Genomic DNA, 230,686 nt, shown 5'->3' with positions numbered 1-230,686 from the left:
CATTAGGCAACTAGTATAGCCTTATTGCTGTCTTTACCATACATGGTCATTATTGGCTCATCTTCTACTTCATAAATTTCATTAGAATAAAAACCATTAAATTGAGTTCTAAAAGTTAGACCGTAGGCTCCAAGCTGACCTAGTTCAATATAATCATTTTCTTTAATATTATTTGGAAGTAAAAATGGTCCTTTCATGTAATCCATGCTATCGCAGGTGGGGCCATAAAAATCAAAAGCAGTTAATTTTTTTGATATTATCTTGCTAGATTTAATTAAACGAGATGGGTAAACCATATTTGGTGTACCAGCATCAAAAAGAGTTCCGTATGTTCCATCATTTATATAAAGTTTTTGTTTTTTTCTAAGATTTACTCTGACAATTGTAGAACCACTTTCTGCAACTATTGCTCTTCCAGGCTCACATAATAATTCTGGAAGTTTTTCTAGTTCTAAATTAGTTAAACTTTTTTTTATTTCTTCAAAATAATTTTCTAAAGGTTGAGGTACTAAATCAGGATAGATTGCAGGAAATCCACCACCAATGTTTATATAATCAGGAATAATTTTTGTTTTTTTTATTATGTTTCCAATCTCTCCAATTCCTTTTGCATAAGAAATTGGGTGCATACATTGAGAACCAACGTGAAAACTTAAGCCAATTTTTTTTGCATATTGTTTTGTTAGTCTTAATAAACCAGTAGCTTCAGAGGTTAATACACCAAATTTTTTAGATAGATCTATTTGAGCATGTTCATTTGAAACAGCAACTCTTACAAATAGTTCAAGATCTTTTGCTTGATTGGTTGCTTCAATAATTTTTATTAATTCATCTTTAGTATCTAAAGAAAAAGTTTTAATATTATAGTTAAAGTAAGCTTCCTTAATACTTTCTCTACTCTTAACAGTATGCATATATGAGCATTTTGCATCAGGGGAGATAGCTCTTATGTCTTTAATCTCTTGAATTGAAGCTACATCAAAGTTTTCAATTCCACTTTCTACTATTGTTTTTAAAACCTCAGGATGTGAGTTAGTTTTAACAGCATATAGAACTTTACCAGGAAATTTATTTCTAAAATAAGTAGAAGCAGACTGTATAGATTTTTTTCTAATACAATAAATAGGCTTTTCTGGTTTTAGTTGATTTATAAGCTCATCAACTGTTTTAAATTTTTGCATTTCATATGTCTCCAAAAAAAATTTAATAAAAAAAAGTTCTTAAATACTTAAAAACTTTCATATAAATCATGCAATTAAGGCAATACTTAATTAATGTAAAGCAAATAATGGGTGTTGAAATTATCAGATAAGGCACCATATTAATAATATGGTTGAAGCAGCTAATTTAAAAAAATTAAGTGATTTTGATAATAAATCCTTATTAATTGTTGATGATGACAATCCCTTTAGAGACAGGCTTGCAAGAGCCATGGAAAAAAAGGGATTTGAGGTTTTTCAAGCTGAGGGTGTACAAAAAGGAATACTGTCTGTTAAAGAGAAAAAACCAGCTTTTGCAGTTGTCGACTTAAGACTAGCTGATGGAAATGGACTTGAAGTAGTAAAGCAAATTCAAATTTCTAATCCAAGCAGTAGAATTATAATGTTAACAGGATATGGAAATATTCCAACGGCTGTTGCTGCGATTAAAGAAGGTGCAATTGATTACTTAGCAAAGCCAGCAGACGCAGATGATGTTGAGAAAGCATTACTAGCCGATCCAGAGAAAAAAGCTGAACCACCAGAAAACCCTATGTCAGCTGATAGAGTTAAGTGGGAACATATTCATAGAGTTTTTGAATTATGCAATAGAAATGTATCTGAGACTGCTAGAAGACTTAAAATGCACAGAAGAACGTTACAAAGAATTTTATCTAAAAGATCCCCTAGATAAATTTTCTAAATTTGATAATTTTTTTAGCCAATATAGCCAATAAGCAAATTTTAAATAATTCAGCTAATAAAAATGGTGTCACTCCTAATTGAAGAATTGGTTTATCCCATCCAATTAAAGTTCCCAACCAAATAGCTCCAAACACATAGATTACAGAAACAGAAAATATTAATTTTCCAAAAATTATAAAAATATTTTTATTAAGATTTAAATAGCCCGCAAAAAAAGAAGCAAATAAAAATCCAATTAAATATCCCATTGTTGGACCAGTAAAATAAACTATTCCAATACCTTTTTCTGGTGAGTTAGAAAATACAGGCATACCTAGAATACCCTCCAGAAGATAAACAGCTACAGATGCCAGGCCAATTTTATACCCGAAAGCAATTCCTAAAAAAAGAACTACAAAAGTTTGCATTGTCATAGGCACAGGATAAAATGGTATTTTTAATTTAGCTGAAATAGTTAAAGCCATTGTTCCTATAAAAATTAGAATAAATGTTTTTAATACATTTTGAATTGTATTTGTTTTTAATAGATCCATATCCACAAATTACTATTTATTAATGTGATAATCTAGTTTTTTATTAATCTTAAAAAAACATCCTCTAAATCACCGTCGTCAGTTGAAATATCTATAATTTTGACGTTATTTTTCTTAATTAAATTAATTAATTCTTCCATATTAATTTTACTTTTTTCATAAGAAACACAAACTTCATTATCTAAGTGTGAAACTATTTTTAAAGATTCTAGATCATCATTGTTAATATTTATCTTTATATCAGTTTTAAAGGTTACTTTTTTGGTTTGAATTCTATCTAATAAATTCTTAGTGCTGTCTAGGGCAACAATATTTCCTTTATTTAATATAGCTATTCTTCCACACATTTCCTCAGCCTCCTCGAGGTAATGAGTTGTTAAAATGATTGTTACACCAAGTTCATTTAATAATTTTACATTTTTCCATAAATTTTGTCTTAACTCCACATCAACACCAGCAGTAGGTTCATCTAGAATAACTATTGGTGGCTGATGAACTAAAGCTTTAGCCATTAACAATCTTCTTTTCATTCCACCAGATAAACTTCTAGCATAGCTGTTAGCTTGTTTTTCTAAGGACACTAATTTTAGAATTGTATCTGTAATTCTATCTTTTTCTTTAATTCCATAAAGACCAGCCTGTAATTCTAATAATTTTCTTGGGCTAAAAAATGGATCAAGATTTACTTCTTGAGGAACTATTCCAACCGAAGCTCTAACTTGTCTTGGGTTTTTATCTAAGTCAAAACCCCAGACACTTACTTGTCCTGCTGTTTTTACTACTGTTCCAGCTAAAATATTTATAAATGTTGTTTTCCCAGCACCATTAGGACCAAGAAGGCCAAAAATTTCTCCTTCTTTCACGTCTAAGTTTAAATCGTTTAACGCAAGGTTGTCCCCAGCTTGTTTGTTTGAATAAATTTTTTTTAAATTTTTAACAGAAAGTATATTTTTTTGCTCCATGCGTGGTAATACATTTATAGTATTTAAAATATTTAAGATAATATTATTTAATGGATAAAATAAAAAAAACAGATCATTTTTATTTAATAGATGGTTCGGGTTACATTTTTAGAGCTTATTATGCATTACCACCCCTAACTAGAAAAAGTGACGGTCTTCCAGTAGGTGCAGTTAGTGGATTTTGCAGTATGCTATTTAAACTATTAGAGGATTCAAAATCAAATGAAAATCTTCAAAAACCAACTCACTTTGCTGTAATATTTGATGCTGCTAGAAAAACTTTTAGAAATGAAATTTATTCAGACTATAAAGCTAATAGATCAGAAGCCCCAGATGATTTAGCACCACAGTTTGAATACATAAGAAAGTCTGTAGTTGCTTTTAATTTACCATCTGTAGATCTTCCAAATTATGAAGCAGATGATTTAATAGCCACTTATGTAGAACAAATTTTAGCAAAGGGTGCAAAGGTGACAATAGTCTCTTCAGATAAAGACTTAATGCAATTGTATAGAAAAGACGTTCGTATATTCGATCCTATGAAAAATAAATTTATAACACCTGAAGATATAGTAACTAAATTTGGAGTGGGCCCAGAAAAAGTTATTGATGTTCAATCCTTAGCTGGAGACAGTAGCGATAATGTTCCGGGAGTACCTGGGATAGGTGTAAAAACTGCAGCAGAACTGATTAATAAGTATGGAACCCTAGAAAAATTATTAGATAACGCTCAAGAAATAAAACAAAATAAACGAAGAGAAACACTTATAGAGAACAAAGATAAAGCGATAATTAGCAAAAAATTAGTGACACTAATGAAGGATGCTCCAGTTGAAAGAAAGTTAGAGGAATTTCATCTAAAGAAGATTGATAAAGATAAACTATATAAATTTTTAAGAGAAATGGAGTTTAATAGACTTCTTAGTTCTGTCATTTCTGCATACGGAGAACCGCTGTTAGAAGAGACAGCAAAAGAGACAAAGCCTGAAAAAAAACATCAAAATATAAGTAAAAAAAATTATCATCTAATTACTAATGAAAAAGAAATAGATGAGTGGATTAACGAAGCAGAAGAAGCTGGAGAGCTAGCAATTGATACAGAAACTAGTTCTTTAGATGCACATCAGGCTGATTTAGTGGGAATTTCATTAAGCACTAAAATTGGCAAGGCTTGTTATATTCCAATTGGTCATAAGTTTAAAGGATGTTTAAAAAAGGAAACTGTAATTAAAAAACTCAAACCACTTTTAGAAGACAAGAGTGTAAAAAAAATTGGTCAAAATATTAAGTTTGATTTTATTGTATTGTATAAACAGGGAATAAATATGAATTCAATGGAGGATACAATGCTGATGTCTTATGTATTAGATGCTGGAAAAAATAGACATAATATGGATACCTTGTCTGAGATTCATCTACAGCATAAAACAATTTCATTTAAAGAAATTGTTGGTACAGGTAAAAAAGAAATAAACTTTAGTGATGTAGAGCTAGATAAGGCAATGGAGTATGCTGCTGAAGATGCTGATATTACTTACAGATTATACAAAATATTTAGTAAAAATTTAAAATTAGAGAAATTAACTAATATTTATGAAATCTTTGAAAAACCTTTAATTAAGATACTAGCATTTATGGAAATTGAAGGAATTAAAATTGATAATAAATTTTTAAAGGTTTTGTCTGAAAAATTTGAAAAAAAAATAAGTAAACTAGAAAAAGAAGTTTTTAAAATTTCAAAAAAAGAATTTAATATTGCATCACCAAAACAATTAGGTGAAATTATTTATAATGATTTAAAAATTGCTGTACTTAAAAAAACTAGAAAAGGTAGTTTTGCCACAAATGCAAGTGTGTTAGAAGACTTAGCATTTAAAGGACATGAATTTCCAAAATTAATTCTAGATTGGAGACAAGTGTCCAAGCTTAAAAACACTTACTCAGATGCCTTACCTGAACACATTAATCCAAATACTAAACGAGTTCACACATCATTTTTATTGGCAGCAACAACAACAGGAAGACTGGCATCCAGTGATCCAAACCTACAAAATATTCCTATTAAATCAGAAGATGGTAAAGATATAAGAAAAGCTTTTATAGCAGAAAAGGGCTTCACATTAATATCTGCAGATTATAATCAGATTGAAATGAGAATTTTAGCTGACTTGGCAGAAGTTAAGGAGCTGAAAAAAGCGTTTAATAACAATGAAGATATTCATTCTCTTACAGCAAGCCAAGTATTTAACGTTAATATTAAAAAAGTAGACCAAGACATGAGAAGGAAGGCTAAGGCTATTAATTTTGGAATAATTTATGGTATTTCACAATATGGACTTGCAAAACAAATCAACGTTTCAAATCATGAAGCAGATGAATTTTTAAATGCTTATTTTTTAAAATTTCCCGAAATAAAAATTTATATGGATAATACAATTAAGTTTTGCAGAAAAAGTGGATATGTAACCAATATTTTTGGTCGAAGATCTCATTTTAATGGAATTAATGATAAAAATTTCAATGTAAGAAATTTTCAAGAAAGAGCAGCTATTAATGCTCCTATTCAAGGATCAGCATCAGAAATCATGCGACTTGCAATGATTAGACTTAATAAAAAATTTGAAAGTATTAAAAATAATAAATCAAAAATATTATTACAAATTCATGATGAGTTAATTTTTGAGGTTCCAGTAAAAGAAGTCAAAAATATAACTGAAATAATCAAGGATGAAATGACGAGTGTTACAAAAAGTGATTTACACACTTTTTCAACACCATTGACGGTAGACGTGAATACAGGGGACAATTGGGGAATACTTCATTAATTTATCTTCATTGCCTAAATTAGAACAATTTAGTATTTTTAAAGTAGAATATGCAAACTCAAACAATAGCTCTTATTGATGACGATAGAAATATACTCACAAGTATAAGTATAGCTCTTGAAAAAGAAGGCTTTAAAGTTCAAACTTATATTGATGGAGAAAGTGCTCTAATTGGGTTAACTAGAAATCCACCAGACCTTGCTGTTATAGATATAAAAATGCCAAAAATGGATGGTGAAGAGCTTTTAAAAAAGTTAAGAAAAAAAACTTCCTTGCCTGTAATTTTTTTAACTTCAAAAGATGATGAAATAGATGAATTATTAGGTTTAAAATTGGGTGCAGATGATTTTATAAAAAAGTCAGGAGGTTTTTCCATTAAAGTTTTAATAGAAAGAATAAGGGTTCAACTTAGAAAAAAAGATATTAACAATAATCTTGAAGACACAAAAAATATTATTTCGCATGGGAAGCTAAAACTTGACCCTTCACAACTTGAATGTGAATGGGATAACAAGCAACTACCAGATAAACTAACTACTACAGAATTTTTAATAGTTAAAGAATTAGCAAAGAGACCGGGAATAATAAAAGAAAGAGCTCAGCTTATGGACATTGCCTATCGAGAAGATACTGATATTGAAGATAGAACTATTGATAGTCATGTTAAAAGAATTAGAAAAAAATTTAAAAAAGTTGATCCTGATTTTACAGCTATAGAAACAAGATATGGCAGTGGATACAGATGGAACGTTAGTTAATGTTCAGCAATTTTCTAAAAAGTTTATCTATATTAAAAAAATTTTTATTCATTAATTTGGTTATTTTTTTAATTATAGGAATTTTAACAGCGCTTTACATTAGCAATGCAAAACCTAATTTAATAAAAAATAAAACCTCCAAACATATTCAAATAATTAACAATACAATTGAGCATATTTTAAGGTTAAATATAAAATTTGAGGAAGAAGATATTAGAAAATTTTTATTTTCAACAAGATTTTTATTTCAAAACTTAGATAGAGTTATCTTATTTGATAATCAATTTAATTTAGTAGGTGATACTGATACGCTAGATTTAGACCCAAGATCCTTTTCTAGTAGACTAGATATAGTTGAGCTAGAAATATTAGACGAAGAAAAAAGCAAAAAAATTGTTGAAACAAAAAACATAAATAAAGAAAAAACTGTTTCATTCAAAGATGTTCTTACTAATTATTCGTGGTCAAAAGATTATGGAAAGCCCTTTACTTTTATACAGGAAGGCTATGATCAATTTTTACTAACAACAGTTAAAAACATTACACTAAATGGAGTTAATATTGGATACCTAGCAATTTCAGAAAATGCTAATGATGTAAAATCTGCTATTGATGAAAGAAAAACATTTATTCTAAGAACAGCAATATTTATAATTATAGTAATATTTATATTCTCTTTTGTTTTAAATAGATATTTTCTAAAACCTATAAAGAATTTAGTAGCATATACAAAAATTATAAAAGAAAAGAGCAAAAAAAAAACAAATATTAATGAACTTAAAAGTAGAAATGACGAGCTAGGAACTTTGTCAAATTCGTTAGATGATATGACAAGTGAACTTCAAAAAAGAATTTCACATGCCGAAAATTTTTCAACTGATCTTGTTCATGAGATAAGAAACCCCTTAACATCATTAAAAAGTGCTTCAGAAATATTGAATGAGACTGATGATCAATCTCAAAGAAGTAAATTAATTAGTATTCTCAATCATGATGTTCAAAGAATTGAAAGATTGATCACTGATTATTCTCAAATACTAAAAGATGAGGTTGCATTAAGTAAAGAAAAAATGAAAAAAATTAATCTCAAATTAATTGCAAGATCTGTAGTAGATGATTTTAATAATATTTATGAAGCAAAAAGAGGAATTAAAATAATGTTAAATGATCAAGATGATCAAGAAGAATATTTTATTAATGGAATAGAAAATAGAATTGAACAAATTATTGCAAATTTATTAGATAATTCAATTTCATTTAGTGATGATAACAAAAAAATCTTAGTTGAAATTTACAAAGGAGATAAAGATAAAATTATTTTTAAAGTTATTGATGAAGGTAAAGGATTTAAGGAAACAGATACAAAAAAAATATTTAATAGATTTTATAGTAATAGACCGGACACCTTTGGAGAGCATTCTGGTTTAGGCTTAAATATAGTAAAAAACCTTGTTGAACTCCATAGTGCTACCATTAATGCCTCAAACAATGTAACCCAAGAAGGTGCAAATGTTGAGATTGTCTTCCCTAAAGTTTAATCATAAGTTGATTAATTAAATTTTTATTATATAAAACTGAGCAATGGATGATTTTAAAGTCAAAGATATATCGTTAGCAGACTTTGGAAGAAAAGAAATTTCAATAGCTGAAAGTGAAATGCCTGGTCTAATGGCATTAAGAGAAGAATACTCAGGAAAAGCACCCTTAAAAGGAGCAAGAATATTGGGATGTCTTCATATGACAATTCAAACAGCAGTTTTAATTGAAACTTTAGTAGAGCTTGGAGCAGAGGTTAGATGGTCTTCTTGTAATATTTTTTCAACACAAGATCATGCTGCTGCAGCAATAGCTAAAGCAGGAATACCAGTTTTTGCTTGGAAAGGTGAAACTGAAGAGGAAGCTGTATGGTGCATCAGACAAACAATAGAAGGTAAAAAAGACTGGAAAGCAAATATGCTCTTAGATGATGGTGGTGATTTAACTGCAATGATGCACAGTGATTACAAAGATTTGTTAAAGGAAGTAAAAGGTGTTTCAGAAGAAACAACGACTGGAATTAAAGCATTAAACAAAATGGAAAAAGATGGAACATTAATGATTCCAGCAATTAATGTTAATGACTCAGTTACAAAATCAAAATTTGATAACCTATATGGTTGTAGAGAAAGTTTAGTAGATGGAATTAGAAGAGCCACAGATGTAATGATGTCTGGTAAAGTTGCAATTGTAGCAGGCTTTGGGGATGTTGGAAAAGGTAGTGCTGCATCTTTAAGACAAAGTGGTGCTCGAGTAATGGTTACAGAAGCGGATCCAATTTGTGCACTCCAAGCAGCAATGGAAGGCTATGAAGTAGTTTTAATGGATGAAGCTATAAGTAAGGCAGATATTGTTGTTACTGCTACAGGTAATATAGATATTGTTACTGCAGATCATATGAGAAATATGAAAGATAGAGCAATCCTTTGTAATATTGGACACTTCGATAATGAGATTCAAGTAGAAGCCTTAAAAAATTATAAATGGACAGAAGTAAAACCAGAAGTTGATGAAATAGAATTAGTTGATGGAAAGAGAATTATTCTTTTAGCCAAAGGTAGATTGGTAAATTTAGGTTGTGCAACAGGGCATCCAAGTTTTGTAATGAGTGCATCATTTACAAATCAAGTAATGGCTCAAATTGAACTTTGGCATAATCATAAAAATTATGAAAATAAAGTTTATGTATTACCAAAATCATTAGATGAAAAAGTGGCAATGCTTCACTTAAAAAAAGTAGGTGCTAAACTTACGAAACTATCAAAAGACCAAGCTGACTATATAAGTGTTGAAACAGAAGGTCCATTCAAACCAGATGCTTATCGCTACTAATAGCGAAAAAATAGATATCTCCCTAGAAGATAAAACATCTGAGCTAGCTAAAAGTTTTTCAAGAACACTACAAAAAGGAGATGTAGCTTATTTTCATGGAGAAATAGGTGTTGGCAAAACCACATTTATAAGACACCTCATTAATAATCTTCAACAATTAAATAAAATCAATTTAACTGAAGTTACTAGTCCTACCTTTAATTTGGTAAATGAATATGATGTTGGAAATTTTATAATACAGCATTACGATTTGTACAGGTTGACTGACTATAGTGAGATAAAAAACATTGGTTTATTTGAAAATAGAGAAGAAGTTGTGACATTAATTGAATGGCCTGAGAAAATAAAAGAAACTATTGATTCCAAAATTGATTTACATTTTGAATACAATGATGATTTAAGTAAAAGATATTTAACAATTAAGGGCGTTAAAAATAAATAATAGATGTTACAAACTAATAATAAATTAAAAAAAATTAAAGGTGACGCATCATTTAGATCTTTTTATAGAAAGTCATTATTAAAAAAAAAATCAATCATAGTTTTTGCTTCTAAGGAAAAAGAGAAAAATTTGCTAATATATGATGCAATAAATAGTCTTCTAATTAAAAATAAAGTTTTAGCACCTAAACTTTATAGCGAAAATTATAAAAAAAATTATATAGAAATTGAAGATTTTGGAGACGACTCAGTTTTTAGTTTATTAAAAAAAAATAAAAACCAAAAAGAAACTCTCTATAAAAAATCTATTGATTTACTTGGAGTGATTCAAAAAATTAAACAAAATCGATCTAAAAACTTTAAAGGTAAAACTTACAAAATACCTATTTATGATAATGTTAAATTATTCAATGAGGCAAATTTATTTTGTGAATGGTATGCAAAAAAATTTATAAAAAAAAATAAACTAACCAAGTTTAAAATTGATATAAAAAAACAAATTAGGTTTTTATTAACACTCCTTCAATCAAAAGAAAAAGTTTTAGTTCATAGAGATTTTCATGCATCGAATTTAATGAAGTACAAAAATAAAATAGGAGTTATTGACTCGCAGGATGCTTTAATTGGAAACAGGGCTTATGATTTAGCTTCCCTAATTGATGATGTTAGATTTAGAACAGATGAAATATTTAAAAATAAAATTTATCGTTATTATCTAAAACTAAATAAAAAAAGAGTTAACAAGGCTACGTTATTAAGTGATTTTGAAATATTATCCATTTTAAGAAATATGAAAATTATTGGAATATTCACAAGATTGGCAATGAGAGATAAGAAAAAGCAATATTTGAAATTAATTCCCTATGCTTGGAAGTTAATTGAATTAAGAATTTCGAACAATAAAAAATTTTCTGAGCTGAAAAGCTTATTAGAGCTTAATTTTTCCAAAAAAATAAGAAATCAGAAATGAAGATTAAAACCGCATTAATTTTATGTGCTGGATATGGTAAGCGCTTAAACCCAATAACACTGACAACCCCGAAGCCTCTACTAAAGATAAACGAAATAACTTTATTAGAAAATTGTATTAATCTAATACATTCTTTGGGAATTGATAAAATTTTAATTAACACATTTTACCTAAGTGAAAAAATTGAACAATTTCTTAATAATAAGAAATTTAATTTAGAAATTAAAATAATAAATGATGGCTCAAATATTTTAGATACGGGAGGTGGAATTTTAAATTTAATAAATTCATCTAATGAAACAGATTTTATGATATTTAATCCAGATACCGTATGGAATGAGAATTACAAAAAATATATTAAAGATATGGAGAAATTTTATTTTTTAAATAAAATTAAAAATATACTTTTATTAGCTAATGAAAACTTGAGTTTTGACAAAAATTTGAAGGGTGATTTCAATCTTAAAAAAAATATTATAAAAAAAGATGAACTTAATCACTTAATTTATACAGGGTGCCAAATCATAAATAAGAGTTTATTTGATTCTTATGAGGTAGGCAATTTTTCCATTTCAAATATTTGGAATAAATTAATTGATAAAGACGATTTATATGGTTTTGAGAGTTTTGAAGACTTTAGACATTTAACAGATCTCAATATTTACAAAAAATTATTAAAAAACTAACAAGTCCTTAGCTCTATCTTGATCTAGGTAAGTGCATTCTTTAATATTTTGCTTTGAATCTAAATTTATCAAAAGTGGATTGCCTGTTGGTATTTCGAGTAATGTTATCCTTTGATTGTCTAATTTAAATAAAAATTTGCATAACGCTCTTATAGAATTCCCATGAGCTGAAATTAAAATGTTTTTATCATTTTTTAGTTTCATTTGAATTTCATCAATATAAAATTTCATTACTCTATCGTAGGTATCTTTAAGGGACTCGGTGTCAGGAATATTTTCTTTTGGAATACTTTTATAAACCTCTATATTTAACGGGTGATACGGATTATTTCTATTTAATGGATCTGGTTTAATATCCCAAGATCTTCTAAAAGCATGTATTTTATCTTCACCAAGCTTTTCTTTCATTTCATCTTTATTTAGCCCCGTTAAAGCTCCATAATGTCTTTCATTTAATTGCCAAGCTTTAACTGGTTCTCTTTTATCTCTTAATGTGTCCTGAATAAATTTTAGTGTATTGATAGCCCTTAACTGAAATGATGAATAAAAATAATCAATATCAATTTTAGTTTCCTTAATATACTCTCCAGCTTTACAGGCTTCCAATTTACCTTGCCCTGTAAGGTCAACATCTACCCAGCCTGTAAATCTTTTTTCAAGATTCCATTCACTTTGACCATGTCTTACTAAAATTAAATGAGTCATTTGATATATTCTGATAACTGATAAAATAAATAAAATAAATAAAATAAATAAGATTATTATGAATAAATTAAAAAACTTTTCTAGAATTGGGTTTTATTCTTCTAATATAATATTGATAATATTTTATTTATTCCCAGGCAGTATTCTCGGATGCTTTTTGTATAATGATTGTTATAAACAACCACAAATTACTCAAGATTTTATAATTTCATCAAACCATTTCTATGCTTTTCTTTTACTTACAAGCTTAGGGGTACTTTCTTTTCATAATACAAAAAAGATTAATCTTTTAAGTGTTTATTTAATTCTATTATCAATTTTTTTAGAACTATTTCACATTATCATTCCAAATCGTGGATTTGAGATGAGTGATTTATTTGGAAATATTGTAGGTGTAATATTAGTTATACTTATCTATAAGATTGTAATTAGGTATGTCAAAACTTAAAAATCATTTTTTAATACTATTAATTATTTTTATAGCTGGCTGCTCCTCAATACCTCAAAATACCTCAAATAGTTGCTCAATTTTTAATGAAAGATATCTTTGGTATAAACATGCAAAGAAAACTGAACAAAAATGGGGAACCCCAATTTATATTCAGTTAGCTATAATTAAGATGGAATCAGACTTTGATTGGCTAGCTAAACCGCCAAGGCAAAAATTATTTAAGATTATACCATTTAAGAGGCCCTCTAGTTCATTTGGATATTCACAAGCAGTAAAGGGAACTTGGGAGCAGTATAAAAATGAAACAGGAAATAAATTAGCAACAAGAACAAGATTTAAAGATAGTGTTGATTTTATTGGTTGGTATACCGATAAAACTGAATCTCTTTTAAAAATTTCTAAGAAAGATGCCTTTAGACAGTATCTTGCGTATCATGAAGGGTGGGGTGGTTATAAAGATTATAAGAATAACCAGAAAGTTATAGGCTTAGCTAAAAAAGTAGAAAAACAATCTAATAAATATAAATCACAATTACAAGATTGCCAGAAAAGATTAAATAAAAATAAATATATTATATTTTAACGAAGTTGTTTTTTTAGCTCAATATCAACCGCATCAATTCGTTTCGTATTCTTTGCTAATACCAAATACATGGTTGGCGTTACATATAATGTAAAGAATGTTGATATAATCATTCCACCTAAAATAGTAGCACCCACTGCTAATCTTGAAGCTTCACCTGCGCCTGGTCCAATATTTCCTATAACTAAAGGCATCATTGCTATCATTGTGCTTATTGACGTCATCATTATGGGTCTAAATCTTAATTGACAAGCTTCCTTAACAGATGTTTCTATATTTTTTCCAGCTGTTCTTAACTGATTGGCATAATCAACAATTAGAATACTATTTTTAGTTGATATTCCAATTAGTATGACAAGCGCTATTTGTGAGAAGATATTAATAGAACTGTTCAGGAATAATATAAAGACCAAACCTCCAAACAAAGCAAGTGGAACAGTTAACATAATAATAAATGGATGAATAAATGAATTAAAGGTTGCAGCCATTACTAGGTACGCAGTTAGAAATGCTAATCCAAAAATAATAAATAGCTCATTACTAGTTTCTTTTATTTCTTCTGATTTACCTTTCCATGCAATTTGATTAGAAGAGCCAATTTCTTCCATTGTTTCTTCTAAATATGCAATTGCTTCTGTAAGAGTATAGGATTCGGATATATTTGCAGATATTGTTACAGCTCTCTGCCTATTATATCTTGCTAATTTTTTTGCAGACCCAATTTCACTGAATTCTACTAAATTTGATAAAGAAATAAGTTTACCAGAGCTTTCAGATCTAACAAATATTTTAGAAAGGCCTTCTTGTGATCGTCTATCAGCCAAGTATTGTTGGAGTATAATTGGGTATTCTTTACCAAGTTTATTAAATTTCGTTACAGTTTTTCCACCATAAAGAGTTTCTAAAGTTTTACCAATTGAGTCAGTAGACACACTTAAATCTTTAGCTTTATTTTTATTAATTACTAATTTGACTTCTGGCTTGTCTCTTGAATAGTCAGATTCTATTCTAGATAAATTTTTATTTTGTCTTAATTTATCGATAACTTTAGACTGTATTTCCTCTAACTCCTCATAAGTGCTACCCAATATAACCATTTGAACAGGTTTATTATAACTTGAAACCCTAATAGATTGAGGTGATATTGGAAAAGCGACGGTTTCAGGAACAGTCACAATTTTTCCAATTGCTTCTCTCATTATTGTTTGTGAACTTTTATCTCGTTCAGCCCATTCATCCAATAATGCAATTATTATAAAGCTATTAAAAGAATTTTTATTACTACCAAAGCCTGGCACTCTCATTATAAATCTTTTATATGGACTATCCTCAGCTTGAAGAAGGGGAATTAATCTTTTTTCAACATCTTCTGCTCTTTTTTCAGTATATTCAAAAGAACTTCCTTCATCTGTAAATCCAAGAACAAGATAAACCCCTCGGTCTTCTAAGGGTAATAATTCTTTTTTTGTAATACTAAACAAAACACCAGAAATAATAATAGTGAAGACAATAAATGAAATTATAATTTTTTTCTTATTTAGCCAATACCCCAATGTTTCTTCATAAAATTTTAACAATGATTTAAAAAATTTATCAAATTTAGTAACTATAAAATTTTGTTTTGGCTCTTTCTTTAAAAACTTACTTGCTAACATAGGTGATAGTGTAAGAGCAACAAAAGAGGACACCGCAACCGAAACAGATAATGCTATTGCTGTTTCTCTAAATAATGTTCCTGCAATTCCATCTATGAAAATTAAAGGAATAAATACCGCAACTAGAATTAAAGTTGTTGCAATGATTGCAAAGCTGATTTGTTTTGACCCTTTGTAAGCTGCAATTAATGGGCTCTCTCCATTTTCAATTCTTCTATAAATTGCATCTGTCATTATGACCGAGTCGTCAGTAATTATTCCAATTGCTAAAATAAAACTTAATAAGACAAATATGTTTATTGATAAACCAAACAAATAAAGACCCAAAAACGACGCTATTAAGCTTACAGGTAGTGCAACTGCGGGTACAATTACAGCTTTTATATTACCTAAGAATAAATAAATAATAATAACTACAAGTATAAAAGCAATGATTAAAGTTTTGTATACTTCGTCGATAGCGGTGCCCACATATGTTGCCCTGTTAAAAGCTATTTCTATATTTAGGTCATCTGGTAATGTTTTTTTAACTTCTTCAATTTTTTTACTTATTTCTTTAGAAAGCTCTACTGTTGAGGCACCACTTTTCGCATAAATACCAATTCCTACAGTGTTTAAATCTAAAGCATCTTTACTTTGGGCTTTAAAAAGATTTTTTTCTGAAACTGGACCAAACTCAACATTGGCAATATCTGAAAGTCTTACAACACTATTTTGATTTTTTTTAATAGGTAATGTTTTTAGTTTTTCTATATCGTTATATGACTTATCTAAATTTAGTATTAAATCTATGTTTGTAGCTTCTAATGTTCCTGCAGGTAGGCTGACATTTTCTTTCCTTATTGCCCCTTCAACTTCTTGAATAGTTAAATTGTTTGCAGCAAGTTTAATTGGATCTATCCAGATCCTAACACTTAAATCTCTTAAGCCACCAGTTGAGATTGTTCCAACATTTTTAACACTTGAAAATTGATCTACTAAATATCTTTCAACATAATCTCCAAGCTCTAAATCACTCCAGGTTGCTGAAGATACGGCCAGCCACATAGTAGTTGAAAATCCTGCTGATTGTTTAAGTATTTGAGGTGCTGCTGCTTCACTTGGCAATCTATCGACAACTCTTGCAACCCTTTCTCTTATATCATTAGCAGCATTATCAAGATCTATATCAGGATTAAATTCAACATCAATTGAACTGCTTCCATTTTCTGATGTTGAGTTAATATTTTTTATTCCTTCCACTCCACCTATTACATCTTCAATTACTTGTGTTACTTCCTGATCAATTATAGGAGCTGATGCAGATTTGTAGTCTACTTTAACTTGAACTACAGGTGGTTGTAAGCCCTCAGGCAGTTCTCTTACTGGCAATTGTGAAAAAACAAATATTCCAAAAACAATTAATATAAGAGACATTACCCAAGCAACAACTGGTCTTCTTATACTTATATCAGTTATAAACATTATTTTTTAATTGGTTTAATTTCGCCTCTTGGTCTAACTTTTTTTAAACCCTCAGCTACAATGTTATCTCCATTAGCTAAACCCGAAACTACTTCAATAAAACCAGAGTCTCTTATTCCAATAACAATTTCAGCTTTATTAGCGATATTATCTTCTGCAACTTTATAAACATAAGTTTTGTTACCTTCCATGATTAAGCTTGTATCTGGAATACTCATCGAATTTCTCTCATTATATTTAACTATAATTTCTAAAAGAGAACCTGGTAAAATCTCAAAATTATCATTTTCTAATTTTATTCTTATAGCTAAAGATCTTGTGTCCACATCAATCCTACCAGCTGTTGAGTCAACAACACCTGAATAAATTTTTTCACTATTACCTGAAAATTTAACATCAACATTTAAATTTTCTTTAATAAAACTTGAATAAAGCTCAGGAATATCCACATCTACATAAATTGTCGAAGTATCTTCTAGTTGTATTAAAAGTGAACTTTCAGAAACCTTAATATCATTTGAAAAATCTCTTTTAGTCACCACTCCATCAAAAGATGCTATTAAATTTCTAGTTTTTAATTTCGTTATTAAATCACCTTTTTTCAATTTTCTATTGAATTCTATTGGGTTATCTATTTCGTATTTTTCAATTTTGTATGATTTAGTTCTAAAAGGAATTGCTGTCCCATAAGTTGAAACTTTTTGAGAGAAATTTTTTGTTACAACTTCAGTTACTATTATTCCTGGAGGAGGTCTTTTGCTAAATTTTTTTTTAAAATGATTTCCTATCATTGTTCTTCCAACAATTACTATTGTAATGATTAAAAAGAAGGCAAGGATTGCAGTTCCGATTTTTGTAGATCTTTTCATATTTTAATTTTTTCCATATTCACTCCATGATCCGTCGTAAATAGTAGGCATATATTTATTATCTATTAAAGAATAAGCAAGAGCCAAAACTGAAGCAGTAACACCAGAACCACAAGTGAACACAATGTTTTTACCTATCTTATATCCAGTTAATTTAAACTTTTCATGAATCTTTTCTTTACTAATAAATGTATGATCTTTATTTATAAGTTCAGAGAAAGGTAGACAAAAAGAGTTTTTGATTGAGCCACTTCGCAATCCTTTTCTTGGCTCTGGAACCTTACCCTCAAATCTTTCTAAACTTCTTGCATCAATAACATTAAAATTATTTTCTAAAATATTTTTGTTAATTTGGTTTATATCTTTTACTAACTCTCTTTTTTCATTTGCAATATAGTTAGAGGGAATAATCTTAATTATATCACTAGTGGTTGCTTTATCTTCCTTAATCCATTTTTTAAATCCTCCATCTAATACATGGACTAATTCTGGATTGTGACCAAAATAGATAAAATTATACCAACATCTACACGAACTAATTACATCCGAATTATCATAGATAACTATTTGATCATCATTTTTAATTCCCATGTTTGACACAATATTTTCCCATGACTTAGCATCTGTTAACATATGAGGTAGATCAGTATCTATTTTAGAGTTTTTATCTAAATCAAAAAAAATTGCGTTTTTAATATGATTGTTTTTATATTCATCAAAACCATTACGTTTTGTCTGAGGCATGTGCCATGAGCAATCAATAATTTTTACTTTATCTAAATTTTCTTCTAACCAATTTGTATCAACTAAAGACATATTATCTTTTTTCCAAATATCTCTGATGATATTCTTCTGCTGGACAATAATTTTTTAATAAAGAAGATTTTGTTACAACATTTCCTGATAATTTTAAATTTACTTTTTTTATAACACTCTCAGCAATTTCTTTTTGTCTTTCACTTAGGTAAAATATTTCACTTCTATATTGCGTCCCAAAATCAGGTCCTTGTGAATTTAAGGTTGTAGGGTCATGAATTTCAAAGAAGAAATCTAAAATCTTTTCATAAGAGATAATTTTAGGATCAAAATCTAACTTAACAACTTCTGCATGATTTGTATTACCAGTACATACCTCTTTGTAAGTGACTGTTTTGCTGTCACCTCCACAATAGCCAACTTCAGTTTTAATAACTCCCTCAAGTTTACTAAACTTAATTTCTGGCCCCCAAAAACATCCCAATCCTAATACTGCTATTTCCATTGATTATACTTTAATTTGATTTACAAATTATTGCTATGCTAACTAAAAATCAATTAGGTTTTTTGTACATGTTTCTATCTGTATGCACCTTTTCTGTTATGGATTTGCTGGTAAAATGGTCAAGCGACTATCCAACTGGGGAAGTTTTATTTTTTAGGGGTTTTTTTGGTCTGTTGCCCACATATTTTTTAATTCCAAAAGGTAAATTAAAAACTTTTTATACAACTGAAAGATCAAAAGAACATTTATTCAGATGTCTTATGGGTTTAATGGCCTTGATAGCAATAGTTGTTGCGTTAAGAGAACTTCCTTTAGCAGTCGTTGTTAGTTTGTCATATGCGGCACCATTATTTATTACTGTATTATCAATTTTTCTATTAAGTGAAAAAGTGGGTATTTTTAGATGGTTAGCTGTCTTAATTGGATTTATAGGTGTTATTATAATTGCTGAGCCTGGCTTTAAGGGTATGAATTATCTTTATTTCCTTCCTCTAATATTTTGTATTGGAATGGCTTTTGTAACCATTACGATTAGAAAGCTATCAACAACAGAACCTATTTGGCTTATCTCAATTTTTTTTACAATTACTATTTCAATTGCTGGGTTGGCCACAATTCCAATGGGATGGAAAATGCCAAATTTTCAAGACTTTATTCTTTTAGCTTTAATTGGAGTAACAGGAGGTTCTGCAAATTTATTTTTAACTCAATCATATAAACTTTCTGAAGTATCTTTGGTGGCACCTTTAAAATACTTAGCTTTGGTATTTGCTATATTTTTTGGTTATTTTATTTGGAATGAGATACCAACTATAAAAACACTTATTGGTGCATCACTTGTAGTTCTTGCCTCTCTTATAATTTTTAGAAGAGAAATTTATCATAAACAAAAAATACCATCAACAACTAGACATGAATAAAAAACCAAAATATTGGAATACTGCAAAAAAATATTTATCCAATAAAGATAAAGTAATGTCATCATTGATAGATAAATATAAATCTCCTTCAGAGGCTGTGCTTACTTCTAGAAAAGATATATTTTTTTCATTATGCAAGAGTATCATTGGGCAGCAAATCAGTGTTGCAGCAGCCAACTCAGTTTTTTTGAAATTCAAAAAGAAATGTAAAAATAAGATTAATGCAAAAACAGTCTCTAAACTTTCTTCTGTCCAACTTAAAAGCTGTGGATTAAGTGGACAAAAGGTTAAGGGAATAAAAAGTTTAGCTAAACAAATATTAGATAAATCATTTAATCCTAGATTAATTCCCAAGATGTCAGATGAAGAGGCTATTATTTATTTATCTCAGTTAAGACAAATTGGAAGATGGTCAGCTGAAATGATTTTATTGTTTACTTATAATCGATCAAATATTTGGCCTATACAAGATATTGGTCTTTTAAGAGGAATTTCAAAAAATTATAAAAAAAAATATCTACCACCTGAATCTTATGTAAAATTATTAAACAAAAGATTTAGTCCATACTGTTCAGTTGCAACTTGGTATCTTTGGAGAAGTATAGATCCAGAACCTATTCAGTACTAAAACCTTCTACTATTTGTAGGTTTCGTTCAGTAGTATCTCTAGCTATAGCCCAACCATCTTGATACTCTTTAGAATCGTGACATTTCATAGCTTGCTCATGATTTGGAAATTCCCAAATTACAGTTCTTGGGTAAGTTTCACCCTCTAAAGTTTCAAATTTTCCACCTCTCACAAGAGGTTTTCCTCCATAACTTTTTATTATTCCAGTAACTTTTGCCCCATAATTTTTTAAATTTTCTTGGCTATCTATTCTTTTGTATAAAGCGATCCAGTAGGCTTTCATTATTTCTCCTTTTTAAATAATTTTTTATATGATAATGAATTTTATGGCAGAGAAATTAATTATCACTTTTGATCAGTATACAAAAATTGTAGAAAAACTAGCAATAGAAATTCACAATAATTATAAGCCAACAGTACTAGTAGGCATTATGAGAGGGGCAGCTCCTATACTAGATATCCTCTCTAGAATTTTAAAATTACCTATAGCTTATATAGTTATCCAAAGTTATTCAGGAAAAGGAATGGAAGATAAACAGGGTCAATTAATGTTTGCAAGAGAAATTAGTTCTTTAGCTGAGAATAAAGATTTTAATAAAGTTTTATTAGTAGATGATTTATCTGATACAGGATTAACTTTAAACAAAAGTATTGAGTGGTTAAAGAATTATGAACCAACTAGAAATTATATAAATGAAGTTAAAACAGCCTGTTTGTGGAAAAAAAAATCATCTACATTTGAGCCAGATTTTTGTCCAGTTAAACTTGATTCAGATCCATGGATTGTTCAGCCAACTGAACATTATGAAGAGATGTCTATGGAAGAAATAATTAAGAAAAATAAATAGGGCTGGAATAATTCCAGCCCTAAAAATTATATTTTAAGCAACTGCAAAACTAACAACACTCAAGATTGCAATAATCCATATTGCTGGTGAAGTTGAAGAAAACTTACCAGTAAATAATCTGATTAATGCGTATGATACAAATGCTAAAGCAATACCATTACTAATACTATATGTTAACGGCATAGCAATCATAGCAAGAATAGCAGGAGCTGCTTCACCAATATCATCCCATTCAATATCAGTTATGTTTCTAACAAAAAGAACAGAAACAAATACTAAAGCTGCACCATCAATTTGCTTAGGTAAACTTGTTGCTAAAGGAGCAAAGAATATACAAGCTAAAAACAGAAGACCAATTACTAAAGAAGTCATTCCTGTTTTCCCACCAGCTTTTACACCAGCACCAGACTCAACATAACTTGTTACAGTTGTTGTTCCCATCATTGCACCCGCTACAGTTCCAACACTGTCAGCCATCATCGCTTTTTCAATGTCTTTAACTTTACCATTTTTATCAACTTTACCAGCAACGTTTGCTACTGAAGTTAATGTTCCTGCAGTATCAAAGAAATCAACAAATAATAAAGTAAACACCACAGTTGTCATACCAGCTGTTAATGCTGCTGATAAATCAAAATCAAATAGATAAGTCATTGGAGGTGGTGAGCTTGCAATTCCATTAAATTTAGCAAGTCCAGTAGCCCATGCAATAATACTGAATAGTAAAATACCAATAATGATATTTCCCTTAACTTTCATTTTTTCAAGAACAACCATCAAAATAAATGCTGCACAACCCAATAGAACAAGGGGATCACTCAAGTCACCTAATTGAACTAATGTTACTGGGTTATCAACAACAACTTCCATGATCTGAAGTCCAATTATTGCTAAGAATAATCCTATACCAGCGCCAATTCCTAATTTTAAACTTCTTGGAATTGAATTAATTAACCACGCTCTGATAGGTGTTAATGAAATGATTAAGAATAAAACCCCAGCAACTAGTACAGCTCCTAAAGCTTCTTGAGGCGTATAGCCCATTCCAGCACAAACACCAAATGCAACGAATGCATTAATTCCCATACCTGGCGCCAAACCTATCGGCCATGTTTTTCCATAAAATGCCATTATGAAACAAGCAAGCGCTGTTGCAACAATTGTTGCCGTGTATACTGCTCCAAATTCAAAGAACCCTTTTTCTGGTCCAGCAAATTCACCTGATAGTATAAATGGATTTAAAAACATAATGTAAGCCATTGTCAAAAATGTTGTTACACCAGCTATTACTTCTGTTTTAAAATCGGTCTTGTGTTTTTTATAGTCGAAATATTTTTCTAACATTGATCCTCCTAAGATTAAGATGGACTAATATTAGATTAATTAAGAAATTACTCTTAAAAATCTAAGTTTATCAACATATTTCAACTTATAAGTTTATATTTATGCCATATTTTGAGTGTTATCATTGAAGCATGCATAAATTAAAATTTATTTTAATAAGCTTATTTCTTTTAACTCTTGTTGCCGGCTGTCAAACAATCAAAAAAAAAACAGACGCAATTGTTGAAAAAGAAAATGCTAAGTTAAGTGAATACATTGGAAAAACTTCAAGCAATTTGCAAATGGAATTAGGTAAACCAGATGAAGATTTTAAAAATGATAAAGGCAACTTAGAGCTTGTTTACAACACTAAAAAATATGGAATACTTTGCGAAAGAAGATTTGAAGTAGATTCTAATTCTATAGTGATTGGTTTTGTTTCAAACGGTTGTTTCTAAAAACTTAATACTTGTGGGGAATGTACCCCACAAGTAAGGTTTTTACTTATTTTATTTCAATAAGTTTTTTCTTTTTATATTCAGGTACAATTCTTTCACAGGCAATTGTTAAAAGACCATCTTTTAATTCAGCACCATTAACTTTCACATCCTCAGCGATTGTAAATGATCTTGCAAATTGTCTTTGTGAAATACCTTTATGAATAATTTCACCATCATCAGATTTGTCCTCAGATTTATCAACTTGTTTTGTTCTTACAGTTAATAAATTGTCTTCAAACTCCACCTCTACATCATTTTTATTAAAACCAGCTAAAGCAACTTCAATAGCGTAGTTGTCTTTTCCAGTTTTTCTAATGTTGTACGGTGGATAATTGGACTGCATGGTTAACCCTCCATTTCCCAGCATATTTTCAAATTGGTCAAACATATCGTCAAATCCAATTGAAAAAGGTCTTAGAGTGTTAAATATAGATAGATCCCTACTTGTCATAGTTTCCTCCTTTGTTAGCAAGGTTAATTTAGTAAGCCCCATTAGGCGACTTACATATGATATTTAGGAATTAAGCTAAAAATTTCAAGATAGGACAACTAAATTTTTTTAGAAATTTTTAATGCAAATGCATAATCTAGTGCAATTTCTTCTATAGCCCCATCTCTACCTGATTTACCACCATGACCTGCGTTCATTTCAGTTTTTAAAAGTAATAAATTATTATCAGTTTTATATTCTCTTAGTTTGGCGGTAAATTTTGCTGGTTCATCAAACAATACTCTGTTGTCGCTTAAACTTGTTGTGATCAACATATGAGGATAATCCATTTTCTTAATATTATTATAGGGAGCATAAGAATAAATATAATCAAAGTGATCTTTTTTATCTTTTGCATTTCCAAACTCATCAAATTCTCCGACTGTTAAAGGTAAGGAGTGATCTAGATTAGTTGTCAAAGAGTCTACAAATGGTACTGCCATAATAATTCCTAGAAATAATTCAGGGGCTTGATTAACTACGGCACCCATAAGAAGACCACCTGCAGAACCACCCATACCTATTATTTGATTTTTTGAAGTATATTTATTTTCAATTAAGTATTTTGCAGAAGCAATATAATCTTCAAAAGTATTTTTTTTATTTAGCAGCTTTCCTTCTTTCCACCACTTCATGCCTCTTTCCATACCCCCTCTAATATGGGCCGTAACCCAGATGATATCTCTATTAATCAAACTTAATCTAGTAGCAGAAAAACTAGGGCTCATAGAGCTTCCGTAAGAGCCATAACCATAAAGCAGCAATTGAGCACTTCCATCCATTTTAGTTTTTTTATGCCTAGTAATTGTAAGAGGAACCAGTCTTCCATCGTGTGATTTACAATCTACTCTTTCTACAATGTAGTCATCAGGATTATGACCAGATGGGATCTCTTGTTCTTTAACTAATTTTTTTTCTTTTGTGCTTAAGTTATAAGAATAAACTCTAGATTGTGTTTTAGGTGAAGAATAACTTATGTATATTTCGTCTGTATTTTTATCTCTTTGCATCAAAGAGGCACCAGGAACATATACGGTTTCATCAGAAAAAATTAACTCTTCTTCTATTCCAGTTGTAATATTTTTTACAAATAATTTATCTAAAGCATCTGAAGTTTCAGATCTAATGATCCAATTTTTTAAGAATGTTAAACCTCCAATTAGAACCTCATCTTTTGCAGCAATAAAGGTTTTCCAGTCTGGTTTTTCCAAACTATTACTTATGTCTATTTTAAAATCTTCAGCATTTTCATTAGTATGATTGTAAAATTTACCATCCCAAGAATTGACCGAATAAAGAATTCCTCTTTGTCTTTTTTTTATTAATTTTGGTTTGGGATTTTTTTCATTAACATCAAAGTAATATTGTTCAGATGTATTATGGTCTGAAGAGCTGATAAAGAAATATTTATCATCTGCACTTAAACCAATTCCAACCGTAAAGGCTTCACTTTTTTCTTCGAAAATTAATTGATCTTCGCTAACTTTAGTACCTAATTTGTGTCTATAAATTTTTCTTGGTCTATGATTTTCATCAAGTTTTGAATAAAAAACAAACTGATCATCTAAACTGAATGTTATGCTACCTGATGTTTCCTCAATTTTTTCAGTAACTAATTTTTTTGTATTTATATCTCTAATATATATTGTGTAATATTCAGAACCCTTTGTATCTAAAGAATATCCCAAATATTTGTCATTAAAACTAACCTCCAAATCGCCAACACCAAAGTATTCTACTTTTAGTTTTTCTTTTTCTTCATCTCCATTCCAAATTTCTTCAATATTATTAGTTCCGATTTTTTTCCTTAATTTTATGGAATAATTTCCTTTGGTAGTTGTTTTTGACCAATATTCATAATCAAAATCTTTAAAAGGTAGAGACTCATCATCTAATTTTATTCTTCCTTTGATCTCATCAAATAATTTTTTTTGAATGGTCTTGGTATCTGACAAGTAAAAATCAGTATAAGAGTTTTCTTCTTCAAGATATTTTCTGACTTCAGGGTTTAATTTTTTGCTATCTTTTAAAACCTCCAGGATGTCATCTTGATGTATCCAACTATAATCATCTTCCCAACTAATATTATGACACGTTTTTATTTCTGATTTTTTTTTAAGATGTGGTATTTTCATGGATAGAAATTAAATATATGAATATTATTATTTATACACTAGTTTTTTTGGGAATTGCTTACTTTTTACTTAAATTAGCAGCTAACATTTCATCAAAAAAAATATCAAAACATTTAAGAAAATTAATTTTCTTAGGTTTGATAATTTTAGCAGTATTATTTGTAGTTGCTGGCAAGTTTTTATTAAGCATTCCTTTAACATTACTGAGCTTAGCTTTAGTTAAGTTAAAAGGGTTTTCAATATTTCAATTAATTGGTTTATTCAGACTTATACAAACACTTAGAAACTCTGGGAGATTTTCATTTAACCAAAATCAAAATGTTAAAAATTCTTCTAAAATATCTATAGAGGAAGCCTACAAAATTTTAAATTTAGATATAAAAAAAAATATTAGTAAAGATGATGTTAAAAATGCATACATAAAAATTCAGAAAAAGATACATCCAGATATTTCACCAGAGACCACAAGGTTATCGATGATTGTAAATGAAGCTAAAGAGATTGTATTAAAAGATATTTCTTAGTTAAGAATTTTTTTTAATTGATTAAAAATTTTGTCTGGATTAATTTTCTCTTTACCTAAAGTATTATGTTTTACTGTATTTTCTCCATCAGGGATAATTGGATACATTCTTGAGGTATAATTCCCATATATTAATGGTGTGTCTGCCATTAAAACAATTGTTTTAATACCAAGTCCTGACGAAAGATGACTAAAACTAGAATCATTACAAATAGAAATATCACAATTTTTAATTATTGGTAAAGTTTCTCTTATACTTAAGTCATCCAAAGGAATACATTTGTCTTTAAATTCTGTATTAAGTATTTCTTTTAAAATTTCTTGTTCTTCTTTATTTTTACCAGTAGCTAAAAAAAACCTACACTTATAAGCATTAGAGATTAAACGAATTAGTTTTATAAATATTTTAGCTGGAATTCTTTTAGTTGGTCCTGATCCACCTATGCCAAGTAAAATATTTTTTTGATCATTATTGATTTTAAATTTTAATTTTGCATCCTGAACAGATTGATCATTGATAATAATTTTTGGATCATCTTTTATAATTAAATTTAAGTTTTTATTTATAAATTTTTTTGCAGCATCTATTATATGCTGGTTTTTTTTTACAAGTAAGGGATATTGATAAATATTTTTAATGCCAGCAAATTTTGCAACTAAATAAAATCTAAGTGATGAATTAAAAATAAAAATTTTATCAAAGTTATGTTCTCTTAGTTCTTTTGCCAAGTTTATAAATCCACCAAAACCTTGGTGTCTAGCACCCTTGAGATTGTTACCTTGTTCAAGAATGATTATTTTTTCAATATTTTTATTATCTCTTAAGAATTGATCTGTTTTTGAACTTTGTTTAACTAGAATACTTACAGGAGTATTAAATTTTTTTGAAATAGCATCTATAAAAGGTAAGTAGATTACCATATCTCCAATTCCCATTTTATTTTGTACTACTAAAATTTTCATTTAATACTTTATCATCTTTACTAAAATTTTTATTTATATAAGTTTAGCATATGAGTAAAATTAAAGGTATTTACGCAGCTGGAATGTCAGTTTTTAATGATGATTTAAGTCTAAATATAGCAAAGACTATAAATCATGCAGAAAGAATAATAGATCAAGGTTGTCATGGTGTTGCTATTTTTGGAAGCACTGGGCAAGCACAACTTATATCTATAAGTGAAAAAATTAGCCTCTTAAATGAATTATCGAATAGCAAATATAAAGAAAAATATTTAATTGGAACTGGGCTAAATTCTTTAAATGAAACTATAAATTTAATGAAAGTAGCTAACTCTTTAAACTTTAGCGATTTTTTAATAATGCCACCAGCTTATTATAAGTATGGTGATAGTGAGGTAATAGAATTTTACTCAAAAGTAGTTGAAGCTGTACCAGACAGTAAGATTATATTATATAATTTTGAAAAGTTATGTGGCTACAAGTTTAGCGTTGAGTGTGTTGAGGAGCTTGTTAAGAAATTTCCAAAACAAATAGTTGGTGTCAAAGATAGCTCCTATAACCTATATGAAAATTTAAGGATTGATAATTTTTCTGTTATGCCGGGATCAGAATTGAAACTCCTAAAGGGTCTTGAGCTTGGATGTGATGGAATTATTACGGCAACTTGCAATGTAACTGCTAATTTATCTAGAAAAGTTTACGATGATTTTAACGAAAAAAAACAACAAACTGTAAATGATATACTATGCAAGGTTAGGGGTACTTTTGACCAATACAATTTAATATCAGGATTACATTCTTTTATGTCAGATCAAGACGATTGTTACAAAAATGTTATACCACCGGTTAGTCTTTTAAACGAAAAAGATAAAAAACAACTTGTGGAAGATCTCGGTAAGCTTAATTTTACATTAGGATCACTTAAGGCAGCTTAAATATAGCTAGCAAATTTTTTAACAACATTTTGAAACAAGAGACTATATTTATCAGTAATTAATTGATAAATCTAATTTTCTTAAAGTATGAAAAAAATAAAAAAAAATTCAGCTAAAAAAAAACCTTTAGTAAAAAAGAAGGTTAAAAAAATTACAAATAAAAATCATAAAAAAGATTTAAAAGTAAAAAAAAATATTTATAAAAAAAAAAATAAGTAAAAATATAAAAACAAAAAAGAAAAAACAAAAAGTTAACACTAGAAAAAAAGTAACCTTAATATCAAGAGTAGTTACACTTCAGAATTCTTTAAAACCAGAATTTAACTTTAAAATTAATTTTAATTTAGAAAAATACATTCAAGCTTTTTTTGATAGTATCGCCAATAGAATATCTGAATATAAAACCTTAAAAGCTGAAGAAAAAAGAAGAAGACAACTTGAGGAAATTGAAAAAAAAGAACAAGAAAAATTACAAATCCAAAAACAAAAAGTAAAAGAAGAAGAGGAGCAAACTAAACTTAAAGAAAAAGCATTAAAAGAAGAAATTAAACTTGAAAAGGAAAGAGCAAGAGACATAAAATTATTTTTACGTAAGGAGCAAGCATTACTTAGAATTGAACATGCTGAAAGACAAAAACAATTTTTAAAACAATTACAATTAGAAAAACAGATTGAGAAATTTAGGATAAGAGAGATTAAAGAATTAGAAAAACTTGAAAAGATTTCATTAAAAGAAAAAAGAGATGATTATGCTGGTCTTCAAGCTAGGATAGAGAAATTAAAAGATAAATATAGAATTATAAGAGACCAAAAAATTAGAGAGAGAGTAGAAGCTTTAGGAGTAAAAATTCAAGGTGATGAGGATAGAGATACTTTACTCCAAAAAGAGAAAGATTATAAAATTGCAAGGCAGAAAATTGAACTTTCTCTTGAAAGCTTTTACAGAAGTGCCAGTAGTTTGGTTTTTCAACTAAATAAACGGCACATCACTAGACATATGTCTATTTTTAGATGCATTGATCAAAGATTTGAAACTGGTGAAATCTTTATCAAATGGGATGAAGCACCCGATGAAGAGTGGCTGTTATTAATTTATATAAAAAATAATTCTCCTGACGAAGGAATAGTCATTGAAGATAAATCAGATCCTGAAAAAAATTTATCTCATGAATTCAAATCAAATGAAATATTTAAAGCATCAGATCTAATGGTTGACTCGTTAACTCAGTTAATTTCAAGAAAAAGAGCCAAAAAAGATTAAATTAGATACTATCTTCTTTAATCAATCTTTCAATTTCAGGTATTAGTTCACGACTTTTAAATGAGGGGTGGAATTTTAATGCACTTTCAATACTCTTAATTGCTTTTTCATATTCTTGAAGTTTTATGAAAATTCTTGCTTGTCCTGATAAAGCCCCAAAGTGTCTAGGCTCTATATCTAAAACTTTATCAATATCATTTAATGAATTTTTAAACTGACTCATTAAAAAATATACTGTTGCTCTTTTATTCCAGGCTTCAGACCATTTAGGGTCATTCTCCAAGATATTACTAAAAACTTTTAATGCATAATTATAATCACCGTATTGCATCAGCTCTGTTCCAAACTCTAACTTTTCAGTTAATTTAAAATCATTAGGATGTTCATTCCAGACAGACCAAATTTTTTGCTCCAATAGAGCAGCATTTTTTGAATTATCAATAATTTGAAGTTGGTCAAAAAGATTATTTAAAATAACTTTCTGCGATGACTGAGCAGAAGAAACAAAACTAAATATAAATACAAATAGTATGAAAACTTTCATAATTAAAATATATTTTATTCAGTGCCTCATCTCAACATTAAAAACTTATTTCAAAAGTTGTTTCTTATTTTTTAAAAATAAAAAGAAAGCAATAATCTCATAAAAAAATGAAAATAAAGTAAAAATTATTGGAGTTTTAAAGAAACTATAAAGAAACTTATATTTAGGAATTTTTTTCCACACCAATAAAAAAGCTTCTGCCCCTCCAATTACTTTCTCCCCATCTTTAATATGAAGTCTACGCAAAAGGTTCTTAGCATTTCTTTGAGTTTCTATTTCTGCTGATTTATTATTTGTAATATCTACCCATTCTATGTCTTTAATATTTTGTTTTTTATACAAATTTATCTCAGCACGGCAAATTTTACATGAATTATTAAAATAAACTTTCACAATCTATTTTTTATCTTTCCAAGCTGTCATTCCACCAGCCATATTTTTCACATTTTTTATTCCCATGTCCTGCATAGTTTTTGTTGCAAGTGTGCTTTGACCTCCAAGACCGCAAAAAACTACATATTCTTTGTCAGGATTTTTCTTAAACATTTCATTTTCTAAAGGACTACCATCAGCTAAATAAAACTCTAATAAGCCTCTTTCTAAATTTACAGCATTACCAATAGTCTCTGACTCAAAACTATTTTTATCTCTTACGTCTATAAATTGAACATTTGGGTCATTTAGTTTTTCTTTAGCTTCATCAACCGAAATATTTTTTATCTCGTTAGAAACGTTCATTAATTCATCAAATTTTTTCATTATATTGTCCTTTTTTTTAATTTATTCCTAAAATTATATAGAATCCGATAGATTGTATATGTGCGAAATACGACAATTGAAAAAATAATTATAACTATTACTTGTTATGTATGAATGATTTTTTTACTAAAACAGATTTATCAAGAAAAGATGCTGAAAGCATTATATCAGAAACATTAAATAGTTGTGATGATGGTGAGCTTTACTTGGAAAACTCTAAAAGTGAATCTATTGTACTTGATGATGATAAAATAAAGAGTTCTAGTTATAGTTCTGATCTAGGATATGGCTTAAGGGCGGTTACTGGTGAAGTAGTAGCTTATTCTCATTCAAATGAAATTTCAAAAAAATCATTAAAACAATCAGCTAGCAATCTAAGCTCAACATTGAAATCTCAAAAAGGTATTTACAATCATGAAATTCCTCAAACTAATGAAAAATTTTATAAAGATGTGAATCCGATAGAAGAAAAATCACTACAATCTAAATTGGATCTTTTAAAAGAAGTTAATAACTATACGAGAGCTAAAGGTGGAATGGTAAAACAAGTCACTGCTAGTTTTGCAGGTGAGCATAAATCTATAGAAATTATAAGATCTGGAGGTGAAGTGTTAACAGATGTTAGGCCTTTAATTCGTTTTAATGTTTCAGTTATGCTTGAGAAAGATGGAAAAAAAGAAACAGGAGTTTATGGAATTGGTGGAAGACAATCTTATGATGAATATCTTAAAGATGATAATTGGAAAAAAGTATGTGATGAAGCATTTAGAATTGCTTCAGTAAATCTTGAAAGTAAACCTGCACCAGCAGGAGAAATGAAAGTTGTTTTAGGATCGGGCTGGCCAGCAATACTTATTCATGAAGCTATAGGGCATGGTCTTGAAGGTGACTTTAACAGAAAAAAAACATCTGCTTTTCATAATTTAATGGGTCAAAGAGTTGCTAGTGAGGGTGTTACTATTGTTGATGATGGAACTCTTCATAATAGAAGAGGAAGTTTAACAATAGATGATGAAGGGACACCTACTGAAAAAACTGTTTTAATAGAAAATGGTATATTAAAAAATTTTATGCAAGATCGACTAAATGCTAGATTGATGAACACAAGATCAACAGGTAGTGGAAGACGAGAAAGCTACAAGCATGTTGTTCTACCAAGAATGAGAAATACCATGATGTTAAATGGAAAATATTCTCAAGAAGAGATGATTAAATCGGTTGATAAAGGAATATTTGCAGTAAGTTTTGGTGGTGGGCAAGTAGATATTACTTCAGGAAAATTTGTATTTAACTGTACAGAAGCTTATGAAATTATTAATGGTAAAATTGGATCACCTATTAAAGGTGCAACGTTAATTGGTGATGGACCTTCAATTTTAAAAGAGGTTTCATTAGTTGGCAACAACATGATGCTTGACCCAGGTATTGGAACCTGTGGAAAAGCAGGGCAAGGTGTTCCAGTAGGTGTGGCACAACCATCGATCTTAATTGATAAAATGACTGTTGGTGGAACTCAATTATAAATCATATGGTTAAAGATCAAGATTATTTAAAAAAGACAGCTTCTTTTTGCATAGATTTAGCAAAAAAACTTGGAGCAACAGATTCGACTGCTGCTGTGATGCACTCCATCTCAGAAACAGTAAATTTTAGAAATAAAAAATTAGACGAATCTGATCGGTCAGATAGCCTAGGCGTTAGTCTTACAACTTATATCGGCAAAAAAAAATCCAGCATTTCTTCTTCAAATCTTACTGAAGAAAATATCAAGACATTGGTTGAAAGATGTATTGAGACAACAAAAATTACACCAGAGGATGAATATAATTCATTACCAGATAAAGATTTACTAGCTAATAAAATTAATGATCTAAATTTATATGATGATGACCATATAGAGAATGATGAAAAAATTGAATATTTAAAAGAAGTAGAAGAGGCTGCATTTCAAAAAAAAGAAATTATTAATACAGAAACTGGTTTTTCTGAGTCAAAATCGAATTTTATATTAGCAAGCAGTGATGGTTTTTTAAATGGTTATAAATCTTCTTCTTTTTCAGCATCATGTGTGGCTGTAGCAAAAGATTCTAATAATAAAATGGAAAGAGATTATGAATTTACCAGCACTTGTCATCTAAATGATATGTTAAGACCCAGTCAAATTGGTGAAATGGCAGCAAAAAAAACACTACAAAAATTAGATCCAAGAAAAATAGAAAGTGAAAAAATTAGTATTGTCTTTGATAGAAGAATTTCAAAAGGAATATTGAGTACTTTTGCAAGTGCAATATCTGCTTCCTCAATTGCAAGAGGCACATCTTTTTTAAAAGACAAAATTAATGAGGAAATATTTACCTCTGCAATAAATATTTTTGATAAACCCAATATAGTTAAAGGATTAGGGTCAAGGTATTTTGATTCTGAAGGAGTGAAAACTGAAGAATTAAAGTTGGTAGATCAAGGTGTTTTAAAACATTATTTAGTTGATACCTATAATGGAAAAAAGCTAAACCTTAAGTCAAATGGTAGAAGTGGCGGAACAAGTAATTTATATTTTGAAAAAGGTTCCATTTCTTACAAGGACTTATTAAAATTAAATCAAAGAACTTTATATATTACAGAAACAATCGGTCATGGAAGTAATTTAGTTACAGGAGATTATTCAGTTGGTGCTACAGGGTTTATGGTTGAAAATGGAGTGTTTAAATATCCAGTAAGTGAAATAACTATTGCTGGAAATTTTAAAGATATATTCAAAAATATTACTTTGGCTGATGATCTTGAGTTTAAATATTCTACCAATGCTCCTACGATGTTAATAGAAGGCATGGTAGTTGCGGGTAAATGAAGGATTTCTGTATTATTGGCTCAGGTATTTCTGGCGCAACAATTGCAAATTCTCTCAGTAAAAAATATTCGTTAGATGTTTATGACAAAGCGAGAGGAGTTGGGGGAAGATCGTCTAATAAAAAGCTTAATAAGAATGAAAGCTTTGATCATGGTGTTCAGTATATTTCACCAAAAAGTATTCAATTTAAAAAATTTATAAAAAGTTTAATTTTAAAAAAAATTGTTAAGAAATGGCCAGGAAAACATTTATTTTTAAATACTGATAAGCAAGAAGACAAAAAACATACTAAAATAATTGGAAAAAAAGGTAACAACGCAATCAGCAAATATCTATTAAAAGATATCAACTGCAATTTTAATAGTGAAGTAATTAAAATTTTTAATAAAAATAAAGTTTGGGAAATATATTTTTCTGATGGGTCAAAAAAATTATATAAATCATTGATATTAACCTGTCCATTTCCTCAATTAAAAAAACTTTCAAAAAAATATATTAAACATTCATTTATTAATCAAAAAATAAAAATGGATGCAAATATAACAGTCATGATGGCAACAAAAAAAAGTAAACTTAATGTTAGCAGTTATTTTTTTAATGATAAAATTTTAGGTTGGGCTGGCAACGAAAATAGTAAAATGAGATTTAAAAGTAAAAATGATCTTTGGACTTTGCAGAGCACTTACTCATGGGCAAATAAAAAAATTGATAAAAATCGAGAAAATAAAAAATTAAACACAAAGATTATGATTGAGCAGTTTTTTAAACTTACAGGTATCAAAAAAACCAAAGTTTTATTTTCATTAAACCATGGCTGGAAATATTCATCTAACTCAAAACCTTTGAGAATTAAAAGTTATTGGAATTCTTCCTTAAACCTAGGAGTTTGTGCGGATTGGTTTGTTGGACCTAGACTAGAGTCGGGATGGATAAGTGCTCAAGATCTTTTTAATAAAATAAATAAATAGTTTTATTCAAACTTTTTAACCTTATATTCCCAATTTCCTAATCTAGAATAAGCAACCTTTAAAATTAATGAATTTTTTTTATCAAACCATATATCAAAATTAAGTCTTTTATCTTTTGGCAAAGACATGTCTTTTGAGGTTAATTTAAAATGATCCACGTCATAAGTTTTACCGTAGAGTTCGATTTTTTCTTTAGCAACAAAGGTTACTACTTGTTCTTTGATGCTACCTGATATTGGACTAATTTGACTATCAGTTTGTAAAATTTTATGGCTCCACCAGTTTCCAACTACGTTATTTATTGATGCTATACCACTATAGGAAGAACCCTGAATATCAAATTTATTTGTTTGTTTATTAAATTCTAAATTTACATATTTTTTTTTATCATTTTGAAGTGTTTTAGAATTAAAAGAAATTAATTGATCTTTAACATACTTTTCTTCTCCAAACCCTTCAACTTCAAAAATTGTTGCACCAAATAATTTCACTGTAAATTTAATTTGATTTGTAACTATTGTCTTATCTCCATCCTTTTTAAAAAAATAATAATTATAACCAATAACTTCACCATCTTTTAAAATCTCCATTTCAATTTTATTAAATTTATTATAATGCGCCATATGAGCATTAGAGCTGAGTGAATATGCTAAGAAAAATATTATAATAAAAAATTTTTTCATAAAGGAGTAACAATAATAGACTTTAGTTTTAAAAGAAGTAATTTATTGAAAATATGTTCTTGAAAATTAAAGATATTCCTAAAGTATATTGGAGTTCTGAAAAACCATTAAATCTTAAACCAAAAATTTCAACTTTCTTTTTTTTGTGTCTTGGATTAGTTTTATTTGGTCTAGGTGAGGGATTATTAATAGTTTCTTTTGCGGGGGCTTCCCCTTGGTCTATTCTTGCACAAGGTATTGCATTGAATGTTGATCTTTCAATTGGAATAATAACAGTATTAATTAGTATTGGAGTTTTGTTTCTTTGGTTGCCACTTAAACAAAAACCTGGAATTGGAACAATTTTAAATGCAATAATTATTGGTTTAATGATCGATGTCTGCATAAAATTTATACCAACCCCCGAAAATTATTTAAATCAATTAATTTTAGCAACAATTGCTGTACTTACGGTTGGTCTTGGTGGGGGGATTTATCTTGTTGCAAACCTAGGTGCAGGACCAAGAGATGGACTAATGGTTGGTTTACAAAAAAAAACTAACTTACCCATTGCAACTGTAAGAGCTTTTCTTGAAATAACAGTGATGTCTATTGGGTGGTATTTAGGTGGAACAGTTGGAATTGGAACTTTATTATTTGCTTTTGGAATAGGACCTTCGGTTGCTTTAGGATTATATCTTGTTGGAAAAACTTTTAATTAAAGAGGCGTTCCAGATTTCTCATTCTTTTTTCTGTCATTAGGATTTAGAATAGCTTTTCTTAATCTAAGAGATTTTGGAGTAATCTCCAAAGCTTCATCAGTATTTAGCATACTTAATTGTTCAGCAATTGACATTTGTCTTACTGGTGTAAGTACAACATTTTCATCAGTTCCTTGAGTTCTCATATTCGTTAACTGCTTACCTTTCATGACATTAATAATCATATCACCTGGTTTTGGGGCTAATCCGACAATCATTCCTTCATAAACGGGATCATTATGAGTTACAAACATTTCACCTCTTGCCTGCAAGTTAAATATTGCAAATGCAACAGCTTTTCCGTTTGCCATTGAAATTAAAGCACCATTTTTTCTGCCATCCATTTCACCTTCAAATTTTCCATAACCATGGAAGATTCTATTAATTACACCAGTTCCTTTTGTTAAAGTTAAAAATCTACTTGTGTATCCCATCAAGCCTCTTGTTGGTGCATGAAAGATTAATCTTTTTTTATCTTTTCCTGTATCTTTAAGATCAAGTAATTTACCTTTTCTTCTATTCATTGAGTCAATAATCTTTGATGAAAACTCTTCATCTACATCAACAGTAATCTCTTCAATTGGTTCTAGTCTGTTACCATTATCATCTTTTTGGTACAAAACTTTTGGAGGACTTACAGTCATTTCAAAACCTTCACGTCTCATTTGTGTCAGTAGAATTTCAAGCATTAGCTCACCACGACCACTAATTACAAAAGCATCTACGTTTGCATTTTGAGAAAAAGAAATTCCAACATTATTTTGTGCTTCAGTAACCAGTCTATCTCTGATTTGAGTACTTGTTAATTTTTTACCTTCTGTCCCAGCTAAAGGTGAACTATTCACACTTATAGTAATAGACATTGTTGGAGGATCTATTGGAGTTGCTGGAAGTGGATCGTTTACTTCAAGATCACAAATTGTATCTGCTACATTAGCTTTTTCTAAACCTGCAATTACAACAATATCTCCTGCTTCACCAACTTCAATGGGTACTTTTTTAGTTCCTTCGTATCTAAAAATTTTAGTTAATCTACCTTCATCAACTTTCTCACCTTTAAGATTTATTGCTTTAATAGCTTGGTTAGCTTTTGCCGTTCCTTGAGATATTTTTCCAACTAAACTTCTACCTAAGAAACTATCTGCGTATAATAAAGTAGATAGCATTGCGAAAGGTTTAGTTTTATCAAGATCTGCTGGCTTAACATGTTCTATAATTAAATCTAATAATGGGTGTAAATTTTCTCTTGGTCCATCTACTTCTTTATCTGCCCATCCAGATCTGCCACTTGCATACATAACTGGAAAATCTAACTGTTCTTCGTTTGCATCTAAACTTACAAATAAGTCAAATGTTTCATCTAAAACTTCATTAGCTCTTTGATCAGCTTTATCTAATTTGTTAATTACAACAATGGGCTTTAAACCTTGCTTAAGAGCTTTTGCTAACACAAATTTTGTTTGTGGCATTACACCTTCAGCAGAATCAATTAATAATAAAGCACCATCAGCCATACTTAAAACACGTTCTACTTCAGCTGCAAAATCTCTGTGACCTGGTGTGTCGATAATATTAACTCTAGTACCTTGCCAATCAATAGAAGCAGGTTTAGCTAGAATAGTAATTCCTCTTTCTTTTTCTAACTCCCCAGAGTCCATCAATCTTTCATCTACAACTTCATTTTCTCTAAATGAACCACTTTGTTTCATTAGATTATCAATCATAGTTGTTTTACCATGGTCAACGTGAGCGATAATTGTGATGTTTCGAATATTGTTACTCATAATTTGACGCTCTTATACATTAATTGAGTCATTTGAAAACTTAAAAAAAATCAATATTTGCTTGCTTAAATTAATTATTCTAAAAATTCACTTCTTGTGATTGTTATAAAAACGTATAGATATCCCTATATAAATTAGACGTATTAAAGGATTAAGAGCATATCTCCTTAAATTTTAAAAAATCTAAATACCTAAATGGAAAACTTTAAATTACTAAAAATAGAAGATTCGTTAAAGAATTCATTGGAAAAAATGAAGTTTACGAAACCAACTCCAATTCAGGCGATGGCAATTCCTGTTGCTTTAGAGGGAAAAGATATTTTAGGAACAGCTCAAACAGGAACTGGAAAAACATTGGCATTCAGCATTCCTCTAATAAATAAATTAATATTAGATAAAAATGCATTTGCATTAGTTATGTGTCCAACTAGAGAGCTTGCAACTCAAGTAATGGCTGCAATTAAAAGCATTATTAGTGATAAAATTAACATTAAAACTGCCTTACTTATTGGTGGAGAGGCAATGCAAAAACAACTTAGACAACTAGGTAATAGATCAAGAATAATAGTTGGAACTCCTGGAAGAATTAATGACCACTTAAAAAGAAAAAGTTTAAATCTATCAGCTACCAAATATCTAGTACTAGATGAAACTGACAGAATGTTAGATATGGGTTTTACCCCTCAAATAGAATTAATTTTAAAATTTGTTCCAAAAGATCATCAAACTTTATTATTTTCTGCAACACTACCTCAGAATATTGTTAGAATTTCTGAGAGATATCTAAATACGCCTCAAAGAATTTCAACAGGGTCAACATCAGTACCTATTGCAAAAATTAAACAAGAAACTCTTCAAGTTTTTAAAGAGAATAAATACGATCAACTAGTAGACCAATTTATAGCAAGAAAAGGATCAATATTAGTTTTTGTTAAAACTAAAAGAGGTGCTGATAAAATGGTTAAGCGTCTTAAAGAAGAGGGTCATTCAGCGGATGCTATTCATGGAGATCTTCGTCAAAGTAAAAGAGATCGTGTAATTACCTCATTTAGAAAAGGCCTTAAGAGAATATTAATTGCAACAGATGTTGCTGCAAGAGGTTTAGATATTCCTTTAATTCAACATGTAATTAATTTTGATCTTCCACAAGTACCAGAAGATTATGTTCATAGAATTGGAAGAACTGCTAGAGCAGGAACAGAAGGTTCTGCTTTAACTTTTCTTACCCCAGATGATAGATCGATGTGGAATGAAATTAGTAAATTAATTGATCCAAATTTTAAACCTGCACCTCGTGGCGCAAGAGGAGACTCAAGAGGAGGAAAAAGAGGAAAAGCTCCTTACAATAAAAAAAGAAAATTCAGAGATGAAAAAAAATCATTTGGTAAAGGAAGACCTGACCGATCATCAAGAGATGGAGAGAAAAAAAGTTTTGGTTACAAAGGAAAATCTAGTTTTGGGGATAAATCAAAACCATCTAGTTATGGAAGATCTAGTTCATCATCAAGAGATGGAGAGAAAAAAAGTTTTGGTTACAAAGGAAAATCTAGTTTTGGGGATAAATCAAAACCATCTAGTTATGGAAGATCTAGTTCATCATCAAGAGATGGAGAGAAAAAAAGTTTTGGTTACAAAGGAAAATCTAGTTTTGGGGATAAATCAAAACCATCTAGTTATGGAAGATCTAGTTCATCATCAAGAGATGGAGAGAAAAAAAGTTTCGGTTACAAAGGGAAATCTAGTTTTACAAAAAAAGATAACTCGAAACCAACAGGATTTACAAATAATCCAAAATACTTTGGAAAAAAAACATCTGAAAGTTCATCTACTAGTGGAGAGAAAAAAAGCTCTAGTTTTGATAGAAAGAAGAAGTTTAAAAGCAGAAGTGATAGACCTAAAAGCTTTACTTTCAAAAAACACAGTCAAAAAAGAACTCAACCTTAAGAGCTTATATTTTTATCTCTCTAAGTTTAATGCTAGTTAATTTGGAGCAACAGAATATTTAAATTATTCTTTACAATATCTTTTTAAATATTTCTAACTTTATATCAGTTTTTATATTTGAATATGTGAGACAATGATCTTACCGTTAAAATTTCATAATTATTAGAATTTAAATAATTATAAATTAATTTTTTTGATTCTTTTGTAACCTCAACACATATTAATTTTGGTTTAAATTTTTTTAAATTAATAGTTTTTAGAATTTTGTAGTCATTACCTTCACAATCTATATTTAGAAAATCAAATTTTTGTTTGATAATTTTTGAAAAAATTTTTGTCTTAATTCTATTTTTTTTAAAATTTTTGATTTTAAAATTTTTTATATTTTCTTTATTTGTGGAATTTAATGCACTAAATTCATTATCTAAATATACATCTACCCATTCCTCTTTATTTGATAAGCAAGCTAAAATATTTTTATCTCTTAATCGACTAAAATTAAATAGATTAATACTAGTTTGATTAAGGTCTATATTTGTGCCATTCCAACCTTTTTTATAAAACAATGCAGTATTACTATATTTTATTGGATGGTAACAACCAATGTCAACATACGTTCCTATAAAGCTTTTAAAATATTTATTAATAATTATATCTTCACCAAATTGGGAGTAGCTTTCTTTCTTTGTAAAAAAATTAAATTTAAAATAAAAATAAATTAAATAAATATTAAACAAAAAACTATTTTTTATTAAAAACTGCTTTATCATTTTCTTATTTGTGAATTTTAAGATTTTTTATTTTTTTCTGTTTTCTTTTTTCTTTCAAGCTTAATTTTGGTTTTTTAGCGGTACTAGAGTCTTTAAATGATTTTCCACTGTATCTTTTTGACATATCTTAATCTTATAACAGCTTAGTAAAAAAAACAGAGCAGCTAAAACTGTTTTTTTTAAATTTTATGCCTTTTGCTAGACTTATTTCTTATAAATAGCCAATTTCTTTCATTTCATCTTTGAAATCATCTTCTATTTTTTTGTTTAATTATTTTTTCTTCGTGCTCTAATAAAACGTTGGGGCAAAAAAAAGCCCAGTAGAAACTGGGCTTTTTATAATTTTTAGTAAAGTGAATGGGTTTACATTCTCATAAGATTATTAAATGAGCGTTGATTTACTTAACTTTCTTAAAATGGTTCATCTATATTCATCACTTTTCATAAACAATTTAAAAGGAAGTCAAAAGATGACTTCATTGAGAAACGGGTTACTAAGGGTTTTTTTTAATTCTTTATTTTCTTATATACTATTTTTTTCCAATTATAGTTTCTGTATAATGAACTAACTACTATTATTCTTTTATTATCTAAATCGATTAATATTTGCTGACCTGCAAAACCACTCAATCCTAAAATTTTTCTTGTCTTATCAATTCCAAAAATATCAAAATGGATTTGGCCACCATAGGATTTTGTATAAAGACCTACATCAGTTGTATGCTTTATGTTGTCTTTCTTTTGAATTCTATTTTCATAAATAGTTTTTAAATATTTACCAGCACAAGTATCGTTATGCCAATCCTCCATCATTGTTTTAGCAATTCTTAAATAATCATATCTATTTGCATAAAAAGAATATCTTGCAGAAACGAAATCTTCATTAAAATATTTTTTGGATCTTTGAAATTGAACACTATTTTTAACTTTAACATGTTCATTAAAAACTTTATATAATAATTTTTCCCAATCAGCGCCAGCCTTATGTTTTACATAATTCATAATTACATTAGTGGTCAAGGCACTATAATTATAAATTAATTTACTTTTTTCCGTACCTTTTAAATATTTATTCATTACTCTCTCTAGACCAATAACATTTACATTTTCTTCTTTCTTTTCACCTTTGATCCTATTATCTGATGAGCCTTCATTTCTTCTTTCACCAACCCATTTTTGGTCTCCACCTCTCATATTTAAGAGATCAAGCAGTACTGCATCTTCGTAAAGAGTATCTTTAATTAATGGCCAATCATTTAATTTTACATTTACGTTATCAATATAACCTTCACAAATTGCGTGCCCTGTTACATAAGACACTAAACTTTTACCCATTGAATGTGATGGTAATAAACCATCGAGTATTGTATGCCCACTGCTAACTTTTTTAGGAATATCAGACACATCAATAACAATTTTATCGTCTTCAAATAACAAATAACTAATTATCCCTGTATTTTTGTTATTTTTAAATTCTTTTAGAACGTCTTTATCTTCTCTTAAATTTGATTGAAATTTGTAATGATTTTCTGAACCTTTTATTACCCATCCACTATATTCTAAAAGAGGATAATCCCAGGTCCTCTTATTTTTATTTGCTTGTGCGTTGGATGAGAGAAAAATTACTAAAATAATAGAAAAAAATATTTTTTTCATAAATAAAAATAAACAAGTTCTAAAGTAGTGTCAATTCTAACTTTGTTTCATCACTTGTTCATCACAAAGTTCATCACAAGTCAGAACAAAAAAAACCCCAAAAGTATTACTACCGTTGGGGTTTTTAAAATTCTCGGATGAGAAAATGAGATTACATACCCATTCCACCCATTCCACCCATACCACCCATGCCGCCCATTCCACCAGGCATTCCACCAGCACCAGAATCTTTGTCGTCTGGTTTGTCAGCAATCATGGCTTCAGTAGTTACAAGTAATCCAGCAATCGAAGCTGCATCTTGTAAAGCTGTTCTTACAACTTTAACAGGATCGATGATACCTTTCGCAAACATATCAACGTATTCTTCGTTCTGAGCATCGTAACCCATATTCTTTTTATTTTGTTCAAGTAGTTTTCCAACTACAACTGAACCATCAACTCCAGCATTTAAAGTTATTTGTCTAATAGGAGCCTGTAAAGCTTTAGCAACTAATGCAACGCCAGCTTTTTGATCGTCTCCTTTAACTTTAAGTGTGTCAAGACTTTGTGAAGCGTATAAAAGAGCACAACCACCACCAACTACTATTCCTTCCTCAGCAGCAGCTCTAGTTGCATTAAGAGCATCTTCAACTCTATCTTTTCTTTCTTTAACTTCTACTTCAGTTGCACCACCAACTTTGATTACAGCAACTCCACCAGCAAGTTTTGCTAGTCTTTCTTGAAGTTTTTCTCTGTCATAATCAGAAGTTGTTTCACCTACTTGTTGTTTGATTTGAGCACATCTAGCTTCAATTTCAGATTTTTTACCATTGCCGCTAATGATTGTGCTGTTATCTTTATCAACTTTAACTCTCTTACAAGATCCAAGATCAGTAAGTTTAACGTTTTCAAGTTTAACACCAATATCTTCAGAGATAACCTGACCGCCTGTTAAAATTGCAATATCATCAAGCATTGATTTTCTTCTATCACCAAAACCTGGAGCTTTAACTGCAACAACTTTTAAACCACCTCTAAGTTTATTTACAACAAGAGTTGCAAGAGCTTCGCCCTCAACATCTTCAGAAATAATCATTAGTGGTCTACCAGCTTGTACAACAGCTTCTAAAAGTGGAACCATTGGTTGTAAGTTAGTTAATTTCTTTTCATGCAATAAGATGAAAGGGTTTTCTAACTCTGTAGTCATTTTATCAGCGTTAGTAATAAAGTATGGTGATAAATAACCTCTATCAAACTGCATACCTTCAACAACGTCTAACTCAGTTTCTACTCCCTTAGCTTCTTCAACAGTAATAACACCTTCATTACCAACTTTTTGCATAGCTTTTGCAATCATGTTACCAATTTCTTTATCACCATTAGCTGAAATAGTTCCAACTTGAGCAATCTCATCAGTATCTTTAACTTTTTTTGCTGAAGCAATTAAGCTCGCTTTAACATGTTCTACTGCTGCATCTATTCCTCTTTTGACATCCATAGGGTTCATACCAGCTGTTACATATTTTACACCCTCTTTAATAATAGCTTGTGCTAAAATAGTTGCTGTAGTTGTTCCATCACCAGCTTCCTCATTTGTTTTGCTAGCAACTTCCTTAACCATTTGAGCACCCATGTTTTCAAATTTATCTTCAAGATCAATTTCTTTTGCAACAGAAACACCATCTTTAGTAATTCTTGGTGCACCATAAGATTTGTCGATAACAACATTTCTACCTTTTGGTCCGAGAGTAACTTTTACTGTGTTAGCAAGGATATCAACACCTCTTATCATTGCTGCTCTTGCTTCAGAGTCGAATTTTACAACTTTTGCCATTTTATTTTCTCCTTTAAATTAAATTATTTGCCAGAAATACCCATAATGTCAGACTCTTTCATTATGCTGTATTCTTTGCCATCTATTTTGATTTCAGTTCCTGACCATTTGCCAAAAAGAACTTTGTCTCCAACTTTCACATCCATTGGAATTAGTTTTCCATCTTCAGTTTTTGCACCACCACCAACAGCAATAACTTTACCTTCTTGAGGCTTTTCTTGGGCTGTATCGGGGATAATTATTCCTCCAGCAGTTTTTTCACTACTGTCTAAAACTTCTATTAAAACTCTATCGTGTAACGGTTTAAATTTCATAAATTCTCCTTTTATTATGCGACTCATATAGCTATTAGGTTTACTATTTCAAGAGATGTTAAAAAAAATATGTAAGGCAAAAAACCAGAGAAATTGTGTTTTTTATAAGTTATACCTCCCATAATGACTAAGAATTTAGATAAGGATGGATTAAGGTCTATTATAGAGAATTATGATATTTTTTATATCGATTTATGGGGTGTTGTTCATAATGGGATAACCCTTCATAAAAACGCAATCGAAGCCTTAGAAGAAATCTCCAAAGCAAACAAAGACTATGTTCTTTTAACCAATGCGCCAAGACCTAATAAAGTGGTTAAAACAATATTAGAAAAAATGGGAATGAACAAAGAAATTAGAGAAAAAGTTTATTCTTCTGGAGAGGCTTCATTAAGTTATTTAAAGAAAAACTATTTTGATAAATTTTTTTATCATATTGGACCTTCTAGAGATTTTGATTTGTTTTCAGACTTTAAAAAAAATAAATCTAAAGATATTAAAGGTAGTCAATATTTATTATGTACAGGATTATTTGAAGAGCAGGCAGAAGATTTAAACTATTTTAAAGATTTATTGAAAGAGCATATTAATAAAATAATGATATGCACCAACCCAGACTTAATTGTTGATAAAGGAAACAGAAGAGAATTATGTGCAGGGTCTGTAGCTCTTGTTTTTGAAAAAATGGGTGGAGAGGTTATTTATTTTGGAAAACCATTTCCTGAGGTTTATAATCAAGCAATTAATAACGAAGGAAAAAGAGTTTTATCTATCGGTGATAATTTAAATACAGATATTAAGGGAGCCAATCTTTTAAATTTTAATTCATTAATTATATCAAATGGTGTTCATAAAGATGAAATTAAAAAAGAAGGTATTGATGTAATTTCAAAAAAATATGAAGTTGTTGTAAACTTTATTCAAACAGAATTAAAGTGGTAAAATATGAAGCTGTATAAAGATTTTAAAATTTCAAATAATCATAAAAAATCAATTATCTTGATTGGAAATTTTGATGGCGTTCATTTAGGTCATCAAAAATTATTTAAATTAGCAAATACTTATAAAAAAAAATTTAATCTAAAAATTGGTGTTTTAACATTTGAGCCAATGCCTAAAATGTTTTTTAATAAAAGTTTTAAAAACTTTAGAATTTCAAATATAAATCAAAAAAAAATAATTTTAGATCATTTAGGGGTTGATTTTATAATTACTAAAAAATTTGATAAAAAATTTTCTGCAATTAAGTCTGATTTTTTTATTAAAGAAATTTTATCAAAAAAATTAGAAGCTCAATACATATTTGTTAGCAATAACTTTAGATTTGGTAATAAAAGAGAGGGAGATGTTAGGCAGTTAATAAAAAATGAGGGAAGATACCATTACAAAATAGTAAAACCACAACCACTAATTTTAAATAAAAAAGTTATCTCCTCAACATATATCCGCTCTCTTCTAGAAAAAGGGCAGTTAAAGAAAACTAATAAGTTATTAAGTCGAAATTGGTCAATTGAAGGAATTGTTCAAAAGGGAAGACAGCAAGGAAAAAAAATTGGTTTTCCAACCTGCAATATTGATATTAAAGATTATGTGATTGCGATGCCTGGAGTGTATGCCGTTAAAGTAAAACAAAAAAACTCCAATAAATCACTAAAAGCGATTGCTAATCTTGGTTATAGACCAACTTTTAATCAAAAAAAAATTTTATTAGAAGTTCATATTTTTAATTTTTCTGGAAATCTTTATAATAAGTATTTATCAGTAGAGTTCACAAAATTTATAAGAAAAGAGAAAAAATTCAAAAACGTTGATCAATTAAAAAAACAAATTCAAAGCGACTTAAAAGTTGCTAAAAAAAGTTAACATGAGCAAAGAAAATATAAATTTACCTAAAACAGCTTTCTCCATGAAGGCAAATTTACAGAATAAAGAACCTGAAATTTTAGAATATTGGAAAAAAATTGATCTTTATAAAGAGTTGAGAAAATCTAATAAGGGAAAAGAGAAGTTCATACTTCACGATGGCCCACCATATGCGAATGGTAATATTCACATGGGTACTGCTTTAAATAAAATTTTAAAAGATATTATTGTTAAATTCCATCAAATGGATGGTAAAGATTCTGTATATGTTCCAGGATGGGATTGTCATGGTTTACCCATTGAGTGGAAAATCGAAGAGCAATATAAAAAAAACAAAAAAAATAAAAATGAAGTTCCAATAACAGAATTTAGAAAAGAGTGTAGAGAGTTTGCTGAAAAATGGATTGAAGTTCACAAAACACAATTTAAACGATTAGGTGTTGTTGGAGATTGGGAAAATCATTACGCAACAATGAGCTTTGAAGCAGAAGCTCAAATCGTAAGAGAATTAGGAAAATTTTTAAAAGAAGGAAGTCTTTATAGAGGTTTTAAACCTGTACTTTGGTCAACTGTAGAAAAAACAGCTTTAGCAGATGCTGAAGTTGAGTATCAAGATCATAAATCAGATACAATTTATACAGCCTTCCCAGTTAAGAAAACAAATATAGAAGAATTAGAAAATACAGATGTTATTATATGGACTACCACTCCATGGACTATACCCGCAAATAAAGCCCTAGCATATAATGAAGCCTTAGATTATTTAATAATTGAATTAGGTGATGAAGGAGATTTTAAGAATAAAAAAATAGTTGTTGCGGAAGCTCTACTAGAATCTGTAATCAAAGATTGTGAAATCAAAAGTTACAAAGAAATAAAAAAATTTAAGGGTAAGGATTTTAAAGATACAATTTGTAGCCACCCTTTCTTAGAGTTAGGTTATGATTATGATATACCAATGCTTGAAGCAAGATTTGTTACAACAGAACAGGGAACAGGTATTGTTCATTGTGCACCCAGTCATGGTCCTGATGATTTTAATCTTTGTTTAAAGCATGGGATAAAAGCCATAGAGACAGTAGATGGTGATGGTAAATACACTAAAAACCTTCCTTTATTTGAGGGAACTCATATTTTTAAAGCTAATCCAATTGTTATTGAAAAATTAAAAGAACAAAAAAAGTTATTATCTAATGGGGAACTAGTTCATTCATATCCACATTCATGGAGATCAAAAGCACCTCTTGTTCATAGAGCAACTCCGCAATGGTTTATTTCTATGGAAAGTCATGGCTTGAGAAAAAAAGCATTAAAAGCTCTTGATGATACTAAATTTTATCCAGACAAAGGCAGAGAAAGAATAAAAGCAATGATTGAAACAAGGCCAGATTGGTGTGTTTCAAGACAAAGAGTTTGGGGAGTTCCACTTCCAATATTTGTTCATAAAACTACTAAAGAAATTTTAGTAGATGATAATGTAAATGAGAATATTGCGAGCATTTATGAAAAAGAGGGTTCTGATTGTTGGTTTTCTGATAGTCCTCAAAGATTTTTAGGGGATAAATATAAAGCAGAAGATTACGAAAAAATAAGTGATATTGTTGAAGTTTGGTTTGATAGCGGTTGCACTCATGCATTTGTTTTGGAAAAAAGAGAAGACCTTCAATGGCCAGCATCAATGTATTTAGAAGGCTCAGATCAGCATAGAGGATGGTTCCATTCGTCACTGTTAGAATCTTGTGGAACAAGAGGGAGAGCACCTTATGAATCGATATTATCACATGGATTTGTTGTGGATGGCAAAGGTTTAAAAATGTCAAAATCTGTAGGAAACGTAATTGCACCTGAGGATATTTTGAAAAAATATGGTGCAGATATTTTAAGAATATGGGTTGCATCATCTAATTATGCTGAGGATCTAAGAATTGATTATTCTATTTTAGAACAACACGCTGATTCATATAGAAAAATTAGGAATACATTTAGATATTTACTAGGTAACCTAAATGATGATTTCCAAAAAATTGATATGGAAAGTCTAGACATCAAACAATTACCAGAGCTAGAGAGATATATGCTTCATAGAGTGTATGAGCTAAATAATAATTTTAAAAATTATTTTAAATCTTATGATTTTCACAATCTTTATAAAGAGCTTTTAAATTTTTGCACAGTAGACCTATCTTCATTTTATTTTGATATTAGGAAAGACGCTTTATATTGTGACTCAAAAAATTCTGATAGAAGAAAGAGTAGTATAGTAGTTTTAAATATTATTTTAGAATCTTTGGTTAAATGGTTTGCACCAATACTTTCATTTACAACCGAAGAAATTTTTACCCTGATAAACAAAGAGCAAAAAAGTATTCATCTTGAACAATTCATGAAATATCCAGAGTCTTTTCAAGATGAAGAATTACACAAGAAATGGATAGAGTTAAAAAAAATTAGAGATATCTGCAATATAAGTATTGAAGCAAAAAGAGCTAGCAAAGAAATAGGATCAAGCTTAGAAGCTAGTCTAATTATTAATCTAAATAAAACATTATTCGAAATTTCAAAAAATGTGGATTTTTCAGAAATATGCATCACATCTTCTGCTTTAGTTCATCAATCAAACACTGATGAACTAATTATTGAAACGATTAAAGCCGAAGGAAATAAATGCCCAGTTTGTTGGAAAATCAATAAAGTTAAATGTGAGAGACATTCAGATTAACTAAAAAGGTTGATGAACAAAATTAACTTAAAAAACTTTTATTTAAATTTAGTAATTATATTAGTAGTTTTTATATTTGATCGCATAACAAAGCTATATATCTTAAAACTTGCAGAAGTAGAAACTTCAGTTGATATTTATATCACGCCTTTTTTGAACTTATTTTTAATCTGGAACAAAGGAATAGCTTTTGGTTTATTTTCAATAGATGGAAGTGTTATTTATAATTTTATTACAATCTTAATTGGTCTTATTATTATTGGTATTATTTTTATGATGTTAAAAAATAATAATATTCAGCGTTACTTTTTTGCATTAATTGCAGGTGGCGCTTTTGGGAACTTTTATGACAGGATAGTTTATACCGCTGTTCCAGATTTTATTGATTTACATTTTTATGGTTTTCATTGGTTTGTTTTTAATGTAGCTGACATATTTATTACCATTGGAGTTTTTTGCCTTATTTTAGTAGAACTTTTCTTTAATAATAAAAATACAAATGAAAAAAACTAATCCATTAATAGCTTCTTTTTTAATAATTCTCTTTTTAAACTCTTGTGGCACAATTGCTGAAGGATTGGGAGGAAGTAAAAAAAAAGGAAGTGACGAATTTTTGGTTGAAAAAAAATCCCCATTAGTATTACCACCTAGCTTTGGAGAGTTGCCAGAACCTGGAAAGGAACCTGAAGAAAACATAATATCAGATAAAAAAGATACATCAGATATTGAAGATATAATAAATCAAAGCTCTTCTATAAGCACAAGTGAAAAAAGTGATGATGCAAAAAATTCTATCGAGCAATCTATTATTAAAAAGATTAATGAAAAAAAAGTTAATTTAATAGAAACTACAGAAATAAATTTAGATGAAGTTATTCAAGATAATGAAGAACCAAAAAAAAAAGGTTTTTTTAAAAAACTAAAAGATAAATTTAATAATCTAGAGCATTAAAGAAATGATATTTAAAAATTTTTTAAATATCAAAAGTTCTAAAATAATAAAAAAAGATTTTTTAAAACTATTAAAAAATCAGCCAGCATTGTTTGAAACTTTAAAACCCACATATAAATATAGCTATTCAAAAAAAATAATTAAAAAATATAAAAAATTATCAAATTTAAGAATAATTGGTATGGGTGGATCTGTTCTTGGCTCTGAAGCTATTTATGATTTTTTAAAACCTAAAATAAAAAAAAAAATTACTTTTGTTAATAATTTAAATAGCAATGCAGATTATTTTAATAATAAAAATATAAATTTAAATTTAATTATTTCTAAATCAGGAAATACATTGGAGACAATAGCGAATGCCAATGCATTAATTACCAAAAAAGAAAAAAATATTATTATTACTGAGTCAAAAAATAGCTATCTAACTAACATAGCAGCAAAACTAAAGGCAGAAATATTTGAGCATAAAAATTACGTAGGAGGCAGGTATTCTGTGTTGTCAGAAGTTGGAATGTTACCTGCAGAATTAATGAATTTGAATGAAAAGAAATTTAAGCAATTTAATAATCTTATTAAAAATAAAAATTTTATTAACAATTTAGTAAGTAACGTGTCAACTACGTTAAACTTAATTAAGAGTGGAAAACAAACGTCAATAATTTTAAATTATGATGAGCAATCTGAAAATTTATTTAAATGGTATCAGCAACTAATAGCTGAAAGTTTAGGAAAAAAATCACTTGGATTATTACCTGTTGTTTCTTCAATGCCAAAAGATAATCATAGTTTAATGCAGCTTTATTTAGACGGCCCAAATAAGTATTTTTATACATTTTTTAATGTACTAGAAAATAGAAATATAAAAATTAAGAATGATAGTGTTTTAAATACTCATAAGTTTTTAAAAAACTTATCAATAGAAAAAATAAAACAATCCCAAATGATTGCTACAGAGAAAGTTTTTATTTCAAAAAAAATTCCTTTTAGAAGCTTTAGAATTTTAAAAAGAAATGAACAGTCTCTGGGTGAATTGTTCTGTTTCTTTATTTTAGAGACTATTTTACTTGGTCGAGCTTTAAATGTTAATCCATTTGATCAACCTTCTGTTGAGCTGATAAAAATAGAAACAAAAAAAATATTAAGTTAAAATATTTCCAAATATAATTTTTGAAATACCATAATTTTTTTCTAGAATTAGGTTGAATTCCTTTGGTAGGTCGTCATCTTCTTTTTTATGTCTGTGAATAATTATGATGCCATCTGTGTTAAGCAATTCTAATTTAGTTATTGCATTCAGCAGAAAAGGTAATTTTTTTTCCTTATACGGAGGGTCCATAAAAATAATATCAAATTTGTCATTTAATAGTTTAAGTGTATTTTCAGAAAAAATATCTTTTTCAATTATTTTTGTTTGATTTTGTTGATTTAAATTATCTATATTTTTTTTTAAAATGTTTAATACTTCTGTGTAACTCTCTAAGAAGGTAACATTTCTAGCTCCTCTTGATAAACATTCGAGACCAAATGATCCAACACCTGAAAATAAATCTAAAATATTAGAATTTTCTAACTCTACATTTAATAATTTAGAATGTTTTAATATATTAAAAATTGACTCTTTTGTTAAATCTTTGAGAGGTCTTGTTAGTTTATCTTTAGGTAGAAGAATTTTTTTGCCTTTAAAATTTCCTGAAATAATTCTCATTCATCAATCACCTTATGACCAATATCTTTTCTATAGAAACCATCTTTCCAATTAAGTTTTTTAATTAAACTTACAGCTTTATCTCTACTATTTTTAAAATTTGATGACAGACTAACAAAATTAATTACTCTTCCACCATTTGAATAAACTTTATTATTTATTTTTTTTGTACCAGCGTGAAAAAAATAATCATCCTCATCAAGCTTTAGATTTTCAATATTATCTATTAAAATTTGATTATTATATTTATCCGGGTAACCCTTTGAACATAAAACAATACATAGACTTTTTTTATTATGCCACTCTATATTTATATTTTTTAGGTTTTCATTGCAGCACGCATTGATAATTTCAAATAAATCTGTTTTTAATTTTGGTAAAATAGTCTGACACTCTGGATCTCCCATTCGTACATTGTATTCAATCAAATAAGGTTCATCTTTAACTATCATTAAGCCAGCGTATAAGAATCCTTTATAATTAGATCCCATTTCTTCTAGAGCGTTAATGGTAGGTTTGATTATTTTATTTAATATTTTTTCTTCCAAAGGTTGATTGAGTAGTCTTGAAGGTGAGTAAGCACCCATTCCACCTGTATTCGCTCCTTTATCACCTTCTAGAACTCTTTTATGATCCTGTGCGGTTTCAAAGCCCTTGATTTCTTTACCATCACTTATAATAAAATAACTCATTTCTTCACCAACAAGAAATTCCTCAATTAAAATATTTTTTGCTAATCCAAATTTTCCATCAAAAACTTCTTTTATTGCTAAATTTGCATCATCTTTATTTTCACAAATATAAACACCTTTTCCAGATGCAAGACCATCAGCTTTGACAACAAGTGGAAACTGAGTTTTATCTAAAAAAGATATTGCATCATTGGCATTTTCAAAAATACCAAATTTAGCAGTTGGTATATTGTGTTTTTCACATATTTTTTTTGTAAATATTTTTGATCCTTCTAACTGAGAAGAAATTTTATCAGGACCAAAAATATTTATTTCAGTATCTTTAAAGAAATCCACTATTCCATCAACTAATGGTTTTTCTGGTCCAACAATTAATAAACTAATTTCATTTTTGATTGAAAATTCTTTAATCTTGTTAAAGTCTGATAAATCAATTTCAATATTCTCAGCTATATCAGAAGTTCCTGCATTACCAGGAAAGCAGTATATCTTGTTAACTCTAGGTGATTTCTTGATAGACAGACATAGAGCGTGCTCTCTTCCGCCACTTCCAATTATTCCAACTTTCATATAGATGTATATAAACTAAAAATGAATAAAAAATTAGCAAAATTAAAATATCTACCAAATAACTTTGAAATTATTGAAAATGGTGATCATGTCGTTTGTGCTGTATCAGGAAAATTAATTAGTTTAGAAAATCTTAATTATTGGAATGTTGAGCTTCAAGAACCATATTTTTCATATGTAGAAGCTCATAAAAAAAAGAGACACTCTAAATTCTTACTTCCATCTATCATGAGACCATATCCATTCCCCTGGATTTTTTAAAATTGTTTTCTCCAGCCAAATGTTTAGCTCTCTAGTAATTTTTTCAGTAGAGGAGTTTTTTGAAAACTCAATAGGTTTTTCAACTTTAATATTAAAATTTACACCATTATGCCTCTTAATAGAAATTGGTACTACTTTACAATTAAATTTTTTTATAAATTGTGCGGGAATTGTTGTGGTGAATGCTTCTTGATTAAAGAATTTAGATTTTATTCCTTGAGAGACTCTCTGATCAATCATTAAGGCTATAGAGTAGCCTTTTTTATATAATTTTAATAATTCTCTAACTCCACTAGTTCCTTTTTTAATTTGATTTTTGCAAATATATTTTTTTCTAATTCTTTCCATTAATATATTTAAGAAAATATTGTTTAATGGTCGATATATTGCTGATAGATTTACACCAGATTTTTCAATTTCCATCGCCATTAATTCAAAATTACTAAAATGACCAGAAACAAAAATTACTGGCGTTTTTTCAAGCTTTATTTTTTGAAGAATTTCTTTACCTGTAATATTAATATTTGATCTAAATTGATCATTTCTAAAACCTTTAAGAAACATATATTCAGACAATGTCCTTCCATAATTATTCCACATATCTTTTGTAATACTCTTAATTTTTGATGAATTAATTTTAGGAATAGCTCTTTGAATATTAGTTTTAATGAGATTTTTTGATCTGAAAATTGGACCAAATGTTTCAAATAATTTTCCACTGAAGTGAGATGAAATTTTTAATCCTAAAAATTTATAAATAATAAAAAGAGAAGATATAATTAAAAATTCAAAAAAATATTTAATTTTTTTCATTTAATTTAATTAGTTTGTTTGTGAGATTTTTCTCGTCTGATACATCAAGACTTGATTTAACATAAAAAATTTCTTTTCTATTTAAGTTTTCTAGCCTTAAATAATCTTTTTCAGTAGTTATAATATGTGCGTTGAATTTTTTTGCATTGATTATTATTTCATCATAATCTTTTTTTGAATACTGGTAATGATCTGGATATTCTAAATCACTTACAATTTTTAATTTATTATTTTTTAACATCTCTATAAAAGTTTTGTGATTACCAATACCAGAAAAAACCAAGTAATTTTGATCTTTATCAAATTCACCTATGTTTAACGGTATATATTTTCCAGAATTAATATTAATATTTGGGTTAATTCTTTTAATTTGTTCTTTGATGGCAATTAGACTTTCTTCATTTCCATTTAAAAAAACATTTTCATAAGATTTCAGATTATTAATATTTTCTCTTAAAGGTCCCGATGGTAGTGTAAGTCCATTTCCGATCCAATTTAGATTATTAAAACAAACAATTTCTAAGTCATATTTGATAGAACTATCTTGTAGTCCATCATCAAAGATAGCAATTTCAAAACCTTCTGCAATGGCTTCATTAAGTGCAGTAATTCTTTTTAAATTACTAAACAAAACTCCATTTTTACTAAGTAGTTTTTGTTCATCAGTTTGATTGGGATAAAATTTCTTAATAAAACAAGCTTTGATATTATTTTTATCTAAAATTTCTTTTATCTTGATGGCCAGTGATGTTTTGCCTGTTCCTCCAATATAGATGTTTCCAACACAGATTGTTTTAATTTTTGAATTAGAAAATTTAGGTTTTGATTTTATTTTTGTGATTAAGCCTAAAATTATTGAAAAAGGTAATAGTAGATATGAAAAAAAGGATGGTTTTTTATGATCCCAGAATTTAGGTTTTTTTAATTTCATTATTTAATAAACTATTTATCTCATCTTTAGTTTCATTAAGTATTTTTTTTCCTATTTTTGCAATTTTTAAATAGTTTTTTTTGTTATTGGGATTAGTAATTAATTTGTCTATTGATTGAGTTAAGCTTTTTACTCCATTAACTTTATAAGCAATCTTTAGTTTATTGAGTAATTTGTAGGTATCTTTAAAGTTATCTACGTTCGGTCCGTGCAAAACAGTAGAACCTAAATTGGTAGGTTCAAGAGGGTTTTGACCACCATTTCCTGATATTGATTTACCCATAAAAACTATATTAGAAGATTGATAAAATTTCTTTGTCTCACCATATGTGTCCACCAAATAAATGTCTGTATTATTTAATTTTTTTGGTTTTGAACTGTGTAAAACTATATTCAAATCTAAACCTTTAATTTCATAAACTATTTTACTAACACGATGAATATGTCTTGGTATTATTATTGTTAATAAATTTTTATATTTTTTCTTTAGTTTTACGTGAGTATTTGCACAAATGATTTCTTCACCTGGATGTGTGCTTGAAGCACACCAAACTTTTTTAAGATTTATATTTTTTAAAAAAATTTTGTCTAGTTTAGTAAATTTAGATTGTTGATTATTGAAAAACTTAAGATTTCCTATTTTTTTTACTTTTGAGACGTTTAATTTTTTAAGATAATTAAATGTTTCTTCATTTTGAGGGTAGGCAATTGAAATATTTTGAAACACGGAGTTTGAAAATTTTTTTACACGTCTCCATTTATCAAAAGTCTTTTTTGTAATTCTTGCATTAAGAAGTGTTAATGGAATTTTTTTTTTATTAATAATCTTAAAGATACTAGGCCAAATCTCAGACTCAATAAATATTACAATAGTTGGCTTCCAGTAATTCAAAAATTTATAAGAAAAGAATATTGAGTCTATTGGAAAAAATTGATGAACAGTTTTTTTAAAATTAAATTTTTTAAATATTTGAGCAGAACTCAAAGTTGAAGTAGTAATTAAAATTTGGTTTATAGACTTATTTTTTTCAAGCTCTTGAACTAGAGGCAAAATACTTAAAAGTTCACCTACACTTGATCCATGAAACCAAATTAAATTACCATTAATACGTTTTTTTGATGGAAAGCAAAATTTTTCTTTATATCTTTTTTTATCTTCTTTTTTTTTTAAAATTCTAAAAAATATAATTAATGGAGAGAATATTAGAGTAATAGTTATTATTATTTGATATAAAAAAAACATTATTCTTTACGAATTTGCTTCTCATAGAAATTTTTATAAAGTTCTGAATTATTTAATAATTCATCATGTTTACCGTTCGCAACAACATTTCCAGAGTCAATAATGTAAATTTGATCAGAGCTTAAAATTGTTGACAGTCTATGGGCTATTACAATGGTTGTCTTATCTTTAGTTAATATTTTTAAGGCATCTTGAATTTTACTTTCAGTTTCAGAATCTAATGATGAAGTTGCTTCATCTAAGAGAATTATTGGACTTTTCTTGATCATGGCTCTCGCAATTGATAACCTTTGCTTCTCCCCCCCGGACAGCCTAATTCCATTTTCACCTATTATAGTTTCATACTTGTTGGGTAATTGTTCTATAAATTCATTTGCATAAGAAAATTTTGCTGCTGAAATTACCTCTTCATCAGAAACATCATCTTTTGCATATTTGATATTATTTTTTATCGTATCATCAAACAAAGTTGTATCTTGACTTACAAGTGAGATTTTATCTCTTAAAGACTTAATTTTTACTTTGTATATAGATTGATTATCAATCATGATATCTCCAGATTGTGCATCATAAAATCTAGGTATTAAGTTTAAAATTGTTGATTTTCCGGAACCACTGTGTCCAACTAAAGATGTCATTTTACCACCTGCTATATTAATATTAATATTCTTTAAGACATTTTCTTCATTAGAATTATATTTAAAGTTTAATTTATTAAATTTAATGGATGCATCAGTGATATTTAAGTCCTTAGAATCGTCACGATCTATAATTGTATTTTTATGATCAATAATAGGTAGAATTCTATTAGCTGCTGATAATCCTTGATTTAAAACTATATTGATTGTTGATAAAGCTCTAACTGGCTGATAAGCGAGCATCATTGCTGCTAAAAAAGAAAAAAAATTACCTATTTCAATTTCACTCTTAAGAGCCAATTTTCCTGAATAGAATATTAAAATTGCGATCATTATTCCTGTTAAGGTTTCCATGATTGGGGACATTCTAACAAATACTGTATTTATTTTAATATTTTTATCTTTTAATTGATTTAAATGTTTGTCAGTTCTTGTGCTTTCATATTCTTCTCTTTGAAATATTTTTACTAATTTGTGGTTTTTAAATAACTCAATTAAGTGCGTGTTTAAAAAACCAGATTTTTCTTGAGCCTCAGTAACGACTTTCCCCATTCTTTTGCCAAGAGTTTTTGAAGCTAAACCAGCAATAGGAATCATTATTATAGCAATTAATGATAATTTCCAATTCTGATAAAACATCACAAATAATAAACCAAATAGGGTTAAGCTATCCTTAAATAAATTTAAAACAGCAGTACTAAGCAAATTTGTGATATGAGTTACATCATATGTTAGGTTTGAGATGAATTTTCCAGAATGTTTTTGATCAATTAATTGAGTATCTGCTTTAATTAGAGATTTTACCATTTGTGATTGGAGAATTTTTTTAATTTCTTCAGCAACTTTAATCATGATTGCTTTTGCAAAATAAAGAGCAAACCCTTTAATTGTAAAAGCTATAATTATTAATAGAGGAATTACAATTATTAAAGATTGGTCTTTTTCAACAAATATTTTTTTAATAGCGGGATCTAAAAGCCAAGCTATTGCAGAAGTGCTAGCTGCAACAAGAACTCCAAACAAAACTGATATTAATATTTTATTAATATATTTTTTTGAGTAATCTTTATAAAGTCTTTTATAGATCTCTGAATTATTCATTAAAATTTCCCAATTAAAATATTACAAAAAATGAGAAGACCAACTAAATTATTACTTTTAAAAACTTTTAAGCACATAGATGGGATTTTAGGGTTAAAAGATTTAATTTGGTAAAAAAATAAGTGAGCAATTGTTATCAACAAGCTTGCATAAAAAAAGTAATTATAATTCATCATATAGCATACAATTAAAATAGAAAAAATTAGAAAAACATAACATGTAGATACAAAGTTTTTTGGTTTATTTTTGAATTTTATTGAAGTTGATTTTACGCCTATAATTTCGTCATCTTTAATATCCTGAAACCCATAAATTGTGTCGTATCCTAGTGTCCAAAATATGGCTCCAAAGTAAAAGATAATAGCAATGGCATTTATTTCACCCTGTATTGCAGTCCATCCTAAAATTAGACCATAATTAAATGTTATTCCTAAAAATAATTGAGGCCAATAAGTAAATCTTTTCATTAAAGGGTAAGTGAAGGCTAGAGGCATAGACCCAAGAGCAAGTAAGATTGTTAAGTTATTAAAGTTAATTAAAACCAAAAGTGCAAGTAGACATAAAATCATAGTATAAAATATTCCTAATTTTATGGAAACTTGATTGGATGCAATAGGTCTATTTTTTGTTCTTGAAACTTTTTTATCAAATTCTTTGTCAGAAATATCATTTACAATGCATCCTGCAGAACGCATTAGAACTGATCCTAAAAAAAATAATAATAAGTAAAAAAAATAATCATTTAAGTTTTTTGAGAAATCATAAGCAAGAGTTAGTCCCCATGCACAAGGCCAAAATAATAGCATATAGCCAATAGGTCTTTTCAATCTTGTTAGTTCAATAAAGAGATTTAATTGTTTCATAATAATTTACTTGTAAATAACAAAGGCTAGTTTCATAATCAAACTGATTCGTATGAATATAGATTACACAGTTACAGCATTGATGTTTCCGGCCATTCCTTTATTGATGAGTGTATATAGCAACAGATTTCATTCTTTGAGCAAGCTTATTAGGCAGCTTCATGATGAACATGTGTATGAAAATCATATTCCTCCTGAGTGGAAAAAACAGTTTATAAATTTAAGTGGAAGAATTGTTCTTTTAAAATGGACTATTATGTTTGCTGCATTTGGTTTCTTATTTAATATGTTGACTGTGTTTGCCCTTTATTTGAATGAAATTTTTGCTGCAAGATTAATCTTTGGATCTTGCTGTTTATCGATGATGATTTCAATTGTTGTTTTTATGAGAGAAATTCAAGTATCAACAAATGCATTAAAATTGCATATGTCTGATATGGATGTTAATTTAGATTAATTAGGAATAATAACTGCAGGACCGGTTAATAGTCTTGCTTCTAATTCTTCATGAGCTTTTTTAGCATCATCAAGTGAGTATTTTTTTGAAATTTCAACTTTAAATTTTCCAGACAAAATTGCATCAAAAACTTTTTTAGCTGATTCGACTAATTCTTCCCTTGTCATTGTATAATGTGCAATAGAAGGACGAGTAAAAAATAATCCTTTTGCATTAATATGTTTTTTAACATCTATCGTATCAACGTAACCTGATGCGTTACCAAAAGCGACCATCATACCTCTAACCTTTAAGGTTTCAATTGATCCATCAAATGTTTTAATACCAACACCATCATAGACGACATCAACTCCATTTTTACCTGCAATTTTTTCCACCTCTTCAACAAAGTTTGTATCTGTATAATTTATTACATGATGACAACCATTTTTTTTAGCAATAGCTTCTTTTTCTTTAGAGCCAACAGTTCCAATAACTTCAGCTCCTAATGCATTAGCCCATTGACATAAAATTTGACCCACACCACCAGCGGCTGCGTGGTATAATACTTTATCCCCTTTTTTAATTGGATAAGCTCTGTGTAATAAATATTCAGCAGTAATCCCTTTAAGCATAATACAAGATGCTATTTCATCTGAGATACCCTCTGGAACTAAAACTAATTTTTCTTGAGGAAACAATTGTTTTTCTGAATAACTTCCAATTGGCATTGAAGAGTGAGCCACTCTATCTCCAACTTTAAACAGATCAACTTCAGAACCAACTTCTTCTATTATTCCACATGCCTCTAGGCCAATTCCACTTGGTAGAGGAATAGGGTACAAGCCTGTTCGATGATAAACATCAATATAGTTAAGGCCAATTGATAGATTTTTTATAAGAACTTCTTTTGGACCTGGTTTACCGATTTCAATATCTTTAACCTCTAATACTTCAGGACCACCAAATTTTTCTATTTTAATAGTTTTCATTATTTTACAAATTTATCATTATGATAATCTTGAACTGCTTGCAAGATCTCTGCTTTAGTATTCATTACAAATGGACCCCCTCTAGCAATAGGCTCACCAATTGGCTTTCCAGATATCAATAAAAACTTGGCTTTAGTTAAGCTAGAGACTTTTAATTTTTCACCTCTAGTTAGAATAATTAAAGTAGAGTTTTTAGCTTGGTCATGGTTTTGATCTCCTACCTTAATTTCACCTTCAACTAAATATATTAATGAATTGTGAGTTGAGGGAAGATCAAAATTAAATTCTCTTCCTTTTTCAAGCTCTACATCAAAATAAACAGGTTCAACATTGTGACCTTTAACAGGTCCTTCTGCATCTTGAAATTTTCCAGCAATCACTTTGACAGTTTTATCATCATCTTTATGAGTGCTCATTTTATCTGCATCAATATAAATATATTCAGGTTTAGTCATTTTCAATTTAGCAGGCATGTTTACCCATAATTGAAATCCATGAAGCTTACCTTCTTTCATTGCAGGCATTTCTGAATGAATGATACCACTTCCAGTTTTCATCCACTGAACATCTCCAGCAGTCATTATTCCTTCGCCACCTGTACTGTCTTTATGTTCAAAGTCGCCAGCAAGCATATACGTTACTGTTTCAATTCCTCTATGAGGGTGAGGAGGAAAGCCTCCAATATAATCATCTTTATTTTCAGAACCAAATTCATCTAACATTAAAAAGGGATCATGGTAATCAATAAGGTGAGTGCCAATACTTCTCTTTAATTTAACACCAGCACCATCTGATGCCGCAACTGGCTCTATTATTTTTTCTACTTCAATATTATTCATTTCTATCCTCTATTTATTGTTTTGCTTATTATTTATAACTCCACCAAATGACACACCAGATAGCTCGCTCATTTCCTGCTTCCAAGTTGTTAAATCATTTATAGAAAGTTTATTAAGATGATCATGTCCGCATGCTCTTGCTAATATCTTCATTAGATCTACAGATGCATTAAAAAATCTAGTTAATCTTGCAGAAGATTCGTCAATATTTAATTTTTTTCTAAGTTCTGGTCTTTGAGTGGCAATACCAGCGGGGCAATTATTTGTATTACACATTCTAGCACCAACGCATCCTATTGCTTGCATGGCTGAGTTAGAGATTGCAATACCATCTGCTCCAAGAGCAAGTGCTTTTACAAAATCTGCAGAAGTTCTTAATCCACCTGTTACAATTAATGATACATGGTCATAACCTTTTTTATCTAAATAATTTCTAGCTCTTGCTAAGGCTGGAATTGTGGGAACAGAAATATTATCTCTAAATATTAAAGGAGCAGCCCCAGTTCCACCACCACGCCCATCAAGAATAATATAATCAGCACTAGCACTTACGGCAAATTCAATGTCATCTTCTATATGTTGAGCAGATAATTTAAATCCTATTGGAATACCACCAGTTAACTCTCTAACTCTGTTTGAGAATTTTAAAAAATCATCAACTGTTGTCAGGTCTTTGAAAGTAGAAGGGGAGATAGCATCTTCACCTTCTGGAATTTGTCTTACCTCAGATATTTTACCTTTAACTTTGTTCCCTGGTAAATGTCCACCTGTTCCAGTTTTTGCAGCTTGACCACCTTTAAAATGAAAAGCTTGAATATTTTTTAACTTATCTTCTGAATAACCAAATTTAGCAGAAGCAAGTTCATAAAAATACTTTGAATTATTTTTTTGCTCTTCTAAAAGCATTCCACCTTCTCCGGAGCAAATTCCTGTACCAGCTCCCTCAGCACCTTTTGCTAGAGCAATTTTTGCCTCCTCTGATAGCGCACCAAAACTCATGTCAGATACAAAAATTGGAATCTTTAACGTTAGAGGTTTATTTGAGTGTTTACCTATAATTATATCTGTCTCAACTTTATCATTATCTAGAAGAGGTTTTTTTGCTAGTTGGGCTGTAAGTATTTGAATATCTTCCCACTTTGGCAAGTCTTTTGAGGGAACACCCATTGCTCCCATTTCTCCATGATGACCAAGTTTTGTTAAGCCATTTTTTGCAAGCTCATGAATGTATGCAAGATGTGGCTCTTCTTCTGTACTCTTTGTCTCATTAGTGCCTGAAACTTCTTCTGATTTATTAATTTGATCAGAGGTAAAATTTTTATGCGTACCGTCACAATAAGGTTTGGTACTACTATGTTTACACATACAAAGATAAGCATCACCAGTTTCTTCAGCTTTAAAATTTATAGGCTCAAATGAAGTACCAGCATGAGACCAATCACAAAATGGTTGGTTTTTAGATTTTCCACAAGTACAAAACATGTATTCTTCATTTTGTACTAGTTCTACTTTTTTAGGTTTGTTATCTGCTATAGTTGGCTTGTCCATTAATACCCTTACTCTAATAAATTAAATCTTAAAATAATATGTAATTTTTATAAGTGTCTTAATTTAAAGCATCAAGACACTTATATATTTAGTTAATTAACGATTATTTAATTTTTTATCTAGGCTAAAATCTTTTGTTTCATTAACAACTAAGAATAAAAAACCTCCTGCAAGAGCAATATTTTTCATAAAAGATATAAACTGCATTTGATCAGAAAGATTATTATGAAAAATAACCGCTGTGGCGATACAAAATATACTTAATAAAGCTGCTGAAACTTTTACTTTATATCCAATCATAATTAATATCGGTGCACCTATCTCAAGTATGATAGCTGGTATTAAAAAAATGCCTGGCACACCTAAAGACTCCATCCAACCAACCGTTCCTTCATAGTTTCCAATTTTATTAATTCCACTTAACAAAAAAATTAGAGAGATAAGTATTCTACCAGTCAGATCTAAGATATTGTTCATATTTTTAGTTCTTTTACTTGCTTTAATCATTACTTACTGTGTGAACCATCGCAAAGAGGCTGGTTGTTAGTTTGTTTACAAGCACAAAAAAATACTTTTTTTGTTTCTTCTGCTTTGTAAGCTAGAGGAGTGAATTCTGAACCTTGATGAGATCCATCGCAAAATGGTTGCTTTGAACTCTTTCCACATGAACACCAGTAGTAAGATTTATCTTTCTCTACATCTACTGCAATTGGTCCGTTACCTGCGTTTTGTCCTTTAGTCATATTGATCCTTTCAATTTATTTGACTTCTATTTAGTGCTTTGGTATTAATAAAGCAATAACGCAAAGTAAACATACTAGTATACAAAAACATACCATGAAAAATTTAATAGATTGTCCAGCTGAAAGAGCCGTTTACTTTCTTGGAGGTAAATGGAAAATTAGAATTTTGTTTAGTTTACTGCAAAGTAAAAAAATTAGATTTGGTGAGCTCAAAAAAGGATTAAAAACCATTACACAACAAATGTTATCCAAGCAGCTTAAGGAACTAGAAGGAGATGGAATAATTAATAGAAAAGTAATTCGAATAATGCCCCCAAAAGTTGAGTATTCACTTACAGAATTTGGGCTTTCGGTTATGCCTATCTTAAGATCCTTTTCAGAGTGGAATAAAAGAAATACTCGAACTATTTCAGTAAAACTAAATAAGAATTTTGAAGAAAATAGAATTAGATAATATCAAGCAATTGTTTTAAGTTTTTAACCTCATCTTTAGGTTTATAATCAAGATTATCAAAAATATTATTATTTCTGTTTACCCAAATAGAACTGTAACCATAATTTCCACCACCAGAAACATCCCAAGTATTAGCACTTAAAAATGCGACTTCTTCTTTTTGTATTTTGTATTTTTTAATTGGCATGTCATAAACTTTTGAGTCTGGTTTATAAATTTCAACTTCTTCAATTGAAAAAATATCATCAAATATATTATCTAAATTATTACTCTTAACTAATTCGTTAAGAAGAGAGGGTGTTCCATTTGAAAGAATACCTAATTTATAATTTTTTTCTTTTAATCTTTTTAAAATTTCAGGTACTTCAGGAAAAGGTGAGAGCACCTTATAAAGATTTAATAATTCATTTTTCATTGATAAATCTATTTCGTAAGCCTTCATAGATTTATCCAAACTATCTTCTGTCACCTGCCAAAAGTCTTTATGTCTATTCATTAGACTTCTAAGCCAAGTGTATTCTAATTGAGTAGTTCGCCAATAATTAGCAAAGCCTTCCCATTTATCACCAATTTTATCTTTACATTTTTCTGCTGCTGAATTGACATCAAATAAAGTGCCATATGCATCAAAAATTATTGCTTTAATATTTTTCATAAATTAACTTAACATTAATGAGTAATATTAGATTATTTTTTAAAGAAAGTTTATCACTTAATTTAACTGCTAAGCTTGATAAATCTCAATCTCACTATGTGAATAAAGTAATGAGAATCAAAGTGGGTGAGGTTTTTTCTTTATTTAATAACAGTGGAGAGTGGGAAGCAAAAATTTTAACTATTTCAAAAAGTATAGTTGAATTTAATATTACAAAACAATTAAGACAAAAAGAAAATGTAAAAGATTTGTGGTTAGCTTTTTCACCCATTAAATCAAATTATTTTAATTTTATGATTCAAAAAGCAACAGAGCTTGGTGTTACAAAATTTTTACCAATAATATTTGATAGAACAATTGTTAGAAAAATAAATAAAGAAAGATTAGAAAAAGTAATCATAGAAGCTGCCGAGCAATCTAATCGTATTAATGTTCCGCTTATTGAAGATCCCCAATCATTAAAAAGTTTTTTAAATCATGAAAAGATGGACTTAATATTCACAGATTTAAATTCTGAAAATAAAAAATTAGATTTTAATAAATTAGCTCATAATCCAACTTGTGTAATTATTGGTCCAGAGGGAGATTTTTCTGAAGAAGAAAGGGGGGAGATTCTTGCCTTTAAAGGGGTTCAGCCAATTAAAATAAACGAAAATATACTTAGATCAGAAACTGCTGTAATTTCAGCCTTATCAATTGTTAATTACCTAATTAATTGATATTTTGTCGCGAAAACTAAAGTGTAATTTTTTAAAAGACACTTTATATAGTGTGTAACAAATGAAAAAATTTTTAATAACAATTATAACTACAATGTTAATAACTAGCGCCTGGGCGGATCAGCCTAAAAACTGGCAGCTAGGCTTTCAAGATTCTGCCTCTCAAAGTATGACTGAGATTGTTAGTTTTCATAACAACATTCTCCTTCCTGTAATTATTGCTATTAGTGTTTTTGTTTTATTTCTTATGATTTATGTTTGTATAAGATTTAGAGCGTCAAAAAATCCTAACCCATCAAAAACTACTCACAATGTTGCTGTAGAGGTTTTGTGGACACTGATTCCATGTTTGATTTTAATAGTGATGGCCGTTCCATCTTTTAAAATTTTGTATAAACAAGATACTATTCCAAAAGCTGACCTAACAATTAAAGCTGTTGGTTACCAGTGGTACTGGGGCTACGAGTATCCTGATGAAAATATTATTTTTGAATCGTATATGATTAAAGAAGCTGAATTAAAAGAAAACCAACCTAGATTATTAACTGTTGATAATGAAGTTATTGTTCCAGTTAATAAAGTGGTTAAAGTTTTAATTACAGCCAACGATGTTTTGCATGCTTGGGCATTACCATCATTTGGAGTTAAGAGAGACGCAGTTCCTGGAAGAATAAACGAAACTTGGTTTAAAGCTGAAAAAGTTGGAACGTACTATGGTCAATGTTCTGAACTTTGTGGAATTGAGCATGCTTTTATGCCTATCACAGTAAAAGTTGTGACAGATGAAGAATATGCAATATGGTTAGCAGAGGCTAAAATGAAATTTGCAAAAGAGCCAATTGCAGTAAATGAATATAAAAAACTAGCGAGTAAATAAAAATGTACACAAAAACAGCATCACACGACGATCATCACACACCAACAGGTTGGAAACGTTGGGCTTACTCAACTAACCACAAAGACATTGGTACAATGTATTTAATTTTTGCAATTGTTGCAGGAATTATTGGTACAGCTTTTTCAGTATTAATGAGAATTGAATTGATGCATCCTGGTGATGGAATTTTAGGTGGCAACTATCACTTATATAATGTGTTGGTTACAGGCCATGGATTAATAATGATTTTCTTTATGGTAATGCCTGCAATGATTGGTGGATTTGGTAATTGGTTTGTCCCAATTATGATCGGTGCACCTGATATGGCTTTTCCAAGAATGAATAATATTTCATTTTGGTTATTACCAGCTTCATTTATTTTACTATTACTTTCAATATTTGTAGATGGCCCTCCAGGTCAGCAAGGTGTTGGTGGAGGATGGACTTTATATCCACCTTTATCGTCAAAAGCTGGACAACCAGGACCTGCTATGGATTTTGCTATTTTAAGCTTACACTTAGCTGGAGCTTCTTCAATTTTAGGAGCAGTTAACTTTATTACAACAATTTTAAATATGAGAACGCCAGGCATGACTTTGCATAAAATGCCTTTATTTGCTTGGTCTGTTTTAGTTACAGCATTTTTATTATTACTATCATTACCTGTTTTAGCTGGTGCTATCACAATGCTTTTAACAGATAGAAATTTTGGAACAGCATTTTTTGATGCTCAAACTGGAGGAGATCCAGTTTTATACCAACACTTATTTTGGTTCTTTGGTCACCCTGAAGTTTATATTTTAATTTTACCTGGCTTTGGAATGATCAGTCATATCGTTTCAACATTTTCTAAGAAACCTGTATTTGGATATTTAGGAATGGCTTATGCGATGGTTTCAATTGGGGTTGTTGGGTTTGTTGTTTGGGCTCACCACATGTATACGGTAGGTTTAAGTACAGATACTAAAGCATATTTTTTAGCTGCAACAATGATTATTGCGGTCCCAACAGGGATTAAAATATTTTCATGGATTGCAACAATGTGGGGTGGATCAATTTCATTTAAAACTCCCATGATGTGGGCATTAGGTTTTATATTTTTATTTACAGTAGGTGGTGTAACAGGTGTTGTTCTTGCAAATGCAGGTGTTGATACTGCAATGCATGATACTTATTATGTAGTTGCTCACTTTCATTATGTATTATCTTTAGGCGCAGTATTTGCAATCTTTGCAGGATTTTATTATTGGTTTGGTAAAATGTCTGGGTATGAGTATTCAGAATGGATGGGACAATTACATTTTTGGTTAACATTCATTGGAGTGAACTTAGTATTTTTCCCTCAACATTTTTTAGGTTTAGCTGGAATGCCAAGAAGATATGCTGATTACCCTGATGCATTTGCTGGATGGAATTATGTTTCGTCAATCGGCTCATACATAGCGGTTGCTGGCTTACTAGTATTTTTTGCTAACTTAATTTATTCTTTTTCTAAGAAAAAAGCTGCAGCTCAGAACCCTTGGGGAGAAGGAGCTACAACTCTAGAATGGACTGTACCATCGCCACCAAATTTTCATACTTTTGAGGAATTGCCAAAATTTGAAGATCCAGATGGTGTTGAAAAAGCATCTAGTTAATAAAGTTACAGCTTTTTCTATATTAAATATTGATGATTAACTCTAAATTAAAAAATAGAAATTTAAACCAAGTGAATGTGTTTAATTTTTCTGAATTATTCAAGCTAATGAAACCAAGGGTAATGTCTTTGGTAATCTTCACGTGTGCTGTGGGTTTGTTAATGGCGCCTTCTACAGTTTCTACAAAAGATGCAATGATTGCAATTCTTTTAGTATCAATTGGTGCAGGAGCCGCTGGTGCTCTAAATATGTGGTACGAATCTGATCTTGATGCATTAATGACAAGAACTTGCTTGAGACCAATTCCAATGGGAAAGGTTAATAAAAACCAAGCCTTAATTTTTGGAACATCACTTTCATTTTTTTCAGTAATCGCATTAGATTATTTTGCTAATACAATTTCAGCAGTATTACTGCTGTTTACAATTTTATTTTATGTTTTTGTTTATACAATCTGGTTAAAGAGAAAAACTCCACAAAACATTGTCATTGGAGGTGCTGCAGGAGCATTACCGCCAGTAATTGGATGGACTATAGCAACTAACTCATTATCTCTTGAGCCAATAACCTTTTTTCTGATTATATTTTTTTGGACACCATCGCATTTTTGGGCGTTAAGTCTTTATAAATCAGATGATTATAAAAAGGCAAAAATTCCAATGCTTCCATTAACTAATGGGATAGAGAGCACTAAAATAAATATTTTAGTTTATTCATTATTAATGTTGCCAATGGTTATTTTACCCTACGCAATAGATTTTGTTGGATTAGTATTTCTAGTACCAGCCCTAATGCTTACATTGTATTATAACATTTTATGTTTTGAGCTTTATAAGTTTAAAAAAAATAAATTTAACCCCAAGAAAGCAAAAACAATATTTGGATATTCAATTTTATATTTGTTTTTGATATTCGTTATTTTTTTGATAGATAAGATATTATGATGATACCAGACAAAAAAACTAAGCGAAAAAATATTTTAACAGCAGTAGCAATAATAGGATTTATGATATTTCTGTTTTTTTTTACACTTTATAATACGGGTGTTTTTGATAGATCAATATAGTGAAAAATAAAACCTTAACTCCAATTCTTTTAGCTGGAATATTTTTTTTAATGTTAGGACTCTCATTTGCTGCAGTACCCTTGTATGATTTATTTTGTAGAGTAACTGGGTTTGGTGGAACAACACAAATATCAAGAGAAGCGCCAGATATAATTTTAAACCAAAAAGTTAGCGTTCGTTTTGATACAAATGTAAATAAACTTCCTTGGAATTTTAAAGCAAAAACAAATGTTATGGATGTTAAAATTGGTCAAGTGAACCGAATCGAATTTGAAGTTGAAAACTATGGCAATGAAACGACTTATGGAGTTGCATCTTTCAATGTTTCTCCATCATCATTTGGTAAATATTATAGCAAATTGGGATGTTTTTGTTTTGAAAAACAGGCCTTAAAAGCAGGCGAAAAGGCCACTTATATTATGACTTTTTATTTGGATCCAGAAATGGTAAATGATCCCAATACTAAAAATATTAAAGATGTAACTATGTCCTATACTTTTTTTTCATCAGATTACTATAACCAATCAAAATTATAAAAATGTCCGCAGAAAAAAAACATGACTATCATTTAGTAGACCCAAGTCCATGGCCTATCTACGTTTCATTTTCATGCTTAATTTTAGCAATAGGTTCAGTTTATTATCTACATAGCGAAGTTTCTTGGGGAATGTATTTGGGATTAGCACTACTATTATATGGAACATACATGTGGTTTAGAGATGTTGTTATCGAAGCAGAGCACCAAGGTCATCACACACCAGTAGTACAAATTCACCACAGATATGGAATGACATTGTTCATTGCTTCAGAAGTTATGTTCTTTGTTGCATGGTTTTGGGCTTATTTTGATGCAAGTTTATTTCCATCTTTAGCAATAGGAGGAATATGGCCACCTAAAGATATTGTAACTTTTGATCCATGGGATATCCCACTAATCAATACATTAATTTTATTATTATCAGGAACGACAGTAACATGGTCACACCACGCATTGCTAGAAGGTGATAGAAAAAGCTTTATTCAAGGACTAGTTCTAACAGTGATACTTGGTTTTTCTTTTTCACTACTGCAAGTTTATGAATATCAGCATGCAACTTTTGATTTCGCAGGAAATATATATGGCTCAGTATTTTATATGGCAACAGGATTTCATGGTTTCCATGTTATCATTGGTACTATATTTTTAGCGGTATGTTTAATGAGAGCAAGAAAAGACCACTTTACTGAAGAGCATCACTTTGGATTTGAAGCAGCTGCTTGGTACTGGCACTTTGTAGATGTTGTGTGGTTATTCTTATTTGCTGCCATTTATATTTGGGGAAGTTAATTTTTAGCTCTTGAGATATAAATTTTTATTTTCTATTTTTGTATTTTTCTTTATTTCTGTCTTTCTAGCATTAGGGAGTTGGCAAATTATTAGACTTAATTGGAAATTAGAATTAATTAATCAAATAGAGTCATCTCTGAAAGACATACCTGTCAATTTATCAAATAGTAAACATAAAAATTATCTTAGAATTAAGACTAGAGGATCAATTGATTTTGAAAAACAAATTTATCTTTATAACTTAAATGAAAAAGGGAAACCGGGCTTTGAAGTTATTAACCCATTAAAAGTTGGAAATAATAACTATTTATTAAATAGAGGCTGGATACCATTTAATAAAAAAGAAGATAAAACTATAAACGTAATAGATGAAAACTATATTAATGGAGTTTTGAGAAAACAAATCAAACCCAATATGTTTAAGCCTGAAAACGATCTATCTGAAAATTACTGGTTTACATTAGATAGAGATGATATTTTTAAATTCACAGGTAAAAATTTTTCTCCTTATGTAATTTATCTTTCTGGAAATAATGAATTTCCTAAACCAAAATCAATTACAGCAAATATTTCAAATAATCATAAAAAATATGCATTAACTTGGTTTTCGTTAGCGATTTCAATTCTTTTAATATATTTATATTTGAGAAAAAAAAATTATTAGATGAAATATATAAGCACTAGAGATAACTCAAAAGAGTACAGTTTTGAGGAGGTATTTATCAAAGGACTAGCAGATGATGGTGGTCTATTTATCCCAAAAAAAATAAAAAAATACACTACTGAAGAATTAAACTCTTTAAGTAATTTAAGCTATCAAGACTTAGCAAAAAAAATAATTTTCCCATTTATTGGTGATTTCATGACAGAAGCAGAGCTGTCATTAATTGTAGACAAGTCATATTCTTCATTTCGAAAAGATAACGTCGTAGATTTGATAAAAATTGGTGATGCTAAGATTTTAGAATTATTTCATGGTCCAACACTTGCTTTTAAGGATATAGCAATGCAGTTACTTGGTAATTTTTATGAATATTATCTAAGTAAAAATAGTAAACAAATTAATATTATAGTTGCAACATCAGGAGATACTGGTGCTGCTGCTATAGATGCAATTAAGGGTAAAGAGAATATAAATATATTTGTTCTACACCCACACAATAAAGTTTCACAGGTTCAGAGAAAAATAATGTCTACAGTTAAAGAAAAAAATGTATTTAATATTGCTATAAATGGTAATTTTGATGATTGTCAAAATTTAGTTAAGGCAATGTTTGCAGATAAAGAATTCTCTAATTCAATAAACATGTCTGGTGTAAATTCAATAAATTGGGCAAGAATTATTGCACAAGCTGTTTATTATTTTTATACATATTTTCAAATACGGGATGACAGGCTTGTTAATTTTTCAGTTCCAACTGGTAATTTTGGCGATGTTTATGCTGGTTATCTTTCTAAAAAAATGGGTCTACCAATAAATAAACTTATTGTAGCGACAAATCAAAATGATATTTTGCATAGAGCAATCACAAATGGAAAATATGAAGCTGAAACAGTGATTGAAACAAATTCGCCAAGTATGGATATTCAAATTGCAAGTAATTTTGAAAGATTAATTTATGATTTAAATGATTTTAATGATGTTGAAACTGGCAATGTTATGAAAAAAATTAAAGAAGAGGGAAAATATATTATTCCAAAAGATAAATTACAAAAAATTAGTAAAGATTTTCTTTCAGAAAATATGAGTGAAACTGAAGTTTTAAATATTATTAAAGATGTTCATAATAGATATAATGTTATATTAGACCCCCACAGTGCAATAGGCTTTGGTGCATTAAAAAAAATTAACATAGAAGGTAACAATATTGTTTTAGCAACAGCACACCCCTGTAAGTTTCCAGACGCAATTGATAAATCAATTGGTATCAAGTCAAGTCTTCCAAATGAATTACAATATATAATGAATGAAAAAGAAAATTATGATATAATTTCAAATAATATAAATGAAACTCAAAAATATATTAAGGAAAAATTACAATGAAATTAAAAGAGAACGATAACATACCAAATTCAGAATTTTTTATTATGGAAGATGGTAATCCTACTAAAAAAAATACGCATGAATTTTATAAGGATAAAAAAATTGTTCTTTTTGGTTTACCAGGAGCATATACATCCGTTTGTTCAGCTAAACACTTGCCTGGATACGTAAATAACTATGAAAAATATAAAGAAAAAGGCATAGATCACATCGTCTGTATTTCTGTAAATGATCCGTTTGTAATGGACTCTTGGGGGAAAAGCCAAAATGTAGAAAATAAAATTATAATGATGGCAGATCCTTTCTTAGAATTTACAAAAGCAATAGGTGCAGATGTAGATAAAAGTGCCAGAGGATTGGGAATTAGATCTAATAGATACACAATGTTAATTGATAATCTTAAAGTTATTAAATTACAAGAAGAGGAAGACGCTGGTGCTTGTGAAATTTCAGCAGCACAAAATTTTCTATCATTAGTTTAATTCAGCAGCTTTTTTTGCGAGTAAATCTACTTCTTCATTTAGGGCATTACCTGCATGTGCTTTAACCCAAATCCATTTTATTTCAAATTGATTTGTTAGCTCGTATAGTTGTATCCAAAGTTCTTTATTCTTAACAGGTTCTTTCTTTGAAGTTTGCCAATTATTTTTTATCCATTTATGCACCCATTCAGTAATTCCTAATCTTACATATTGTGAGTCTGTATAGATTTCAATTTGATCATTTTGTTTAATTTGTTTTAGAGCCATAATAGGAGCCATCAATTCCATTTTATTATTAGTAGTGTCTTTTACGCTCCCACTAATTTCTTTGACTTCACCATTTTGGTTTATAATTGCAGCCCAACCACCATTACCGGGGTTATTTAAACATGATCCATCTGTATAAATTTTAATCATTACTTATAATAATCTTTATAGTGACCAAGATTATTGTGAATAATTAATTTTTGTAGATATTCCATAGGATCTTTTATTCTAATCAAAGCAGTTTTTGGAGTGTTAAAATAATCATATATCCTTGTTAAAAGATATCGTAATGCAGCGCCTCTACACATTACATTTAGTGCATCTTTTTCTTTTTTAGATAAAGTTCTTATACTTTCATATCCATTAATTAAGTTTTTAATCTTACTACTATTCATTACAAACTTATTTTTTTTTTATCAAAACATAAAGCATTAATGCAGATTGCAATTTCATATATCAAATAGTCATTAGATGAAAAATAAAAATCAATAAAACCTGAAAATTTATTTTTATTAAAAAAAATATTATCTATAAAAAGATCCCCATGAATAATTCCTTGAGGTAGATTCTTGGGCCATTTATTTTTGATATCTTTTAGACACAGGTTGAGCGTGTTTTTAAGGTTAGGTGTAATTTGATTAGATTTAAATTTTATAGTTTTCAACAAATCATTAAGTCTATGTATCGACATAGAATTTTGCCTATATAATTTTAATTTTGCAGTAACTTTATGAAATTTTGCAATATTTTTTCCCACATCAAAACAGTTTTTATTGTTAAGGATTGTTTTATCCTTGCCTTCTAAAAAAGTTACAATACAGGCTGATTTTGTTTTAATATTTGTTATATGTGTTCCTTTTTTAGTTCTTAAAGGTTTAGGACAAATAATTTTTTTATGATTTAACTTCTCCATTAAATTCATAAAAAAAGGTAGATCCTTTTTTTTAACCCGCTTTTCAAAAATTGTTAAAATAAATTTATTCTGTTTTGTTTTTAATAAATAATTTGTATTTTCAATTCCTTTTTTTATACCTTGGAATTTTTCTATTTTATTAATTTGATAATTGTTAATTAATGATGAAATATCTTTTTTAATTAACTTCGTGTATACAGCCATTTAATTCAATTTTCCTGGAACTTTAAATACAATGTTTTCTTTTATGATCTCAACAATTTCGATTTTTACTTTAAATTTACTTTTAATTTCGTTAATAAAGTTTTCAACTAAAATTTCTGGTGCAGAGGCTCCAGAGGAAATACCAATAACTTTGCAATTTTCTAATTTTTCAAATGGAATTTCACTATCGGAGTGTATCAATTCAGAATGAGGACACCCTGATTGTTCAGCTACCTCAACTAGGCGCACAGAATTTGAAGAATTTCTGCTTCCTAAAACAAAAAACATGTCACATTTTTTAGCTATATTTTTTACAGCAGATTGACGATTAGTAGTTGCGTAACAAATATCCTCTTTAAATGGTTCTTTAATTTTAGGAAATTTTTTTTTTAAAGCTTTAATCATATTTTTTGTGTCATCAACTGAGAGTGTTGTCTGGGTAACATAAGCAATTTTTTTATTATCATCTAGTTCATAAGTCTCAACATCATGTTCATCCTGAATTAAATCAATTGAGCCTTCAGGCAATTGCCCCATAGTTCCTATAACTTCGGGATGATTAATATGTCCTATAAGGACAATATGGTATCCAGCTTTATAAAGATTTTCTGCTTCTCTATGCACCTTGGATACAAGTGGACAAGTTGCATCTATATATTCCATCTTATAGCCATTTGCTTGTTGTGGTACTGACTTTGGAACACCATGAGCAGAAAATATTACAGGCCTACTTTTATCTTTAATCTCATCAAGCTCTTCTACAAATATTGCACCAATTGCCTTAAGACTATCCACAACATGTTTGTTATGAACTATTTCATGACGCACATAAACTGGAGCTCCATATTTTGTAATACTTTTTTTGACAATTTCTATAGCTCGCTCAACACCAGCGCAAAAGCCACGTGGTGCTGATAATAATATTTTAATTTCTTTATTTTTCATTTTTTTCTAGAAAGTATTCAAGCAATATATGTGGAAAGGTTAAGGACGCCAAACCAATAAATATAACTTTATATATTGCATCGTTTACCAGGTAATGATTTGAAAGATAATATAAGCTTAACAAATAGAAAATAGCAGTCAAAATTGTCAAGGGCGCAGCTTTTTTGATAAAAATTAATAGTCCATTATTAAAATTATATTTATCTAATTCAGTAATTAATGAGAGAGAGTGCCTAAAAGAATGCAAAAAGCAAAAATATAATGTGAAGGCGACCAAAGGTGCAAAGAAGTAATTTAAAATTAAAATTGAAGTGAAGTCAAAAAATATTAATAAGTTAACTGGTTTGAAATCTTTTAAAAAAAAATAAATATTTGTGAGTAAAGAGATTAAAAAAATAAAAGTAATTATATAATTATTTTCTATAAAATTTAAAAATAGATAAAAACTTTCATTTTGTATTAATAGTAATTTAAAAATATTGATTGTTTCAACAAAATGAAACATTAAGGGTGCAATAATAACTAATATTCCTTTTAGAAAATAAAGAATTATATTTATGTTAGATTTTTTAGTTATTAGAAATTCTGTATCTTCTTTACCAAAATGATAGGCAGCAACAATTAAAAAAGTGATCAGTGATAAAGTTGGTGCAAGCAACCAAATAGTAATTATAGTAGCAGCAATTATTAAATAAATTAAGTAAAAATAATAAATATTATTAATATTATATAATTTTATCAGTCTTTTACCTTTTTGATTGTCCAATGCACCATGTGAGATTCCAATTGATAGGATTAGTAATAGACAAATAATTGGAGATATAGACAGACTTTTAAATTGATCAAAAATAAGAGCAAGTGAAGTAGAAAAAAACAAAAAAATAATAGAATGAAAGAAATTAATTTTTTTAATTTGATTATTTATCATTTTTAAAAAATATTTTGATAAAAAGCCATTTAGGCATTTTGAGTACTATAAATAAATCTTGTAATAAACTACTTTTATTAGACAAAAATTTAATAATTGTCTCAGGCGAATTGCTAAACATATCAAAAAATATATTTGCCATTTTTTCAGGATGATAATTAAGAACTTTTAAAAATATTTCGTCCAAAAATTTATATTTTTTATTAATTTCATATCTTTTACTCTCTTTGATAGTGTGAATATTTTTTCTTATGTATTTGCTGTGCTCTTGTATATTTAAAAAGGTATAACCAGTACTCAATCTAGTCATTCCCCCAGCAGTACCTATGTTCATTTTATTTCTTTCATTAGAAACTGTGGGATGAAATAATGGGATTGCACCTACTTCGCTATAGGTAACCTTATAATCTTTAATATTAAGATGATTTCTTATATAATTTTTTAATTGTTCATCATAATCTTTTAAAGAATCATTTTTTATCTTAGATAACCAAGTAGTTTCAATTAAAGCTTTATTTTTTGTATAAGGCAATGTGTAAAAAAAATGAACGCTATCACGTTGATCACAATCAAAATCCATCAAATTAAAAATCTCATCATCAAATACGTTTTTTTTAGTTTCGATCTCAATACCTTTAAAATGTTGCCAGAGCTTATCCTCTTTAGAATCCAGTTGGGGAACGCTATTAAAAATAAAAGCACTATTTAGGTCTATTTCATTAGTATTTTCGTAAAAGCTAATATTTTTATTTTTTTTTAATCGTTCATTTATTTTTTCATAAAATAAACCACTATCTATAGCTTCATAAGGTAATCCGTTGCACTCTAAAAATTTGGTTTTTCCAGGTATATTTATTGAAAAATTATTCCAACTTTTCTGAACACAATCTTGAAAGTTATGATCTATGGTCTTCCAATAAGACCAAGTCTTATCTCTTTTGTATTCTAATCGTGGCTCTATGATTGCTAAGGTTGCATCTTTTAGCTTGTTATGAAGGTCCAACTCATACGCAAGTGACAATCCTGCACATCCACCTCCAATTATGATATAATCAAATTCTTTCATTTAAATCTATTTCTTCATTGATTAAAAGATGCTCTTTATTTCTAAGGTGGTTTTTTTCATTTATAAATATGAGTTTTATCAAGTCTAATATAGATAGAAATGTTTGGTACAACTTACCTAAATTAGCTACATATATTTTTGCGCTTCTATTGTAATTGTATATATTTTCTTTATGTAAAATTTTAGCACCAATTTTTCTATAAATTCTTCTAGCAACAAGTATTGCAAACCTAAACCTAAAAGGAATTTCTTTTATAGAGGCAAAGGAGCTTTCGTAGAACAAATCAGCCATACTTAATGTATTCTTTATAGTCTCGAAGTCATGATTAATATAAAATCTATTATTATTCATATCCTCAATGACATCTCTTGAAATATTTGTTAATTGCATTGCAATACCAAGGTCTATTGCTGATTTCATGGAGTTTTTATTTTGTACACCTAAAATTTTTGCCATCATTAAGCCTACAGTACCAGCAACCCTATAAGAGTATATTAACAATTCTTGTTTTTTGTTAAATTTTACTACTTCATTTAAATCAGACTCAATACCATCAAATAAATCTTCAACAATCTTGATTGAAATTTTATTTTCCTCCATAAGGATCCACATATTTTTTATTATCAAATTATCAAAATTTTTATTTATAAAATTATTCTTAAAGATTAGTAAATTTTTCTTTTTAATATTTAGTTCATTTTTATCATCAGCAATATTGTCTATTGTTCGACAAAAATCATAAAGAGATGAGCATTTTTCATAAATATTTTTTGGTAAAAAAAAACCTGCCCAATTAAACGACTTGGCATAAATAGATAAATAATTATTTTTTGACATTATAATATTTTATCTAAAACCTTTGCTGAAGAGAGTACACCTGGAACTCCTGCACCCGGGTGCGTTCCTGCTCCAACAAAGTATAATCCATCATAAATTTCTGATTTATTATGAAATCTAAAATATGCAGATTGAGTAAATTTTGGCTGGATCGAAAAACCTGATCCAAATTTGGTATTCAATTCATTTTCAAAATAATCTGGCGTTAAGTAGAAATCTTCAATAATATTTTCTCTAAGATTCGGTAGTAATGCTTTTTCCATTTTATCTATTACTAAATTCTTCATTTTTTCACCTTCAATTTTCCAATCAATTTTGGATTGATTGTTTGGGACGGGTACAAGAACATAAAAGCAATCATTTCCTTCAGGCGCCATTGATTTGTCTGTAGCTGATGGTCTATGAAGGTAATAGCTTATGTCATCATTTAATTTTTTATTATCAAAAATATCACTCAAGTGTTCTTTATACTTATCACCAAATTTGATTGTGTGATGCTCAACATCTGGGTATGTTTTTTTTGTTCCAAAATAGTAAACAAATAGACCCATAGAATACTGCATTCGATTTTGTTTCCATTTAAATAGAGGGCTTGTTTTTTTTGGACTTAGAAGTTTTTCATATACAGCAGGAGGATCAGCATTACATATTACATTATTTGAAAGTATTTCTTTTTGATTGTCTAATTTTACTCCACTAATTTTTCCATTACTTGAAATTATTTCTGTTACTTCATGTCCCTTGATTAATTCAATTTCTTGTTCAATCATTAATTTTTCTAAGCCACTGATTATGTTCCCAGTTCCACCCATTGAGTAATGTATGCCCCATTTTTTTTCGAGATATAGAATTAATCCGTATATTGATGTTGTAGTAAAGGGGTTTCCGCCAACTAAAAGAGGATGCATACTTAGCATACGTCTTAATTTTTCATTTTTTATATATGAAGAAACTAATGAATAAACTGATTTATAGCTTTTAAGTTTTAGTAAAGAAGGCAATTGTTTCATCATCACAAGAGGTTTATCAAATGGAACATCAGCTAGTTCTGTGAAGCCTTTATCAAATATTTTTTTTGTAAATTTTACAAGTTGTTCATATCCTTTGACATCATCTTTGTTTATTTCTTCAATTTGTTTTTTCATTTGATCTTCATCACCAGAGTAATCAAATACACCTCCATCTTCATAAATAAATCTATACCAAATTTTTAAGGGAGTGAGTTTTATGTAATCTTGAGACTTCTTATTAAATAAAGTGAAAAGCTCTTCAATTAGATATGGCGCAGTAATTACTGTTGGACCAGCATCAAAAGTAAAACCATTTTTTTTAAACACTCTAGCTCTTCCACCCAAGTCAGGGTGTTTTTCTATTAAAGTTACTTTATGATTTTTGGCTCTTAATCTTAATGCTGCAGCTATACCACCAAATCCAGAACCAATGACAATAGATTTCATTGGGTTAATTTATAGTTTTTTTAAAAAATTGTAAGGTAATTATGAGCTTATTTTTTTTAAAGCTATTTTTGTTTCTTCAAGGTTTTTTTCAAAAAGACCATCAAGTTTTGATTTATCAACAGATGTGTTAATAATTTTTTTAACAGAATCAACAGCAATTTTAATTGAAACATCTTTTATTTCTTTAAGTGCAGCTTCTTTCATTTGTGAAATTTTATTTTCTGCTAAACTTTTTTTAATTTCTGAAGATTTATGAAATTTATCATTCATTTCGATTATAAGATGATCGCTATCTTTTTTGGCTTGTTGTAAAATATCATTGCTCACAGTTTGTGCGGTATCAAGTTTATTTTGAGCGTTATCTAATAAAACCTTTGCCTCTTGTCTTAGTTTTTCACTTTCATCTATTTCATTTTTAATATCAAGGATAAGCTTATTTAAAAGTTCATTAATCTTTTGAGGTATTTTTAAATAAACTAAAGCTCCAATAAATATTAAAAAGGATATAGCTACCCAAAAAGTTGCATCAATTACCATAATATTCATCCATTTTTTTTCTTGAAAGATCTTCTACTATTGCAGAAATACTACTACTGTTAACTTCAGCTCCTATTAGTTCCTGCAGTAAGTCCGAAGAGGTCTCTACAGCAATTTTTTTGATTTTTTCTGGTGCATTATCTCTAAAAGTTTTTATCTCAATCTCAGCTTTATTAACTTCTTCATCAAGCTCTTTTTCCAGTATTTCTTTCTTTACACCAATATCTTTCAGTACTTTTTCTCTAGCTTGTTTAAAGTAGTTTTTTGCTTCATTCTTGCTAGATTGTACTATCTTTTCGTATTCTTCAATTTTTTGTTCACTTTCTTCTCTTTGTTTTTCCGCAGCCTCAATATTTTCTAAAATTTGAGATTTTCTAGTTTCTAGATTGGCACTTATTTTTGGAAGTATAAGTTTAGATAAAACAACATATAAAATTCCTAAAGTAATAATTAACCAAAAAATTTGAGAAACCCAAAACTCTGGATTTAATTGAGGCATTCCACCGCTTTCAGCTGCAAAAGCTTCCATAAAAAACAGGAAGCTTAAAAATATCGACTGAAAAAATATTTTTTTAATCATTAAATTTAAAATGCAAATAAAATAATTAACGCTACAACTAATCCAAATAGGCCAGTTGCTTCAGCTAAAGCAAAACCTAATAAAAGATTAGGAAATTGTTTTTGAGCTGCAGATGGGTTTCTCATTGCGCCAGAAAGGTAATTACCAAAGATAATTCCAATCCCAACACCGGCACCCGCTAGAGCTATTGCTGCTAGTCCTGCTCCGATCATTTTTGCTGCTTCTAATTCCATTATATCCTCCTTATGTTAGTTAATGGTGTAAATTTAATGCATCATTTAAGTAGATGCAGGTTAAGATTGCGAAAACATATGCTTGAAGAAAAGCAACTAGTATTTCCAAGCCAGTTAATGCAACCGAAAAACTCAGTGGAAGCCATCCACCAACTATTCCAAGGCTTATTACAAAGCCTCCGAAAACTTTCATCATTGTATGACCAGCCATCATGTTTGCAAATAAACGAACTGAAAGACTGACTGGTCTACTTAAGTAAGAAATTATTTCTATAACAACTATTAGTGGTAATAGTACAGCAGGTACTCCGCTAGGTACAAATAGTTTTAAATATCCTAATCCATGTTTCATAAATCCAATAATTGTTACACCCACAAAAATAAATGAAGCCAAGATAAAAGTAACAATGATATGGCTAGTTACTGTAAAGGCATAAGGGATCATCCCAAACATGTTACAGAATAGCACAAACATAAATATTGAGAAGATAAACGCAAAGTAAGGTTTTGCTTTTGATCCTGCGGTATCACTAATCATTTTGGAAACAAAAGTGTAACTTAATTCAGAAAGAAGTTGCATCTTGCTTGGTAGTAAAGAATTTTTTTTTGACCCTAAATTAAAAATTAGTAAGATTGCAAGAGAACTAATCACCATAAACAAGCTTGCATTTGTGAAAGAAATATCTATTGCGCCTAATTTAATTTCTGGTCCAATTCTATAAACTTCGAATTGGTTCATCGGGTTTGTAGCCATAATTTTTTAAATCTATTTTTGCATATTTTTTGCAGATCTGAATACGTTTATAATTCCAGCAACAACACCTACAAAAAAAAATATTAATATTAACCAGGGCTTAGTACCAAAGGTCTTGTCTAAAATAAACCCTATAATTGTCCCAACTGCCACTGCGGACACTAATTCTGTACTTAATTTAAAGGCAGTCCCAATAGAAGAGGGCGCCTCTTCATTTTTATACAGATTTTTCTTAGAAAGCTTATTTTTTGCAATCTCCAAGCGAGTTTTAAGGCTATCTTTTGGCATTCAAATTGTTAAGCAACCATGCTCTCTGCTTTTTGTAAATCAACAGCAACAAGTTGGCTAATACCTTTTTCAGGCATTGTAACTCCATAAAGTCTATTCATTTTTGACATAGTTAGAGCATGGTGAGTTACGATAATAAATTTAGTGTCAGTTATTTTAGTTAAATCATCAAGAAGTCCACAAAATCTTGTTACGTTAGCATCATCTAGTGGAGCATCAACCTCATCTAAAACACAGATTGGAGATGGGTTAGTAAGGAACACTGCAAAAATAAGAGACAAGGCTGTTAAAGCTTGTTCACCACCAGATAATAAAGTTATAGACTGAAGTCTTTTACCAGGAGGACTTACCAGCATTTCTAAACCAGCTTCAAGAGGGTCATCAGAGTCTACTAACTCTAGTTTTGCATTTCCACCGTTAAATAGTTTTGTATAAACTTCATTAAATTTTCTATTAACTTTTTCAAAAGCTTCTAATAGTCTTTCTCTTCCTTTTTGATTTAATTCATTAATACTTTCTTTTAATTTTATAATAGCAGATACAAGATCTTCTCTATCTTGTTCCATTTTTTTAATTTCTATTTCATATTTACTAGTTTCTTCATCAGCTCTAAGGTTAACTGATCCCAATTTTTCTCTTTCATTTTTTTTTTTATCTAAAACATCTTCTTGCGCAACAGAGTCAGGTAGCTCTTCAACACCATTTAAATTAGAATTTTCTAGAATATCATTTTCTTCAAGATTAAGTTCAGAACTAACTCTTTCTAACAGATCTTCTTTACGTTTTTTTAAACCTTCGACAGTTGCTCCTGAGCTAGCTTTTCTTTCTCTGATTTGAATAGATCTTTCTTGAACGTCATTTAACTCAAGTCTTAAAGAGTTTATCTTTTTATCTGTTTCTTCAATTATTTTTTCATTTTCAATTTTTTCATTTTGTGAAATTCTTAGACCCTCAGTAATTTGCCCTTTTCTTTCTGCTTGGGCTTTGGGTTGTTGATCACGCTCATTTAACTGTGATAGTAATTTATTTTTTCTTTCAGTTAATTCTGTTACCATTTTTTCAGAATTAGAGAGTAAGTTTTTCCAACTTTCAACTTCTGATTCTATGGCTTTAATTCTTTCATTTCTTTTTACAGACTCTTTTTTTATTGATTGATTTTTACTAAAACTATCAGCATATTTTTCTTGCAATAATTTTATATTTTCATTTTTTTCATTAATATTAGAAAGCTTTTTCTTACTCTCTTCATCTTCAAGATTATCTAAAAAACCATCTATTTCAATTTGACATCTATCAAGTAAAGTAAGCGCTTGATTAATTTCATTGTTATTAATCAATTCTTTAGCTCTGGTGATTGTATTTTTAACATTTTTAATTGGCCCAATAGCAATATTTATATTTCCATCAGCAAAAATATTAATAATTTCATCAACAGATTTTTGTTCATCTTTTAATAGGTTTTTTGCCTTCTCAAGATCTTCGTTTGATAATTTTTCTGTTTCAAAATATTTAGAATCTATTTCTATTAATTCAGCTTTCTCTTCTTTTAGGCGTCTTTCATTTGAGTTAGCATCAATTACAATCCCTTTTTCTCTGTCTATATCTTCCTCGATAGTTTTTAGGGATTTTTTAATATTTTCAATTTCATCTTGAGTTCTAACATTTTCTTCATCTAAATTTTGTAGCTCTAAATTTAATCTTTGAATTTTGGATAGATTTTCTATATTTTTTTCTCTTAAGGGAGAAACTTTATCTGTTTCAGTTTTAATTAAATTTTCAAATTGAGCAATCTGTTGATTGAAGTTACTTACTTCTCCTTCAGCTTCATTGTTAATTTCATTTTCTATTCTAATCTCATTATCAATGTCTAATAATTTTAAATAATATAGCCCTGCTTCAATTTTTTTTATTTCTTCAGATATAAGTTTATATTTCGTTGCCTCTTCAGCTTGTTTCTGAAGGTTTGCTAATTGTTTTTCTTGTTGTCTTCTTAATTCATCAGCTCTTTTTAAGTTTGTCTCTGCAGCATTTAATCTAAGTTCAGCCTCATGCCTTCTCACATGTAACCCTGAAATATTAGCTGCTTCCTCCAAGATTGCACGCCTGTCAGTAGGCTTAGCAGTTACTAAAGCTCCAATTCGTCCCTGACTAATCATTGATGGTGAATGAGCACCCGTAGATAAATCTGCAAAAAACATTTGAGCGTCTCTAGCTCTAACTTCTTTGTCATTTATATAAAATTTTGAACCCTTATCTTTTTCAATCTTTCTTCTAACTTCAATATGATCTAAATCTTTATATTGCATTGGACCATCATGACTTGCATTATCTACACTAATAGAAACCTCTGCTATATTTTTAGAAGATTTATTAGATGTACCATTAAAGATAACATCTTCCATACCTGAACCACGCATACTCTTAGCTGAGGTTTCACCCATAACCCACCTTAAGGATTCCACAATATTAGATTTCCCACAACCGTTTGGACCAACAATACCGGTTAAGCCATGTTCTATAAGAAAATTTGTTTTTTCAGCAAATGATTTAAATCCGTTTAATTGGATTTTTTTAAACTCCATGGACTAACTTATATCAGTTTTTCCAGATATTTTTTTAAATTCTTATAATTTAGGGCTTTATCAAACTTTTTATCATTAATTATTATCGTAGGAGTAGCATTAACTTCAAATTTTTTTACCCCATCGATTCGATCATTTAAAACAAAATCTTCTATAGCTTTATCACTTAAGCATTTTTCAAAATCTAAGTTTACACTTTCACTTTCTAAGAATTTTTTTAAATAACCCGTTGCTTCTTCTGGAGTTTTTCCTCTAGCCCATTTTTTTTGCCCAGAGTATAAAATATGCAAAATATTTGAATTACCATCGTTATTACACTGAGCAATTTTTGATGCATTAAAAGCTGCTAAATCTAATGGAAAATGTCTAAATTCTATTTTTACTAATCCTTTATCAATGAAGTCCTTTTTAAGTTCAGGTAATACATCTTTATGAAAATTTGCACAGTGACCACAAGTCAATGACTCGTATGCAATTATTGTTATTTTCGCACTTTCTTTTCCTTCAGAAATTCTTTTGACCATTTCATTATCTGCAGCAAGCGCTTTAGTGGAGAAGATTAAAAATATTATAAATAATGTTGAGGTGAATTTTTTCATCGTTGTTTAAATAGTTTTGTTAATTCAAGTAATGATTTTTTAATTTTATCATTCTTAATACTATTTATCCTATCTGCATATTTAATATTTGTCACATGATTTTCATTAGTGTCTAATTTTTTGAACTTTGTTTGGGCGTCATCAAAGCTTATGAATTTCAATTTCTCAACAACGGCATAGCCAAAAAAACTATTCATTTTATCCATTATTATTTTTTTAGAATACTCTAAATCAATCTCATGTCCTCTCTTTACCATTATTTGAAGAGTGCTTACTCCAAATTTATTCGAATTTTTAAAGGATTTGGGATAGCATATTTGAAAAAGATCATCTCCAACTATGTACTTCCAGTTATTAAGTGTTTCAGAAAATATATGACCCTTTTTTTTGATTATTTTTTTAATGTTTTTTGGCAAAGTGTCTTTAAAAGACCTTAAGCCTTGAATAGTTTTAAACCTCTGCTTAGTATTATTTTTAAAATGCATATGACCAAATCCATACTAACAAAAAAAATTCTTTATTGGTACGATAATAATAAAAGATCACTCCCATGGAGAAAAGAGCTATCACAAGTTAAGCGAGAATATTATACGTTAGTGAGTGAATTTATGTTACAGCAAACGCAGGTTGCAACTGTAATTCCATACTTTAATAATTTTATAAAAGATATTCCAGATATTAAATCTCTATCAAAAATTAAGGAACATAAGCTTTTAAAATATTGGGAGGGCCTTGGTTATTATTCAAGAGTAAAAAACTTAAAAAAGACTGCACAAATATTAGAAAAAAATTTTAACAGAAGGTTACCAAACACGATTGATGAATTAAAATTATTACCTGGAATAGGTGACTACACTTCTAATGCAATAATGGCAATTGCCTTCGACAAGCCATTTATTCCCCTAGATGGAAATATTGAAAGAGTAATTAAAAGATTATTAAATTTAAAATTACCTAAAGAAATTGCAAAAGATAACCTTGTTAAGAGTAAAAAAATATTAGGTAGTTCAATTAGAGCAAGTGATTATGCACAAGCACTAATGGAGCTAGGTGCATTGATTTGTCGACCTAAAAATCCCTTATGTCACCAATGTCCTTTAATTAAAAATTGTAAGTCTTTTAAAAAAAAAGATTTTGAAATAATAAAAGAAAGAAAAAAGAAGATTGATAAATTTTATTTATTAGAAGTTTATAAAAAGAATAATAAATTTTTGTTAATCAAAAATACTAAATTTAATTTTTTAAAGAATTTAGAAATATTTCCCATGAAGCAAATACCCAAACCTGATAATTTAGCAAAAGCTTTAAACTTCAAGATATCCAATATGAATATGAATGTAATAATCAAGTTTTCCAAGTTAAAAGGTGAAATTTCTAACTCTTCTTGGATTGATAGCTCTAAGCTTGAAGATTATACTTTGCCCACATTTACTAAAAAAATTTTTAATTATTTAAAAAAGATTTAATGAAAAATATAGCAATAATAGGAGCCGGTATTTCAGGTCTGTATATTGCAAATCTTTTAAGTCAAAACTCTAATTATCAAGTCACAATTTATGAGAAAAATGCTTCTGTTAATTTGGAAAAAGGATATGGAATTCAACTTTCAGTTAATAGTATCAAATTGTTAAATCAAATAAATTTTCAAAAAATCAGGATGGAAGATAAATTTCACCCCAATAAACTAGATTTTTATTCTTTAAAAAATAATAAAAAAATATGTGATTTAGATATATCCATGTTTAACAGCACTAATACAAAACATACTACCTTACAGCGCTCTACTTTAGTTAATTTCTTAAAAGATGGGCTTCATGAAAATATTATTCATTATAATAAAAAAGTTATAAAAATTAATGAAGAAGCAGAAAATAAAGAAGTTTCTTTTGAGGATGGTTTATCTGTTAAATGTGATTACTTAATTATCTCTGATGGAACTTTTTCAAAAACAAAATCATTAATTGCCAATAAAGAAACTAAACCAAAGTATTTTAACTCTATTGCCTTAAGAGCAACAATAGACCAGGGTGCCCTTAAGGGTATTAACCCAGAGAATATATCTTTGTTTTTAGGGTCTAATTTACACTCAGTTCTTTATCCAGTTAATAGCAAAGGACAGTTTAATTTTATTACCATTCTTAGAAAAAAGCTTAGCACTAAAGAGTTATCTGATTATTCTTTATTTGAGAACAAAGATTTTGCTGCATCTATTGTATCTGAAATATCAAAGCAAGTACCCACTGAAACAATGAACAATCTAAAAAGTATTAAATGTTTTCCAATATTTGTGAGTTCTGATGTCAATGAACCAAAAAATAAAGATACTTTTATCATTGGAGATGCCTTTTTTGCTTTACCCCCAACCTTTGCTCAAGGCGCCTCTCAATCAATAGAGGTTGCCAATGAACTTTATAAAAATTTAGAAAATGAAAACACTCAATTTAACTCTGAAAGAGTTAAAAGAGTAAGGATGATTGATATGAAATCAAAACTCAATTATTTTGCTTTTCATTTATCTAATCCATTAATAATTTGGATTAGAAATTTAGTAATAAAAAAATTAGTTAAAAATGAAAAATTTATTAACAGTTATCTTGGTAAAATTTATAAAGACTAATTTTTAGAAATTAATCTTTGTCTTAAATTATCAATTGGCACAGAAACACCATTCACTGTACAATGCCAATAAGTCCATCCATTACAGCTTTCAGAACCAAGTATTGTTGCTGCAACTTTATGAATTGATCCTTCAGCTTGATTATGCTTGATACTTCCATCTGCCATAATCTTAGCAACTATTTTTTTCTTTTGATCAAAAATACTTGTTCCAGGCTTTATTATTCCAAGCTCTACTAGTGATCCAAAAGGTATTCTAGGCTTAGATCGATTATTTTTTAAAGTGTCTAAGAAATTATCCTCCAAAGGTTTTGTATTTTTTAACCTTTCTTCTGCTGCTTTAAAATAAGTCTTCTCTTTCTCTATACCATAATATTTTCTACCTAATTTTTTTGCAACCGTTGCAGTTGTTCCAGATCCTAAGAATGGGTCTAGAATTAAATCGTCCTTGTTTGATGATGCCAATAAAACTCTATGTAATAAAGATTCTGGTTTTTGAGTAGAGTGAACTTTTTTACCATTTTTTTTAAGTCTTTCTGCACCATTACAAATAGGTAAATTCCAATTAGATCTCATTTGAAGATCGTCATTTAAACATTTCAAAGATTGATAGTTAAAAGTATATTTTGACTTCTCACTTTTAGAAGCCCAAATTAAAGTTTCATGAGCGTTTGTAAACCTTGTTCCTCTGAAATTAGGCATTGGGTTATTCTTATTCCAGATAACATCATTTAAAATCCAAAAACCCAAATTTTGTATTGCAGTGCCTACTCTAAAAATATTATGATAACTTCCTATGACCCAGATGGCTCCATCTTTTTTTAATATTCTTCTACATTCAGAAAGCCAAGCAAGCGTAAAGTCATCATATTTTTTAAAGCTTTCAAACTGATCCCATTTATCGTTAACAGCACTGACTTTGCTTCTGTCTGGTCTAGTAAGTGAATTTTTTAATTGTAAATTGTATGGTGGATCAGCAAAAACAAGATCAAAGGTTTCGCTTGGAATTTTTTTTAATTCCTCAAGACTGTCACCATTAATAATCTTATTTTTAAAATTGTTTTCCATTTTGTATAAAACAATTAGACTCCATACGGATTCTTGCGTCAACCTGAGATTGAAATAACTAGATTCAAATTGTGTCTGAATTTTTAAGAGAACTAGATGTTGTGCTGTTACACGTGAAAATTATAAAAGATCACAAATAGGTGAGAAAGTTTTTCGATGATATTTAGTAATACCAAATTTCTTAATTGCGTTTAAATGTTCTTTGGTTCCATAACCAGAGTTTGTATCCCATCCATAATTATTAAACTCTTTTGAAAGTTTTGTAATAAATTTATCTCTACTGACTTTTGCAACAATTGATGCAGCAGAAATGCTTGGAATTTTTTGATCTCCTTTAATTACATATTTTAATTTATAGTTTTTAAGATCAGGCAGTTTGTTGCCATCAATTAAAACAAGTGAAGGTTTTGTTTTCAATTTAAGAATAGCTCTTTTCATTGCAAGTAAACTTGCGTGCAATATATTAATTTTTTCAATTTCTTTAGTCGATGCCTGGCCTATAGCCCATATAGAATTTTTTTTAATATATTTTTCAAGCTCTTCTCTTTTGTCCTTTGTTAGAGTTTTTGAATCTTTCAATAATTTTTTATCAATAGAATTATTTAATATGATAGCTGCTGCATAAACAGGCCCGATTAAACTTCCTCTGCCAACTTCATCAACACCTGCTAAAATTTTCATTAAATGGATAGTTTTAGATCTAAGATTTTTTGTTTAATCTTTTTTAAGTCATCCCATGAATGTTTTTTATTTTCAGGAGCTCTTAAAAGATAAGAGGGATTAAAAGTTATGATAACGTTGTAACTTGTATTTTTGATAATTACTTCCTTCCATTTTCCTCGCTCAATAGAAATTTTACTATTTAAACCTGTTAAAGATTCCATAGCAGTACTACCCATAAGAATTATTATTTTAGGATTTATTATTGAAATATGTTTTTGTAAAAATTGGGAATATCTTTTAATTTCTGTAGAATTTGGTTTTCGATCCTCAGGAGGTCTAAAGTTTACAGCATAAGTTGCGTAAATATTTTGTTTTTTTATGTTTATTGCAATCAGCATTTTTTTTAAAAGATCTCCTACTTCACCCATAAAAGTTAATCCGGCGTTATCTTCTTCAATGCCTGGGGCTTCACCAATTATCATTATTGAGCTATTAATATTCCCATCTCCTAAAATTATTTTTTTTGAATTATTCTTTAAGTTACAATCACTAATTGAGTTTATTTGTTCTTTAAGATTCTCAAGCTCTTTAACTTTATCTATTTTTTGAATACTCAGATCTTTTTTTAAATCATTACTAGTATTTTTTAGTCTATTGATTGGTTTTTCATCAAAAATAAAGTCAGATCCAGTAGTGTTTAAGAACTCAGAGTCAAAATTCGTTTTTTGATTTATTACTTTTTTAGACATAGAATGGCCAAATGTTGGTAAAGTTTTTTAAATTCTTTTTAATATTAATACTTTATCAGAGTCCATTATACTCAAAAAATACCAGTTTAAATGATTTTAATGCAAGGTATTTGTCTAATTATTTTTCAGGAATTGTAGCTTATGAAAATCTAGATAATACAGAAGCTTTAAAATTTTTTAATTCATCAAAAATATTAATAAAACAGCATGATGCCTATCTTGAGAGGTATGTATTTTCCTTAGTACTTGATGGCAAAGTTAAGAAAGCAATTGATCAAGTTAAACAGAACTCAACAAAAAACAACTCTGACTTTTTTCAGGCTAATCTGTTGCTGGCAGTTGATAGTTTAAAGAAAAAAAACTTTAAAAAAAGTAAAGTTTATATTGATAGATCATATGAATTTATTAACAATGATAGACTTTCATTAATCATTGCAGAAACCTTCAAGCAATATTTATCAGTTTTTGAAGAAAAAAAATTAGTGAAACAAACTAATACGTTTGGAAATTTTTCATTTATTAACGAAGTTTTTCAAAGATGTTATTTAAATGATAAAGATACAGAGAGATATTTTAATACATTAATTAATTCACAAAACGATGCTGATTATTCAAGGTATGTATTTTTTTTGATCAGTTATTTAATCAAGAAAGATAATTACGATAAGGCAAAAAAAGTTACTAATAATTTTGATTATTTAAATTCATCAGTATTAATTTCTCAAGGTAAAAAATGGATAGAAGATAAAAACTTAGATAATTTTCAAGAAATTTTTTCATGTACAAATTCGAATGACATTGTTAGTGAACTATTTTTTCTAATAGCAAATCTCTATTCCTCTCAGAATGATTATGAGAAATCAAATTTTTATTTAAATATAGCTAACTATTTAAATCCTAAATTTATTTTCAATTTGTCTTTATTAGCTGAAAATTATTATTTGAGTGATGATTATTCCAATACATTAAAAACTCTTGAAGCATTTGATAAAAAGCATGAATTTTATTATTGGTTTAAGTTAAAAAAAGAGTCTCAAATTATTTTAAAAAAAAATAATAAAGAAGCATCTCTAAAATTTATCAATGAAAAATTTAAAGAAATTAAAAACCCAAATAAAAAAATTATATTTGATATTGCAAATATGCATAAAAATGCAAAAAAATATATTGAAGCAATAAATTTTTATGATCAAATACTTTTAAAAATGAATGTTAATTCTGACTTATACGCTGAAATATTATATAGGCGTGGAGGAAGTTACGAGAGATCAGGAGATTATGTAAAAGCAGATAAAGACTTATTAAAGTCTCTAGAAGCTAACCCAGATGATGCTTATGTTTTAAATTATTTAGCTTACTCGTGGTTAGAAAGAGAGCATAAAATTGATACTGCTCTTAAAATGCTTGAAAAAGCTTATGAAGCCAGAAGTAATGATCCATACATTATTGATTCAATCGGTTGGGCATATTACTTAGTCGACGAATATGAAAAAGCAGAAAATTTTCTTAAAAGAGCAGTTGAATTAATGCCTCAGGATCCAGTAGTTAATGATCATTACGGTGATATTCTTTGGCAGCTTGATAGAAAAATTCAAGCAAGATATTTTTGGCAAGCTGTTTTAAATTTAGATGAGACCGAAGATGCCATGAAAGAAACTATTAAAAATAAATTATTAGAGGGATTAAAAAATTCCTAAATTATGAATAGTTTTAAGATAAAGTCTTATGCAAAGATAAATTTAGCTCTAAACGTTACAGGAAAAAAATCAAAGCTTCATAATATCGAAAGTTTAATTTCTTTTATCGATTTACATGATTTAATTACAATAACAGAAAGCAATACAAAACAGCATAAAATTAATTTTATTGGAAGATTTTCTAAAAACATCAGTAAAATTAATACTATTTCAAAATTGTTAAAAATTTTAGATAACAAAAAACTTTTGAATAATAAAAAATTTGAAATTAAAGTTATAAAAAATATACCTCAAAAAGCTGGAATGGGAGGTGGGTCTATGAATGCTGCCAGTCTATTAAATTTTTTTATTAAAAAAAAATTAATTAAAATAAAAAAAAATGACTCAAAAAAAATAAGTAATGAAATAGGATCAGATGTGATTTTAGGTATAAAGCCATCACTTGCTATTCTTTTATCTAATGGAGATATTAAAAAATTCAAAAATAAAATTAAATTTCATATATTAGTTACGAAACCTAACTTTGGATGTTCTACAAAATATATTTATTCTAAAGTTGATTCATTCTCCAAACCTCAATTTAACCCTCCTAAACAGAAACTATTTGAAGCAAAATATTTAAAAAATTTAGACAATGATCTTGAAAAGGTTGCCTTAAATAAATATCCAGAACTTAAAAGAATTAAATCCTACCTCAATGGTTTACCCAACACCCTATTTGTTAGAATGTCCGGATCAGGATCCTCAATAGTGGCTTATTTTCATTCTAAAAAGGCCTGCAAAAAAGCATGCAGCCAATATAAACGAAAATTTAATAACCACTGGTGTATTGAATCAAAAACTATATAATTTTTTTTTTTGTGATATATGCAACTAATATTGGCCCATGGTGAAGTGGTATCACATCTGTTTTTGGTACAGAGATCCGAGGTTCGAATCCTTGTGGGCCAGCCATATATGAATAATTTATTAGATAAAATTTTTTTTAGATCTCAAAACCTTAATCACATAAATTTAGGCTTCAAAAATATTAAAAAGGAAACAGAAGTTTCAAAAATATTTGAAGCAATTCATTCATACTCTAGCAATAGTGAAATCCGGTATGTAGGTGGATGTGTAAGAAAGATTATTAATAAAGAAGCATATGACGACATAGATTTAGCAGTTAATTTAAATCCAAAAGAGGTGTGTGAGGCTCTTACTAAAAAGGACATAAAATATTACGAGAGTGGAATAGAACATGGAACAATTACAGCGTTAATTAATGATATAAAGTTTGAGATTACATCATTGAGAAAAGACATTGATACAGATGGACGACATGCAAAAGTAGAGTTCTCTGATAGCTGGAAAGAAGATGCTTCTAGAAGAGATTTTACTATCAATTCTATTTACGCGGATATTGAAGGAAGTTTATTTGACCCATTTGATGGAAAAAAAGATTTAGAAAGTGGAAAAATTAATTTTATTGGAAATGTAGAAACCAGAATTAAAGAAGATTATTTGAGGGTATTAAGATATGTCAGATTTTTTCTTAGTTATTCTAAGCATAGTCATGACCCACAAGTCATTAAAGCAATTAAAAAAAACCTAAGCGGTGTTTCAAGTATTTCCTCAGAAAGATTAATAGATGAATTTCAAAAATTATTAAAATCAAATGGTTTTCTAAAGTTAACTAAGGATAAGGATTGTTTAGAGATTATAAATCTTATTTTTCCACAAATAAAAAATATTTCTCTATTCAATAAAATGAATAGTTTTGCAAAAAAAAACTTTCTTGAAATGGACTTTATTTTCTTATTATCTTTAATGATTATTGATGGAACTGATAATGTAGATTACTTTATTTATAAATTTAATTTATCCAAAAAAGATCAAAAAAGACTTATATTTTTAAATAAGTTTAATTTAGAAAAAAATACGAACCAAACCTTTTCAGAAAAAAATCTAAATAAAATTTTTTATTTTAATGGCAGGGAGGCATTATTAGATGTTCTTTATTTTAAAATTTTTAAATCCAAAAAAGTAGACAATAAGTTAATTAAAATGATTGAAATTTTTAAAAAAAAAGAAATGCCTGTTATGCCATTTAAAGCTAGTACTTTGATGGAAAAATATCAAATTCCTGAGGGAAGGGAGCTGGGACAGAAGTTAAAAGCAATAGAAGAAGTCTGGACTAGTAATGATTTTAAAATTTCAGATAAAGAACTTCAAAAAATAGTAAGTAATTAAACGTACTTTACATCTTTAATTTCAAAGTTTTTTACACCTGCGGGAGTTTTAATTTCAACTAAATCATTTTTGTTTTTTCCAATTAAACCTCTACCTATAGGTGATTGAAAAAATATCAGTTTTTTTTGAAGGTCAGCCTCGTCTTTTCCAACTATTTTATAGGTAATTTTTTCTCCAGTATCCAAATTTTCTAAATCTACAGTTGAGCCAAAGATGACTTTGCCATCATTACTCATTTTGGTTACATCAATAACATTTGCTCTTGCAATAATATCATTTATTTCTGTAATCCTTCCTTCGTTATGAGATTGTTCTTCTTTTGCAGCATGATATTCAGCATTCTCTTTCAGATCTCCATGAGATCTTGCTTCAGATATCGCAGCAACTATTTGAGGTCTTTTTTTTTCTTTTAAAAAAATTAACTCTTCCTTTAAACTTTCAAGACCATCTGCTGTTATTGGTTCTTTATCCATTTTAATTCCATTTTGCTATTGGAGGTAAAGACATTAATATTGCCTCAACATTACCACCTGTTTGTAGGCCAAATTTTGTTCCTCTATCATATAGTAAGTTAAACTCAGCATATCTACCTCTTTTAATATATTGTATCTCCTTTTGTTTTACAGTCCATTTCTTTTTGTGTTTCAATTGTATTATCGAGTTAAATAACATTTGAAAGGTAACTCCAAGATCTGTTACAAATTTAAAGTCTTTCTCCCAATCTTTTTTTTTGTAATCAAAAAAAATACCACCAATTCCCCTTGTTTCTTTTCTATGGGGTAAATAAAAATATTCATCACACCACTTTTTATATTTTTTATAAAATTTTTTATCATGTCGATCACACATTTTTTTTAATTCAGTATGAAGGAAGCTTTTTTCTTTAAGATCTTGGATGCAAGGGGTTACGTCCATACCACCACCAAACCATCCATGTGTTGTGTAGATAAATCTAGTGTTAAAATGAATTGCTGGAACATGAGGATTTTTCATATGCATTACAATAGAAATTCCTGATGCCCAAAAATTTGGATTTTTAGAGGCACCTGGGATTTTTTTACTCATTTTTTTTGAAAACTTTCCATGCACTTCTGAAAAATTTACACCAACTTTTTCAAAAATCTTACCATTTTTTAAAATTCTAAACTCTCCACCACCTTCATCCTTAATTTCACTTCTATTCCAAGTTTTAGATTTAAACTTAGATTTCTTACCTTCTAGTTTTTCAATGTCATTACAAATTGTGTTTTGCAGCAACTTAAACCAATTAGAAGCAAGTTTTTTTTTAATTTCTTTGTCCATTATTTATTAAAGTTAGTTTGCCTTAAATTTTCTGAAAGAATTATAGCAACTGAAGAGGCTATATTTAAAGATCTTTTATTGTCCATCATGGGTATTTTTAACCTATACTTAATTAAATTATGAACATGGTCTGGTACGCCAGCACTTTCTCTTCCAAATAAAAGTGTATCATTACTCTCAAATTTGAAGTCAGTATAAGAATCTGCTGATTTAGTTGTTAATAATATTACTCTCTCATTCTTTTTTGATTTAAAAAATTCATCTGAACTTTGATAAAATCTTATCATTTTTTCATCCATATAATCCATCACAACTCTTTTAAATCTTTTATCGCTGAATAAAAAACCACATGGTTCAATTATTTCTAAATCAGCCCCTAGACACGCACATGTTCTGATAATAGCAGCTGTATTTTGAGGAATATCAGGTTCATATAAGGCTATTTTAGGTCTCAAATTCATGTTTTATGTGTCATTGTTTCAGTGGAAAAAAAACTTTTTTCTTATATGAAATCATATATTAGATAACAATATACAAAAAATTAAAGATGTCTGAAAAAAAACCTGAAAGAAGAGAATTTTTATTTACAGCCTCATATGCGGTAGGTGCTGTTGGGGTAGGAGCTGTTGTTTGGCCACTTATTGATCAAATGAACCCAGATGCATCTGTTAAAGCATTAGCTAGCACAGAAGTTGATGTAAGTTCAGTTCAGCCTGGAAAAACAATCACTGTACTCTGGAGAGGAAAACCAGTTTTTATTAAAAGAAGAACACCCGAGGAAGTAGCTGAAGCAAGAGCTGTTAAAATGGAAGATTTAAAAGACCCTCAAAAAGATGAGGATAGAGCAAAAGATCCAGAATGGTTAGTTATGTTAGGTGTCTGTACGCATTTAGGATGTGTCCCTTTAAATGATAAAGGAGACTACAATGGTTGGTTCTGTCCTTGTCATGGTTCACATTATGATATCTCTGGAAGAATTAGAAAAGGTCCTGCTCCAACAAACATGGAAGTTCCAAAATATGAATTTGTTAACAGCAACACTATTAAAATTGGATAATAAATAATTATGAGTGATCACGAGTACGTTCCTAGTTCAAAATTTGGAAAATGGTTTAATGACAGGCTTCCACTTTTATCACTCGCTAGTCATTTAACTGATTATCCAACACCTAAGAATTTAAATTATTGGTGGACATTTGGTGGAATTTTAACTTTTTGTTTAATTACACAAATCGTTACTGGTTTAACTTTGGCTATGCACTACATTGCTCATGCTGACATGGCTTTTGAAAGTGTTGAACATATCATGCGGGACGTTAACTATGGTTGGTTAATAAGATATATTCATGCAAACGGTGCTTCAATGTTTTTCTTAGCAGTTTATATTCACATATTTAGATCTTTGTTTTATGGATCATATAAATCTCCAAGAGAAATTATTTGGATTATTGGAATAATAATTTACCTTTTAATGATGGCTGCAGCATTTATGGGTTATGTTTTACCATGGGGTCAGATGAGTTTTTGGGGAGCAACAGTTATTACAAATCTTTTTAGTGCCATACCTTTAGTGGGTGAGGGAATAGTTAATTGGTTGTGGGGAGGTTATTCTGTAGATAACCCAACTTTAACAAGGTTTTTCACATTACATTACTTAATACCATTTTTAATCTTGGGCTTAGTCGTTCTTCATATTTGGGCGTTGCATGTTCCTGGAAACAATAACCCAGTGGGGATTGATGTTAAAAAACCTTCTAAGGATACAGTGCCATTCCATCCATATATTGTGATCAAGGATGGCTTTGCATTATTAATGTTTATGATTGTATTTGCATTTTTTGTTTTTTATTCACCAAATATTTTAGGGCATGCAGATAATTATATAGAAGCAAACCCAATGGTAACACCAGCCCATATCGTTCCAGAGTGGTATCTATTACCATTTTATGCAATCCTAAGATCAGTTCCTGATAAATTAATGGGAGTAGTTGCAATGTTATCAGCAATTTTAATTTTAGCTGCACTGCCTTGGTTAGATACTTCAAAAATTAGATCAGCAGTATTTAGACCTCTTTACAAACAATTTTATTGGATACTAGTAGTGGATGTATTAGTTCTAGGTTACGTAGGTGCGATGCCAGCTGAGGGGCTTTACTTATTGATTGCCAGGGTTGCCACAGCTTACTACTTTATTCACTTTTTAATAATCTTACCGGTATTAGGATTTAAAGAAAAAACCATACCTTTACCCTTAAGTATTACAGAACCAGTACTTGGAGGGATGCCAATGGCATCAGCTGTTAAAAAAAAAGAAAGTTTAGATTAATTAAGTGAAAAATATTTTAAAAATTAGTTATTCAATTATTTTTTTATTAGTAGGAACTCTTACAGTTAATGCTGCAGAAAAAGTAGATCTTTTAAAAACAGATTGGAGTTTTAAGGGATTATTTGGAAAATTTGACAGAGGTTCACTTCAAAGAGGATATCAAGTTTATACTGAGGTTTGTGCGTCGTGCCATTCAATGAAATATGTAAGTTATAGAAACTTATTTGAGCCAGGTGGACCAGAGTTTACTGAAGAGCAGGCTAAAGCAATAGCTGCAAGTTTTGAAATTACAGATGGACCCAATAATGATGGAGAAATGTTTGTAAGACCCGCTAAGTTATCTGATAAATTTGTCATGCCTTATGAAAATGTTAAAGCAGCTCAAGCAGCAAATGGAGGAGCTTATCCTCCTGATATGTCTGTGCTAGCAAAAGCTAGAACTGGTGGGGTTGATTATATTTACTCATTGCTACTTGGTTATGAAGATCCACCGAGTGGTGTAACGCTTGATGATGGTGTTTACTATAACAAGTTTATGTATGGAAATAATATTAAGATGGCAGAACCATTATCAGATGGTTTGGTAGAATATAGTGATGGAACTACAGCATCTAAAGAGCAAATGGCAAAAGATGTTACAACATTTTTAATGTGGGCAGCTGAACCTCATTTAGAAAGCAGACACAAGATGGGCTTTAAGGCTATCTTGTATTTAATTATTTTAACTATTCTAGTTTACTTTAGTATGAAGAAAATTTGGTCACGTATTGAATCTGAAGTTTAATATATCACCATCTTTGACAATATAATCTTTTCCTTCAAGTCTCATTTTTCCATTTGTCTTTGAATTGACCCAACCATCATTAGCTATGAAGTCTTCATAGGAAATTGTTTCAGCTCTTATAAAACCTTTTTCAAAATCAGTGTGTATTTCACCAGCTGCTTTTGGTGCAGTACAATTTTTTTGGATAGTCCAAGCTCTAGTTTCTTCAGGCCCAGATGTAAAATAAGTGTCTAGCTCTAAAATATTGTAACCTTTTTGAATTAACATATTTAAACCAGTTCTTTTTAATCCAATCATCTCCATATAATTCTCTTTTTCTTCATTTTCTAATTGATTTATTTGGTTCTCAATATCAGCTGAAACTATTAAGGTATTTTTTTCACCATATTTATCAATAAATGCTTGAGTGTATTTATTTCCATTTTGAACACTTGCCTCATCAACATTACATACAAAAATTTTAGGCTTTAAAGATAATAAACCACTTTGGCTTATTAATTTTTTATCAAATTGTTCATAAAGTATTTGAATATCTTTGGAATTATTTATGCAGTCAGAAGCAATTTCTAATATTTTTAATTGCTCCTCATCTACATTTTTCTTATTATTTTTTTCTAATCTTTTTTGTATTGACTCAAGGTCAGCCAACATCATTTCTGTTTCAATAATTTCCAAATCTCTAATTGGATCAACAGTTGGGTTCACATTTTGAATATCATCAGAGTCAAAACATCTGATCATATGAATGACTGCATCGACTTCTCTTATATGAGATAAGAATTTATTTCCTAAGCCTTCACCTTTAGAGGCGCCCGCTACTAGTCCGGCTATATCCACAAACTCAATAGTAGTATTAATTTTTTTTTTTGATTTTGATATTTCTACCAATTTGTCTAGTCTTTCATCTGGCACAGGAACCACACCAACATTTGGCTCTATCGTACAAAAAGGGAAGTTTGCTGCTTGTGCCTTACTAGAATTTGTAAGTGCATTAAATAGTGTAGATTTACCAACATTAGGTAAGCCAACAATTCCACACTTAAAACTCATTATTTATTATTTACAGTGCTTGAGAATAAATCTAATTTTTTATCAATTAATATAGCCATTGAATCAATAATATTTTTAGTAATTTTTTCTAGTTGTATCATTTCATCTTCATCAAAATCTTTTAATACATGATCTGCAACATCAGCCTTAGTTTTGGGTCTTCCAATTCCTATTCTAACTCTTGAATAATCTTTACCAATAAATTTATCTATAGATTCAATTCCATTATGTCCTGCACTTGATCCTGCAAATTTTGCTTTCACTTTTCCAAATTCAAGGTCAAGGTCATCATGGAAGACAATCACATCTTCAGCATCAATTTTGAAGTATTCAATTAATTCCCTTATACAAATTCCAGAATTATTCATAAAGGTTAATGGTTTTATTGCATAAACCTTTTTATCTTCAATATTACCTGTAGTTAATAATCCTTTAAATTTTGGTTTTTGTTTAGACAAACCAAACTTTTGATTAAGAGTATCAATTAATTTGAAACCAATATTGTGTCTGTTGTTTTCGCTATCGGGTGTTGGATTTCCTAAGCCTACAAATAAAAGCATATTTTTTTTAAATCGTATCTAGGAGTCTTCACTATGATAAGTTGATTATTTTTTTTCTTCAGTGGCTTTTTTTTCGCCGTCATCTTTTTTATCACCCTCAGCTGCTGGTGCTGCTTCTTTACCATCTTCTGCTGCTTCTGCTTCAGCTTCAGCTGGTTTTTCTGGCTCTTTCATCACTGTAGGTGCTGCTAAAGTTGCAATTACAAAATCTCTTCCAATAATAGTTGGTGTAACACCTTCTTCTAATTTTACTGAAGATATTTTGAAACTTTCCCCAATATCCACCCCATCTAAATCAATAGTTATTGCAGATGGAATTTTTTCACTTGGACATTTTAATTCTATTTTTCTTCTCACAATGTTTAGTACTCCACCTCTTTTTAGGCCTGGTGAAGTTTCATGATTAATAAATACCACAGGCACTTCTATTCTAATTTTTACACCTGGCACAACTCTTAGAAAATCAATATGAGTTGGCTCGTCAGATATTACGTTATAAGTAATTTCTCTTGGTAAAACATTTTGAGGTTTGCCATCTAAATTAAGAGTTATTATGTTTGATAAGAAACTTCCTTTATCTATTAAAGATTTTAATGTTTTTTTTAATACAGTAACTTTTTGATTTTGATCTGGTCCCCCATAGATTATGCCAGGGATATTTCCAGCTGATCTAAGAGAACGGACATCTCCTTTTGACTTAGTATTTCTAGTATTTGCATCAAGTGAATTCATAAAAAGATGGCTTTTAGCCCAAGTTTCTTAATAACTCAAGATAATTATTTAAATAAATCGGATACAGATGTTGAGTTAGAGATCCTTTTAATTGCCTCACCCATAAGTGCTGAAATAGGCAAAACTTCTATATTTTTAACATTTTTAATTTTATCGTGATTATCAATTGTATCTGTTATTACTAATTTTCTAATAACTGATTTTTTAATTTTATCTACTGCTTCTCCACTTAAAACTCCGTGAGTAATATAAACATAAACCTCTTTAGCGCCTCTATCCTTTAAAGCTTTCGCAGCGTTTACTATAGTTCCACCTGAATCAATTATATCATCAACTATAATACAGGTTTTCCCTTTAACATTTCCTATAACATTCATAACTTTGGATTGTCCTGGTTTAGGTCTTCTTTTATCCACAATAGCAAGTTCCACATTTAAAATTTTACCAAGTGCTCTCGCTCTTTCAGTTCCACCAACGTCTGGTGCAACACAAATAATATTTTTACTTTTAATATTTTTTTTAGCATGTCTTGCAAAAATTGGTGTAGCAAATAAATTATCTACAGGAATGTCAAAAAAGCCCTGAATTTGTCCTGCATGAAGGTCTACAGTAACAACTCTGTCAGCACCTGCTTTAGTAATTAAATTAGAAACCAGTTTTGCAGAAATAGAAGTTCTAGGCACTACTTTTCTGTCTTGTCGTGCATATCCAAAATAAGGAATGACAGCAGTAATATTTTTTGCTGAAGATCTTTTTAAAGCATCAATGCAAAGTAGTAATTCCATTAGGTTGTCGTTTGCAGGTGATGAAATAGACTGAATTATAAAGATACTATTACCTCTAATATTTTCATTAATTTCTATATAAATTTCTCCATCAGAAAACTTTTTTATACTTGAGTTTACAAGCTTAGTTTTTAAATATTTTGCAATATTTTTACTTAGAGGTTTATTGCTGTTTCCAGTTAATAATTTCATGAGATATTATGAATTAATCATAATTACAGAAATATTTCTACCATAATCATTCTCATTGCGGCTAATAGATCTTCGTGCACTAAAAAAATTATTTTTAGGATTAAATGTATTCTTATTAATTATATCAATTTTCTTTATATTTAAGGCTTTTAATTGAGAAAGGACGTATTTCTTTAAATCAAAGAAATCTTTATTTTGAATTTTTTTAAAAAATTTTTTATTTTTTCCATCTTTTTTAATGAGTTTTTTAATAAAATCTTTTTTTACCTCATAATTTTTTACTGAAATACATGGTCCAATTACTGCAGTAACATTTTTAGGATCACATCCTTTTTTTATCATAAAATTTAAGGTTCTTTTAATTATCCCTTTGAAAGCACCCTTCCAGCCAGCATGGATTGCAGCAATCATCTTTTCTTTCTCATCATAAACAAGTATTGGAGCACAATCTGCAGTTAATATAGCTATAGGAAATTCCTTTTTATTTGTGACTAGTGCATCTCCTTCAAAATTATAATTTTTAAGTTTTAGATTTTTATCTATAAAATGAAATTTATTGCTGTGAATTTGCTTTAGTAAAATAATTTTTTTAAGCTTAGTTTTAATTTTCCTTTGAACGATTTGAAGATTTTTTAAAACATTTTTTTTATTGTCTGAGGACCCAGGGCCACAATTTAAGCTCTTAAAAATACCTAGAGATTTTCCACCCTTTCTATTAAAGAAAGCATGCTGTAAGTTTTTAAATTTACTGAGTTTCTTTGACTTAATCAGTTTAAAACCCCAATTTAAATTTATTTTTATTTGTTGTTATTAGCATTACTTTAAACAATTCACCCATTTGATTTTTATCTATAAGTCTTTTTATTCTAAAATAAATATCAGCTTTTTCACTAAATAACATTTTCTTGGACAATATTTCTGCTCTTTCAAGAATACCAAGTTTTGTTAAAAATTCACCTTGAGTAGTATTCATTGAGGTAAGTGAGCTTAATTCTTTAACTATTCTATTTAATAAACTAAAACTTAAATTGTAGGTAATATCAGAATTACCAAACCCTTTTAGTACATCACAATATTTATGTTTCGATACAGCTTGCAGGGTATTTTTCATTTTTTTATCAGTATACGCATAATCTATTATTAAAATTCCACCATTATTACGTTTAATCTTATTGAAGATAATTTCTAGGTATTCGGTTGATTGTAGTGAATACTCAATAAAGTTCTGTTGTTTTGTAATTTTAAATTTAATTTTATTTTCAAATTTTTCCATATCAAAAGGAACATCAAAATACTCAAATTTATTGTTAAAAAATCTGACACATCTTTCAAACCATTTTCTTTCTTTCTTTATGAATTGTTTAATAGGTAAAGCGTCAAAAAATTCGTTTGCCAAAAAAATACATGGCGAATTATCTAATTCGCTTAAATCATTTAACCATTGAATATTTTTTTTATTGATATTAATTTTTTGTTTTTTTCGAAGCAATTTGCTTCTTTCTAAAATCTTAATGTGACAAGAATTTTTAAATATTTGAAATTTTTCAAAGGTATTGACTAAAACTTTCATCATTTCACCATTACCGGCCCCTAATTCGATTAAATTAAATTTTTTAGGGCAACCTAGATTTTGCCAAAACGACACTACCCAAATTGCAATCATTTCTGAAAATAATACAGATATGTTGGGTGAAGTTATGAAATCACCCTTTTTGCCAAAGGGATTTTTTTTCATGTAGTAGCCTGATGTTTCATTATAAAGAGACTCCTCTATAAACTTATCTAGGGTAAACGACTGATTATTCTTAATTTTCATTTTTTAAAGATAAAAGGTAAACCCCAGTCAGAAAAAAAAGAACACTTATCAATTGACCTAATGTTAGATTTAAAACTAAGTAACCGATTTGTGGATCTGGAGATCTGAAAAACTCTATAAAAAATCTAAATAGAGAATAAAAGATCAGGAATAAAGCAGAGATTTTTCCAGGTACTTTTAAATAATCTTTTTTAAAAAAATACCCAAGTACAAAGAAAAGAATTATTCCCTCAAAAAAAGCCTCATATAATTGTGAAGGGTGCCTTTTGATATTATCTATTAGAACAAATTGAACTGACCAAGGAAGGTCTGTAGCTCTTCCATAAAGCTCTGAGTTTATAAAATTGGCAATTCTACCAAAAAAGATTCCAATTGGAGCAGATAGGGCAACCAAGTCTAAAAATATAAACGAATTTGTATTGTGTTTTTTTGAAAACAATATTGATGCAATTATAATTCCAATTAAAGCACCATGAAATGACATTCCTCCATTCCAAACCATCAATATTTCTATAGGGTTATCTAAATAATATTTTAGATTATAAAATAAAGTATAACCAAGCCGACCTCCCAAAATCATACCTATAATGAGATAGGTTATAAAGTCATCAAATAGCTGAAGAATATGAGAGTCTTTTATTAATTTTTTTTTACAATACAGCCAACCAAGTGCAATACCCACAATATAAGCCAAAGAATACCATCTGATTTCTAATGAAAATATTTGAAACGCAACTGGGTCAAAATTATTAATAAACATTTTTAAAAAACTACGTATAAAGTATATTAATTTTATAAGCGAATATATGACAAAATCAAAATTTGTAATTGATAAATTAACAAAGCTATTTGAACAAGGGCTAATTTCTTATAAAGATTTAAGTTCTGAAATAATAAATGTTTTAAGATCTAAAAGAGAAGAGATCATTTTTAAAATGAAATTAACTAGCAAAGAAGAAATGGATATATTAATTAAAAGAGTTGAAAATTTAGAAAAAAAAATCAGCAAATTTGAAAAAAAAAGTCCAAATAAAAAATCTACAAAGGTAAAAAAATCTTAACTCTAAGGCCGTTTAAAGGAGATTTATCTAATAAAATATTTCCTCCATGGGATTTGATTATGTCAGATGTAATTGACAATCCAAGACCAACACTAGATTTAGAATCCCCTCTACTTTTATCTACTTTATAAAATGGTTTGAAAACATTCTCGAACTCTTCTTTAGGAATACCGACTCCATCATCATCAATAGTAATTATTATGTTGCTGTCTTTTTTTGATAAATGAAAATTTATATTTTCAGCATATTTAATTGAATTATCAATTAAATTATTTAAAGATCTTTGTATTAAATTCTTTCTTCCATTCATGTAAACTCTTGGAATTATTTTTTTGGTTATTTTATCATTATTATAATTTTTTATTGTAGTTTCGATTAATTCTGAAATATCAAAGGTTTCATCTTTTTCTAAATATGATGAACTTGTAAACTGCAGATATTCATTAAGCATTTTTTCCATTTCATCTATATCTAAAGACATTTTTTTTGATAAATCTTTATCTTTCATAAAAGATAGCTGAAGTTTTAGTCTTGTTAAGGGTGTTCTTAAATCATGGCTTATGCCAGATAACATTTCAGATCTTTGATTGAGGTGTCTCATTATTCTTTTTCTCATTTTATCAAATTCCAAACCTGCTTGTCTGATCTCTAAGGCACCTGATGGCCTGTACTCATCAATGTTTTCTCCTTTACCAAATCTTTCTGCAGCTTTAGCCAGGTTTATAATTGGTCTAGTTTGATTTTTTAGAAATAGTATAGCTATGGTTATCATTAGTAGAGCTGGTATAGTGATCCATAACGCAAATATTCTAGCAGATGAGCTTGCAACCCTGTCTTTTGGAATAAAAAATTCAAAGTAACCCTCGTTATGTTTAATATTTATATGAATAAGCTCTTTATAACTTGTTGTATCGAACCAGAAATTTTGAGTGCCCATATTAGATTTCAGTTCTCTTCTAAGTGTTCTATCTATTGGACTAAACCATCTTTCTTTTTGAGCTTTTTCAAATAAATCATCTTTTTTAAACTGAACATTAAGATCTAAATAAATTGAGAATAAGCCTGAAAGGTCGTTATTATTATATTTTCCATTATCGTAAGCTGTTATGAATGTTTTCATCTCACCGATTAATGCTCTTGTCATACCTTTATTTGTTTTAATCCAAAGACTATCAAAAAAAACAATCGATATGACTACTTGAAGAACAATTATTGGAACTGCTACGATTAATAAAGCTCTATAAAATAATCTTTTTGGTAGTAAATTTTTTACAAAATTATTCAATCCATAAAACATAGCCAGCACCTCTTAAAGTTTGTAAGTATTTTGGATTTTTTGGGTCCATTTCAATTTTTTTTCTAAGTCTTGTAATTATCACATCTATTGACCTTTCTTTATCAAGATCAGTTAGTTTGCCAATATCCTCTCTTGAAAAGGTTTTGCCAGGATTGTTAATCATTTTTTCTAATATAATTTTTTCAGTACTATTTATTTTATATTCAATATCATTTTTTATGATTAAAAGTTTGTTAAGATCAATTTTAATATTATCAAAGGTTATAATTCTTTTTTCATCATTTCTTTTTGTTTTATTTAAAATATTTTTTATTCTTAAAATAAGTTCTTTTGGCTCAAAAGGTTTTGGTAAATAATCATCAGCACCTATCTCTAAACCTTCAACCCTATTTTCAGCTTCTCCTTTAGCCGTTAATAAAATTATAGGGGTATCAATTTTAGATTTATTTTGTTTGATAAAATCCAACCCACTTTTGCCTGTCATCATTATATCCAAAACGATTAAATCAAATTTAATTATTGAAATTTTTTCTTCTGCATTTTCTGCACTATTTGATGTAGTAACCAGAAAATTATTTTCATTTAAATATTGTTTAATTAGGGATCTAATTCCCTCATCATCATCTACAACTAAAATATGGGCTACAAAATCATTCATTAATTATTTTCTTTAAAACATTGTCAAAGTTTAAGACTTGATCTGAACTTGAATTTAAAAGAGCATTATAAATTCTTTTTTTTTGTATCGAAAATATTTCGTCAAAAATTTTTTCTCCTTTTTCATTTAAAAAAATGTGTTTTACTCTTGTGTCTTGTTGGTCTTTTTCAAAAAAAACCACATCAAGTTTAATTAAATCTTTTAAAACTCTATTTAAACTCTGCTTGGTAACCTTTAACTTCTTTAATAGATCAGAAATTGTAATCCCTTTATACATTGATAAAAGATGTAAAACTTTGTGGTGAGCTATACCTATAGAGTATTTATCTAATGTTTTCTTGGCATCTGAAAAAGACTCACGGTAACTTGTAAATAACTTTTCAATCAGCTGCTTTAACTGAGTATCCTTTAAATATAAAAGTTCTTTCATTATGGGTAAGTTATATTGACATATTATAGATACAAAGATAATTTTAGATAAAATTTAAATTATTTCATTCATGATACCATACGATAAAAGATCAGGTAAAATTTGGTTTAATGGCGAGCTCGTTGATTGGGCTGATGCTAAAATTCATGTTTTAAATCATGGCCTTCACTATGCTAGTTGTGTTTTTGAAGGTGAAAGAGTCTATGATAATTCAATTTTCAAATTAGAAGAACACACATCTAGACTTTTTTATTCTGCAAAAAGAATGGGTATTAAAATTCCTTATACTGAAGAAGAAATAAATTTAGCATCAAAAAAAATAATTTCAGTTCAGGGTGTCAAAGATGGATATGTTAGACCAACAATATGGAGAGGTAGCGAGATGATGGCTATATCTGCTCAACAAACAAAAATTCATGTTGCCATAGCAACTTGGGAGTGGGGTTCATATTTTGATCCAAAACTAAAAATAGAAGGTATTAAATTGAATATATCAAATTGGAGAAGACCTGCGCCTAATACGATACCTTGGGATACAAAAGCTTCTGGATTATATATGATTTGTACTTTATCAAAACATGAAGCTGAACAACAAGGCTATACAGATTCTCTAATGCTTGATCATGAAGGAAATGTTGCGGAAGCAACAGGTGCTAACATTTTTTTTAAAGATAAAAATGGAGAAATTCACACACCCATTCCAGATTCTTTTTTAGACGGCATTACAAGAAGAACGGTAATTGAAATTGCAAAATCTAAAGGAATAAAAGTCAATGAACGAAAAATTGCACCAGCTGAATTATCAAATTTTGTAGGCTGTTTTTTAACAGGTACAGCAGCAGAAGTTACGCCAGTTTCATGTATTGCTGAAAATAAATTTAAAGTTTGCGAAACTATAATTGACTTAAATGAAAGTTACCAAGCATTAGTTAGAAAAAGAAAAGCAGCTTAGTTTTTGTTATCTTCAGATATTGCATGGTCAATGCCTTTTCTTAAATATTCATAACCAGTATACAAAGTTAAAAATGCAGAAAGCCAAAGCAGGATTATGCCAATAGTTTGAGCATTATAATCTTGAAAATTTAAAATTTTATTACCAGTTTCACCAGTTAGTAAAAGAGCTATAGCAACCATTTGTAAAAAAGTTTTTAATTTTGCTAAGTTAGTTACTGGTAATTTAATTTGTCCTCTAGCTAAAAACTCTCTTAAGCCTGAAATTAGTATTTCTCGTGTAAGTATTATAATTGCTGCAATAACCTCGTAATGTTTAATTGTTCCACTCATAACAAGCAATATAAGTGCAGTAGCAACAATAATTTTATCTGCTATAGGATCAAGTAATTCACCCAACTTAGACTCTTCACCCATCATTCTCGCCAACATTCCATCTAAAAAATCAGTAAATGAAGCAATTACAAACAATACGCATGCAGTTAAATCACCATAAAAACCAGGTAAATAAAATGCTAGAACAAAAAAAGGTACAATTATTATCCTACCTATTGTTAAAATATTTGGAATTTTTTTAAGCATAATTATTCGTGAAAAAAGTTATATATCTTTTTTGCAACTTTTTCCTCAACACCTTCAACTGATTTAATTTCATCAAAACTTGCAGATTCTACTGCTCTAGCAGAGCCAAAATGGTTCAATAGTGCTCTTTTTCTAATTGAACCAATACCATCAATTTGATCCAGCAAGGATTTTGTAATTCCTTTTGCTCTTTTTGCTCTATGAGAGGTGATGGCAAATCTATGTGCTTCATCACGTAGTCTCTGCATAAAAAATAGAGTGGGGTCATTCTTATCAAATTTAAATGATTTTCCTTTGTAAAAAAAAGTTTCATCTCCACTATTTCTTAGTTTACCTTTAGCAATGGCTATCATAGGAAGATCATGTAAACCAAATTCATCTAACACTTCTTTGGCAGATGAATATTGACCTTTACCACCATCAATTAAAATTAAATCAGGAAGAGTTAAATAATTTCCTTTTTCTAACATTGCTCTTTTAAATCTTCTCGTAAGAACTTCTTTTAACATTGCAAAATCGTCTTGTTCATTACCTTTTGTCTTAATATCAAATTTTCTATATCTTTTTTTAACAAATCCTTCATTTCCAAAAGTAATCATAGCACCCACGCTATTTGTTCCTGAGATGTGACTATTATCATAAACCTCAACTAAGTTTAGGCCATTTTTAAGATCAAATTTTTTAGCAACACCCTCAAATAAATTTTTATTATTATTTGTTTCATAAATTTTTCTATTAAGTGACTCTTTGGCATTTTTTTCTGCCATAGCTATCACTTTAGCTTTAGTGCCTTTTTTTGCTACATTAATAGAAATCGCACTATTTTCTTTTTTGCTTAAAGTTTCTTCAATTAATTTTTTGTCTTCTATTTCTGTATTAATGATTATTAATTTTGGAACATTTTTATTTTCATAAAACTGCATCAAGAACGAAGACATTATTTCAGATAAGCTTTGATCAGGATCATGTTTTGGAAAATAAGCTTGGTTGCCCCAATTTTGTTTAGACCTATAAAAAAATACTTGAATACACGTTTTACCAGATTCTTTGTATGCAGCAATTACATCTGCATCAATTAAATTTGCTTCATTAATTCTTTGTGAAGATTGAATTATATTTAAAGATTTAATTCTATCTCTAAAAATAGAAGCTCTTTCAAAATCTAGCTTTTCACTAGCTTCCTCCATTTGTTTAGATAGGTTTTTTTGTATATCCCTTGATTTTCCCGATACAAACTGAATTGCTTGATCTACTGATTTTTTATAATCTTCTTTATCAATATAATCGACACAAGGACCAGAGCACCTTTTTATCTGATAAAGAATGCAGGGTCTTTTTCTATTCTTGAAGGTACTATCATCACAAACTCGAATTTGAAATATTTTTTGAAGCATCTTAATAGTCCAATTAGCAGTTCCTGCTGAAGCAAACGGTCCAAAGTAAAATCCTTCTTTATCCTTTTTCCCTCTGTGTTTTGTAACTTGCGCCCATTGGTCTTTATTACTGATGAAAACAAAGGGAAATGACTTGTCATCTTTGAGTAATATATTGAATTTAGGTTTATGTTTTTTTATTAAATTAGCCTCTAAAAGTAGAGCTTCACTTTCATTGGCAGTAGTTGTTATCTCTAGCTTAAAAGTTTGAGAGAGCATTCTTGCTGTTCTAATAATGTGGTTTTTTTCAGCAACATAGCTCTTCAATCTATTGGGAAGGTTTTTTGCTTTACCTACGTACAAAATCACATCTTTATGATCAAGCATTCGATAAACTCCAGGGCTTTTAGGAATTAATGGGAGCTCTTTTCTAATTACGTCTTTGCCTAATTCAGAACTTTTCATGACTTCTTTTTTTGGTAATTTGGATACCAACAGAGGCACATTCTTTAATAATTTCTAATTTTTCAATTTGAAGCATAATTTTTCCAATTCGTTTATCTTTAAATAATACATCAAAAACATCTTCAGCAAGTGTTTCTAAAAAATTATAATGTTTCTTTTTTGCGAGTTTTGTAATTAATTTTACAACCTGACCATAATTAACAATTGATTTAATATCCTTATCATTTGTTGGTTTTCTATCTTCATAATCAATCTCTAAACTGAATTTTACTTTTTGAGTTTTTTCTTTTTCAAATTCATAATAACCAAGCTTTAAATCTAGAATTAACTCTTTAATAAGAATTTTTTTTTCGTAATTAAATAAACTTTTATTTTTATCTATTTTAATAATATTTAAATTAGTTTTTTTCATTCTTTTCCGATTACATCTGGTGTTTGCCAGTTTAAACTTTGTCCGCTATCTATTGCTATTACTTGACCTGTAATTGAACTGTTTTTGATAAAAAAGTCAACAGCAGAACATATATCCTGTACATTTACCTGCTGTTTTAAAGGAGTTGCCAAGTACTGCTTTTTAAAATGCATGTCAGTTTGTCTTTTATTTTTAATAGTAGGACCAGGAGCTATTCCATTAACTCTTATATTTGGAGCTAATTCCATGGCACTAGTTTTTGTTAGAGTATAAAGTCCTGTTTTACTTAAAGTATAAGAAAAGAAAAAGGGAGTTAACTTAAAAACTCTTTGATCAATTATATTTATAATATTGTTATTTTTACCCTTAACATTTTTTGAAAATTCTTTTGTAAGATACGCAGGTGCTTTTAAATTTACATCAATATGCTGATTCCAGCTTTTAGAAGAAAAATTTTTAAGACTGTCATTTTCAAATAATGAAGCATTATTGATTAAACAATCAAAATATTTTAATTTTAACTTTGAAAATCTTATAATTTTTTTTAAATCTTGTTCTTTTGCAAGATCACCTTTTACTAAATAAACTTTTGTTTTATTTTTTGACAATTCTTTTTGTAATTTTTCAGCTGCAGCTTTAGAGCTATTGTAATGTATAACCATTTCAACTCTTGGACCTGAGAGTTTTTTTGCAATAGCAGCACCTATTCTTGTTGCAGCCCCTGTAATAATTATTTTGTTTGCTTCCATTTTTTCTTACCTTTTTGTGCTCTTGTACCAGGTAAGCCCATCTTTGATCTACCCTTTGGATACACTCTATTTTCTTGATTATAGTGTTTTACTTTTGGATTTAATACAATTTCTAACTCTGATGCTTCAAGGTTTCTTATTTCATCTCTAATTTTTGCAGCTTCTTCAAATTCAAGGTTGGTTGCAGCATCTTTCATTCTTTTATTTAATTGTTTTAAATGTTTCTTTAAATTGCCACCAATATTGTCACCTGTTCCAACTTTTAGGTAGTCTTTTTCATAAACACTTTCTAAAACATCGCTAATTTCTTTTTTAATTGAGGTTGCATCAATGTTATGTTTTTTGTTATAGGCTACCTGAATTGTTCTTCTTCTATCAGTTTCTTGAATTGCTTTTTTTATACTTTTAGTTTCTTTGTCAGCATAAAGAATGACTCTACCATCTAAATTTCTTGCTGCTCTTCCTATGGTTTGGATTAGTGATGTTTCAGATCTTAGAAATCCCTCTTTATCAGCGTCTAGAATTGCAACTAATGCACACTCAGGTATATCAAGCCCCTCTCTTAAAAGATTTATACCAACCAAGACGTCGAAAACTCCTAGTCTTAGATCTCTCATAATTTCTATTCTCTCAAGTGTATCAATGTCAGAATGCAAATATCTAACTCTAATACCATTTTCGTGAAAATATTCAGTTAAGTCTTCAGCCATTTTTTTAGTTAAAGTTGTAATCAATACTCTAAAATTTTTATCGATTGTTTTCTTACACTCATGCATTACGTCATCGACTTGGTTTTTAGCTGGTTTGATTTCAACTGGTGGATCAATTAAGCCAGTAGGCCTTATTATTTGTTCAACGAACTTACCTTTAGTCTGTTCTAACTCCCATGGACCAGGTGTTGCTGATACAAAAACTGTCTGCGTTCTCATTGCGTCCCACTCTTCAAATTTAAGTGGCCTGTTATCCATACAAGAGGGTAGTCTAAAACCATATTCTGCAAGATTACTTTTCCTTGATCTGTCCCCTTTGTACATTCCATTTAATTGTGGAACAGTAACGTGACATTCATCTACAAATATAAGTGTGTTGTCTGGAAAATATTCAAATAGAGTAGGAGGTGGCTCTCCAGGTTTTCGTCCTGATAAAAATCTAGAATAGTTTTCAATACCAGCACAAGAACCAGTAGCCTCAATCATCTCTAAATCAAATTTTGTTCTCTCTTCTAATCGTTGAGCCTCAAGAAGTTTATTTTGTTCTTTAAATTTCTTAAGAGTAACCTCAAGCTCTCTTTTAATTTTTATTACTGCTTGTTCGATAGTAGGTTTTGGAGTGATGTAGTGACTATTCGCATAAACTTTTATAACATCTAAATCTTTTAATAGATCTCCTGTTAAAGGATCAAATTCTTCAATCTTTTCTAATTTGTCTCCAAATAAACTTAATCTCCATGCTCTATCTTCAAGGTGTGAGGGGAATATTTCAATGTATTCACCTCGTGCTCTAAAGGTACCTCTATAAAAACTTTGATCATTTCTTTTATATTGTAGGTGTACTAAGGTTTTTATTAACTGTTCTCTATTATAGTCATAATCCTTCTTTAAACTTAAAGTCATTTTACTGTAAGCTTCAACTGAACCCAGTCCATAAATACAAGAAACACTGGATACAATAATCACATCATCTCTCTCTAGTAGCGACCTTGTTGCTGAGTGACGCATTCGATCTATTTGTTCATTAATAGATGCTTCTTTTTCAATATAGGTATCAGATCTTGGAACGTATGCTTCTGGTGTGTAGTAATCATAGTAAGAGACAAAATATTCAACAGCATTTTCTGGGAAAAATGATTTCATCTCTCCATAAAGTTGAGCCGCTAATGTTTTATTGGGAGCAAGTATAAGAGCAGGTCGATTAGTTCGTTCAATAACTTGAGCCATTGTAAAAGTTTTACCCGAACCTGTTACACCAAGTAAAACTTGGCTTAACTCATCTTTATTTGCACCCTTAACTAATTGTTTAATTGCCTCAGGTTGATCACCTGCGGGTTTAAAATCTGTTACAAGTTTAAACTTTTGTCCACCTTCTAGTTTCTGGTGAATTTCTGGGTTTTTACTTTGGATTTCAGTAATTAAATCTTGATAAGTATTTTGCATTATCTATAAAACTATTAGAATAAAATTATATTTCAATGAGCATTATATCAAACAGTTTAAAAAAGATTAAACCATCGCCAACTATTGCTGTAACTCAAAAGGCAAGAGAGTTAAAAGCTGCTGGAAAAGATGTAATAGGACTTGGGGCAGGTGAGCCTGATTTTGATACTCCAGATAATATCAAACAAGCGGCTATAAAAGCCATTAATGATGGTGATACTAAATATACGGCCGTTGATGGAACTGCTGCTTTAAAAGATGCCATTGTTAAAAAATTTAAAAGAGAAAATAATTTAGACTACACAACTGATCAAGTCACCGTTGGTGCTGGTGGAAAACATGTAATTTATAATGCCATGATGGCAACTCTAAATGAAGGGGATGAAGTTATTGTTCCTGCACCTTATTGGGTTTCTTATCCTGACATGGTTTTATTAGCGGGTGGAACTCCAATTATTTTAGAGTGTAATGAAAAACAAGGGTTTAAAATTAATCCAACTGAATTAGAAAAATCTATAACACCAAAAACAAAGTGGATCATATTAAATTCACCATCAAACCCAACGGGTGCTTGTTATACTGAAGGTGATATTAAAGGAATTGCAGATGTTTTAGCAAAACATCCTCATGTTCATATTTTAAGTGATGATATTTATGAGCACGTAACATATGAAGGATTTAAATTTTTCACCATTGCCCAAATTGATAGCTTGAAAGAAAGAGTTCTAACAATGAATGGTGTAAGTAAAGCTTACTCAATGACTGGCTGGAGAATAGGGTATGCGGCTGGTCCTAAAGAAATTATTAAAGCAATTGCTAAAATACAATCGCAATCAACAACAAATCCATCTTCAATTAGTCAAGCTGCAGCTGTTGAAGCATTAAATGGAACTCAAGATTTTATAAAAGAAAGAGCAATATCTTTTCAAGAAAGAAGAAATTTTGTTGTTAAAGCACTAAATGAAATTGATGGAATTGAATGTTTAAATCCAGATGGAGCATTTTATGTTTTTCCAAGTTGCAAAGGATTAATGGGGAAAAAAGATACAAGTGGCAAAGAACTTAAGACAGATACTGATTTTGTTCAGTCTTTATTAGAGAATAGTGGTGTAGCAGTTGTTCAAGGTTCTGCATTTGGTTTAGAAGGTTTTTTTAGAATATCTTATGCAACCTCTATGGAAAATCTTAAAAACGCTTTAGAAAAAATATCTACTTTTTGTAAAAGCTTAAACTAATGTTAAACGTATATTTAGCAGGTGAAATTCATAGTAATTGGCGAGAAGAAATTACTCAACTTTGTGAAAAAGAGAAATTAGATATTAAATTTACATTTCCCGTCACCGATCATGAGGCATCTGATAATTGTGGTGTTGAAATCTTAGGAGCTGAAGAAAAAAATTTTTGGAAAGATAGAAAAGGCGCTAATATTAACTCCATTCGAACCAAAAAATCTATTCAAGATTGTGATGTAATTATTGTTAAGTTTGGTGAAAAATTTAAGCAATGGAATGCAGCTTTTGATGCAGGTTATGCTACTGCACTTAATAAATCTATGATTGTTATTCATAACGACGATCATCAACATGCTCTTAAAGAAGTGGATGGTTCAGCTGCTGCTGTTGCATCAGATCAAAAACAAGCCTTTATATATATTGGAAGGGTCTTTAGACTAACCCAAGTCTAATTACTGAGTTCCCAGCATCTACAATACTTTCTTTTGCAGGTTTAAATTTCATACCCAATAAATCTTCAGAATATGAAGTGTCTGTCTGCATTAAAATTCCAAGATCAGGCAACATAATCTTTACAGAAGAATCTAAGTAACTGATCAATTTAACCACGAAATTTGGCATTTCTTTTTTTGGAAGTTTTTTTGCATACTTTGGAAATGCTTCAGCCATAATTTTAGAAACTTCGAGCATTTTTTTTACTTCTGAACCAATAATCAATCGTCTTCCATTAACCTTGGGATTTTTTATAGATAAAACATGAGCTCTTGCTACATCTTTTACATCAGAAATTAATATTCCAAAATTTGGCGCCATAGGATATTTTCCTTTAAGGAAAAGTTCAACATAGCTAGTTGAAGTGTTTGTTTTTTTATCTAAAGCATCACCAAAAACTCCTCCTGGATTAATTACAGTTAATTTATCTTTTAATCCTTTGCTTTCCATTAATTCCCATGCAGCTTGTTCAGCTTTTGCCTTTGATATAGTGTAGTCATTCGACCCACTCCAATCAGTATCTGTCCAATCACTTTCCCCAAAAGTATATGGGTTTGTTCTGTTAGGTTTTTTAAACATTGCTACTATTGACGAAGTAAGAATTATTTTTTCAACATTAGCTTCTATACCAGCATTTAAAACTCTTAACGCCCCACCTTTAGCAGCTGGAACTAAAGCTTCTCTATTTCTTGAACTTTTCATAGGGTAGGGAGAAGCAGTATGTATAATATATTTACAATCTTTAGCAGCCTCAACCCAACCATCATCTTTTAATAGGTCCAATTCAACAAATGATAATTTATCTGTTGAAATATATTCACTTAGAGTTTTCTTTGTTTCATCTAATGAATTTTGACTTCTAACAGTTCCTAAAACTTCATATCCAGAATTTAATAATTCAATTGCTATATGTTTTGCTATCCAGCCACTTATTCCAGTTAGTAGTACTTTGTCAGTCATTTTGTTTCCCTTTAGTTTGTATTAAGTTTTAATGGTTCTTATCAGTGAGATAAAAATTTTTCAGCTTCAAGCGCAGCCATACAACCCATTCCAGCAGCTGTAACTGCTTGTCTAAACGTTTTGTCTTTAACATCACCCGCAGCATAAACTCCAGGGATATTCGTCTCTGTTGAATCTGGTTTGGTCAATAAATAACCTTCTTTATCCATTTCTAACTGTTCTTTAAATAAAGCTGTTGCTGGGTCGTGACCAATTGCAATAAATAAGCCATCTATTTTCATTTCTTCAATTTTATTAGTTTTTAAATTTTTAATCTTAATAGCTTTAACATTTTTAGGTTCGCTATCCCCAATAACCTCTTCAACAGCACTATCCCAAATTATTTCAATTTTTTTATTTTCCATTAATTTTTTCTGAAGTAATTTTTCTGCTCTTAAAGTATCTCTTCTATGAATTAATTTTACTTTTGATGCAAATTTTGTAAGAAACATTGCCTCTTCAACTGCAGCGTTTCCACCACCAACAACTGCTACAACTTTTTCTTTAAAGAAAAAACCATCACATGTTGCGCATGCTGAAACTCCAAAGCCTCTATAAGCTTGTTCTGATTCTAAGTTTAACCATCTTGCTTGAGCACCAGTTGAAATAATTATGCTGTCAGCTGTATATTTTTGTCCACTATCTCCAATAGCTTCAAAGGGTGTAGATTTTAAATTAACTGAAGAAATATGATCTTCAATTAGATCTGTTCCAACTGCTTTTGCTTGATCTCTCATTTGATCCATTAACCATGGACCCTGAATTACATCTGAAAACCCAGGATAATTTTCTACATCGGTTGTTGTCGTTAATTGCCCACCAGGCTGAACTCCATAAACTAGAATAGGATTTAGCATTGCTCGGGCAGCATATACAGCGGCTGTATAGCCAGCTGGACCTGACCCTATTATTAACACTTTTGTGTGTTTAATTGGATTTTCACTCATGCAGAAGTTATATAAGGATAAATGACAAAATTAAAAGGGATATTATTGACTGAGAGTATGCACGGCATGATCAGCCAAGTAGAAGGTTTAGCAAAGGCCCTAGATTTAGATTTTATACACGAGAAGATTGAACTTAATAATTTTTGGAAATTATTTCCCCCAAAGCTAACACCAGTTTCAAGTAATGTTTATAAAAAAGTAGAATCTTCTGATTTTGATGTAATCATTTCATGTGGAAGAAAAAGTGTAATTCCATCTATTCATTTAAAAAAGAATTCTAATAAAAGAGTTATTAATATTCATATTCAAAATCCAAAAGTTAATTTTAAAAATTTTGATTTCATTGTGGCACCAGAACATGATGGAATTGAAGGCCAAAATGTTATCAGTACAAAAGGTGCAATTCATTACCTTACTGAAAGTGAAATAAATGAAAATAAAGATTATTTAAATTCATTTATAAAAAAAGATGAAAGAAAAATTTGGGCTTTAATAATGGGTGGTCCTACAAAGTATTATGAATATTCAAGAGAAAATATTAAAGCTATTTTTGAAAATTTAAACAACTTAAATAAACAGAACAACTTTCAACTAGTTGTGATCCCTTCAATGAGAACACCAAAAAATATAATTCAATATGTAAAAGATTATTTTGGTGAAAATCATACAGTTATTGAAACTATTGATAAGAAAGCTTATCTATCAGCTTTAGCAATTTCAGAAAAAATTGTAGTAACATGTGACTCTAGCTCCATGATATCAGAAGCTGCTTTAACTGGAAAACCAATCTACGTAGCTAATATTTCACCTAAAAAAAATGACAAAAGATTTCAAAGATTTAGAAATTTATTTAAAGAATTAAATATTACTAGAAATTTAGGTGAAGAAGTAGAGAATTGGAACTATCAAAAATTGGATGAAACGAATAGAGTAGCAAATATTATTAAACAAAAAATTAATTCTTAATGTCATTCTTAAATTCAATTCAAAATCAGGCAAAAAAACATGAATTTCCTTTTGATCACTGGGAATATAATAATGCACTATCTGACGGGGCCATTGAGGAAATTATTAAAGCTGATATTCCAGATGTCAGTAAGCACAATCTTAATTATGATGGCACCAGAGCAATTGATGGTGGTGCTGCAGAGTTTAGAGAGGGAATAGCTTCGGGCGGTGAGGCAATTAAATTTAGATGTTTTGTAACAAAAGAAAATGAAAAAAAATTTCCAAACTTAGTAAAATTTATTAAAGAACTTCAATCCAAGGAAGTTCATGGAACTATTTCAAAAATGATCGATAGAGATTTATCGAACTCATATGTTAGAGTTGAAGTTATTTGTGATAGGGAGGGTTTTTGGTTAAAGCCCCACTGCGATATCAAAGAAAAACTGATGTCTGGATTAATTTTTATAAATAATGCTAACGAGTCTGAAGATCTTGGAACAGATTTTTATAATGAAAAATTAGAAAAAGTTAAAACAGTTCCTTACAAAAATAACTATGGCTACATGTTTACTAGTGGGCCCAACACTTGGCATGGTATGGAAAAGAAAAAAATAGTTAAGGAAAGACGATGCATTCAGGTTAACTATGTTACTTTTGAAACAGATTGGAAAGTTCTGTAATTAAATTAAAACTCTTTCATTATTAACAATAACATCTATTAGTCCCCATTCTGATTGCTTCATTACCTCCAAATAAAAGAAAAAACTTATTTTGAACACAGATGACCAAGTAAACATTGTTTTTGTTAATATTTGTATGTAAAAATTCATCATGTTTGAAAAATTAGAAGAATTAGCAAAAAATAATAAAAAAATTTCAGATTTTCATATTAGAACTGGTTGGCCATTAGCGTTTAGGCAAACTGGAGAAATACACAAAATTCAAGAAATTGTTGTTAAAGAACAAGATCTTCAAGATCTAATATCTACTAATTGTAACGAAACTGAAATGAAAAAGTTTAGTGAAACTCATGAGTTAGATTCATCAGTTACATTAAGTGGATTAAGATTTAGAGCTAATTTTTATAAAACTATTCAAGGACCAGCTGCTGTATTAAGAAGAGTAGAGAGCGTTATTCCTGAAATGGATCAATTTGATTTACCCCAAGTTCTTTATGATATTGTCGATATGCATAAAGGATTAGTTTTAGTAACTGGACCAACAGGGTCTGGTAAGTCTACAACACTTGCGGCAATTGTAAATGAGATTAATAAAACTAGAACTTCAAATATTATTACAGTTGAAGATCCAGTTGAATTTATTCATAAAGATTTAAAAAGTATTGTGTCTCATCGAGAAGTAGGAAAGCAAACCAAAACATTTTCTAGTGCATTAAAAGCTGCACTCAGAGAAGACCCAGATGTAATTCTAGTTGGGGAGATGAGAGATTTAGAAACAGTTTCACTTGCATTAACTGCTGCTGAAACAGGACACCTAGTTTTTGGAACACTTCACACTAGTGGTGCTCCTAATACCATCAATAGAATTATTGACGTTTTTCCACCTGAGCAACAAGCTCAAATAAGAGCACAGATATCTTCTTCTTTAAAGATGGTGGTTACTCAAAGACTTCTTAAAACAAAAGATGGTCAAGGCCGTTGTGCAGCGTTTGAAGTGATGAAGTGTACGCCTCCAATTCAAAACTTAATTAGAGAGGCTAAAATTCATCAAATACCTAGCATCATGCAAACTTCTGTGAGAGATGGTATGATTACTATGACTAAATCATTAGAAGAATTAGTTAAGGCAGGTAAGATAGATGCGAGTGCAGGACGAGAAGATTAAAGGATTTAACGTCCTTGAATTAATTGTTGTCGTTGTACTTATTGGCGTCATCTCAGCCATAGGTTATCCCAATTTTTCTGAATGGCGAAAAGATAGAGAGACTAGAAGCGCAGTACTTAGCATAAAATCTTTAATCGAAGGAATAAATTCACAAGTTCAAAGAGGTCAATATGCATTTGTTCAAGTACATATATTAGAAGAAGTGAATGGCGCAGAAAGAAATTTAATTGTTACATCAAAAGGAATGAAACCAGAAAAACTAGCAAGTTTGTTAAATGATGGAACTAGTGACTGGTGGGCAAAAATTGGTGATCGATGTAATATAACAGACGATGCATATTGGGATGATGATCCAGATCAAGGTGCTGATAATGTTGAAGTAAGACAAATTACTTATGATAATATGGCAACTTCTTGGGAAGGGGATGACGGAGCTATTTGTTTTAGTAAAAATGAGAAATGGTACAGTGGCGCAGGTAAATTACAATCATCCTTGCCTGAAGAGGGGGATGTAGCAAGATCTGTAGATAATACTTTATTTATTTGCAGAAGAACAAATGATCGATCAAGTTGCGATGTTGATAGCGATGGAACACCTGCTTCAGAGCATGATCATTTATATGTTATTGAATGGTCAAGATTTGGCAATGTGATACTTGAAAAATGGGATACAAGAAATTCTGATTGGGTTAAACAATAACAAGATGAAAAAACAAAAACATAATATTTCTGGACTTTCTTTAATAGAAGCACTTGTCTCAGTTGTGATTATTGGAATTGGATTTGTTTCAATTTTACAAATGACAAATTTTTCCGTTCAATCAATAGATAATTCAGGAGATAGAACTAAGGCAAATTTTTTAACTGAGATGATAGTAGAAGACGTCATTGGAAGTAAAAATTCTTTCTATGGAGTAAATTCTGATAATGAAAATATAATCTATAGTACTGATGGGACCGCATCACTAGATGGAGACACATTAAATACATTTTCAAAGCATCTAAGTGACAATAGTTGGAGTGCAGATCTGAGCTGTGGTGGAAGCAGTTCTAATACCACTACACCAGTTGAGAATAAACAAAACATCTATGAAACTCAACAAGTGGATGCTCCTCGAAATAAACAAGCTAAGTGGAATACTATATTTGAAGAAAATAGATTTTTAAAATGTAAAAGCACAACTGAAGAAAAAAAATTGCAAGTATTTGAAATATGTAAGTGGGATGCTTGTGATTATAAATTAGATTCTATAACAGATGAGCCTTTGTACATTGGTAGAGTGGAGATGAAATTAAATGAAGGTAAAAAAAGAAAATTTATATATTTTCAGTCAGACTATAAACTTAAACAATGAATAAAAAAAATTTAAAATCTATTGCTGGTCTTACATTAATTGAGATTTTAATTAGTGTGGTGGTGTCATCGATAATGATGGCTGCAATTTATACAACTTATTCAATTGTAAATTCAACTTATACTCAAGTGTTAGAAAAAGCTAAAGTAAGCAGATCTTCTAGAGATTTAATCGAGTTATTAATTCGTGATACACGAATGGCAGGATTTAAATATTATTTAGGTGATAATGATTTGGGTTTTCCAGTAGAAAGTTATTTAGAATTTGTTGGTGGTGCTACTACGGTAAAAGATAGCCATGATCCAATTGTGATAATTCCAAATGAACTTGGACATTCACTAAGTGATGCTATTGCTACTCCAACTCCAAAACATAACTTAGATGATACTTGCTGTGATAAAATTCATATTGTTTATGATGATTTTAATCAAAATGATGCTACTCAACCTTACAAAAGATATAAGCTAACTTATTTTGCAAATCCATTATCAGATGGTTCTAATGCTGATGGCCCTATAAATCCAAGATACGGCATATACAAATCCAAAATTAGTTGGCAACAAAATATTGGTCAAGAAACTGGAAGTTGGGTATCAGATTGTTCCGAGTGTTATCACAATGAATTAGTAAGAGATTATGTTGAAGATATGGAATTTATTGCATTAGATCAAAATGGAAAAGTTTTAAGTCCTTACCCAAGTACAAATTCTGAAGCTTCGAGGGGAAATTTATATAAAATTAGAGCAGTAGATATTAGGATCGCATTTATTTCTGAAAAGCCTTTCTTTAGATTTGAAAGTAGGACAGGAAATGAAAGACAATTAAGTGGATTTTCTAGAGCGATAAGATCTTTTTCAGATAGAAACTTAAGAGATAATGTAGTGGTGACCGTATACACAAGAAATATTGTTGGACAGGATATATTTTAATGAAAATAAATAATCAAAATGGATTTACACTAATTTTATCACTTGTGATGTTATTAGTAATGTCGTTGATGGGTGGAGCTTTAATTGTAATTTCTTCAGGGGATCATCAAAGCAATAATACTAGTGATCAATATCAACAAACTTTTTATGTTGCTGAACATGCCTTAATTGAAGCAGAGAAAAGAATAATTAATAGAATGATTGGACCTTGGACAGAAGTGAGTACGATTACCACACCACCAGTTGGATCTACACCTACAGAGATCACTGCTCACAATAATTATATTGAGCAACTTACAGCCACAGCAATTGATGGCTTTGCAAGAAACACAGATGGAAGAGATACTCCTAGAAATACTCTTACTCCTGTAGAAACTCCTTGTTTTAAAAGTTTTAGAAATTTAATCAGAAATGATAGTGGGGGAAATTTATCTTTAGTTACAGATCATTTTACTAATCAAAATTTTGGAAGTTTAATTGAGCCAATTTTAAATACCCCAAGTGATGTAGGATTAGAGGCAGATGATGCAGAAAAAGAAAAAGAATATTTAAAAAGGTATAGATATGAGTTTTTTTCAATTAATGTTGGTTCCTCTACCTTTAAAGGAGGGGGGGCTAGTCTTAAAAAAACCTCTACTAACGCTCAAAGACAAGGAACAGCTTATAGAATATATGGTTGTGGATATTTAATGCCTAAGGGCGCAGAATTAGGCGAATTTGAGGATCCTGAAATTTTAATTCCTTTAGAAACTTTAATTATTTTATCTAGTTAAACACAAAATGAACACCATAATCATTACTTTAATTACAATCTTAATTACAATCTTTTAAAATACGGGCTATTATTAATGATAATGAAAAATATCTTTATTGGATTTTTATCACTTTTTTTATATTTCAGTTCATTAAGCATGAGCGGGGCGTGTGAATTTTTAAAAGAACAAATTGGTACCCCAGTTTCAAGCATCATTGAAAAATATGATAATTTAGACGAGCCTCCGGGTGGTGGTGATCCAACTGCTACCTACGTTAAAGAATATGACAGTTTAAATTTATGTGAAAATTCTCAATTAGAAAATAGTGTTTTAAAAGTATTTATTAAAGAAGGAAAACTCATTGGAACTGAAATTGAAGGTGCTTTGGGTGAAGCAAAAAATAACAAAATTATAGACTTTGCAAAAACACATTTAGGGTACAAAAGTGAAGTAGATTTTGATGAAGAGTGGACAGGGGCTATATCTTTGTCATCTTTTGGTGATGACGTCATTTATGGTAGAGTTAGTGATTCAAGTGGAATTTATGAAATGTTAATTATTACAAAGCCAGAGTTTGATTCATTTTTGTTCGGACCTAATGTCATAAAGTTTTTTTAATTTATGAAAATATTATTTAAATTATTTAGTTTATTAATTCTAATTATTAATTTTAATCAAACATCTTATGCAAAACCATTGCCACCTGGATCAGGTGAAGGGGATGTACCAGCTAATATTTTAATTTTATTAGATAGCTCCGCTAGTATGAGACGTACATTAGGAGATGGTATTCCTGTTATAAGCTCTGCTGCAATCGATGGAAATGGAAATAGGGTTTTAACAAGTGCCGATAAATCGCTGGGAGGATTATATCTTTTTAATTCTGCCGGTGAGAGAATTAACTTTACTGGAACCAATCAATCAGGCGGATCTTATACAAGAGATACTTGGTGGGCAGGAAGTAATACTGATCAACGATGTGATTACCGTTTAAGGGATGGATCCAGAACAACTAATCATCTTATTTCTACAACTAGAAAATATCATGAAGCTCGCTATGTAACAGGAGTAACTGTTCCAGGAACTAATATCAGTAACGAAAATCTTTTATTTGCTGTTCAATTTGATGATGGGTCCTCTTCTGTTGCAGTTATTGCCCTTGATACACAATATAGATGTAGACTTGCACTAACGGTAAATAGTGTAAAACATATTCGCGGTATGGACATTAGTGCTAATGCAGCAGGACATATTATTGTAGGAGTTTTTGGTAGATCGGGTAGAAAAAATGCTTTTCAAATGACCTGTAATCTAAATCAAGCTGATTGCGAAGAAATTACAGGTAGAGGTAAAGGTCAAACGGATGTGTTTGGCAGAATATATGACGGAAACCGTTATAGATTAAATAGCGACTCTACAAGAATGTATATTTCTGATGATGGGAATCTTTATGAATATGCAACAAGAAATGTTGGAGGACAAAATGTAATTTCATATGCCTGGGGTGAAAAAAAGGAGTGTCGTGCTAGCCGTAACTCAACTATAAACCAAATTACACAATTTGAGTTATCTAGCAATGACGATGATATTTTTTTTGTAGGAGGTAGCGGAAGAGAACTTGTAAGAGTACAATGGACTGCTGGGTACAACATTTGTACACGTATTACCGGTCTAGGAACCGCTAGTTCACTTTCAAACGCTGGTCAAGCTGCTGGAAATTTAGCTGCTGATAGCGTTAGAGTTACAAATGCACTAACTGCTATAAGTAAATCTGGTGGGAGAATTTTATTTAGTCATAATAGTTATGTTGATGAATTAACAGAAGCTAATTTTACATCTGCAAATAGAAATACAGCTTGGCAAATTCAATATGGTGGGCCAAAAATAACAAGACTAGACGGAGCAAAAGCAGCAATTATTGCCGTTTTGACAGATAGTACTTTAACTAGTGGTGCTAATTTTGGTTTTGGTCACTGGAACGCTGGCGAAGGTAGTCAGGGAAAAACTGGTAGAAGAGGTGGCAAATATTGCCATGGTAGTGGTACTTCTTGCAATTATTATGGAGGTTGGTCCGGCAATCATCCTGCTGGTCAAAGCAGAATATGTACTGGTAATTCTTGTTTAAATGTTGGAATTGGTCCAGAGGGTGCTGGTAACGCTATTCCTGTTGTTGAGAGATTAGGAGTGGAGTGGGGCACAGACTCTGAAGCATTTTCTCAGATTGCTCATGATTATTTTTTTGGTCCAGTTTCTCCTCATGACCCAAACTCTGACTGTCAGTTAAATTATGTAATTGTTATTGGTGATGGTGAGATGTCTGGTACAGGAACTGCTTCAACTAGTTTTCAAGGGCGTACGGCAGGCAGACTTACGAGAATGAGAGAGGAATTAGGAATTAAAACTTTGATGGTTGCTTATGGAGATGGAATAAAAGCTAGTGGTATGAATAGATTTAATGAATTAGCTTTAGTTGGTTCATGTGATGCAGCAGGTGGTGAAGATTGTGAACAAACTATTGTAGCCACTACACCTCTGGAACTTCAGACTGAGCTTCAGCAGAAAATTAGACAAATTTTAGCTGAGCGATTAGCATTTACCGCACCATCCATTACAGCAACCATTCAACAAGGGGGTTCATTATACCAAGCGCAATTTGCTTATGAACAATTTGGAGAGTGGAAAGGAACCATATTGAGGAAAACTTTAAATGCAGATGGAACAGTTGAACATGATCCTAACGCACCAGGAAACTGGGATGCAGCAGCTCGAGTAAGAACGCAAGCAGCTGGCGGGCCTACAGATCCTGGTACAGCTGATAGCAGAAATATATGGACACCCATTGCAGATCAAAGTTTAGATTATTTAGGAAATTGGGATAACGTTAATGAGGCTACTGCACCAACTTTAGAACCTGAGATGGAAAGACTAGGATATGTTCTTAGAAATTATCATTCCTCAACATCAAAATGTGGTGGAGATGATACCACAGATGATGAGCGAGATGGAATTCTACGTTTTTTAGCTGGTCAAGATTTTTTTGATTATGATGGAGATTGTGACACTACAGAATTAAGAAGCCATGTTCTTGGAGATATATATCATTCTCAATTAATTGAAATTGGCGCACCAGATGGAAATACCCAATTTACTGATAATAACCAAGAAGCTTACTTTAGAACTATAAATAATTATCAAGCCTTTAAAGCTTCACAACAAAGTAGAAGAAATATTTTATATGCAGGTTCTAACAGTGGATTACTCCATGCTTTTTCTGCTGAAACAGGAAATGAAGAATGGGCATTCTTACCACCCTTTTTAATTGGAAAATTACCTACATTAATTAACTCCAGACTTGATGGAGCAATTGATGGATTTAAGGGAGGTAGTAATGCAGTGTTTGGAGTAGACGGCTCTCCAGTTGTCCATGATGTGTTTATGAAAGGCTTAACTCCAGAGGGTGATGTCGAAGGTTCCGCTAGTTGGCATACCATATTATTCCAACCGTTTGGAAGAGGTGGATCTGGTTTTTCAGTATTAGATGTAACCACTCCACTAGTAAGAGATGGTTTAGGACCAATGCATATGTTCAGTGTATATAATGATTATATTAATAATGTTGTATATATCATGGACAACGAAGGAGAAGTTAGAGAATTAGAGTATTTTTCAAGCTCTGCAGAAATATCTGCTTCAGATGAAGCCCTAAAAGCGCAATCAAATTTTAATGAAGCTGTTACTGCTGATGAAGCCATCGACTCGGAGACGACTACTAATCAAGATGCAATTGCTGTATGTCAGTCTGATGCAGATGTGACTGGAGAATTTAAAACTGCTGGAACTGCTTCTTGTTACATAGGAAGAACTTTCACTTTTAGTGATATATCTTTTAATACCCCAAATAATCAATCCATACCTGAAAACATGATAAATGTTTCAGAAATGGTTGATGGTGAATTTTTGCCAGTAGAATTTTCAGATGCAAGAATGATCGATGGCCAATTTGTAATTACTTTTGATGAAGATAAAATTTATAATCCAGGTGGAAGTGTAAATGAAACAAGAGAAACAACAAATATATTTGTTCAAACCTCATGCACATCATCTTCTGGAATTGATCCATTCTTTGACTATAGTAAATTAGGTGAAACTTGGTCAACACCAAGAATTGTAAGATTACCATCAGACATTGAAGCAGAGAGAGAAGACCCAGCAAATGATAAATATGTTGCAATTATGGGTGCAGGAATGGCTAATAATAATTTATGTGCGGGCTCTGCTTTGTTTATGGTTGAATTAGACAATATGGATGAGCCAGGAAAACTTTACGGTGGAGATCAAAACGGTGGACCAATTACAATTGTTGATACATCGCCATCAGGCGTGGCTCTTGGAAATGATATAATTGAAACACCTAACGGTAGCAATATTAATAATGCGGTTCCAACGTCCCCACTTGTGATCACTCCTGATACTGGATTTGGAATTCCTTGGCGTGGGGCAATGGTTTATATTAATGATAGAGAAGGAAAAATTACTAAAATAAATTTAACAGACTCTACAAAAAATGATGCTAAATTATTTGATCAAACAACCTTATTTAGATTAAACGCAAGTACTACCAATAAAAGATATACTTTTTTCTCAATGGATGCAGGTGTAGGAGTTACCACAAAAGATTTTTGGTTGTTTGGTGGTACTGGAGACTTTAATAAACTTGGAGATATAGATAGAAATATGGATAATATTTTATATGGGATTAGAGATTTTGATTATCCTTATTTTAAACATTTAAATGGAGTGACTATTCCTTCATTTGATGATCAAGCTTTTACATCCACAGCTCATCAAGGAGCTGATAATGCTAAATCGATTGATGATGCAACTGTTTGCTCAGATGTTACAGGAGATACTGATGCTAGTCTTTGCCCAGATTCTGCAGAAAGTGCCTGGGTAATCCATTTAGATACACAAGGTGATAATAATTCACACAGAAAAGCATCTGCCCCACCAACTTTATTTAAAGGACAAGTATATTTTCCAGTTTATGAACCGCCTCCAGGATCAAATCGATGTAATATTGGAAATGCATATATTTGTGTAGCAGATGATGAATGTGGAACTAATAATTCACATAAACTTGTTAAAGGCGCAGAAGCTAACGGAAGCAACTGTACATTCATTAGAGAAGGGGTTTTATCTGAATTAGTAATATTTGGTGACAAACTTTACGCAAACGTTGCAGGGCCTAGTGAAGACAGTGATACTTTATATTCTGTTATAGCTGTTCCTGGTGAGATCTTGTCAAATACAGGTGGTTGGAGAGATACAGGATATTAATTCAAGTTATAACACTCTCACAAGTGGATCTAAGAAGCTGAAAACAACCTAAAATAGGAATATATAACCCACACAAACATATCAAGCATAGTTATAAATATAATTGCCAAACCAACAATTGAATCTTGTTTTATTTTTTTTCTCCATTTGATTGGAAAAAAATTTAAAGAATATGCATAAACTAAAATGAATATATTTAATGATGCAATAATAATGTTGATAAATAAAAAAGTATTCATTTAGTTAATCAAACCTTTCAGCTTGTTCTTTAATTTGTCTTTTACTGTATCCTCTATTTGCTTGATATCCAAATTTTTAACAGCATCTAATAAATTATTACTCATTATTTTTTCTCGTACATCAACCACCATGTCTTTAAATACTTTTTTTAAAATATCTTTGTAGTTTTTACTATCCTTAGTATTACCAATATCTTTAAAATTCATATCATTAATTGTAAAGGTTTTTTCAAAATCAAAATCAGAAGATAATACGGCTAAATTAATATTTTTAGCATCTAGGTTTTTAATATTAAAGTATTTGCTTGATTGAGAGTCGGTATTTTTAAATTCAAGATCTTGTTGAAGATTTCTTAGATTGTCTGAAGTAATTCTGTCAGAAAATTTAAAATAATAATTTAAATTTATATTGTTTAATTGAACATCGTTAATCAATATATCATTAGAAAAAATTGAGAATGTATCTAAATTTACTTTAACAAAATCTACTTCTGCTAAATTACCATCAAACTTTTTGTTAAGTATCTTAATGTTATTTGCACGAGCTTCACCACTTAAATAATCAATACTTAATTTTTTAATTGATACTTCTCTATTTAATGAACTTGAAATATTATCTTCTAATATATTTTTAATTAATCTGTCTCCTATAAATTCAACCAATATATAAAAAGATAAAGTGAATATGGTTATTATGGAAAGAAATTTTTTCATACACACTGATCTATATTAATTTAAAAAATAATTCTAATGGTTAATCGACCACTCTGGGTTATATTCTTAATTCAAAAATAATCTTATCTGTTCATTAAAAATAAGAAAAACTAAGTTTCCTATAATTAAATAAGGACCAAAAGGAATTTGAGACGAAAGATCTTTTTTATTTTTAATTATATCTGGGACAACACTTAAAAGTGCAATGACAGATGAAAAAAATATTACAAAAGGAATTGAAGCCCATCCAAACCAAAAACCAATTACAGAAAGTAATTTAGCATCACCCAAACCCATTCCTTCTTTGTTTCTTAATTTTTTATAAGTAAAAATTATTAACCAAATGATTATGTAACCAAACAAACCACCTATTAAAGAGTTAACTAAATTTGGAAACAGAGTGGTATTTAAATTTGGATCAAATGATTTTAATAAACCAATTATCATAAGAGGGTATGTTAACTCATTTGGAATTATGAAATGTTTTAAATCAATAAAAAAAATAATCACAAAACAGATGCTTAAAATAAAAAAAAGAAGAGTAGTTAATGAAACTCCAAAGAAATGAAAAATTACTACAAAATTTATTGCTGATATTAATTCTACTAAAAAATATTTAATATTAATTTTAGCCGAACAACCTCTGCATTTTGCTTTTAAAAACAAATATGAAAATAATGGAATGTTATCGTGCCATTTAATTAGGGTTTTACAGGATGGACAGTGGGATCTTCCTGTTACAACGCTTATATCGTCAGGAATTCTATGGATACAAACGTTACTAAAGCTGCCCCATATACTTCCAAAGATAAATGCTATAAGATATAACACAACTTATAATTTAATTTTGGAGGACAGTTCTATGAAACCATCAATGCAATATTGTACAAGCATCATTGCGTCTGTAAGGTGTAAGTAGAAGTTAGGACTATGAATAATGAGTTCCATCAGTCTCAAAACTATCAAAAATTTAATGAATATCAATTTATAAATAACATGTTCTTTGGTGCTAAAAAAACAGAAACAATAAAAGTCGACAATACAAGCGTTAAAGACTTAGAATTGGTTACAAAAATGGGCCAGGAGTTTGCTAAAACTCTTGATTTAAAAGAAACACTACAAACTTCATTAGAGCTAATTATTAAAAGAATTAATGCTCAAGCTGCTAACATTTTTTTAATAGATAATGATAAGCAAAACTTTCAATGTATTGCATCAAAACACCAAGCATATCTAGAAGATTTTGAAATTCCAATTACTCAAGGTGTCATGGGAAAAGCAGCACTCATGAAACAATGTATAAGAGTTGGAGATGTTAGAAAGGATGTAAGAGAAATTGCAGAATTTTATTTTGATTTAGATAATAAAACAAATTTTACAACTTATTCTGTTTTATGTTCACCATTAATTGTTTCAGATGAATGTATTGGTGTTATTCATTGTTTAAATAAAAAAACAGACAACAAACTTTTTGAAGAAAGCGATAGAAAACTTTTAGAAACTTTATCTGGTCCTGCTGCATTAGCAATTAGAAATGCTAAGATGGCAAAAGATTTGATTGTTAAAAATAGAATAGAAAAAGAAATAGAAATTGTTGGAGAGATTCAAAAAACATTACTATCTCAAAACATTAAAGAAAATTTTCCTATTGCTGGAATAAATATTCCTGCCAAAGTTGTTTCTGGAGACTTTTATAATTTTTCAGAATTATCTAATGGAGTTTACGGATTTGGAGTTGCAGATGTTTCAGGTAAAGGAATTAAATCTTCATTACTAATGTCTAAAGCATCTAGTCTTTATAGATGTTTAAGTAAAACAAATTTTTCTGCAGCAGGTCTTTTAGATATTTTAAATACAGAAATTTGTGAAACTACTTCAAGAGGAATGTTTGTAACAATGCTGGTTGGAATTTACGATAGTAACAAAAAAGAATTAACTTTATCAAACGCTGGTCATGAACCTCCGTTAATTTATTCTAAAGATGGAAACTTTTCTAATTTTGAAGAAGCAGGACCTCCTTTAGGCATTGCTCCTAAGTTTAAATTTAAAGAAACCAAAATTAATTTTTCAAACAGCTCAATGTATATTTTTACTGATGGTATTACGGAAATAAGAGATGCTAAAGGAAGTATGTTAGAGGCAGAAGGATTTAAAGATTATATAAAAAAGTATCAACAAATTCCAAACCATGAAAGATTAAACAAGATTATCGAGGATATAATTAAATCTGGTCGAATACAAAAGGATGATTTAACAATTGTAACGGTTGATGGTTAATAATTATGGATAGATGTTTTTATTTACACTCTTTAAGATAGAGTAAAAATGTTTATGGGATAGTTTCCAGTTAATAAGAGTAATTACCCCCAGTTTCATGTAATAATTCTAATTTTGGGTCAAATATCTGATAATTAGAAATAAATCCTGCAATCCTAGTCAAATCTCTAATTTAGAGTGAAATCTCTCATAATTTGCTATAAATCCTATACTGGTAGTCAAATCTCTAATTTAGAGTGAAATCTCTCATAATTTGCCACAAATCAGATTTAATTAGTTAATTTGAGTTTAGTCCCCAGATTTAGGCTTTAACCATAATATAAATTGTATCAAAATCTAATATTGGCATCCGCAATAATCAACAATTTGATGGATCAATGTTAAAATTTATATATATTATCCCAAAGGGATGAGTGATGTAAGGCTGTTTGAGCTTTTGTTAATATTCATATTTATCTCTAACACACAGCATAAAAAATATAAATTATCTCTAACACATAGGATAAAAATTAAAATTATCTCTAACACAAATCAATAAATTTATTGAAAATATAAAAAATGTTGATTTTATTGACTTTTTTAAAAATATGATAATATTAATAATTATAACACAAAATAAATATAGCTCTAACACATTTTATGTTTTATATTCATAATATTAAAAACGTTGATTTTGCTTACTTTTTTAAAAAAGAATATTATGTTAATTTTCTAACACAAAATGAAATAATTTTTTTTTTTTAAATGTGTTAGAATAAAATTTTTGTGTTAGAGAAAAAAAAATAATTTTTTTTTTTATAAATTAGAATAATTCTAAAATTTGCAAAAAATATATTAGAATCTTTCTAAAGTAAAATAAAAATATATTAGAATCTTTCTAAAGAGAAAAAAAATAGTTTGGAATATTTCTAATGTAGGAAAAAAAAATATATTAGAATAATTCTAAACAAAAAAAATTAAAAAAATTATAACACAAATAAATTTTTCTCTCACACAAAAAAAATTTTCTCTCACACAAAAAACAATTAAAAGTTGTTTTAATAAAAAATAGCTATTTTACTTATTTTTTAAAAATAGAAAAAAATATTAAATTTCTAACACAATATAAAAAGATAAAATTATGATAAATGTGTTAGAGAAAATATTATTTAGAAAAAAATATCTTAAATTTAATTTTTTTCAATGATTTTAATAAACTGTTGATTTAATTGAATATTTTGTATTTCATTATTAAATTCAACCCATTTTGAACATAATGATTATAATCTTGTGTTAGAATTTTATTAATTTTGTGTTAGAGAATCAATTAACAATTTAAATATTAATTTTTATTTATAAGTTTTATGGACGAAGATAATAAAGATAAATTTGATTATAAAGAGGAAGATACTCTCAAGAGTGATCAGGAAAACCAATCTGAAAACGATTCAACTGATACTTTAAATCCTCAAGAAACTGATAATAATGAATCAGAAAAATCCAATGAAAATGATAATTTAACTGAAAATTCAGAAACTTTACAATCTCAAGATGAATCTGTTGAGCAAATTGTAAGTGCATCAAATACTAATAATGATGAAGAGACTTTAAAGAGTGATCAGGAAAACCAATCTGAAAACGATTCAACTGATACTTTAAATCCTCAAGAAACTGATAATAATGAATCAGAAAAATCCAATGAAAATGATAATTTAACTGAAAATTCAGAAACTTTACAATCTCAAGATGAATCTGTTGAGCAAAATGTAAGTGCATCAAATACTAATAATGATGAAGAGACTTTAAAGAGTGATCAGGAAAACCAATCTGAAAACGATTCAACTGATACTTTAAATCCTCAAGAAACTGATAATAATGAATCAGAAAAATCCAATGAAAATGATAATTTAACTGAAAATTCAGAAACTTTACAATCTCAAGATGAATCTGTTGAGCAAAATGTAAGTGCATCAAATACTAATAATGAGGAACAAAAAAAAGAGCATGAGGTAATTCATAAAAAAGATGGAAGACTACATATATATGTAAGGCAAGATAAATATAAAGGTGAACTTAAATCAAGAAACTGGGTAGGTAGACTTTATATTGATGGTAAACAAAAAATTTCATCTTCTGGAACAACAAATTTAGATGATGCAATACCAATTTTGGAAAAATGGTTTGATGATGTTCATGAAGAAAGTAAAAAATTAAAAATTGAAGAAAATATTAAGCCAGAAGAGGGTGAATCTTCACAAATTGATATTTCAACAACCAATCAAAGTAATAATGAAGCACAACCACAAACTTCAAGTGTTCCATTAAATGAAAACTCAGAAATATCTACCCAAGATCAGGTAAAAAGTAAATTATCAAATATTTTTGGAAAAATTAAGGAAATTAAAATTAAAAAACCAGATTTTGCTAAAAATATAAAAAAATCATCTTTTAATAATTCTAAAGTTGGAAATTATAAATCAAAAATACAAAATTTTTTCAAATCCAAATTAGGTAAATCTAGTGTTCAAGGCGAAGAAATAATTGGTATTGAGTTAGCAAATAAAGAAATAAGAATAGTCCAAGTTTCTAGTAACAAAGCTAATCAATGGGTGTTAGAAAAATTACATATTCACCCCGTCGACATTACAGATGATAGTACTCCAATTGATAATGCGGATAAATTTTCAGAAGAATTAGTATTAGCAATTCAAAAATACAAAATAACTTCACCAAATGCAGCAATTGCTATTCCGGTAACTAGTGCAATCATAAGAGTAGTCACCGCACCTTTAATGAAAGAAGATGAATTAAATAAAGCAATCGAAACTAATTCATTGTGGGAAAACCTAGTTCAACTAACAGATAGTTTGGAAGATTATTCTATTTTTCATCAAGTCATAAATAGAAATGATAAAGAAAATACAATGGATATTTTATTCGTTGCATCAAAATTAACTGATATAAATAGTTATACTTCAATAATTAAAAATGCAGGTTTAAATCCTGTAATCATAGATGTTAAATGTTTTGCTTTAAAGTCATCAGTTGATCAAGTTAATCAAATAACAAATAAAACTGAGGATGCCAATTTAACTGCTGTTTTAGAATTTGGATTAGATGAAAATTATTTAATGATCCTCTATAATAATAACCCAATAATAACTGATATTTTTATTAGAGGGCAAGATAGAAAAATTTTACAAGATTCCCAAGATACTGAAGAAAAAGAAGGATTAGTTAGAAGATATGTTACTCAAGTTAAGCAAGCAATTCAAGATTTTGAGACTAAATATGAAAAGAGAATTCGAAACATAAAAGTTGTTTCAGATATTAAAAATGTCGATGAATATTTAGGAAGTTTTAGAAAAATTTTAATGAATGTTGGATTTAACACTTTTGATCCCACAGAAGGATTAAAAATTCCAAGTCAGTATCAACAAATTTTAGATAATAAGTTAAATAGATCTTATCTATCTACTTCTGTTGGCTTAGCCTTTAGAAAACTTGATGTCTTTGGTTATTATAAATTTGTTACTGCAGTTAAAAATATAAATCTTCTTCCAGATAGATCAAATGTAATGAAGCAAAAGAAGATGAAAGCAATTTCAGGTTTTGCATTCAAGGGTATTACTGCTGCTGTAGTTGCAATTTATGTGGTATTATTTGGTTTATCTTTTTGGAATATTGTTTCCTATAATAATAAATTAAAACAATATGAAACTGTAAAAATAGATCATGCTAAAATTATTAAACAGAAAAAAATAGTTTCAAAAGAACTTAGTGTAATTAATACGTCTTTAAAATTAAGTAGAACACTTAAATCAAATAAAGAATTAACTTATAGAATTTTAGCTCAAGTAGCCTCAAGTGTTCCAAACCGTGTAAAATTTGATCAAGTTGAATTTAATGGATCTAGAAGATTAACTATTCAAGGAATAGCTGCAAGTGATCAAGATATTTTGAAATTTATAGAAAATTTAGGAAATCAAAAATTGGTTGAGCAAGCATCATTATCATCAATGCGATTACCAAAATCTACAGCAGGTGGTGCTACAATGAAAGGTTTTAGAGTGTTTGTAAAAATTAAAACAGGTAAAATATAGCAATGGATATAGATTTAAAAAATATTAACATGTCTGATATCAAGGATCAGATTACAAAATTAGCTGATAAAAAAACTCTTATAAAAATAGGAATAATCTTTGGTGCAATTGTTTTTTTCTTAATAATTTATTACGCAATTTTAAATCCAATGGTTGAGTCTAGAAAAGCTAAATTGGACGACATGAATTTGAAAATACAAGAAACTGCAAAATTTACTTCTGAAATTTATTCAATGAGAGCAAGAATTAAAAAACTTAAGCCTGATTATGAAAAATACTCTAGCTTGTTTCATTCTAAAGCTGAAGTAGAGGGTCTTTATCAAACATTAAGTGAATACGCCGGACAAAATGATCTAGTAATCACTAGAATTGAAAAAAAGGTAATTCAAGAAGTATTAAAAGCACAAGCCTTAGCCCAAGCAGACGGTAAAAAAACGAAAAAAAAGAAAAACAACCAAGTTAAAAATGTTGCAAATATTGCCTATTATTTGATCCCTGTTGATTTTGAAATTGATGGTAATTTTATTGGTTACATAAAATTTAAAAGAGCTCTATCGCTTTCTAACAAAATGTTAAACTTTGACAAAGAGTCTATTCAGGTGGTAAAAGGGAATACAACTGGAGCGATAAAAGTAAAAGGTACGTTAACAATAGTGGGGTTACCAAATGAATTTTTTTAAAATAATCATTATTTCAGTGTTTTTTATGTTGCTATCAAAAGTTTCCATGGCTGATAGTCATGATAAAGAGCAAAACATTATTGATAAAGCTAAAGAGATAAATAAAAAGATCAAAGAAAAACAGGCAAATTCACAATCGAATATTTCATCAGAAATTAAAGATGAAGAGCCTCTTCCATTAAACGATCCTTTTGCTGGAGATAGTTCATTAACTGGTGGTAATACAATTTTATCAAGTAATCCAGAAGAGGCACAAAATGAAATGAGCTTATATAAGTTTAAATTAGTTGGGATAATGACCTCTGCAAATGATGATGGGTTCGTATCTTTAATTAATTCAAGTGGAAATATAATTACTTTAGCTAGGTTTGAAGAATTAAGCCCTGGAGTAAAATTAGTTGGATTAAATAATAGAGAAGCAGTTTTTGAAAAAAATGAAAACTCTCTCTTAGTGATAAATTTTAATAATAAAATTACAGAAAGAACAAAATAATTATGAAATTTAAAAACAAAATATTATTTTTAATTTTACCTTTTTTATTTATTTTTTTAACAGGTTGTGCTGAAAAATTTGCTAAAAACACTGGTTCTTTTAAACACGACACCCCACTAATAAAAACTGATATCAAGAAAACTGGAAAACTAGAGGTTGAAAAAAGTGTAGAAATGGGACCAACTCCTGCTGAAGGTGATGTCATAAAGCTTAAAAAAAGAAAACAAATATCATCTGTTAAAGAGAGAAATTATTTATTAATTTCGGAAGATTTCAAATCTTTAAAACAAAATGTTTCTTTTAAATTTCAAGCTTTAGATTTTAAAGAAGCAATGAAATTAATGTCTGAAGTTGGTCAAATTAATATTTTAGTAGGTGACGATGTGGCAGGATCAATAAGTGCAGAGTTAGATAATGTTCCATGGGATAAAGCATTTAATGCATTATTAGATTTAAAAAATTATGCAGCAGACATAGATGTAGCAAGTAATATTATTAGAGTTTCAACTCCTGCTAATCTAACGTCACAAGAAGGTTATAAATCAGCGAGAGCTTCAGCAGTTAAGAAAAAAGTTGAATTAGAAGATTCAGTAGAACCAATTATTTCAGAAATTTTTAGACTTTATTATATAACCCCATCAGAAGCTAAAGCCACAATCACAGAATTATTTACATCTGTTGGAACGAATGGGAATTTTATACCAATACAAGTAACGGAAGAAGCAACCACAAGATCAATTATTGTTAGAGGTAAAGAGAAAGATTTAGATATCGTTGATAAAGTTATTCGAGAAATTGATAAAAGAACAAAACAAGTTTTAATAGAAGCTTTTATAGTTGAAGCTACTTCAACATTTGAGCAAAGTTTAGGAAAAAGACTTGGAGCTGCTTACACAAGAAAAAGTTTAAGAATGGGTGGTACACAAGGAGGTAGCAGTGTAGGAGCTGCATCAGGAACAGGGGCTGCATTATCTGATTCAACAGGTGCTTTTACAAGCGGTGCTGGAACAGATAATTTAGTAAATTTTGGGTCAGCTGCTGCAACAAGTGGAATTGGAATATTGAAAAAAACAGGTTCTGCTGTTTTAAAACTTGAACTTGATTTTTTAGAAGCTCAAGGCTTATCAAAAACAGTATCTAATCCAAAATTATTTACATTAGATAATCAACAAGCAAGTATTAATCAGGGTGAAACAATTTATATTGATGGTGGAGAAGGGGAAGATAAACCAGTTGATGCATCATTAAAACTGATAGTTACTCCTAATATCATAGGTGATGGAAACGTTATGCTTTCAATTCAAGTAAACAATGATACTCCAAATAGAGCAAATGCAGCATCAGTAGGTGTAAATAAAATGGAGATAAATACAAAATTATTAGTAGCTGATGGGGATATAGTTGTAATTGGTGGTATTAAAAAAAATAACGTAGCGAATAATAGACAAGGTGTTCCAGGAACGTCAAAAGTACCAATTCTAGGAAAAGTACTTAGTGGAAAATCAAATTCTGATACAATGAACGAGTTATTGGTATTTATCGCTCCAAGAATTTTATAATGTTTAAAATAAGTAGAGAGAGTGAAATTAATTTAGTTAATGTCTTAATTGATAATGACATTATTTCTGGAAAAGATTTAATAGATATTAAAAAAGTAAGCACTGAAAACAATAAATCTCAAATTGATGCAATATTTGAATTAAAGCTTACTGATGAAAAAAAAATAATTGATTTATTAATTAAAGAACAAAATCTAGAAATAATTGATCTAAAGTCAGTTGAAATTACTGAAGAAGTAAAAACAGTTTTACCATCAAACTATATTAAGATGAATTTTGTAGCACCATTTAAAATTGATGGAAAAACTTTACACATGGCAATCCCAGATAGTTCAAAATTGGGATTGATGCGAAATTTAAAAGCTATTACAAAAAAAAACATAGAACTTCATGCTGCAAAAATAGGTGATATTTCTGAATATATTGAAAGATTATCAAGTGAAACAGATGAAGTAACTATTGCGTCAATTCGAAATGAGAATAGGAGAAAAACAAAAACTTTTGAAACAGATTTAGGAGATGCAGGGGAAGTTTTAGACAATAAACCAGAAGAAGATATTGAAGCAATTGAAAATGAGTCAGAGGTAATCAAATTTAGTACAGCGGTGGTAGCAGATGCAATTAAAATGGGTGTTAGTGATATTCATATAGAGCCTTACCGATTTAGTTCAAGAGTAAGATATCGATTAGACGGTATGCTTCAAGAACAAGAAACCTATAGACAGTTTCTGCATGACAATTACGGGGCAGTAGTTACTCGATTTAAAATTATGGGTAAATTAGATATTGCAGAAAGAAGATTACCACAAGATGGAGCTATTAATTTTAAAATTGGTAATAAAGTAGTTGACTTACGTTTATCAATTTTACCTACTGCAAATAATGAGAGAATTGTTATGCGTATTCTTAACAAAGACGCGGGAGATATTACCCTTGAACAATTAAATTTTGAAAAGCAAGATTTAGAAAGTCTAAGAAAAGGAATTCACGGTAGTCAGGGATTAATTTTGGTAACTGGACCAACAGGATCTGGGAAATCAACAACGTTATATAGTATTTTAAAAGAAGTAAGTAAGCCCCATTTAAATATTTTAACAGCTGAAGATCCTGTGGAATATGAATTAGATGGTGTAGGACAAGTACAAATTAAAGATGATATCGGTTTTACCTTTGCTAAAGCTTTAAGATCTTTTTTAAGACAAGACCCTGAAATTATTCTAGTTGGTGAGATGAGGGATAAAGAAACAGTTGATATCGGATTAAAGGCTGCCCTTACAGGTCACTTAGTATTTAGTACTCTACACACTAATGACGCTCCAAGTACTATTACTAGATTACAAAACATGGGAACGCCAGATTATTTAATAAGTGCTGCCTGCCAACTTGTTGTAGCCCAAAGACTAGCTAGAAAAAATTGTAAAGATTGTAGAGTGCCTGATGATGATGTTAATCCTAAGGTTCTTAAAGATATGGGGTTTAGTGATGAAGACGCTTCAAAAGTAAAAGCCATCAAAGGTAAAGGTTGTGCAAAATGTAGTGACTCAGGATACAAAGGTCGACAAGGTATTTATGAAATCTTAGTGGTCTCAAAACCAATTAAAGAAGCTATTTTAAAACAAGCAACCACTCCTGAATTAAGAGAAATAGCTATTAAGGAAGGATTTAGAACGATGCAAGATATGGGTAGAAGAATGATTGCATCTGGTGAGCTTAATTTTAGAGAGTATGAGAGAATTCTTTCAAGCGAATAAAAATGGAAGCTTTTACTTATAAAGGAATATCCGAAGGTAAATATGTAGAAGGAGATATTGAGGCAATCAACCTTGATGAAGCTTCTCATTTATTAAAAGAAAAAAAAGTAATAATCACCAACATAATTAAGTCTAAGAAAAAAAAAGGTGAAGCAAAAAAAAAATCAGGTGGCTCATCTCTTTTTGGGAAAAAAAAAGTTAAAGTAGAAGAAATTCTTATATTCTCAAAGCAATTTGCAACCATGGTTAAGGCGGGCTTACCTATTTTGCAGGTTTTAATAATGTTAAGGGACCAATTAGAAAGTCCTGCTCTTAAAGACATTATAGAAGATATTAGAAAAAGTTTAGAAGGGGGTGTGAACCTATCAAAATGTTTTGAAAAATATCCTCAATATTTTGATAATATTTATGTCAACTTGATTAAAGCTGGTGAAGCAAGTGGTAAGCTAGATGTATTTTTACTTAAAATAGTAGATTCATTAGAGAAAAAAGAAAAGATTAAGAAAAAAATTAAGGGAGCTTTAATGTATCCAGCGATCATGTTTACGGTAGCGATTACTGTAAGTGCTTTTATGTTGATTAAAGTAGTTCCAGTATTTGCAAAAATGTACGATGGAATGGGCTTAGAATTACCCGCTGCAACAGCAACCATCATGGCAATGAGTGATTTTTTAAGTGGTACAGGTGGAAAAGTAATCCTGTTTGGTGGAATAGGCGGATATTTCGGGTTTAATTTTATTGTAAAAAGAAATGCTGCAATTCGTTTTAGATGGCATAAACAAATTTTAAAATTACCTATTTTTGGAGATATGATCTTAAAATCTCTACTGGCAAGAATTGCATTGATTTTGGGTAATTTAAGTGCAGCAGGTGTAAATTTATTAGAGAGTTTAGAAATTGCAAAATCAGTTAGTAATAATGATGTGATAACTGATGCACTAGAGAGTGTAAAAAAAGGTGTGTTCTCTGGTGATACCTTAACAAAACTTTTTTTAAAAGAACCACTCTTCCCACCAACTTTTAGTCAATTAATTTCTGTCGGAGAACAAACAGGTCAATTAGATGAAATGTTTAATTCAGTATCTGCTTATTATGAAGAAGAATTTGATACGACAGTCGATAACATGTCTGCTTTAATTGAACCTATCATGATTGTTTTCATGGGAGTAATGATTGGTGGTTTAATGATAGCCATGTACTCACCAATATTTAACGTGGGTGCTTTAATTAACTAATTTTTAATTTTTTGGTTAAAACTAAATTATTAATCCAGGGTTCTTTTCCTGGTTCAAAATTAATTGAATCCATAATTTGTTGAATAAAAAATGTTCCTAGTCCACCTGGTTTAATATCATCGATTGCTCTATGCTTAACTTTGCTTTTTTCTACTGGTTTACCTTTATCAAAGAAAGAAATCTCTAGAACATCATCACTACAAGATATTCTTACAACCATTTTATCTTGAGTATCAGGCATATCTTTATATGCATGTTTAACTATATTTTGTGCAGCTTCAGCAATCGCTAAAACTAACTCTTCTCTTAAATCTTCATCAATTTTAAATTTTTCAAAAACATCTCTAGAAAAAGCTCTGACATCTTTCAAACTTGCTGAGCTAACTAAAAAATCTTTTTTTTCTGAACGATTAAAGTTTTCTAAACTCATAATTTATTTACTCCAAATTTAAAATTTGTTCTAACTTTGCCATCATGATTACTTTTAAAACAGATTTACTCACATCTTTAATGACAAGCTTGGTTCCCTTCTCAAGGGCTTTTTGATGACTTTCTATTAAAACTGAAATACCAGAAGAATCCATGTATTGAACATTACTTAGATTTAAAGCAACATTTTTACCAGAGTCGATAACAGGAAAGATAACTCCCTTAACTTCATCCGTTTTATCCATGTCTATTTCACCATCTAAAAATATGGTGCTTATATTGTCTTCTTCTGTAATTTTGTATGTCATAAAAACTTTCTTGCCATTGCTAGAACTTTTTCAACAGGTTGACTAACCTCTTTAAGTTCAACTTTAGTATTTTTCTCTCGAGCTCTTTGATTGCTTTCTATAATTATCGATATACCAGAAGAGTCCATGTAGGGTACATCTTTTAAATTTAAATGAACTTCTTTTCCAGCATCAATTAAAGGAAAAACAATTTCTCTTACCTCATCTGCAACATCCATATCTATTTCTCCAGTAAGAAAAACAGTGCTTACATTTTCATTATCTGTAACTTTATATTTCATATTTTATTTACTATTTATAGCTATTAACAAAAATAAGAAACAAGTAAACCCAATATGGTCAATTATCTTTGATTATTATTTAATATAATAAGATTTTTAGTTTACATCATCAATAATTATAATAAATTTAATAATAATAACTAATAACAGAGGAAATTATGAAAAATAATAAAGGTTTTACACTTATTGAATTGCTAGTTGTTGTAGCAATTATAGGTATTTTAGCTGCGGTAGGTGTTGTTGCTTACAATGGTTACACTAAGAGTGCAAAAATTAATGCTTCTAAATCAAACCAAGGGGCAGTAACAAAATATTTAGCTGCTGAAATTCAAAAATGTAACATGGGTACAGAGTCTACTGCAATGAGTGGAAACTTAACATGTTCAGGCAGAACAGAAGCTTTAATCATGAGTGGTGCTGTTGCTGCACTAGCAGATTTTAAAAACACATACACGCCAGTTTGTAAAGGAGTAACAGACGGTAGTACTGTGCCAACGGCTTCAGATGGTAGTACAACATGTCTAGCATCAGGAAAAGGTGTTACAACAATAACAGGGGATGATGCTGGAACTATTACCGTTTCAACACAGTATGGTGACGACGCAACTGTTGACGTACTAACTAATGCTGTTGCAATAGAATAATCATCTCGATTGCAAGAAACAAAAAAAATAAAAATTAAAAGCTCACTAGGGTTTTCCCTGGTTGAGCTTTTAGTTGTGGTAGCAATAATTGGTATTTTAGCTTCTGTAGGAGTTATTACTTACAGCGGTTATATTTCAGGCACTAAAGAAAAATCTGCAAAAAATGTGATGCTACAAATATCACTAGCTCAAACAGAAGAATATTCAAATAGTGGAAGTTATTACACGCAGGACGATGATAGCTGTACACCTTCTTCATCAACATCTAATGATATTGAAACAATTTTATTTGGTGGAGGAGATCAAATTGGTAAAGACATGGGTTATGAAATTTGTGTTGCAAGCATAGGTTCTTCAAATTTTAATATAATTGCTAAAGAAATCGATGGAGCTTGCCAATTAATCCTTAGTCGTAACGGCAATTTTACTAGAGGCGATGATTGCTAAAAAAATTAGCTAACCACCCATAATGGATAGTTTTACAGTTTCAAATTAAATATTCTTGTATAAATTGATGATGTGAAAAAAATTATTTTAATATTCTTGCTTATACCGTTATTAAATAATTGCGGTCCATATTCTGCAGTACTTGGGCCAAGCTTAACTCTAGTTAACTCTGGAAGTATTTTACAAGCTTCAGCATCTTATGCTGGCTCCTCAACAATGAAAAAATTTAAAAAAGATTATATTAATGAATTAAATGTAGAAAAAATTTGTCCAACGGTTCATTCTAGTGAGTTAAATGAAATTTTTTTTGAAACTATAGATCATATGGATTGTTATTTTGATCCAATGAGTATTCATAGATAATATATAAATTATTCAAGAAATATAGATATTTGAGTTCATCTTAATCAAAAAGGCTCATTTTGGGCGATTGACGAATTTTAAAATGAATTGATGCGTGATAGCTTTGACTTATAATTAACAATAGGAAAAACTATGTTCAAAAAATATATACTATTTTTAGGTTTTGTTTTATTTTCAACCAATTTATTTGCAGCTCAAACTCAAATTGCCCAAGTAAATGGAATGATGTGTATTAAATGCCAAAAAATGGTAACTAAAGCACTTCAAGCAGCTAGCCCATCTGCTACTGTTAAAGTCTCATGGCCAGAAGGTGTTGCGGTATCATCTTACCCTGATAAATCTGATTTATCTAATGAAGATTATAAAAAAGCAATCCTTGGAACCGGCTTTGAAGTTATTAAAGTGGTGAGTGTTGATAAGATTATTACTGATGCTGGTGAAGCTAGAAAATTAGTAGATTAATTAAAATAAAATTATGACTGCAGCTGATACTCAGATATTGCTCAATAAGCTGCAGTCCAACATAAATCAATTAGAGCTTACTAATAAGGGAGCTTTAAATGCATTAGAATTTCGCTTAGATGCAATCTTACAAGCAAATTTAGATACCTTTTGGCTTTTAATTTGTGCAATCCTTGTTTTTTTAATGCAGGCAGGCTTTATGTGTTTAGAGACTGGTTTGTCTCGGAACAAGAACAGTATTAACGTTGCCCTTAAAAATGTTTCAGACTTTGGAATATCTGTTGTAGTTTTTTGGGCGTTTGGTTTCGCATTAATGTATGGAACCAGTGTATCAGGACTGTTTGGTACCAAATTTTTTTTCTTCACCACTAAGGTTGCAGGCTATCAAACATATTTTGTCTTCCAAGCAATGTTTGTTGCAACAGCTGCAACTATTATCTCAGGTGCAGTTGCAGAAAGATTAAAGTTTTTCTCATATATAATTATTACATTATTAGTTTCTGGCCTCTTTTATCCAATTGTAGGTCACTGGTCTTGGGCATTTAATTTTGAAAATCCTGATCAAAAATTTGGTTGGTTAGGTCAATTAGGATATTTAGATTTTGCAGGTGCATCCGTTGTACACTCTGTAGGAGGATGGATTGCTTTATCAGTATTACTGGTAGTTGGTAACCGTACTGGAAGATTTAGAGAAGATGATAAAAAAAAATCTTTTCAAGGAAGTAATACACCAATGGCAGCTTTAGGTGCTTTAATTTTGTGGTTTGGTTGGTTTGGATTTAATGGAGGTGCTAATGGTGCAATGGATTTAAAAATTCCATTAATTTTAATTAATACTTTTTTATCAGCATCCTTTGGACTTATTTTCTCAAGTGTTATGGGTATCATTGTTTTAAAAAAACCAGAGCCATTATTTATGATCACGGGTCCCCTTGCTGGACTAGTTTCAATAACTGCTTCTTGTGCTTATGTTGATCCCACTCATGCAATTATAATAGGAAGTATTGGTGGAATTATTTCAGGCTCAACAATTGTATTACTTGAAAAAATTAAAATTGATGATGTGGTTAGTGCAATACCAGTTCACTTAGCATGTGGAATTTGGGGAACTATTGCAGTTGCTTTGTTTGCAAATTTTGAATTGATGGGTGTTGAAAAAACAAGATTAGAACAAATATATATTCAACTAATTGGCATAAGTTCAATTGGTGCTTTTTGTTTCATTGGTTCTTATTTAATATTAAAAACTATTAATTCATTTTTCCCTCTAAGAGTAAGTAAAATTCATGAAGAACTTGGTTTAAATATTTCAGAACACAATGCATCAACGGACACGCACGAATTACTTGAGGTATTAACTAATCAAGCAAAATCAGACAATTATTCAAGCCGCGCACCACAAGATCCTTTTACTGAAAGTGGAATTATTGGCACGCAATATAATGTCATAATGAACAAATTGGAACAAAGTGAAAAGCAAAAAAACAAATGGAAGAATAGAGTTTCTAAAGAAATTAAACTTGCAATGAATGTTCAGCAACGATTAATGCCAAAAAGAGATATAGAAAACTATCCAATATTTGGATTAAATATTCCTGCAAGAGAAATCTCGGGAGATTTTTATGATTTTTACCTTCATGATGATGAGGTGTATTTCACCCTATCTGATGTTTCAGGAAAAGGGGTGAATGCAGGAATGGTTATGGCAAAAGCTATTACTTTATTTAAGATCTTCGCTAAGCAAAAATTTAAGCCTAACGAAATTTTATTAGAGATGAATAATGATTTGAAAGAAACTAATCCTGTTGGTACCTTTATTACTTCAATTGTTGGAAGATATAATTTGAAAACAGATTTAGTTGAAATTGCAAATGCTGGACATCAGCCAACTTTATTAAAAGTGGGTAAAGATTTTAAAGAATATCCTTCAAGCTCAATGCCTTTGGCAGTGATTAAGCACAAAGATGAAAGTGTTTATCAATTAGAAAGCTTTAAATTAAATGGTGGACGAATTTACTGTTTTACAGATGGATTTTCAGAATGCTTGGATGAAAATAAACAAGAAATTGGAATTGATGGTGTAAAAGAATTAATTTTAAAACACACAAACTCTTCATTACAAAAAGAATTAACAAGTGCGACAGAAGAAATTCGTTTAAAAAGTTTAAAAAAAGAAATTGTGGAAGATGGTGTTAAAAAAGATAACGATATTCTTGATGATGATTTAACAATTATTGCAATTGGTAAATAAGAAATTTTAAGAGTTATTATTAATTTTAGCTAATTAATCGCATCTATAACGATTGATAAATTTTAAAATAAATTTAAAGATGATATTTATAAATTGATAGAAAATGGAAAGTATTAGTTTGGAATCTGTAAAATCGTTTGTTGATACTCTTTGGGTTATTGATTGTGCGATATTAGTTTTCATCATGCAAGCTGGTTTCATGTGTATGGAAACTGGTCTTTCACGACACAAAAATAGTATTAACGTTGCTCTTAAGAATGCTGCTGATTTTGGTTTATCAGTTGTAGTTTTTTGGATTTTTGGTTTCGGCTTAATGTTTGGGACAAGTTATAATGGTTTTTTTGGAACAGATCTTTTTTTCTTTAAAACCGAAAAAGCTGATTACATGACATATTTTGTGTTCCAAGCCATGTTTGTTGCAACTGCTGCAACAATAGTTTCTGGAGCTGTGGCTGAAAGAATGAAATTTAATGGATATTTAATAATAACGATAATTGCAACTGGCATAATTTATCCAATTGTTGGTCATTGGGCCTGGTCATCCAGTTATCTAAATAATATGAATGATACTGTAATGCAGTTATCGGCTGTTACGGGAGAAATTAAAAATACTGGATGGTTAACAGAACTTGGTTTTGTTGATTTTGCTGGTAGCACTATTGTTCATTCTGTTGGAGGATGGATTGCACTTGCTGCTGTATTAATTTTAGGGCCAAGAATTGGTAAATATTCTGAGTCTAATAAAGGTAAATTTACTGGCTCTAGTTTTCCGTTAGCCGTTTTAGGAACCTTAATTTTATGGTTTGGTTGGTTTGGTTTTAATGGCGGAAGTAATGGAGCAATGGATGAAACAGTGCCATTAATATTGATAAATACATTTCTTTCTGCTGCTTTTGGGTTGTTAACTGGACTAGGTATTTCATTTTTATTATTTAAAAAACCAGATCCATTTTATGTAATATTAGGTCCTCTTGCAGGATTGGTTGCTATAACAGCTGGTTGTAATTCAATGACATCAGTTACGGCAATTTTTGTTGGTATTATTGGTGCAATCGTAGCAATTTTTATAAATGAACTGTTAAACAAATATGAGATAGATGATGTCGTAGGTGCAGTGCCAGTTCATTTAGGAGCAGGTGTATGGGGAACTATTTCAGTTGGTTTGTTCAGTGATTTAGAAAAATTAGGAACAGGACTTACAAGGTTAGAGCAAATTGAAGTCCAGGTTATAGGAATATTAGCAATTGGTGCTTTCGCATTTTTTGGATCTTATATTATTTTAAAAATTTTAAATTATTTTTATCCATTAAGAGTAACTCCTTTACAAGAGGAATTAGGATTAAATATTGCTGAACATAATGCAGTTTCAGTAGAACATGATTTAATTTCAATCCTTGAAAAACAGTCTGAAAGTGGAGATCTCTCTGTTAGAGGCCCACAAGATCCTTTCACTGCAGGAGGGGTAATAGGACTTTATTATAATAAATTGATGAACAAGCTTGAGGTTAGCGAAAATGAAAAAGAAAAGTGGCGAAGTAGAATTTCCAAAGAAATAAATTTGGCTGTAAAAGTTCAAGAAAATTTTTTACCAAAAAGAGATTTACAAAATTATCCTGTGCAAGGAATTAATATTGCTTCGAGAGAAGTTTCAGGTGATTTTTTTAGTTTTTATCCCCATAATGATAGTATTAATTTTATAATTGCAGATGTAGCAGGTAAGGGAGTTCATGCTGGAATGGTGATGGCAAAAGCCTCTACTTTATTTGAAGTCATGTCAAGAGATCAGGTAGATCCAGATGAAATGATGCTTCATATGAATAACGATTTATTTCTCACCAAAACATCAGGCATGTTTGTGACATGTGTTCTTGGAAAATATGATTTAATTACCAAAGAAGTTTCATGGGTAAATGCGGGACATCAACCAGCTATCATTAGAGACAAAAATGGTAAATACCAAAATTTTGATAGTGAAGCGCCGCCGATGGGGGTTATTCACCAAAAAAATAAATCAATTTATAAAATTAATAAACAAGTTTTAAATGGAAACAAATTTTATGTTTTTACAGATGGATTGTCTGAAAGTTTAAATGCTGAAGGACAAGAAATAGGTATTGAAGGTTCAATTGAAATAATTGAAGATAACTACACAAAAGATTCGAAGAAACACTTATCAGATATTAGTAAAAAAATAATTGACAGCTCTAAATCTGGAAAATTAAGTGATGATCTTACTTTAATATCAATTGGATAGTTTTTGCTTTTTTTAAACACCATCTTTTAAAAGATAAAAATCTTATAATTTCTTAAGCATCTTAGTGTATTTAGAATAAATCTTTATTAGTTCTTTAATCGAATTAACTTTAATATTTGTAGTTTTTTTTTAGGATTTATCTTGTCCTGTTTACAACCGACCAAAATGGGTTGACAAATGATCAAAATGGGTGGAACTATGCATGTAATTTTAAATTAAATTAATGGAAATAGTAACCAACATCGCTCCAATCGCTCTAGCTATTATTATGCTTGGACTAGGAGCTTCTTTAACAGTAGATGACTTTTTAAGAGTTGCAAAAAACCCTAAAGATTTTTTTATTGGTTTTATTTGTCAGTTAATTGTTTTACCAATCGTTGCCTATCTACTTATCATTACCTTAGGTGTGCCGATTGAAATGGCCTTAGGAGTAATGCTAATTGCAGCTGCTCCAGGGGGTGTAACCTCCAATGTTCTTACAAAATTTGCAGAGGGTGATGTAGCGCTATCAATATCACTGACAGCAGTTATGAGCTTATTAAGTATAGTAACAGTGCCATTCATTGTGATCAATTCAATTAATCTGTTTGATATCACCTATGTTGAGAGAGAAATAACAATGGTATCCATTTCTTTAAAAATGTTTTTTGTAGTTACGGTTCCAGTAATAATTGGAATGACTATCAGGCATTTTACTGGTGACCTTGTCATAAAAAATTTGAAGTTTATTCAAAGATTTTCTATTGCATTATTTTTACTTGTTTTTGCTGCAATATATATTGAAGAGTGGGATAAAATTGTAAGCTTTTTAACTCGAGCAGGTTTAATAGCCTTAATATTAAATGTAACTATGATGGTGATAGGATTTTATGTTGCTAAATTTTTTGCATCAGGGACACCTCAACAAAGAGCTATCTCTTTAGAATGTGGTTTGCAAAATGGAACCCTAGCAGTTTTTGTTGCTACTCAATTATTTGATAATATTATTTATATGGTACCCACAGCTGCCTATGCATTAGTAATGATGGCAACCTCCGTAATCTTTGTTTTTATTTTAAGAAAATCTAATTAGTGTTTATTATTTTAATCTGATTAAAAACCTTATACAAAAATTTACCCAAAGCTTTCATATTTTTATCTTGTAATTTAGTGAGCACTTTAAATTGTTTAGTTTGTGTCCCCATAGCAAAGTTATAAAGTTTTTTTTCACTAATATTTAAAAATTTGTTTTCGATTAAAAATTGTAATTTTCTTACAACGGTAGCCCTTGGAATTCCCGTAATATCAGCTATAGAAAATGCGTTAATACCAATGTGATTAGATTTTTGAACTGCTTTAAAATATTTTTGTCTATCTAAATTCTTGTCTTTGAAACCCCTATTTTGAACAGTATTAATCATTACAATTAATCCCACACATATTGTTTCTAAATCCTGAGTTTTAGTATCTGTTTTCCAACGGTTAGAAAATATGAATAAAAATTTGTAAAATTGATACCAACAAAAAGAAAAATTTTCTTTAATTAAATTTGAAATTTGATCTGTGTTTAAAGGTTCTTTAATTATTTTTTTATCTTTTAAAATTTCACTAAACGTAGAAACCAAACTACTAAAATCTTTTAAAGTTATATTAGCTTTTGTTTGTATAAAGCCAGGTCTTTCAATAAAGATCTTTTTTCCTGCTCTTTTAATAATACCTTTTTTCTCTAATTCAGATATTTTTCTTCTTACATTTTCCTTAGGTATAAGAAGGTCTCTTGCAATATCTGAAATATTAATATTTGGAATTTCTAGTGTTTTATCCTTATAAAACGTATCATAATCAACCATTAGTCCATTTTTTCTATAGTGAATAAAGTCTTTATTAATCAGATAAATTAAAATTATATACTTATCGATACCTTTAAAATTTTTATAAGCATTAATAAACCAATGAGTTACCAACGAATAATATGAGGGTGCTAACTGACTAAAATTTTCATTAATAATTTTGAAGATTTGTTCTTCATTAGTTTTATTTGTAATTTTAATCATGATTTCTATTAAAGTCTTACAAGTTGTTTTTTCCACCCATTTTGATCAGTTGTCAACACGACATGTGAGAAAACTCTAAAATGATATTATAGCTAACAAATTTAATTCGATTTGGGCACCAACACGGTTGTATTTATCCTAATTTCATTAATCTGCTAAGGTGAAAAAAATTCTCAAAACATCATTTTTTGTATTTAGCTTTTTAGCATTATTTTATTCTAATGCTTTTGCTTTTTTAGAATTTCAAAAAGAAAAAATACTATCCACAGATGTACCTGGTGTTAGAGGAATAAACTTTAAACCAGACGGAAGCATAATGTATATAACAAATCGTGTTGCAAATCATGATGCCTACATAGTTCAATATTCGCTCAGCACTCCATTCGATATAAGTACAGCAACAAGAACATTTGTTGATGGAGCTGGAACAAAATTAACATGTAGTACAGATATGCAGTTACCACACGCTATTGAATTTAAACCTGATGGAACAAGAATGTTTATAACTACCAACAAAGATCACTCTGGAAATCCTGGAGTTGCAGTCTATCAATTTAAATTAACAACTGCTTGGGATACTTCTACATTGGATTGTGAGAAAATATTTGAAGTAGACATAACGGGTGTTGGCAATGAAGATCAAGTAAGAACTTTAACATTTAAACCTGACGGAACACGTATGTTTGTGGGTGGAAAAACTCAAGATAAAATAAGAGAATATATATTAACAACTCCTTTTGATCTTCGATCTGGAGTTTCAGTGGGTTCTTTATCAGCCAGTCTAGCCAGCTCTTCTGACGGAGGAATGAGAAATATTCAATTGCATTCGGATGGGTCAATTTTGTATGTCGCAGGTGATGGTAATAATAATATACATAAATACACTCTAAGTACACCTTGGGATATCACAACTATTTCTTCTACTTCTACTGAATACGAGCTAGGTAGCAGAGTTAGTCATATGAGAGGCTTTATTTTCACAGCAAATTTTACGAAGTTGTTTGTTACTAATGATGCTGGCTCTACTGCTTCAACAAATAAAATTTTTGAATATAGTTTAGCTTGCGCTGGTACCATTACTTGTATTGATGCCTTAAATAATAATGATGTTAAAGCAATCATTGAAGCAAATGTCGAATTATCAAAACGTATAATTAAGAATAATACGCTTCCAATCTTTCACCGAATTGAATGGTTAAGAAGACATAAAAACAAAGACAATCTTTCAAATCTTAATGCAGAAATTGATTTTACAAATGAAAAAATATCAAAATTAGTTAGTGCTCTTAAAAGCTCAAAAAAAGAAGTTGATAGAAGTTATGAGAGTGAGGATTGGTTTCAGTGGAGTGAAGGTAGAGTTAGTTTGGGTAAAAATAAATCTATAAATTCATCATCAAGAGATTTTCACAGCTATGGTATCTCAGTTGGTGCAGATAAAATTAAAGATGATGACAGAGATGCTATGCATGGATACGTCTTTCAGTATGCAAACGATAATGTTGATATTGGAAGTAGTGGAACAAAATTAGAGACAGATGCATATAGTTTTGCCCTATATGATACCAAACTTAGAGATGATCACGTTTTTACAGATGCATTAATTGGAGTTAGTTTACTAGATATAGATCAAAAAAGGGTTATTTATGGTAACATTTTAGAGGGAAACCGAGAAGGTCAACAGATATATGGATCATTTAATTTTGGAAAAAGAATAGTTGATGAAGATTTAAATCTCAATCCAGGTATTAAATTAGATTTAGGGTACACAAAACTAAAAGCATTTAGAGAAAGAACTGTTGTTGGAGATAGTTTAGCTGATGCACTACTTTATAAAGAGCAAAATATTAAATCAGCATTAATAACACTTGGTGTCCTTTTAGATAAAACAGATACAGATAAAGAAGAAGATGAAATTATTAATCACCATGGTCGATTAGAATATATTACTGATCTAAGTCCATCATCAGATGCAGAATTTTATTATCTAAATAGTCAAAGTACTGTTTACAATTATAATGTAGAAAATAAGTCCAAACATAATCTTAGAATTGGGTACGGTTTTGATGTCACTTCCATAACAGGATGGTCATTCGTTGGAAATTTTGAGAGACTTCAATCTAATGGAAAAGGTTATAGTAATGACATTTATTTATCTGTAGGGTATGTTCCAATAGACGCAATGAAATTTGTATTTGATTTGAATAATTTTGAAAATACTAGTTTCTCATATAAGAATAACATAAATGGATTTGATTTAAAGATGAGCTCTAATTATAATTTTATAAGTGATGTACCTGACTATGGCACAAATATAGAAATTTCAAATAAATTTTGATTTAATAATTATTCTATAACTTCAATTTCATTAATAATGCTTACAATTTTTCCACCTATAAGGACGGCGTTCACTCTTGCGCATTCATAGTATGCAGAGGAGCTCTCTTCTGCTGTTTGTTTCATTTCTAAACATCTAGATTTATTCTTAGTTAATAAATGTTCATATAACTCTGGTGGGTCACCTAAATACATCATGAGACCAATTACTTCACCTTCTTTTTCAAAATCTGCTTTTTCTTCTATAGCTGCAACCCTGTCATCAACACCAATTTCAAAATTTTGAAATGCAACAAAGCCTTTATAAAAAATAAAAGCTAAAGCTAAGTAGAAAACTATTTTTATTTTACTCATTAAAATTTACTTAATATAGATAAGTTAGCATTATGATTTTCTTGATTTGAAAAATTATTTTCTAAATCAAATTCTAAATCAAATACACCTAGTGCTTTAGAAATTTTAAAGCTCGAAGTCATTTCTTCATCAAGACCAAGTGCAAACTCTGTTTCTTTTCTATATAAAAAGCCTGCTGATAATGTAAATTTATTAATATAACCATGACCCTTGATTTGCTGTCTTTCGTAATCAGTACTAATTATTAACCCTTGGTCATGCTTAAAATCTAAACCAAGTCCTGCTGTGTATATATCTCTATTTTTGTTATCAGCTTGATATTCAAAACTTTCACTGTTTGATACGTAGCTTGTTACCACCTTAGAGCTTGAGGCAAACTCTTTACTGTATTCAAGATTAATTCTAGATCTTACAGTTGAATTTTCTAGATCAACATCTTGGTCTATTAATACTCCTAAAGAAGCCATTAAAGATTTAATGTCTTGATCATTATAACTAAGTGCTGCAGCGCTGCCACTTTCTGTATAACCATTAAGTGCTGTATAACTTCCATCGATACGACCTGTTGGAGTAATAATTAAATCACCATTTTCATACTCTCTTCCAAAATTAAGTGAACCAAAAACCTGCTTACCTTCACGGTCACCCGTATTTATGTCGGTATTTCCTTCATATTTTCTTACAATATCACTATCTAAATAACTAACTCCAAAAACGTGTTTTAAAAAATTACTGTTTTCTAAACTGTTAATTCCATAAAGAGATAAACTTAATGCATTTGTATCAACTTTAGAACCAAAGGTTCCAACATCAACATCAGTCTGACCCACTCTTAAAGCAACTCCTAATATTTGGTCATCATCCATTTTTGTATCAACACCCACAGTTATACCAAGGCTATCAATATCTTGAGCAGAACTTAAGGAGCTCTCACCAATTTTTCCAAAACTAATGCTACCTTCGGACCATACCTCCCAATCATTAGGTAAAATTTGATCTAATTTTTGAAGTGGGTTTAATTTAGCTTGTGCGGAACTTAAAACATTATTGGATACTTTCTTTAATAATTCATTTTGAAAGTTTAACTCTATATTTTGTGCACTTGCGTTGTAGTATTTATTCGCTCTTAAAATAGATAGTCTTTTTAAAGCAGACTGACTTGAATCTTTTGCAAAATTTTTAGCAGTATTAATTTGTGCATCAACTACACCCCTTACATCTTTATTTTTTTGTGGTGCATCACATGTTGATGAACTAGTGACTTTAAAAGGACAGCTTAAGCTATACTCTCGAACTTCATCATCACGCCAATTTATGTGATACATTTTTGTTCCAGAACCATTGAAAGCCATGCCACTTAAGTATTCATCACTGGAATGAGTTGGTGAGAATGTACCAGTTAATGTTGCGCTTGAGCTTGATATATCGAAAGCAGTAGATAAAGCGTATTCATCAATTTTATTATCAGCGTTAGAGCTACCTCTTGATTTTACTACAAACATTTTTGATCCATCAGCATTGAAACCTAGTCCCTGATGAAAATTACTACTTGTTGCATTAGTAAGTGTGTTGGTTAAAGTTTTAGTATCAGGGTTATATGGTGTTGAAAGATTATATTCTTCTACCCGCGTATTTGTCTGATTCAAAACAAACATTTTTGTTCCATTATTATTAAAAGCAAGTCCTCTTGGATCACCACCAATAGAAGTAAAAGTGGTATCTGCTGCAGTGATCGATCCAATATCATATGGTGTACTTAAAGACCATCTATCAATCCCATTACCTCCAGTTCCTAAAATAAAAATTACAGTTCCATCTGAATTAAATTTTACATCTTCTGGTGCACCCTCTACTGTTCTTATAAGCACTGACTTTTCTAAAGCTGCTGAAGTAATATCAAAAGCTGTCGTTAGATTATATTGTAATATTTTATCAGCACCAATTCCTGTAATATACATTTTGGTACCATCAGGTTTAAATGTTATCCCAGTAGCGCTTCCTTCATCGTCGCTGATATCAAGATTAGCAATAAATGTAGGTTCAGCTAAAGCTAGTGATGAAAAAAATAAACTAAATAAAACTAAAAATACCTTTAGTTTAAGAGCACCTTTTATAATTAATTTTTTACTTTTTTTTATTAAATTAAGCATCTTGATTTATTAAAATTTATATATTTGAATTTTTGATGAAGATTATTTTATCCTCGATAAAACGCACTCAATATCAGAATTTCTGCCCGTTTTGAGCACTTAAAAGAACTGAAAAACCGCTAAATTAAATTTTATATAGTATTTTTCATTATGGTATTTTTTTTAAGAAAATTAGCTGTCGGTTCACTTGTGTCATCATTTTTTATTTTGATGCAAGCACAAGCTGGAATAGTTGAACTGGTAAATAAACAATTTAAAGACCTGAGTATTAAATTGTCAGCAACATTTTAATCTTATGAAATTTATAAAAAACTTTATTTTAATTTTATTATTTATATTTCCCATCTCTAATTCCTTTGGAGCTATGGTTACTTATGTGCAGAACGAAGCATTCCTTGATGGTCCTGGAGATTCAAATAAACAAAGTCGTTCCATAAATGGTATTCATTTTAATAAAGATGGAACAAAATTGTTCACAACTTATAATTTTAAACCTGAAATCAGTGGGTCAGCTACCGATTTTCAATTTGTTCACGAATACAACTTGTCTACACCATATGATATCTCTACAAGAACTTATGCAGGAGATGACGAAAGGTGTGAATTAGGGAGTGGAAGCAACGGTCATGATGAAAACAGTGCACATGATTTAGAATTTAGTAATGATGGAATGAAATTATTCACGTCAGATAAAAATGGAGATATACTTTTCAGATTTGATTTAACTTCTCCGTATGACGTTTCAACTTGTACTTATGTCTACCAAACTACTACTGTCGACACTCCTGCGTTACAAAACGATAGTAATGCTGGAGATAGTAGTGGCAATACAACTAACAACAGACTTCAAGGTTTTGAAATTAATGAAGATGGAACGAAACTATTTTTATTATTTCATGATACTGGTGCATCACCTAGATTGCACGAATATAACTTGTCTATACCATTCGATTTAAGAACATTGTCGTTGGTTTTAAGTGCGGGAATTCCATTAAGCGGAAGTGGTGTAGTAAATCCAAATACAATGAGATTTAGCAATAATGGAAAAAGAATTTTTGTTGTCAGTCATAATGGATATAATGTTACTCAAATTTCATTAGGTTCAGCGTATGATACGTCCTCTTTTACTATAGATGGTAGTGTTGAAATAAAATCTATATCTGGGAACTTATTAACTCAACCAAGAGGAATTTCATTCAGTTCAAGTGGCTTAAAAATGTATATTGGTCATGACACCACTAGTTCGATATTTGAATTTAATTTAGTTTGTCCTTTTAACATTATTGAAGGAAATTGTCCTCCAGTTACAGAAAATAGTGTCAGAACTGGAATAGCTATTGCACAAATAGAAGTTGCAACAAGAACTATTGAGCACTCAACGGACACTGCTTTAAATAGATTAAAATGGATTAGAAGAAATAAAGATAATCAAAACCTTACAAATCTTAATTTAGATCTTAATTTTACCAATCAAATGCTTGCCTCTTTGACAAAAGTTGTAAAAACCTCAGCTACTACAAAGAAAAAAGAGGAAAAACAACAAGACGTATTTTATTGGAGTGAAGGAAGTATTGCTGTTGGTAGAGTTGGAGAGACAAATGTTTCTTCATTTAAAAAAATTAAAACTGATGCAATTACAGTTGGAGTGGATAAATTTACCAAAAATAATGGCATTAGTGGACTTGCTTTTAGATTTGGTAAAAATGATGTTAAAGTTGGTTCAGCTGGAAGTAATTTAGATACGAATACTTATAATTTAACCCACTATTCCTCATCCCCAATTGAAGATGATACAAAATTTATAGACACTGTTTTTGGAGTGGGTATCCTCAACTCTGATATTTTGTCAGTACTTGATGGTAAACGTGTAACCGCTGATAGAAAAGGTAGACAAATATATGGAACAATTAAATTAAAAGATGAGATTAAGAAAAATAATTTAATTCTAATTCCTTCTGGACAAATAGACCTTGGTTATACCCGGTTAGATAGCTATCAAGAAAGTGGTAACACTGCTATGAAATTTAAAAAGCAAGGCATTCAATCAAGAAATGCAAGGCTTTCAATTGCTGCAATTGATGAATTAGAAAATGAAAAATATACAATTAGAAAGCATGGAAAATTAGAATACAAAGCAAACTTAAATCGTTCTTCTAATATAAAGTATTCTTACGTCTCTGATGCAACAAGTGGTGAATTTGATACCAAACTAAATTCAGGTGCTTTACACAATTTAAATGGTGAATTAGGTATAGATATAATTTTACCTGATAGTTTTAGTATCTTTTTAATTTATGAGAGAAATCAAGCATTAGGCACGGGTCATACTGATAAAATACATTTAGCGATAGGATATTTACCTAACAGAAAAACTAACTATGCTTTTAAATTAGTAGGCTCAGAAAATTTAGGATCTGAGTATAAGATAAGTAAAAATATCGATGATTTTGAAATTGATTTTAAATTAAATAATCAAGATGCCTTAAAACCAAATACTTTTGATGAAGCAACGATTAATTTAAAGAAAATCTTTTAATTTAATATTTTTCAGACAAACTTTTAAAACTTGCAAAAGATTCATTTAAAGCCTTAGGTGGAAAATCTTTAGGTAGAATAGATATTAAAATGGATCACTTAGGGGTTCCTCATTTTATAGAAGCAAATTTAATGCCGGGTCTTAGAAAAGGTTATTTCTATAGATCGTGTGTTCTAAACCTTGATATGAGTTACGAAGATATGATTTTTAGTATTGCAAATACTGGACTGTCTTCACATTAAATATCTTGAAGTGCAGTTACTGTAATCTCTTTTGTTTTTAAAGATCTAATCCCCATCAAGCAAGCTTGAGCAGTAGACATGTTTGTACAATAAGGAACTTTATTACCTAGGGTTGCTCTTCTTAAAGCCATTGCGTCATGAAGACGATGCTCACTATTTCCACCACCTGTATTAATTACAAGTGCAATTTTTTTAGAATTTAGTACATCAACAATGTGAGGTGAGCCTCCGCTTACCTTGTTTATTGTTTTACACTTTATTCCATGTTTACGAATGTAATCAGCAGTTCCACCAGTGCCACATAAAGTGAAATTTAATTTTATTAATTGTTTTGCAAGATCTACACCTTCATCTTTATGACCATCTTTTAGAGAGATAAATGCTAGACCTTTAGTGGGCAATGAGTTTGAAGCAGCAATTTGGCTTTTTGCGTAAGCCATGCCAAAATCTTTATCAAATCCCATTACTTCACCTGTTGATTTCATCTCAGGTCCTAACAATAAGTCACTATTTGGGAATTTATTGAAAGGAAATACAGCCTCTTTAACTGCAAACAGGTTTTTGTTTTTACCTTTTAAGTTAAATTTAGATAATTTTTCACCAGCCATTACACGTGATGCAATTTTAGCAAGAGGAAGACCTTTTGCTTTAGATACAAAAGGAACCGTTCTACTTGCTCTTGGATTTACTTCAATTACATAAATTTCATCATTTTTAATGGCAAATTGAATGTTCATAAAACCTTTAACATTTAATGCTAGAGCTAATTTTTTAGTTTGAATTTCTATTTCAGAAATTAGTTTAGGTTTAATAGATACAGGAGGCAGACAACAAGCAGAATCTCCTGAGTGAATACCCGCTTCTTCAATATGCTGCATGATACCTGCAACAAATACTTGCTTACCATCAGATATCGCATCAACATCAACTTCCATAGCATGACTAATAAACTTATCTATTAATATCGGATTATCTTCCGCAGCTTTAAATGCTTCTTCTACAAAATTTTTTAATTGGCTTTTCTCATGAACAATTTCCATTGCTCTTCCACCTAAGACATAAGAAGGTCTAACCATTAAAGGCAGTCCAATTTTTTCAGCAATTTGAATGGCTTGTTTGTAAGTTTTGGCAATACCACTTTCTGCTTGTTTTAATTTTAATCTATCAAGTAACTTTCTAAATCTATCTCTATCTTCAGCAAGATCTATTGAGGTGTACTGCGTACCTAAAATTGGAAGTTTGTTGTCATGTAAAAACTTTGCGAGTCTTATAGGAGTTTGCCCACCAAATTGAGCGATGATCCCCACAAGGTTTCCTTTTTGCTGTTCTTTTTTAATAATATTATAAACATACTCTTCTTTAAGAGGTTCAAAATAAAGTCGGTCACTTGTGTCGTAGTCTGTTGAAACCGTCTCTGGATTACAGTTAATCATTATAGTTTCAAAACCACTATCTTTAAGAGCATAACTCGCTTGGCAACAACAATAATCAAACTCAATACCTTGGCCTATACGGTTTGGTCCACCACCCAAGATTATAATTTTTTTTCTTGAAGAAGGTTCTGCCTCACATTCTGAGTTTAAAGCATAATTTCTTTGGTAGGTTGAGTACATATAAGGAGTGAATGATTTAAATTCAGCAGCACAGGTATCTACTTTTTTGTAAACGGGTAATACTTTTAAAGCAGTTCTTTTTTTTCTAACAAGGTCTTCAGGAATTTTAGTGATTTCAGATAATTTTTTATCAGAAAAACCTATTGATTTAATTCTGTTAAACTCATTATAGTCTTTAGGAAGCCCTTTTTTTTGTATCTTATTTTCTTCATCAACAATTTCCTTTATTTGCTGTAAAAACCAAGGGTCTATTTTGCAAAGTTGGTGAATTCTTTTAAGATTTATTTTTTTTCTAAACGCTTCAGCAGCTAATAATATTCTGTTTGGAATATTTTTTTTTAATTCTTTTTCAATTTGTTTTTTGTTTAATGGAAAAATACGATCTAAACCTGAAAAGCCAATTTCAAGAGAAACCAATGCTTTTTGAAGAGATTCTTTAAAGTTTCTCCCAATTGCCATTGCTTCACCAACTGACTTCATTGATGTTCCAAGAACCGCCTCAGATGTTGAGAATTTTTCAAAGGTAAATCTTGGTATTTTAGTTACGACGTAATCAATACTAGGTTCAAAAGAAGCAGGCGTTGTTTTAGTAATTTCATTTTTTAATTCATCAAGGGTGTAACCAACTGCTAGTTTTGCTGCAACTTTTGCAATTGGAAATCCAGTTGCTTTAGATGCAAGAGCAGATGAACGTGACACTCTTGGGTTCATTTCAATAATAACCATTCTGCCGTCTTTTGGATTGATTGCAAATTGAACATTTGATCCACCTGTTTCTACTCCAATTTTTCTAAGACAAGCAATTGAGGCATTTCTCATAACTTGATATTCTTTATCTGTGAGTGTTAGAGCGGGTGCAACGGTAATCGAATCTCCTGTGTGAATTCCCATTGGATCAATATTTTCAATAGAACAAATAATAATACAGTTGTCTTTTTTATCTCTGACAACCTCCATTTCAAATTCTTTCCAACCCTCAAGGCATTCTTCAATTAAAATTTGGTTAACAGGGGACTCGTGCAATCCATCTTTAACTATTTTAAGATATTCTTTTTCAGTTTTGGCAATTCCTCCACCCAAACCACCCAAGGTAAAAGCAGGTCTAATGATTGCAGGCAACCCAATTTGTTTTAAAGCTTTTGCAGCATCTCTAATATGAGATACCACTTTAGATTTTGGTAAGTCCAAACCAATATCTAACATATTTTTTCTGAATTTTTTTCTGTCCTCTGCATTAGAGATCGCTTTTGAATTAGCTCCAATTAACTCGATTTTATATTTTTTAAGAATTCCCTTTTTTTCCGCCTCCATTGCTAAATTTAAAGCAGTTTGGCCACCCATTGTTGGTAAAATTGCATCTGGTTTTTCTTTTTTTAGAATTTTTTCTAATACCTCTAACGTTATTGGCTCAATATAAGTTTTATCTGCAACACCAGGATCTGTCATGATCGTTGCTGGGTTAGAGTTAATTAAAATAACTTTATAACCTTCATCTTTAAGGGCTTTACAGGCTTGTGTTCCTGAGTAGTCAAACTCACAAGCTTGACCTATGATAATGGGTCCAGCACCAACGACTAATATAGTTTTAAGATCTTTTCTTTTTGGCATTTTTTTTTATGTTGTTAATAAATTCTTCAAATAAGTAAACACTATCTTGCGGTCCTGGATTTGATTCAGGGTGATATTGAACAGAAAAAACAGGTTTATTTTTTAATCTAATTCCTTCAATACAATTATCAAATAAAGATTTGTGAGTGACTTCAATATTTTTTGGCAATGATGCTCTTACAATTTCAAAGCCATGGTTTTGACTAGTGATTTCAACATTGTCTTTAATCAAATTTTTAACTGGATGGTTAGCACCTCTATGACCTAGTTTCATTTTTTTAGTTTTTGCACCTAGTGTTAGAGCTAGAATTTGATGACCAAGACAAATACCAAAAATAGGTAAATTATTTTTGATTAACTCTTTAATGATTTCAATTGCATATTTACCAGTTGCTGCAGGGTCACCAGGGCCATTAGATAAAAAGATCCCATTTGGCTTTAATTTAAGTATGTCTTTTGCACTCGTTTTGCACGAAACCACTGTTACTTTACAATTAAGATCTGAGAAATATCTTAAAATATTTTTCTTTATCCCATAGTCAATTGCAACAACATGTAATGAACTTTTCTTATTTTTTAAATAACCAGTTTCTTTTTTCCAAGTTCTAAAACCTGACCAAATATAATTTTTTTTAGTAGTTACTTGTTCTGCTAAATCTAAATTATTTAATCCACTCCATTTTGCTGTGATATTTGCTAATTTGCTAATATTGAAATTACCTTTATTAGAAAAAGAAATAGTACCTTTTGGGGCTCCCTTATCTCTAATATAATTAGTCAAGCCTCTTGTATCTAAACCAGTGATCCCAACAATTTTATTTTTTTTTAACCACAGGTCTAAATTAGCTAAAGATCTATAGTTAGAAGGACTTGTTATTTCAGAGTTAAAAATTACACCTTTGGTCCAAACTTTATCAGACTCTAAATCTTCTTTATTAGTTCCAACGTTACCAACGTGAGGGAAGGTAAAATTGATAATTTGTCCAGCGTAAGAGGGATCTGAAATGATTTCTTGATAACCAGTTAGAGAAGTATTGAAACATACTTCACCTGTTGCTGTTCCTTGATAGCCAATACCAACTCCTTTAAAGATAGTTTTATTTTCAAGAACTAAAACGCCTGTGTGAATCTGTGAGATTTTGTTAGAGCTAATTTTTTTTGCTTTTTTGATCAATTACAACTCATGAGTTAAAGGTTAATACAATAAAACCCTAATTATCGCAACAGAGATGTATTATAAAATTATAAAAAAACAATTTTTCTTTTGAAGAATTTTCACTTTGCAGTAGATTAAAAAATATTATGACATTGAAAGAAAAAATAGAAACTAACTATAAAAATTCTCTAAAATCAAAAAATAAGGTTGAAATCTCAACCTACAGGTTAATTTTATCTGGAATAAAAGATCTTGATATTGTCAATCGATCTGGAGCCAACATAAAAGAAACAGACGATGATGATATAAAAAAACTTTTAAAGAAAATGATTAAGCAAAGAACCGAATCAATAGAGATCTATAAAAAGAATGAAAGAATGGATTTGTTAGAAGTTGAGCAAAATGAATTTGATCTTTTATCTAGTTTTTTGCCACAGCAGTTAAGTGATGAAGAAACTAAAAAAATATGTGTAGATACAATAAGTAAATTGGGTGCTGCATCAATTAAAGACATGGGTAAAGTAATGGGTGAATTAAAGAAGTCATACCCTGACAATCTAGATTTTGCTAAAGCTGGACCTTTGCTAAAAGAACTATTAAATAAATAATGAAATACCCAAAAGAGTATTTGGACGAAATTAAAACTCGTTTAAAGGTTTCGACAGTTGTATCAAAGTCTGTCAGTCTAAAAAAAAGAGGCAAAGAATTTGTAGGTTTATCACCCTTTAAAACTGAAAAAACACCTTCATTTACAGTTAATGATGAGAAGGAATTTTATCATTGTTTTGCAACATCGGAACATGGAAATATTTTTGATTTTGTAATGAAAACTCAAAATTTGAAATTTGGAGAAGCGGTAAAATCATTAGCAAATCTTGCAGGTATGAGACCTTACACATTTTCAAAGCAAGATGAAGAGCGTGAAAAAAATTGGCAAGAATATTGCTCAATCTACAATCAATATGTTCAATTTTATCATGATGAAATTTTAAAGAATGAAAGCTTAACTATTGCAAGAGAATATTTAAAGAAAAGAAACCTTAGTAAAGATGAAGTTAAAAATTTTAAAATAGGTTTTGTTGAAAGAAACTCAAATTTTTATGAAAAATTAAAAGATGAATTTAGTGAAAAAGTTTTAGTTGAAAGTGGTCTTTTTTATTTAGATGAAAAAAAGAATACATACGTTGAAAGATTTCGAGATAGAATAATATTTCCAATTAACAATATTTCAGGTCAACCTATTGGATTAGGAGGAAGAACCATCCAGGAAAATAGTTATTCAGCAAAATATATTAATTCTCCTGAAACACCTTTTTTTAAAAAGGGTTCTAACTTATATAATTTAGATTTAGCTAGAAGATTATCTAATAAAATAGATCATGTATATTTAGTTGAGGGATATATGGATGTAGTTGGTTTAAGTAAAAATGGAATTGAAAATGTTGTGGCAAATCTTGGAACTTCTTTAACGGATCGTCAAATTTTAATGCTTAACCAATTCTTTGAAGATATCATTATTTGTTTTGATGGTGATGAAAGTGGATACAAAGCAGCTCTTAGAGCAGCAGAAAATTCAATTAAAGAGTTACAACCAGAAAAACAAATCTCGTTTCTTTTTTTACCAGATGGAGAAGACCCCGATAGTTATGCAAATAAAAATGGTAAAGCAAATTTTATTGATTTTACAAAACAGGCAAAAATTTCAATTCATCAGTTTATATTTAACCATTATAAACAACAAACTGATAACAATCCTTCATCAATGGCTATTTTTGAAAAAAAATTAAGAGCTATTGCTGCAACCATAAAAGATGATTTCATAAAAAAATATGTACTAGAGTTTTTCTTGGAGAAAATTTCATCCTTAACCCCACATAGCAATATCGGAAAAAAACAATTTTATACTAAAAAAGTTAAGTCATTACAGTCTACTCAAAAACACTTTAACGAAAGTAAATTATTGAGCGGTGTTGAGCTTAAAGAATTTTCATTGCTTTATTTAATAATGAACAACTTGGATTTATTTCAAGAAAATATTCACATGATTGAAAATATAAATCTATTTAGTGAAGAAAATAAATTAATCCTTGAAACTTTGATAACTAAACTAAAGAGTGGAGAAAAACTTACCTTAGATCAAATTCCAATTGACCCTCAATTAACTGAAAAAATCTTTAAATTTGCCTCAATAAAACATATTCTAAATAATCACCAAAATGATCAGAATAAAATGTTTGAATTATTAGACGAAGTTTCTAGAGACCTCAAAAACTACGATTTAGAGTTTAGGATTGAAGAGCTCGAGTCGAAGTTTTCTAAAGATTTAAGCGAAAGCACTTTCAACGAAATAAGAGAGCTAAAAAAACAAAAAAACATCAATTAAATCCTTCAAAAAATACGTGGATTTTTCTCAAATTGGGCTTATATAAGTCTTCTCAAATATACTATTGTGGAAAGAATAATTACAAAATCATTTGCTAGACTTATGGGTCGTGGAACCCATAGAGGATTTATAACTTTTGATGAGCTGAATAAATCATTAGGTAAAAGAAATCTTTCAGACGAAAATTTAGAACAAGCCTTCATGTACATTCTTGATGAGAGTGTAGCATTGGTTGAAAAAAAATCTGACTTTAAAGTTTTAAGAAAAAAAGAAAATTCATCTAAAGAAGAAGGCAAGACAATTGAGAAAAGTGATGACCCTATAAGAATGTATTTAAGAGAGATGGGTGGAGTAGAACTCTTGTCTCGTGAAGGTGAAATTGCAATTGCAAAAAGAATAGAAGCTGGAAAAGATGTAATGCTTATCGCATTAGCACAAAGCCCAATTACTGCACAACAATTTGTAGAATGGGATGAAAAACTTCAAAGTGATGAAATATTAGTTAGAGAAATTATCGATATTGATACTAACTACATGGAAGACGAAAATACAGGTCCAAGTGCTAAACAAAGAAATTCTGGGGAAACTGATAAAAATGAAGAGAATAATGGAGACGATGATGAGTTTAATCCAACGCTTGCAGCAATGGAAACTGAAATCAAACCAAAAGTTTTAAAAACTGTTAATACTTTAACAAAAGAATATGCAAAATTAATCAAGTATCAAAAAGAAAAACTTGATTGTATTTTAAATGCAGTAAGTTTCTCAGCTGCTAAAGAAAAAGGACATGATAAAATTGTAAGTGATATTTTAGAAAATATTAAATCATTACAATTGTCACCCTCTGTATTAGAGGAATTGGTTCAAAAACACTATGTGGAAAATAAAAAAATTGTTTCACTAGAAGGAAATCTTTTAAGGTTGGCAATGGATCAAAAAATTCCAAGAAATGAATTCATTAAGTTTTATATTGGCAATGAAATTAATCCAAATCTTAAAAAGTTCTTGGATACTAACCCCATGTGGAAACAGTTTTTTTCAAAAAATAAAGATGAATTTAAAAACATAAGAGAGAGATTAATTGAGATTAGTCATAAACTTGGAATTTCAGTAACTGATTATAAAAAAATAGTTAGTAGAGTTCAAAAAGGTGAAAAAGAATCTAGAATTGCAAAAAAAGAAATGGTTGAAGCAAACTTAAGATTGGTAATTTCAATTGCAAAAAAATATACAAATAGAGGACTTCAGTTTCTAGATCTTATTCAAGAAGGAAATATCGGTCTTATGAAAGCTGTAGATAAGTTTGAATACAGAAGGGGTTATAAATTTTCAACATATGCCACTTGGTGGATTAGACAAGCAATCACCAGATCTATTGCTGACCAAGCGCGAACGATTAGAATTCCAGTTCATATGATTGAAACTATTAATAAAATTGTAAGAACCCAAAGATTAATTTTAAGTGAGTTTGGTAGAGAAGCTACACCTGAAGAGCTTGCACAAAAATTAAGAATGCCTTTAGATAAAGTTAGAAAAGTTTTAAAAATATCAAAAGAACCAGTATCTCTTGAAAAACCAGTTGGAGATGAAGAAGATAGTAGTTTGGGTGATTTTATCGAAGATACAAAAGCATTAGCACCTTTAGAACAAGCTATTAAATCTAATCTAAGTGAAGCTACGACTAAAATTTTATCAACTTTAACACCAAGAGAAGAAAGAGTTCTTAGAATGAGATTTGGTGTTGGAATGAATACAGACCATACTCTTGAAGAAGTGGGTCTTCAGTTTTCTGTAACAAGAGAGCGTATTAGACAGATAGAAGCTAAAGCTTTAAGAAAATTAAAACACCCAAGCAGATCCAAACAGTTAAAAAGCTTTTTAGAAAGTTAAAATTCAAAGGGACTGTAGCTCAATAGTAGAGTACTGCATTGACATTGCAGGGGTAGTTGGAGCGTAACCAACCAGTCCCACCATTTTCATTATCTTTTACCTATGCTAGACATCGGTTACATTATAATATAATTAAAGCTTAATTTTTAGGGCCTGTAGCTCAGTTGGTTAGAGCAGTACACTCATAATGTATTGGTCCCAGGTTCGAGTCCTGGCGGGCCCACCAAAAATTATTTTTATAGATGATTATTTAATAAACTCTTTTAAAGTAGAAAAAAGAGCATTGATATCCCCATCATTACTTTGAATGATAGAAGAAAACTCTTCCTTTTGAGTTCTTGCTAGACTTAAGCCTTCAATAATTAAATCTCTGATTAAAGGATTTTCTGGATTTTTTGTATAAATTCTCCAATCAATTTTAACCTCAGGCCTTTGTTCTGTTCCAACTAAAATACTAGATACCATTGTATAATTTTCATTTAATTTTTCTTTAGATATAACTTCAATCTCTGGATTTGAGTATTCAGCCAGTCGACTAGAAAAACTTTTTAGAAAATATTGTTCAAAAAGCATTTCATATTGATTTATTTCATTGTCACTTATATTTTTTCTATAAGCTCCTAAAGTGTAATAACCAATACCATTGATATCAACTGTTTCACTTGCAATTTGTTTTAGCTTTTCTATTTTTTCTTCTTTTGAATATTTGTTATTTAAGGCCTCAGAAGCTCTATTCACAGTTGATTGAACAAATACATCTGGTTCAATTGAATATGATTGATTAATACCAATAAAGTTAATTATGAAGAAGGTGAATATTAAAAACTTTTTTAATCTCATTAAGTTTTATAAATTATTGAGCTTCTATTTCTTCCCAATCACTATCGTTTTGGGTTTCAGTTATTGCATTAGAGTTAGCTATTTTTTGTTGTCTATCTTGCAAATATAAACTTCTAACTGAAGCATAAAAATCTATTGAATTTTTTTCCAAGTTTTCAAACGAGTCTATATTTTTTGCTCTAAAATCTATCCCAGAACTTGCTCTTGATGCATAATAATCAAAGTCAGAAAAATGCTGAGTATCATTAGCTACAGTAACGTTATACCAAGCATCTCCGCCTAATATATTTGCAAATGATCCAGCTGTGTCTCTAACAGTGGATGGTCCTAAAACAGGTAGAACAAGATAACATCCTGGACCAACACCCATTACACCAAGTGTTTGGCCATAATCTTCTTTTTCATACTCTGGAAAACCAATTTTTTCAGCCACATCAAATATTCCAACAACTCCAACTGTTGTATTAACAATAAATCTACCTGTGTTAACTCCAGCTTTTTTAAATTCTCCTTGGAGAATATTATTAGGTATTGTTACAAGTGTAGAGAGATTGTCTAAAGCATTACCTGTCCCAGCTCTAACTGGAGAGGGTAAAATTCTATAAGCTTTTGCAACAGGTTCAAAAATAACACCATCTAACACTTGGTTAAATTTAAAAGTTGCTCTATTTACATTTTCAAAACAGTCTTTAACTTCACCAGAATTTTTTTTAGATAAGTTGTTTTCACCGTCTGTATCAGCACTCACATTTGTTGCTAACATTAAACTTATTAGTGAAGTTATTAAAATTTTTTTCATTATCCTATGATTATATAATGTATATAATATCAATGTAAATCTAGATTTAGCTCTAAATATGACGCAAAAATGGCTTTAAAAACAATATTAAACTATTCCCCAAATTTTAATCCTAAAAAAAGAACCTCTAAGCAAATCAAATTTATTATCTTTCATTATACGGGTATGAAAAGCGAATCTGATGCTTTGAAAAGATTAACAGAAATACAATCTGAGGTTAGCTGTCATTATTTAATCAAAAATAATGGAGAAATTGTAAAAATAGTACCTGATTTATATATTGCATGGCATGCAGGAAAATCTTCTTGGAAAAATTATAAGTCTTTAAATCAAAATTCTATTGGTATTGAAATTACAAACCCAGGACATGAGTACGGTTATAAAAATTTTACACAAAAACAAATTACTACTCTTGTAAAGTTAAGTAAGTTTTTAATAAAAAAATATAAAATTAATCCTAAGAATATTTTGGGACACTCAGACATAGCAGTACTTAGAAAAAAAGATCCAGGTGAAAAGTTCCCATGGGAATATTTGGCTAAAAATAAAATAGGGATATGGCACACATTAAATAAGCAAGATTTACTAAAGAATAGAAAGCTAAAAATAAGCAAGGTAGAAGAGAATATTTTTTTTAGAAACCTGTTTAAGATTGGATATTCAAAAACATTTCCAAAAAATATTGATAGGAATAAATATTTAATAGAATTAATAAAATCTTTTCAAAGAAGATTTAGACAAGAGTTGGTTGATGGAAAAATTGATCAAGAGTCCTTATTAATCAATAAAAGCCTCATCAAAGCATACAATTAAATTTTTCTTGAAGTTCTATAATTAAGTAATAAATTACATTTGCTAGATGAACGACTTATCGCTTTAATTTATTAAAGAGGAAAGTCCGGGCTCCGCAAAGACACAGTGCCAGATAATACCTGGCGGGGGAAACCCTAGGGATAGTGCCACAGAAAATATACCGCCATAACATGGCAAGGGTGAAAAGGTGTGGTAAGAGCGCACCGGTTCTATTGGTAACAATGAACGCTGGAAAACCCCACTGGGAGCAAGACTAAGTAGAGATGACATTGTTGCAAAACTAAAAGCCGTCTTTGGCTAGTCATCAGGGTTAGTTGCATGAGCTTAAGAGTGATCTTAAGCCTAGAGAAATGATAGGTTTAAATGACAGAACCCGGCTTATAGTTTGTCTAGCAAACTTATCCACAGTTCAATTTTAATTAACTTTAGATGTTCACCTTTTGATTCATAATTGAATCATTTCTGTTCTTATTTTTAGTCTTAGAATTGTATTGAGTTAAAACTAAAAATTGATTTTTGACTTTATGTAGATACATAAAAGTTATCTACAATCATTGCCAAATAAGCCTAAAATGAACATATTGACTCTATCTTTAAAAACCCATATTGTCCCATATATTCCCAAATATGGAATTTATGAAATATAAAAAATATGTTTTTATCTACTTACGAGAACAAAATAGACAAAAAGGGAAGGGTATCTGTGCCTGCTAGTTTTAGATCTCACCTTTCTAACTTAGGATACAATGGTGTTATCTGTTATCCCTCATTTAATAATCAGTCTATAGAAGCTTGCTCACAAGATAGAATTGAAAAACTTTCTGCAAGTATAGATTCATTAAGTCCATTTGAAGAAAAAAGAGATTATTTTGCAACATCAATTTTATCTGAGAGTATGAATTTACAATTTGATAGTGAAGGTAGAATTTCATTATCAACAAAATTATTAAAACATGCAAAAATAAAAAATAGCATGTTGTTTGTTGGTCAAGGTCAAACATTCCAAATATGGGAACCAGCAGCATTTGAAAAATTTAAGATCAACGCAAGAAAAAAAGCAAATCTAAATCGTGCAAGTCTTAAATGGGAAAAACATTTTAATAACAATGAGGGGAAATAAAAATGACAATTAACTTTAAATCACCAGAAATAAAAGAATTACAACCAAGATTATTAGTAGTGGGAGTTGGCGGAGCAGGTGGAAATGCACTTAATGAAATGATTGATAATGGACTTCAAGGAGTAGAGTTCATAGCAGTAAATACAGATGCTCAAGATTTAAAGTTAAGTAAAGCTAAAGCAAGAATTCAAATTGGCCTAAGTTTAACAAAAGGTTTAGGTGCTGGAGCAAAACATGACATTGGTCAAGCAGCTGCAGATGAATCTTTAAATGAAATTGTAAATACTCTTCAGGGTGCAAACATGGTTTTTATAACTGCTGGTATGGGTGGTGGAACTGGCACAGGTGCTGCACACGTTATTGCAAGAGCTGCTAAAGAATTAAATATTTTAACAGTAGGTGTTGTAACACTTCCTTTTTTATATGAAGGGCCATCAAGAATGAGAAGAGCTCAGGTAGGCCTAGAAGAATTAAGAAAACATGTGGATACAATTATTGTAATTCCAAATCAAAACCTATTTAAGGTTGCAAATGAACAAACTACATTTGAAGAATCTTTTAATCTTTCAAATAATGTTTTAATGCAAGGTGTACAGAGTGTGACCGATCTTATGGTTAGACCAGGTATAGTTAATCTAGATTTTGCTGATGTTGAAACTGTAATGGCTTCAATGGGTAAAGCAATGATGGGAACTGGTGAAGCTGAAGGAGAAGGTAGAGCAGCTAAAGCAGCAGACATGGCAATTAGCAACCCATTGATTGATGATTATACGTTAAAAGGTGCAAAAGGATTACTAGTAAATATTACCGGTGGTAAGGATCTTAAACTTTTTGAGGTTGATGAAGTGGTTAATAAAATAAGAGCTGAAGTAGATCCTGAAGCAGAGGTGATTATTGGTGCTATTACATCTGGCGACCTTGATGGAAAAATTAGAGTATCAATAGTTGCAACGGCACTAGATGGACAACAACCAGAAAGTAAATCTGTAATCAATATGGTTCACAGAATACAAAATAGAAATCCTGGTTATTCAGATTTTAACAGTGCTAGTTCTGCTCAATCGTTTAATTTTTCACCTACAATGACTAACCCTATTTCTCATGGAGCAAATGCATTAAAGTTAGAAAATGAAATAATTGCAGAACCAGTTACAAATACTACATCATCAGAAATGATGAATGAGCAAACTGTTAGCAATCAAGAAGTTGAAAGTATTGTTGAAAACAATCAATCAAATGATTATGAGCAATCTTTTTCAGAGGAGGCACTTACAACTGCAAAGCCTGAAGAAAATAGCCCAATGGAGGAGGAGCATGTTTCTAATGGACTTGAAAACTTTGGTGTAGAAGGTGAAGACGCGCCAGATCTATTTAGTTCGGATAGTGCAACTTCAGAGACAGAAGGATTTTTATCAACTGAAACTTCGGAAAATACCTCAGAAGATGATGATCTAGAAATTCCAGCATTTTTAAGAAGACAAAAGAATTAATGGTCTTCAAAAAAATAAATGATAGCCACCATAATACCAGATGTGAGAAATCATTATCCGGTATTGCTAAGTGAAATAATTAGCATTATTACCCCTCAATATGGTGGCACATTTATTGACTGTACGTTTGGTCAAGGCGGATACACAAAAAGAATATTAAACTTTCCTGAAACAAAAGTAATTGCATTAGATAGAGATTCTGAGAGCTCTATAAAAGCTCAAGAACTTCAAAATAGTTTTGAGGATAGGCTATTATTTAAAAATATAAAATTCAGTCAATTAAACAATCTAAAGTTAAAACATGAAAATATAAAAGCTGTAATTTTTGATTTAGGGTATTCCTTGAACCAGATTAAAGACCCAAAAAAAGGTCTTTCATTCGATAGCATTGGTGAACTTAATATGAAAATGGGTATAAATGAATTTTCAGCAAAAGAAGCAATTAATCAATTAGATGAAAAAGAACTTACCAAAATATTTAAATATTTTGGGGATGAAGCAGACAGTAAAAGAATAGCACACAATATTGTTGAAGACAGATCTAAAAGAGAGATCACAACAGAAGAGCTAGTTAGGATTATAGAATCTTCGAAAAGAAAAAGAAATTATAAGACACATAGTGCAACTAAAATTTTCCAAGCATTAAGAATATTTGTAAATAAAGAAATTAGTGAACTAATTTATGGATTAATTAATGCTGCTAAAGTTGTTAAAAAGGATGGAGTTATTGCAGTTGTAACATTTCATTCTTTAGAAGATAAAATTGTTAAATACTTTTTTAAAAGTTTATCTGAAAATAAAAGCATCTCAAGACATATGCCAAAAACAGAAGAAAAATTAAATTTATTTAAATCTGTTATAAAAAAACCAATAGTACCAAGTGATAAAGAAATTAGAGAAAATCCACCTTCTAGATCAGCCAAGTTACGTTATGTAATTAAAAAAGAAGATTTTTTCGATTTTGAAACAGATATCTTGGATAAATTTAAACATTTAATTGACATTGAAAATTTGTCAAAAAAACTATGAAACAATTAGTGGTAGCTGTTATTTTAGTATTAATATTAATTACATCACTTATTAAAAATTCTACAAAAGAAATAGAAGATCAAATTTTTATAGTTAAAGAAAATATAAGACCTTTAAAATCGGAACTTGAAGATGTATTGCTTGAGTTTAACTATTTGAGCTCTCCTGAAAAACTAGTTCAGTATCAAACGCAATATTTTGAAAAAGATTTAATCAAAATTGAAATTATGAATATTAAGGAAATCTTTAAAAATAATGAAACTTTAGAAATAAAAGACTTAATCAGCAAAAATGGAAATGAATAATAAAAAGAATATTATTCTAGAAGAATATGAAAATGAATTTTCATATAAAAAAAGTAAAACTAATTTAGACATACAATTTAATAGAATAGCGTTTATTTTTTTTGTTTTTTTGGTGATTTCAGTAATTTATTCAATACAATTGCTTCATTTAGGCTCGTTAAAAGAAGAAAATACCAAGGAATTCTCAACTATAAATAAAAACTATAGAGCAGACATACTTGATAGAAATGGAAATTATTTAGTTAAAACAGTTAAGTCGATAGATATTGGTATTAACCCTATTGAAGTAATTGATAAAAAAAAACTATTAATTAATTTACAGTTAATATTCCCAGATAAAAACTATGAAGAGATTACTAAGAAGCTTGAAAAAAATAAATTCTTTTATTTGGAAAAAAAAATATCTTCTGACAATTATGAAAAAATTATGTTACTTGGAGATAAATCAATTAAGTCAGAAGAAAAATTAACTAGAATTTATCCTCAAAAAAATCTCTTTAGTCACATCATTGGTCAAATAGATGATGACAATAAAGGTATATCAGGACTTGAAAAATCCTTTAATGAAAAATTAAAACAAACAAATAAACCACTTAAATTAACAGTAGATACTGACATACAATTTTTAATTAGAGAAGAGTTAGTAAAGTTTCAATCTATATTTAGAAGTAAAGGTAGTACAGCAATTTTGATGAATGTTAATAATGGAGAAATTATATCTATGGTTTCATATCCAGATTTTGATCTAAATAAAAGAGAGAAGATAGTTGATCTCAACTTTATTAATAGAGCAACAAAAGGAGTGTATGAGCTGGGCTCGGTATTTAAAACTTTTACAGTAGCAGCTGGATTAGAGGAAGGCTTAATTGATACTGACACAGAATTTTTAAATTTAGAAAAAAAACTACAATGTGGAAAAAGTAGTATTTCTGAATATGACAATAAAATACCATCAGATCTTACTGTAGAACAAATTTTAATTAGGTCTGGAAATATAGGATCTGTAAGAATTGGACAAAAATTAGAAATTATTAAATTAAAAGCTTTTTTAGAAAAAATTGGAATCTTAAGTAAAATAAATTTTGACATAGAGGAGGTTGGAGAGCCTATTCCATTTAAGTGGGGAAAATGTAAACTTGCGACAGTGTCTTTTGGACATGGAATAACTACCACTCCATTACAATTAGCAAAAGCTTATGCAATAATTTCAAATGGTGGTTTTGCTATTGAGCCTAGCTTAATAAAAAAAGAATTAAAAGATCCTGAAAAAGAAAGAAGAATAATCAAAGCTGGTATTTCAGAGAAGATAAATCCAATACTTAGAAAAATTGTAAATACTAAAGAAGGTACAGCAGGACTTGTAAACATTGAAGGTTATGAAGTTGGTGGAAAAACAGGAACTGCTCAAAAAACAATAGTAGGAGGTTATTCTAAAGCAAAAGTAAATACATTTGCAGGTATTTTCCCCACTTCTAAACCTAAATATGTGCTGATAGTTCTACTTGATGAGCCAAAAACTTCATCAGACTACGTATATGAATATAAAAATAAAAAAGGCTCATATAAAGGAACCCCATTTAATACAGCAGGGTGGACATCTGTTGAAGTAGCTGGAAAAATCATAGAAAAAATTGGGCCTATTTTGGCCACAAAACATATAGAAAATTAATACTTATATGTTGATTGGCAACTTCCTTAAAAATATTAAAAAAGAATTTAAAAATCATCAGTTTGCTGGTCTTAGTTTTAACAGTGAAGATTGTAAAAAGAATTATATTTTTTTTGCAATCCAGGGAACAAAATCAGATGGAACTAAATTCATAGACCATGCAATTAAAAAGGGTGCAACAGTTATTATTTCAGAGCAAAAATTTGAAGGTATTAAAAATAAAGTGTTATTTTTAAGATCAAAAAATGTAAGAAAAGTATTATCAGAATTATCATATAAGACAAAAAAAAATATACCTAAAAATTTAATTGCTGTAACAGGAACAAATGGAAAGTCATCAATTGCAGATTTTTATTTTCAGCTACTCAACTTAGGTAATAAAAAAGTAGCTTCTATTGGAACATTAGGAGTTAAGACAAAAAATAGTTTAAAGAAAGTTTCTAATACAACATTAGATCCAATTAAATTAAGCAAAATATTAAATGATTTAAAAAAACAAAAAATTGACAATGTTATAATGGAAGCTTCTAGTCATGGTCTTAAGCAAAATAGACTTGATGGTTTAAAATTTAATACTACAATTTTTACAAATTTGTCTCATGATCATTTAGATTATCACAAAACATTTAATGATTATCTCAAATCAAAGTTATATCTTTTTGAGAAGCTATTAAAACCTAGAGGAACTATCATCACCGATAGTAAAATTCCCGAATATAAAAATTTAAAAAGAATATCGCTAAATAATAAATTGGATCTTCAGGCTTTATCAAAAAGTAATAATGGAATAGATATTTATTCTCATCAATTTAGGGATGATAAACAAATAGTCGAAATTAAATATAATCAGAAACATTATAAATTACAAATAAACTTAATTGGTAAAATTCAATTAAAAAACTTATTTATGGCAATGCTTGCTGCTAAAAAAAGTAATTTAAAATTTGATCAAATAGTAAAATTAGCTTCAAGAGTAAAATCAGTAATTGGTAGGTTTGAAAAAATTGGAACTTTAAAAAATAATTCAAAGATTATTTTAGATTATGCTCATACACCTGATGCATTAAAAACTTGTTTGACTAATTTGAAAGAACAATTTGAAAATAAAAGAATTTTCATTGTATTTGGATGTGGTGGTAATAGAGATAAAGACAAGAGACCCATAATGGGAAAAATAGCCAATCAATATTGTGACAGAGTTTATTTAACTGACGACAATCCAAGAGACGAAAATCCAAAAAAAATAAGACTAGCTATTAAAAAAACTATTGATAAATCAAAAGTTTTTGAGATTTCAAGCAGGTCTAAAGCTATTCATAGGGCTATATTAGACTTAAAAACTGGTGATATCTTAGTTATTGCAGGCAAAGGTCATGAACAGACACAAGATTATGGAAATTTTGTAAACAAATTTTCTGACAGATTAGAAATACTTAAGAATATTAAATTAAAAAATAAAATTCTTTCAACTAATATTAAAATAAATATTTTAAAAGAAATCAGCAACTCTCCCCAAATTAATTCAAATATAAAAATAAAAAATGCATCAATTAATTCAAAAACAATAAAAAAAAATGACATATTTTTTGCAATAAAAGGAAATAATAAAGATGGAAATCTATATGTTAATGAAGCTTTCCAAAATGGTGCATCATTAGTAATAGCTAACAATCAAAAAAAATCTAAAAAAAAAATTGTAGTAGATGATACATTGCAACTTTTAACAGAGGCTTCATCAAAATTAAGAGAAAATTTATCTAGTAAAATTATATCTATAACAGGCAGTTGTGGAAAAACTTCTCTTAAAGAATTATTAGGAAAAACTTTAAGTAAGATTAGTAATGTAACTTATTCACCAAAATCTTTTAATAATAAATTTGGTGTACCATTAAGTTTATTTAATCTAAAAAAAAATGATGAATTTGGTATTTTTGAGATTGGAATGGATAAAAAAGGTGAGATTGATTATCTATCAAAAATTATCAAGCCTGATGTGGGTGTTATTACAAATATTTCCTACGCACATATTAAAAATTTTAAAAACATTCATCAAGTAGCTTTAGCAAAGTCAGAAATTATTAATAATATAAAAACAAATGGAATTCTTGTTTTAAACCAAGATGACAGATTTTATAATTTACATAAAAAAATTGCCAAGAAAAAAAACATAAATATTTTTACATTTAGTTTAAAAAATAAATCAGCAAATATTTATCTAGAAAAAATAGTTAAAGAAAAATCTAAATACAAAATATTTGTAAATGTTAATAAAAAACAAATTTATTTTTATGTAAGATTAATTTTTGAAAATAATTTAAAAAACTTATTAGCCACAATTGCAATTATATCAATTTTTAAAGATACACAAAAATTAGAAAAAAATATATTTCTTGATTATGAGATGACAAAAGGCCGTGGTGATATTATAAAAGTTAAATTAAAAAAAAAGAGTATTTACATTGTAGATGAGAGTTATAACTCTAATCCATTATCATTAAAGTCTGCTATAAAAAATTTTGATGAATTAAAAATTGATAATTCTAAAAAAAAATTAATACTGAGTGACATGTTGGAGTTAGGAAATTATTCAAAGAAACTTCACTTAGAGGCTGGCAAAGAAATTAATAAAACTTCTCTTAAAAATATTAATGTAGTGGGTAAACATATTTTACATACTTATAAAAACCTTGATAAGCACCGAAGAGGGGTCATTTTGAAAGATAAGTCTAAAATAATTGATTTGATTAAAAATGATTTAAATAATAATGATTATTTAATGATTAAGGGCTCAAACTCTACTGGACTTAACAATCTAGTTAACAAATTAAAAACTGGAAAGTTTAATGCTTTATAGTCTTATTACGCAATTAATTGATCAATATAGTTTTCTAAATGTATTTAAGTATTTAACATTTAGAACGGGCCTTTCAATGTTTACATCAATGTTTGTAGTTTTATTAATTGGTACTCCTTTTATTAAATTTTTTTCAGCAAGAAAAATATTAAATCCAATAAGAGATGATGGTCCTACCGAACATATCGTTAAGAAAATTGGAACACCAACAATGGGGGGTGTTTTAATTTTACTTGGACTTTTTTCAGGAATATTACTTTGGGGTGATTTATCAAATTACCATATATGGTTTTTATTATTTATTGTTTCAGGGTTTGGGCTATTAGGTGCATATGATGATTATAAAAAAATTAAGTTTAAAAATTCATCTGGTGTTTCATTTAAATTTAAGATTATTTCTCAAATTTTAATAGCCATTGTTGGAATTTATGGTTTAACTCAATTATCTCAAAACACTGAACTTACAAATTTATATTTTCCTTTTTTTAAAAATTTAATTATTAATCTTGGATGGTTTTTTATTCCATTTTCAATTTTTATAATTGTTGGATCCTCCAACGCAGTTAATTTAACAGATGGTTTAGACGGCTTAGCAACAGTGCCAGTGATATTAGTTGCAGCATGTTTTGCATTTATTAGCTACGTAACAGGCAATATTGTATTTTCTGAATATTTAAATATTCCCTATCTTGAAGGTATGGGGGAAGTTTCAGTTTTTTGTGGATCAATTATAGGAGCTTGTTTAGGATTTTTATGGTTCAATGCTCCACCTGCTAAAATATTTATGGGTGACACTGGTTCATTAGCATTAGGTGGATCTTTAGGGGCAATTGGTATTATTACTAAACATGAGATTGTTTTAGCAATAACAGGTGGGCTATTTGTACTAGAAGCTGTATCAGTTATAATCCAAGTATTTTCATTCAAACTTACAGGTAAAAGAATTTTTAGAATGGCACCTATACATCATCATTTTGAAAAAAAAGGTTGGGCAGAATCAACAGTTGTAATTAGGTTTTGGATTATATCAATAATCTTAGCAATGATTGGATTAGCGACATTAAAACTTAGATAATGTTAAATCTAGAAAAAAACTTTTTAAAAAAAAAATACTGATTTATGGTCTGGGTAAAAGTGGTCTATCCACATATAGTTATTTAAAAAAAACTAATATTATTAGTTTATATGATGATCGAATAATTACTAAAAAAAATATAAAAGATACTCACACAACATACAAAGAAATAATTAAAAAGGAATTTGACCGTATTATAATTAGTCCAGGAATAGATATTAATAATTGTAAATTAAGTAGATTTTTAAAAAAAAATCATAAAAAAATTTATACAGATTTAGACATTTTTTATAGTCGATATACTTTTAATCAAAAAATAACTATTACAGGAACAAACGGAAAATCAACTACTGCTAAGCTTTTGTACGATATATTAAAAGATCAAAAAAAAGATGTTCGTTTAGTTGGCAATATAGGAAATCCAGTTTTACTTGAAAAAAAGGTCAAAAAAGACACTTTATTTGTAATAGAAGCCTCATCCTATCAACTAGAATACAGTAAGTTATTTAAAACAAATATATCTTTAATCTTAAACATTTCACCAGATCACCTCGAAAGACACAAGACTATAAATAAATATGTAAGCGCTAAATTTAAATTAATAAAAAATCAATCTAAAAATGATATTGCAATTTTAAATGCGAAAAATTTTTATATTAAAAGAGAATTAAAGCAAAAAAAATTTGCTCCATCAATTTTGAAAATAGAAAAAAATATAAGCGACAAGTTTATTAAAAAAATTGATAATCATTATTTTGATACAGATGGTAATAAAGAAAATTTGACATTTGTGCTGAAGGTTTCAAAGATATTAAGGTTAAAGAATAACTTACTATTAAAATCATTAAAAAATTTTAAAGGTCTAAGTTTTAGACAAGAAATAATTCATAATTCTAAATTTTTAAAAATTATTAATGATTCTAAAGCAACAAGCTTTTCTTCATCAGAAAAATTATTGAAATCATTAAAAAATATTTATTGGATAATAGGTGGTTTACCCAAAAAAGGAGATAAATTTCTACTTAAAAAAGATGATTGTAAAAAGATCAAATTATATATTTTTGGTAAAAATCAAAAATTTTTTATTAATCAATTAAAAAATAAGATGGCGTTTAAATCATTTTTAAATTTAAAGAGTCTAATTGCTAAGGTTTTTTTAGATATTAAAAATGAAAATAATTTTATTAAAAAGACAATTCTTTTTAGTCCAGCCTCTGCATCATTTGATAGTTTTAAAAACTTTGAAGAAAGAGGTAGATATTTTAATAAACTTATTAAAAATTATATAAAATGATAAATAATAGTTCGCTCAACTCAATATATTATAACTGGTGGAAAAATATAGATAAAACAATTTTTTTATTGATAATAATTTTGTTTAGTTTGGGTTTATTTTTTTCTTTAGTTTCAACTTCATTAATTGCTTCTGATAAATTAGATACAAATAATTATTTTTTCTTTTTTAAACATTTGGTATATATTTTCATTGGCTTGTTGACCTTAGTGTTTTTCTCTTCTCTAAGTAAAAATAATCTTTTTAGAGTCTCTATTTATCTTTTTTTTATTACTTTATTTTTTCTATTTTTAGTGCCAATTTTTGGTACTGAAGTCAAAGGATCAAAAAGATGGTTAAATCTTTTTTTTCTTCCTCAATTTCAACCAATTGAATTACTAAAACCATTTATAATTATTTTTGTAGCAACAATTTTATGTAGTGAAAAAAATTATAATATTTATATCAAATACTTATTGACTATTATTTCTATTATCCCAACTGGGTTACTATTAATAATGCAGCCTGACATCGGACAAACACTTTTAGTGTTTTTATCGTGGGCAATATTAGTTTTTGTATCTGGCATAAACTTATTATTCATTTTATTATTTATAAGTCTTTCTATTATAAGCCTGCTATATGTAGTTTTTTTTATCCCAAAATTTATTTATATTAAAAGTCGTATACTCTCTTTCTTTAACCCTGATGGTGGAACCCATAATTTTCAATCTGATAAAGCTATAGAAGCAATTAGTAGTGGTGGTTTTTTTGGTAAAGGAATAGGAGAAGGTACCTTAAAAACAAGAGTTCCAGAGGCTCATACCGACTATATAGTTTCAGTTATTTCAGAGGAGTTTGGTGTTATTGCAATAATATTTTTATTAATTTTATTTTTATTTTTTATTTACTCTGTTTTTAAAAAAATTTATTTAGAAAAAAGTGAAAAAAATAAACTAGTGCTAACTGGAGCAATAAGTCTAATAATTTTTCAAGCATTAATACATCTTGGGGTGAATATAAGACTATTTCCCACAACTGGGATGACATTGCCATTTTTAAGTTATGGGGGTTCTTCAATTATAGGAGTTTCTATATTATCTGGAATAATTTTAAATTTAACAAAAAGAAAAATTAATTAAATGAATAAAAAAATACTAATTAGCACTGGTGGATCAGGAGGTCACGTTATACCCGCAACCATAATATATAAACATTTAGAGGGCAATTTTGATGTTTCAATGACATCTGACTTTAGGGGTGTCAAATTTTTAAACAAAGATGAGTACAATTTAAAAATATTTAATGTGAGGCCAATTTCAAAAAACATATTAATAATACCACTTGATTTTATTTTTATGATATTTTTGATTTTTAAATCAATTTCTTTTTTAAGAAAAAATAAAATTGATACATTAATTTCGACAGGCGGATACATGTCACTACCCTTATGCTTAGGTGCTAAAATTTTAAATATTAAGCTGTTGTTATTTGAACCAAATATGGTTTTAGGTAGATCAAATAAATTTTTTTTAAGTTACTGTAAAAAAATATTTTGTTATTCTAATAATATCAAAAAATTTCCTATTAAATTTAAAAATAAAATTAAAGTAATTCCAGCATTATTAAGAAAAAATTTTTATAATAAGAGAGATTACAATAAATCCTTAGATACAATTAATTTGCTTATAATAGGCGGTAGTCAAGGAGCTAAAATATTTGATGATTTAGTTAAAAATGCAATTATTGAATTAGCTAAAAAATATAAACTAAAAATTTACCAACAAACTAGTTCTATTAACTTTGAAAGTTTTAAAAAAACTTACGAAAATAAGAATATTCAATGTGAATTATTCAATTTTAACGATGATGTCATAAATTTTATGCAAAAAACAGACCTGTGCATTACTAGAGCAGGAGCATCAACATTAGCTGAGTTAAATTTTACTGAGACTCCATATTTAGCAATACCTTTGCCAACTGCGAAAGATAACCATCAATTTGAAAATGCACATTTTTATAATAAACTTGGCTTTAATTGGTTGTTAAATCAAAAAGAAATAGATGAGAAAACATTACTCAATAAACTAATTAATATTATTGATAATAAAGAAGAATATCTTGTTAAAAAAAAGAACATGAAGGATTTTAACTATGAAAACACATGGAATAATATAAATCTGAAAATTATATCTGTTATTAATGAAAATTGAATTAGCTAAAACTGAAATTATACATTTTGTTGGTATAGGGGGTATTGGAATGAGTGGCCTTGCACTCATTATGAAAAGGATGGGATTTAATGTTCAAGGGAGTGACGTCCTTGGAAATAAAAATATTGAAAGATTAAAAAAAGATAAGATTAAAATTACAATTAGTCATACTAAAAAAAATATAGCAAAAGCAACAATTGTTGTCATTTCGTCAGCTATTAAAAATAATAACCCTGAATTAATTGAAGCCAAACTAAAACAATTACCTATTTATAAAAGAGGAGAGATGTTGGCAAATATAGTCTCTTTAACAAAAAATATAGTTGTTACCGGTTCACATGGAAAAACAACAACTACATCTTTATTAGCCTCAATATTTTCAAAGACAAAATTGGACCCAACAATTATTAATGGAGGTGTCCTTAATGCAATAAAAAATTCTGCAAAACTAGGTAAAAGTGATTGGTGTATATTAGAAGCTGATGAGTCAGATGGTAGTTTTATACATGTGCCACCAACTTATTCTATAGTAACAAATATTGATCGTGAGCATATGGATTTTTATAATTCAATGAAAGATCTTAAAGAATTATTTATAAAATTTATCAATAAGGTCCCTTCGTTTGGGAAGTCTTTTATTTGTATAGATGACAAGAACAATAAAGATTTATTAAGTAAATTAAAAATGAAGAATTATTATACATATGGAACTGATAATAAATCAAATTTCTATATTAAGAATATAAAACAAGAAAAAGAATATTCTCAATATGATTTAGCTATAAATTTGCCAGGAAAAAAGAATTTAACTATAAGAAAAATTAAATTACCATTATTAGGAATTCACAATATTAGAAACTCTACAGCAGCAATTGCTGTGGCAGTAACAATAGGAATATCACAAAATATAATCAAAAAAGGATTAAAAGAATTTAAGGGTGTTCAAAGAAGATTTAATAAAATTTTTACACATAGAGAAACTAATTTTTATGATGATTATGCCCATCATCCAACTGAAATTAGAGAAGTATTAAATGGTGTGCGAGCTGCTTATAAAAATGAAGAAGTGATTTGCATATTTCAACCACACAGAATTTCCAGATTAAAAGATCTTAAAAAAGAATTCAGCTTATCATTTAAAAAAGCTGATGTTGTAATATTATGCCCTATTTATACCGCTGGAGAAAAAATAAAATTAGGTTTTAAATATAATAATTTTGCAAAAGATATTATTAAAAATTCAAAAGTAAGATTGTTTATGGTTGAAGATCAGTACCAGTTAGCAAAATTTATTAAAAATACTATTTTTGGCAAAAAGATAGTTGTTGGTATGGGTGCTGGTACAATTTCAGCATGGATGAGACAATTACCAGAATTGATCTAATGAGCATTGAAGAAATAAGAAAATTTTCTAATGAAATTAGTAGTAAAATTAACTTTGATTATGATTTAAAAAAGAGCAATTGGTTTAATATTGGTGGACAAACTAAAGTTTACTTTAGACCAGATAATTTACCTGACTTAATTTTGTTTTTAAAAAAATTTGGAGAAAAAGAAAAAATACATATTTTAGGTGCAGGTTCGAATACTCTTATAAGTGATGAAAAATTTGATGGTGTTGTTATCAAACTAGGAAAAAATTTTTCCAACATCTCTATATTACCAAATGATGTCATTATAGCTGGCAGTGCCTGTCTTGATAAAAAGCTTTCTGATTTTGCACTGAATAATGGAATAGGTGGATTTGAATTTTTAGCATGCATACCTGGTACTATAGGTGGTGGATTAAAGATGAATGCTGGATGCTTTAATAAAGAGTTTAAAGATGTGCTAGTATCAATCCAAGCAATTGATAAAAATGGACAGGTTTTTACAATACCAGCGAGTAAAGTTATATTTAAATACCGAAGCAATGATTTAAAAGAGGACTTAATTTTTTTAAGTGCATCTTTTAAAGGAACAAAAAAAAATAAAGAAGAAATAGAAAACGAAGTTTTAGAATTAAAGAAAAAGAAAGATAAAGCACAACCAACAAAATTAAAAACAAGTGGTAGTACATTCAAGAATCCAATTGATCAAACTGATAAAAAGGTCTGGAAGCTGATAAAAGATTCTGTACCACTAGATATAAGCTTTGGGGATGCTCATATTTCAAATAAGCACTGTAATTTTTTTGTAAATAAAAATAATGCTAGTTTTGAGGATATGAATAAATTGATTGAATTTGTTAAGACAAGTGTGGAAAAAAAAACTGGAATAGTGCTAGAAAAAGAAATTAAAATTTTAAAATAAAATGACAAAAAAAATCTTAATATTATCTGGTGGTATATCTAAGGAAAGGTTAATTAGCTTAGATACTGGAAAGCAAGTTGCCAAAGAGTTAATTAAAAATGGATATAAGGTTTTAATTAGTGAGCCTGATAAAAATCTTTCAAAGAATATCACTTCATTTAAACCAGATGTTATTTTTAATGCGCTACATGGACAATTTGGTGAGGATGGATACATTCAAGCAATTTTAGAGACTAAAAAAATTCCATACACACACTCAGGTGTAATTGCATCATCAATAGCAATGGATAAAGAAATTTCAAAAAAAATTTTTATAAAAAATAAAATACTAACTCCGAAATATATTAAATTTAGTCATAAAAAAAATAAACTTAACATTATAAAATTAATTGAAAAAAATTTAAAATTCCCTGTAGTAGTAAAACCTATAAATGAAGGGTCTAGCGTTCATGTATATATTTGTGACAAGACCAATATATTAAAAAACTTAAAAGTATTAAAAAGTTATAATGAAATATTAATTGAGGAATTTATACCAGGTAGAGAAATCCAAGTTGCAATAATGAATAATAAATCACTTGGTGCAATTGAACTTGAGCCTAGAAGAAAGTTTTATGATTATGAAGCAAAATATAATTCTAGTGCTAAGACTAAGCACTTAATTCCTGTAGATTTGAGTAAAAATAATCTTGCTAAAATTACTGGCATAGCAAGAGCAGCTCATAAAATTATAGGTTGTAAAGGTGTTACAAGATCTGACTTTAAATTTTTTAATGGGAAGTTTTATTTGTTAGAGATTAATACTCAGCCTGGAATGACTAAACTTTCATTAGTCCCTGAGATTGCAAAACATAAGGGTATAAGCTTTATAAAATTAATTGAATGGATTTTAAAAGATGCATCAATCAATAGGTAAAAAAAATAAAATAATAATTTATTTATTATTTTTATTCATTTTAAGCACTACTAGTGCAAAATTTATTAACGATCAAAAAAAATTATCTTCATCAATAACTAAAATAAACATTACAGGTCTTTCTGAGAGAAAAAATTTGGAGATCTTAGATAACCTTAATAACCTTTTATACAAAAGTATATTTGTCATTAATGAGGAAGAAATAATAAAAATTTTAGAAAAACATAATATTATACAAGAGTTTAATATAAAAAAAATTTACCCATCAACACTTAACATTAAAATTAAACCAACTAAATTAATTGCTCGAGTTTCTAATAATAGTCAATATCTAGTAGGTGCCAATGGTAAGTTAATTGAAGATAAAAGTAACAACGAACTACTCCCATACATTTTTGGTGAATTTAATTCTCAAGATTTTTTATCATTTAAAAAAAATATTGAAAAATCTATGTGGTCTTTTTCAAATTTAAAAGAATTATCTTTTTTCCCATCAGGTAGATGGGATATTTTAACCGATAAGGATATTTTGATTAAGCTACCACAAGAACATATTGTAGCGTCATTAAACTTATCTAAGGAACTTATCAATAATGATAATTTTAAAGATTTTAAATTTATTGATTTGAGAATTAAAAGTCATTTAGTTGCTAAGTAATGAGTGATAAAAAATTTCAAATAATAATTGACTGTGGTTCTTCAAAAATAAGAGCAGGCGCATTTAATGAAGAAAGTAAGAATAATCCTTTTTTTATTGAGAGTAATTTTTATACAGAGCAATTTAATCTTAAACCAGATATTCAAAAAGTTATTGCATCGCTAGAAAAATCCACAAATGAATTTATTGATAATATAGATTTGATGATAGATAGTTCAAAAACGATTTCTATTGCAATTTCTGTATTTAAAAAAATTGAAGAACTGAAATTAAGACAAGATGATATCATATTTTTAATTCAAGAAGCAAAGCAGCAAATAAAAAAATATTATTCAGATTATAATATTGCACACATAATTATAAATAATTATAAAATTGATAATGTTGATTATTCTGAGTTACCAGATGAAATCGATTGCCAATTTATATCGCTAGACATTATTTTTATCTGTCTTCCAAGTGAATTAGTCTTTAGATTTAAAAATATTTTTTCAGAATTAAATATATCAATTAATCAAATAATTTGCTCTAGTTATGCAAAATCAATTAATTATAAAAATAATTTAAATTTAACAGGAGAGGTATCTTTCATTGATATTGCTTTTAAAAAAACATCAATTATTTCCTTTTATAATGATAAATTAATCTTTTTGGACGTTCTGCCGATAGGTGGAAACCATATTACTAAAGATATTTCTCTACTTTTAAAAATTGATATTAATGAAGCAGAAAAACTTAAATTAAATTTTGAAAAAAATAACGAACATACTGATAATCCAAATTTTTCTTTGGAAATGCTACAAAAAATAGCTTTTGCTAGAACGGAAGAGATTCTTGAATTATGTGATAAATCTCTTGTCTCAAATGCAAAGGTAAAGACCCAATCTAAGATGATACTGATGGGAGAAGGATCAAAAATTTTAGATAATAAATTTAAAGATAAAATTTCATTTTCTAAAGATATTGATTTTTTAGAGGAAACCCTAGGTGATGTTTGTCAATCTGGGTATAAACTAAGAAAAATGTATGACAAACAAGAGGTTGTAGTTGTGCCAAAAAAACAAATAAAACAAGGTTTTTTTGAAAAACTTTTTCATTTTTTCAAATAGACTAGTATTTTCTCGTAACATTTGTTGTTTTTCTAAATTTAAACCAATTATTTATAAGAATAATAATGTCTGTTCTTAATCAAAAAACTATCAATAGAGATATTATTTTTAAAGGCGTTGGGCTTCATAGTGGAGCAAATGTAACTATGACGGTTAAGCCAGCAAAACCAAATTCGGGAATCCTTTTTAAAAGAGTTGATTTAAAAGAAAATAATATAGTAGTTCCAAATATTTTTAATGTTAGTAGTGCAGTATTTTGTACAACCATAGCAAATGAAAGTGGGGTTAGTATTTCAACAATAGAGCATTTAATGGGAGCATTATATGGTTTAGGAATTGATAATGTCCTAGTAGAGATTGATAATCAGGAAGTACCAATTCTTGATGGGTCAGCAAAAATTTTTATTGAAGAAATATCAAAAGCTGGAATAAAAAGTAGTGAAGCGCCAATAAAGATTATTAAAATTGAAAAAAGAATTGAATTTAATGATGGTAAAAAAACAATTTCTATAGAGCCAAGCAAAGTTAGTTTGGATATAGATTTTGAACTAAAATATGAAAATAATTTAATTGGAACGCAAAGAAATTTAGTAAGTGTATTCGAGTCAGATTTGACTGATATTTATAATTCAAGAACCTTCTGTCTTTTTGAGGATATTGCAAAGCTAAAAGAAATGGGATTAGCTCAAGGAGGAAGTCTTGAAAATGCAATAGTTGTTAAGGACAATGAAATTTTAAATGAAAAAGGTCTTAGAAATAAAAAAGAATTTGTAAACCATAAGATTTTAGATTGTATGGGAGATTTATATCTAGCAGGTTATAAAATAATTGGAAAAATTATTTGTTCTCAAGGAGGGCATAAATTAACTAACCAATTATTGAGAAAAGTTTTTCAACAAGACGAAAATTTTTCATTAATAGAGATTACAGAAAAACATTTGCCAAATACCTTCATAAATAAGAGTCACCTAAGATCTATTGCTTAAAAAATAGAGTTTTATTCATAATCTGTTAGAATAAGACCATGCTTTCAAAATTAAAAATTATACTTCTTTTAATCACTTTTACCTTTATTTGGTCTTGTGGAGATAAAACAAAAAAAATATCTGAAATTGTAGAAGTGGATATGGAAATGCAGATGTCAGATGCATACAAAGAGGGTTATTTTGAACTTCAAAGAGGAGATGTTTTATTAGCAGCTAAAAAATTTAATGAGGCTGAGTTGTTATTTCCACAGTCACCCTGGGCTGCAAAATCTGCAATTATGGCAGCTTATGCATACTATACTCAAGATTATTACAGTGATGCAATTTTTGAGTTAGAAAGATATTTAGTAACATATCCAAATCATAAAGATAAAGTTTATGCACATTTTCTTCTAGGTATGAGTTTTTATCAACTAATAGTTGATGAAAAAAAGGACATAAAATCAATATTAGATTCTAAGGAGCAATTTGAAACTATAATTAGAGATTACCCTAGTACAGAATTTGCCATGGATGCTAAATTTAAAATAGATTTAATTAATGAAATTTTGGCAGCAAAAGAGATGTACATAGCTAGATATTATCTAAAAAAAACTAAGTGGATCCCAGCACTTAATCGATTTAAAACAGTTGTTAAAGATTACAATACAACCATTTATACAGAGGAAGCTCTTCATAGACTGGTTGAAATTAATTATAGACTTGGATTAATTAATGAGTCAAAAAAATATGCAAGCACTTTAGGATACAATTACCAATCTTCTGATTGGTATAAAAATTCTTACAAAGTATTTAATAAAGATTATAGAGATAGTGTAAAAGAATTACAAAAAGATAAAAAGAAAAAGATAGGCTTAATAAAAAGATTTAAGGGATTATTCGAGTAAAATGAATGATAAAGATCTTGAAATTGAATACTTAAAAAAAATTGATTTATTTCAGAGACATAACAAGCATTATTATGATAAAAACAAACCTATCGTATCAGATCAAGAATTTGATCTTTTAAAAAATGATATAATAGATTTAGAGAGTAAATATAAATTTTTAAAAAGTGAATATTCTCCCACTAAATCCATAGGATTTAAACCATCAAAAAACTTTCAAAAAATAAAACATAAAGTTCCAATGTTGTCGCTTGGAAATGCTTTTAATGAAGAAGACTTAAAAAATTTTGAAAAAAAAATAATTAATTTCTTAAGTTTAAAAGATGTAAATACTATCGAATATAGTGCTGAACCAAAAATTGATGGAATATCTGCATCTCTAATTTATATTAATGGAAAATTAACCAAAGGGCTTTCTAGAGGAGATGGTAATGAAGGAGAGGATATTACACAAAATTTAAAAACAATTAAGGATATACCTTTAGAGATTACTAAGAGTAACTTCCCCAAGGAAATAGATATTAGAGGTGAAGTTTTTATAGAAAATAATGATTTTAAAAAAATTAAAGACAAGTTTGCAAACCCTAGAAATGCTGCTTCTGGATCATTAAGACAAAAAAATTCATTAATAACTGCAAAAATTCCATTAAAATTTATTGCCTACACATATGGTTATGAAAAAAAAATGAATATCAAAAATCAAACAAGTTTCTTAGAAAATTTAAAATTATGGGGGTTTAAAACAAACCCATTTAATAAAAAAATTATTGGGGTTAAAAATTTAATATTAAATCATAAAGAATTAGAGGAAAAAAGAAAAGAGCTGGCATTTGATATAGATGGAATTGTTTATAAAGTTAATGATTTTGATTTACAAAAAAGACTGGGTTTTGCTGCTAATGCACCAAGATGGGCGATAGCACATAAGTTTTCAGCTAATAGCTCAATTTCAGAAATAATGAATATTGAAATACAAATTGGTAGAACGGGGGCACTTACCCCGGTTGCAAAAATTAAACCAGTTAATATAGGGGGAGTAATAGTTTCAAATGCAACGCTTCACAATGAAGATGAAATTATTAGAAAAGATATAAGAGTAGGGGATACGGTCACTGTTGAAAGAGCTGGAGATGTAATTCCACATGTAGTTTCAGTAGATTTAAAAAAAAGAAAACAAAATTCAAAGAAATTTATTTTTCCATTAAAGTGCCCATCGTGTGGAAGCAAAACAATTAAAGATTATAATGAGACAACTAAAAGACAAGATGCTGTAAGAAGGTGTGCTAGTGAGGGGTTTGAATGTGAAAAAATTGCCATAGAGAAAATTAAACATTTTGTTTCTAAGGACGCATTTAACATAGACGGATTTGGCAAGAAAATTGTTGAAAATTTTTGGAATCTAAAATTAGTAAGACTTCCACAGGATATATTTAAGCTTAATTATAATAAAATAGAAGAACTCGAAGGATGGGGAAAATTATCAGTTGCTAATTTAAGATTCTCAATTGAAGAAAAAAAAAATATTTCTCTAGAGCGATTTATTTATTCATTAGGAATAAGACATATTGGACAAGAAAATGCTAAGCTTATTGCAAGACACCTTAAAACAGCATCTAATTTTTTTAGACTATCAGGGGAAAACAATATTGAAAGTTTATCTAATATTGATGGAATTGGAATAACTCAAATTCAATCCATTAAAAAATTTTTCCTAAATAAAACTAATCTTAAAGTGTTGTCTGAGTTAGAAAAGAATTTATTAATCAAAGATATAATTTTAATAAATAATAATGGATTGTTAAAAAATAAAACTTTTATGTTAACTGGGAAGTTAAATGGAATAAGTAGGGCGGAAGCAAAATCATTGATAGAGCAAAATTCAGGAAAAATAATTAGTAACGTTAATAAAAAACTTGATTATTTAATTGCTGGAGACAAACCAACTCTAAAAAAAATAAACTCAGCTAAAGAGTGGAATATAAAAATTGTTAATCAGACAGAATGGTTAAAAATGTTAAATAAGAGTGGCTAACCACTTTCTTTCTTTTTTATTAAGCAAACCAGAAAATTCTGAATAAATATTTAAATGATATTTAAATAAGTAATCTTTTTCTATTTTATTTAATAACTCGTAGTTAATTAAATCTTTTTCTAAAGGAGCAAGTGTAAGGTTTTCAAAATTAAAGCTTCTTTTGGTTTTTTTGGCATAGATTAAGTTTTCAATCCTAATACCAAAGTAGTTTTTTTTATAAAAACCAGGTTCATTACTTAGGATCATTCCATTTTTTATCTTTATCGAATTATGTTTTGAGATAGATTGAGGTCCTTCATGGACGTTTAAAAAAAAACCAACTCCATGTCCTGTTCCGTGAGCATAATCTTGACCTTCTTTTTTTAAAAATTTTCTAGCTCTGATGTCGATTTTTTTTCCAGTGTCATCTTTATTCAAATTTGTTAAGGCAACTGCAATATGTCCTTTTAATACGTTCGTATAAGCATTTTTGATAAATTTATTTTGTTTTGAGAATGAAATAGTCCTCGTAACATCTGTAGTACCGTAATGATATTGTCCACCAGAATCTACCAATAAAATATCATTCTGTTCAATTTTTTTGGTTGTTTTTTTATCAGCCCTATAATGAACAATTGCCCCATTTGAGCCAGCACCAGCAATAGTATCAAAACTTGGAAATAAATAATCTTTATTTAGTTTTCTGAATTTTTCTAATTTGTTTTGTGCAAACACTTCTGTAATTTTTTTTTTATTAACATTTTTAATCCAATAAATAAATCTTGTTAACGCTAAGCCATCTTTTTTATGGGCTTCGATCATATGTTTTATTTCATAAGAATTTTTGATTGATTTTAATTCATAAACAGGATCATCAAATTCAAGTATATTAAAATTTGATTTAATTATTTTTTCATAAAAAATTGAGCAGGTTTTATTATCAATAATAAAATTTTTACCTTTTAAATCATCTAAAAATTGCGGAAGTGATTTGATTGGTAAAATTTGTTTCTTTTTAATCTTTTTATCTAATAGAAGATTTTTTAATTTTTTTTCATTTGCTATTAAAAAAAATTCTTTTTTTTTATTTAGTATCAATCTTGCATTCGCAATTGGGCTATTTGGATTATCATATCCACGAATATTTAAAAGCCATGCCACATTTTCAGGTGCAGAAATGAAACAATAATCTGCTTTGTTGTTTTTAAGAAATCGGACTACTTTAGAAATTTTAGAACTATATGGCTCACCTACAATTTTTGTCTCTAAAGAGTAGAATGGCTTAGTAGGTTTTTCTTTGAATTTAAATATTTGGTCAATTAAGTTTTGGTCAATTGAAATTAAGTTATTATTCTTAAAATATTTATTAAGTAATTTTGATGTAAATAGTGTTGGGTCATATCCTAAATTAAAATTTTTAATAATTGTATGAGGTAGTTTTTTATGAATTTCAATAATCTTAAAATTTTTAGATGATTGTTGATGTGCTTGAATAGTATACCTTCCATCGACAAATAAATAATTTTGTTTTTTTAAAACTACAGCAAAACCTGCAGAGCCTGAAAATCCTGTAATATTCTTTAACCTATCATTTTTTGCATATTCAGAAAAATATTCATCATTTTTTGGAATAATATAACCATCAATGTTATATTGTTTAAATTTTTTTCTTAGAATTTTTATTTTTTTTAAAATCATTTAATTCTTTTTTGATATCTTATCCATCCAGGACTTCTAGTTCCTTCTTCAATTTCAAAATCTTGATTAAATTCAAAATCTTCTTCATTATCTTTAGAGTCGTCAAAAAAAGAATTCTTTTCTAAAAATTTTTCTGGTAATTCCTCAATAAATCTTGAAGCCATACTGTCTATCCAATTTCCTTGATAAAACCTATTCATAGCAAAAGATATCAGTGCTTTTTTTTTTGCCCTTGTTATTCCCACATATGCCAATCGCCTTTCTTCTTCAAGCCCATTTTGGCCTTTCTCTTCAATAGATTTTTGGTGTGGGAAAAGACCTTCTTCCCAACCGGGCAAGAAAACCACATCAAATTCAAGTCCTTTAGATCCATGCATTGTCATCATGTTAACTTTTTCTCCATCCCAATCCTGATCAACTGAGGTGGCAAGAGCCACATGTTCTAGAAAATTTTCTAAATTATCAAAATCTTTCATCGCACTTAAAAGCTCTTTAATATTTTCAAGTCTGTTTTCATTTTCCAAATCTTTTTTGTTTTTTAACATACTTGAATAACCAGATTCATCTAAAACTAGTTGTAATAATTTAACATGGTTAATTTTTTTAATATTAATGTCATTCCTCCACTTATCCATTAAGAATAAAAAAGAGCTTAGACCAATTTTAGTTTTGGGTTTAATTAAATTTTCTTCAATTAATTTTTTAGAAGCAATTTCCAAACTAACAGCGTTTGTTTTTGAAAACTCATGAATTAATTTTATAGTACTTTCTCCAATTGCTCTTTTGGGATTATTGACTATTCTATCAAAAGCTAAGTCATCTTTTGGCTGGTGAATCAATCTTAAATAGGCAACACAATCTTTAATTTCTGCTCTTTCATAAAATTTTGTCCCACCAAGAATTCTGTAGGGTAAGCCAATTTTTAAAAATCTTTCTTCAAATTCTCTTGTCTGAAAAATAGCTCTAACTAGAATAGCAATATTATTAAAAGAATATTTTTTTTTAAGTTTTTTTTCAATTTCATCAGAAATCCCTATTGCTTCATCTTTTCCATTCTTAAAACAATTAAGCTTAACAAGATCTCCTTCCTCCATAGTTGTCTTTAAAGTTTTTCCAACTCTGTTTTGATTGTTAGCTATAAGATTTGAAGCAACAGATAATATATTTTGTGAGGAACGATAATTTTCTTCTAATCTTATTACTTTTGAATTTTTATACACTTGATCAAATTCTAAGAAATTTTTTATTTCTGCTCCACGCCAACTATAAATGGATTGATCATCATCTCCAACACAGCATAAATTTTTATGCTTTTCTGAGAGCAAGTTTAGCCATCTACTTTGTATATAATTAGTATCTTGGTATTCATCCACAAGTATATATTTAAAATTATTTGAATAAATATTTCTAATGTCCTGATTTTTTTCTAAAATTTTAACCACGTGTAAAATTAAATCTCCAAAGTCACATGCATTTAAATCTAATAACTTTTGTTGATAAATTTTATATAGAGGACGTATAGTTCTTTCAAAAATATCATTTTTATTGATAACGACTTCATCTGGATAGAAGCCTTTATTTTTCCACCTATCAATTATTGAAAGAATAAACTTTGGGGCTAATTGTTTTATGTCTATATTTTCAGCTTTACATATATTTTTGATTAATCTCACCTGGTCATCTGTATCAATAATTGTAAAATTAGAAGTTAATCCAGCTGCAGGTGCATGTTTTCTTAGAAGTTTTGCACATATAGAATGAAAAGTCCCGAGCCATGAAAGCCCGATTGCCTCAGAATTTAATATAGAGCTTACTCTGTTTTGCATTTCTTTTGCAGCCTTATTAGTAAAAGTCACTGATAAGATTTGATTTGGAAAAGCCTTTTTTTCATTGATTATATGAGCAATTCTTGAGGTTAGAACTTTTGTTTTTCCAGATCCAGCTCCCGCAACAATCAATAATGGTCCATCAAGATATAAAACAGCCTCTTTTTGAGCATTATTCAGGTTGTTTAAATATTCAGAGTTTATCATTTTTTAAATTTGATTATAAGTTGTTAAACTTTCAATGTAATTTATGAAACAAATTGTTAAAAATTTTAATAACTTAATTAAAAAGACAATATTCAAACTTAAAAAAAAAACAAATAATAAGTTTCATGTCAGCAAATTTAGTAAATATTTAATATCTGCAATAGTTGTATTATTTATTTACATTTTTTATTTATCAATACCCCTTTTATATGACAAAAATTGGATACAAAATAAGATTGTTAGTAAATTAAGCTCTGAATTTAATATAAATTTAACTAACTCTTTTGATATCTCATATCGCATTTTACCAAAACCTCATTATTTAATTAGAGACAGCAAAACTTCTTTAGCAGAGATTAAAACATTAAATGTTTTAATTAGTCAAAATAATTTTTTCAATAAGGATAGTATTAGAATAAACGAAGTATTTATTGAAGAGGCAAATTTTTCTTTATTAAGTAATGATTTAAAACCACTTTATAAAGACAGTGAAAATAAATTTTCTAAAAAAAAAATTAAAATTAATGATAGTAATGTTTTTTTTAAGAACAATTTAAACGAAGTAATTTCAATTATAAAAATCTCCAATGCATTTTTATTTTTTGATGAAAAAAATTTATTTAATCTTTTTGATTTAAAAGGAGAAATTTTTAATATACCTTTTGAATTAAATTATCAAAATACAATAAATTCACAAAAAAATATTAAGATAAAGGCTTCCGATATTAAACTTAAAATTATAGACAAATTTTTTAAAAAAGATGAAGATTTAAACAGTGGAATGAATAATATTTCTATACTAAATTCATCTATCAATACGAAATACAGTATTAAGGATCAAATAGTAATATTTCAATCAGATGGCTCTAAAACTCTTAACTCTAAAATAAACTATAATGGACAACTTGCAATAAATCCATTCGATCTAAATCTAAAGATTGATTTATATAATTATAAAATTTCTAATTTATTTACACCAAACTCTATAATCAACGAATTTATTAAATCAGGTTTATTATTTAATGAAAATATTAGTGTACACACTTTAGTAAATATTAAGTCTACAAAAAAAGATAAAATCTTTAATGAAGCTAAACTGAAGTTAAAAATTTTAAATGGCAAAATAAGTTTTGATAAATCAATATTTATCAACAATAATATTGGTTTAATAGAAGTTTCTAATAGTGATTTATTTTTAGAAAACGATAAATTAATTTTATCAGCTAATTTATCAATAGATATTAAAGATCCTGATAGATTGTATTCTTTTTTAAGCACCAATAAAAGATTAAGAAAAGATATTAAAAACATCAAGCTAAATATAATTTATGATTTTCTGGGTAATGAAATTACTTTTAAAAATATTAAGATAGATGACAACAAGGTGAGTGATCAATTCTATAATATAGCTGAGGGTTTTAATGATAATAGTTCTAATAATTTGACTAAAAGTAGAAGATTATTAAACGAACTAATAGGTCTTTATGAGGGGTAGATCATTTTTTTAGGATCTACTATTTTTTCATAATCTTTCTCATCAACAAGACCTGTTTTAAGAGTCTCATGTTTTAGTGTTGTCCCATTTTTTAAAGCTACCTTTGCAATTTTTGCTGCATTATCATATCCGATATGTGGAGCTAGTGCTGTTACTAGCATTAAAGAATTATCCAGATGCTCTTTAATTCTTTTCTTGTTAGCTTTTATTCCTTTAACACAATAAATTGCAAAATTTTTAGTACTATCAGCAATAAGATCTATCGATTGAAGTACATTATGAGCAATCATTGGCTTAAATACATTCAATTCAAAATGCCCGTGCGATCCAGCAATTGTAATTCCAGTATGATTGCCTATTACTTTGGCACAAACCATTGTTACTGCCTCACATTGAGTAGGGTTAACTTTTCCTGGCATAATAGATGAACCAGGTTCATTTTCTGGCAATATTAATTCACCATATCCAGCACGTGGCCCTGAACCTAAAAATCTCACATCATTTGATATTTTCATTAATGCAACAGCACAAGTATTTAGTGTACCTGAAAAATTTACAATAGAGTCGTGAGCTGCAAGTTCTGCAAATTTATTTGGAGCTGGTTTAAAGGGGATTTTTGTATATTTAGCAATCTCTTTAACAATTTTTTTATCAAAACCTTTTTTAGAGTTTATACCTGTCCCAACAGCCGTCCCGCCTTGCGCTAAAAAATATATTTCTTTAAGTGAAAGCTCTACTCTTTCAATGCATTTTTTTAGCTGTACCTGGTAGCCTGAAAATTCTTGCCCAAGTGATAATGGTGTTGCATCTTGTAAATGGGTTCTGCCAATTTTAATAATATTTTTAAATTCTTTAGATTTTTTTGCTAACTCTTTTTCTAAAATTTTTAAACTAGGTAATAGTTTTGATATAGTCTCCTGAGCAACAGATATATGCATAGCTGTTGGAAAAACATCATTTGTTGATTGAGATTTATTTACATGATCATTTGGATGAACTGGTTTTTTTGAACCTTTTTTTCCACCCAATATTTCAATTGCTCGGTTTGCAATTACTTCATTAACATTCATATTAGTTTGTGTGCCAGATCCTGTTTGCCAAACCTTTAAAGGAAAATTTTCATCTAGTTTTCCTTTAATAACTTCATCTGAAGCTTTAATTATTGAATTAGTAATTTTTTTATTTATTTGCTTTTCTTTATAATGCACTAAAGCAGCAGATCTTTTAATGATCGCAATAGATTTTATTATAGAAATATTAACTAAAATTTTTCCAATATTAAAAAACTTATTAGACCTTTGAGTTGATGCACCCCAATATTTATCACTAGGTACATTGATGTTTCCAATACTGTCAAACTCTTTTCTTAATTTCATTGATTAATATATAATTAGTAATTTAATATACTTATATATTAATTTTTAAAAACTTACAGGAGCTAAATGTCAAATTTTAACAAAGTAAAAACTTTTATGGAAACCTTTGGTCAAGAAGTCAAAACTAAGCCATCTTTTAGCACTGATAAGATCAATAGTCTTAGATATGATTTAATAAAAGAGGAATTAGAAGAGCTTAAAGAAGCAATGGAAAATAAAGATCTTTTAGAAGTTGCAGATGCTTTAACAGACATATTGTATGTAACTTATGGGGCTGGACATGCGTTTGGCATTGATCTTGATAAGTGTTTTGCAGAAGTGCAAAACTCAAATATGAGCAAATTAGGTGAAGATGGTAAACCAATTTATAACGAATCTGGAAAAGTTATGAAGGGCCCTAAATATTTTAAACCTGATCTAACTAAATTTATAAATTAGTAGGGGCGTTCTGTTACCCGGTGCCCCAGACCGTGCTTCTATAATTAACCTAAGTTAATTATGCAGCAAGTGCGTAACTTTCGTCAGCATTTAAAGTTTAGCCCGTTACGGTGGAACAATCCCGAACGAAAGAATAGCCTTTAGTCACCCGTCGATCCTATTTCACCCCCGTAAGTTGTAAATGGTGGAGGTGGTGGGTACTGCCCCCACGTCCGTAATGGTTATTACGAAATTCGTTTATCGTCGTAGTTGGCAAGCCAACACTATTACTATAAAAGCATTTGAGAGAGATTCAATAAAAATCATGAAATTAACTAAAGAACAATCACAAGAGATCAAAGATCAACAAGGTCAGCAAAATCAAACGAAAAGGGTTACTGCCCCAGCGCTTGAAAATATTCTGTATGAGGCAATGCCAGCATTAGACCATGGTTTTGTAAGAGTTATTGATTACATGGGAGATGACACTTCAATTGTTCAGTCAGCTAGAGTTTCGTATGGAAAAGGAACCAAACAAGTTTCAACAGATGCAGGTTTAATTAAATATTTAATGAGACATTGGCACAGCACTCCATTTGAAATGTGTGAAATCAAATATCATGTGAAGCTTCCAATTTTTATTGCTCGTCAATGGATAAGACATAGAACAGCAAATGTTAATGAGTACTCAGCTAGGTATTCAATTTTAGATAAAGAATTTTATTTGCCATCTGCAGAAAATTTAGCAGCTCAATCTTCAAGCAACAGACAAGGTAGAGGTGATGTTATTGAAGGTGAACAAGCAAAAGAAGTTTTAGAACTTTTAAAAAATGATGCTGAACAAACTTATGACAACTATGAGATGATGCTCAATCAAAGATTTGATGGATCAACGATTGATGAAAATAAAAAAGGGTTAGCAAGAGAACTTGCAAGAATGAATTTAACTTTAAACACTTATACCCAGTGGTATTGGAAAACTGATTTATTAAACTTAATGAATTTTTTAAGATTAAGAGCTGATAGTCATGCTCAGTATGAAATAAGAGTTTATGCTGACATCATGTTAGATACTGTTAAGAAATGGGTACCTATAACTTATGATGCGTTCATGGATTATAGAGTAGGGGGCACAGAAGTTTCAGCTAAAGGAAAAATTATCATTCAAAAACTTATTAAAGGTGAGGATGTTAATCCAGATAGTTCAGGCTTATCCAAAAGAGAATGGAATGAACTTATGGTTTCTTTTGATCTTAAAGATAAGTTGATTTAATTTTTCTAGCAAAGTCTAAATATATTTTAGAAATTTCGTGTTCAGGATTAGCTTCAACAATTGGCTTTCCTTCATCTCCACATTTTCCAACCTCAGGATTTATTGGAATTTCTCCTAAAAACTCTTTTTCAAATTCTTCCGCAGTTCGCTTAACCCCACCTTCACCAAATATTTTATATTTTTTACCATCATCACCAGTGAAATAGCTCATGTTATCAACTAAACCTAAAATCTTAACTCCAAGCTTGTCAAACATTTTAATCCCTCTTTTAACATCAAGAAGAGCTACTTCTTGAGGAGTTGAGACAATGATTGCTCCATCCATCTTAATTTCTTGAGAAAAAGTTAATTGGGTATCTCCAGTTCCTGGAGGCATATCAACAATGATAAAATCTAAATCTTTCCAACCAACTTTTTGTGTAAATGTTTTAATTGCACTAGTAACCATAGGTCCACGCCAAATCATTGGAGTTTGTTGATCTGCAAGAAAACCAATGGACATACATTGAATGTCATATTTTGTAATTGGAGTTAAGGTTTGACCATCACTTTTTGGTTTTTCATTAATATCAAACATCTTTGGAATTGATGGACCATAAATATCAGCGTCAAGTAAACCAACTTTGCAGCCAATTTGTTTTAATGCTAAAGCAAGGTTGGTTGCAAAAGTTGATTTTCCAACTCCTCCTTTTGCACTTGAAACAGCTATTGTAAATTTTGTTCCTAAAATTGGGTTCTTTGTGAACTTTCTAGGTTCCAGTTTTTTTTTCATTGCGTCACTTAGTTCTGGCTTTTTATCTGTCATATTTTTATCATTACTTGTTTTTTGTGAGAAAGACATTATATACTTTGTCATATGTCAGATGATTTTCAAGGTAGAGGCGGAAGCCCATGGGGAACACCTCCAGGAGGAGGAAATGGTTCGGGAAAAGGACCTACACCACCTGATATAGATGCAATCATTAGAGATATTCAAAGTAAAATAAATAAATTTTTACCTGGTGGAAGCTCATCAGGAGGAAAACCAATTATATTAGTTCTAATTATTTTAGCCTTCGTATGGTTAGCAAGTGGCCTATATAGAGTACTTCCAGATGAGCAAGGTGTTGTTCTTAGATTTGGTAAGTTTATTAAAACTACACAACCAGGATTAAATTATCATATTCCTTTTCCAGTAGAGGCTGTTGAAACACCAAAAGTTACAAAAGTTAATAGAATGGATATTGGTTTTAGATCTGAAAGAGAAAGTGGCTTTTCACAAGGTGGAGGAGTGGCAGACATCCCTCAAGAAAGTTTAATGTTAACAGGGGATGAAAATATTGTTAATATCGATTTTTCAGTATTCTGGATAATTAAAGATGCAGGAAAATTCTTATTTGAGGTCCAAGACCCAGAAAGTACAGTGAAAGCTGCTGCAGAAACTGCAATGAGAGAAGTTGTTGCTAAAAGTAATATTCAATCAATTTTAACTGAAGGAAGAGCTAAAATTGAAATTGAAACACAAGAAATTATTCAAAAGATATTAGATGAATACAATAGTGGTATTCAAGTAACTCAAGTACAAACGCAAAAAGCAGACCCACCTAATCAGGTAATTGATTCTTTTAGAGACGTGCAAGCTGCAAGAGCGGATATGGAAAGATCAAAAAATGAAGCTGAAGCTTATGCAAACGATGTGATCCCAAGAGCTAGAGGAGAAGCTGCAAAAATTATGCAAGCAGCTGAAGCTTATAAACAACAAGTGGTTGCTCAAGCAGAAGGTGAAGCTAGCAGATTCGTATCTATCTATGAAGAGTATGCGAAAGCAAAAGAAGTTACTCAAGAAAGAATGTACCTAGAGACTATGGAAAAAGTTTTGGCTGATATTGATAAAGTAATTATAGAAAAAAATGCAGGTTCAGGTGTGGTGCCGTATTTACCATTACCAGAGCTAGGTAAAAAAAAGGCAAGTAACTAATGAAAGTACAAAAAATTTTATTACCAATAATTATTGCAGTAGGAGCATTAGCGTTTCTATCTATGTTTATAGTTAAAGAGACAAACCAAGCGATTGTTCTCCAATTTGGTGATCCTAAAAGAATTATTACAAAACCAGGTTTAAATTTTAAAATTCCTTTTATTCAAAACGTAGTTTTTCTAGATACAAGAATTTTAAATTTAGATACACCACCAGAAGAAGTTATTGCATCAGATCAAAAGCGTTTAATTGTTGATGCATTTGCAAGATTTAGAATTGTAGATCCTTTAAAATTTTATATTTCAGTTGGCAATGAAAGAGTTGCAAGATCAAGACTAGCAACGATTATTAACTCAAGACTGAGAAATGTACTCGGTCAGCAAGAATTACAAACTTTACTTTCAAAAGATAGAACTAAACAAATGGCTTTAATACAAGAAGGTGTAAATACTGAAGCTGAAAGTTTTGGAATTAAAATAGTAGATGTAAGAATTAAAAGAGCGGACCTTCCACAAGCAAACAGTGATGCAATTTATAGAAGAATGCAAACTGAAAGGGAAAGAGAAGCAAAAGAATTTAGAGCAAGAGGTGCTGAGATGGCGGTTACAATTACTTCAACTGCAGACAAAGATGTTTCTGTAATTTTAGCAAATGCTAATAAAGAATCTGAAATCATGAAGGGTCAAGGAGATGGTGAAAGAAATAAAATCTTTGCAGAAGCCTTTGGAAGAGATGCAGAATTTTTTGCTTTCTACAGAGCGATGCAAGCCTATGAAACTGCTTTAATTGGTGGACAGACATCTTTAATTTTATCACCTGACAGTGAATTCTTTAAATTTTTTGGTAACATAAAACCTAAAAATTAATCTAAAATAATGAAAGAGCTAATTATAGCTTTTGGACTTTTTCTTTTTATAGAAGGAATTTTATATGCCTTATTTCCATCAAAAATGAAAAGTATGTTAAAAAAAATGGAGATGATAAAAGATTCACAATTAAGAAGTGGTGGGTTAATTTTTGCAGTTATAGGTTTTATAATTATTTGGTATATAAAAAGTTAAAATGAACAGAATTAAAAAATTATTTATTATATTTTTTGCAATAAGTTTTGCATCACAAGTATTAGCAAAAGACGCACCAGCTTCATTTGCGGATCTGGCAGAAAAATTAATGCCCTCTGTTGTAAATATTTCTACAACAACAACAGTTACTACAAATTCAAATCCATTTCCTGGTTTTCAGTTTCCCCCAGGATCACCTTTTGAAGATATGTTTAAAGAATTTGGAACACCTCAAACAAGGAAGTCTGCTGCACTTGGTTCAGGATTTATAATAGAAGAGAGTGGAATTGTAATCACTAACAATCATGTTATTCAAAATGCAGAAGATATTTTAGTTCGAGTTGATGGTGATAAAGAATATAAAGCGACGGTTGTTGGTGCTGATCCCTTATCTGATATTGCAGTCCTTCAAATAGATTCAAAAGAAAAATTTATACCAGTTAAATTTGGAAATTCTGATCAAGCAAGAATTGGTGATTGGGTTATTGCAATCGGTAATCCCTTTGGCTTAGGAGGAACGGTTACTGCAGGAATAATATCAGCAAGAAATAGATCAATTGGTCTGTCTCGTTATGAAGATTACATTCAAACTGATGCATCAATAAACTCAGGAAACTCAGGCGGACCTTTATTTGATATGAATGGTGATGTAATTGGAATTAACACAGCAATTTTGGGTAAAGGAGGCTCTATTGGGATAGGTTTTTCGATACCATCGAACGATGCAAAAAGAGTTGTAAATCAATTGATAGAATTTGGTGAAACTAAAAGAGGATGGCTGGGTGTTAGAATTCAGGTAGTTTCTGAAGAAATTGCTGAAGTTGAAAAATTAGATGAACCTAGAGGAGCATTAGTTGCTAGTGTTGCAGAAAATAGCCCATCTGACAAAGCAGGAATTAAAGCAGGAGACATTATATTAGAGTTTAATAACACTAAGATTAAAGAGATGAAAGAATTACCAATAATTGTTGCACAAACAGAAGTTGGTAAAACTGTAGATGTTAAAATCTGGAGAAATAAAAGAGAGATTACAAAAAAAATTAAACTAGGAAGACTTGAAACTTCAGAGGATTTTAAAGTAGAAAAAAAAGAAACTAAAGAAGAAACACCTGAAATTTCTGAAATTAAATCTTTAAAAATAATTGTAAGACCATTGAATGATGAAGATATTGAGCAAAGAAAATTACCCAATCAAACAACAGGTTTAGTTATAACAAATATTGGAAAAAATAGCCCAATAGATTACTTAAATGTTGGAGATGTTATTGTTGAAGCTCAAAAGAAAAAAATAAAATCTACTAAAGATCTTGAAGATATTGTAGGCACTGTTTTAAAATCTAATCAAAAAACTATTTTGATTGTAATTTACAATAATCAAAACCAAAGAAGATATATTGGTGTTAAGCTAGATTAATAATGGACAAACAGTCCAAAATTATCTTAATTTCAGGACCGACTGCATCAGGTAAATCAAATTTTGCTGTTAAGATTGCAAAAAAAATTGAAGGAGAAATCATCAATGCTGACAGCATGCAGGTTTACAAAAAATTAAAAATATTAACTGCAAGACCCAACAAGCAAGAACAAAAAAATATTAAACATCATCTATATGGATTTGTTGATTTAAATGAAAAATTTTCAACTGGACAATGGTTAGAACTCACAATTAAAAAAATTAAAAATATTCAAAAAAAGAAAAAAATTGCAATTTTAGTTGGTGGAACAGGTCTATATTTTCAATCATTAATCAATGGACTAGTTAAAATTCCAGAGATACCTCTTAAGTTTAGAAACAAAGTTAGACTAATGTCTAAAAAAGAAGGACAAAAAAAATTTTATAAAAAACTTTTAAAACTTGATCCTAAAATTAAAGACAAATTTGATCCAAATGATACTCAAAGATCCATAAGAGCTTATGAGATTAAATCTTATACAAATATATCTATGTATGATTGGTTAGCTAAGACTAAATCTGAATTTAAAGATAGTGATTTTTTAAAACTCTATATTGAAACAAAAAGAGAAAAACTTGTTGAAAGAATTAATTTAAGAACTTCTAGCATGGTAAATAGTGGAGCCATTTCTGAAGTTAAAAAATTTCTTAATCTAAAAATTAAAAAAGATCAGAGTGTAAACAAGGTAATTGGGATTGCCGAATTGACACAGTATCTAAATGATGAAATTACCTTGGATGAAGCAGAAGAGTTAATATCAATTAAAACAAGACAATACGCTAAAAGACAAGCGACTTGGGCAAGAACTAGGATGACATCGTGGATTAAAATTGATCCAATCAAATTAGATGGTTATATAAAAAAATTAAAAAAATCTTCTCTTAAACTTGACCAATTAACATAAAGTCCGATAGATTGCCTGGATGCCAAAATTATATTCAGGAGCAGAGATAGTATTCAAGTGTCTTGAAGACCAAAAAGTTGAACATATTTTTGGATATCCAGGTGGAGCAGTTCTTCCTATCTATGATGAACTAAAAAATCATCCAACTATAAAACATATTTTAGTTAGGCATGAACAAGGAGCAGGTCATGCTGCAGAAGGTTATGCAAGATCAACTGGAAAACCAGGTGTTGTATTGGTTACTTCAGGACCAGGTGCAACAAACGTTGTAACTGCATTAACCGACGCGTATATGGACTCAGTTCCTCTAGTTTGTATTTCAGGACAAGTACCCACACACTTAATTGGAACAGATGCTTTTCAAGAATGTGATACTACAGGAATTACAAGACCTTGCACAAAACATAACTGGTTAGTTAAAGATATAAATGATTTACCAAGAATTATGCATGAAGCCTTTGAGGTTGCAACAACAGGAAGACCAGGACCAGTATTAGTTGATATTCCAAAAGATATTCAATTTGCAAAAACAAAATATTCAAAACCAAATAAAGATAAAAAAGTTGTTACTAAAAATTTAAATAGATTTAATCAAAAAGACATAGATCAACTTATTAATTTAATGAGTAAGTCTAAAAAACCAATATTTTATACTGGCGGTGGAGTAATTAACTCAGGACCCAAAGCAAGCGAATTGTTAAGAGAACTAGTTTCTTTAACAGGGTTTCCTATAACCTCAACTTTACAAGGCCTAGGTGCTTATCCTGGAAATGATAATCAATTTTTAGGAATGCTTGGAATGCACGGAACTTATGAAGCTAATAATGCAATGCATGACTGTGACTTATTAATTAATATTGGTGCAAGGTTTGATGATAGGATCACAGGAAAAATAGATGAATTCTCTCCGAAATCAAAAAAGGTTCACATTGATATAGATCCATCCTCAATCAATAAGATAGTTAAAGTTGATTTATCAATAGTTGGTGATGTATCGGATGTAATCAGTTCAACGACCAAGACATTAAAAAAGAAAAAATTAAATCTAGAAAAATCTAATAAACAAAAAATTTCAAACTGGTGGTTACAAATTGAAAAATGGCGGACTAAACAATCTTTAAGTTTTGTGAACAGCGATACAATTATTAAACCTCAGTATGCAGTTCAACGATTGTACGAATTAACAAAAAACAGTGACACTTATATTACAACTGAAGTCGGACAGCATCAAATGTGGGCAGCACAGCATTATAAATTTGATAAACCTAATAGATGGATGACATCTGGGGGTCTTGGAACTATGGGTTATGGATTACCAGCAGCTATTGGTGTTCAGGTAGCTCATCCAAAAAAACTAGTGGTAGATATAGCAGGTGAAGCCTCAATTCTTATGAATATGCAGGAGATATCAACAGCAGTTCAGTATAATTTGCCAATAAAGATATTTATTTTAAATAACCAATATATGGGAATGGTTAGACAGTGGCAGGAGCTACTACACGAAAAAAATTATTCTGAAAGTTATTCAAAAGCTCTACCAGATTTTGTTAAATTAGCAGAAGCTTATGGATGTGTTGGTATTAGAGCAAAAGATCCAAGTGAATTGGATGAAAAAATTGAAGAAATGATTAACACAGATAGACCTGTTATTTTTGACTGTCTTGTAGATCAAGGAGAGAATTGTTTTCCAATGATCCCATCTGGAAAACCTCACAACCAAATGCTTTTAGGTCCAAAGGATCAGGATGCAAATAAAATTACAGGAAAAGGAAAAGCGTTAGTTTAAATGGTAAAATCTAAATCCGCATATAGCACACCGAGTAAATCTGGAAAAATTGATACACACATTATTGTTGTATGGGTTGATAACGAAGCAAGTGTTTTATCAAGAGTGGTAGGGCTATTTTCAGGTAGAGGATATAATATTGAATCTTTAGCAGTTGCTGAAATTGACCATAAAAAAAATCTTTCTAGAATTACTATTGTCACAACAGGGACACCACAAGTTATAGAACAAATTGTATTGCAGCTTAAAAAATTAGTTCCAGTGCATAATGTTGTTAATTTTAAAAGAGAAGATAAAAAAGTGATATTTAAAGAAATGGCACTATTAAAAATTGTTGCAAATTCTATCAAAATTAAGAAAGCTTTAAATGCTTGTAAAAAGTATAATCCAGTTATATTAGATCAGACAAATAAATCTGCTGTAATTCAAATAACAGCTTTAAGAAGAGAAATAGATAGTATGATAAAGAATTTAAAACCACTTGGTCTTGTCAGTGCCTCAAGAACGGGAGCGGTAGCAATGACCAGAGGTGCAGAAATTTTAAATTAATTACCAATAGGAGAAAAAAAATGAAAATGTTTTATGAAAAAGATGCAGATGTAGATTTAATTAAAAGTAAAAAAATAGCAATTTTTGGTTATGGAAGCCAAGGTCATGCACATGCACTAAATTTAAAAGATAGTGGAGCCAAAGAAGTTGTTGTAGCGCTTAGAGATGGGTCAGCAAGTAAAGCAAAAGCTGAGTCAAAAGGATTAAGAGTTATGAATATGTCAGATGCTGCTGAATGGGCAGAAGTTGCAATGATCTTAACACCTGATGAATTGCAAGCTTCAATTTATAAAAATCATATTGAGCAAAGAATCAAACAAGGAACAAGTTTAGCTTTCGCTCATGGATTAAATATTCATTACAAGCTGATTGATGCTAGAAAAGATTTAGATGTATTTATGGTTGCTCCAAAAGGACCGGGTCACTTGGTTAGAAGTGAGTTTGAAAGAGGTGGTGGAGTCCCATGTTTATTTGCAGTTCATCAAGATGGAACAGGTAAAGCAAGAGACCTCGCATTATCATATGCCTCAGCAATAGGTGGGGGGAAATCTGGTATTATTGAAACTACCTTTAAAGATGAGTGTGAAACAGATTTATTTGGTGAACAATCAGTTTTATGTGGTGGATTAGTTGAGCTTATTAAAAATGGCTTTGAAACCCTAACTGAAGCTGGCTATGAACCAGAAATGGCATACTTTGAATGTCTACATGAAGTAAAGTTGATAGTAGACTTAATTTACGAAGGAGGAATTGCTAATATGAATTACTCAATTTCCAATACAGCAGAGTATGGAGAGTATGTATCTGGTAAAAAGGTTGTTGATAGTGAGAGCAAGAAAAGAATGAAGGAAGTTCTAGCTGATATTCAATCTGGTAAGTTCACAAAAGACTGGATGAAAGAGTGTGAAGGTGGCCAAAAGAACTTTTTAAAAATGAGAAAAGATCTTGCGGATCATCCAATTGAAAAAGTTGGTGCAGAACTTAGAGCCATGATGCCTTGGATTGGTAAGAAAAAATTAATAGATAGTGATAAGAGTTAATTTTTACTAAAAACCTAAATCGATCATAAATTATAAACAAAATATAACATTTATTTTGCAATCTCTATTATAGATTGTATTATAGATTTTCTAAAATTATTGATTATGAGCAATAAAGATAAAGTTATTATATTTGATACTACGATGCGAGATGGTGAGCAGTCACCTGGTGCATCAATGAGTATTGAAGAAAAAATTCAAATTGCTAGAATTTTTGATGAATTAGGCATAGATGTAATTGAAGCTGGTTTTCCAATTGCATCCCCTGGTGACTTTGAGGCTGTAACTGCAATAAGTAAAATTCTAAAAAATTCTATTCCATGTGGATTATCAAGAGCTAGCAAAAAGGATATAGATGCATGTCATGAAGCATTAAAAGCTTCCCCAAGATTTAGAATTCATACTTTTATTTCCACAAGTCCATTACACATGAAACACAAATTAAATAAAACTCCAGAACAAGTTTTGGATGCAATAAAAGAAAGTGTAACTTATGCAAGAAATTTAACAGATGATGTTGAGTGGTCTTGTGAAGATGGAACTAGAACAGACATGGATTTTATGTGTAAGATAGTTGAGACAGCAATCAGCAGTGGAGCCAAAACAATAAATATTCCTGACACTGTTGGTTATACAATTCCATCAGAATTTACTAAAATTATCACAACTTTAAAAAACAAAGTTCCAAATATAGATAAAGCTATTTTATCTGTTCACTGTCATAACGATTTAGGATTAGCTGTTGCAAATTCTTTGGCTGGAGTTCAGGCTGGTGCAAGACAAGTTGAATGTACAATTAATGGTATTGGAGAAAGAGCAGGTAATGCTGCACTTGAAGAAATTGTAATGGCGATAAGAACAAGAAATGATTTAATGCCTTTTACAACAGGAATTAAAACTGAATTATTAAGTAAAGCTTCAAAAGTTGTCTCTAATGCAACGTTTCCAGTTCAATTTAATAAGGCAATTGTTGGAAAAAATGCTTTTGCTCATGAAGCAGGTATTCATCAAGATGGAATGCTTAAAAATAGAGAAACTTATGAAATTATGACACCAGAGAGTGTGGGGGTTAAGAAAACTTCACTAGTAATGGGTAAACATTCGGGGCGACATGCTTTTAAAGAAAAGTTAAATGATCTTGGTTATGCAGATGTAACTGATGACGTAATCCAATCTGCTTTTGGTAAATTTAAAGTTTTAGCTGACAAGAAAAAACATGTTTATGATGATGATATTATGGCCTTAGTTGATGATAGTTTAATTTCAGACAATAAAATTAATGCAATAAATTTAAAGTCTTTAAAAGTTTTTGCAGGAACAGGTGAGCCTCAAAAAGCAGAAATGACACTTGACGTTTATGGAGAAGTAAAATCAACATCAGAAACAGGTGATGGTCCTGTAGATGCTATTTTTAAATGTATAAAAGTTTTATATCCACACGACGTTAAATTACAACTTTATCAAGTACACGCAGTTACTGAGGGAACAGACGCTCAAGCTACAGTAAGTGTTAGAATTGAAGAAGAAGGCAAAACTACAGTTGGACAAGCTGCTGATACTGACACATTAGTAGCGTCAGCTAATGCTTATTTAAGTGCTTTAAATAAAATGATTATTAAAAGAAAAAAAACTGCTCCAATGGAGCATGAAACTCAAAAAGTGAAAGGTATATAACTAAGATGGCTAATTGGTTTAAAAATTTAAGTAGTATTTGGAGTCAAGATATGGCGATTGATCTTGGAACTGCCAACACACTTGTTGTTTTAAAAGGGCAAGGAGTAGTTTTAAATGAACCCTCTGTAGTAGCCATTGCTGATAATAATGGAAAAAAAACTGTGTTAGCTGTAGGTGATGAAGCAAAGACGATGCTTGGAAGAACACCTGGTAACATTAGTGCTATTAGACCTTTGAGAGACGGAGTGATTGCAGACTTTATAGTTACAGAGGAAATGATTAAACATTTTATAAAAAAAGTTCACAAAAATAAAACTTTTGCAAACCCAAGAATTTTAATTTGCGTTCCAACAGGGTCAACACCTGTTGAAAGAAAAGCCATTCAAGATAGTGCGTTAGCGGCGGGGGCCAGAAGAGTTCAGTTAATTGAAGAACCTATTGCTGCAGCAATTGGTGCAGGTCTTCCAATCTCAGAAGCAACAGGATCAATGGTTGTTGATATAGGTGGAGGTACTACGGAGATAGCCGTTATGTCACTAGGTGGTCTTGTTTATTCTAGATCTTTAAGAGTTGCGGGAGATGCAATGGATACAGCATTAGTTAATTATATGAGAAAAGAATATAATTTAATGATTGGAGATAGTACTGCTGAAAAAATAAAAAAAGAAATTGGTACTGCTATACCATCGAACAGCAATACTTATGCTGTTAAAGGTAGAGATTTAAGATCAGGAACACCTAAAGAAGTAAATATTACTGAAGAAGATACAGCGGAAGCTTTAAATGATATTTTAAAAGAAATGGTAAATGGGATAAAAGATGCTCTGGAAAATACCCCTCCTGAATTGTCAGCTGATTTAGTAGATATGGGTTTAACGTTAACAGGCGGTGGAGCTTTATTAAAAAATATTGATAAAAGATTCTCAAAAGAAACTGGATTGCCAGTTTTTATAGCAGATGATCCTTTAGCATGTGTTGCAATTGGGACAGGAAAAGCGCTAGATCAAGAAGAAACATTCTCTACTATGTTATCTGAGTATTAGAAATAATGGAAACAAGCAGAGATGATTTTGTAATTGCATTAAGATCTGCTTTTTTAAAAAAAGGAACACAGCAAAGATTCTCATTATTAAGTTTAATATTTTTTTCTATATTTTTTTTAATTTTGGGCAGTTTTAATTTTAAAATTATAAACTATGTAAAAATAGGCATTAAGGAAGTAGTTTATAGATCGTCTTTTATAGTTTCTGTGCCAGAAAATTTATTAAAAGATAGTTATCTTACAATCCAAAATCATAAAAAACTTTATAAGGAAAATGAAAAAATTAAGTCTGAACTAGAGATTTTAAAAGCCAAAGATTTATTAAATGAATTTATAATTTCAGAAAACCAAAGATTAAAAAATATTGTTGATGATCATTTGGTTAAATCAGACACTATAATTGCTAAAGTTTTAAGTGATAAAAGTAGTCCTTACTTAAGATCAATCATCATTAACAAAGGCAGTAAACATAAAGTAAACCTTGGAATGGTTGTAATAGATGGTGAATATCTTGTTGGAAAAATTGTTGAGGTTAACTATTCATCATCTAGGGTATTATTACTTTCAGATTTGAATAGTAAAATTCCAGTCATAGTAGAACCGAACACAGTAATTTCTATACTTTCAGGGACGGGTAAAGATTATGGGGTAATTCAGTATAGCAAAAAATATGAGGATATCAAAAATGAGTCTGTTATTTACACTTCTGGAGCAGGCAGCTTATTCAAGGCTGGAATACCTATAGGAAGAATGAATATTAATAACTTGAGTGATGAAAAAAAAGTAGATTTTTTTTCAGATTTTTCTCAATTAAAATTTGTAAAAGTTGTTTCATTTAAAAAAAGTGAGAACAAATGACAGGGTTAAGAAATAAAAATTTTATTAGAATAATATTATTAAAAGTACCCGTAATTTTACTTTTTGTATCTGTTTTAAATGATTATGATTTTAATTATTCAGGTTTAAAATATTTTTCATTTAATTTTTCATATATTTTAATTTTTTACTACAGTCTAAAAAAAACTGAAAGTTTAGGATATACTTATATTTTTATTGCAGGTTTGTTTAACGATGTTGTGATAGGAACTCCAATTGGATTAAGCAGCTTAATGTATCTAATACTTTGTGTAGCAGCATCCTATCTTAGAAATATCACTTTAAGACCAAGTTTACTAAAAGATGGTATATTTTTTCTTTTAACAATTTTAATTATAAATTCATTATTGTTTTTATCTTTAAAATTTATTTTTAATTATGAGTTAAATTATTTTGACCAAATAATAAATATGGTATTCACTTTTTTGTTTTATTTTTTATTTTCAAATTTATTTAATTTTTTTGAAAATTATGTAGTGAGAAATAATAATGCTGGGTGAAGATTTTGGTGTAAAAAAAGTTCAAACCATTAATAGAAGAATGTTTATTATTAGTGCTGCTAAGATTATTGTATTTACTGGAATAATTACTCGATTATTTTCATTACAAATTACAGAGAATAAAAAATATTTAACTCTATCTGACAAAAATAGATTACGTGAATGGAAATTACCTCCAATTAGAGGTGAGTTTTTAGATTATTTTGAAAATATTATTGCTGGTAATTTAAAAGTATATCAACTTCATGTTATTCCTGAAGAAGTAGAAGATTTTAAATATTTGATGGTAAGGTTAAAAGAAATTTTAAATATTAGTAATAATGATTTTAAAAAAATAATAGACCAAAAAAATAAACAAAAACCTTGGGAAACTATAATCATTTCTAAAAATTTAACATGGGAGCAGTTTACAAAAGTTAATTATTACTTGCACGATTTAGTAGGAGCCAAACCAGTTCTATCTGTATCACGAAACTATCCCTTTAGTGAAAGTTATACACATGTCTTGGGCTATGTTAGTGAAGCGAGTGAAAAAGATATTCTAAATAATGAAATTATAAGAAGTACACATGTACCAGGTCTCAAAGTGGGAAAAAATGGTTTAGAAAAAACTTTTGAAGATGAATTAATTGGTACGAATGGTATCCAAAGGTATGAAGTTAATGCCTATGGAAAAAGAATTAGCCAACTTGATCATACCGATGGATTAAATGGCAAAACAATTAAACTCACTGTAGATACAGAAATTCAAAAGTTTTGTAATGAGCTTTTAAAAGGTGTAGCTGGCTCAATAAGTATAATGGATATTTATACGGGTGATATAATTGCTATGCAGTCATCACCATCATTTGACCCTAATTTATTTCTTTTTGGAATTAATCAAGATGACTGGCAGTTAATTAGAAACAATCCATTAAAACCATTAGTTAATAAAACTTTATCTGGTTTGTATTCACCAGGCTCAACATTCAAACCAATGGTAGCTTTATCAGCACTAGAAAATAAAATTATTGATGAAAATTTCAAAGTTAACTGTACAGGAAAAATTGAAATGTATGGACAAACTTATCATTGCTGGAAAAAAAGAGGACATGGCATTGTAGATTTAAAGAGCGCAATGAAGCAGTCTTGTGATACATATTTTTATGAGATTGCGAGAAAACTTGGTGTAGATCGATTAAAAGAAACATCTATAAAATTTGGCCTTGGTGAAAAAGTTTTAAATGAAACATTTAGTATTGAGAAAAAAGGGTTAATTCCTGACACCAAATGGAAAAAAAATAATTTAGGAAAAGGTTGGGTTATAGGTGAAACATTAATCACAGGTATTGGACAAGGCTATACTCAAACAACACCTCTACAATTATGTCAAATGACAGCTCAGCTTGCAAATGGAGGATTTAAGATTTATCCAAAAATAATAGTAGAAGAGGATAGTAAAACTGCAGAAGAAATTAGATTCATAATGAATGAAAACAAAAAACAATTAAATAAAAAAGACAGTGGATTAAAAGATACAACAGAAGAACTTTTAGGGTTTTTAGATAAAAAGGAACATGAAACCTTATTTAAAAATTCTAAAAATATAAACTTAGTTCGTGAAGCGATGTTTGCATCTACAAATGAGGTCAGAGGGACTTCTTATAATTCACGTATCGAAGATCCCAAATACCAATTTGCTGGAAAGACAGGAACATCACAGGTTAAAAGAATAACTGAAGCTGCAAGAGAACTTGATTTAAGTACCTCTGAAATTCCATATAATGAGAGGGATCACGCTTTATATATAGCGTTTGGTCCATATAAGAATCCAAGATACGCATTAAGTATTGTTATAGAGCATGGTGGATCAGGTAGTTCAGCTGCTGCACCGATTGCAAAAAAACTGTTTAAATTAATTATAGATAGACATGAGCTAAGAGAGAAACAAACTAAACAAAATGATTTAAAAATATAAATGCAATACAATTCATTTAATACACAACCCACTTTTTTTCAAAAATTAAGAAATTTTGATTACATTTTGTTAATTTGTATTTTATTGCTTGGGTTAATTAGTGCTTTGTCCATGTACTCAACCGATGGGGGGCAAATCTTATTTCATAGCAAAAGTCATATTTCAAAATTTTTAATTTTTTTCACAATGATGATTTTTATGTCATTTTTTAATATTAAATTTTGGCATTACTTTGCTTACTTTTTATATATTGTAGTTTTATTTTTTCTAGTCTGGGCTTCCTTGTATGGCATTAAAGCTTCAGGATCACAAAGATGGATCAATTTATATTTTATTAATTTACAGCCATCTGAATTAATGAAAATTGCAATAATAGTATGCCTTGCTAAATATTATCACCGTATACAATTGAATAAAGTTAATAGTTTTCAAGTTATGTTTGTTGCTTTGGTAATTTTAATTTTACCAATCATGCTTGTTATTACTCAACCTGATTTGGGAACTGCAATTTTAATTGCTTTAAGTGGATTAGTTGTCATTTGGCTTGCAGGAATTAATATTAAATATTTTGTTTATTCTTTTATAGCTTTATTAATTTCAATGCCTTTTGCTATTGCTTTTTTACAGCCTTATCAAAAGCTTAGAATTTTGACTTTTCTTAATCCAGATAGGGATCCTCTAGGTGCAGGTTACCAAATTATTCAATCTAAAATAGCAGTTGGATCAGGAGGTTTAACTGGCAAAGGTTTTTTAAAAGGCACTCAAAGTTATTTAGAATTTTTACCGGAAAAACATACAGATTTCATTTTCACTTTATTTGCTGAGGAACATGGTTTTTTAGGTTCCCTAATTTTATTGTTAATTTATATAATCATTATTTATAGAGTATTAAGAATTGGTGCAATCTCGAGGAGTTATTTCGCTAAACTTTTTTGCTACGGCTATGGGTCTGCAATATTTTTTTATGTAACAGTAAATATGTCAATGGTTTTAGGTTTACTGCCTATCGTTGGATCTCCCCTGCCAATTATGTCATATGGAGGGTCTTCAATGCTTGCAACCATGATCGGATTTGCAATTGTTATGAGTGCTAAAATTAATCATAAACAGCTAATAGCGTAAGTATTTTAATGTTTTACTTGTCTAATTTGTCGCGAGAATATTTAATTTTAAGAATTATATAAAGTGTCATGGAAAAAAATTTAAAAATTGGAATTGTTGGTGCTGGTATACAAGGTATTTCGAATGCTTTATTTTTACAAAAAAAAGGTTTTAGTGTAACAATTTTTGATAGAGATGAACCGGGAAGTCCTGCTGCATCCTACGGTAATGCAGGTCACTTTTCTCCATATGCATCTGTTCCTATAAATAGACCTGATGTATTAACTGATGTCCCTGCAATGCTTTTAAGTTCTACAGGTCCACTTGCTTTAAAATGGAACTATGTTCCAAAAATGATGCCTTGGTTTTTACAATTTGTAAGAAACTGTACTACAAAAAGAATGATGCATACCGCTAAAAACATGCATCAAATTTTAGATTTAGCATTACCTGCTTATGATGAATTATTTGATGAAGTAGAGCTTGGAGGATTAGTTGAGAAAAAAGGTATTTTATATATTTGGAACGATCAAAGTTTAAAAAGCAGAGAATTAGAGATTAAAGTTAGAAATGAACTGGGGGTTGATCAACAAGTAATTACTCCAAAAGAAATTCATGACTTAGAACCCAATATAAAACCTATCTATCATGGAGGTGTTTATTACCAATATGGCAGACATGCGAGAAACCCTAAAAAAATTCTTTTAAAACTTTATGATCTTTTTTTGAAAAAGGGGGGTAAGTTTTTAAAAATGAATATTAAAGACATAAATTTTAATGATGAAAAGCCAGTTATAAAATCTGAAACACAAAGTTTTCTATTTGATAAAATTGTTATTGCCTGTGGTTCATTTTCAAAAAAATTAACAGATAATTTAGATGAAAAAATACCTCTAGATACTGAAAGAGGGTATCATGTGCATTTTAAAAATTGCGATCATCTTTTAAGTAGACCCGTAATTTTCCAAAATAGAGGATTTGGTATTACACCCATGGAACAGGGACTTAGAGTTGTAGGTACGGTTGAATTTGGTGGATTAGACAACCCATTATCAAAATCAAGAGTTAAAAATTTAATTAATAATGCAAAATACATGATGGGTGATTTACCCGAACATGAAGATGAGTGGCTTGGTTTTAGACCTACATTACCAGACTACTTGCCTGTAATAGGACCTTCAAAAAAATATAAAAATGTTTTTTATTGCTTTGGTCATCATCATTTAGGATGGACATTAGGACCTATTTCAGGGAAAATAATCTCTGGAATGATTGCTGAAGAAAATACAAACTTAGATTTAAAGCCATATAGCTCTCTTAGGTTTAGCTAAGTGATAAATAAAAATAATGTTGCTTATATTTTTTTATTTTTAGCAGCTTTATTTTGGTCAGGAAATTTTTTAGTTGGAAAATTTGCTAGTCAATATCAAGTACCTCCATTTTCATTAAATTTTTATAGATGGCTTTTTGCTTGGTTGATCTTAGCTCCATTTACAATTCAAGAACTATTTAACAAAAGAAGTTATATTTTAGAAAATTATAAATATTACACAATTCTTGGAATAACGAGTGTCACCATCTTTAATTCAATTGTCTATTATTCTTTAAACTTTACGCAAGTTATCAGTGGAGTGTTGATGATATCAACAATACCAGTGATGATCATTTTCATTTCTTCAATTTTAAAAATTGAAAAAACTAATACTTTTCAAATAATGGGCGTTACATGTTCTTTTATTGGAGTTGTTTTAATTATAACCAAAGCAAATCTTGGAATATTAATGAATTTAGACTTTAACAAGGGTGACATCACGATGGTTTTTGGAATGCTTTCTTGGGCTACTTATTCAGCTCTTTTAAAGAAAAAAAAACACGAACTATCTCAACTAGGTTTACTAGAAGTAGTAATTTCATTTGGCTTTATTTTTTTAATACCAATTTACTTTATAGAGTATCAAATGGGCTTTAGAATTGTTTTAAATCAAAACTTTTACATGATTTTATTTTATGTAGTTCTATTTCCAGGTCTTGCTTCTTTTATTTTTTGGATAAAGGGAGTTGCTTTAATTGGTGCTAACAGAGCAGGTGTTTTTTTACATATGATGCCTATTTTAAGTGCAATTATGGCAATGATTATTTTTAATGAAAAATTTATGTTTTATCATATGTTGGGCGCAATATTTATTTTAACAGGAATTCTTTTATCAAACAGAAAGATTAAAAATGCTTAAAGTTGCTATCTTAGATGATTACCAAAACGTGTCTCACGAATTTGTTGATTTAAAAAAATTATCTGGCAAATATGAATTTAAAATATTCAGTGAACCCTTTGAAGATGAAGCAGATGCCATAGAGCAATTATCAGACTTTGAAGCATTATTGATAATGAGAGAGCGAACTCCTATTACTAAAAATTTAATCGATAATTTAAATGACCTTAAATATATCATTACCAGTGGTTCAAGAAATAAAGCAATAGACTTAGCTACTGCTAAAAAAAGAAGAATTGTAGTATGTGGTACTGACATTGATTTTGCAGGCACAACAGAATTAACCTGGGGTTTAATCTTAGGGTTAGCTAGAAATTTTAAAGAAGAAATTGACAACATGTACCAAGGTTACTGGCAAACCACTATTGGGTTTGAGCTTAAAGGAAAGATTTTGGGGTTAGTTGGACTTGGAAGAGTTGGTTCACAAGTTGCAAAAATTGGAAAAGCTTTTGGCATGGAAGTTATGGCTTGGAGTGAAAATTTAAACTTGGATACCTGTAAAGAATTAGATGTTCTTCCATGCAGTAAAGAAGATTTACTTCAAAATTCTGATTTTCTATCTATCCATGTTCAAGGTGGAGAAAGATATAAAGAATTAATAAAATTAAAAGAGCTTGATATGATGAAGAAAACTGCTTTTTTAATTAACACATCAAGAGGATCAATTATTAATGAAGATGATTTAATTATCGCACTATCAACCAATGTTATTGCTGGCGCAGGACTTGATGTTTATGAAAAAGAACCTTTACCAGAAGGTAATAAATTAAGATTTTTACCAAATGCATTATTAATGCCTCATGTTGGTTATGTAACTGCAGAAAATTATAGTGTATTTTATACACAAATGATTGAAGGTTTAGAGGCATGTGTTGCGGGTAAACCCTTAAGAGTATTAGAATAAATTTATGACAAAAAAAATTAACAAAGACCTTACAGCTGAGCAAAAATTAGTTTTATTTGAAGATGGAACTGAAGCACCAGGCACGAGTGAATTAAATCACGAGAAGAGAGAAGGCAGCTATCACTGTACTAATTGTGGTGAAAAATTATTTGATTCAAACACTAAATATGAAAGTGGTTCAGGTTGGCCATCGTTTTATCAATCATTACCCGATGCTTTTGAAACTAAAACAGATACTTTATTAGGGTACGAAAGAGTAGAATATCATTGTAAGAAATGTGGTGGACATCACGGTCATATCTTTGAAGATGGACCAAAGCCAACAGGCAAAAGATACTGTAATAATGGTATTTGCCTAACCTTTAAGCCAAAAGATTAGCTTTATTTTAAAAGATCTTGTAATTTATTTTCCTTTTCAAGGGCTCTAACATCATCGTAACCACCAATATGATTTTCATCAAAAAAGATTTGAGGAATAGTTCTTTTACCATTAGCTTTAGTAATCATTTCATCCATCGCACCATCAACTGTTGCAATGTTGATTTCTTTATATTCAACGTTATTTCTAGTTAACAATTTCTTTGCTGCATCACAAAAAGCGCAAAGTGGACCTGTATAAATAGTTACTGATTTCATATCTTATAAATAATCATTCTTTTTAATTTTACTAGTAATTTCTTTTCTAGAGTATTCAAATTTTTTTCTATGTTTAATACTTTTTTGATTAACTCTTTTTCTCCACAATCTAAAAGAAACAGGCTTTATAGATCGTCTCATAATCTTGATTACTTCAGCTTCAGTCTTCCCAGTTTTTTGTTCTATTTCTTCAAAGGTAATTCGGTCGGCCCAAGCAGCCCAAATAATCCAATCAGGATCTGATATATGAGGTTCTGGGTTTTTAACTCTAGTTATGGGGGTGTGACCTTTTTTTTTCATAAATTCTCTATTTTCATTATATTTGAAAAAAATGATTAATGCATTTTATTTAGGCTCATGATAATATCATATTTAAGATAGTCCTATTTAGCCATCTTTAGCTCCCGGTTTTATTTAGGACTATCCAAACCTTTAAAATGCTTCCTTTAAATTATTTCCTTTTTTTACAGATTATTTTATTTATGTTTATCACTCCTGGTACTCCCAGAATTGTGATCATTTCTTACTCGATGAATTATGGAGTTCAAAAATGTATCTGGACTGCATTAGGGGATGTTACTGCAAATACAATTCAAGCAATTTTAGTGATTTTTTTTCTTGGATCTTTTTTTGTAGATAACCCAAGTTTTCTAAATACCTTTAAATGGATAGGAATTGTATATTTGCTTTACCTTGCTTATGATATTTATAACTCAAGACCTAAAGAGATAAATTCAAATAATAATTCTTCAAAAAGTATCTTTTCATTTTTTAAAGATGGATTTTTAGTTGCAGGATTAAGTCCTAAGGCTTGGATGTTTTTTCCTTTAATTTTTCCACAGTTTATAGATTTTAATTCAAATTATATTATCCAGTTTATAATTTTAACCACAACTTATGTTGTGTTAGATTTTTTATCTTTAATTGCTTATGCTGTGCTTGCTAAAAAATTAATTGTTTGGATACAAGCAAACCCAAAAGTTATAAATACAATTTCAGCGTGTGTATTACTTATAATTGCAATAATTATAGCCTTTATTCAAAAATATTAGGTCGCATCTTTCCAGTTGAGGGTTGTATGAAGTTTAGTTTAGAGGTTTAATAATATTTTAAATTTAAAACTAATAGAGGAAAAAATAAAATGAAAATCAGAAATATAATTATTACTTTAGTTTCTGCAATTGCTCTTTTAATTTCAGCTTCAACAATATCTTTCGCGAAGGTTGTTGGGGATAAAATTATTTTAGGTGCAGCTATTTCATTGACTGGAAAATACTCGTCAAATGGTGTTCATACTCAAAACGGCTATAACTTAGCAGTTGACAGAATAAATGACATGGGTGGTATTAAAGTTGGTGGAAAAACTTACAAGTTTGAAATCATTTATTACGATGATGAATCAAACTCTGGAAGAGCAGCACAACTTGCAGAAAGATTAATTCAACAAGATGGTGTTCAATATATGCTTGGACCTTATAGCTCAGGCTTGACTAAAGCTATGGCTCCTGTAACTGAAAAATACCAAGTTCCTATGGTTGAAGCAAACGGTGCGTCTAGATCGTTATTCACTAAGGGTTATAAATATTTATTTGCAGTACTAGCTCCAGCGAACTTATATCTTGATGTAGCAATTGATCTTGCAGTTGAAAAAAATGGTGGAAAACCAGTTAAGATTGCAATGGCATTTGAACAAGACGCTTTTTCTCAAGATGTGAGATTAGGTATTCTTGATGCTGCTAAAAGAACAGGTTCTAAAATCATTATAGATGACAAGTTACCAAAAGAGCTTAACGATATGGCTGCTACTTTATCTAAAGTAAAAGCTACTAATCCGGACGTTCTTGTAGTTTCAGGTCATACTAAAGGTGCTTTGACAGCTGTTAGACAAATCTCAGAGATGAAAGTTGATGTGAAAATGTTAGCAATGACTCACTGTGATGCTGCTAAATTATCTAAGCAACATGGTAAAGCTTCTGAGTACGCGCTTTGTGCTTCTCAATGGCATAAGTCTCTATCTTATACGGATAACTTCTTTAAAGATGGTATGACGTATGATGCAGACTTTACTAAAGCTTTCGGATATGCACCGCCATACCAAGCTGCTGAATCTTCTGCTGCTTTATTAGTTTTTAAAGATGCGTTCGAAAGAGCACAATCATTTGATACTAAAAAAGTTAGAGATGCTTTAGCTGCAACTGATATGCAAACTTTTTATGGAAACATAAAATTTGCTGAAGGTGGTCAAAACGTATCTAAGCCAATGGTACTTTTCCAAGTATCATGTAACGATGATGGTAGTAAGTGTGAAAACAAAGTTGTTGCTCCTACAAAATGGGCATCAGCTGAGTTGGTACACCCAATTCCATCTTGGTCAAAAAGATAATACCTAATATGTAAAATGCTCCCTAGAAATAGGGGGCATTTTTTTATAAATAATAGAAAATAAAATTTATGGATTTCTTAATTTTCCAAGCCCCAATACTAATGGTCCAAGCTTCAATGGATGGAATACTACTTGGTATTTTATTTGCATTAATTGCTTATGGAATGGCTCTGCAGTGGGGAGTAATGAATATAATAAACATTGCTCAAGGAGAATTAGTAATCATGGGTGGATACATCGCTTACTTCATGTATTTATCAGGAATTCACCCAGCCTTTGGAGTAATTGTATCACCAATCATTATGTATTGTGTTGGTTGGGGAATGTACAAGCTTGTTATTAATAAAGTAGTAGACAAAGATTTATTTACATCAATTCTTGCAACTTTTGGAATTAGTATTTTAGCGCAACAATTAATGAACTTTGCATTTGGTGCCGATGTAGTTGTTGCTCAATCAAATTTTGGAACAACAATGTTGTTTGATAATTCAGTGACACTACCTAATGCTAAGATATTTTCAGGAGCAATTTGTGTGATATCGGCAATTATTCTTGTCATCTACATGAAAAAATCAAAATTAGGCAGAGCTATTAGAGCAACTGCTCAAAATGCAAGAGCTGCTAAAATTTTAGGTGTTGATACTGAAAAAGTTTATGCAGCAACTTTTGGAATAAATGCAGCACTATGTGGAATAGCAGGAGCATGTATTGCAATCACATTCACGTTGCACCCTTATACAGGACTACCTTACACAGTTAGATCTTTCATGATTGTAATTATTGCAGGACTTGGAAATTTACCAGCTGTTGCAATATCTGGTATGGGCCTTGGAATATTTGAGGAATGGGCAGATTATCTACTTGGAACAGAATTTAGAATAGCAGCTGTATTCTCGTTACTCGTATTAATCCTTGTTTATAGAAGATTTAAACTATCAAGAAAAAGAGAATATCTGAAATAATGAGTAAAAATACATTTCTATATGCAGGTTTAATAATTCTTGGTTTGGCTGGAGCATTCATATTCCCAGCTTATAAACTTCAGATGTCGTTTCTTTATATTTTAATTGTACTTGCGATGACTTGGGATGTTCAAGGAGGACAGATGGGTTACAACACGTTTGGTAATATATTATTTTTTGGTGTTGGAATGTATGTTGCTTCAAGCACTCAGATAGCAATGTTTTTTTCACTAGCTGAGTGGACAGATGCAGGGGGAGAAAAAACTTTTGTTCACACTATCCCACAATTTTTTCAAGGATTTGGAGTTGGAATATTGTTAGCTGGAATTATTCCAACAATAATTGCTGGAGTAATTGGTTATGGAATTTTAGGTTTAAGAGGACACTACTTTGCAATTTGTACATTAGCTTTAGGAATAGCTGCTGGTGAAATTGCTGGTGGAATTGAAATTATTGGAGCAGGACAGGGTATGACAGTTCCAGTTTGGCCAAAAGGTTTTGGAACGAATGCATCATCATCACAGTTTATGTACTATTTAAGTTTTGGTTTAGCAGTTGTAACTTTTATTACTTTAAAGTGGGCTTACAGCACAAGATTTGGATTAGTTTTAAACGCAATTAGAGACAATGAAGATAAAGCTGAAGCAATGGGTATTCATACTATGAGATATAAAATTATAGGTTGGATGGTATCAGCTTTCTTTGTTGGAATTGCAGGAGGACTAATGGGTCACATCAATGGCTATATTGAACCTACAGAAATCGCATTTGCAGGACCTACATTTGGAGTGTTCATGGTGTTAATGGCAATTCTTGGTGGTAAAGGAACTTTATGGGGACCACTAGTTGGTGCTGTTCTATTTCATTTATTTAAAGAAGGTTTTTGGACTTACTTCTTAGGCTGGCAGTATGTAGCTCTTGGAGTTTTAATTATTGTAATCGTTGTTTATTTTCCTGAAGGATTAATGGGATGGTTAAGAGAAAAATATCCTGAAAGATTTGGAGAAGTAATTGATGAAGCTGACCGAAAGGCACAGGTAGAATTAAAATAATGGCCATATTAGATATATCAAATGTAAGTAAATCTTTTGGCGGTGTTAAAGCCAACGTAGATATCTCTATGTCAGTTGAACAAGGTTCAATTGTAGGACTGATTGGTCCAAATGGTTCTGGAAAAACTACTTTATTTAACTCAATAGTTGGAACTTATCCAATTGATGGTGGATCAATTAAATTTAACGATAGAGAGGTATCTGAGTTACCAGTACCCGTTATTGCTAAACTTGGATTACTTAGAACTTTTCAGCAAACTCGAATTTATGGAAAATTAAACTGTATTCAAAATATGCTAATCAGCCACAAACCTGAAAACGATGGGATTTTAACAGTTTTCCAAAAAATACCTTCAGATTTAACTGATAAAGCAGAAACATTATTAAAGTTTGTAGGACTTCATCAAAAAAGAAAACTTAGAGCAGGAGATCTTTCTTTTGGTCAGCAAAAATTATTAGAACTAGCAATGGCCTTAATGAATGAGCCTAAAATGCTCTTGTTGGATGAGCCAACAGCTGGAATTAATCCAACATTAATTAATGGAATTATAGATCGTTTAATTAGTGTTAATAAAGATTATGGGATTACCCTGTTAGTTATAGAGCACAATATGAAAGTAATTATGAATTTAGCACAAAGAGTTTTTTGTTTAGCACATGGTCAAATGTTGGCAAACGGAACTCCAGATGAAATTAAAAATGATAAGCGTGTGCTAGACGCTTACTTGGGAGCACAATAATGTCAAATCAATATGATGTATTAGGAAAAGCACCAGGACCAGAAGAATTAAAAAAACTATCTCCAGACAATAACCACGTAACAATAAAAAAATTATCTGCTGGTTATGGTAAGATGGAAATTCTACATGATTTTGATTTATGTGTAAGTAAAGCTCAGTCGCTATGTTTAATTGGTCCAAATGGAGCAGGTAAATCTACGATCCTTCATTCTATTTATGGATTTACAAACATTTTTTCAGGACAAATAGAAATTGACGGTAAAGAAATTACTCACTTAACCCCAGCTGAAAAACTTAGGTCATGTGGAATAGCATATATCCTACAAGATAACTCAGTCTTTCCAGATATGACGGTTGAAGAAAATTTACTAATGGGTGGTTATGCTAAAGAAAATACGGACGAGTCTTATCAAGAAGCAGAAAGAATTTTTGAAAAATATGAAAGATTAAGAAATAGAAGAAATCAACCAGCAAAAGTTTTATCTGGTGGTGAAAGAAGACTATTAGAAATTTCTAGAGCACTAGTTATGAAACCTTCTGTATTACTTGTTGATGAACCTTCAATTGGATTAGAGCCAAGATATATAGATATGGTTTTTGAAATATTAAGAGACCTTCAACAAACTGAAAAGAAAACTATTATCCTAGTGGAACAAAATGCAAAAAAAGGATTAGAGTTTGCAGATATTGGTTATGTTTTAGTATCAGGACAAACTGCTATTGCTGGCAAAGGGGATGATTTATTAAAAAATCCTGATGTTGGTAGATTATTCCTTGGCGGTTAATGATTAATAAAGAATTTTTCTTTAAAGGTTTCAAATCTATTTTAGCTCCAGACAGTCCAGCACTTGCGTTAGGATGTTGCTTCATCGCTATAGGTGCACTTCTTAAAAATTTAGGATTTAATATTCAAGAAAGTATTTTTTCAACGATGCTTACTTATGCTTTGCCTGGATCATTAGTCATGGCTGAGTCGTTATTAGTTGGAGCGTCATTATTAAATATTTTTTTAGCTGTTTGGTTTGTTAATGCTCGTCTTTATCCAATGGCTGTTTCTTTGTTTCCATTAATGATGCATAAAAGCCAACCAAAATGGAAATATTACTTTTCATGTCATTTTATAGCAGTATCTGCATGGTTGATAATGAAGAGTAATTATAAAAGTATTGATAAAAAACATAGAATAGATTTTTGGATTGGAATTGGTTGTGCTACTTGGACTACTGCAGTAATAGGAACATTTATAGGTTTTTACGCATCTGATTATTTGGATAAAAATATGATGATGGGTTTAGCAATTTTAAATCCAATTTATTTTTTATGCATGATGGTAGGTGCAATGAAAACTATTCAAATTACAGCTGCAGTAATTTTAGGTCTGGTATTAGGACCAATTTTTTATTTTCTATCTCCAGAGTGGTCAATTTTACTGGGTGGGCTTGTTGGTGGAACAATTGCTTATTTTATAGGAGAACTAAATGTCAACTAGTGTATTTCTTGCAATCTTAGTCACGTCCCTTGCAACTTTCTCTTCAAGGTTTTTAGGTGCAATTTCTTCACAAGGAATAAAAGAAACTTCAAAATTATTTAAGTGGTTTAACTGTCTTGCCTACTCAACTCTAGCAGCATTAATAGCAAGAACAATTATATTTCCTGTAGGTGTTTTGTCTGATGCAAGTTATTTAAGTAGAGTAACTGTTGTTTTATTTTGTTTATTTATATTTTTTATATCTAAAAGAAATTTTGTTTATCCTACTGTTATTTCTGCTATCATGATGGCGCTACTAAGTAATTATCTCTAATGGAAAATATCTCTGGAATAACAATAACAGAACATCAAAATTCAAAAAGAATAATTGATATTAGAATTGAAGATGAAATTTTAGATAAATTAATATTTCCATTTAATAAATTTGATATTACTGCTTTAGAGTACAAACCATTTACTAGATTTACTATTGCCAAAAGTTTAGATGATTTAACTTCTAATAAATTAAGCAAATTACTTAATTCAATAATTAGAGACAGAAACACAGGTTGCTTTATAATAGGACCAAAAAATATAAGTCCAAAAATTAATGATACTTTTTTAGTTAAACTATCAACAGCAATTGCTTATTTAATTGGCAATCCAAACCATGACGCAATGGCTGGAAAATATTATGCAAGATTTTTCGTAAAGCACGAAGATAAAAGTGACTCGTATTTGAGAAAAGCCTACACAAATATGGATCTCCATACAGACGGGACATATGTCAAAGAGATCACAGATTGGCTGCTTATGACCAAAATTGAAGAACAAAATGTGCAGGGTGGAGAAACGGCAATGTTGCATCTTGATGACTGGGAACATTGTGAGGATTTATTTAATGATCCCATTGGAAAGCAAAAATTTGTATGGGGATCTCCTAAAAGTAAAAATATAGAATATAAAGTGGAGCATCCAGTTTTCACGACCGATGATAAAGGCAAGCCAAATATCTCATATATCGATCAATTCCCTGAGCCAAAAAATATGGATCAAGGAATTTTCTTACAAAGATTATCAGATGGTTTAGAGGAGAGTAAGAATAAGGTAATCACTAAATTAGGACCTGGATCAACTATTGTAGCTAATAATTATTTTTGGCTACATGGAAGAAAACCTTTTAAAGAAAATAAAGATTTAAGTAGAGAACTGTTGAGAATTAGAGGTTCTTTTTTTATTAATTAATTCACTAATATCACTATAAAGTAACTATATTTATGAAATTAGGCTTTATAGGAACGGGTAAAATTACGTCGGCTGTCATCACTGGGATTTGTAGTTCTAGCATTTCATATAACAAAATAATCATCTCTCACAGAAATAAATCTACATCTAGTACTTTAAAAAAAAAATTTAAAAAGATAACTATTAGTAAAGATAACCAGGAAATTATTAATTCATGTGATTGGATATTTTTATCAGTAACTCCAACGGTAGGTGAAAAAATTATTAAAAATTTAAAGTTCAGATCAAATCAAACTATAATCAGTTTCATATCAACAATTACTTTAGCTCAACTTAAAAAAGCAATTAAAGTTAAAGCAAAAATTATAAGAGCTATACCATTACCGCCAATATCTTTAAAAAAAGGACCCGTTCCTATTTGTCCACCCAATAAAAAAGTAAAAGATTTTTTTAATAAAATTGGCACTACTGTTGAAATAAAAAATGAAAAGTCTTCAATCAATTTTTGGTCAACCTCTGGAATGATGGCACCATTTTATGAATTATTAAGAGTGATGACTGACTGGTTAGTTAAAAGAGGAGTTAAACGAAATAATGCTCAAAAATATATAACATCTTTATTTTTAGCATTATCAGAAGATGCGGTTGCAAACTCTAAAAAAGATTTAAAATATTTAGTAAAAGAGTCTCAAACACCTAAAGGATTAAATGAACAAGGTGTTAAAGAACTTACCAAAGCAGGTTTTTATAAATCTTTAGAAAAGACACTCAACAGTATACATAAAAGATTAAATAAATAAATTTCATGGATCAAGAACAGAATATTTTACAAATTGAAAATCTATCTAAATATTTTGGAGGGTTGGCAGCAGTTTCAGATTGTTCTTTAAAGATTAAAAAAGGATCTATTACAGGTATCATAGGACCCAACGGCTCTGGTAAAACTACCTTATTTAATTTAATTGCTGGCAATTTAAAATCTTCACAAGGAAAAGTATTATTTAATAATGAAGACGTGACAGATGTTCCTTCATATGAATTATTTTCTAAAGGAATTTTAAGAACTTTTCAAATAGCACATGAGTTTACTAATCTTTCAGTGCTTGAAAATTTAATGATGGTTCCTGCAAATCAGTCAGGTGAAAATTTAATGACAGCCTTACTGAAACCAAGTTTGGTTAGAACTGAAGAACTTAAAGTTAAACAAAAAGCTCAAGACGTAGTTGATTTTTTAAATCTGACGCATTTATCAAATGAATTAGCTGGCAACTTATCAGGGGGTCAAAAAAAATTATTAGAACTTGGAAGAACCATGATGGTTGATGCAAAACTAGTATTGCTTGATGAAGTAGGAGCGGGAGTTAATAGAACATTACTTAAAGATCTAGGGACTGCAATTCTTAAGTTAAATAAAGAAGAAGGTTATACATTCTGTATGATCGAGCACGACATGGAGTTTATAAGCAGATTATGTGACCCAGTTATTGTTATGGCAGAAGGTTCAGTTTTATTTGAAGGAACTGCTGAAGAAGCTAAAAAAGATGAAAAAGTTATAGAAAGCTATTTAGGTAGAGGATCAAAATTAAAGGATGAGAACTAATGGCTTTTTTTGAAGGTTTAAAAATGACGGGTGGCTATGGTACTGGACCTGATATCATCAATTCTTGTTCTGTTGATGTGAACAGAGGTGAAATAGTTTCAATTCTTGGACCTAATGGTGCTGGTAAATCAACAGCCATGAAAGCAATGCTAGGTCTTTTAAATTTAAAATCAGGCTCAGTAATAATTGATGGCAAAGATATTTCACAACTTTCACCACAAGATAGGGTGAGAGAGGGTATTTCATTTGTACCACAGACAAAAAATGTATTCTCTGGAATGAGTGTTGAAGAAAATTTAGAGATGGGAGCTTATTTAAGAGATGATAATTATCAAAATATTATAGAAGAAATTTATGAACTATTTCCAATACTTAGGGAAAAAAGAAATCAATTAGTTGGAGAATTATCAGGAGGTCAAAGACAACAAGTGGCTCTTGGAAGAGCATTAATGATAAAACCATCTGTGTTAATGTTAGATGAGCCTACTGCTGGAGTTTCTCCAATAGTAATGGATGAATTATTTGATCATATAATTAAAGTGAAAAGAACTAATGTTGCAATTTTAATGGTAGAACAAAATGCTAAACAAGCTCTTAATATTTCTGATCGAGGATATGTGTTAGTTACAGGTGAAAATAAATATTCAGGAACAGGACAAGAATTATTAAACGACCCAAGAGTAAGAAGCTCTTTTTTAGGCGGATAGTATGGAATTTTTAAACGCAATTATATTATTATTGAATTACATTTTTATGCCAGCACTTACGTATGGCTCACAACTAGCATTAGGTGCAATATTTGTAACTTTAATTTATGGAATTCTAAGATTTGCTAATTTTGCAACTGGAGACATGATGGCTTTTGGTACGATGGTCACCATATTATTCACTTGGTATTTTCAATCACTTGGAATTTCTTTAGGAGTTTTACCAACAGCATTACTTGCCATCCCTTTTGCAATTATTTTAACAATTGGGTACATGCTCTTAGTTGATAAATTTGTTTTTAGATATTATAGAGTAAGTAAAAGCCCTCCTGTTCAACTTGCAATGGTTAGTATTGGTGTAATGTTTGTAACTCAAGCTGTTGTTAGAATAATAATCGGTCCATCAGATCAGAGGTTTTTTGATGGAGAAAAATTTATTATCAAAGCAGGTGAGTTTAAAGAAATGACAGGACTTAATGAAGGTTTAGCAATTAAATCTAGTCAGGTATTAACTATATTTGTAACAATTGTATTGGTTTCTATTTTATTTTGGTTTTTAAACAAAACTAAGACAGGAAAAAGCATGCGTGCTTATTCTGATAATGAGGATTTAGCTTTATTGTCTGGAATTGATCCTAAAAGAGTAGTTATGATTACTTGGATTATTGCAGGAATTTTAGCGACAATTGGTGGAGCTTTATATGGATTGGACAAAAGTTTTAAGCCATTTACCTACTTTAATAACATGCTGCCAATTTTTGCTGCAGCAATTGTTGGAGGTATTGGAAACCCGTTTGGAGCATTTTTAGGAGGATACGTCATAGCATTTTCAGAAATATTCCTAACTTATGCTTATAAAAAATTCTTTATGTATGTTTTGCCAGCAAGCATGGAGCCAGAAACCTTAGTTCAGTTATTATCAACAGATTATAAATTTGCTGTCTCATTTTCTATACTGGTGATTGTCTTACTTTATAGACCTAATGGAATATTCAAAGGGAAGGTACTGTGAGAAAGCACTTAAATGTAATTATAGCTTACACAATCATGTTGGGGCTTATTATTTTAGTTGGAATATTTCAATCTTGGAATGTAGCTCTATCAATTTTTAATATGTGTTTAATTTCTGCTGTAATGACTATGGGAGCAAATATTCAATGGGGGTATGCAGGGTTAATCAATTTTGGTCTAATGGGTTATGCGGCATTAGGTGGATTGGCTGCAGTTTTAAT

Annotated in this window: 228 protein-coding genes, 3 tRNA genes, 2 other RNA genes and 2 pseudogenes (2 of these 235 running past the window's edge); 140 read left to right on the top strand and 95 right to left on the bottom strand. The window is 29.4% G+C overall.

Annotation, left to right across the window (positions count from 1 at the left end; genetic code table 11):
* Together AC5SML_RS06110 and AC5SML_RS06105 are read right to left on the bottom strand one after the other, a co-directional pair.
* Positions 1-3, bottom strand: partial view of a 1,9-bis(guanidino)-5-aza-nonane synthase gene (locus AC5SML_RS06110; protein ID WP_018413595.1) — the beginning only. Its footprint begins 1,041 nt before the window's first position; the window shows 3 of its 1,044 coding nt (coding positions 1-3); the start codon lies at positions 1-3; the stop codon falls past the left edge of the window.
* On the bottom strand, positions 3-1,181 hold the full coding sequence (locus AC5SML_RS06105; RefSeq protein WP_018413594.1) for a type III PLP-dependent enzyme: 1,179 nt from the start codon (positions 1,179-1,181) through the stop codon (positions 3-5). The genes AC5SML_RS06110 and AC5SML_RS06105 overlap by 1 nt, the downstream gene beginning before the upstream one ends.
* A gap of 148 nt (positions 1,182-1,329) precedes the next feature.
* Here AC5SML_RS06105 and AC5SML_RS06100 point away from each other — a divergent pair, with 148 nt between their 5' ends.
* Positions 1,330-1,893, top strand: coding sequence for an ActR/PrrA/RegA family redox response regulator transcription factor (locus AC5SML_RS06100; protein ID WP_006997707.1), 564 nt, complete (start codon positions 1,330-1,332; stop codon positions 1,891-1,893).
* On the opposite strand, the gene AC5SML_RS06095 is transcribed toward AC5SML_RS06100, so the two are convergent.
* Together AC5SML_RS06095 and AC5SML_RS06090 are read right to left on the bottom strand one after the other, a co-directional pair.
* Entirely contained in the window at positions 1,886-2,437 is a 552-nt protein-coding gene (locus AC5SML_RS06095) for a biotin transporter BioY (protein ID WP_494617061.1), read from the bottom strand. The two genes, AC5SML_RS06100 and AC5SML_RS06095, sit on opposite strands and share 8 nt — an antisense overlap.
* Positions 2,438-2,469: 32 nt before the next feature.
* Positions 2,470-3,399: an ABC transporter ATP-binding protein gene (locus AC5SML_RS06090; RefSeq protein WP_018413592.1), complete on the bottom strand. Its 930-nt coding sequence runs from the start codon at positions 3,397-3,399 to the stop codon at positions 2,470-2,472.
* A gap of 50 nt (positions 3,400-3,449) precedes the next feature.
* Here AC5SML_RS06090 and polA point away from each other — a divergent pair, with 50 nt between their 5' ends.
* Genes polA through AC5SML_RS06055 form a run of 7 tightly spaced genes read left to right on the top strand, consistent with a single transcriptional unit; the run spans position 3,450 to position 11,947 of the window.
* Positions 3,450-6,224: a DNA polymerase I gene (polA, locus tag AC5SML_RS06085; protein ID WP_027306908.1), complete on the top strand. Its 2,775-nt coding sequence runs from the start codon at positions 3,450-3,452 to the stop codon at positions 6,222-6,224.
* A gap of 50 nt (positions 6,225-6,274) precedes the next feature.
* Positions 6,275-6,982, top strand: coding sequence for a response regulator transcription factor (locus AC5SML_RS06080; protein ID WP_006997711.1), 708 nt, complete (start codon positions 6,275-6,277; stop codon positions 6,980-6,982).
* Positions 6,982-8,520 (top strand): sensor histidine kinase, encoded by a 1,539-nt coding sequence (locus tag AC5SML_RS06075; RefSeq protein WP_006997712.1) that lies wholly within the window; start codon positions 6,982-6,984, stop codon positions 8,518-8,520. Before AC5SML_RS06080 ends, AC5SML_RS06075 begins: the two co-directional genes overlap by 1 nt.
* A gap of 43 nt (positions 8,521-8,563) precedes the next feature.
* Positions 8,564-9,850 (top strand): adenosylhomocysteinase, encoded by a 1,287-nt coding sequence (ahcY, locus tag AC5SML_RS06070; RefSeq protein WP_006997713.1) that lies wholly within the window; start codon positions 8,564-8,566, stop codon positions 9,848-9,850.
* Positions 9,834-10,292 (top strand): bifunctional tRNA (adenosine(37)-N6)-threonylcarbamoyltransferase complex ATPase subunit type 1 TsaE/phosphotransferase, encoded by a 459-nt coding sequence (locus tag AC5SML_RS06065; protein ID WP_006997714.1) that lies wholly within the window; start codon positions 9,834-9,836, stop codon positions 10,290-10,292. Before ahcY ends, AC5SML_RS06065 begins: the two co-directional genes overlap by 17 nt.
* Positions 10,293-10,295: 3 nt before the next feature.
* Entirely contained in the window at positions 10,296-11,261 is a 966-nt protein-coding gene (locus AC5SML_RS06060) for an aminoglycoside phosphotransferase family protein (RefSeq protein ID WP_018413590.1), read from the top strand.
* Positions 11,258-11,947 (top strand): sugar phosphate nucleotidyltransferase, encoded by a 690-nt coding sequence (locus AC5SML_RS06055; protein ID WP_018413589.1) that lies wholly within the window; start codon positions 11,258-11,260, stop codon positions 11,945-11,947. Before AC5SML_RS06060 ends, AC5SML_RS06055 begins: the two co-directional genes overlap by 4 nt.
* Here AC5SML_RS06055 and AC5SML_RS06050 read toward each other — a convergent pair.
* The gene (locus tag AC5SML_RS06050) at positions 11,936-12,652 is read right to left on the bottom strand and encodes a 2,3-bisphosphoglycerate-dependent phosphoglycerate mutase (protein ID WP_011281538.1); all 717 of its coding nucleotides are present in this window, start codon (positions 12,650-12,652) and stop codon (positions 11,936-11,938) included. The two genes, AC5SML_RS06055 and AC5SML_RS06050, sit on opposite strands and share 12 nt — an antisense overlap.
* A gap of 434 nt (positions 12,653-13,086) precedes the next feature.
* Between AC5SML_RS06050 and AC5SML_RS06045 the strand changes: the two genes are divergently transcribed.
* A complete protein-coding gene (locus AC5SML_RS06045) occupies positions 13,087-13,686 on the top strand; it encodes a transglycosylase SLT domain-containing protein (protein ID WP_011281536.1) in 600 nt (199 codons plus the stop codon).
* Here the strand turns inward: AC5SML_RS06045 and AC5SML_RS06040 are convergent.
* From AC5SML_RS06040 to msrA, 4 genes are read right to left on the bottom strand one after another with little or no spacing between them, the layout of a single operon-like run.
* Positions 13,683-16,805 carry an efflux RND transporter permease subunit gene (locus AC5SML_RS06040; RefSeq protein WP_018413588.1) on the bottom strand — a complete coding sequence of 1,041 codons (3,123 nt, stop codon included), beginning with the start codon at positions 16,803-16,805 and terminating at the stop codon, positions 13,683-13,685. The genes AC5SML_RS06045 and AC5SML_RS06040 overlap by 4 nt on opposite strands.
* Complete coding sequence (locus AC5SML_RS06035) at positions 16,805-17,674, bottom strand: efflux RND transporter periplasmic adaptor subunit (RefSeq protein WP_018413587.1); 870 nt, start codon at positions 17,672-17,674, stop codon at positions 16,805-16,807. Before AC5SML_RS06035 ends, AC5SML_RS06040 begins: the two co-directional genes overlap by 1 nt.
* A gap of 3 nt (positions 17,675-17,677) precedes the next feature.
* Entirely contained in the window at positions 17,678-18,490 is an 813-nt protein-coding gene (locus tag AC5SML_RS06030) for a sulfurtransferase (RefSeq protein ID WP_494617058.1), read from the bottom strand.
* 1 nt (position 18,491) lies between these two features.
* Positions 18,492-18,935, bottom strand: coding sequence for a peptide-methionine (S)-S-oxide reductase MsrA (gene msrA / locus AC5SML_RS06025; protein WP_018413585.1), 444 nt, complete (start codon positions 18,933-18,935; stop codon positions 18,492-18,494).
* A gap of 35 nt (positions 18,936-18,970) precedes the next feature.
* On the opposite strand from msrA, the gene AC5SML_RS06020 reads away from it, so the two are divergent.
* Both AC5SML_RS06020 and AC5SML_RS06015 read left to right on the top strand, forming a co-directional pair.
* Entirely contained in the window at positions 18,971-19,855 is an 885-nt protein-coding gene (locus AC5SML_RS06020; RefSeq protein ID WP_011281531.1) for a DMT family transporter, read from the top strand.
* Complete coding sequence (locus AC5SML_RS06015; RefSeq protein WP_271564009.1) at positions 19,848-20,483, top strand: DNA-3-methyladenine glycosylase family protein; 636 nt, start codon at positions 19,848-19,850, stop codon at positions 20,481-20,483. The genes AC5SML_RS06020 and AC5SML_RS06015 overlap by 8 nt, the downstream gene beginning before the upstream one ends.
* Here AC5SML_RS06015 and AC5SML_RS06010 read toward each other — a convergent pair.
* Complete coding sequence (locus AC5SML_RS06010) at positions 20,470-20,766, bottom strand: DUF1330 domain-containing protein (RefSeq protein WP_018413583.1); 297 nt, start codon at positions 20,764-20,766, stop codon at positions 20,470-20,472. The two genes, AC5SML_RS06015 and AC5SML_RS06010, sit on opposite strands and share 14 nt — an antisense overlap.
* Positions 20,767-20,794: 28 nt before the next feature.
* Between AC5SML_RS06010 and AC5SML_RS06005 the strand changes: the two genes are divergently transcribed.
* Positions 20,795-21,331 (top strand): phosphoribosyltransferase, encoded by a 537-nt coding sequence (locus AC5SML_RS06005; RefSeq protein WP_020168856.1) that lies wholly within the window; start codon positions 20,795-20,797, stop codon positions 21,329-21,331.
* 33 nt (positions 21,332-21,364) lie between these two features.
* On the opposite strand, the gene AC5SML_RS06000 is transcribed toward AC5SML_RS06005, so the two are convergent.
* Complete coding sequence (locus tag AC5SML_RS06000) at positions 21,365-22,675, bottom strand: NCS2 family permease (RefSeq protein ID WP_011281527.1); 1,311 nt, start codon at positions 22,673-22,675, stop codon at positions 21,365-21,367.
* Positions 22,676-22,806: 131 nt separating this feature from the next.
* On the opposite strand from AC5SML_RS06000, the gene AC5SML_RS05995 reads away from it, so the two are divergent.
* Positions 22,807-23,112 carry a hypothetical protein gene (locus AC5SML_RS05995; RefSeq protein ID WP_494617056.1) on the top strand — a complete coding sequence of 102 codons (306 nt, stop codon included), beginning with the start codon at positions 22,807-22,809 and terminating at the stop codon, positions 23,110-23,112.
* A gap of 46 nt (positions 23,113-23,158) precedes the next feature.
* On the opposite strand, the gene AC5SML_RS05990 is transcribed toward AC5SML_RS05995, so the two are convergent.
* Positions 23,159-23,605 (bottom strand): Hsp20 family protein, encoded by a 447-nt coding sequence (locus AC5SML_RS05990; RefSeq protein WP_006997730.1) that lies wholly within the window; start codon positions 23,603-23,605, stop codon positions 23,159-23,161.
* A 98-nt stretch (positions 23,606-23,703) separates the two neighbouring features.
* A complete protein-coding gene (locus AC5SML_RS05985) occupies positions 23,704-25,779 on the bottom strand; it encodes a S9 family peptidase (RefSeq protein WP_494574918.1) in 2,076 nt (691 codons plus the stop codon).
* A 17-nt stretch (positions 25,780-25,796) separates the two neighbouring features.
* On the opposite strand from AC5SML_RS05985, the gene AC5SML_RS05980 reads away from it, so the two are divergent.
* Positions 25,797-26,303, top strand: coding sequence for a J domain-containing protein (locus tag AC5SML_RS05980; protein ID WP_494574916.1), 507 nt, complete (start codon positions 25,797-25,799; stop codon positions 26,301-26,303).
* Here AC5SML_RS05980 and AC5SML_RS05975 read toward each other — a convergent pair.
* Positions 26,300-27,265: a glycosyltransferase family 9 protein gene (locus tag AC5SML_RS05975; protein ID WP_494574914.1), complete on the bottom strand. Its 966-nt coding sequence runs from the start codon at positions 27,263-27,265 to the stop codon at positions 26,300-26,302. The genes AC5SML_RS05980 and AC5SML_RS05975 overlap by 4 nt on opposite strands.
* A 50-nt stretch (positions 27,266-27,315) precedes the next feature.
* Here AC5SML_RS05975 and AC5SML_RS05970 point away from each other — a divergent pair, with 50 nt between their 5' ends.
* The 3 genes from AC5SML_RS05970 (at position 27,316) to AC5SML_RS05960 (ending at position 29,461) form a co-directional block, all read left to right on the top strand.
* Positions 27,316-28,200, top strand: a complete 885-nt coding sequence (locus AC5SML_RS05970; RefSeq protein WP_494574912.1) for a dihydrodipicolinate synthase family protein — start codon at positions 27,316-27,318, stop codon at positions 28,198-28,200.
* Between the two features lie 87 nt (positions 28,201-28,287).
* Positions 28,288-28,419, top strand: coding sequence for a hypothetical protein (locus AC5SML_RS05965; protein ID WP_494591673.1), 132 nt, complete (start codon positions 28,288-28,290; stop codon positions 28,417-28,419).
* Between the two features lie 778 nt (positions 28,420-29,197).
* The gene (locus tag AC5SML_RS05960) at positions 29,198-29,461 is read left to right on the top strand and encodes a hypothetical protein (RefSeq protein ID WP_494573954.1); all 264 of its coding nucleotides are present in this window, start codon (positions 29,198-29,200) and stop codon (positions 29,459-29,461) included.
* Between the two features lies 1 nt (position 29,462).
* On the opposite strand, the gene AC5SML_RS05955 is transcribed toward AC5SML_RS05960, so the two are convergent.
* The 3 genes from AC5SML_RS05955 to AC5SML_RS05945 are packed head-to-tail and all read right to left on the bottom strand — an operon-like array spanning position 29,463 to position 30,764.
* Complete coding sequence (locus tag AC5SML_RS05955; RefSeq protein ID WP_494617055.1) at positions 29,463-30,005, bottom strand: tetratricopeptide repeat protein; 543 nt, start codon at positions 30,003-30,005, stop codon at positions 29,463-29,465.
* A 45-nt stretch (positions 30,006-30,050) separates the two neighbouring features.
* Positions 30,051-30,398, bottom strand: a complete 348-nt coding sequence (locus tag AC5SML_RS05950) for a thiol-disulfide oxidoreductase DCC family protein (protein ID WP_006997738.1) — start codon at positions 30,396-30,398, stop codon at positions 30,051-30,053.
* A 3-nt stretch (positions 30,399-30,401) separates the two neighbouring features.
* Positions 30,402-30,764, bottom strand: a complete 363-nt coding sequence (locus tag AC5SML_RS05945; protein ID WP_494617053.1) for a rhodanese-like domain-containing protein — start codon at positions 30,762-30,764, stop codon at positions 30,402-30,404.
* 110 nt (positions 30,765-30,874) lie between these two features.
* On the opposite strand from AC5SML_RS05945, the gene tldD reads away from it, so the two are divergent.
* The 3 genes from tldD to AC5SML_RS05930 are packed head-to-tail and all read left to right on the top strand — an operon-like array spanning position 30,875 to position 34,580.
* Positions 30,875-32,287: a metalloprotease TldD gene (gene tldD / locus AC5SML_RS05940; RefSeq protein ID WP_011281517.1), complete on the top strand. Its 1,413-nt coding sequence runs from the start codon at positions 30,875-30,877 to the stop codon at positions 32,285-32,287.
* Between the two features lie 5 nt (positions 32,288-32,292).
* Complete coding sequence (locus AC5SML_RS05935) at positions 32,293-33,612, top strand: TldD/PmbA family protein (RefSeq protein WP_271480768.1); 1,320 nt, start codon at positions 32,293-32,295, stop codon at positions 33,610-33,612.
* Positions 33,609-34,580 carry an NAD(P)/FAD-dependent oxidoreductase gene (locus AC5SML_RS05930; RefSeq protein WP_271726343.1) on the top strand — a complete coding sequence of 324 codons (972 nt, stop codon included), beginning with the start codon at positions 33,609-33,611 and terminating at the stop codon, positions 34,578-34,580. The genes AC5SML_RS05935 and AC5SML_RS05930 overlap by 4 nt, the downstream gene beginning before the upstream one ends.
* 2 nt (positions 34,581-34,582) lie before the next feature.
* On the opposite strand, the gene AC5SML_RS05925 is transcribed toward AC5SML_RS05930, so the two are convergent.
* Positions 34,583-35,263, bottom strand: coding sequence for a DUF6134 family protein (locus AC5SML_RS05925; protein WP_011281514.1), 681 nt, complete (start codon positions 35,261-35,263; stop codon positions 34,583-34,585).
* A gap of 53 nt (positions 35,264-35,316) precedes the next feature.
* Between AC5SML_RS05925 and yczE the strand changes: the two genes are divergently transcribed.
* Positions 35,317-35,964: a membrane protein YczE gene (yczE, locus tag AC5SML_RS05920; RefSeq protein WP_011281513.1), complete on the top strand. Its 648-nt coding sequence runs from the start codon at positions 35,317-35,319 to the stop codon at positions 35,962-35,964.
* Here yczE and typA read toward each other — a convergent pair.
* Positions 35,961-37,787 carry a translational GTPase TypA gene (typA, locus tag AC5SML_RS05915; RefSeq protein WP_011281512.1) on the bottom strand — a complete coding sequence of 609 codons (1,827 nt, stop codon included), beginning with the start codon at positions 37,785-37,787 and terminating at the stop codon, positions 35,961-35,963. The genes yczE and typA overlap by 4 nt on opposite strands.
* A gap of 195 nt (positions 37,788-37,982) precedes the next feature.
* Between typA and AC5SML_RS05910 the strand changes: the two genes are divergently transcribed.
* Positions 37,983-39,731 carry a DEAD/DEAH box helicase gene (locus tag AC5SML_RS05910; protein WP_494617052.1) on the top strand — a complete coding sequence of 583 codons (1,749 nt, stop codon included), beginning with the start codon at positions 37,983-37,985 and terminating at the stop codon, positions 39,729-39,731.
* A gap of 104 nt (positions 39,732-39,835) precedes the next feature.
* Here AC5SML_RS05910 and AC5SML_RS05905 read toward each other — a convergent pair whose 3' ends face one another.
* The 4 genes from AC5SML_RS05905 to groES all read right to left on the bottom strand — a co-directional run bounded on the left by AC5SML_RS05905 (position 39,836) and on the right by groES (position 44,284).
* Positions 39,836-40,501, bottom strand: a complete 666-nt coding sequence (locus tag AC5SML_RS05905; RefSeq protein ID WP_494617051.1) for an FkbM family methyltransferase — start codon at positions 40,499-40,501, stop codon at positions 39,836-39,838.
* Positions 40,502-41,008: 507 nt separating this feature from the next.
* On the bottom strand, positions 41,009-42,157 hold the full coding sequence (locus AC5SML_RS05900; protein ID WP_494617049.1) for a hypothetical protein: 1,149 nt from the start codon (positions 42,155-42,157) through the stop codon (positions 41,009-41,011).
* Positions 42,158-42,308: 151 nt separating this feature from the next.
* Entirely contained in the window at positions 42,309-43,970 is a 1,662-nt protein-coding gene (gene groL, locus AC5SML_RS05895; RefSeq protein ID WP_494617048.1) for a chaperonin GroEL, read from the bottom strand.
* A 23-nt stretch (positions 43,971-43,993) separates the two neighbouring features.
* Positions 43,994-44,284 (bottom strand): co-chaperone GroES, encoded by a 291-nt coding sequence (gene groES / locus AC5SML_RS05890; protein ID WP_006997749.1) that lies wholly within the window; start codon positions 44,282-44,284, stop codon positions 43,994-43,996.
* Between the two features lie 123 nt (positions 44,285-44,407).
* Here groES and AC5SML_RS05885 point away from each other — a divergent pair, with 123 nt between their 5' ends.
* The 6 genes from AC5SML_RS05885 to AC5SML_RS05860 are packed head-to-tail and all read left to right on the top strand — an operon-like array spanning position 44,408 to position 50,965.
* On the top strand, positions 44,408-45,226 hold the full coding sequence (locus tag AC5SML_RS05885) for a TIGR01459 family HAD-type hydrolase (protein ID WP_027307186.1): 819 nt from the start codon (positions 44,408-44,410) through the stop codon (positions 45,224-45,226).
* A 3-nt stretch (positions 45,227-45,229) separates the two neighbouring features.
* Complete coding sequence (gene ribF, locus AC5SML_RS05880; protein ID WP_027307185.1) at positions 45,230-46,147, top strand: riboflavin biosynthesis protein RibF; 918 nt, start codon at positions 45,230-45,232, stop codon at positions 46,145-46,147.
* A 1-nt stretch (position 46,148) separates the two neighbouring features.
* Positions 46,149-48,866 carry an isoleucine--tRNA ligase gene (gene ileS / locus AC5SML_RS05875; RefSeq protein WP_494617047.1) on the top strand — a complete coding sequence of 906 codons (2,718 nt, stop codon included), beginning with the start codon at positions 46,149-46,151 and terminating at the stop codon, positions 48,864-48,866.
* A gap of 12 nt (positions 48,867-48,878) precedes the next feature.
* Positions 48,879-49,379 (top strand): signal peptidase II, encoded by a 501-nt coding sequence (gene lspA / locus AC5SML_RS05870; protein ID WP_494617045.1) that lies wholly within the window; start codon positions 48,879-48,881, stop codon positions 49,377-49,379.
* Entirely contained in the window at positions 49,366-49,818 is a 453-nt protein-coding gene (locus tag AC5SML_RS05865; protein WP_494617044.1) for a DUF3035 domain-containing protein, read from the top strand. The genes lspA and AC5SML_RS05865 overlap by 14 nt, the downstream gene beginning before the upstream one ends.
* Positions 49,819-49,822: 4 nt before the next feature.
* The gene (locus tag AC5SML_RS05860; RefSeq protein WP_494617042.1) at positions 49,823-50,965 is read left to right on the top strand and encodes a phosphoglucose isomerase-related protein; all 1,143 of its coding nucleotides are present in this window, start codon (positions 49,823-49,825) and stop codon (positions 50,963-50,965) included.
* On the opposite strand, the gene rsmD is transcribed toward AC5SML_RS05860, so the two are convergent.
* Together rsmD and purD are read right to left on the bottom strand one after the other, a co-directional pair.
* Positions 50,957-51,523 carry a 16S rRNA (guanine(966)-N(2))-methyltransferase RsmD gene (rsmD, locus tag AC5SML_RS05855; RefSeq protein WP_020169737.1) on the bottom strand — a complete coding sequence of 189 codons (567 nt, stop codon included), beginning with the start codon at positions 51,521-51,523 and terminating at the stop codon, positions 50,957-50,959. The two genes, AC5SML_RS05860 and rsmD, sit on opposite strands and share 9 nt — an antisense overlap.
* A complete protein-coding gene (gene purD, locus AC5SML_RS05850) occupies positions 51,520-52,785 on the bottom strand; it encodes a phosphoribosylamine--glycine ligase (protein WP_494617041.1) in 1,266 nt (421 codons plus the stop codon). Before purD ends, rsmD begins: the two co-directional genes overlap by 4 nt.
* Before the next feature lie 21 nt (positions 52,786-52,806).
* On the opposite strand from purD, the gene AC5SML_RS05845 reads away from it, so the two are divergent.
* Positions 52,807-53,046, top strand: coding sequence for a DUF2093 domain-containing protein (locus AC5SML_RS05845; RefSeq protein ID WP_494617040.1), 240 nt, complete (start codon positions 52,807-52,809; stop codon positions 53,044-53,046).
* Here the strand turns inward: AC5SML_RS05845 and AC5SML_RS05840 are convergent.
* The 5 genes from AC5SML_RS05840 to ubiA are packed head-to-tail and all read right to left on the bottom strand — an operon-like array spanning position 52,999 to position 58,635.
* Positions 52,999-53,859, bottom strand: coding sequence for a lysophospholipid acyltransferase family protein (locus tag AC5SML_RS05840; RefSeq protein WP_271741515.1), 861 nt, complete (start codon positions 53,857-53,859; stop codon positions 52,999-53,001). The genes AC5SML_RS05845 and AC5SML_RS05840 overlap by 48 nt on opposite strands.
* Positions 53,846-54,790 (bottom strand): tetraacyldisaccharide 4'-kinase, encoded by a 945-nt coding sequence (lpxK, locus tag AC5SML_RS05835; protein ID WP_494617038.1) that lies wholly within the window; start codon positions 54,788-54,790, stop codon positions 53,846-53,848. The genes AC5SML_RS05840 and lpxK overlap by 14 nt, the downstream gene beginning before the upstream one ends.
* The gene (locus tag AC5SML_RS05830; protein WP_494617037.1) at positions 54,771-56,033 is read right to left on the bottom strand and encodes a 3-deoxy-D-manno-octulosonic acid transferase; all 1,263 of its coding nucleotides are present in this window, start codon (positions 56,031-56,033) and stop codon (positions 54,771-54,773) included. Before AC5SML_RS05830 ends, lpxK begins: the two co-directional genes overlap by 20 nt.
* Positions 56,033-57,772 (bottom strand): ABC transporter ATP-binding protein, encoded by a 1,740-nt coding sequence (locus AC5SML_RS05825; RefSeq protein WP_494617035.1) that lies wholly within the window; start codon positions 57,770-57,772, stop codon positions 56,033-56,035. The genes AC5SML_RS05830 and AC5SML_RS05825 overlap by 1 nt, the downstream gene beginning before the upstream one ends.
* Positions 57,772-58,635 carry a 4-hydroxybenzoate octaprenyltransferase gene (ubiA, locus tag AC5SML_RS05820; protein WP_494617033.1) on the bottom strand — a complete coding sequence of 288 codons (864 nt, stop codon included), beginning with the start codon at positions 58,633-58,635 and terminating at the stop codon, positions 57,772-57,774. The genes AC5SML_RS05825 and ubiA overlap by 1 nt, the downstream gene beginning before the upstream one ends.
* 52 nt (positions 58,636-58,687) lie before the next feature.
* Here ubiA and AC5SML_RS05815 point away from each other — a divergent pair, with 52 nt between their 5' ends.
* Positions 58,688-59,092 carry a DUF2721 domain-containing protein gene (locus AC5SML_RS05815; protein WP_011281502.1) on the top strand — a complete coding sequence of 135 codons (405 nt, stop codon included), beginning with the start codon at positions 58,688-58,690 and terminating at the stop codon, positions 59,090-59,092.
* Here AC5SML_RS05815 and AC5SML_RS05810 read toward each other — a convergent pair.
* The 5 genes from AC5SML_RS05810 to AC5SML_RS05790 form a co-directional block, all read right to left on the bottom strand.
* Positions 59,089-60,063, bottom strand: coding sequence for a quinone oxidoreductase family protein (locus AC5SML_RS05810; protein ID WP_271579936.1), 975 nt, complete (start codon positions 60,061-60,063; stop codon positions 59,089-59,091). The genes AC5SML_RS05815 and AC5SML_RS05810 overlap by 4 nt on opposite strands.
* Positions 60,063-60,902: a pirin family protein gene (locus AC5SML_RS05805; protein ID WP_494617032.1), complete on the bottom strand. Its 840-nt coding sequence runs from the start codon at positions 60,900-60,902 to the stop codon at positions 60,063-60,065. Before AC5SML_RS05805 ends, AC5SML_RS05810 begins: the two co-directional genes overlap by 1 nt.
* A gap of 9 nt (positions 60,903-60,911) precedes the next feature.
* Positions 60,912-62,450: a glutamate synthase-related protein gene (locus AC5SML_RS05800; protein ID WP_494617031.1), complete on the bottom strand. Its 1,539-nt coding sequence runs from the start codon at positions 62,448-62,450 to the stop codon at positions 60,912-60,914.
* A gap of 96 nt (positions 62,451-62,546) precedes the next feature.
* Positions 62,547-62,957 carry a DoxX family protein gene (locus tag AC5SML_RS05795; protein WP_018413556.1) on the bottom strand — a complete coding sequence of 137 codons (411 nt, stop codon included), beginning with the start codon at positions 62,955-62,957 and terminating at the stop codon, positions 62,547-62,549.
* Positions 62,957-63,193, bottom strand: a complete 237-nt coding sequence (locus AC5SML_RS05790) for a CDGSH iron-sulfur domain-containing protein (protein WP_006997769.1) — start codon at positions 63,191-63,193, stop codon at positions 62,957-62,959. The genes AC5SML_RS05795 and AC5SML_RS05790 overlap by 1 nt, the downstream gene beginning before the upstream one ends.
* A gap of 94 nt (positions 63,194-63,287) precedes the next feature.
* Here AC5SML_RS05790 and AC5SML_RS05785 point away from each other — a divergent pair, with 94 nt between their 5' ends.
* On the top strand, positions 63,288-63,647 hold the full coding sequence (locus tag AC5SML_RS05785) for a winged helix-turn-helix transcriptional regulator (protein ID WP_006997770.1): 360 nt from the start codon (positions 63,288-63,290) through the stop codon (positions 63,645-63,647).
* Here the strand turns inward: AC5SML_RS05785 and AC5SML_RS05780 are convergent.
* Positions 63,640-64,302: a haloacid dehalogenase type II gene (locus AC5SML_RS05780; protein WP_494617029.1), complete on the bottom strand. Its 663-nt coding sequence runs from the start codon at positions 64,300-64,302 to the stop codon at positions 63,640-63,642. The two genes, AC5SML_RS05785 and AC5SML_RS05780, sit on opposite strands and share 8 nt — an antisense overlap.
* A gap of 17 nt (positions 64,303-64,319) precedes the next feature.
* Here AC5SML_RS05780 and AC5SML_RS05775 point away from each other — a divergent pair, with 17 nt between their 5' ends.
* The 9 genes from AC5SML_RS05775 to AC5SML_RS05735 all read left to right on the top strand — a co-directional run bounded on the left by AC5SML_RS05775 (position 64,320) and on the right by AC5SML_RS05735 (position 72,454).
* Positions 64,320-65,021, top strand: coding sequence for an RsmE family RNA methyltransferase (locus AC5SML_RS05775; RefSeq protein WP_011281498.1), 702 nt, complete (start codon positions 64,320-64,322; stop codon positions 65,019-65,021).
* 61 nt (positions 65,022-65,082) lie between these two features.
* On the top strand, positions 65,083-65,898 hold the full coding sequence (gene coxB / locus AC5SML_RS05770; RefSeq protein WP_271623272.1) for a cytochrome c oxidase subunit II: 816 nt from the start codon (positions 65,083-65,085) through the stop codon (positions 65,896-65,898).
* A gap of 2 nt (positions 65,899-65,900) precedes the next feature.
* Positions 65,901-67,535 (top strand): cytochrome c oxidase subunit I, encoded by a 1,635-nt coding sequence (gene ctaD / locus AC5SML_RS05765; RefSeq protein ID WP_494577832.1) that lies wholly within the window; start codon positions 65,901-65,903, stop codon positions 67,533-67,535.
* Positions 67,536-67,567: 32 nt separating this feature from the next.
* Positions 67,568-68,479 (top strand): heme o synthase, encoded by a 912-nt coding sequence (gene cyoE, locus AC5SML_RS05760; protein WP_006997775.1) that lies wholly within the window; start codon positions 67,568-67,570, stop codon positions 68,477-68,479.
* Between the two features lie 121 nt (positions 68,480-68,600).
* Positions 68,601-69,137, top strand: a complete 537-nt coding sequence (locus tag AC5SML_RS05755) for a cytochrome c oxidase assembly protein (RefSeq protein WP_011281494.1) — start codon at positions 68,601-68,603, stop codon at positions 69,135-69,137.
* A 2-nt stretch (positions 69,138-69,139) separates the two neighbouring features.
* Positions 69,140-69,928 carry a cytochrome c oxidase subunit 3 gene (locus AC5SML_RS05750; RefSeq protein WP_494617027.1) on the top strand — a complete coding sequence of 263 codons (789 nt, stop codon included), beginning with the start codon at positions 69,140-69,142 and terminating at the stop codon, positions 69,926-69,928.
* Between the two features lie 10 nt (positions 69,929-69,938).
* On the top strand, positions 69,939-70,592 hold the full coding sequence (locus AC5SML_RS05745) for an SURF1 family protein (RefSeq protein WP_494576613.1): 654 nt from the start codon (positions 69,939-69,941) through the stop codon (positions 70,590-70,592).
* Positions 70,593-71,972: a threonine synthase gene (gene thrC / locus AC5SML_RS05740; protein ID WP_006997780.1), complete on the top strand. Its 1,380-nt coding sequence runs from the start codon at positions 70,593-70,595 to the stop codon at positions 71,970-71,972. It begins immediately after the preceding gene.
* Positions 71,969-72,454: a peroxiredoxin gene (locus AC5SML_RS05735; RefSeq protein WP_006997781.1), complete on the top strand. Its 486-nt coding sequence runs from the start codon at positions 71,969-71,971 to the stop codon at positions 72,452-72,454. The genes thrC and AC5SML_RS05735 overlap by 4 nt, the downstream gene beginning before the upstream one ends.
* On the opposite strand, the gene rnhA is transcribed toward AC5SML_RS05735, so the two are convergent.
* The 15 genes and pseudogenes from rnhA to AC5SML_RS05660 all read right to left on the bottom strand — a co-directional run bounded on the left by rnhA (position 72,446) and on the right by AC5SML_RS05660 (position 85,130).
* Positions 72,446-72,871 carry a ribonuclease HI gene (rnhA, locus tag AC5SML_RS05730; protein WP_011281491.1) on the bottom strand — a complete coding sequence of 142 codons (426 nt, stop codon included), beginning with the start codon at positions 72,869-72,871 and terminating at the stop codon, positions 72,446-72,448. The two genes, AC5SML_RS05735 and rnhA, sit on opposite strands and share 9 nt — an antisense overlap.
* A pseudogene (locus AC5SML_RS05725) lies at positions 72,871-73,838 on the bottom strand (homoserine kinase). The gene rnhA and the pseudogene AC5SML_RS05725 overlap by 1 nt, the downstream one beginning before the upstream one ends.
* Positions 73,839-74,783 (bottom strand): 4-hydroxy-3-methylbut-2-enyl diphosphate reductase, encoded by a 945-nt coding sequence (gene ispH, locus AC5SML_RS05720; RefSeq protein ID WP_271625759.1) that lies wholly within the window; start codon positions 74,781-74,783, stop codon positions 73,839-73,841.
* Entirely contained in the window at positions 74,773-75,711 is a 939-nt protein-coding gene (locus tag AC5SML_RS05715; protein WP_494617026.1) for a Brp/Blh family beta-carotene 15,15'-dioxygenase, read from the bottom strand. Before AC5SML_RS05715 ends, ispH begins: the two co-directional genes overlap by 11 nt.
* A complete protein-coding gene (locus AC5SML_RS05710; RefSeq protein WP_494617024.1) occupies positions 75,701-76,777 on the bottom strand; it encodes a lycopene cyclase family protein in 1,077 nt (358 codons plus the stop codon). The genes AC5SML_RS05715 and AC5SML_RS05710 overlap by 11 nt, the downstream gene beginning before the upstream one ends.
* Complete coding sequence (locus AC5SML_RS05705) at positions 76,764-77,615, bottom strand: phytoene/squalene synthase family protein (protein WP_494617023.1); 852 nt, start codon at positions 77,613-77,615, stop codon at positions 76,764-76,766. The genes AC5SML_RS05710 and AC5SML_RS05705 overlap by 14 nt, the downstream gene beginning before the upstream one ends.
* The gene (gene crtI, locus AC5SML_RS05700; RefSeq protein ID WP_494617021.1) at positions 77,615-79,072 is read right to left on the bottom strand and encodes a phytoene desaturase family protein; all 1,458 of its coding nucleotides are present in this window, start codon (positions 79,070-79,072) and stop codon (positions 77,615-77,617) included. Before crtI ends, AC5SML_RS05705 begins: the two co-directional genes overlap by 1 nt.
* 39 nt (positions 79,073-79,111) lie before the next feature.
* A complete protein-coding gene (locus tag AC5SML_RS05695) occupies positions 79,112-79,618 on the bottom strand; it encodes a F0F1 ATP synthase subunit B family protein (protein WP_006997789.1) in 507 nt (168 codons plus the stop codon).
* A complete protein-coding gene (locus AC5SML_RS05690) occupies positions 79,599-80,189 on the bottom strand; it encodes a F0F1 ATP synthase subunit B family protein (RefSeq protein WP_494617019.1) in 591 nt (196 codons plus the stop codon). Before AC5SML_RS05690 ends, AC5SML_RS05695 begins: the two co-directional genes overlap by 20 nt.
* Before the next feature lie 5 nt (positions 80,190-80,194).
* Complete coding sequence (locus tag AC5SML_RS05685) at positions 80,195-80,422, bottom strand: F0F1 ATP synthase subunit C (RefSeq protein ID WP_006997791.1); 228 nt, start codon at positions 80,420-80,422, stop codon at positions 80,195-80,197.
* 19 nt (positions 80,423-80,441) lie between these two features.
* Complete coding sequence (locus AC5SML_RS05680; RefSeq protein WP_006997792.1) at positions 80,442-81,176, bottom strand: F0F1 ATP synthase subunit A; 735 nt, start codon at positions 81,174-81,176, stop codon at positions 80,442-80,444.
* Positions 81,177-81,188: 12 nt separating this feature from the next.
* The gene (locus tag AC5SML_RS05675) at positions 81,189-81,464 is read right to left on the bottom strand and encodes an AtpZ/AtpI family protein (protein ID WP_006997793.1); all 276 of its coding nucleotides are present in this window, start codon (positions 81,462-81,464) and stop codon (positions 81,189-81,191) included.
* A gap of 8 nt (positions 81,465-81,472) precedes the next feature.
* A complete protein-coding gene (locus tag AC5SML_RS05670) occupies positions 81,473-84,046 on the bottom strand; it encodes a chromosome segregation SMC family protein (RefSeq protein ID WP_494617018.1) in 2,574 nt (857 codons plus the stop codon).
* A gap of 8 nt (positions 84,047-84,054) precedes the next feature.
* Positions 84,055-84,645, bottom strand: coding sequence for a thioredoxin domain-containing protein (locus tag AC5SML_RS05665; RefSeq protein ID WP_041185766.1), 591 nt, complete (start codon positions 84,643-84,645; stop codon positions 84,055-84,057).
* On the bottom strand, positions 84,642-85,130 hold the full coding sequence (locus tag AC5SML_RS05660) for a DciA family protein (protein ID WP_494617016.1): 489 nt from the start codon (positions 85,128-85,130) through the stop codon (positions 84,642-84,644). Before AC5SML_RS05660 ends, AC5SML_RS05665 begins: the two co-directional genes overlap by 4 nt.
* On the opposite strand from AC5SML_RS05660, the gene AC5SML_RS05655 reads away from it, so the two are divergent.
* Both AC5SML_RS05655 and AC5SML_RS05650 read left to right on the top strand, forming a co-directional pair.
* On the top strand, positions 85,131-86,111 hold the full coding sequence (locus tag AC5SML_RS05655; RefSeq protein ID WP_494617015.1) for an A/G-specific adenine glycosylase: 981 nt from the start codon (positions 85,131-85,133) through the stop codon (positions 86,109-86,111).
* A complete protein-coding gene (locus tag AC5SML_RS05650; protein ID WP_494577810.1) occupies positions 86,111-87,262 on the top strand; it encodes an FAD-dependent monooxygenase in 1,152 nt (383 codons plus the stop codon). The genes AC5SML_RS05655 and AC5SML_RS05650 overlap by 1 nt, the downstream gene beginning before the upstream one ends.
* On the opposite strand, the gene AC5SML_RS05645 is transcribed toward AC5SML_RS05650, so the two are convergent.
* The 3 genes from AC5SML_RS05645 to AC5SML_RS05635 form a co-directional block, all read right to left on the bottom strand.
* A complete protein-coding gene (locus AC5SML_RS05645) occupies positions 87,259-88,329 on the bottom strand; it encodes a site-specific DNA-methyltransferase (RefSeq protein WP_494617013.1) in 1,071 nt (356 codons plus the stop codon). The genes AC5SML_RS05650 and AC5SML_RS05645 overlap by 4 nt on opposite strands.
* 120 nt (positions 88,330-88,449) lie before the next feature.
* On the bottom strand, positions 88,450-89,010 hold the full coding sequence (rnhB, locus tag AC5SML_RS05640) for a ribonuclease HII (protein ID WP_494577808.1): 561 nt from the start codon (positions 89,008-89,010) through the stop codon (positions 88,450-88,452).
* Entirely contained in the window at positions 89,010-89,741 is a 732-nt protein-coding gene (locus AC5SML_RS05635) for a uracil-DNA glycosylase (RefSeq protein WP_494591621.1), read from the bottom strand. The genes rnhB and AC5SML_RS05635 overlap by 1 nt, the downstream gene beginning before the upstream one ends.
* A gap of 11 nt (positions 89,742-89,752) precedes the next feature.
* On the opposite strand from AC5SML_RS05635, the gene AC5SML_RS05630 reads away from it, so the two are divergent.
* The 4 genes from AC5SML_RS05630 to AC5SML_RS05615 all read left to right on the top strand — a co-directional run bounded on the left by AC5SML_RS05630 (position 89,753) and on the right by AC5SML_RS05615 (position 93,670).
* Complete coding sequence (locus AC5SML_RS05630; protein ID WP_494617011.1) at positions 89,753-91,438, top strand: tetratricopeptide repeat protein; 1,686 nt, start codon at positions 89,753-89,755, stop codon at positions 91,436-91,438.
* Positions 91,439-91,441: 3 nt separating this feature from the next.
* A complete protein-coding gene (locus AC5SML_RS05625) occupies positions 91,442-92,287 on the top strand; it encodes a 4-(cytidine 5'-diphospho)-2-C-methyl-D-erythritol kinase (RefSeq protein ID WP_271767242.1) in 846 nt (281 codons plus the stop codon).
* A 31-nt stretch (positions 92,288-92,318) separates the two neighbouring features.
* A tRNA-Gln gene (locus AC5SML_RS05620) sits at positions 92,319-92,392 on the top strand.
* Positions 92,393-92,395: 3 nt separating this feature from the next.
* Positions 92,396-93,670 carry a CCA tRNA nucleotidyltransferase gene (locus tag AC5SML_RS05615; RefSeq protein WP_018413532.1) on the top strand — a complete coding sequence of 425 codons (1,275 nt, stop codon included), beginning with the start codon at positions 92,396-92,398 and terminating at the stop codon, positions 93,668-93,670.
* On the opposite strand, the gene greA is transcribed toward AC5SML_RS05615, so the two are convergent.
* Genes greA through AC5SML_RS05600 form a run of 3 tightly spaced genes read right to left on the bottom strand, consistent with a single transcriptional unit; the run spans position 93,667 to position 95,433 of the window.
* On the bottom strand, positions 93,667-94,143 hold the full coding sequence (gene greA / locus AC5SML_RS05610) for a transcription elongation factor GreA (protein ID WP_006997805.1): 477 nt from the start codon (positions 94,141-94,143) through the stop codon (positions 93,667-93,669). The genes AC5SML_RS05615 and greA overlap by 4 nt on opposite strands.
* 1 nt (position 94,144) lies before the next feature.
* A complete protein-coding gene (gene hemF / locus AC5SML_RS05605) occupies positions 94,145-94,972 on the bottom strand; it encodes an oxygen-dependent coproporphyrinogen oxidase (RefSeq protein ID WP_006997806.1) in 828 nt (275 codons plus the stop codon).
* Positions 94,972-95,433 carry a tRNA (cytidine(34)-2'-O)-methyltransferase gene (locus tag AC5SML_RS05600; protein WP_006997807.1) on the bottom strand — a complete coding sequence of 154 codons (462 nt, stop codon included), beginning with the start codon at positions 95,431-95,433 and terminating at the stop codon, positions 94,972-94,974. The genes hemF and AC5SML_RS05600 overlap by 1 nt, the downstream gene beginning before the upstream one ends.
* An 86-nt stretch (positions 95,434-95,519) precedes the next feature.
* Here AC5SML_RS05600 and petA point away from each other — a divergent pair, with 86 nt between their 5' ends.
* Genes petA through AC5SML_RS05585 form a run of 3 tightly spaced genes read left to right on the top strand, consistent with a single transcriptional unit; the run spans position 95,520 to position 98,082 of the window.
* Positions 95,520-96,029: a ubiquinol-cytochrome c reductase iron-sulfur subunit gene (gene petA / locus AC5SML_RS05595; protein ID WP_006997808.1), complete on the top strand. Its 510-nt coding sequence runs from the start codon at positions 95,520-95,522 to the stop codon at positions 96,027-96,029.
* Between the two features lie 9 nt (positions 96,030-96,038).
* A complete protein-coding gene (locus AC5SML_RS05590; protein WP_006997809.1) occupies positions 96,039-97,298 on the top strand; it encodes a cytochrome b in 1,260 nt (419 codons plus the stop codon).
* Positions 97,299-97,302: 4 nt separating this feature from the next.
* Complete coding sequence (locus AC5SML_RS05585) at positions 97,303-98,082, top strand: cytochrome c1 (protein WP_006997810.1); 780 nt, start codon at positions 97,303-97,305, stop codon at positions 98,080-98,082.
* Here AC5SML_RS05585 and ychF read toward each other — a convergent pair.
* The 7 genes from ychF to lgt are packed head-to-tail and all read right to left on the bottom strand — an operon-like array spanning position 98,059 to position 103,977.
* Positions 98,059-99,132 (bottom strand): redox-regulated ATPase YchF, encoded by a 1,074-nt coding sequence (ychF, locus tag AC5SML_RS05580; RefSeq protein WP_271523208.1) that lies wholly within the window; start codon positions 99,130-99,132, stop codon positions 98,059-98,061. The two genes, AC5SML_RS05585 and ychF, sit on opposite strands and share 24 nt — an antisense overlap.
* Positions 99,132-99,692 (bottom strand): aminoacyl-tRNA hydrolase, encoded by a 561-nt coding sequence (gene pth, locus AC5SML_RS05575; RefSeq protein WP_494617009.1) that lies wholly within the window; start codon positions 99,690-99,692, stop codon positions 99,132-99,134. The genes ychF and pth overlap by 1 nt, the downstream gene beginning before the upstream one ends.
* A 45-nt stretch (positions 99,693-99,737) precedes the next feature.
* Positions 99,738-100,424 carry a 50S ribosomal protein L25/general stress protein Ctc gene (locus AC5SML_RS05570; RefSeq protein ID WP_011281467.1) on the bottom strand — a complete coding sequence of 229 codons (687 nt, stop codon included), beginning with the start codon at positions 100,422-100,424 and terminating at the stop codon, positions 99,738-99,740.
* A gap of 44 nt (positions 100,425-100,468) precedes the next feature.
* Positions 100,469-101,401: a ribose-phosphate pyrophosphokinase gene (locus tag AC5SML_RS05565; protein WP_006997814.1), complete on the bottom strand. Its 933-nt coding sequence runs from the start codon at positions 101,399-101,401 to the stop codon at positions 100,469-100,471.
* 6 nt (positions 101,402-101,407) lie between these two features.
* On the bottom strand, positions 101,408-102,169 hold the full coding sequence (pgeF, locus tag AC5SML_RS05560) for a peptidoglycan editing factor PgeF (protein WP_267878655.1): 762 nt from the start codon (positions 102,167-102,169) through the stop codon (positions 101,408-101,410).
* A 4-nt stretch (positions 102,170-102,173) separates the two neighbouring features.
* The gene (locus AC5SML_RS05555) at positions 102,174-103,217 is read right to left on the bottom strand and encodes an SAM-dependent methyltransferase (RefSeq protein ID WP_494617008.1); all 1,044 of its coding nucleotides are present in this window, start codon (positions 103,215-103,217) and stop codon (positions 102,174-102,176) included.
* Positions 103,207-103,977 carry a prolipoprotein diacylglyceryl transferase gene (gene lgt, locus AC5SML_RS05550; RefSeq protein ID WP_006997817.1) on the bottom strand — a complete coding sequence of 257 codons (771 nt, stop codon included), beginning with the start codon at positions 103,975-103,977 and terminating at the stop codon, positions 103,207-103,209. Before lgt ends, AC5SML_RS05555 begins: the two co-directional genes overlap by 11 nt.
* A 46-nt stretch (positions 103,978-104,023) precedes the next feature.
* Between lgt and AC5SML_RS05545 the strand changes: the two genes are divergently transcribed.
* Positions 104,024-104,278, top strand: coding sequence for a hypothetical protein (locus AC5SML_RS05545; RefSeq protein ID WP_494617006.1), 255 nt, complete (start codon positions 104,024-104,026; stop codon positions 104,276-104,278).
* Here AC5SML_RS05545 and AC5SML_RS05540 read toward each other — a convergent pair.
* The 3 genes from AC5SML_RS05540 to AC5SML_RS05530 are packed head-to-tail and all read right to left on the bottom strand — an operon-like array spanning position 104,256 to position 106,663.
* Positions 104,256-105,575: an ATP-binding protein gene (locus tag AC5SML_RS05540; protein WP_494574837.1), complete on the bottom strand. Its 1,320-nt coding sequence runs from the start codon at positions 105,573-105,575 to the stop codon at positions 104,256-104,258. The two genes, AC5SML_RS05545 and AC5SML_RS05540, sit on opposite strands and share 23 nt — an antisense overlap.
* Positions 105,556-106,233, bottom strand: coding sequence for a response regulator (locus AC5SML_RS05535; RefSeq protein WP_006997820.1), 678 nt, complete (start codon positions 106,231-106,233; stop codon positions 105,556-105,558). The genes AC5SML_RS05540 and AC5SML_RS05535 overlap by 20 nt, the downstream gene beginning before the upstream one ends.
* Complete coding sequence (locus AC5SML_RS05530) at positions 106,226-106,663, bottom strand: MarR family winged helix-turn-helix transcriptional regulator (RefSeq protein WP_006997821.1); 438 nt, start codon at positions 106,661-106,663, stop codon at positions 106,226-106,228. Before AC5SML_RS05530 ends, AC5SML_RS05535 begins: the two co-directional genes overlap by 8 nt.
* A gap of 70 nt (positions 106,664-106,733) precedes the next feature.
* On the opposite strand from AC5SML_RS05530, the gene AC5SML_RS05525 reads away from it, so the two are divergent.
* Entirely contained in the window at positions 106,734-107,615 is an 882-nt protein-coding gene (locus AC5SML_RS05525; RefSeq protein ID WP_006997822.1) for a branched-chain amino acid aminotransferase, read from the top strand.
* On the opposite strand, the gene pgsA is transcribed toward AC5SML_RS05525, so the two are convergent.
* Genes pgsA through uvrB form a run of 5 tightly spaced genes read right to left on the bottom strand, consistent with a single transcriptional unit; the run spans position 107,612 to position 113,348 of the window.
* Positions 107,612-108,196, bottom strand: coding sequence for a CDP-diacylglycerol--glycerol-3-phosphate 3-phosphatidyltransferase (gene pgsA / locus AC5SML_RS05520; RefSeq protein ID WP_006997823.1), 585 nt, complete (start codon positions 108,194-108,196; stop codon positions 107,612-107,614). The genes AC5SML_RS05525 and pgsA overlap by 4 nt on opposite strands.
* A gap of 2 nt (positions 108,197-108,198) precedes the next feature.
* The gene (gene uvrC / locus AC5SML_RS05515) at positions 108,199-110,034 is read right to left on the bottom strand and encodes an excinuclease ABC subunit UvrC (protein ID WP_006997824.1); all 1,836 of its coding nucleotides are present in this window, start codon (positions 110,032-110,034) and stop codon (positions 108,199-108,201) included.
* Positions 110,021-110,446 carry a dihydroneopterin aldolase gene (locus AC5SML_RS05510; protein ID WP_018413526.1) on the bottom strand — a complete coding sequence of 142 codons (426 nt, stop codon included), beginning with the start codon at positions 110,444-110,446 and terminating at the stop codon, positions 110,021-110,023. The genes uvrC and AC5SML_RS05510 overlap by 14 nt, the downstream gene beginning before the upstream one ends.
* Positions 110,443-111,195, bottom strand: coding sequence for an SDR family oxidoreductase (locus AC5SML_RS05505; protein WP_494617004.1), 753 nt, complete (start codon positions 111,193-111,195; stop codon positions 110,443-110,445). Before AC5SML_RS05505 ends, AC5SML_RS05510 begins: the two co-directional genes overlap by 4 nt.
* Positions 111,177-113,348, bottom strand: coding sequence for an excinuclease ABC subunit UvrB (uvrB, locus tag AC5SML_RS05500; protein ID WP_011281461.1), 2,172 nt, complete (start codon positions 113,346-113,348; stop codon positions 111,177-111,179). The genes AC5SML_RS05505 and uvrB overlap by 19 nt, the downstream gene beginning before the upstream one ends.
* Before the next feature lie 35 nt (positions 113,349-113,383).
* Here uvrB and AC5SML_RS05495 point away from each other — a divergent pair, with 35 nt between their 5' ends.
* Both AC5SML_RS05495 and AC5SML_RS05490 read left to right on the top strand, forming a co-directional pair.
* Entirely contained in the window at positions 113,384-114,583 is a 1,200-nt protein-coding gene (locus tag AC5SML_RS05495) for a pyridoxal phosphate-dependent aminotransferase (RefSeq protein WP_011281460.1), read from the top strand.
* Positions 114,583-115,032, top strand: coding sequence for a YtoQ family protein (locus tag AC5SML_RS05490; RefSeq protein WP_494617001.1), 450 nt, complete (start codon positions 114,583-114,585; stop codon positions 115,030-115,032). Before AC5SML_RS05495 ends, AC5SML_RS05490 begins: the two co-directional genes overlap by 1 nt.
* On the opposite strand, the gene AC5SML_RS05485 is transcribed toward AC5SML_RS05490, so the two are convergent.
* Together AC5SML_RS05485 and trxB are read right to left on the bottom strand one after the other, a co-directional pair.
* Entirely contained in the window at positions 115,013-116,032 is a 1,020-nt protein-coding gene (locus AC5SML_RS05485) for an NAD-dependent epimerase/dehydratase family protein (RefSeq protein WP_011281458.1), read from the bottom strand. The two genes, AC5SML_RS05490 and AC5SML_RS05485, sit on opposite strands and share 20 nt — an antisense overlap.
* A 41-nt stretch (positions 116,033-116,073) precedes the next feature.
* The gene (gene trxB, locus AC5SML_RS05480; protein ID WP_011281457.1) at positions 116,074-117,018 is read right to left on the bottom strand and encodes a thioredoxin-disulfide reductase; all 945 of its coding nucleotides are present in this window, start codon (positions 117,016-117,018) and stop codon (positions 116,074-116,076) included.
* Between the two features lie 21 nt (positions 117,019-117,039).
* Between trxB and AC5SML_RS05475 the strand changes: the two genes are divergently transcribed.
* A complete protein-coding gene (locus AC5SML_RS05475; protein ID WP_494616999.1) occupies positions 117,040-117,984 on the top strand; it encodes a mitochondrial fission ELM1 family protein in 945 nt (314 codons plus the stop codon).
* Positions 117,984-118,646: a hypothetical protein gene (locus AC5SML_RS05470; RefSeq protein ID WP_006997832.1), complete on the top strand. Its 663-nt coding sequence runs from the start codon at positions 117,984-117,986 to the stop codon at positions 118,644-118,646. Before AC5SML_RS05475 ends, AC5SML_RS05470 begins: the two co-directional genes overlap by 1 nt.
* On the opposite strand, the gene AC5SML_RS05465 is transcribed toward AC5SML_RS05470, so the two are convergent.
* Positions 118,647-118,796, bottom strand: coding sequence for a hypothetical protein (locus AC5SML_RS05465; protein WP_494616998.1), 150 nt, complete (start codon positions 118,794-118,796; stop codon positions 118,647-118,649).
* Position 118,797: 1 nt separating this feature from the next.
* On the opposite strand from AC5SML_RS05465, the gene AC5SML_RS05460 reads away from it, so the two are divergent.
* The 7 genes from AC5SML_RS05460 to AC5SML_RS05430 all read left to right on the top strand — a co-directional run bounded on the left by AC5SML_RS05460 (position 118,798) and on the right by AC5SML_RS05430 (position 128,187).
* Complete coding sequence (locus AC5SML_RS05460; protein WP_006997834.1) at positions 118,798-119,811, top strand: type IV pilus twitching motility protein PilT; 1,014 nt, start codon at positions 118,798-118,800, stop codon at positions 119,809-119,811.
* Complete coding sequence (locus AC5SML_RS05455) at positions 119,786-120,511, top strand: prepilin-type N-terminal cleavage/methylation domain-containing protein (RefSeq protein WP_018413520.1); 726 nt, start codon at positions 119,786-119,788, stop codon at positions 120,509-120,511. Before AC5SML_RS05460 ends, AC5SML_RS05455 begins: the two co-directional genes overlap by 26 nt.
* 4 nt (positions 120,512-120,515) lie before the next feature.
* Positions 120,516-121,166 (top strand): prepilin-type N-terminal cleavage/methylation domain-containing protein, encoded by a 651-nt coding sequence (locus AC5SML_RS05450; RefSeq protein WP_011281455.1) that lies wholly within the window; start codon positions 120,516-120,518, stop codon positions 121,164-121,166.
* On the top strand, positions 121,163-122,095 hold the full coding sequence (locus AC5SML_RS05445; RefSeq protein WP_027307146.1) for a PilW family protein: 933 nt from the start codon (positions 121,163-121,165) through the stop codon (positions 122,093-122,095). The genes AC5SML_RS05450 and AC5SML_RS05445 overlap by 4 nt, the downstream gene beginning before the upstream one ends.
* Complete coding sequence (locus AC5SML_RS05440; protein WP_494616997.1) at positions 122,095-122,868, top strand: pilus assembly PilX family protein; 774 nt, start codon at positions 122,095-122,097, stop codon at positions 122,866-122,868. Before AC5SML_RS05445 ends, AC5SML_RS05440 begins: the two co-directional genes overlap by 1 nt.
* An 81-nt stretch (positions 122,869-122,949) precedes the next feature.
* A complete protein-coding gene (locus AC5SML_RS05435; protein ID WP_027307144.1) occupies positions 122,950-123,468 on the top strand; it encodes a hypothetical protein in 519 nt (172 codons plus the stop codon).
* A 3-nt stretch (positions 123,469-123,471) separates the two neighbouring features.
* Entirely contained in the window at positions 123,472-128,187 is a 4,716-nt protein-coding gene (locus tag AC5SML_RS05430) for a PilC/PilY family type IV pilus protein (protein WP_041185765.1), read from the top strand.
* A 29-nt stretch (positions 128,188-128,216) separates the two neighbouring features.
* On the opposite strand, the gene AC5SML_RS05425 is transcribed toward AC5SML_RS05430, so the two are convergent.
* From AC5SML_RS05425 to AC5SML_RS05415, 3 genes are all read right to left on the bottom strand, one after another.
* Complete coding sequence (locus tag AC5SML_RS05425; protein WP_006997841.1) at positions 128,217-128,426, bottom strand: hypothetical protein; 210 nt, start codon at positions 128,424-128,426, stop codon at positions 128,217-128,219.
* Entirely contained in the window at positions 128,427-129,140 is a 714-nt protein-coding gene (locus AC5SML_RS05420) for an AsmA family protein (RefSeq protein WP_006997842.1), read from the bottom strand.
* Positions 129,141-129,206: 66 nt separating this feature from the next.
* Complete coding sequence (locus AC5SML_RS05415) at positions 129,207-129,971, bottom strand: prepilin peptidase (RefSeq protein WP_027307142.1); 765 nt, start codon at positions 129,969-129,971, stop codon at positions 129,207-129,209.
* Positions 129,972-130,070: 99 nt separating this feature from the next.
* Here AC5SML_RS05415 and AC5SML_RS05410 point away from each other — a divergent pair, with 99 nt between their 5' ends.
* From AC5SML_RS05410 to AC5SML_RS05380, 7 genes are all read left to right on the top strand, one after another.
* Positions 130,071-131,417, top strand: coding sequence for a GAF domain-containing SpoIIE family protein phosphatase (locus tag AC5SML_RS05410; RefSeq protein WP_006997844.1), 1,347 nt, complete (start codon positions 130,071-130,073; stop codon positions 131,415-131,417).
* A gap of 1,343 nt (positions 131,418-132,760) precedes the next feature.
* On the top strand, positions 132,761-135,499 hold the full coding sequence (gene pilM / locus AC5SML_RS05405) for a pilus assembly protein PilM (RefSeq protein WP_494616994.1): 2,739 nt from the start codon (positions 132,761-132,763) through the stop codon (positions 135,497-135,499).
* Positions 135,500-135,501: 2 nt separating this feature from the next.
* Positions 135,502-136,179, top strand: coding sequence for a hypothetical protein (locus tag AC5SML_RS05400; RefSeq protein ID WP_006997846.1), 678 nt, complete (start codon positions 135,502-135,504; stop codon positions 136,177-136,179).
* Positions 136,166-136,672, top strand: coding sequence for a hypothetical protein (locus tag AC5SML_RS05395; RefSeq protein ID WP_006997847.1), 507 nt, complete (start codon positions 136,166-136,168; stop codon positions 136,670-136,672). Before AC5SML_RS05400 ends, AC5SML_RS05395 begins: the two co-directional genes overlap by 14 nt.
* A gap of 2 nt (positions 136,673-136,674) precedes the next feature.
* Positions 136,675-138,231: a secretin GspD/PilQ domain-containing protein gene (locus AC5SML_RS05390; RefSeq protein ID WP_006997848.1), complete on the top strand. Its 1,557-nt coding sequence runs from the start codon at positions 136,675-136,677 to the stop codon at positions 138,229-138,231.
* On the top strand, positions 138,231-139,982 hold the full coding sequence (locus AC5SML_RS05385) for a GspE/PulE family protein (protein WP_006997849.1): 1,752 nt from the start codon (positions 138,231-138,233) through the stop codon (positions 139,980-139,982). The genes AC5SML_RS05390 and AC5SML_RS05385 overlap by 1 nt, the downstream gene beginning before the upstream one ends.
* A 2-nt stretch (positions 139,983-139,984) precedes the next feature.
* A complete protein-coding gene (locus AC5SML_RS05380) occupies positions 139,985-141,217 on the top strand; it encodes a type II secretion system F family protein (protein WP_006997850.1) in 1,233 nt (410 codons plus the stop codon).
* Here the strand turns inward: AC5SML_RS05380 and AC5SML_RS05375 are convergent.
* Genes AC5SML_RS05375 through AC5SML_RS05365 form a run of 3 tightly spaced genes read right to left on the bottom strand, consistent with a single transcriptional unit; the run spans position 141,210 to position 142,235 of the window.
* Positions 141,210-141,647, bottom strand: a complete 438-nt coding sequence (locus tag AC5SML_RS05375; RefSeq protein WP_027307138.1) for an ATP-binding protein — start codon at positions 141,645-141,647, stop codon at positions 141,210-141,212. The genes AC5SML_RS05380 and AC5SML_RS05375 overlap by 8 nt on opposite strands.
* A 7-nt stretch (positions 141,648-141,654) precedes the next feature.
* Complete coding sequence (locus AC5SML_RS05370) at positions 141,655-141,954, bottom strand: STAS domain-containing protein (RefSeq protein ID WP_006997852.1); 300 nt, start codon at positions 141,952-141,954, stop codon at positions 141,655-141,657.
* Positions 141,951-142,235, bottom strand: coding sequence for an STAS domain-containing protein (locus AC5SML_RS05365; protein ID WP_006997853.1), 285 nt, complete (start codon positions 142,233-142,235; stop codon positions 141,951-141,953). Before AC5SML_RS05365 ends, AC5SML_RS05370 begins: the two co-directional genes overlap by 4 nt.
* 158 nt (positions 142,236-142,393) lie before the next feature.
* Between AC5SML_RS05365 and AC5SML_RS05360 the strand changes: the two genes are divergently transcribed.
* From AC5SML_RS05360 to AC5SML_RS05330, 7 genes are all read left to right on the top strand, one after another.
* The gene (locus AC5SML_RS05360) at positions 142,394-142,879 is read left to right on the top strand and encodes a prepilin-type N-terminal cleavage/methylation domain-containing protein (RefSeq protein ID WP_011281445.1); all 486 of its coding nucleotides are present in this window, start codon (positions 142,394-142,396) and stop codon (positions 142,877-142,879) included.
* A gap of 9 nt (positions 142,880-142,888) precedes the next feature.
* The gene (locus AC5SML_RS05355) at positions 142,889-143,326 is read left to right on the top strand and encodes a type IV pilin protein (protein ID WP_494616992.1); all 438 of its coding nucleotides are present in this window, start codon (positions 142,889-142,891) and stop codon (positions 143,324-143,326) included.
* Positions 143,327-143,398: 72 nt separating this feature from the next.
* Entirely contained in the window at positions 143,399-143,689 is a 291-nt protein-coding gene (locus AC5SML_RS05350) for a hypothetical protein (protein WP_494616990.1), read from the top strand.
* Between the two features lie 132 nt (positions 143,690-143,821).
* The gene (locus AC5SML_RS05345; protein ID WP_011281442.1) at positions 143,822-144,151 is read left to right on the top strand and encodes a heavy-metal-associated domain-containing protein; all 330 of its coding nucleotides are present in this window, start codon (positions 143,822-143,824) and stop codon (positions 144,149-144,151) included.
* Positions 144,152-144,164: 13 nt separating this feature from the next.
* Positions 144,165-146,402 (top strand): ammonium transporter, encoded by a 2,238-nt coding sequence (amt, locus tag AC5SML_RS05340; RefSeq protein WP_027307136.1) that lies wholly within the window; start codon positions 144,165-144,167, stop codon positions 146,400-146,402.
* A gap of 118 nt (positions 146,403-146,520) precedes the next feature.
* Positions 146,521-148,656, top strand: a complete 2,136-nt coding sequence (gene amt, locus AC5SML_RS05335) for an ammonium transporter (RefSeq protein ID WP_011281440.1) — start codon at positions 146,521-146,523, stop codon at positions 148,654-148,656.
* Between the two features lie 223 nt (positions 148,657-148,879).
* Positions 148,880-149,728, top strand: coding sequence for a bile acid:sodium symporter family protein (locus tag AC5SML_RS05330; RefSeq protein ID WP_006997859.1), 849 nt, complete (start codon positions 148,880-148,882; stop codon positions 149,726-149,728).
* Here AC5SML_RS05330 and AC5SML_RS05325 read toward each other — a convergent pair.
* Positions 149,721-150,689: a MarR family transcriptional regulator gene (locus AC5SML_RS05325; RefSeq protein ID WP_027307134.1), complete on the bottom strand. Its 969-nt coding sequence runs from the start codon at positions 150,687-150,689 to the stop codon at positions 149,721-149,723. The two genes, AC5SML_RS05330 and AC5SML_RS05325, sit on opposite strands and share 8 nt — an antisense overlap.
* A 160-nt stretch (positions 150,690-150,849) precedes the next feature.
* On the opposite strand from AC5SML_RS05325, the gene AC5SML_RS05320 reads away from it, so the two are divergent.
* Positions 150,850-153,024: an autotransporter domain-containing protein gene (locus tag AC5SML_RS05320; RefSeq protein ID WP_494616989.1), complete on the top strand. Its 2,175-nt coding sequence runs from the start codon at positions 150,850-150,852 to the stop codon at positions 153,022-153,024.
* Between the two features lie 8 nt (positions 153,025-153,032).
* On the opposite strand, the gene AC5SML_RS05315 is transcribed toward AC5SML_RS05320, so the two are convergent.
* Positions 153,033-153,377, bottom strand: coding sequence for a hypothetical protein (locus AC5SML_RS05315; protein WP_006997862.1), 345 nt, complete (start codon positions 153,375-153,377; stop codon positions 153,033-153,035).
* A complete protein-coding gene (locus AC5SML_RS05310; RefSeq protein ID WP_494616988.1) occupies positions 153,377-155,527 on the bottom strand; it encodes an autotransporter domain-containing protein in 2,151 nt (716 codons plus the stop codon). The genes AC5SML_RS05315 and AC5SML_RS05310 overlap by 1 nt, the downstream gene beginning before the upstream one ends.
* A 150-nt stretch (positions 155,528-155,677) precedes the next feature.
* On the opposite strand from AC5SML_RS05310, the gene AC5SML_RS05305 reads away from it, so the two are divergent.
* The 3 genes and pseudogenes from AC5SML_RS05305 to AC5SML_RS05295 all read left to right on the top strand — a co-directional run.
* The gene (locus tag AC5SML_RS05305) at positions 155,678-155,818 is read left to right on the top strand and encodes a hypothetical protein (RefSeq protein WP_494616986.1); all 141 of its coding nucleotides are present in this window, start codon (positions 155,678-155,680) and stop codon (positions 155,816-155,818) included.
* Positions 155,819-155,822: 4 nt separating this feature from the next.
* Complete coding sequence (locus tag AC5SML_RS05300; protein WP_494616984.1) at positions 155,823-158,063, top strand: autotransporter outer membrane beta-barrel domain-containing protein; 2,241 nt, start codon at positions 155,823-155,825, stop codon at positions 158,061-158,063.
* A 26-nt stretch (positions 158,064-158,089) separates the two neighbouring features.
* Positions 158,090-158,305 (top strand): annotated as a pseudogene (locus AC5SML_RS05295) (D-alanine--D-alanine ligase); the annotation flags it as partial.
* On the opposite strand, the gene carB reads toward AC5SML_RS05295, so the two are convergent.
* Both carB and carA read right to left on the bottom strand, forming a co-directional pair.
* Complete coding sequence (carB, locus tag AC5SML_RS05290) at positions 158,302-161,526, bottom strand: carbamoyl-phosphate synthase large subunit (protein ID WP_494616983.1); 3,225 nt, start codon at positions 161,524-161,526, stop codon at positions 158,302-158,304. The pseudogene AC5SML_RS05295 and the gene carB overlap by 4 nt on opposite strands.
* On the bottom strand, positions 161,504-162,700 hold the full coding sequence (gene carA / locus AC5SML_RS05285; RefSeq protein WP_494616981.1) for a glutamine-hydrolyzing carbamoyl-phosphate synthase small subunit: 1,197 nt from the start codon (positions 162,698-162,700) through the stop codon (positions 161,504-161,506). The genes carB and carA overlap by 23 nt, the downstream gene beginning before the upstream one ends.
* A gap of 128 nt (positions 162,701-162,828) precedes the next feature.
* Between carA and AC5SML_RS05280 the strand changes: the two genes are divergently transcribed.
* The 5 genes from AC5SML_RS05280 (at position 162,829) to AC5SML_RS05260 (ending at position 167,181) form a co-directional block, all read left to right on the top strand.
* On the top strand, positions 162,829-163,290 hold the full coding sequence (locus AC5SML_RS05280; RefSeq protein ID WP_006997869.1) for a GatB/YqeY domain-containing protein: 462 nt from the start codon (positions 162,829-162,831) through the stop codon (positions 163,288-163,290).
* Positions 163,290-165,065 carry a DNA primase gene (dnaG, locus tag AC5SML_RS05275; RefSeq protein ID WP_494616980.1) on the top strand — a complete coding sequence of 592 codons (1,776 nt, stop codon included), beginning with the start codon at positions 163,290-163,292 and terminating at the stop codon, positions 165,063-165,065. Before AC5SML_RS05280 ends, dnaG begins: the two co-directional genes overlap by 1 nt.
* A 66-nt stretch (positions 165,066-165,131) precedes the next feature.
* On the top strand, positions 165,132-166,955 hold the full coding sequence (gene rpoD, locus AC5SML_RS05270; RefSeq protein ID WP_020169682.1) for an RNA polymerase sigma factor RpoD: 1,824 nt from the start codon (positions 165,132-165,134) through the stop codon (positions 166,953-166,955).
* An 8-nt stretch (positions 166,956-166,963) separates the two neighbouring features.
* A tRNA-Val gene (locus AC5SML_RS05265) sits at positions 166,964-167,038 on the top strand.
* Positions 167,039-167,104: 66 nt separating this feature from the next.
* A tRNA-Ile gene (locus AC5SML_RS05260) sits at positions 167,105-167,181 on the top strand.
* A 20-nt stretch (positions 167,182-167,201) separates the two neighbouring features.
* Here AC5SML_RS05260 and AC5SML_RS05255 read toward each other — a convergent pair.
* Positions 167,202-167,795, bottom strand: coding sequence for a Tgt2/MlaC family protein (locus AC5SML_RS05255; RefSeq protein WP_494616979.1), 594 nt, complete (start codon positions 167,793-167,795; stop codon positions 167,202-167,204).
* 13 nt (positions 167,796-167,808) lie between these two features.
* A complete protein-coding gene (locus tag AC5SML_RS05250) occupies positions 167,809-168,594 on the bottom strand; it encodes an MlaA family lipoprotein (RefSeq protein WP_006997873.1) in 786 nt (261 codons plus the stop codon).
* Positions 168,595-168,663: 69 nt separating this feature from the next.
* Here AC5SML_RS05250 and AC5SML_RS05245 point away from each other — a divergent pair, with 69 nt between their 5' ends.
* From AC5SML_RS05245 to ligA, 20 genes are all read left to right on the top strand, one after another.
* Positions 168,664-169,407 carry an N-acetylmuramoyl-L-alanine amidase gene (locus AC5SML_RS05245; RefSeq protein WP_494616977.1) on the top strand — a complete coding sequence of 248 codons (744 nt, stop codon included), beginning with the start codon at positions 168,664-168,666 and terminating at the stop codon, positions 169,405-169,407.
* Positions 169,408-169,449: 42 nt separating this feature from the next.
* Positions 169,450-169,804: RNase P RNA component class A (gene rnpB, locus AC5SML_RS05240), an RNA gene on the top strand.
* 255 nt (positions 169,805-170,059) lie between these two features.
* Positions 170,060-170,527 (top strand): division/cell wall cluster transcriptional repressor MraZ, encoded by a 468-nt coding sequence (gene mraZ, locus AC5SML_RS05235; protein ID WP_006997875.1) that lies wholly within the window; start codon positions 170,060-170,062, stop codon positions 170,525-170,527.
* Between the two features lie 2 nt (positions 170,528-170,529).
* Positions 170,530-172,017 carry a cell division protein FtsZ gene (gene ftsZ, locus AC5SML_RS05230; RefSeq protein WP_494616975.1) on the top strand — a complete coding sequence of 496 codons (1,488 nt, stop codon included), beginning with the start codon at positions 170,530-170,532 and terminating at the stop codon, positions 172,015-172,017.
* 18 nt (positions 172,018-172,035) lie between these two features.
* Positions 172,036-173,046 (top strand): 16S rRNA (cytosine(1402)-N(4))-methyltransferase RsmH, encoded by a 1,011-nt coding sequence (gene rsmH / locus AC5SML_RS05225; RefSeq protein ID WP_006997877.1) that lies wholly within the window; start codon positions 172,036-172,038, stop codon positions 173,044-173,046.
* The gene (locus AC5SML_RS05220; protein ID WP_011281424.1) at positions 173,043-173,351 is read left to right on the top strand and encodes a hypothetical protein; all 309 of its coding nucleotides are present in this window, start codon (positions 173,043-173,045) and stop codon (positions 173,349-173,351) included. The genes rsmH and AC5SML_RS05220 overlap by 4 nt, the downstream gene beginning before the upstream one ends.
* A complete protein-coding gene (locus AC5SML_RS05215; RefSeq protein ID WP_027307127.1) occupies positions 173,338-175,020 on the top strand; it encodes a peptidoglycan D,D-transpeptidase FtsI family protein in 1,683 nt (560 codons plus the stop codon). Before AC5SML_RS05220 ends, AC5SML_RS05215 begins: the two co-directional genes overlap by 14 nt.
* Before the next feature lie 7 nt (positions 175,021-175,027).
* Positions 175,028-177,874 (top strand): bifunctional UDP-N-acetylmuramoyl-L-alanyl-D-glutamate--2,6-diaminopimelate ligase MurE/UDP-N-acetylmuramoyl-tripeptide--D-alanyl-D-alanine ligase MurF, encoded by a 2,847-nt coding sequence (murF, locus tag AC5SML_RS05210; protein WP_494616974.1) that lies wholly within the window; start codon positions 175,028-175,030, stop codon positions 177,872-177,874.
* Positions 177,864-178,949: a phospho-N-acetylmuramoyl-pentapeptide-transferase gene (mraY, locus tag AC5SML_RS05205; protein ID WP_006997881.1), complete on the top strand. Its 1,086-nt coding sequence runs from the start codon at positions 177,864-177,866 to the stop codon at positions 178,947-178,949. Before murF ends, mraY begins: the two co-directional genes overlap by 11 nt.
* A 34-nt stretch (positions 178,950-178,983) precedes the next feature.
* Entirely contained in the window at positions 178,984-180,243 is a 1,260-nt protein-coding gene (gene murD / locus AC5SML_RS05200; protein WP_494617649.1) for a UDP-N-acetylmuramoyl-L-alanine--D-glutamate ligase, read from the top strand.
* A complete protein-coding gene (locus AC5SML_RS05195) occupies positions 180,240-181,364 on the top strand; it encodes an FtsW/RodA/SpoVE family cell cycle protein (protein WP_494616972.1) in 1,125 nt (374 codons plus the stop codon). The genes murD and AC5SML_RS05195 overlap by 4 nt, the downstream gene beginning before the upstream one ends.
* On the top strand, positions 181,365-182,435 hold the full coding sequence (locus AC5SML_RS05190; protein ID WP_494616971.1) for a UDP-N-acetylglucosamine--N-acetylmuramyl-(pentapeptide) pyrophosphoryl-undecaprenol N-acetylglucosamine transferase: 1,071 nt from the start codon (positions 181,365-181,367) through the stop codon (positions 182,433-182,435).
* Complete coding sequence (murC, locus tag AC5SML_RS05185) at positions 182,425-183,819, top strand: UDP-N-acetylmuramate--L-alanine ligase (protein ID WP_020169671.1); 1,395 nt, start codon at positions 182,425-182,427, stop codon at positions 183,817-183,819. Before AC5SML_RS05190 ends, murC begins: the two co-directional genes overlap by 11 nt.
* Positions 183,789-184,727, top strand: coding sequence for a UDP-N-acetylmuramate dehydrogenase (gene murB / locus AC5SML_RS05180; RefSeq protein WP_020169670.1), 939 nt, complete (start codon positions 183,789-183,791; stop codon positions 184,725-184,727). The genes murC and murB overlap by 31 nt, the downstream gene beginning before the upstream one ends.
* A 1-nt stretch (position 184,728) precedes the next feature.
* Positions 184,729-185,643 carry a D-alanine--D-alanine ligase gene (locus tag AC5SML_RS05175; RefSeq protein WP_494616969.1) on the top strand — a complete coding sequence of 305 codons (915 nt, stop codon included), beginning with the start codon at positions 184,729-184,731 and terminating at the stop codon, positions 185,641-185,643.
* A complete protein-coding gene (locus AC5SML_RS05170; protein WP_011281415.1) occupies positions 185,624-186,301 on the top strand; it encodes a cell division protein FtsQ/DivIB in 678 nt (225 codons plus the stop codon). The genes AC5SML_RS05175 and AC5SML_RS05170 overlap by 20 nt, the downstream gene beginning before the upstream one ends.
* The gene (locus AC5SML_RS05165; RefSeq protein ID WP_020169669.1) at positions 186,301-187,410 is read left to right on the top strand and encodes a cell division FtsA domain-containing protein; all 1,110 of its coding nucleotides are present in this window, start codon (positions 186,301-186,303) and stop codon (positions 187,408-187,410) included. The genes AC5SML_RS05170 and AC5SML_RS05165 overlap by 1 nt, the downstream gene beginning before the upstream one ends.
* Positions 187,411-187,475: 65 nt before the next feature.
* The gene (gene lpxC, locus AC5SML_RS05160; RefSeq protein ID WP_006997890.1) at positions 187,476-188,396 is read left to right on the top strand and encodes a UDP-3-O-acyl-N-acetylglucosamine deacetylase; all 921 of its coding nucleotides are present in this window, start codon (positions 187,476-187,478) and stop codon (positions 188,394-188,396) included.
* A 38-nt stretch (positions 188,397-188,434) separates the two neighbouring features.
* Positions 188,435-189,283 carry an outer membrane protein assembly factor BamD gene (locus AC5SML_RS05155; RefSeq protein ID WP_494616968.1) on the top strand — a complete coding sequence of 283 codons (849 nt, stop codon included), beginning with the start codon at positions 188,435-188,437 and terminating at the stop codon, positions 189,281-189,283.
* Between the two features lies 1 nt (position 189,284).
* On the top strand, positions 189,285-191,315 hold the full coding sequence (ligA, locus tag AC5SML_RS05150; RefSeq protein ID WP_494616966.1) for an NAD-dependent DNA ligase LigA: 2,031 nt from the start codon (positions 189,285-189,287) through the stop codon (positions 191,313-191,315).
* Here the strand turns inward: ligA and AC5SML_RS05145 are convergent.
* Together AC5SML_RS05145 and AC5SML_RS05140 are read right to left on the bottom strand one after the other, a co-directional pair.
* A complete protein-coding gene (locus tag AC5SML_RS05145; protein WP_494616965.1) occupies positions 191,298-192,992 on the bottom strand; it encodes a M24 family metallopeptidase in 1,695 nt (564 codons plus the stop codon). The genes ligA and AC5SML_RS05145 overlap by 18 nt on opposite strands.
* Entirely contained in the window at positions 192,989-195,025 is a 2,037-nt protein-coding gene (locus AC5SML_RS05140; RefSeq protein WP_494616964.1) for an ATP-dependent helicase, read from the bottom strand. Before AC5SML_RS05140 ends, AC5SML_RS05145 begins: the two co-directional genes overlap by 4 nt.
* A gap of 43 nt (positions 195,026-195,068) precedes the next feature.
* Between AC5SML_RS05140 and AC5SML_RS05135 the strand changes: the two genes are divergently transcribed.
* Positions 195,069-196,520, top strand: coding sequence for a hypothetical protein (locus tag AC5SML_RS05135; protein ID WP_494616962.1), 1,452 nt, complete (start codon positions 195,069-195,071; stop codon positions 196,518-196,520).
* On the opposite strand, the gene fumC is transcribed toward AC5SML_RS05135, so the two are convergent.
* Positions 196,508-197,896, bottom strand: coding sequence for a class II fumarate hydratase (gene fumC / locus AC5SML_RS05130; RefSeq protein WP_494616961.1), 1,389 nt, complete (start codon positions 197,894-197,896; stop codon positions 196,508-196,510). The genes AC5SML_RS05135 and fumC overlap by 13 nt on opposite strands.
* A 66-nt stretch (positions 197,897-197,962) precedes the next feature.
* On the opposite strand from fumC, the gene AC5SML_RS05125 reads away from it, so the two are divergent.
* On the top strand, positions 197,963-198,334 hold the full coding sequence (locus tag AC5SML_RS05125; protein WP_494616960.1) for a pyrophosphohydrolase domain-containing protein: 372 nt from the start codon (positions 197,963-197,965) through the stop codon (positions 198,332-198,334).
* On the opposite strand, the gene ssrA is transcribed toward AC5SML_RS05125, so the two are convergent.
* Positions 198,333-198,634, bottom strand: a transfer-messenger RNA (tmRNA) gene (gene ssrA / locus AC5SML_RS05120). The genes AC5SML_RS05125 and ssrA overlap by 2 nt on opposite strands.
* Positions 198,635-198,638: 4 nt before the next feature.
* On the opposite strand from ssrA, the gene thyX reads away from it, so the two are divergent.
* Entirely contained in the window at positions 198,639-199,586 is a 948-nt protein-coding gene (gene thyX, locus AC5SML_RS05115) for an FAD-dependent thymidylate synthase (protein WP_006997900.1), read from the top strand.
* Here the strand turns inward: thyX and AC5SML_RS05110 are convergent.
* A complete protein-coding gene (locus tag AC5SML_RS05110; protein WP_006997901.1) occupies positions 199,567-200,442 on the bottom strand; it encodes an Mrp/NBP35 family ATP-binding protein in 876 nt (291 codons plus the stop codon). The two genes, thyX and AC5SML_RS05110, sit on opposite strands and share 20 nt — an antisense overlap.
* Here AC5SML_RS05110 and hflK point away from each other — a divergent pair, their 5' ends adjacent.
* From hflK to msrB, 18 genes are all read left to right on the top strand, one after another.
* The gene (gene hflK, locus AC5SML_RS05105; RefSeq protein ID WP_006997902.1) at positions 200,443-201,543 is read left to right on the top strand and encodes an FtsH protease activity modulator HflK; all 1,101 of its coding nucleotides are present in this window, start codon (positions 200,443-200,445) and stop codon (positions 201,541-201,543) included. It abuts the gene before it with no gap.
* The gene (gene hflC / locus AC5SML_RS05100; protein WP_011281403.1) at positions 201,543-202,409 is read left to right on the top strand and encodes a protease modulator HflC; all 867 of its coding nucleotides are present in this window, start codon (positions 201,543-201,545) and stop codon (positions 202,407-202,409) included. The genes hflK and hflC overlap by 1 nt, the downstream gene beginning before the upstream one ends.
* A gap of 9 nt (positions 202,410-202,418) precedes the next feature.
* Entirely contained in the window at positions 202,419-202,604 is a 186-nt protein-coding gene (locus AC5SML_RS05095; RefSeq protein WP_006997904.1) for a DUF2065 domain-containing protein, read from the top strand.
* 1 nt (position 202,605) lies between these two features.
* Positions 202,606-204,018 (top strand): Do family serine endopeptidase, encoded by a 1,413-nt coding sequence (locus tag AC5SML_RS05090; protein WP_494616959.1) that lies wholly within the window; start codon positions 202,606-202,608, stop codon positions 204,016-204,018.
* Between the two features lie 2 nt (positions 204,019-204,020).
* On the top strand, positions 204,021-204,962 hold the full coding sequence (gene miaA, locus AC5SML_RS05085; RefSeq protein WP_494616958.1) for a tRNA (adenosine(37)-N6)-dimethylallyltransferase MiaA: 942 nt from the start codon (positions 204,021-204,023) through the stop codon (positions 204,960-204,962).
* Between the two features lie 19 nt (positions 204,963-204,981).
* Complete coding sequence (locus tag AC5SML_RS05080) at positions 204,982-206,748, top strand: acetolactate synthase 3 large subunit (RefSeq protein ID WP_494616957.1); 1,767 nt, start codon at positions 204,982-204,984, stop codon at positions 206,746-206,748.
* Positions 206,749-207,297, top strand: coding sequence for an acetolactate synthase small subunit (gene ilvN, locus AC5SML_RS05075; RefSeq protein WP_006997908.1), 549 nt, complete (start codon positions 206,749-206,751; stop codon positions 207,295-207,297). It abuts the gene before it with no gap.
* A 20-nt stretch (positions 207,298-207,317) separates the two neighbouring features.
* Complete coding sequence (ilvC, locus tag AC5SML_RS05070; protein ID WP_006997909.1) at positions 207,318-208,337, top strand: ketol-acid reductoisomerase; 1,020 nt, start codon at positions 207,318-207,320, stop codon at positions 208,335-208,337.
* A gap of 105 nt (positions 208,338-208,442) precedes the next feature.
* Positions 208,443-210,011 carry a 2-isopropylmalate synthase gene (locus AC5SML_RS05065; protein ID WP_494616956.1) on the top strand — a complete coding sequence of 523 codons (1,569 nt, stop codon included), beginning with the start codon at positions 208,443-208,445 and terminating at the stop codon, positions 210,009-210,011.
* A 5-nt stretch (positions 210,012-210,016) separates the two neighbouring features.
* Positions 210,017-211,054 carry a rod shape-determining protein gene (locus AC5SML_RS05060; RefSeq protein WP_271479628.1) on the top strand — a complete coding sequence of 346 codons (1,038 nt, stop codon included), beginning with the start codon at positions 210,017-210,019 and terminating at the stop codon, positions 211,052-211,054.
* Positions 211,055-211,059: 5 nt separating this feature from the next.
* Positions 211,060-211,911, top strand: a complete 852-nt coding sequence (gene mreC, locus AC5SML_RS05055) for a rod shape-determining protein MreC (RefSeq protein WP_041185801.1) — start codon at positions 211,060-211,062, stop codon at positions 211,909-211,911.
* Positions 211,908-212,429: a hypothetical protein gene (locus tag AC5SML_RS05050; protein ID WP_011282344.1), complete on the top strand. Its 522-nt coding sequence runs from the start codon at positions 211,908-211,910 to the stop codon at positions 212,427-212,429. Before mreC ends, AC5SML_RS05050 begins: the two co-directional genes overlap by 4 nt.
* Entirely contained in the window at positions 212,419-214,386 is a 1,968-nt protein-coding gene (gene mrdA, locus AC5SML_RS05045) for a penicillin-binding protein 2 (RefSeq protein ID WP_494616955.1), read from the top strand. Before AC5SML_RS05050 ends, mrdA begins: the two co-directional genes overlap by 11 nt.
* Complete coding sequence (gene rodA, locus AC5SML_RS05040; RefSeq protein WP_494616953.1) at positions 214,387-215,508, top strand: rod shape-determining protein RodA; 1,122 nt, start codon at positions 214,387-214,389, stop codon at positions 215,506-215,508.
* 68 nt (positions 215,509-215,576) lie between these two features.
* Positions 215,577-216,818, top strand: coding sequence for an NAD(P)/FAD-dependent oxidoreductase (locus AC5SML_RS05035; RefSeq protein ID WP_020169652.1), 1,242 nt, complete (start codon positions 215,577-215,579; stop codon positions 216,816-216,818).
* The gene (locus AC5SML_RS05030; protein ID WP_006997917.1) at positions 216,819-217,718 is read left to right on the top strand and encodes a DMT family transporter; all 900 of its coding nucleotides are present in this window, start codon (positions 216,819-216,821) and stop codon (positions 217,716-217,718) included.
* The gene (locus tag AC5SML_RS05025) at positions 217,711-218,661 is read left to right on the top strand and encodes a D-2-hydroxyacid dehydrogenase family protein (protein WP_494616952.1); all 951 of its coding nucleotides are present in this window, start codon (positions 217,711-217,713) and stop codon (positions 218,659-218,661) included. The genes AC5SML_RS05030 and AC5SML_RS05025 overlap by 8 nt, the downstream gene beginning before the upstream one ends.
* A gap of 4 nt (positions 218,662-218,665) precedes the next feature.
* Positions 218,666-219,040: a peptide-methionine (R)-S-oxide reductase MsrB gene (msrB, locus tag AC5SML_RS05020; RefSeq protein ID WP_494616951.1), complete on the top strand. Its 375-nt coding sequence runs from the start codon at positions 218,666-218,668 to the stop codon at positions 219,038-219,040.
* Between the two features lie 2 nt (positions 219,041-219,042).
* Here msrB and grxC read toward each other — a convergent pair whose 3' ends face one another.
* Together grxC and AC5SML_RS05010 are read right to left on the bottom strand one after the other, a co-directional pair.
* A complete protein-coding gene (grxC, locus tag AC5SML_RS05015) occupies positions 219,043-219,297 on the bottom strand; it encodes a glutaredoxin 3 (RefSeq protein ID WP_494616950.1) in 255 nt (84 codons plus the stop codon).
* Between the two features lie 3 nt (positions 219,298-219,300).
* On the bottom strand, positions 219,301-219,597 hold the full coding sequence (locus AC5SML_RS05010; protein ID WP_271625945.1) for a TIGR03643 family protein: 297 nt from the start codon (positions 219,595-219,597) through the stop codon (positions 219,301-219,303).
* A gap of 137 nt (positions 219,598-219,734) precedes the next feature.
* Between AC5SML_RS05010 and AC5SML_RS05005 the strand changes: the two genes are divergently transcribed.
* The 14 genes from AC5SML_RS05005 to AC5SML_RS04940 all read left to right on the top strand — a co-directional run.
* Positions 219,735-220,349 carry a LysE family translocator gene (locus AC5SML_RS05005; RefSeq protein WP_494616949.1) on the top strand — a complete coding sequence of 205 codons (615 nt, stop codon included), beginning with the start codon at positions 219,735-219,737 and terminating at the stop codon, positions 220,347-220,349.
* A gap of 89 nt (positions 220,350-220,438) precedes the next feature.
* Positions 220,439-221,680 carry an amino acid ABC transporter substrate-binding protein gene (locus AC5SML_RS05000; RefSeq protein WP_006997923.1) on the top strand — a complete coding sequence of 414 codons (1,242 nt, stop codon included), beginning with the start codon at positions 220,439-220,441 and terminating at the stop codon, positions 221,678-221,680.
* Between the two features lie 68 nt (positions 221,681-221,748).
* Positions 221,749-222,642 (top strand): branched-chain amino acid ABC transporter permease, encoded by an 894-nt coding sequence (locus AC5SML_RS04995; protein ID WP_006997924.1) that lies wholly within the window; start codon positions 221,749-221,751, stop codon positions 222,640-222,642.
* On the top strand, positions 222,642-223,694 hold the full coding sequence (locus AC5SML_RS04990; RefSeq protein ID WP_006997925.1) for a branched-chain amino acid ABC transporter permease: 1,053 nt from the start codon (positions 222,642-222,644) through the stop codon (positions 223,692-223,694). The genes AC5SML_RS04995 and AC5SML_RS04990 overlap by 1 nt, the downstream gene beginning before the upstream one ends.
* A complete protein-coding gene (locus AC5SML_RS04985; RefSeq protein ID WP_006997926.1) occupies positions 223,694-224,434 on the top strand; it encodes an ABC transporter ATP-binding protein in 741 nt (246 codons plus the stop codon). Before AC5SML_RS04990 ends, AC5SML_RS04985 begins: the two co-directional genes overlap by 1 nt.
* The gene (locus tag AC5SML_RS04980) at positions 224,434-225,219 is read left to right on the top strand and encodes an ABC transporter ATP-binding protein (RefSeq protein WP_020169637.1); all 786 of its coding nucleotides are present in this window, start codon (positions 224,434-224,436) and stop codon (positions 225,217-225,219) included. The genes AC5SML_RS04985 and AC5SML_RS04980 overlap by 1 nt, the downstream gene beginning before the upstream one ends.
* Positions 225,219-225,923: an AzlC family ABC transporter permease gene (locus AC5SML_RS04975; RefSeq protein WP_006997928.1), complete on the top strand. Its 705-nt coding sequence runs from the start codon at positions 225,219-225,221 to the stop codon at positions 225,921-225,923. The genes AC5SML_RS04980 and AC5SML_RS04975 overlap by 1 nt, the downstream gene beginning before the upstream one ends.
* A complete protein-coding gene (locus AC5SML_RS04970; protein WP_006997929.1) occupies positions 225,913-226,236 on the top strand; it encodes an AzlD domain-containing protein in 324 nt (107 codons plus the stop codon). Before AC5SML_RS04975 ends, AC5SML_RS04970 begins: the two co-directional genes overlap by 11 nt.
* Positions 226,236-227,147, top strand: coding sequence for a glutarate dioxygenase GlaH (glaH, locus tag AC5SML_RS04965; protein WP_020169636.1), 912 nt, complete (start codon positions 226,236-226,238; stop codon positions 227,145-227,147). Before AC5SML_RS04970 ends, glaH begins: the two co-directional genes overlap by 1 nt.
* A 32-nt stretch (positions 227,148-227,179) precedes the next feature.
* On the top strand, positions 227,180-227,947 hold the full coding sequence (locus AC5SML_RS04960; RefSeq protein WP_006997931.1) for a pyrroline-5-carboxylate reductase: 768 nt from the start codon (positions 227,180-227,182) through the stop codon (positions 227,945-227,947).
* A gap of 5 nt (positions 227,948-227,952) precedes the next feature.
* Entirely contained in the window at positions 227,953-228,747 is a 795-nt protein-coding gene (locus AC5SML_RS04955) for an ABC transporter ATP-binding protein (RefSeq protein WP_006997932.1), read from the top strand.
* The gene (locus AC5SML_RS04950) at positions 228,747-229,454 is read left to right on the top strand and encodes an ABC transporter ATP-binding protein (RefSeq protein ID WP_020169634.1); all 708 of its coding nucleotides are present in this window, start codon (positions 228,747-228,749) and stop codon (positions 229,452-229,454) included. Before AC5SML_RS04955 ends, AC5SML_RS04950 begins: the two co-directional genes overlap by 1 nt.
* 1 nt (position 229,455) lies before the next feature.
* Positions 229,456-230,466, top strand: coding sequence for a branched-chain amino acid ABC transporter permease (locus AC5SML_RS04945; RefSeq protein WP_415314739.1), 1,011 nt, complete (start codon positions 229,456-229,458; stop codon positions 230,464-230,466).
* A gap of 35 nt (positions 230,467-230,501) precedes the next feature.
* On the top strand, positions 230,502-230,686 hold the beginning of the coding sequence (locus AC5SML_RS04940; RefSeq protein ID WP_494574388.1) for a branched-chain amino acid ABC transporter permease. Its footprint extends 1,147 nt past the window's final position; 185 of the gene's 1,332 nt are visible here — the first part of the coding sequence; its start codon is at positions 230,502-230,504; its stop codon lies off the right edge, out of view.

This window comes from Candidatus Pelagibacter sp. PS_17 (genome assembly GCF_059417945.1).
The sequence above is the reverse complement of the archived record's forward strand: the minus strand, read 5'-3'. Positions and strand labels throughout refer to the sequence as shown.

Excerpts from the sequence above, each read along its gene's own strand:
- AC5SML_RS05885 (WP_027307186.1), top strand. The coding sequence starts at position 44,408 with ATGACTAAGAATTTAGATAAGGATGGATTAAGGTCTATTATAGAGAAT.
- AC5SML_RS04985 (WP_006997926.1), top strand. The coding sequence starts at position 223,694 with ATGGCCATATTAGATATATCAAATGTAAGTAAATCTTTTGGCGGTGTT.
- AC5SML_RS05960 (WP_494573954.1), top strand. The coding sequence starts at position 29,198 with ATGTCTATTTTTAGATGCATTGATCAAAGATTTGAAACTGGTGAAATC.
- ychF (WP_271523208.1), bottom strand. The coding sequence starts at position 99,132 with ATGAGTTTTAAGTGTGGAATTGTTGGCTTACCTAATGTTGGTAAATCT.
- AC5SML_RS05685 (WP_006997791.1), bottom strand. The coding sequence starts at position 80,422 with ATGGAATTAGAAGCAGCAAAAATGATCGGAGCAGGACTAGCAGCAATA.
- thrC (WP_006997780.1), top strand. The coding sequence starts at position 70,593 with ATGAAATATATAAGCACTAGAGATAACTCAAAAGAGTACAGTTTTGAG.
- AC5SML_RS05590 (WP_006997809.1), top strand. The coding sequence starts at position 96,039 with ATGAGTGATCACGAGTACGTTCCTAGTTCAAAATTTGGAAAATGGTTT.
- AC5SML_RS06075 (WP_006997712.1), top strand. The coding sequence starts at position 6,982 with ATGTTCAGCAATTTTCTAAAAAGTTTATCTATATTAAAAAAATTTTTA.
- AC5SML_RS05300 (WP_494616984.1), top strand. The coding sequence starts at position 155,823 with ATGAAATTTATAAAAAACTTTATTTTAATTTTATTATTTATATTTCCC.
- AC5SML_RS05930 (WP_271726343.1), top strand. The coding sequence starts at position 33,609 with ATGAAGGATTTCTGTATTATTGGCTCAGGTATTTCTGGCGCAACAATT.
- AC5SML_RS05435 (WP_027307144.1), top strand. The coding sequence starts at position 122,950 with ATGAAAAATATCTTTATTGGATTTTTATCACTTTTTTTATATTTCAGT.
- AC5SML_RS05250 (WP_006997873.1), bottom strand. The coding sequence starts at position 168,594 with ATGAAAAAAATTTTAATAACTTCACTAATAAGTTTAATGTTAGCAACA.
- tldD (WP_011281517.1), top strand. The coding sequence starts at position 30,875 with ATGAATGATTTTTTTACTAAAACAGATTTATCAAGAAAAGATGCTGAA.
- AC5SML_RS05255 (WP_494616979.1), bottom strand. The coding sequence starts at position 167,795 with ATGAGATTAAAAAAGTTTTTAATATTCACCTTCTTCATAATTAACTTT.
- AC5SML_RS05675 (WP_006997793.1), bottom strand. The coding sequence starts at position 81,464 with ATGCCAAAAGATAGCCTTAAAACTCGCTTGGAGATTGCAAAAAATAAG.
- AC5SML_RS05540 (WP_494574837.1), bottom strand. The coding sequence starts at position 105,575 with ATGTTTTATGGATTGAATAATTTTGTAAAAAATTTACTACCAAAAAGA.
- AC5SML_RS06080 (WP_006997711.1), top strand. The coding sequence starts at position 6,275 with ATGCAAACTCAAACAATAGCTCTTATTGATGACGATAGAAATATACTC.
- AC5SML_RS05695 (WP_006997789.1), bottom strand. The coding sequence starts at position 79,618 with ATGAATATTATGGTAATTGATGCAACTTTTTGGGTAGCTATATCCTTT.
- lpxK (WP_494617038.1), bottom strand. The coding sequence starts at position 54,790 with ATGAAATTAAAAAAACCTAAATTCTGGGATCATAAAAAACCATCCTTT.
- AC5SML_RS05845 (WP_494617040.1), top strand. The coding sequence starts at position 52,807 with ATGAATAAAAAATTAGCAAAATTAAAATATCTACCAAATAACTTTGAA.
- rsmD (WP_020169737.1), bottom strand. The coding sequence starts at position 51,523 with ATGAGAATTATTTCAGGAAATTTTAAAGGCAAAAAAATTCTTCTACCT.
- ilvN (WP_006997908.1), top strand. The coding sequence starts at position 206,749 with ATGGTAAAATCTAAATCCGCATATAGCACACCGAGTAAATCTGGAAAA.
- AC5SML_RS05510 (WP_018413526.1), bottom strand. The coding sequence starts at position 110,446 with ATGAAAAAAACTAATTTAAATATTATTAAAATAGATAAAAATAAAAGT.
- AC5SML_RS05710 (WP_494617024.1), bottom strand. The coding sequence starts at position 76,777 with ATGAAAGAATTTGATTATATCATAATTGGAGGTGGATGTGCAGGATTG.
- uvrB (WP_011281461.1), bottom strand. The coding sequence starts at position 113,348 with ATGCAAAATACTTATCAAGATTTAATTACTGAAATCCAAAGTAAAAAC.
- AC5SML_RS05825 (WP_494617035.1), bottom strand. The coding sequence starts at position 57,772 with ATGAATAATTCAGAGATCTATAAAAGACTTTATAAAGATTACTCAAAA.
- AC5SML_RS05910 (WP_494617052.1), top strand. The coding sequence starts at position 37,983 with ATGGAAAACTTTAAATTACTAAAAATAGAAGATTCGTTAAAGAATTCA.
- AC5SML_RS05145 (WP_494616965.1), bottom strand. The coding sequence starts at position 192,992 with ATGATTTTAAAAAAAATAAAAATTCTAAGAAAAAAATTTAAACAATAT.
- AC5SML_RS05000 (WP_006997923.1), top strand. The coding sequence starts at position 220,439 with ATGAAAATCAGAAATATAATTATTACTTTAGTTTCTGCAATTGCTCTT.
- AC5SML_RS05420 (WP_006997842.1), bottom strand. The coding sequence starts at position 129,140 with ATGAAAAAATTTCTTTCCATAATAACCATATTCACTTTATCTTTTTAT.
- AC5SML_RS05095 (WP_006997904.1), top strand. The coding sequence starts at position 202,419 with ATGAAAGAGCTAATTATAGCTTTTGGACTTTTTCTTTTTATAGAAGGA.
- rodA (WP_494616953.1), top strand. The coding sequence starts at position 214,387 with ATGCAATACAATTCATTTAATACACAACCCACTTTTTTTCAAAAATTA.
- ligA (WP_494616966.1), top strand. The coding sequence starts at position 189,285 with ATGAATGATAAAGATCTTGAAATTGAATACTTAAAAAAAATTGATTTA.
- AC5SML_RS05625 (WP_271767242.1), top strand. The coding sequence starts at position 91,442 with ATGAATAGTTTTAAGATAAAGTCTTATGCAAAGATAAATTTAGCTCTA.
- AC5SML_RS05715 (WP_494617026.1), bottom strand. The coding sequence starts at position 75,711 with ATGATAAATAATCAAATTAAAAAAATTAATTTCTTTCATTCTATTATT.
- groES (WP_006997749.1), bottom strand. The coding sequence starts at position 44,284 with ATGAAATTTAAACCGTTACACGATAGAGTTTTAATAGAAGTTTTAGAC.
- AC5SML_RS06060 (WP_018413590.1), top strand. The coding sequence starts at position 10,296 with ATGTTACAAACTAATAATAAATTAAAAAAAATTAAAGGTGACGCATCA.
- groL (WP_494617048.1), bottom strand. The coding sequence starts at position 43,970 with ATGGCAAAAGTTGTAAAATTCGACTCTGAAGCAAGAGCAGCAATGATA.
- AC5SML_RS05465 (WP_494616998.1), bottom strand. The coding sequence starts at position 118,796 with ATGAATTTTTACATACAAATATTAACAAAAACAATGTTTACTTGGTCA.
- AC5SML_RS04945 (WP_415314739.1), top strand. The coding sequence starts at position 229,456 with ATGGAATTTTTAAACGCAATTATATTATTATTGAATTACATTTTTATG.
- murB (WP_020169670.1), top strand. The coding sequence starts at position 183,789 with ATGGATGAGACAATTACCAGAATTGATCTAATGAGCATTGAAGAAATA.
- lspA (WP_494617045.1), top strand. The coding sequence starts at position 48,879 with ATGAACAAAATTAACTTAAAAAACTTTTATTTAAATTTAGTAATTATA.
- AC5SML_RS06105 (WP_018413594.1), bottom strand. The coding sequence starts at position 1,181 with ATGCAAAAATTTAAAACAGTTGATGAGCTTATAAATCAACTAAAACCA.
- AC5SML_RS06090 (WP_018413592.1), bottom strand. The coding sequence starts at position 3,399 with ATGGAGCAAAAAAATATACTTTCTGTTAAAAATTTAAAAAAAATTTAT.
- ctaD (WP_494577832.1), top strand. The coding sequence starts at position 65,901 with ATGTACACAAAAACAGCATCACACGACGATCATCACACACCAACAGGT.
- AC5SML_RS04975 (WP_006997928.1), top strand. The coding sequence starts at position 225,219 with ATGATTAATAAAGAATTTTTCTTTAAAGGTTTCAAATCTATTTTAGCT.
- rsmH (WP_006997877.1), top strand. The coding sequence starts at position 172,036 with ATGATAGCCACCATAATACCAGATGTGAGAAATCATTATCCGGTATTG.
- AC5SML_RS05090 (WP_494616959.1), top strand. The coding sequence starts at position 202,606 with ATGAACAGAATTAAAAAATTATTTATTATATTTTTTGCAATAAGTTTT.
- yczE (WP_011281513.1), top strand. The coding sequence starts at position 35,317 with ATGTTCTTGAAAATTAAAGATATTCCTAAAGTATATTGGAGTTCTGAA.
- AC5SML_RS05360 (WP_011281445.1), top strand. The coding sequence starts at position 142,394 with ATGAAAAATAATAAAGGTTTTACACTTATTGAATTGCTAGTTGTTGTA.
- mreC (WP_041185801.1), top strand. The coding sequence starts at position 211,060 with ATGGAAACAAGCAGAGATGATTTTGTAATTGCATTAAGATCTGCTTTT.
- AC5SML_RS05660 (WP_494617016.1), bottom strand. The coding sequence starts at position 85,130 with ATGCATTTTAAAAATAATACTAAGCAGAGGTTTAAAACTATTCAAGGC.
- AC5SML_RS05165 (WP_020169669.1), top strand. The coding sequence starts at position 186,301 with ATGAGTGATAAAAAATTTCAAATAATAATTGACTGTGGTTCTTCAAAA.
- purD (WP_494617041.1), bottom strand. The coding sequence starts at position 52,785 with ATGAAAGTTGGAATAATTGGAAGTGGCGGAAGAGAGCACGCTCTATGT.
- AC5SML_RS05530 (WP_006997821.1), bottom strand. The coding sequence starts at position 106,663 with ATGAAAGAACTTTTATATTTAAAGGATACTCAGTTAAAGCAGCTGATT.
- AC5SML_RS05490 (WP_494617001.1), top strand. The coding sequence starts at position 114,583 with ATGTTAAACGTATATTTAGCAGGTGAAATTCATAGTAATTGGCGAGAA.
- AC5SML_RS05985 (WP_494574918.1), bottom strand. The coding sequence starts at position 25,779 with ATGAAAATACCACATCTTAAAAAAAAATCAGAAATAAAAACGTGTCAT.
- petA (WP_006997808.1), top strand. The coding sequence starts at position 95,520 with ATGTCTGAAAAAAAACCTGAAAGAAGAGAATTTTTATTTACAGCCTCA.
- AC5SML_RS05155 (WP_494616968.1), top strand. The coding sequence starts at position 188,435 with ATGCTTTCAAAATTAAAAATTATACTTCTTTTAATCACTTTTACCTTT.
- AC5SML_RS05065 (WP_494616956.1), top strand. The coding sequence starts at position 208,443 with ATGAGCAATAAAGATAAAGTTATTATATTTGATACTACGATGCGAGAT.
- AC5SML_RS05705 (WP_494617023.1), bottom strand. The coding sequence starts at position 77,615 with ATGTCAAAAAATAATTATTTATCTATTTATGCCAAGTCGTTTAATTGG.
- AC5SML_RS05385 (WP_006997849.1), top strand. The coding sequence starts at position 138,231 with ATGTTTAAAATAAGTAGAGAGAGTGAAATTAATTTAGTTAATGTCTTA.
- AC5SML_RS05990 (WP_006997730.1), bottom strand. The coding sequence starts at position 23,605 with ATGACAAGTAGGGATCTATCTATATTTAACACTCTAAGACCTTTTTCA.
- AC5SML_RS04990 (WP_006997925.1), top strand. The coding sequence starts at position 222,642 with ATGAGTAAAAATACATTTCTATATGCAGGTTTAATAATTCTTGGTTTG.
- AC5SML_RS05375 (WP_027307138.1), bottom strand. The coding sequence starts at position 141,647 with ATGAGTTTAGAAAACTTTAATCGTTCAGAAAAAAAAGATTTTTTAGTT.
- AC5SML_RS05800 (WP_494617031.1), bottom strand. The coding sequence starts at position 62,450 with ATGGACAAGCCAACTATAGCAGATAACAAACCTAAAAAAGTAGAACTA.
- thyX (WP_006997900.1), top strand. The coding sequence starts at position 198,639 with ATGAAATTAACTAAAGAACAATCACAAGAGATCAAAGATCAACAAGGT.
- AC5SML_RS05690 (WP_494617019.1), bottom strand. The coding sequence starts at position 80,189 with ATGATTAAAAAAATATTTTTTCAGTCGATATTTTTAAGCTTCCTGTTT.
- AC5SML_RS05125 (WP_494616960.1), top strand. The coding sequence starts at position 197,963 with ATGTCAAATTTTAACAAAGTAAAAACTTTTATGGAAACCTTTGGTCAA.
- AC5SML_RS05665 (WP_041185766.1), bottom strand. The coding sequence starts at position 84,645 with ATGAAAAAATTCACCTCAACATTATTTATAATATTTTTAATCTTCTCC.
- AC5SML_RS05955 (WP_494617055.1), bottom strand. The coding sequence starts at position 30,005 with ATGAAAGTTTTCATACTATTTGTATTTATATTTAGTTTTGTTTCTTCT.
- AC5SML_RS05345 (WP_011281442.1), top strand. The coding sequence starts at position 143,822 with ATGTTCAAAAAATATATACTATTTTTAGGTTTTGTTTTATTTTCAACC.
- AC5SML_RS05425 (WP_006997841.1), bottom strand. The coding sequence starts at position 128,426 with ATGAATACTTTTTTATTTATCAACATTATTATTGCATCATTAAATATA.
- greA (WP_006997805.1), bottom strand. The coding sequence starts at position 94,143 with ATGGATAAAGAACCAATAACAGCAGATGGTCTTGAAAGTTTAAAGGAA.
- AC5SML_RS06100 (WP_006997707.1), top strand. The coding sequence starts at position 1,330 with ATGGTTGAAGCAGCTAATTTAAAAAAATTAAGTGATTTTGATAATAAA.
- AC5SML_RS05785 (WP_006997770.1), top strand. The coding sequence starts at position 63,288 with ATGAAAAATTTAATAGATTGTCCAGCTGAAAGAGCCGTTTACTTTCTT.
- uvrC (WP_006997824.1), bottom strand. The coding sequence starts at position 110,034 with ATGAAAAGTTCTGAATTAGGCAAAGACGTAATTAGAAAAGAGCTCCCA.
- polA (WP_027306908.1), top strand. The coding sequence starts at position 3,450 with ATGGATAAAATAAAAAAAACAGATCATTTTTATTTAATAGATGGTTCG.
- AC5SML_RS05410 (WP_006997844.1), top strand. The coding sequence starts at position 130,071 with ATGAATAATGAGTTCCATCAGTCTCAAAACTATCAAAAATTTAATGAA.
- AC5SML_RS05645 (WP_494617013.1), bottom strand. The coding sequence starts at position 88,329 with ATGGAAAACAATTTTAAAAATAAGATTATTAATGGTGACAGTCTTGAG.
- AC5SML_RS05470 (WP_006997832.1), top strand. The coding sequence starts at position 117,984 with ATGTCATTCTTAAATTCAATTCAAAATCAGGCAAAAAAACATGAATTT.
- AC5SML_RS05445 (WP_027307146.1), top strand. The coding sequence starts at position 121,163 with ATGAATAAAAAAAATTTAAAATCTATTGCTGGTCTTACATTAATTGAG.
- AC5SML_RS05245 (WP_494616977.1), top strand. The coding sequence starts at position 168,664 with ATGGCTTTAAAAACAATATTAAACTATTCCCCAAATTTTAATCCTAAA.
- ispH (WP_271625759.1), bottom strand. The coding sequence starts at position 74,783 with ATGAAAAATAAAGAAATTAAAATATTATTATCAGCACCACGTGGCTTT.
- AC5SML_RS05050 (WP_011282344.1), top strand. The coding sequence starts at position 211,908 with ATGACAGGGTTAAGAAATAAAAATTTTATTAGAATAATATTATTAAAA.
- amt (WP_027307136.1), top strand. The coding sequence starts at position 144,165 with ATGACTGCAGCTGATACTCAGATATTGCTCAATAAGCTGCAGTCCAAC.
- AC5SML_RS05175 (WP_494616969.1), top strand. The coding sequence starts at position 184,729 with ATGACAAAAAAAATCTTAATATTATCTGGTGGTATATCTAAGGAAAGG.
- AC5SML_RS05310 (WP_494616988.1), bottom strand. The coding sequence starts at position 155,527 with ATGCTTAATTTAATAAAAAAAAGTAAAAAATTAATTATAAAAGGTGCT.
- rnhB (WP_494577808.1), bottom strand. The coding sequence starts at position 89,010 with ATGAAAATTTTAGCAGGTGTTGATGAAGTTGGCAGAGGAAGTTTAATC.
- AC5SML_RS05365 (WP_006997853.1), bottom strand. The coding sequence starts at position 142,235 with ATGAAATATAAAGTTACAGATAATGAAAATGTAAGCACTGTTTTTCTT.
- AC5SML_RS05395 (WP_006997847.1), top strand. The coding sequence starts at position 136,166 with ATGAATTTTTTTAAAATAATCATTATTTCAGTGTTTTTTATGTTGCTA.
- ftsZ (WP_494616975.1), top strand. The coding sequence starts at position 170,530 with ATGACAATTAACTTTAAATCACCAGAAATAAAAGAATTACAACCAAGA.
- AC5SML_RS05635 (WP_494591621.1), bottom strand. The coding sequence starts at position 89,741 with ATGTCTAAAAAAGTAATAAATCAAAAAACGAATTTTGACTCTGAGTTC.
- AC5SML_RS05330 (WP_006997859.1), top strand. The coding sequence starts at position 148,880 with ATGGAAATAGTAACCAACATCGCTCCAATCGCTCTAGCTATTATTATG.
- dnaG (WP_494616980.1), top strand. The coding sequence starts at position 163,290 with ATGAAATACCCAAAAGAGTATTTGGACGAAATTAAAACTCGTTTAAAG.
- cyoE (WP_006997775.1), top strand. The coding sequence starts at position 67,568 with ATGATTAACTCTAAATTAAAAAATAGAAATTTAAACCAAGTGAATGTG.
- AC5SML_RS05555 (WP_494617008.1), bottom strand. The coding sequence starts at position 103,217 with ATGAAAATTAAGAATAATCAGTCGTTTACCCTAGATAAGTTTATAGAG.
- AC5SML_RS05140 (WP_494616964.1), bottom strand. The coding sequence starts at position 195,025 with ATGATAAACTCTGAATATTTAAACAACCTGAATAATGCTCAAAAAGAG.
- AC5SML_RS06040 (WP_018413588.1), bottom strand. The coding sequence starts at position 16,805 with ATGTTTATAACTGATATAAGTATAAGAAGACCAGTTGTTGCTTGGGTA.
- AC5SML_RS05900 (WP_494617049.1), bottom strand. The coding sequence starts at position 42,157 with ATGAAAAAAATATTTTTTTCTATTATTTTAGTAATTTTTCTCTCATCC.
- AC5SML_RS05315 (WP_006997862.1), bottom strand. The coding sequence starts at position 153,377 with ATGAGTAAAATAAAAATAGTTTTCTACTTAGCTTTAGCTTTTATTTTT.
- AC5SML_RS05905 (WP_494617051.1), bottom strand. The coding sequence starts at position 40,501 with ATGATAAAGCAGTTTTTAATAAAAAATAGTTTTTTGTTTAATATTTAT.
- AC5SML_RS06035 (WP_018413587.1), bottom strand. The coding sequence starts at position 17,674 with ATGAAAAGATCTACAAAAATCGGAACTGCAATCCTTGCCTTCTTTTTA.
- AC5SML_RS06010 (WP_018413583.1), bottom strand. The coding sequence starts at position 20,766 with ATGAAAGCCTACTGGATCGCTTTATACAAAAGAATAGATAGCCAAGAA.
- AC5SML_RS05390 (WP_006997848.1), top strand. The coding sequence starts at position 136,675 with ATGAAATTTAAAAACAAAATATTATTTTTAATTTTACCTTTTTTATTT.
- AC5SML_RS05830 (WP_494617037.1), bottom strand. The coding sequence starts at position 56,033 with ATGTTTTTTTTATATCAAATAATAATAACTATTACTCTAATATTCTCT.
- AC5SML_RS05840 (WP_271741515.1), bottom strand. The coding sequence starts at position 53,859 with ATGAAAAAAATTAAATATTTTTTTGAATTTTTAATTATATCTTCTCTT.
- AC5SML_RS05450 (WP_011281455.1), top strand. The coding sequence starts at position 120,516 with ATGAAAAAACAAAAACATAATATTTCTGGACTTTCTTTAATAGAAGCA.
- trxB (WP_011281457.1), bottom strand. The coding sequence starts at position 117,018 with ATGAGTGAAAATCCAATTAAACACACAAAAGTGTTAATAATAGGGTCA.
- AC5SML_RS05170 (WP_011281415.1), top strand. The coding sequence starts at position 185,624 with ATGCATCAATCAATAGGTAAAAAAAATAAAATAATAATTTATTTATTA.
- AC5SML_RS06000 (WP_011281527.1), bottom strand. The coding sequence starts at position 22,675 with ATGTTAGAAAAATATTTCGACTATAAAAAACACAAGACCGATTTTAAA.
- AC5SML_RS05925 (WP_011281514.1), bottom strand. The coding sequence starts at position 35,263 with ATGAAAAAATTTTTTATTATAATATTTTTCTTAGCATATTCACTCAGC.
- AC5SML_RS05060 (WP_271479628.1), top strand. The coding sequence starts at position 210,017 with ATGGCTAATTGGTTTAAAAATTTAAGTAGTATTTGGAGTCAAGATATG.
- AC5SML_RS05545 (WP_494617006.1), top strand. The coding sequence starts at position 104,024 with ATGACAAAATCAAAATTTGTAATTGATAAATTAACAAAGCTATTTGAA.
- AC5SML_RS05035 (WP_020169652.1), top strand. The coding sequence starts at position 215,577 with ATGGAAAAAAATTTAAAAATTGGAATTGTTGGTGCTGGTATACAAGGT.
- AC5SML_RS05655 (WP_494617015.1), top strand. The coding sequence starts at position 85,131 with ATGACCAAATCCATACTAACAAAAAAAATTCTTTATTGGTACGATAAT.
- AC5SML_RS04950 (WP_020169634.1), top strand. The coding sequence starts at position 228,747 with ATGGCTTTTTTTGAAGGTTTAAAAATGACGGGTGGCTATGGTACTGGA.
- AC5SML_RS05600 (WP_006997807.1), bottom strand. The coding sequence starts at position 95,433 with ATGAATTTGAGACCTAAAATAGCCTTATATGAACCTGATATTCCTCAA.
- AC5SML_RS05630 (WP_494617011.1), top strand. The coding sequence starts at position 89,753 with ATGTTGGTAAAGTTTTTTAAATTCTTTTTAATATTAATACTTTATCAG.
- AC5SML_RS05485 (WP_011281458.1), bottom strand. The coding sequence starts at position 116,032 with ATGACTGACAAAGTACTACTAACTGGAATAAGTGGCTGGATAGCAAAA.
- AC5SML_RS06065 (WP_006997714.1), top strand. The coding sequence starts at position 9,834 with ATGCTTATCGCTACTAATAGCGAAAAAATAGATATCTCCCTAGAAGAT.
- AC5SML_RS05475 (WP_494616999.1), top strand. The coding sequence starts at position 117,040 with ATGACAAAATTAAAAGGGATATTATTGACTGAGAGTATGCACGGCATG.
- AC5SML_RS05565 (WP_006997814.1), bottom strand. The coding sequence starts at position 101,401 with ATGAAATTATTAACTGGAAACAGCAATAAACCTCTAAGTAAAAATATT.
- AC5SML_RS05460 (WP_006997834.1), top strand. The coding sequence starts at position 118,798 with ATGTTTGAAAAATTAGAAGAATTAGCAAAAAATAATAAAAAAATTTCA.
- mraY (WP_006997881.1), top strand. The coding sequence starts at position 177,864 with ATGCTTTATAGTCTTATTACGCAATTAATTGATCAATATAGTTTTCTA.
- ilvC (WP_006997909.1), top strand. The coding sequence starts at position 207,318 with ATGAAAATGTTTTATGAAAAAGATGCAGATGTAGATTTAATTAAAAGT.
- AC5SML_RS06015 (WP_271564009.1), top strand. The coding sequence starts at position 19,848 with ATGAATAAAAAACCAAAATATTGGAATACTGCAAAAAAATATTTATCC.
- ubiA (WP_494617033.1), bottom strand. The coding sequence starts at position 58,635 with ATGAAACAATTAAATCTCTTTATTGAACTAACAAGATTGAAAAGACCT.
- AC5SML_RS05455 (WP_018413520.1), top strand. The coding sequence starts at position 119,786 with ATGCGAGTGCAGGACGAGAAGATTAAAGGATTTAACGTCCTTGAATTA.
- AC5SML_RS05860 (WP_494617042.1), top strand. The coding sequence starts at position 49,823 with ATGATATTTAAAAATTTTTTAAATATCAAAAGTTCTAAAATAATAAAA.
- typA (WP_011281512.1), bottom strand. The coding sequence starts at position 37,787 with ATGAGTAACAATATTCGAAACATCACAATTATCGCTCACGTTGACCAT.
- hemF (WP_006997806.1), bottom strand. The coding sequence starts at position 94,972 with ATGGACAAAGAAATTAAAAAAAAACTTGCTTCTAATTGGTTTAAGTTG.
- AC5SML_RS05775 (WP_011281498.1), top strand. The coding sequence starts at position 64,320 with ATGAGTAATATTAGATTATTTTTTAAAGAAAGTTTATCACTTAATTTA.
- pth (WP_494617009.1), bottom strand. The coding sequence starts at position 99,692 with ATGCTTTTATTTGTAGGCTTAGGAAATCCAACACCCGATAGCGAAAAC.
- AC5SML_RS05865 (WP_494617044.1), top strand. The coding sequence starts at position 49,366 with ATGAAAAAAACTAATCCATTAATAGCTTCTTTTTTAATAATTCTCTTT.
- mraZ (WP_006997875.1), top strand. The coding sequence starts at position 170,060 with ATGTTTTTATCTACTTACGAGAACAAAATAGACAAAAAGGGAAGGGTA.
- lgt (WP_006997817.1), bottom strand. The coding sequence starts at position 103,977 with ATGTTTATTAATAATTTTGACCCAGTTGCGTTTCAAATATTTTCATTA.
- murC (WP_020169671.1), top strand. The coding sequence starts at position 182,425 with ATGAAAATTGAATTAGCTAAAACTGAAATTATACATTTTGTTGGTATA.
- AC5SML_RS04980 (WP_020169637.1), top strand. The coding sequence starts at position 224,434 with ATGTCAAATCAATATGATGTATTAGGAAAAGCACCAGGACCAGAAGAA.
- AC5SML_RS05110 (WP_006997901.1), bottom strand. The coding sequence starts at position 200,442 with ATGACAAAGTATATAATGTCTTTCTCACAAAAAACAAGTAATGATAAA.
- AC5SML_RS05370 (WP_006997852.1), bottom strand. The coding sequence starts at position 141,954 with ATGACATACAAAATTACAGAAGAAGACAATATAAGCACCATATTTTTA.
- ribF (WP_027307185.1), top strand. The coding sequence starts at position 45,230 with ATGAAGCTGTATAAAGATTTTAAAATTTCAAATAATCATAAAAAATCA.
- AC5SML_RS05965 (WP_494591673.1), top strand. The coding sequence starts at position 28,288 with ATGAAAAAAATAAAAAAAAATTCAGCTAAAAAAAAACCTTTAGTAAAA.
- AC5SML_RS05815 (WP_011281502.1), top strand. The coding sequence starts at position 58,688 with ATGAATATAGATTACACAGTTACAGCATTGATGTTTCCGGCCATTCCT.
- AC5SML_RS05935 (WP_271480768.1), top strand. The coding sequence starts at position 32,293 with ATGGTTAAAGATCAAGATTATTTAAAAAAGACAGCTTCTTTTTGCATA.
- AC5SML_RS04955 (WP_006997932.1), top strand. The coding sequence starts at position 227,953 with ATGGATCAAGAACAGAATATTTTACAAATTGAAAATCTATCTAAATAT.
- AC5SML_RS05380 (WP_006997850.1), top strand. The coding sequence starts at position 139,985 with ATGGAAGCTTTTACTTATAAAGGAATATCCGAAGGTAAATATGTAGAA.
- AC5SML_RS05810 (WP_271579936.1), bottom strand. The coding sequence starts at position 60,063 with ATGAAAACTATTAAAATAGAAAAATTTGGTGGTCCTGAAGTATTAGAG.
- AC5SML_RS05215 (WP_027307127.1), top strand. The coding sequence starts at position 173,338 with ATGGAAATGAATAATAAAAAGAATATTATTCTAGAAGAATATGAAAAT.
- AC5SML_RS05945 (WP_494617053.1), bottom strand. The coding sequence starts at position 30,764 with ATGAAAAAATTTGATGAATTAATGAACGTTTCTAACGAGATAAAAAAT.
- grxC (WP_494616950.1), bottom strand. The coding sequence starts at position 219,297 with ATGAAATCAGTAACTATTTATACAGGTCCACTTTGCGCTTTTTGTGAT.
- AC5SML_RS05535 (WP_006997820.1), bottom strand. The coding sequence starts at position 106,233 with ATGAATGATTTTGTAGCCCATATTTTAGTTGTAGATGATGATGAGGGA.
- murF (WP_494616974.1), top strand. The coding sequence starts at position 175,028 with ATGTTGATTGGCAACTTCCTTAAAAATATTAAAAAAGAATTTAAAAAT.
- AC5SML_RS05025 (WP_494616952.1), top strand. The coding sequence starts at position 217,711 with ATGCTTAAAGTTGCTATCTTAGATGATTACCAAAACGTGTCTCACGAA.
- AC5SML_RS05080 (WP_494616957.1), top strand. The coding sequence starts at position 204,982 with ATGCCAAAATTATATTCAGGAGCAGAGATAGTATTCAAGTGTCTTGAA.
- hflK (WP_006997902.1), top strand. The coding sequence starts at position 200,443 with ATGTCAGATGATTTTCAAGGTAGAGGCGGAAGCCCATGGGGAACACCT.
- AC5SML_RS06050 (WP_011281538.1), bottom strand. The coding sequence starts at position 12,652 with ATGACTCATTTAATTTTAGTAAGACATGGTCAAAGTGAATGGAATCTT.
- AC5SML_RS05750 (WP_494617027.1), top strand. The coding sequence starts at position 69,140 with ATGTCCGCAGAAAAAAAACATGACTATCATTTAGTAGACCCAAGTCCA.
- AC5SML_RS05790 (WP_006997769.1), bottom strand. The coding sequence starts at position 63,193 with ATGACTAAAGGACAAAACGCAGGTAACGGACCAATTGCAGTAGATGTA.
- AC5SML_RS05195 (WP_494616972.1), top strand. The coding sequence starts at position 180,240 with ATGATAAATAATAGTTCGCTCAACTCAATATATTATAACTGGTGGAAA.
- AC5SML_RS05135 (WP_494616962.1), top strand. The coding sequence starts at position 195,069 with ATGAAACAAATTGTTAAAAATTTTAATAACTTAATTAAAAAGACAATA.
- fumC (WP_494616961.1), bottom strand. The coding sequence starts at position 197,896 with ATGAAATTAAGAAAAGAGTTTGACAGTATTGGAAACATCAATGTACCT.
- AC5SML_RS05995 (WP_494617056.1), top strand. The coding sequence starts at position 22,807 with ATGCATAAATTAAAATTTATTTTAATAAGCTTATTTCTTTTAACTCTT.
- msrA (WP_018413585.1), bottom strand. The coding sequence starts at position 18,935 with ATGGAAATAGCAGTATTAGGATTGGGATGTTTTTGGGGGCCAGAAATT.
- AC5SML_RS06055 (WP_018413589.1), top strand. The coding sequence starts at position 11,258 with ATGAAGATTAAAACCGCATTAATTTTATGTGCTGGATATGGTAAGCGC.
- AC5SML_RS05005 (WP_494616949.1), top strand. The coding sequence starts at position 219,735 with ATGCTTCCTTTAAATTATTTCCTTTTTTTACAGATTATTTTATTTATG.
- crtI (WP_494617021.1), bottom strand. The coding sequence starts at position 79,072 with ATGAAATCTATTGTCATTGGTTCTGGATTTGGTGGTATAGCTGCAGCA.
- pgsA (WP_006997823.1), bottom strand. The coding sequence starts at position 108,196 with ATGCTTAAAAAAATTCCAAATATTTTAACAATAGGTAGGATAATAATT.
- AC5SML_RS05400 (WP_006997846.1), top strand. The coding sequence starts at position 135,502 with ATGGATATAGATTTAAAAAATATTAACATGTCTGATATCAAGGATCAG.
- ileS (WP_494617047.1), top strand. The coding sequence starts at position 46,149 with ATGAGCAAAGAAAATATAAATTTACCTAAAACAGCTTTCTCCATGAAG.
- AC5SML_RS05970 (WP_494574912.1), top strand. The coding sequence starts at position 27,316 with ATGAGTAAAATTAAAGGTATTTACGCAGCTGGAATGTCAGTTTTTAAT.
- AC5SML_RS05570 (WP_011281467.1), bottom strand. The coding sequence starts at position 100,424 with ATGAATTCACTTGATGCAAATACTAGAAATACTAAGTCAAAAGGAGAT.
- AC5SML_RS05325 (WP_027307134.1), bottom strand. The coding sequence starts at position 150,689 with ATGATTAAAATTACAAATAAAACTAATGAAGAACAAATCTTCAAAATT.
- AC5SML_RS05615 (WP_018413532.1), top strand. The coding sequence starts at position 92,396 with ATGAATAATTTATTAGATAAAATTTTTTTTAGATCTCAAAACCTTAAT.
- ahcY (WP_006997713.1), top strand. The coding sequence starts at position 8,564 with ATGGATGATTTTAAAGTCAAAGATATATCGTTAGCAGACTTTGGAAGA.
- miaA (WP_494616958.1), top strand. The coding sequence starts at position 204,021 with ATGGACAAACAGTCCAAAATTATCTTAATTTCAGGACCGACTGCATCA.
- AC5SML_RS05735 (WP_006997781.1), top strand. The coding sequence starts at position 71,969 with ATGAAATTAAAAGAGAACGATAACATACCAAATTCAGAATTTTTTATT.
- coxB (WP_271623272.1), top strand. The coding sequence starts at position 65,083 with ATGAAAAAATTTTTAATAACAATTATAACTACAATGTTAATAACTAGC.
- hflC (WP_011281403.1), top strand. The coding sequence starts at position 201,543 with ATGAAAGTACAAAAAATTTTATTACCAATAATTATTGCAGTAGGAGCA.
- msrB (WP_494616951.1), top strand. The coding sequence starts at position 218,666 with ATGACAAAAAAAATTAACAAAGACCTTACAGCTGAGCAAAAATTAGTT.
- AC5SML_RS05975 (WP_494574914.1), bottom strand. The coding sequence starts at position 27,265 with ATGAAAATTTTAGTAGTACAAAATAAAATGGGAATTGGAGATATGGTA.
- glaH (WP_020169636.1), top strand. The coding sequence starts at position 226,236 with ATGGAAAATATCTCTGGAATAACAATAACAGAACATCAAAATTCAAAA.
- AC5SML_RS05305 (WP_494616986.1), top strand. The coding sequence starts at position 155,678 with ATGGTATTTTTTTTAAGAAAATTAGCTGTCGGTTCACTTGTGTCATCA.
- AC5SML_RS05525 (WP_006997822.1), top strand. The coding sequence starts at position 106,734 with ATGATACCATACGATAAAAGATCAGGTAAAATTTGGTTTAATGGCGAG.
- AC5SML_RS06020 (WP_011281531.1), top strand. The coding sequence starts at position 18,971 with ATGCTAACTAAAAATCAATTAGGTTTTTTGTACATGTTTCTATCTGTA.
- pilM (WP_494616994.1), top strand. The coding sequence starts at position 132,761 with ATGGACGAAGATAATAAAGATAAATTTGATTATAAAGAGGAAGATACT.
- AC5SML_RS06030 (WP_494617058.1), bottom strand. The coding sequence starts at position 18,490 with ATGTCTTTAGTTGATACAAATTGGTTAGAAGAAAATTTAGATAAAGTA.
- AC5SML_RS05795 (WP_018413556.1), bottom strand. The coding sequence starts at position 62,957 with ATGATTAAAGCAAGTAAAAGAACTAAAAATATGAACAATATCTTAGAT.
- AC5SML_RS05650 (WP_494577810.1), top strand. The coding sequence starts at position 86,111 with ATGAAAAATATAGCAATAATAGGAGCCGGTATTTCAGGTCTGTATATT.
- AC5SML_RS05680 (WP_006997792.1), bottom strand. The coding sequence starts at position 81,176 with ATGGCTACAAACCCGATGAACCAATTCGAAGTTTATAGAATTGGACCA.
- AC5SML_RS04995 (WP_006997924.1), top strand. The coding sequence starts at position 221,749 with ATGGATTTCTTAATTTTCCAAGCCCCAATACTAATGGTCCAAGCTTCA.
- AC5SML_RS06005 (WP_020168856.1), top strand. The coding sequence starts at position 20,795 with ATGATAATGAATTTTATGGCAGAGAAATTAATTATCACTTTTGATCAG.
- carB (WP_494616983.1), bottom strand. The coding sequence starts at position 161,526 with ATGCCAAAAAGAAAAGATCTTAAAACTATATTAGTCGTTGGTGCTGGA.
- AC5SML_RS05430 (WP_041185765.1), top strand. The coding sequence starts at position 123,472 with ATGAAAATATTATTTAAATTATTTAGTTTATTAATTCTAATTATTAAT.
- AC5SML_RS04970 (WP_006997929.1), top strand. The coding sequence starts at position 225,913 with ATGTCAACTAGTGTATTTCTTGCAATCTTAGTCACGTCCCTTGCAACT.
- AC5SML_RS05010 (WP_271625945.1), bottom strand. The coding sequence starts at position 219,597 with ATGAAAAAAAAAGGTCACACCCCCATAACTAGAGTTAAAAACCCAGAA.
- rnhA (WP_011281491.1), bottom strand. The coding sequence starts at position 72,871 with ATGATTAAAATTTATACAGATGGATCATGTTTAAATAACCCCGGTAAT.
- AC5SML_RS06045 (WP_011281536.1), top strand. The coding sequence starts at position 13,087 with ATGTCAAAACTTAAAAATCATTTTTTAATACTATTAATTATTTTTATA.
- mrdA (WP_494616955.1), top strand. The coding sequence starts at position 212,419 with ATGCTGGGTGAAGATTTTGGTGTAAAAAAAGTTCAAACCATTAATAGA.
- lpxC (WP_006997890.1), top strand. The coding sequence starts at position 187,476 with ATGTCTGTTCTTAATCAAAAAACTATCAATAGAGATATTATTTTTAAA.
- AC5SML_RS05495 (WP_011281460.1), top strand. The coding sequence starts at position 113,384 with ATGAGCATTATATCAAACAGTTTAAAAAAGATTAAACCATCGCCAACT.
- AC5SML_RS05440 (WP_494616997.1), top strand. The coding sequence starts at position 122,095 with ATGAAAATAAATAATCAAAATGGATTTACACTAATTTTATCACTTGTG.
- AC5SML_RS05190 (WP_494616971.1), top strand. The coding sequence starts at position 181,365 with ATGAATAAAAAAATACTAATTAGCACTGGTGGATCAGGAGGTCACGTT.
- AC5SML_RS05980 (WP_494574916.1), top strand. The coding sequence starts at position 25,797 with ATGAATATTATTATTTATACACTAGTTTTTTTGGGAATTGCTTACTTT.
- AC5SML_RS06095 (WP_494617061.1), bottom strand. The coding sequence starts at position 2,437 with ATGGATCTATTAAAAACAAATACAATTCAAAATGTATTAAAAACATTT.
- AC5SML_RS04960 (WP_006997931.1), top strand. The coding sequence starts at position 227,180 with ATGAAATTAGGCTTTATAGGAACGGGTAAAATTACGTCGGCTGTCATC.
- AC5SML_RS05805 (WP_494617032.1), bottom strand. The coding sequence starts at position 60,902 with ATGAATAATATTGAAGTAGAAAAAATAATAGAGCCAGTTGCGGCATCA.
- AC5SML_RS05780 (WP_494617029.1), bottom strand. The coding sequence starts at position 64,302 with ATGAAAAATATTAAAGCAATAATTTTTGATGCATATGGCACTTTATTT.
- AC5SML_RS05505 (WP_494617004.1), bottom strand. The coding sequence starts at position 111,195 with ATGGAAGCAAACAAAATAATTATTACAGGGGCTGCAACAAGAATAGGT.
- AC5SML_RS05670 (WP_494617018.1), bottom strand. The coding sequence starts at position 84,046 with ATGGAGTTTAAAAAAATCCAATTAAACGGATTTAAATCATTTGCTGAA.
- AC5SML_RS05280 (WP_006997869.1), top strand. The coding sequence starts at position 162,829 with ATGACATTGAAAGAAAAAATAGAAACTAACTATAAAAATTCTCTAAAA.
- AC5SML_RS05220 (WP_011281424.1), top strand. The coding sequence starts at position 173,043 with ATGAAACAATTAGTGGTAGCTGTTATTTTAGTATTAATATTAATTACA.